General features: G+C 35.8%; 217 protein-coding genes, 1 tRNA gene, 12 pseudogenes, 1 CRISPR repeat array, 1 riboswitch and 2 other annotated features (2 of these 234 running past the window's edge). Of the genes and pseudogenes, 62 read left to right on the top strand and 168 right to left on the bottom strand.

The genetic code is table 11. The annotated features are described in order from the left end of the window. From I567_RS07585 to I567_RS07555, 8 genes are all read right to left on the bottom strand, one after another. A protein-coding gene (locus I567_RS07585) for an oxaloacetate decarboxylase subunit alpha (protein WP_016251650.1) crosses the window boundary here: on the bottom strand, positions 1-1,071 show its 5' portion. The gene continues 315 nt to the left of window position 1, outside the view; 1,071 of the gene's 1,386 nt are visible here — the first part of the coding sequence; the start codon lies at positions 1,069-1,071; the stop codon falls past the left edge of the window. Positions 1,072-1,090: 19 nt separating this feature from the next. After that, positions 1,091-1,216: an OadG-related small transporter subunit gene (locus tag I567_RS13045; RefSeq protein ID WP_016251649.1), complete on the bottom strand. Its 126-nt coding sequence runs from the start codon at positions 1,214-1,216 to the stop codon at positions 1,091-1,093. A gap of 16 nt (positions 1,217-1,232) precedes the next feature. After that, positions 1,233-2,348 carry a sodium ion-translocating decarboxylase subunit beta gene (locus I567_RS07580; RefSeq protein ID WP_016251648.1) on the bottom strand — a complete coding sequence of 372 codons (1,116 nt, stop codon included), beginning with the start codon at positions 2,346-2,348 and terminating at the stop codon, positions 1,233-1,235. Between the two features lie 15 nt (positions 2,349-2,363). After that, positions 2,364-2,762: an acetyl-CoA carboxylase biotin carboxyl carrier protein subunit gene (locus I567_RS07575; protein WP_016251647.1), complete on the bottom strand. Its 399-nt coding sequence runs from the start codon at positions 2,760-2,762 to the stop codon at positions 2,364-2,366. A 14-nt stretch (positions 2,763-2,776) separates the two neighbouring features. After that, complete coding sequence (locus I567_RS07570; RefSeq protein WP_016251646.1) at positions 2,777-3,121, bottom strand: hypothetical protein; 345 nt, start codon at positions 3,119-3,121, stop codon at positions 2,777-2,779. 153 nt (positions 3,122-3,274) lie between these two features. After that, on the bottom strand, positions 3,275-3,730 hold the full coding sequence (locus tag I567_RS07565) for a phosphate-starvation-inducible PsiE family protein (RefSeq protein ID WP_016251645.1): 456 nt from the start codon (positions 3,728-3,730) through the stop codon (positions 3,275-3,277). A gap of 10 nt (positions 3,731-3,740) precedes the next feature. Then, complete coding sequence (locus I567_RS07560) at positions 3,741-5,801, bottom strand: macro domain-containing protein (protein ID WP_016251644.1); 2,061 nt, start codon at positions 5,799-5,801, stop codon at positions 3,741-3,743. Between the two features lie 282 nt (positions 5,802-6,083). Continuing rightward, the gene (locus I567_RS07555) at positions 6,084-7,031 is read right to left on the bottom strand and encodes a L,D-transpeptidase (protein ID WP_016251643.1); all 948 of its coding nucleotides are present in this window, start codon (positions 7,029-7,031) and stop codon (positions 6,084-6,086) included. A gap of 132 nt (positions 7,032-7,163) precedes the next feature. Between I567_RS07555 and I567_RS07550 the strand changes: the two genes are divergently transcribed. Further along, positions 7,164-7,601: an SH3 domain-containing protein gene (locus I567_RS07550; RefSeq protein WP_016251642.1), complete on the top strand. Its 438-nt coding sequence runs from the start codon at positions 7,164-7,166 to the stop codon at positions 7,599-7,601. Continuing rightward, a complete protein-coding gene (locus tag I567_RS07545; protein WP_016251641.1) occupies positions 7,556-8,122 on the top strand; it encodes an N-acetylmuramoyl-L-alanine amidase family protein in 567 nt (188 codons plus the stop codon). The genes I567_RS07550 and I567_RS07545 overlap by 46 nt, the downstream gene beginning before the upstream one ends. Before the next feature lie 116 nt (positions 8,123-8,238). Here the strand turns inward: I567_RS07545 and I567_RS07540 are convergent, their stop codons facing one another. Together I567_RS07540 and I567_RS07535 are read right to left on the bottom strand one after the other, a co-directional pair. After that, positions 8,239-10,878, bottom strand: a complete 2,640-nt coding sequence (locus I567_RS07540) for an FtsX-like permease family protein (protein WP_018345435.1) — start codon at positions 10,876-10,878, stop codon at positions 8,239-8,241. 9 nt (positions 10,879-10,887) lie between these two features. Next, positions 10,888-11,589 (bottom strand): ABC transporter ATP-binding protein, encoded by a 702-nt coding sequence (locus tag I567_RS07535; protein WP_016251639.1) that lies wholly within the window; start codon positions 11,587-11,589, stop codon positions 10,888-10,890. A 167-nt stretch (positions 11,590-11,756) separates the two neighbouring features. On the opposite strand from I567_RS07535, the gene I567_RS07530 reads away from it, so the two are divergent. From I567_RS07530 to I567_RS07520, 3 genes are all read left to right on the top strand, one after another. After that, positions 11,757-12,320, top strand: a complete 564-nt coding sequence (locus tag I567_RS07530) for a TetR/AcrR family transcriptional regulator (protein WP_016251638.1) — start codon at positions 11,757-11,759, stop codon at positions 12,318-12,320. Positions 12,321-12,409: 89 nt separating this feature from the next. Then, entirely contained in the window at positions 12,410-12,778 is a 369-nt protein-coding gene (locus tag I567_RS07525; protein WP_016251637.1) for a DUF4234 domain-containing protein, read from the top strand. A gap of 46 nt (positions 12,779-12,824) precedes the next feature. Then, positions 12,825-13,151, top strand: coding sequence for a DUF2752 domain-containing protein (locus I567_RS07520; protein ID WP_231940225.1), 327 nt, complete (start codon positions 12,825-12,827; stop codon positions 13,149-13,151). 83 nt (positions 13,152-13,234) lie between these two features. Here I567_RS07520 and I567_RS13040 read toward each other — a convergent pair whose 3' ends face one another. From I567_RS13040 to cbpA, 14 genes are all read right to left on the bottom strand, one after another. Continuing rightward, positions 13,235-13,360, bottom strand: coding sequence for a hypothetical protein (locus I567_RS13040; RefSeq protein ID WP_018345437.1), 126 nt, complete (start codon positions 13,358-13,360; stop codon positions 13,235-13,237). 177 nt (positions 13,361-13,537) lie between these two features. Next, positions 13,538-13,906, bottom strand: coding sequence for a 50S ribosomal protein L7/L12 (rplL, locus tag I567_RS07515; RefSeq protein WP_016251635.1), 369 nt, complete (start codon positions 13,904-13,906; stop codon positions 13,538-13,540). 75 nt (positions 13,907-13,981) lie between these two features. Next, entirely contained in the window at positions 13,982-14,482 is a 501-nt protein-coding gene (gene rplJ / locus I567_RS07510; RefSeq protein ID WP_016251634.1) for a 50S ribosomal protein L10, read from the bottom strand. A 34-nt stretch (positions 14,483-14,516) separates the two neighbouring features. Beyond that, positions 14,517-14,641 (bottom strand) — a sequence feature (ribosomal protein L10 leader region). 53 nt (positions 14,642-14,694) lie between these two features. Then, positions 14,695-15,384 (bottom strand): 50S ribosomal protein L1, encoded by a 690-nt coding sequence (rplA, locus tag I567_RS07505; RefSeq protein ID WP_016251633.1) that lies wholly within the window; start codon positions 15,382-15,384, stop codon positions 14,695-14,697. A gap of 101 nt (positions 15,385-15,485) precedes the next feature. After that, positions 15,486-15,908, bottom strand: coding sequence for a 50S ribosomal protein L11 (rplK, locus tag I567_RS07500; protein WP_016183374.1), 423 nt, complete (start codon positions 15,906-15,908; stop codon positions 15,486-15,488). Between the two features lie 149 nt (positions 15,909-16,057). After that, on the bottom strand, positions 16,058-16,939 hold the full coding sequence (locus tag I567_RS07495; RefSeq protein ID WP_016251632.1) for an alpha/beta fold hydrolase: 882 nt from the start codon (positions 16,937-16,939) through the stop codon (positions 16,058-16,060). A 160-nt stretch (positions 16,940-17,099) separates the two neighbouring features. Continuing rightward, a complete protein-coding gene (gene rbsU, locus I567_RS07490; protein WP_016251631.1) occupies positions 17,100-17,987 on the bottom strand; it encodes a ribose/proton symporter RbsU in 888 nt (295 codons plus the stop codon). A 24-nt stretch (positions 17,988-18,011) separates the two neighbouring features. Then, positions 18,012-18,407 (bottom strand): D-ribose pyranase, encoded by a 396-nt coding sequence (gene rbsD, locus I567_RS07485; protein WP_016251630.1) that lies wholly within the window; start codon positions 18,405-18,407, stop codon positions 18,012-18,014. Position 18,408: 1 nt separating this feature from the next. Beyond that, positions 18,409-19,329: a ribokinase gene (rbsK, locus tag I567_RS07480; RefSeq protein WP_016251629.1), complete on the bottom strand. Its 921-nt coding sequence runs from the start codon at positions 19,327-19,329 to the stop codon at positions 18,409-18,411. A 112-nt stretch (positions 19,330-19,441) separates the two neighbouring features. Next, positions 19,442-20,431 (bottom strand): ribose utilization transcriptional repressor RbsR, encoded by a 990-nt coding sequence (gene rbsR, locus I567_RS07475; RefSeq protein ID WP_016251628.1) that lies wholly within the window; start codon positions 20,429-20,431, stop codon positions 19,442-19,444. A gap of 204 nt (positions 20,432-20,635) precedes the next feature. Then, on the bottom strand, positions 20,636-21,178 hold the full coding sequence (nusG, locus tag I567_RS07470; protein ID WP_016251627.1) for a transcription termination/antitermination protein NusG: 543 nt from the start codon (positions 21,176-21,178) through the stop codon (positions 20,636-20,638). A 154-nt stretch (positions 21,179-21,332) separates the two neighbouring features. After that, entirely contained in the window at positions 21,333-21,503 is a 171-nt protein-coding gene (gene secE, locus I567_RS07465; RefSeq protein WP_016251626.1) for a preprotein translocase subunit SecE, read from the bottom strand. A gap of 15 nt (positions 21,504-21,518) precedes the next feature. Beyond that, positions 21,519-21,674 (bottom strand): 50S ribosomal protein L33, encoded by a 156-nt coding sequence (gene rpmG, locus I567_RS07460; protein WP_018345438.1) that lies wholly within the window; start codon positions 21,672-21,674, stop codon positions 21,519-21,521. Positions 21,675-21,756: 82 nt separating this feature from the next. Next, the gene (cbpA, locus tag I567_RS07455) at positions 21,757-22,398 is read right to left on the bottom strand and encodes a cyclic di-AMP binding protein CbpA (protein WP_018345439.1); all 642 of its coding nucleotides are present in this window, start codon (positions 22,396-22,398) and stop codon (positions 21,757-21,759) included. 156 nt (positions 22,399-22,554) lie between these two features. On the opposite strand from cbpA, the gene I567_RS07450 reads away from it, so the two are divergent. After that, positions 22,555-23,517 (top strand): diacylglycerol/lipid kinase family protein, encoded by a 963-nt coding sequence (locus I567_RS07450; protein ID WP_016251623.1) that lies wholly within the window; start codon positions 22,555-22,557, stop codon positions 23,515-23,517. Positions 23,518-23,604: 87 nt separating this feature from the next. Here the strand turns inward: I567_RS07450 and asnB are convergent, their stop codons facing one another. The 7 genes from asnB to I567_RS07415 all read right to left on the bottom strand — a co-directional run bounded on the left by asnB (position 23,605) and on the right by I567_RS07415 (position 32,325). Beyond that, a complete protein-coding gene (gene asnB, locus I567_RS07445; protein WP_016251622.1) occupies positions 23,605-25,488 on the bottom strand; it encodes an asparagine synthase (glutamine-hydrolyzing) in 1,884 nt (627 codons plus the stop codon). Between the two features lie 168 nt (positions 25,489-25,656). Next, positions 25,657-28,329, bottom strand: coding sequence for an SF1B family DNA helicase RecD2 (recD2, locus tag I567_RS07440; RefSeq protein ID WP_016251621.1), 2,673 nt, complete (start codon positions 28,327-28,329; stop codon positions 25,657-25,659). A 10-nt stretch (positions 28,330-28,339) separates the two neighbouring features. Beyond that, the gene (locus tag I567_RS07435) at positions 28,340-28,972 is read right to left on the bottom strand and encodes a histidine phosphatase family protein (protein WP_016251620.1); all 633 of its coding nucleotides are present in this window, start codon (positions 28,970-28,972) and stop codon (positions 28,340-28,342) included. Between the two features lie 9 nt (positions 28,973-28,981). Beyond that, positions 28,982-29,488 carry a tRNA (uridine(34)/cytosine(34)/5-carboxymethylaminomethyluridine(34)-2'-O)-methyltransferase TrmL gene (trmL, locus tag I567_RS07430; protein WP_016251619.1) on the bottom strand — a complete coding sequence of 169 codons (507 nt, stop codon included), beginning with the start codon at positions 29,486-29,488 and terminating at the stop codon, positions 28,982-28,984. Between the two features lie 818 nt (positions 29,489-30,306). Further along, entirely contained in the window at positions 30,307-31,155 is an 849-nt protein-coding gene (locus I567_RS07425; RefSeq protein WP_016251618.1) for a methyltransferase domain-containing protein, read from the bottom strand. 193 nt (positions 31,156-31,348) lie between these two features. Next, entirely contained in the window at positions 31,349-31,864 is a 516-nt protein-coding gene (locus I567_RS07420; protein ID WP_231940224.1) for a GNAT family N-acetyltransferase, read from the bottom strand. Then, on the bottom strand, positions 31,861-32,325 hold the full coding sequence (locus tag I567_RS07415; protein ID WP_016251616.1) for a MarR family winged helix-turn-helix transcriptional regulator: 465 nt from the start codon (positions 32,323-32,325) through the stop codon (positions 31,861-31,863). The genes I567_RS07420 and I567_RS07415 overlap by 4 nt, the downstream gene beginning before the upstream one ends. 160 nt (positions 32,326-32,485) lie before the next feature. Here I567_RS07415 and I567_RS07410 point away from each other — a divergent pair, with 160 nt between their 5' ends. Together I567_RS07410 and I567_RS07405 are read left to right on the top strand one after the other, a co-directional pair. Next, positions 32,486-33,136 (top strand): copper homeostasis protein CutC, encoded by a 651-nt coding sequence (locus tag I567_RS07410; RefSeq protein ID WP_016251615.1) that lies wholly within the window; start codon positions 32,486-32,488, stop codon positions 33,134-33,136. 145 nt (positions 33,137-33,281) lie between these two features. Beyond that, on the top strand, positions 33,282-33,563 hold the full coding sequence (locus I567_RS07405) for a hypothetical protein (RefSeq protein ID WP_016251614.1): 282 nt from the start codon (positions 33,282-33,284) through the stop codon (positions 33,561-33,563). A gap of 615 nt (positions 33,564-34,178) precedes the next feature. Further along, a CRISPR array of direct repeats spans positions 34,179-37,518; the repeat unit is 36 nt; unit sequence GTTTTACTGATACCACATCATTAAGAGTACAAAAAC. An 85-nt stretch (positions 37,519-37,603) separates the two neighbouring features. On the opposite strand, the gene csn2-St is transcribed toward I567_RS07405, so the two are convergent. The 4 genes from csn2-St to cas9 form a co-directional block, all read right to left on the bottom strand. Beyond that, a complete protein-coding gene (csn2-St, locus tag I567_RS07400; RefSeq protein WP_016251612.1) occupies positions 37,604-38,647 on the bottom strand; it encodes a CRISPR-associated protein Csn2-St in 1,044 nt (347 codons plus the stop codon). Next, positions 38,647-38,970 carry a CRISPR-associated endonuclease Cas2 gene (gene cas2, locus I567_RS07395; protein ID WP_016251611.1) on the bottom strand — a complete coding sequence of 108 codons (324 nt, stop codon included), beginning with the start codon at positions 38,968-38,970 and terminating at the stop codon, positions 38,647-38,649. Before cas2 ends, csn2-St begins: the two co-directional genes overlap by 1 nt. A 2-nt stretch (positions 38,971-38,972) precedes the next feature. Further along, complete coding sequence (gene cas1, locus I567_RS07390) at positions 38,973-39,878, bottom strand: type II CRISPR-associated endonuclease Cas1 (RefSeq protein ID WP_016251610.1); 906 nt, start codon at positions 39,876-39,878, stop codon at positions 38,973-38,975. A 131-nt stretch (positions 39,879-40,009) separates the two neighbouring features. After that, positions 40,010-43,414, bottom strand: a complete 3,405-nt coding sequence (gene cas9, locus I567_RS07385; protein ID WP_016251609.1) for a type II CRISPR RNA-guided endonuclease Cas9 — start codon at positions 43,412-43,414, stop codon at positions 40,010-40,012. Between the two features lie 666 nt (positions 43,415-44,080). Between cas9 and I567_RS07375 the strand changes: the two genes are divergently transcribed. From I567_RS07375 to I567_RS07355, 5 genes are all read left to right on the top strand, one after another. Beyond that, positions 44,081-45,322 (top strand): SPFH domain-containing protein, encoded by a 1,242-nt coding sequence (locus tag I567_RS07375; RefSeq protein WP_016251607.1) that lies wholly within the window; start codon positions 44,081-44,083, stop codon positions 45,320-45,322. Positions 45,323-45,334: 12 nt separating this feature from the next. Then, positions 45,335-46,438, top strand: a complete 1,104-nt coding sequence (locus tag I567_RS07370) for a TFIIB-type zinc ribbon-containing protein (RefSeq protein WP_016251606.1) — start codon at positions 45,335-45,337, stop codon at positions 46,436-46,438. Beyond that, positions 46,435-47,271 carry a TPM domain-containing protein gene (locus I567_RS07365; RefSeq protein WP_016251605.1) on the top strand — a complete coding sequence of 279 codons (837 nt, stop codon included), beginning with the start codon at positions 46,435-46,437 and terminating at the stop codon, positions 47,269-47,271. The genes I567_RS07370 and I567_RS07365 overlap by 4 nt, the downstream gene beginning before the upstream one ends. 494 nt (positions 47,272-47,765) lie before the next feature. Beyond that, positions 47,766-48,782, top strand: a complete 1,017-nt coding sequence (locus tag I567_RS07360) for a branched-chain amino acid aminotransferase (protein ID WP_016251604.1) — start codon at positions 47,766-47,768, stop codon at positions 48,780-48,782. A gap of 146 nt (positions 48,783-48,928) precedes the next feature. After that, a complete protein-coding gene (locus I567_RS07355) occupies positions 48,929-49,978 on the top strand; it encodes a glycosyltransferase family 4 protein (RefSeq protein ID WP_016251603.1) in 1,050 nt (349 codons plus the stop codon). An 80-nt stretch (positions 49,979-50,058) separates the two neighbouring features. Here the strand turns inward: I567_RS07355 and I567_RS07350 are convergent, their stop codons facing one another. Further along, entirely contained in the window at positions 50,059-52,050 is a 1,992-nt protein-coding gene (locus tag I567_RS07350; protein ID WP_016251602.1) for a peptide ABC transporter substrate-binding protein, read from the bottom strand. Between the two features lie 479 nt (positions 52,051-52,529). On the opposite strand from I567_RS07350, the gene I567_RS07345 reads away from it, so the two are divergent. After that, positions 52,530-52,895: a hypothetical protein gene (locus I567_RS07345; RefSeq protein ID WP_016251601.1), complete on the top strand. Its 366-nt coding sequence runs from the start codon at positions 52,530-52,532 to the stop codon at positions 52,893-52,895. Between the two features lie 43 nt (positions 52,896-52,938). Here I567_RS07345 and I567_RS07340 read toward each other — a convergent pair whose 3' ends face one another. Then, positions 52,939-53,439, bottom strand: coding sequence for a sigma-70 RNA polymerase sigma factor region 4 domain-containing protein (locus tag I567_RS07340; protein WP_016251600.1), 501 nt, complete (start codon positions 53,437-53,439; stop codon positions 52,939-52,941). Between the two features lie 719 nt (positions 53,440-54,158). Here I567_RS07340 and I567_RS07335 point away from each other — a divergent pair. Continuing rightward, a complete protein-coding gene (locus I567_RS07335; RefSeq protein ID WP_016251599.1) occupies positions 54,159-54,725 on the top strand; it encodes a hypothetical protein in 567 nt (188 codons plus the stop codon). Between the two features lie 45 nt (positions 54,726-54,770). Here the strand turns inward: I567_RS07335 and I567_RS07330 are convergent, their stop codons facing one another. The 31 genes and pseudogenes from I567_RS07330 to I567_RS12785 all read right to left on the bottom strand — a co-directional run bounded on the left by I567_RS07330 (position 54,771) and on the right by I567_RS12785 (position 85,793). After that, entirely contained in the window at positions 54,771-56,228 is a 1,458-nt protein-coding gene (locus I567_RS07330; RefSeq protein WP_016251598.1) for a glycoside hydrolase family 1 protein, read from the bottom strand. A gap of 687 nt (positions 56,229-56,915) precedes the next feature. Next, positions 56,916-58,271 carry an IS66-like element short variant transposase gene (locus I567_RS07325; protein ID WP_016251597.1) on the bottom strand — a complete coding sequence of 452 codons (1,356 nt, stop codon included), beginning with the start codon at positions 58,269-58,271 and terminating at the stop codon, positions 56,916-56,918. Next, positions 58,228-58,455 (bottom strand): IS66 family transposase, encoded by a 228-nt coding sequence (locus I567_RS07320; protein ID WP_016251596.1) that lies wholly within the window; start codon positions 58,453-58,455, stop codon positions 58,228-58,230. The genes I567_RS07325 and I567_RS07320 overlap by 44 nt, the downstream gene beginning before the upstream one ends. Before the next feature lie 54 nt (positions 58,456-58,509). Next, positions 58,510-58,860: an IS66 family insertion sequence element accessory protein TnpB gene (gene tnpB / locus I567_RS07315; protein WP_016251595.1), complete on the bottom strand. Its 351-nt coding sequence runs from the start codon at positions 58,858-58,860 to the stop codon at positions 58,510-58,512. Further along, positions 58,841-59,035: a hypothetical protein gene (locus tag I567_RS07310; RefSeq protein WP_016251594.1), complete on the bottom strand. Its 195-nt coding sequence runs from the start codon at positions 59,033-59,035 to the stop codon at positions 58,841-58,843. Before I567_RS07310 ends, tnpB (I567_RS07315) begins: the two co-directional genes overlap by 20 nt. A 331-nt stretch (positions 59,036-59,366) precedes the next feature. Continuing rightward, positions 59,367-60,620, bottom strand: a complete 1,254-nt coding sequence (locus I567_RS07305) for a DNA cytosine methyltransferase (RefSeq protein WP_016251593.1) — start codon at positions 60,618-60,620, stop codon at positions 59,367-59,369. 29 nt (positions 60,621-60,649) lie between these two features. Continuing rightward, the gene (locus tag I567_RS07300) at positions 60,650-62,512 is read right to left on the bottom strand and encodes an ATP-binding protein (RefSeq protein WP_016251592.1); all 1,863 of its coding nucleotides are present in this window, start codon (positions 62,510-62,512) and stop codon (positions 60,650-60,652) included. A 119-nt stretch (positions 62,513-62,631) separates the two neighbouring features. Next, entirely contained in the window at positions 62,632-63,015 is a 384-nt protein-coding gene (locus I567_RS07295; protein WP_016251591.1) for a HaeIII family restriction endonuclease, read from the bottom strand. Between the two features lie 9 nt (positions 63,016-63,024). Further along, on the bottom strand, positions 63,025-63,231 hold the full coding sequence (locus I567_RS07290; RefSeq protein WP_016251590.1) for a HaeIII family restriction endonuclease: 207 nt from the start codon (positions 63,229-63,231) through the stop codon (positions 63,025-63,027). Between the two features lie 435 nt (positions 63,232-63,666). Beyond that, the gene (locus tag I567_RS12920) at positions 63,667-64,035 is read right to left on the bottom strand and encodes a DNA cytosine methyltransferase (RefSeq protein WP_016251589.1); all 369 of its coding nucleotides are present in this window, start codon (positions 64,033-64,035) and stop codon (positions 63,667-63,669) included. Between the two features lie 368 nt (positions 64,036-64,403). Next, positions 64,404-64,571, bottom strand: a complete 168-nt coding sequence (locus tag I567_RS12440; RefSeq protein WP_231940237.1) for a DNA cytosine methyltransferase — start codon at positions 64,569-64,571, stop codon at positions 64,404-64,406. A 184-nt stretch (positions 64,572-64,755) separates the two neighbouring features. After that, on the bottom strand, positions 64,756-65,025 hold the full coding sequence (locus tag I567_RS07280) for a hypothetical protein (protein ID WP_016251587.1): 270 nt from the start codon (positions 65,023-65,025) through the stop codon (positions 64,756-64,758). Between the two features lie 6 nt (positions 65,026-65,031). Next, positions 65,032-65,178 (bottom strand): IS66 family transposase, encoded by a 147-nt coding sequence (locus tag I567_RS13125; RefSeq protein ID WP_162138523.1) that lies wholly within the window; start codon positions 65,176-65,178, stop codon positions 65,032-65,034. A gap of 242 nt (positions 65,179-65,420) precedes the next feature. Further along, positions 65,421-66,773 (bottom strand): phosphoglucosamine mutase, encoded by a 1,353-nt coding sequence (glmM, locus tag I567_RS07275; RefSeq protein WP_016251586.1) that lies wholly within the window; start codon positions 66,771-66,773, stop codon positions 65,421-65,423. A 51-nt stretch (positions 66,774-66,824) separates the two neighbouring features. Further along, entirely contained in the window at positions 66,825-67,862 is a 1,038-nt protein-coding gene (galE, locus tag I567_RS07270; RefSeq protein ID WP_016251585.1) for a UDP-glucose 4-epimerase GalE, read from the bottom strand. 188 nt (positions 67,863-68,050) lie between these two features. Then, entirely contained in the window at positions 68,051-68,590 is a 540-nt protein-coding gene (locus I567_RS07265; protein WP_016251584.1) for an acyltransferase, read from the bottom strand. Between the two features lie 13 nt (positions 68,591-68,603). Further along, positions 68,604-70,061 carry an oligosaccharide flippase family protein gene (locus tag I567_RS07260; protein WP_016251583.1) on the bottom strand — a complete coding sequence of 486 codons (1,458 nt, stop codon included), beginning with the start codon at positions 70,059-70,061 and terminating at the stop codon, positions 68,604-68,606. Next, positions 70,058-70,933, bottom strand: a complete 876-nt coding sequence (locus I567_RS07255; protein WP_016251582.1) for a hypothetical protein — start codon at positions 70,931-70,933, stop codon at positions 70,058-70,060. The genes I567_RS07260 and I567_RS07255 overlap by 4 nt, the downstream gene beginning before the upstream one ends. Before the next feature lie 19 nt (positions 70,934-70,952). After that, the gene (locus tag I567_RS07250; RefSeq protein ID WP_016251581.1) at positions 70,953-72,305 is read right to left on the bottom strand and encodes an O-antigen polymerase; all 1,353 of its coding nucleotides are present in this window, start codon (positions 72,303-72,305) and stop codon (positions 70,953-70,955) included. Then, on the bottom strand, positions 72,302-73,354 hold the full coding sequence (locus I567_RS07245) for a glycosyltransferase family 4 protein (protein WP_016251580.1): 1,053 nt from the start codon (positions 73,352-73,354) through the stop codon (positions 72,302-72,304). The genes I567_RS07250 and I567_RS07245 overlap by 4 nt, the downstream gene beginning before the upstream one ends. Positions 73,355-73,356: 2 nt before the next feature. After that, entirely contained in the window at positions 73,357-74,436 is a 1,080-nt protein-coding gene (locus tag I567_RS07240) for a glycosyltransferase (protein WP_016251579.1), read from the bottom strand. Continuing rightward, entirely contained in the window at positions 74,436-75,563 is a 1,128-nt protein-coding gene (locus I567_RS07235) for a glycosyltransferase family 4 protein (protein WP_016251578.1), read from the bottom strand. Before I567_RS07235 ends, I567_RS07240 begins: the two co-directional genes overlap by 1 nt. Positions 75,564-75,708: 145 nt before the next feature. After that, positions 75,709-76,311, bottom strand: a complete 603-nt coding sequence (locus I567_RS07230; RefSeq protein WP_016251577.1) for an acetyltransferase — start codon at positions 76,309-76,311, stop codon at positions 75,709-75,711. A gap of 11 nt (positions 76,312-76,322) precedes the next feature. Continuing rightward, a complete protein-coding gene (locus I567_RS07225) occupies positions 76,323-76,943 on the bottom strand; it encodes a sugar transferase (RefSeq protein ID WP_016251576.1) in 621 nt (206 codons plus the stop codon). 12 nt (positions 76,944-76,955) lie between these two features. After that, positions 76,956-78,188, bottom strand: coding sequence for a DegT/DnrJ/EryC1/StrS family aminotransferase (locus I567_RS07220; RefSeq protein ID WP_016251575.1), 1,233 nt, complete (start codon positions 78,186-78,188; stop codon positions 76,956-76,958). Positions 78,189-78,209: 21 nt separating this feature from the next. Continuing rightward, positions 78,210-80,024 carry a polysaccharide biosynthesis protein gene (locus I567_RS07215; RefSeq protein WP_016251574.1) on the bottom strand — a complete coding sequence of 605 codons (1,815 nt, stop codon included), beginning with the start codon at positions 80,022-80,024 and terminating at the stop codon, positions 78,210-78,212. Between the two features lie 975 nt (positions 80,025-80,999). Further along, positions 81,000-82,082, bottom strand: coding sequence for a GDP-mannose 4,6-dehydratase (locus I567_RS07210; RefSeq protein WP_016251573.1), 1,083 nt, complete (start codon positions 82,080-82,082; stop codon positions 81,000-81,002). Positions 82,083-82,092: 10 nt separating this feature from the next. Then, positions 82,093-83,568 carry a nucleotide sugar dehydrogenase gene (locus tag I567_RS07205; protein ID WP_016251572.1) on the bottom strand — a complete coding sequence of 492 codons (1,476 nt, stop codon included), beginning with the start codon at positions 83,566-83,568 and terminating at the stop codon, positions 82,093-82,095. Between the two features lie 214 nt (positions 83,569-83,782). Further along, positions 83,783-84,361, bottom strand: a pseudogene (locus tag I567_RS07200) (type II toxin-antitoxin system HicA family toxin); the annotation flags it as partial. A 171-nt stretch (positions 84,362-84,532) separates the two neighbouring features. Then, positions 84,533-85,441, bottom strand: coding sequence for a nucleotidyltransferase family protein (locus I567_RS07195; RefSeq protein ID WP_016251570.1), 909 nt, complete (start codon positions 85,439-85,441; stop codon positions 84,533-84,535). 181 nt (positions 85,442-85,622) lie between these two features. Beyond that, the gene (locus tag I567_RS12785) at positions 85,623-85,793 is read right to left on the bottom strand and encodes a hypothetical protein (RefSeq protein WP_016251569.1); all 171 of its coding nucleotides are present in this window, start codon (positions 85,791-85,793) and stop codon (positions 85,623-85,625) included. 142 nt (positions 85,794-85,935) lie between these two features. On the opposite strand from I567_RS12785, the gene I567_RS07190 reads away from it, so the two are divergent. Then, a tRNA-Arg gene (locus tag I567_RS07190) sits at positions 85,936-86,009 on the top strand. 94 nt (positions 86,010-86,103) lie between these two features. Here I567_RS07190 and I567_RS07185 read toward each other — a convergent pair. From I567_RS07185 to I567_RS07170, 4 genes are all read right to left on the bottom strand, one after another. After that, the gene (locus I567_RS07185) at positions 86,104-86,613 is read right to left on the bottom strand and encodes a QueT transporter family protein (protein ID WP_016251568.1); all 510 of its coding nucleotides are present in this window, start codon (positions 86,611-86,613) and stop codon (positions 86,104-86,106) included. A gap of 268 nt (positions 86,614-86,881) precedes the next feature. Beyond that, positions 86,882-87,217: a hypothetical protein gene (locus tag I567_RS07180; protein WP_018345382.1), complete on the bottom strand. Its 336-nt coding sequence runs from the start codon at positions 87,215-87,217 to the stop codon at positions 86,882-86,884. A gap of 90 nt (positions 87,218-87,307) precedes the next feature. Beyond that, on the bottom strand, positions 87,308-87,511 hold the full coding sequence (locus tag I567_RS07175) for a hypothetical protein (protein ID WP_026209978.1): 204 nt from the start codon (positions 87,509-87,511) through the stop codon (positions 87,308-87,310). Positions 87,512-87,884: 373 nt separating this feature from the next. Beyond that, a complete protein-coding gene (locus tag I567_RS07170) occupies positions 87,885-88,589 on the bottom strand; it encodes a MurR/RpiR family transcriptional regulator (RefSeq protein ID WP_016251566.1) in 705 nt (234 codons plus the stop codon). 48 nt (positions 88,590-88,637) lie between these two features. Here I567_RS07170 and I567_RS07165 point away from each other — a divergent pair, with 48 nt between their 5' ends. Continuing rightward, on the top strand, positions 88,638-89,252 hold the full coding sequence (locus I567_RS07165; RefSeq protein ID WP_016251565.1) for an AAA family ATPase: 615 nt from the start codon (positions 88,638-88,640) through the stop codon (positions 89,250-89,252). A gap of 25 nt (positions 89,253-89,277) precedes the next feature. Then, complete coding sequence (locus I567_RS07160) at positions 89,278-90,582, top strand: PTS sugar transporter subunit IIC (RefSeq protein ID WP_016251564.1); 1,305 nt, start codon at positions 89,278-89,280, stop codon at positions 90,580-90,582. Between the two features lie 233 nt (positions 90,583-90,815). Here the strand turns inward: I567_RS07160 and I567_RS07155 are convergent, their stop codons facing one another. The 4 genes from I567_RS07155 to I567_RS07140 form a co-directional block, all read right to left on the bottom strand. Next, positions 90,816-91,556 (bottom strand): 3-oxoacyl-ACP reductase, encoded by a 741-nt coding sequence (locus I567_RS07155; RefSeq protein WP_016251563.1) that lies wholly within the window; start codon positions 91,554-91,556, stop codon positions 90,816-90,818. Beyond that, positions 91,553-91,783, bottom strand: coding sequence for a DUF2829 domain-containing protein (locus I567_RS07150; RefSeq protein ID WP_016251562.1), 231 nt, complete (start codon positions 91,781-91,783; stop codon positions 91,553-91,555). Before I567_RS07150 ends, I567_RS07155 begins: the two co-directional genes overlap by 4 nt. A 1-nt stretch (position 91,784) precedes the next feature. Next, the gene (locus tag I567_RS07145) at positions 91,785-92,495 is read right to left on the bottom strand and encodes an O-methyltransferase (RefSeq protein ID WP_018345384.1); all 711 of its coding nucleotides are present in this window, start codon (positions 92,493-92,495) and stop codon (positions 91,785-91,787) included. 187 nt (positions 92,496-92,682) lie between these two features. Further along, positions 92,683-93,699, bottom strand: a complete 1,017-nt coding sequence (locus tag I567_RS07140; RefSeq protein ID WP_016251560.1) for a Gfo/Idh/MocA family oxidoreductase — start codon at positions 93,697-93,699, stop codon at positions 92,683-92,685. Positions 93,700-94,035: 336 nt separating this feature from the next. Between I567_RS07140 and I567_RS07135 the strand changes: the two genes are divergently transcribed. Then, positions 94,036-94,929, top strand: coding sequence for a MurR/RpiR family transcriptional regulator (locus tag I567_RS07135; RefSeq protein WP_018345385.1), 894 nt, complete (start codon positions 94,036-94,038; stop codon positions 94,927-94,929). A gap of 181 nt (positions 94,930-95,110) precedes the next feature. On the opposite strand, the gene mgtE is transcribed toward I567_RS07135, so the two are convergent. Genes mgtE through I567_RS07115 form a run of 4 tightly spaced genes read right to left on the bottom strand, consistent with a single transcriptional unit; the run spans position 95,111 to position 99,007 of the window. Then, on the bottom strand, positions 95,111-96,517 hold the full coding sequence (mgtE, locus tag I567_RS07130; protein ID WP_216364217.1) for a magnesium transporter: 1,407 nt from the start codon (positions 96,515-96,517) through the stop codon (positions 95,111-95,113). 45 nt (positions 96,518-96,562) lie between these two features. After that, entirely contained in the window at positions 96,563-97,459 is an 897-nt protein-coding gene (locus I567_RS07125) for an RluA family pseudouridine synthase (protein WP_016251557.1), read from the bottom strand. Beyond that, complete coding sequence (locus tag I567_RS07120) at positions 97,459-98,265, bottom strand: NAD kinase (RefSeq protein WP_016251556.1); 807 nt, start codon at positions 98,263-98,265, stop codon at positions 97,459-97,461. Before I567_RS07120 ends, I567_RS07125 begins: the two co-directional genes overlap by 1 nt. A gap of 10 nt (positions 98,266-98,275) precedes the next feature. After that, positions 98,276-99,007: a GTP pyrophosphokinase gene (locus I567_RS07115; RefSeq protein WP_016251555.1), complete on the bottom strand. Its 732-nt coding sequence runs from the start codon at positions 99,005-99,007 to the stop codon at positions 98,276-98,278. Between the two features lie 162 nt (positions 99,008-99,169). On the opposite strand from I567_RS07115, the gene I567_RS07110 reads away from it, so the two are divergent. Further along, a complete protein-coding gene (locus tag I567_RS07110) occupies positions 99,170-99,742 on the top strand; it encodes a CYTH domain-containing protein (protein WP_016251554.1) in 573 nt (190 codons plus the stop codon). Positions 99,743-99,822: 80 nt separating this feature from the next. Continuing rightward, positions 99,823-100,416 carry a DsbA family protein gene (locus I567_RS07105; RefSeq protein ID WP_016251553.1) on the top strand — a complete coding sequence of 198 codons (594 nt, stop codon included), beginning with the start codon at positions 99,823-99,825 and terminating at the stop codon, positions 100,414-100,416. 81 nt (positions 100,417-100,497) lie between these two features. Here the strand turns inward: I567_RS07105 and I567_RS07100 are convergent, their stop codons facing one another. From I567_RS07100 to I567_RS07085, 4 genes are all read right to left on the bottom strand, one after another. Beyond that, positions 100,498-101,292, bottom strand: coding sequence for an adaptor protein MecA (locus I567_RS07100; protein WP_016251552.1), 795 nt, complete (start codon positions 101,290-101,292; stop codon positions 100,498-100,500). 209 nt (positions 101,293-101,501) lie between these two features. Then, positions 101,502-101,900 (bottom strand): transcriptional regulator SpxA, encoded by a 399-nt coding sequence (spxA, locus tag I567_RS07095; protein ID WP_016251551.1) that lies wholly within the window; start codon positions 101,898-101,900, stop codon positions 101,502-101,504. Positions 101,901-102,268: 368 nt separating this feature from the next. Further along, positions 102,269-105,478, bottom strand: a complete 3,210-nt coding sequence (locus I567_RS07090) for an AAA family ATPase (protein ID WP_016251550.1) — start codon at positions 105,476-105,478, stop codon at positions 102,269-102,271. Next, on the bottom strand, positions 105,479-106,645 hold the full coding sequence (locus I567_RS07085) for an exonuclease SbcCD subunit D (RefSeq protein ID WP_018345387.1): 1,167 nt from the start codon (positions 106,643-106,645) through the stop codon (positions 105,479-105,481). It abuts the gene before it with no gap. Between the two features lie 240 nt (positions 106,646-106,885). Between I567_RS07085 and I567_RS07080 the strand changes: the two genes are divergently transcribed. After that, the gene (locus I567_RS07080) at positions 106,886-107,608 is read left to right on the top strand and encodes a LytR/AlgR family response regulator transcription factor (protein WP_016251548.1); all 723 of its coding nucleotides are present in this window, start codon (positions 106,886-106,888) and stop codon (positions 107,606-107,608) included. Between the two features lie 361 nt (positions 107,609-107,969). Here the strand turns inward: I567_RS07080 and I567_RS07075 are convergent, their stop codons facing one another. Further along, the gene (locus tag I567_RS07075; RefSeq protein WP_016251547.1) at positions 107,970-108,602 is read right to left on the bottom strand and encodes a lysophospholipid acyltransferase family protein; all 633 of its coding nucleotides are present in this window, start codon (positions 108,600-108,602) and stop codon (positions 107,970-107,972) included. A gap of 211 nt (positions 108,603-108,813) precedes the next feature. Here I567_RS07075 and I567_RS07070 point away from each other — a divergent pair, with 211 nt between their 5' ends. After that, positions 108,814-109,563 carry a tRNA1(Val) (adenine(37)-N6)-methyltransferase gene (locus I567_RS07070; protein ID WP_016251546.1) on the top strand — a complete coding sequence of 250 codons (750 nt, stop codon included), beginning with the start codon at positions 108,814-108,816 and terminating at the stop codon, positions 109,561-109,563. Next, positions 109,553-109,840, top strand: a complete 288-nt coding sequence (locus tag I567_RS07065; protein ID WP_016251545.1) for a GIY-YIG nuclease family protein — start codon at positions 109,553-109,555, stop codon at positions 109,838-109,840. The genes I567_RS07070 and I567_RS07065 overlap by 11 nt, the downstream gene beginning before the upstream one ends. Before the next feature lie 53 nt (positions 109,841-109,893). On the opposite strand, the gene I567_RS07060 is transcribed toward I567_RS07065, so the two are convergent. From I567_RS07060 to I567_RS13145, 14 genes and pseudogenes are all read right to left on the bottom strand, one after another. Then, complete coding sequence (locus I567_RS07060) at positions 109,894-111,102, bottom strand: chloride channel protein (protein ID WP_016251544.1); 1,209 nt, start codon at positions 111,100-111,102, stop codon at positions 109,894-109,896. Between the two features lie 339 nt (positions 111,103-111,441). After that, the gene (gene efp, locus I567_RS07055) at positions 111,442-112,005 is read right to left on the bottom strand and encodes an elongation factor P (RefSeq protein WP_016251543.1); all 564 of its coding nucleotides are present in this window, start codon (positions 112,003-112,005) and stop codon (positions 111,442-111,444) included. A gap of 132 nt (positions 112,006-112,137) precedes the next feature. Next, entirely contained in the window at positions 112,138-113,154 is a 1,017-nt protein-coding gene (locus tag I567_RS07050; RefSeq protein WP_016251542.1) for a lipoate--protein ligase, read from the bottom strand. A gap of 275 nt (positions 113,155-113,429) precedes the next feature. Further along, positions 113,430-114,284 (bottom strand): annotated as a pseudogene (locus tag I567_RS07045) (ABC transporter substrate-binding protein); the annotation flags it as partial. 153 nt (positions 114,285-114,437) lie between these two features. After that, positions 114,438-115,580, bottom strand: a pseudogene (gene tnpB, locus I567_RS07040) (IS200/IS605 family element RNA-guided endonuclease TnpB). A 16-nt stretch (positions 115,581-115,596) separates the two neighbouring features. Beyond that, positions 115,597-116,001 carry an IS200/IS605-like element ISEfa4 family transposase gene (gene tnpA, locus I567_RS07035; RefSeq protein ID WP_002287522.1) on the bottom strand — a complete coding sequence of 135 codons (405 nt, stop codon included), beginning with the start codon at positions 115,999-116,001 and terminating at the stop codon, positions 115,597-115,599. A 120-nt stretch (positions 116,002-116,121) separates the two neighbouring features. Then, positions 116,122-116,538, bottom strand: a complete 417-nt coding sequence (locus I567_RS07030) for a recombinase family protein (protein ID WP_016251539.1) — start codon at positions 116,536-116,538, stop codon at positions 116,122-116,124. 34 nt (positions 116,539-116,572) lie between these two features. Beyond that, complete coding sequence (locus I567_RS12780; protein WP_002326548.1) at positions 116,573-116,734, bottom strand: hypothetical protein; 162 nt, start codon at positions 116,732-116,734, stop codon at positions 116,573-116,575. 569 nt (positions 116,735-117,303) lie between these two features. Beyond that, positions 117,304-117,726, bottom strand: coding sequence for an RNA polymerase sigma factor (locus I567_RS07025; protein ID WP_002326549.1), 423 nt, complete (start codon positions 117,724-117,726; stop codon positions 117,304-117,306). A gap of 425 nt (positions 117,727-118,151) precedes the next feature. Then, complete coding sequence (bcrD, locus tag I567_RS07020) at positions 118,152-118,982, bottom strand: bacitracin resistance undecaprenyl-diphosphatase BcrD (RefSeq protein WP_000242080.1); 831 nt, start codon at positions 118,980-118,982, stop codon at positions 118,152-118,154. Beyond that, positions 118,982-119,731: an ABC transporter permease gene (locus tag I567_RS07015; protein ID WP_002326550.1), complete on the bottom strand. Its 750-nt coding sequence runs from the start codon at positions 119,729-119,731 to the stop codon at positions 118,982-118,984. Before I567_RS07015 ends, bcrD begins: the two co-directional genes overlap by 1 nt. After that, a complete protein-coding gene (gene bcrA, locus I567_RS07010) occupies positions 119,724-120,641 on the bottom strand; it encodes a bacitracin ABC transporter ATP-binding protein BcrA (RefSeq protein ID WP_002326551.1) in 918 nt (305 codons plus the stop codon). Before bcrA ends, I567_RS07015 begins: the two co-directional genes overlap by 8 nt. A gap of 182 nt (positions 120,642-120,823) precedes the next feature. Beyond that, positions 120,824-121,438 (bottom strand): bacitracin resistance transcriptional activator BcrR, encoded by a 615-nt coding sequence (gene bcrR / locus I567_RS07005; protein WP_000395511.1) that lies wholly within the window; start codon positions 121,436-121,438, stop codon positions 120,824-120,826. Then, positions 121,428-121,754, bottom strand: a complete 327-nt coding sequence (locus tag I567_RS13145; RefSeq protein WP_002367753.1) for a DNA-binding protein — start codon at positions 121,752-121,754, stop codon at positions 121,428-121,430. Before I567_RS13145 ends, bcrR begins: the two co-directional genes overlap by 11 nt. A 36-nt stretch (positions 121,755-121,790) precedes the next feature. Between I567_RS13145 and I567_RS06995 the strand changes: the two genes are divergently transcribed. The 8 genes and pseudogenes from I567_RS06995 to I567_RS06960 form a co-directional block, all read left to right on the top strand. Next, a complete protein-coding gene (locus tag I567_RS06995) occupies positions 121,791-122,150 on the top strand; it encodes a helix-turn-helix domain-containing protein (RefSeq protein WP_002331379.1) in 360 nt (119 codons plus the stop codon). Beyond that, positions 122,140-122,331, top strand: coding sequence for a hypothetical protein (locus I567_RS06990; RefSeq protein WP_002405114.1), 192 nt, complete (start codon positions 122,140-122,142; stop codon positions 122,329-122,331). The genes I567_RS06995 and I567_RS06990 overlap by 11 nt, the downstream gene beginning before the upstream one ends. 206 nt (positions 122,332-122,537) lie before the next feature. Continuing rightward, positions 122,538-122,834, top strand: a pseudogene (locus I567_RS06985) (restriction endonuclease subunit S); the annotation flags it as partial. Between the two features lie 28 nt (positions 122,835-122,862). Beyond that, entirely contained in the window at positions 122,863-123,840 is a 978-nt protein-coding gene (locus tag I567_RS06980; protein WP_002326554.1) for a toll/interleukin-1 receptor domain-containing protein, read from the top strand. A gap of 180 nt (positions 123,841-124,020) precedes the next feature. After that, positions 124,021-124,854 carry a GIY-YIG nuclease family protein gene (locus tag I567_RS06975; RefSeq protein ID WP_002326555.1) on the top strand — a complete coding sequence of 278 codons (834 nt, stop codon included), beginning with the start codon at positions 124,021-124,023 and terminating at the stop codon, positions 124,852-124,854. A 5-nt stretch (positions 124,855-124,859) separates the two neighbouring features. Beyond that, entirely contained in the window at positions 124,860-125,450 is a 591-nt protein-coding gene (locus tag I567_RS06970) for a site-specific integrase (RefSeq protein WP_002326556.1), read from the top strand. Positions 125,451-125,577: 127 nt separating this feature from the next. Continuing rightward, positions 125,578-125,889, top strand: a pseudogene (locus tag I567_RS06965) (IS6-like element ISS1N family transposase); the annotation flags it as partial. Positions 125,890-125,968: 79 nt separating this feature from the next. Further along, a pseudogene (locus I567_RS06960) lies at positions 125,969-126,217 on the top strand (transposase); the annotation flags it as partial. A 118-nt stretch (positions 126,218-126,335) separates the two neighbouring features. Here the strand turns inward: I567_RS06960 and I567_RS06955 are convergent. Next, entirely contained in the window at positions 126,336-127,526 is a 1,191-nt protein-coding gene (locus I567_RS06955; RefSeq protein ID WP_002324630.1) for an IS256-like element ISLgar5 family transposase, read from the bottom strand. 146 nt (positions 127,527-127,672) lie between these two features. Here I567_RS06955 and I567_RS06950 point away from each other — a divergent pair, with 146 nt between their 5' ends. Then, positions 127,673-128,761, top strand: coding sequence for a hypothetical protein (locus I567_RS06950; protein ID WP_002326561.1), 1,089 nt, complete (start codon positions 127,673-127,675; stop codon positions 128,759-128,761). Positions 128,762-129,486: 725 nt separating this feature from the next. Next, positions 129,487-129,984: pseudogene (locus I567_RS12645) on the top strand (peptidylprolyl isomerase); the annotation flags it as partial. Positions 129,985-130,107: 123 nt separating this feature from the next. Here the strand turns inward: I567_RS12645 and I567_RS06940 are convergent. The 12 genes and pseudogenes from I567_RS06940 to I567_RS06880 form a co-directional block, all read right to left on the bottom strand. Continuing rightward, positions 130,108-130,968 carry an aldose epimerase family protein gene (locus I567_RS06940; RefSeq protein WP_016251538.1) on the bottom strand — a complete coding sequence of 287 codons (861 nt, stop codon included), beginning with the start codon at positions 130,966-130,968 and terminating at the stop codon, positions 130,108-130,110. 144 nt (positions 130,969-131,112) lie between these two features. Then, the gene (gene tnpB, locus I567_RS06935; protein WP_016251537.1) at positions 131,113-132,261 is read right to left on the bottom strand and encodes an IS200/IS605 family element RNA-guided endonuclease TnpB; all 1,149 of its coding nucleotides are present in this window, start codon (positions 132,259-132,261) and stop codon (positions 131,113-131,115) included. A 16-nt stretch (positions 132,262-132,277) separates the two neighbouring features. Then, complete coding sequence (gene tnpA / locus I567_RS06930; protein WP_016251536.1) at positions 132,278-132,682, bottom strand: IS200/IS605 family transposase; 405 nt, start codon at positions 132,680-132,682, stop codon at positions 132,278-132,280. A 162-nt stretch (positions 132,683-132,844) separates the two neighbouring features. Beyond that, positions 132,845-133,615 (bottom strand): annotated as a pseudogene (locus I567_RS06925) (ABC transporter substrate-binding protein); the annotation flags it as partial. Positions 133,616-133,633: 18 nt separating this feature from the next. Then, positions 133,634-134,341 carry a gamma-glutamyl-gamma-aminobutyrate hydrolase family protein gene (locus I567_RS06920; RefSeq protein ID WP_016251534.1) on the bottom strand — a complete coding sequence of 236 codons (708 nt, stop codon included), beginning with the start codon at positions 134,339-134,341 and terminating at the stop codon, positions 133,634-133,636. Between the two features lie 380 nt (positions 134,342-134,721). Next, positions 134,722-135,717, bottom strand: coding sequence for a zinc-ribbon domain-containing protein (locus I567_RS06915; RefSeq protein ID WP_231940223.1), 996 nt, complete (start codon positions 135,715-135,717; stop codon positions 134,722-134,724). A 125-nt stretch (positions 135,718-135,842) separates the two neighbouring features. After that, positions 135,843-136,550, bottom strand: a complete 708-nt coding sequence (locus tag I567_RS06910; RefSeq protein WP_016251532.1) for a CpsD/CapB family tyrosine-protein kinase — start codon at positions 136,548-136,550, stop codon at positions 135,843-135,845. Positions 136,551-136,564: 14 nt separating this feature from the next. After that, entirely contained in the window at positions 136,565-137,362 is a 798-nt protein-coding gene (locus I567_RS06905) for a YveK family protein (RefSeq protein WP_016251531.1), read from the bottom strand. A gap of 16 nt (positions 137,363-137,378) precedes the next feature. Further along, the gene (locus tag I567_RS06900; RefSeq protein WP_016251530.1) at positions 137,379-138,152 is read right to left on the bottom strand and encodes a hypothetical protein; all 774 of its coding nucleotides are present in this window, start codon (positions 138,150-138,152) and stop codon (positions 137,379-137,381) included. 21 nt (positions 138,153-138,173) lie between these two features. Further along, positions 138,174-138,941 carry a tyrosine-protein phosphatase gene (locus tag I567_RS06895; protein WP_016251529.1) on the bottom strand — a complete coding sequence of 256 codons (768 nt, stop codon included), beginning with the start codon at positions 138,939-138,941 and terminating at the stop codon, positions 138,174-138,176. 216 nt (positions 138,942-139,157) lie between these two features. Beyond that, positions 139,158-140,081 carry an LCP family glycopolymer transferase gene (locus I567_RS06885; protein WP_016251528.1) on the bottom strand — a complete coding sequence of 308 codons (924 nt, stop codon included), beginning with the start codon at positions 140,079-140,081 and terminating at the stop codon, positions 139,158-139,160. Between the two features lie 215 nt (positions 140,082-140,296). Then, on the bottom strand, positions 140,297-141,385 hold the full coding sequence (locus I567_RS06880) for a 3D domain-containing protein (protein ID WP_016251527.1): 1,089 nt from the start codon (positions 141,383-141,385) through the stop codon (positions 140,297-140,299). Positions 141,386-141,743: 358 nt separating this feature from the next. On the opposite strand from I567_RS06880, the gene I567_RS06875 reads away from it, so the two are divergent. From I567_RS06875 to I567_RS06860, 4 genes are all read left to right on the top strand, one after another. Further along, positions 141,744-143,459 carry an ABC transporter ATP-binding protein gene (locus I567_RS06875; protein WP_016251526.1) on the top strand — a complete coding sequence of 572 codons (1,716 nt, stop codon included), beginning with the start codon at positions 141,744-141,746 and terminating at the stop codon, positions 143,457-143,459. Further along, entirely contained in the window at positions 143,456-145,213 is a 1,758-nt protein-coding gene (locus I567_RS06870; protein WP_016251525.1) for an ABC transporter ATP-binding protein, read from the top strand. The genes I567_RS06875 and I567_RS06870 overlap by 4 nt, the downstream gene beginning before the upstream one ends. Positions 145,214-145,308: 95 nt before the next feature. Beyond that, positions 145,309-145,683: a hypothetical protein gene (locus I567_RS06865; RefSeq protein ID WP_018345259.1), complete on the top strand. Its 375-nt coding sequence runs from the start codon at positions 145,309-145,311 to the stop codon at positions 145,681-145,683. Beyond that, positions 145,676-145,927 carry a hypothetical protein gene (locus I567_RS06860; RefSeq protein WP_016251523.1) on the top strand — a complete coding sequence of 84 codons (252 nt, stop codon included), beginning with the start codon at positions 145,676-145,678 and terminating at the stop codon, positions 145,925-145,927. The genes I567_RS06865 and I567_RS06860 overlap by 8 nt, the downstream gene beginning before the upstream one ends. Positions 145,928-145,969: 42 nt before the next feature. Here the strand turns inward: I567_RS06860 and I567_RS06855 are convergent, their stop codons facing one another. From I567_RS06855 to I567_RS06835, 5 genes are all read right to left on the bottom strand, one after another. Then, positions 145,970-146,494: a folate family ECF transporter S component gene (locus tag I567_RS06855; protein ID WP_016251522.1), complete on the bottom strand. Its 525-nt coding sequence runs from the start codon at positions 146,492-146,494 to the stop codon at positions 145,970-145,972. A 33-nt stretch (positions 146,495-146,527) separates the two neighbouring features. Continuing rightward, positions 146,528-146,624, bottom strand: a riboswitch (THF riboswitch). A 263-nt stretch (positions 146,625-146,887) separates the two neighbouring features. Next, the gene (locus tag I567_RS06850; RefSeq protein ID WP_016251521.1) at positions 146,888-147,463 is read right to left on the bottom strand and encodes a hypothetical protein; all 576 of its coding nucleotides are present in this window, start codon (positions 147,461-147,463) and stop codon (positions 146,888-146,890) included. Positions 147,464-147,977: 514 nt separating this feature from the next. Next, complete coding sequence (gene rsmA, locus I567_RS06845) at positions 147,978-148,856, bottom strand: 16S rRNA (adenine(1518)-N(6)/adenine(1519)-N(6))-dimethyltransferase RsmA (protein ID WP_016251520.1); 879 nt, start codon at positions 148,854-148,856, stop codon at positions 147,978-147,980. Then, a complete protein-coding gene (gene rnmV / locus I567_RS06840) occupies positions 148,846-149,418 on the bottom strand; it encodes a ribonuclease M5 (protein ID WP_016251519.1) in 573 nt (190 codons plus the stop codon). The genes rsmA and rnmV overlap by 11 nt, the downstream gene beginning before the upstream one ends. Further along, positions 149,411-150,193, bottom strand: coding sequence for a TatD family hydrolase (locus I567_RS06835; protein ID WP_016251518.1), 783 nt, complete (start codon positions 150,191-150,193; stop codon positions 149,411-149,413). Before I567_RS06835 ends, rnmV begins: the two co-directional genes overlap by 8 nt. Before the next feature lie 150 nt (positions 150,194-150,343). Here I567_RS06835 and I567_RS06830 point away from each other — a divergent pair, with 150 nt between their 5' ends. Beyond that, positions 150,344-151,240, top strand: coding sequence for a metallophosphoesterase (locus I567_RS06830; protein ID WP_016251517.1), 897 nt, complete (start codon positions 150,344-150,346; stop codon positions 151,238-151,240). A gap of 18 nt (positions 151,241-151,258) precedes the next feature. Here I567_RS06830 and I567_RS06825 read toward each other — a convergent pair. Continuing rightward, a pseudogene (locus tag I567_RS06825) lies at positions 151,259-151,735 on the bottom strand (methylenetetrahydrofolate reductase); the annotation flags it as partial. A gap of 460 nt (positions 151,736-152,195) precedes the next feature. Between I567_RS06825 and I567_RS06820 the strand changes: the two are divergent. Together I567_RS06820 and I567_RS06815 are read left to right on the top strand one after the other, a co-directional pair. Next, a complete protein-coding gene (locus I567_RS06820) occupies positions 152,196-152,786 on the top strand; it encodes an NUDIX hydrolase (protein WP_016251515.1) in 591 nt (196 codons plus the stop codon). Further along, positions 152,768-153,697 carry a LysR family transcriptional regulator gene (locus tag I567_RS06815; protein WP_016251514.1) on the top strand — a complete coding sequence of 310 codons (930 nt, stop codon included), beginning with the start codon at positions 152,768-152,770 and terminating at the stop codon, positions 153,695-153,697. The genes I567_RS06820 and I567_RS06815 overlap by 19 nt, the downstream gene beginning before the upstream one ends. Positions 153,698-153,925: 228 nt before the next feature. Here I567_RS06815 and I567_RS06810 read toward each other — a convergent pair whose 3' ends face one another. After that, entirely contained in the window at positions 153,926-154,954 is a 1,029-nt protein-coding gene (locus tag I567_RS06810; RefSeq protein WP_016251513.1) for a 3-deoxy-7-phosphoheptulonate synthase, read from the bottom strand. A 175-nt stretch (positions 154,955-155,129) separates the two neighbouring features. On the opposite strand from I567_RS06810, the gene I567_RS06805 reads away from it, so the two are divergent. Next, positions 155,130-156,149 carry an alpha/beta fold hydrolase gene (locus I567_RS06805; protein WP_231940222.1) on the top strand — a complete coding sequence of 340 codons (1,020 nt, stop codon included), beginning with the start codon at positions 155,130-155,132 and terminating at the stop codon, positions 156,147-156,149. 52 nt (positions 156,150-156,201) lie between these two features. Here the strand turns inward: I567_RS06805 and I567_RS06800 are convergent, their stop codons facing one another. From I567_RS06800 to I567_RS06785, 4 genes and pseudogenes are all read right to left on the bottom strand, one after another. Next, the gene (locus tag I567_RS06800; protein ID WP_016251511.1) at positions 156,202-157,323 is read right to left on the bottom strand and encodes a 5-methyltetrahydropteroyltriglutamate--homocysteine S-methyltransferase; all 1,122 of its coding nucleotides are present in this window, start codon (positions 157,321-157,323) and stop codon (positions 156,202-156,204) included. A 69-nt stretch (positions 157,324-157,392) separates the two neighbouring features. After that, positions 157,393-158,247, bottom strand: a complete 855-nt coding sequence (locus I567_RS06795) for an alpha/beta hydrolase (protein ID WP_016251510.1) — start codon at positions 158,245-158,247, stop codon at positions 157,393-157,395. A 122-nt stretch (positions 158,248-158,369) separates the two neighbouring features. Next, positions 158,370-159,037 (bottom strand): annotated as a pseudogene (locus I567_RS06790) (ABC transporter ATP-binding protein). 14 nt (positions 159,038-159,051) lie between these two features. Then, the gene (locus I567_RS06785) at positions 159,052-160,548 is read right to left on the bottom strand and encodes an ABC transporter permease (RefSeq protein ID WP_016251507.1); all 1,497 of its coding nucleotides are present in this window, start codon (positions 160,546-160,548) and stop codon (positions 159,052-159,054) included. Between the two features lie 184 nt (positions 160,549-160,732). Here I567_RS06785 and I567_RS06780 point away from each other — a divergent pair, with 184 nt between their 5' ends. The 7 genes and pseudogenes from I567_RS06780 (at position 160,733) to yaaA (ending at position 168,383) form a co-directional block, all read left to right on the top strand. Continuing rightward, positions 160,733-161,413: a response regulator transcription factor gene (locus tag I567_RS06780; RefSeq protein WP_016251506.1), complete on the top strand. Its 681-nt coding sequence runs from the start codon at positions 160,733-160,735 to the stop codon at positions 161,411-161,413. Positions 161,414-161,417: 4 nt separating this feature from the next. Next, positions 161,418-162,734: a sensor histidine kinase gene (locus tag I567_RS06775; RefSeq protein WP_016251505.1), complete on the top strand. Its 1,317-nt coding sequence runs from the start codon at positions 161,418-161,420 to the stop codon at positions 162,732-162,734. 798 nt (positions 162,735-163,532) lie between these two features. Next, the gene (alsS, locus tag I567_RS06770) at positions 163,533-165,221 is read left to right on the top strand and encodes an acetolactate synthase AlsS (protein WP_016251504.1); all 1,689 of its coding nucleotides are present in this window, start codon (positions 163,533-163,535) and stop codon (positions 165,219-165,221) included. 13 nt (positions 165,222-165,234) lie between these two features. Then, entirely contained in the window at positions 165,235-165,936 is a 702-nt protein-coding gene (gene budA / locus I567_RS06765; protein WP_016251503.1) for an acetolactate decarboxylase, read from the top strand. Between the two features lie 109 nt (positions 165,937-166,045). Continuing rightward, positions 166,046-166,527 (top strand): annotated as a pseudogene (deoC, locus tag I567_RS06760) (deoxyribose-phosphate aldolase); the annotation flags it as partial. A 78-nt stretch (positions 166,528-166,605) separates the two neighbouring features. Then, positions 166,606-167,658: an alpha/beta fold hydrolase gene (locus tag I567_RS06755; protein WP_016251502.1), complete on the top strand. Its 1,053-nt coding sequence runs from the start codon at positions 166,606-166,608 to the stop codon at positions 167,656-167,658. Further along, positions 167,655-168,383 carry a peroxide stress protein YaaA gene (gene yaaA, locus I567_RS06750; protein ID WP_016251501.1) on the top strand — a complete coding sequence of 243 codons (729 nt, stop codon included), beginning with the start codon at positions 167,655-167,657 and terminating at the stop codon, positions 168,381-168,383. The genes I567_RS06755 and yaaA overlap by 4 nt, the downstream gene beginning before the upstream one ends. A gap of 353 nt (positions 168,384-168,736) precedes the next feature. Here yaaA and I567_RS06745 read toward each other — a convergent pair whose 3' ends face one another. The 18 genes from I567_RS06745 to I567_RS06660 all read right to left on the bottom strand — a co-directional run bounded on the left by I567_RS06745 (position 168,737) and on the right by I567_RS06660 (position 188,672). After that, positions 168,737-171,772 (bottom strand): YhgE/Pip domain-containing protein, encoded by a 3,036-nt coding sequence (locus I567_RS06745; protein ID WP_016251500.1) that lies wholly within the window; start codon positions 171,770-171,772, stop codon positions 168,737-168,739. Between the two features lie 327 nt (positions 171,773-172,099). Then, a complete protein-coding gene (locus tag I567_RS06740; RefSeq protein ID WP_016251499.1) occupies positions 172,100-173,089 on the bottom strand; it encodes an aldose epimerase family protein in 990 nt (329 codons plus the stop codon). Positions 173,090-173,261: 172 nt separating this feature from the next. Next, positions 173,262-174,455 (bottom strand): acetate kinase, encoded by a 1,194-nt coding sequence (locus tag I567_RS06735; protein WP_016251498.1) that lies wholly within the window; start codon positions 174,453-174,455, stop codon positions 173,262-173,264. A gap of 30 nt (positions 174,456-174,485) precedes the next feature. After that, on the bottom strand, positions 174,486-175,496 hold the full coding sequence (locus tag I567_RS06730; protein WP_016251497.1) for a class I SAM-dependent methyltransferase: 1,011 nt from the start codon (positions 175,494-175,496) through the stop codon (positions 174,486-174,488). A 221-nt stretch (positions 175,497-175,717) separates the two neighbouring features. Beyond that, positions 175,718-176,038: a hypothetical protein gene (locus I567_RS06725; RefSeq protein ID WP_111736132.1), complete on the bottom strand. Its 321-nt coding sequence runs from the start codon at positions 176,036-176,038 to the stop codon at positions 175,718-175,720. 37 nt (positions 176,039-176,075) lie between these two features. Next, positions 176,076-176,519 carry a ComGF family competence protein gene (locus I567_RS06720; RefSeq protein ID WP_016251495.1) on the bottom strand — a complete coding sequence of 148 codons (444 nt, stop codon included), beginning with the start codon at positions 176,517-176,519 and terminating at the stop codon, positions 176,076-176,078. Then, complete coding sequence (locus I567_RS06715; RefSeq protein WP_016251494.1) at positions 176,512-176,778, bottom strand: hypothetical protein; 267 nt, start codon at positions 176,776-176,778, stop codon at positions 176,512-176,514. Before I567_RS06715 ends, I567_RS06720 begins: the two co-directional genes overlap by 8 nt. Next, positions 176,753-177,148 (bottom strand): hypothetical protein, encoded by a 396-nt coding sequence (locus I567_RS06710; RefSeq protein WP_231940221.1) that lies wholly within the window; start codon positions 177,146-177,148, stop codon positions 176,753-176,755. The genes I567_RS06715 and I567_RS06710 overlap by 26 nt, the downstream gene beginning before the upstream one ends. A gap of 37 nt (positions 177,149-177,185) precedes the next feature. Further along, entirely contained in the window at positions 177,186-177,488 is a 303-nt protein-coding gene (gene comGC, locus I567_RS06705; RefSeq protein WP_016251492.1) for a competence type IV pilus major pilin ComGC, read from the bottom strand. A gap of 14 nt (positions 177,489-177,502) precedes the next feature. After that, positions 177,503-178,513, bottom strand: a complete 1,011-nt coding sequence (gene comGB / locus I567_RS06700; RefSeq protein WP_016251491.1) for a competence type IV pilus assembly protein ComGB — start codon at positions 178,511-178,513, stop codon at positions 177,503-177,505. Beyond that, entirely contained in the window at positions 178,494-179,423 is a 930-nt protein-coding gene (comGA, locus tag I567_RS06695; RefSeq protein WP_016251490.1) for a competence type IV pilus ATPase ComGA, read from the bottom strand. The genes comGB and comGA overlap by 20 nt, the downstream gene beginning before the upstream one ends. A 153-nt stretch (positions 179,424-179,576) precedes the next feature. Next, positions 179,577-180,848, bottom strand: coding sequence for an O-acetylhomoserine aminocarboxypropyltransferase/cysteine synthase family protein (locus I567_RS06690; RefSeq protein WP_016251489.1), 1,272 nt, complete (start codon positions 180,846-180,848; stop codon positions 179,577-179,579). 95 nt (positions 180,849-180,943) lie between these two features. Further along, positions 180,944-181,657, bottom strand: coding sequence for a gamma-glutamyl-gamma-aminobutyrate hydrolase family protein (locus I567_RS06685; protein ID WP_016251488.1), 714 nt, complete (start codon positions 181,655-181,657; stop codon positions 180,944-180,946). A 68-nt stretch (positions 181,658-181,725) separates the two neighbouring features. After that, complete coding sequence (locus I567_RS06680) at positions 181,726-183,234, bottom strand: zinc ABC transporter substrate-binding protein AdcA (RefSeq protein ID WP_016251487.1); 1,509 nt, start codon at positions 183,232-183,234, stop codon at positions 181,726-181,728. A gap of 152 nt (positions 183,235-183,386) precedes the next feature. Beyond that, positions 183,387-184,331 carry a 1,4-dihydroxy-2-naphthoate polyprenyltransferase gene (gene menA / locus I567_RS06675; RefSeq protein WP_016251486.1) on the bottom strand — a complete coding sequence of 315 codons (945 nt, stop codon included), beginning with the start codon at positions 184,329-184,331 and terminating at the stop codon, positions 183,387-183,389. A gap of 18 nt (positions 184,332-184,349) precedes the next feature. After that, positions 184,350-185,381: an FAD:protein FMN transferase gene (locus I567_RS06670; RefSeq protein ID WP_370684658.1), complete on the bottom strand. Its 1,032-nt coding sequence runs from the start codon at positions 185,379-185,381 to the stop codon at positions 184,350-184,352. A gap of 218 nt (positions 185,382-185,599) precedes the next feature. Beyond that, complete coding sequence (gene pplA / locus I567_RS06665; protein ID WP_016251484.1) at positions 185,600-186,535, bottom strand: extracellular electron transfer flavoprotein PplA; 936 nt, start codon at positions 186,533-186,535, stop codon at positions 185,600-185,602. A 286-nt stretch (positions 186,536-186,821) separates the two neighbouring features. After that, entirely contained in the window at positions 186,822-188,672 is a 1,851-nt protein-coding gene (locus I567_RS06660) for an IS1634 family transposase (RefSeq protein ID WP_016250616.1), read from the bottom strand. 384 nt (positions 188,673-189,056) lie between these two features. On the opposite strand from I567_RS06660, the gene I567_RS06655 reads away from it, so the two are divergent. From I567_RS06655 to I567_RS06640, 4 genes are all read left to right on the top strand, one after another. Further along, complete coding sequence (locus I567_RS06655) at positions 189,057-191,003, top strand: NAD(P)/FAD-dependent oxidoreductase (RefSeq protein ID WP_016251483.1); 1,947 nt, start codon at positions 189,057-189,059, stop codon at positions 191,001-191,003. Positions 191,004-191,123: 120 nt separating this feature from the next. After that, positions 191,124-191,543 carry a NusG domain II-containing protein gene (locus I567_RS06650; protein ID WP_016251482.1) on the top strand — a complete coding sequence of 140 codons (420 nt, stop codon included), beginning with the start codon at positions 191,124-191,126 and terminating at the stop codon, positions 191,541-191,543. Positions 191,544-191,555: 12 nt separating this feature from the next. Next, the gene (locus I567_RS06645; protein WP_016251481.1) at positions 191,556-192,137 is read left to right on the top strand and encodes a Gx transporter family protein; all 582 of its coding nucleotides are present in this window, start codon (positions 191,556-191,558) and stop codon (positions 192,135-192,137) included. Then, positions 192,138-193,124: a polyprenyl synthetase family protein gene (locus I567_RS06640; RefSeq protein WP_016251480.1), complete on the top strand. Its 987-nt coding sequence runs from the start codon at positions 192,138-192,140 to the stop codon at positions 193,122-193,124. 353 nt (positions 193,125-193,477) lie between these two features. Here I567_RS06640 and I567_RS06635 read toward each other — a convergent pair whose 3' ends face one another. The 5 genes from I567_RS06635 to rlmH all read right to left on the bottom strand — a co-directional run bounded on the left by I567_RS06635 (position 193,478) and on the right by rlmH (position 197,868). After that, positions 193,478-194,227 carry an NADPH-dependent oxidoreductase gene (locus I567_RS06635; protein ID WP_016251479.1) on the bottom strand — a complete coding sequence of 250 codons (750 nt, stop codon included), beginning with the start codon at positions 194,225-194,227 and terminating at the stop codon, positions 193,478-193,480. 2 nt (positions 194,228-194,229) lie between these two features. Then, the gene (locus I567_RS06630) at positions 194,230-195,330 is read right to left on the bottom strand and encodes an aminotransferase class I/II-fold pyridoxal phosphate-dependent enzyme (protein WP_016251478.1); all 1,101 of its coding nucleotides are present in this window, start codon (positions 195,328-195,330) and stop codon (positions 194,230-194,232) included. 26 nt (positions 195,331-195,356) lie between these two features. Next, entirely contained in the window at positions 195,357-196,535 is a 1,179-nt protein-coding gene (locus I567_RS06625; protein WP_016251477.1) for a MalY/PatB family protein, read from the bottom strand. Positions 196,536-196,682: 147 nt separating this feature from the next. After that, positions 196,683-197,381, bottom strand: coding sequence for a beta/alpha barrel domain-containing protein (locus I567_RS06620; RefSeq protein WP_016251476.1), 699 nt, complete (start codon positions 197,379-197,381; stop codon positions 196,683-196,685). A 7-nt stretch (positions 197,382-197,388) separates the two neighbouring features. Beyond that, positions 197,389-197,868 (bottom strand): 23S rRNA (pseudouridine(1915)-N(3))-methyltransferase RlmH, encoded by a 480-nt coding sequence (gene rlmH / locus I567_RS06615; RefSeq protein ID WP_016251475.1) that lies wholly within the window; start codon positions 197,866-197,868, stop codon positions 197,389-197,391. Positions 197,869-198,324: 456 nt separating this feature from the next. On the opposite strand from rlmH, the gene I567_RS06610 reads away from it, so the two are divergent. Further along, positions 198,325-199,572: a S1C family serine protease gene (locus I567_RS06610; protein ID WP_016251474.1), complete on the top strand. Its 1,248-nt coding sequence runs from the start codon at positions 198,325-198,327 to the stop codon at positions 199,570-199,572. Positions 199,573-199,812: 240 nt separating this feature from the next. On the opposite strand, the gene I567_RS06605 is transcribed toward I567_RS06610, so the two are convergent. Further along, complete coding sequence (locus I567_RS06605; RefSeq protein ID WP_016251473.1) at positions 199,813-200,469, bottom strand: Crp/Fnr family transcriptional regulator; 657 nt, start codon at positions 200,467-200,469, stop codon at positions 199,813-199,815. Positions 200,470-200,901: 432 nt separating this feature from the next. On the opposite strand from I567_RS06605, the gene I567_RS12420 reads away from it, so the two are divergent. The 3 genes from I567_RS12420 to I567_RS12775 all read left to right on the top strand — a co-directional run bounded on the left by I567_RS12420 (position 200,902) and on the right by I567_RS12775 (position 203,780). After that, a protein-coding gene (locus I567_RS12420) for an IS3 family transposase (protein WP_111736131.1) occupies positions 200,902-202,322 on the top strand; the annotation gives its coding sequence in 2 pieces (ribosomal slippage) (positions 200,902-201,469 and positions 201,469-202,322; 1,422 coding nt in all). A gap of 67 nt (positions 202,323-202,389) precedes the next feature. After that, a complete protein-coding gene (locus I567_RS06590; protein WP_026209945.1) occupies positions 202,390-203,607 on the top strand; it encodes an MFS transporter in 1,218 nt (405 codons plus the stop codon). Between the two features lie 2 nt (positions 203,608-203,609). Beyond that, positions 203,610-203,780 (top strand): hypothetical protein, encoded by a 171-nt coding sequence (locus I567_RS12775; protein WP_016251470.1) that lies wholly within the window; start codon positions 203,610-203,612, stop codon positions 203,778-203,780. A 73-nt stretch (positions 203,781-203,853) separates the two neighbouring features. Here the strand turns inward: I567_RS12775 and ytpR are convergent, their stop codons facing one another. The 5 genes from ytpR to pepA all read right to left on the bottom strand — a co-directional run bounded on the left by ytpR (position 203,854) and on the right by pepA (position 207,058). Continuing rightward, positions 203,854-204,465, bottom strand: a complete 612-nt coding sequence (gene ytpR / locus I567_RS06585) for a YtpR family tRNA-binding protein (protein ID WP_016251469.1) — start codon at positions 204,463-204,465, stop codon at positions 203,854-203,856. A gap of 78 nt (positions 204,466-204,543) precedes the next feature. Next, positions 204,544-205,149 carry a CadD family cadmium resistance transporter gene (locus tag I567_RS06580; RefSeq protein ID WP_026209944.1) on the bottom strand — a complete coding sequence of 202 codons (606 nt, stop codon included), beginning with the start codon at positions 205,147-205,149 and terminating at the stop codon, positions 204,544-204,546. A 41-nt stretch (positions 205,150-205,190) separates the two neighbouring features. Continuing rightward, on the bottom strand, positions 205,191-205,634 hold the full coding sequence (locus I567_RS06575) for a universal stress protein (protein ID WP_016251467.1): 444 nt from the start codon (positions 205,632-205,634) through the stop codon (positions 205,191-205,193). Between the two features lie 22 nt (positions 205,635-205,656). Next, positions 205,657-205,968, bottom strand: coding sequence for a thioredoxin family protein (locus tag I567_RS06570; protein WP_016251466.1), 312 nt, complete (start codon positions 205,966-205,968; stop codon positions 205,657-205,659). 13 nt (positions 205,969-205,981) lie between these two features. Further along, positions 205,982-207,058 carry a glutamyl aminopeptidase gene (gene pepA, locus I567_RS06565; protein WP_016251465.1) on the bottom strand — a complete coding sequence of 359 codons (1,077 nt, stop codon included), beginning with the start codon at positions 207,056-207,058 and terminating at the stop codon, positions 205,982-205,984. Between the two features lie 174 nt (positions 207,059-207,232). Between pepA and I567_RS06560 the strand changes: the two genes are divergently transcribed. Then, on the top strand, positions 207,233-207,559 hold the full coding sequence (locus tag I567_RS06560; protein WP_016251464.1) for a hypothetical protein: 327 nt from the start codon (positions 207,233-207,235) through the stop codon (positions 207,557-207,559). 49 nt (positions 207,560-207,608) lie between these two features. Here the strand turns inward: I567_RS06560 and I567_RS06555 are convergent, their stop codons facing one another. The 10 genes from I567_RS06555 to pepV all read right to left on the bottom strand — a co-directional run bounded on the left by I567_RS06555 (position 207,609) and on the right by pepV (position 218,383). Beyond that, positions 207,609-208,649 carry an SIS domain-containing protein gene (locus I567_RS06555; RefSeq protein ID WP_016251463.1) on the bottom strand — a complete coding sequence of 347 codons (1,041 nt, stop codon included), beginning with the start codon at positions 208,647-208,649 and terminating at the stop codon, positions 207,609-207,611. Between the two features lie 2 nt (positions 208,650-208,651). Beyond that, a complete protein-coding gene (locus tag I567_RS06550) occupies positions 208,652-209,302 on the bottom strand; it encodes an HAD family hydrolase (RefSeq protein WP_016251462.1) in 651 nt (216 codons plus the stop codon). Between the two features lie 79 nt (positions 209,303-209,381). Beyond that, the gene (locus I567_RS06545) at positions 209,382-210,365 is read right to left on the bottom strand and encodes an SIS domain-containing protein (RefSeq protein ID WP_016251461.1); all 984 of its coding nucleotides are present in this window, start codon (positions 210,363-210,365) and stop codon (positions 209,382-209,384) included. Between the two features lie 11 nt (positions 210,366-210,376). After that, positions 210,377-211,351: an SIS domain-containing protein gene (locus tag I567_RS06540; protein ID WP_016251460.1), complete on the bottom strand. Its 975-nt coding sequence runs from the start codon at positions 211,349-211,351 to the stop codon at positions 210,377-210,379. A 39-nt stretch (positions 211,352-211,390) separates the two neighbouring features. After that, a complete protein-coding gene (locus I567_RS06535; RefSeq protein ID WP_016251459.1) occupies positions 211,391-212,230 on the bottom strand; it encodes a PTS system mannose/fructose/sorbose family transporter subunit IID in 840 nt (279 codons plus the stop codon). Positions 212,231-212,248: 18 nt separating this feature from the next. Further along, positions 212,249-213,043, bottom strand: a complete 795-nt coding sequence (locus I567_RS06530) for a PTS mannose/fructose/sorbose/N-acetylgalactosamine transporter subunit IIC (protein ID WP_016251458.1) — start codon at positions 213,041-213,043, stop codon at positions 212,249-212,251. 17 nt (positions 213,044-213,060) lie between these two features. After that, positions 213,061-213,531 (bottom strand): PTS sugar transporter subunit IIB, encoded by a 471-nt coding sequence (locus tag I567_RS06525; protein WP_016251457.1) that lies wholly within the window; start codon positions 213,529-213,531, stop codon positions 213,061-213,063. Beyond that, positions 213,528-213,944, bottom strand: coding sequence for a PTS sugar transporter subunit IIA (locus I567_RS06520; protein ID WP_016251456.1), 417 nt, complete (start codon positions 213,942-213,944; stop codon positions 213,528-213,530). The genes I567_RS06525 and I567_RS06520 overlap by 4 nt, the downstream gene beginning before the upstream one ends. A 102-nt stretch (positions 213,945-214,046) precedes the next feature. Next, positions 214,047-216,788 (bottom strand): sigma 54-interacting transcriptional regulator, encoded by a 2,742-nt coding sequence (locus I567_RS06515; RefSeq protein WP_016251455.1) that lies wholly within the window; start codon positions 216,786-216,788, stop codon positions 214,047-214,049. A gap of 182 nt (positions 216,789-216,970) precedes the next feature. Then, positions 216,971-218,383, bottom strand: a complete 1,413-nt coding sequence (gene pepV, locus I567_RS06510) for a dipeptidase PepV (RefSeq protein ID WP_016251454.1) — start codon at positions 218,381-218,383, stop codon at positions 216,971-216,973. Positions 218,384-218,543: 160 nt separating this feature from the next. Here pepV and I567_RS06505 point away from each other — a divergent pair, with 160 nt between their 5' ends. Together I567_RS06505 and I567_RS06500 are read left to right on the top strand one after the other, a co-directional pair. Next, positions 218,544-219,383 (top strand): NAD(P)H-hydrate dehydratase, encoded by an 840-nt coding sequence (locus I567_RS06505; RefSeq protein ID WP_016251453.1) that lies wholly within the window; start codon positions 218,544-218,546, stop codon positions 219,381-219,383. Positions 219,384-219,393: 10 nt separating this feature from the next. Continuing rightward, positions 219,394-219,885 (top strand): annotated as a pseudogene (locus I567_RS06500) (SIS domain-containing protein). Positions 219,886-219,973: 88 nt separating this feature from the next. On the opposite strand, the gene I567_RS06495 reads toward I567_RS06500, so the two are convergent. The 6 genes from I567_RS06495 to I567_RS06470 form a co-directional block, all read right to left on the bottom strand. Next, positions 219,974-221,806 (bottom strand): acyltransferase family protein, encoded by a 1,833-nt coding sequence (locus tag I567_RS06495; RefSeq protein ID WP_016251450.1) that lies wholly within the window; start codon positions 221,804-221,806, stop codon positions 219,974-219,976. Between the two features lie 556 nt (positions 221,807-222,362). Continuing rightward, positions 222,363-223,241, bottom strand: a complete 879-nt coding sequence (locus I567_RS06490; protein WP_016251449.1) for a YitT family protein — start codon at positions 223,239-223,241, stop codon at positions 222,363-222,365. Between the two features lie 127 nt (positions 223,242-223,368). Then, on the bottom strand, positions 223,369-225,141 hold the full coding sequence (gene aspS, locus I567_RS06485; RefSeq protein WP_016251448.1) for an aspartate--tRNA ligase: 1,773 nt from the start codon (positions 225,139-225,141) through the stop codon (positions 223,369-223,371). A gap of 6 nt (positions 225,142-225,147) precedes the next feature. Then, positions 225,148-226,446 carry a histidine--tRNA ligase gene (gene hisS, locus I567_RS06480; RefSeq protein ID WP_016251447.1) on the bottom strand — a complete coding sequence of 433 codons (1,299 nt, stop codon included), beginning with the start codon at positions 226,444-226,446 and terminating at the stop codon, positions 225,148-225,150. A 57-nt stretch (positions 226,447-226,503) separates the two neighbouring features. Then, positions 226,504-226,715: a binding site (T-box leader), on the bottom strand. Positions 226,716-226,811: 96 nt separating this feature from the next. Then, entirely contained in the window at positions 226,812-227,993 is a 1,182-nt protein-coding gene (locus tag I567_RS06475; RefSeq protein WP_016251446.1) for an MDR family MFS transporter, read from the bottom strand. Positions 227,994-228,037: 44 nt separating this feature from the next. Continuing rightward, positions 228,038-228,640, bottom strand: a complete 603-nt coding sequence (locus I567_RS06470) for a VanZ family protein (protein ID WP_016251445.1) — start codon at positions 228,638-228,640, stop codon at positions 228,038-228,040. Positions 228,641-228,970: 330 nt separating this feature from the next. Between I567_RS06470 and I567_RS06465 the strand changes: the two genes are divergently transcribed. Both I567_RS06465 and I567_RS06460 read left to right on the top strand, forming a co-directional pair. After that, positions 228,971-229,723, top strand: a complete 753-nt coding sequence (locus I567_RS06465) for a (Fe-S)-binding protein (protein WP_016251444.1) — start codon at positions 228,971-228,973, stop codon at positions 229,721-229,723. Between the two features lie 20 nt (positions 229,724-229,743). Beyond that, positions 229,744-230,686, top strand: the 5' portion of a protein-coding gene (locus I567_RS06460; RefSeq protein ID WP_016251443.1) for a LutB/LldF family L-lactate oxidation iron-sulfur protein. 524 nt of this gene lie beyond the right edge of the window; 943 of the gene's 1,467 nt are visible here — the first part of the coding sequence; it begins with the start codon at positions 229,744-229,746; the stop codon falls past the right edge of the window.

The following is a 230,686-nucleotide window of genomic DNA, read 5'->3' as shown; positions in this document are numbered from 1 at the left end:
AATCACATTCATCAAAGATTGCGTACCAACCATTTGTGACAAAGGCGTAACCAATGGGGGATAACCTAAATCCGCCCTCACTTTAGGCACTTCTCTTAAGACCTCTTCGTATTTATCTTGCAAACCTTGCTCTGTTAATTGACTCAATAAATTCGAGAGCATGCCACCTGGTACTTTATAAAGTAAGGTTTTTGGTTCGACATCTTTGACTTTAGGATTTAATCTTCCTTCTTTTCTGAAACGGTCCCGAATTGGATTAAAGTATTCTGCAATTTCTGAAAGCTTATCGATATCTAGTTTTGTATCAAACCCTAGCTCTGTTAAGGCTAAATCCATCGACTCAGTGGCTGGTTGACTGGTACCTCCTGCAAAAGAAGAAATAGCTGTATCAATAATATCTGCCCCAGCTTTGGCACATATTAAATAAGTCATTTCAGCAATACCACTGGTTGCGTGTGTATGAACTTCAACCGGTACTTTTAAGGCGGTTTTTAATTTGCTCACAAGTTCAAAACCAGTTTGTGGCATTAATACCCCAGCCATATCCTTGATACAAATGGAATCAGCACCCATCTTTTCCATTTCAACGGCTAAATCAACAAAATAATCCACAGTATGAATCTCACTCGTCGTATAACTAATCGCTGCTTGACAATGGCCGCCAGCTTTTTTCGTCGCGCGGATGCAAGTCTCTAAATTACGCACATCATTTAAGGCATCAAATACACGAATAATATCAATGCCATTTTCAACGGATTTTTGTACAAATTTTTCTACGACATCATCGGCATAATTCTTATACCCTATTAAATTTTGACCACGCAGCAACATTTGTAACTTCGTATGCTTCACTTCAGCTCGAATTTTACGCAATCTTTCCCATGGATCTTCATTTAAAAAACGTAAACAAGCATCAAAAGTCGCACCACCCCACATTTCTAAAGCATAAAACCCTGCTTCATCTAATGTTTTTAAAATTGGTAACATATCTTCTGTACTCATTCTTGTAGCGATTTGGCTTTGTTGTGCATCACGTAATATGGTTTCTGTAAAACGTATAACCTTAGACATATTGACCCTTCTTTCTATCTTACTTCTTCACCTTAAATAGTGTAGCCATTAATTTAGAAGCAAGATAAATCAAAATCATCACAACAAAAACGCCACCCCAACCAAATAATAAAATTTCTAGTGCTTTGGCTAAATTCTCAGACATTTTGCTTCCTCACTTTCTACACTAACATGGATAGGACTAACCCACCGGCAATCACCGAGGCAATTTGACCAGAAACATTTGCGCCAGCCGCATGCATTAAAATAAAGTTTTGTGGATCTTCAGCGGTAGCCATTTTTTGAATCACACGACTAGACATTGGAAAAGCCGAGATACCCGCTGCTCCAATCATTGGGTTCACTTTGTCTTTTAAGAAGAGATTCAAAAACTTCGCAAATAAAACACCACCAACACTATCCATCACAAAGGCAACTAATCCTAGCGCGATAACCATCAATGTATCCCAACGCAAAAACTCACTGTATTGCATCTTTACTGAAACAGCTAGGCCTAACAGAATGCTAATTAAATTGACTAGTTCATTTTGGGCACTTAAAGAAAGCCGGTCCAAAACCCCACATTCTCTAAGTAAATTGCCAAACATTAAAAAGCCCACCAATGGTAGTGAAACTGGTGCAATAATGCCAGCAATCACACAAATCACAATTGGGAAGATGATTTTAGCCGTTTGTGAGACATTATGTGCTTGGTAGTGCATACGAATTTGTCGCTCTTTTTTGGTCGTGACTGCTTTAATGGCAACAGGTTGTATAATCGGTACTAAAGCCATATAAGAATAAGCAGCCACCATAATCGCTCCTAAGTATTTAGAATGTAAAGTATTAGCCACGAAAATCGAAGTTGGTCCATCAGCCGCACCGATAATGCCAATTGACGCCGCATCATTCAAATCAAAACCTAGCAAAACAGCCATAATAATTGTAAAGAAAATTCCAAATTGCGCTGCGGCACCAAATAAAAGTAGGGAAGGATTTTGTAACAGTGGACCAAAATCAATCATCGCACCGATACCGATAAACAATAATAATGGGAATAGTTCTGTATTAATCCCAGCTTCAAACAGAATTTGAAATGGTCCTTTTTCATTTCCCGTCATCAATACACCTGAGAATGGAAAATTAACTAAAATCGTCCCTAACCCAATTGGTACCAAAAGTGTAGGTTCATATTCCTTTTTAATCCCTAAGTACATTAAAATACCACCAATGACCATCATCACAATGCGTCCTGGTTCTTGGATAAAGACTTGTAAGCTATCCATTAAAGCTTGCATGACTCTCACTCCATTCTATTCAATCACAATTAACGGATCTCCAGGATTGACCATTGTATTAACCTCAACACAAATTTGTTTGACAACCCCACTGCGATGCGCGACAATTTCATTTTCCATCTTCATCGCTTCTAAGATCATCACAGGTTGATTTTCTTGGACAGAATCTCCAACATTTACCAATAATTTCAAAATATTACCTGGCATAGGGGCAACCAGTGGTTCAACATTACTGGAAACTGGATTAGGAGCTACTGCTGCCTTAGGAGGTTCTGGAGATGCTGGTGCAACTGGCGCAGTTGGAGCTACAGGGGCCGCTGGTACGACTGGAGTTACGGGTGCACTTCCCCCGATTTCCTCCATTTCCACTAAATATTCTTTACCATCAATTGATATTTTAAATTTTCTAAGCATAACAATTCCTCCAACTAAATTTTTTCTTTAATAGAATGGATTTTCCATTGACTTTCTGGATAAATTTCAGCTGCCAAACTCGCTGCAATCAAGCTAATCACTTTGGTATCAGGGTTGACCTGCTTAATACTTTTTACTTGCCAAGTACTATCAGGGGTATCTCCTGCACAAATCGCACTGCTAATAACTGCCGCAAGCTCTCTTTGGCTTCCTTCTACCTCAACAAACAATGGTATTTCACGCCACTGTTCACCTGGTTCCTTATTATGAACTTGTTCGGTAAAAGAAGTTGCTATCTCTTGATTATTTTCTAGCCTTTTTCCTTCTTTTTTTCCGAATATTTTTTGCCACCAATGCATGTTAACCACCTCTTAATGTTAGCGTTTACATTTATCTTTAAAAAAATATTTCTCATCAATATTGTAACGCTTTCACAGTTATAATTGCAAGTATTATTAAACCTTTCACATAATTCTCATTGTATTTAAACAAAAAAGAGCAAGGCCTAAACCTTACTCTCCGTTTTCTTTTTTCATTTTGGCAATCATTTGCTTGACCAATATCTCTGGCTTAAACGACTTGAGATGCTCTAGTATATATAAAACAATCACTAAAACTAAAATCGCAAAAGCCATAAACAGAGTCTCTAAACCACTTCCATGGGTAAGTAACAATTGTCTCAAGATGGCGGTAATACTGATTAAAACCAAATAGCGCACCGGAATATGATGATTATCGCGGACGTATCTCAATAGCATCAAAATAATCTCTAAAAGGATAAATAAGGTAGCTACCTCTTCAATCAGATAGTATAGAGAATTGGTACTCTTTAACGGCACAACTTGTTGGAAAATCGAATAAATCGCCTCTCCCATCACAATAATGACGATAACGACCAAAATACCTAACAAAAGATCTACTACTGCACTGACAATTTTTTCTAAGGTGCTGATTTGTTTATCGTTCATCTTTTCCCCCTTAAGCCTCTTCTAAATAATCACGAAAAGCACTGTATACTTCAAAATCTTCCGTAGACAAATAAACATGTAAGACATAATCACGATTATCAGTCATCCACTGGGTAATTGTATTAATAATTAGCGGCATTAATGATTCTAACGGATAACCTGCATCATTAAAGCCAAAAATCGGCAAAACAATCTGTTTCAAATATAATTTGCGCGCTTGATTTAACGACTCATAGTAGCTACTAATTACACATTCATCTGCCTGAGGACATTGCTGATACTTCGGAATAACGGTATGGAAAATATATTTCGTTTTCGCTCCAAATCCCGGAGTTACTTTAACCTCACCAGGGCGTAAAGTCATCAAATCATCATAATAATCTACCAAACGCGTGCCAATTTTTGTTCGCAAAGCATAATCTAAACTATCGGGATCATTCAGATTAAATTGCAAATTATTCACGACACTATCGGCAGTTAAATTCACCACATTTGCATACTCTAAATAGATCTGACTACGCTTCATTGTTTCTTGATTACGCATAAAAATGGTCATAATCAATTCCTTTGCTAAAAAGAAAGGTCGCCCATATGGATTAAGCATGATGCCATTAATATTAGGCGTTTTAGCAACCATTTCTAAAATTGAAGATATTGGATAAACAACTCCCTTTGTATGGCCATCTTTTTCAAATTCTTCAACATTCGTAAAAGCAACAAAGGCTTCTTGATTATTTTCTACAAACAAACGGAACAATGCCCAAGATTGACCATCCGTTGTCGTTAAAATTTCATCTTTGGTACCTAAATGATAGTTATGATGAGATTGTTTCGTTTTTAATGGATGAACCGGTAAAACAAACTCACCGCCCAAATTCATATTTTGACGAATTGCTTCAATTAGCCCAATCGTCTCTTCAATGGACGGATCATCGTCAATCGTCTCTAGAGCTAAATCAATTTGACGATTATCAATCACTGAATCATCCTCTAAATCGCGCGCAAATTTCACTGTCTCTGACTTACGCAAAATTTTGCGCGTTAATTCTAAGGGCTGAGGCAGATTATCTAAATTGCAATATTCAAGCTTCAATATTCTGGCAATTTTTTCTTCTAATCGATTACCTACTGGAACAACTACATAATCGCCTTCATGGACAAAAAGATTATCTACCACATAATAATTCTGCTGCCTGGTCTCTTCAATTTCGACCAAAGCATAGATATACTGGCTGATTTCTTTATACAGGTGTGGCAGTGAGGTAAAGATATGGCCTAAAAAAGTACTTCCCTGTAGCATCAAATCATGGATAGCATCTACTAATTCTTTCCAACCAGGTGTAAAAAACATCTGATGTAAACCCCAATAATACTCTTCAAAAGTGCCATCGATCAACTCAATCTTTAAGTAAACATCTGAATCATGGACTTTGCGGCCTTCTTCTTTCCCACGACTATTTTGAGTAGCGAAAACCAATTGAAAACTATTTAACAGTTGACCTAACTCGTGACGTTCGAATTCATAATAAGTTCTTTGATTCACTTCATCGATTTTCTCATAGGTGATCTTGCGTGTACTGCGTCGTAATGTTAAGGTCTCTTGCAAAATTAAATAGGTTTGCTGCGAAGTCATAAAATTAGACGGCATGTAATTATTTAGATTTTTAACTGTAAAAGTAACGGCTTCGATCCCTTTACCGTTTTGTTCAAGCAATTCCGGAATCATATCCAATACTTTTTGTTGGAATTTTCCCCAAGTCTTTGGAAAATAATCATCGGCACCATAGCAAATCACGGAACCATCTTCATCAAAGAATTCTACGTTCCATTTATTTTTCTGTTTGATTTCTGGTCCAGCCCCTTCAGGTAGAACTGGCCAATCCACTAAAGAGGCTTGTCTAATTTCTTGTAACCATTCTTGAGATTTTTGTTCATCAACAACACCGGAATGATAAGTATAAAGACCAGCTAATCTTGAAAAGCTATATTCAAAGTGTTTGTCAACCAAACGAATCTCAATATTAAGCTTTTCATTCGGCGCATTGACATTAATATTCATTTGATTAAACATTGCTATCACCTCTTTCTAAAGATAACATAAAACTAAAATGTTCATTTAAGAAATCAAAATTACAAGTATAATTAAATATCATTTTTATTATTTTTCATTTTTTATGAAAGCGAATCATTCTAGTATAATTCTTAATTTACATTTATGCCACTTTCATTCAATTTTACCATACATTGTTGCTTTTGTTTAGCACCTATTTTTATTAATGTATAGTTTATCGCTATTAAAAAAACAAAAATAAGCCATATTTCTAATAATAATTATCAGAAACTGACTCATCTATTAGGCGCGAATAGTTACTGGTGTACCTGTTGGCAATTGCTCGAAAAACCATTTTGCATCAGGAATGGCTAATTGAATACATCCATGAGAAACCCCACTACCTGTTACTCCTAATTTCAATCCTTGACTCTTGGCATAGGGACCTTTTGCTGTTTCTTTATCGATACTGTGGAATAGATATAAGCCGCCATCTTTCCAGCCAACCGCATAGTCCGCCCCACCAAATGTAGACCAAAAACTATTGGCACGATAAGTATTCACCGCATAATTTCCAATAGGAGTAGAATACCCCTCGCGCGCTGTCTGACAAAGCATCGTATAGATAGTCGTCTCACCACTTTTAACATAGACACGTTTTTGACTAATCGAGACTTCAATATTTAACTGATCAACTTTAGATAAATTAGGTTGGGGCCCGCCAGTTTGATAGAAATAATAATCCTCATTATGCATGACTACCTGATCTTCACTCACCCATCCTATGACTTCATCAGGAAAAGCGACTTGATACCATAATTTACCTTGACTCTTCACTGTTTGTCCAGAAATGGCCATATAATGTAAGTATTGTTTATAATTGGGATAAACTGGTGACTTAGGATTCGGATAGAGATAGATTTTACCACTTTGAAGTACAAAATGATTCGTCTTTTCATCTACTAAGACAGCTGGTTCTAAGTTACGCCAACTAAAATTTTGCGTAGAACTTTCTTCAAAGCGTTTAAGTGGATGGCGTAATTCAATATTTTCATCCGTCATCAATGTCAAAGTATTCTCATCATCTTTTGTGGATGAATCTGAAGCTGGCTTTTGCTTACTTAAAGAAGTCGCCAAAACCGTATCTGTAAGGCGTAATTTCGAATAATCTCCAGCCACCCATTTTTCTAAATGTATACCAATTGAAAAAAGTAGTACGACACTTATAAAAAAAAGAGCATTTTTTTTCATATTTCCCCCAAAATTTTCATTCAATAATTTACATTGTAAGAAAGATTCAGTAAAATTACAAGTAAAGTGATGAAGATGTCATCAATCTTTTAAGTCCCTGTTACATAATTTATATGAGAACGGAGGAGTAATTTGACTAAGAAAAAGAAAAAACGCAGATTAAAAAAGAAGTGGCGCTATCGTTTCTCCCTTCTAGGTATTCTTTTACTGTTATGGCTCATTTTTGGACCAATCAAAGGGCATTTACTACATAAACCAGAAAAAAAGGAGACAACTACAGTAACAACCGTTAAGAAAAAAAAGATTCCTCAGCGAAAAGCAGAAGAAAAGTCTTTTGTAAAAGTAACATCTCGTGATATTAATCTATATCAAAATGCCGATGCTACTAGTCAAATTTTAGAAGCTGTATCACCAGGGGAAATTTTTGATTATCAAGGAATGGAAAATGACTTTTATTTAGTGTCTACTAATCAAGGTTTTACTGGCTATGTTTCGAAAAGTGATGCTAGTAAATTCACAAAAAAATGCTTCAACCCATACATACACTTAAAAATGCAATTATCGTTTTAGATGCTGGTCATGGAGGCGATGACATTGGTGCATCTAGCATAAATAAAAAATACTATGAAAAAGATATGACCATCGCGATGGTTAAAGTAATCAAAAAAGCCTTAGAAAATGCTGGTGCAAAAGTTTACTTAACCCATAATTCAAGTAATAAATATATTTATTTAGATGATGTCACAAAATTTTCAATGGATAAAAATGCCGATGTTTTCTTAAGCATTCACTTTGACGCAGCTGATGTTGATAATCAGTACTCAGGCGTCAAAACTTATTACTACTATAATAAATATCAAAACTTAGCTCAAAGTATCAGTCACCAATTTGATAACCTACCTTTGAATAATTTAGGTATTGAGCAAGGTAATTTCGAAGTGATTCGTGAAACAACCCAGCCATCTCTTTTACTAGAACTAGGTTACCTTAATAATGAAAAAGATTTAGCCTATATTACCAGTAATGATTATCGAGAAAAGATCGCTAATGATATTGTAAAAGGACTTGAAAACTTTTTTAATAACAACTAATCAAAAAAGAACAGTTCATAAAGAGCTGTTCTTTTTTGTGAGGTGTAACCCTCATATTAGGAAAGGTTTATACCATGAAACAACATTTTTCACATCTTTAGCCATCACAATCTTCGTTATTCATTTGATTTTAATGCATCAATCATATGAATATGTTTCAAACGAAAATGCGTAATCACCATCACAATAATTGTAAATAAGATTGTCATACTACTTGCTAAAAGATACGCACTCGCATGAATTTTAATCGGGAAGATGACTGGGTTAAAAGAGACTTGATATAAAATAAAGCCTGTTAAAAGATAACCAACACCAAATCCCAAGATAATTCCCAAAATAGTGAAGATAATATTTTCACGCACAATATACATCGTGACTTCCTTGTTATAAAATCCTAGCACCTTAATCGTGGATAATTCTCGGAGTCTTTCTGAAATATTGATATTCGTCAAATTGTATAAGACAACCAAAGCCAACATTCCGGATAATACCACAAAGATTAATACGATAATATCTAGGTTATCCGTCATTTTCTTTTGCAATCTTATTTGTCCCGTCATTAAGGTAAGGTTGGTTACTTTATTTGTTGCAAGCACTTTTTTCGAAAATTTTTCTTCTTGTGATTTGCTCATCTTGGTTGCTTGAATCAGTAAAGTATTTTTTTGATAGTTACTGCCAAAAATATCTTCAGCATAATTTTTCGTCATATAAATAAAGTTACCAATATAATATTTTGCCACCGCTGCTACTTTTATTTTATATTTTCTACCGTCACTATCTTGTAAAGTCAGCATATCCCCTTTTTGCAAATCATATTCTTTTGCAAACGGATGAGTGATAATTGCACCTTGATTATTTAAATGCAAAGGTTTATTTCGTAAATCTTGCAAATGAACAAACTTTTCATTATCCTTACCTTCTTCAAAACTCATCACAGGAATAGATTTTTTCCGATATTCCATAGATTGCATTTCAACAGGTAAGATAGCTTTGACATGTGGGTTAGCATATAGTACTTCTTCTACCTTGTTACGACCCTTTTGCGAAGAATCATTTAATGAAACAACACCTTGATAATCTACAATTGGGCCGAAATGTTCATCAATGACGGCTTCTAATGAATGTTTCAAGCCCACACCTGCAACCATCAAACCGCAACAACCAGCTATTCCGATAATTGCCATAATCATGCGGGATTTATACCGAAAAATATTCCGATAGCTGACCTTTTGATTAAAACTAAACCGTGACCAAAGTGGCGTCATATATTCTAACAGGATGCGTTTACCTGGCTTAGGTGCTTTGGGAAGTAAAAGATAGGCTGGCTTTTCGTGTAATTCTTTCACTAAAACCATCGCCACAGCCCCCAATGAAGCGAAAATACAGGCGATAACGGAAAGTAAAATCGCACCGGTTGCATAAGATAAATGTAGCGTATCAAAAATGAAATTCGCAGTTAAAAATAGATTGATAATATAAGGTAAAGAGTTCGTTCCAGCCACTGTACCCAACAAGATACCAAAAAATGTTGCTAAACTCGCATATAATATATATTTCTGGGCAATCGTTCCTTTTTTGTACCCTAAAGCTTTTAGAATCCCGATTTCACGTCGGTTTTCTTCAACCATTCTCGTCATGGTACTAAAGGTAATTAAAGCGGCGATGAAAAAGAAGAACACTGGAAAAACATTGGCAATTCCGTCAATTTGTGTCGTTAATTCCCCATAGCTTTTAATTCCTGCATTTTCATCCTTGGTATAATAGAGGTACCTAGGTGCATCCAACTGTTCAATTTTTTGCTTCTGTTTATCAAGTTGTGCTTGCTGTTTATTTAGCTGTCCTTCTTTATCTTGCAAATCTGCTTGAGCTTGCTTTAATTTTGCTTGAGCCCCTAGAGGAAGCTGAGAGGCAATGGCTATTTGCGGATTAAGTTGCAGTTTGGCTTGCTGCAATTGTTGCTTACCTGCATCAATCTGTTTTTGTGCATCATCAATAGGTTTATTTGCTTGTGCTTGGATTTCTGCTAAACGTTGACTCGGACGATTTTTTAAGGCTTTTTTGACCTGGGCTAATCGTTTAGACACACGTTTTTCATAATAATTTTGATAGACATTTTGCTTTTGTAAATCTGAAAAGGTAAGATAAATGGTGCTATAAACCTCTGCCTTGAAATTCTCTTTAGGTACATAGACAAAATAATCTACAGAACCATTGCCTACCGTACTCGCTCCTCTTTCATTATTCGAAACAAATAGTGGGGAATCCACGAAACCGACTAACTGATATGTTTTTTGACGCAAATCATCCGGCAAATCAAAAGTTAACGTCTGTCCTAAATGATAACCTGCTTTTTTTGCCTTAGCATCCATCACAATTTCATTATCAGCTTTTGGAAGATGCCCGGATTTTACTTTAAGTTGATTGAGTTGATTTTTGTGATAGCTCAATAATTCATAGACTTTATTATTCTTAACATCGGCATCATATAATAAATACCCTGGATCAATCGTTGCTTTTAACCTTTTTAATGACTGAACATCTTTTTTCGTTAAGCCACCTGTTGAGATTACTTGAATATCACTAGTCTTTAAATCTCTTAATTCTTGGTTAGCCGAATTTTGTAAACTAGGTGCCGCTGCCTTTACACCCACAAACAAGAACACACCTAGAAAAATAATCATCATTATGGAGAAAAAGCGGCCTTTTGATTGCTTAATTGCTCTTAAACTAGCTTTAAAATAGGTTCTATATTTCATCATCATCACCTACCAAACAAGTTCATCAATTGATTTTGGATGAGGATTTTCTTCTATTTTTTGCACCTTGGCATCATTAATATGAATCACACGGTTAGCAATCGGCACCAAAGCCGAATTATGGGTAATAATCAAGACCGTATTTCCATGCACTTGACTGACTTGCTGCAATAATTTCAAAATCATCTTTCCTGTCTGAAAATCCAATGCGCCAGTCGGTTCATCACAAAGCAGTAACTTAGGATTTTTAGCCAGAGCCCGTGCGATAGAGACCCGTTGCTGCTCGCCTCCTGATAATTGAGCTGGGAAATTATCCAAACGGTTTTCTAAGCCGACAAGTTTTAACACTTCTACCGGATCCATCGCATCTTTGACAAGTTCTGTTGCCAATTCAACGTTTTCCTTTGCAGTTAAATTCGGCACCAAATTATAAAACTGAAAGACAAAACCCACATCTAAGCGTCGGTAGGTCGTTAATTCTTTTTCATTAAACTTCGCAATGTCTACACCATCCACAAAAATTTCCCCTTCATCCGGTGTATCCATGCCTCCTAAAATATTCAGTACGGTAGACTTGCCCGCACCACTCGGACCTAAAATAATCGCTAATTCACCCTTCTTGACAGAAAAAGAAAGTCGATTATTCGCTGTAATGGTCGTCTCCCCCATTTGGTAATGTTTGGATTCATTTTTCACTTCGATATATTCCATGAAATTTTCCTCGCCTTACTTTTCGATTATTTGTACACAGTGTTGAATTTTTAACACACTGTTAGTATACTATGGTTAATAAGAAAGCTCAAGTAACAATCTAAAACGCTATGCCATGAACTGAACACATTTTTAGTAACTGTTCATCATCAGAAAGGAAGATTTTTATGGCTGGAACAATTGATAATCGTCGCAGTCAATATACCAAACAAGTCATTCAACAGACCTTTTTTGACTTGCTTAAAGAAAAAGACTTAAACAAAATAACCGTGAAAGAAATTGCCGAAAAAGCAGATATTAATCGGGGGACTTTTTATCGCTATTATACAGATGTGCTAGACTTATATAACAAAATTCAGTCAAGCTATATCCAAACTGTTAAGCAGGAATTTTCGGAAAGTGATTTAAATCTAGAAAAAAGTCTGACCACACTCCTCAATTTTGTCAAAAAAGATGAAGGCTTACAAATACTTGTTTTAAAAAGTAGTCAGAGTGATAAATTCACCGAACAAGTCTTGCTTAGCGTCAAAAATCTCTCATTACAAAACTTTGCCTTGAATTTCCCACAAGCGAGTCCTTTTGAATTGGAACTCTCCTTTGCCTTTTTCACTTCAGGAGCCATCTCTTTAATCAAATATTGGCTAGAAGAAGACAGCGATTATCCTATTGAAAAAATCGTGCAACTTCTCATACAATTAACACAAACGGCACATTTTACCAACAATTCATAATGATTTGGTCCAAAGGTGGATGAAATATTTATTAATTTTGTGTATAATAATCTAAAATGAAAAATATGTTAGTAGTTAGGAGTTTAAAAATGAAAGTTACCAAAAGAAACTTTGTCGTATCCATCCTTTTAAGTTTAGTCACTTGTGGCATTTATTCTCTTTACTGGATGGTGATGCTAAACGATGAAATTCACAACATTTATGAATCCATGTATCCCGAAGACTTAAGTACCACACGCGTCTCTGGTGCTTTATTATTAGTCTTTACTTTTATTACTTGTGGGATCTATAGCTTTTATTGGTACTATAAAATGGGAACCTTATGTAACAAAATCTCTAAAAACAATAGCAATTTTGATTTGATTTTCTTAATTTTAGCAATTTTCCAATTACCTATTGTCAATATGTGTATTATGCAAAATATCGAAAATAATTTCTTTGATGAATATGAATTCTAAAAAAACAATAACAAAAAGCCAAATACAAAAAGAAATCCGATACCTTTTGATCATTTTAGGTGTCGGATTTGGCTATTATCTTTGGTTAAATTTCACCCATTTAGGTATTCCCTGCCCATTTCGTACAATTACTGGTTGGTTATGTCCTGGATGTGGGATAACGCATATGTTGATTGCACTCATTCAGCTAGACTTTCATACCGCCTACTTGGAAAATCCGTTTTTATTACTAACTTTGCCGTTTTTGATCGGTGAAATCATCTATCAGCGCTATTTACAACTCACGAAACAAGTAAATCCTCAGTGGAATCAAGTCTTATTATGGCTATATGTGATTGCCTTAATCATCTTTGGCATCCTACGCAATTTATAAACACTTAAACAAGTAGTTTCATGCTGCTTGTTTTTTTATTTTAAATCTCGCAAATTTTCCAAATCATTCAAATCAAAACCTAACTAGCCCTCTTGATACATCGAATCATACGCATCATAAACTCCTAGCAAGTAACCTACACCAATCTCATCTTCCATACAAACTGCCTCACCTTTACCTAATTTCAACAAGGAGCAAAATTGATACATTTTACGTGCTATTCAGCTAATTATTTCTTAACTCAAAGACATTATGCATAGAACCGATTAGTAATAAAAAAGAAATGTGGAAGAGAATATATATTCAACAAATAATAACGAATAAAAGAAAAAAGACTCAGGAAACACAATTGTTTCCTGAGTCATCAACTCTAATTAAATAACGAATTATTTAACTGTTACAGTTGCTCCAGCTTCTTCTAATGATGCTTTAAGAGCTTCTGCTTCTTCTTTAGAGATTCCTTCTTTAACTGGTGCAGGAGCGCCATCTACAACAGCTTTAGCTTCTTTCAAGCCTAAGCCAGTAGCTTCACGAACTGCTTTGATAACTTTAACTTTTTGGTCGCCAGCAGCTGTTAATTCAACAGTGAATTCTGTTTGTTCTTCAGCAGCAGCTGCACCACCAGCAGCTGCAACAGCTACAGGAGCTGCGGCAGATACGCCAAATTCTTCTTCGATAGCTTTAACTAAGTCGTTTAATTCTAAGATTGTTGCGCCTTTTAGCTCTTCAACAATGTTTTCAATGTTTAATGCCATTATGATTATCCTCCAATATTTTAAATAATTAATATGTTTTCAAATTGCATCAATTTCTGATTAATTAAGCAGCGATTAAGCCACTTCTTCGTTCTTTTCTGCCACAGCTTTGACAGCGTATGCCACGTTGCGGACTGGAGCTTGAAGAACAGATAGTAACATAGATAGTAATCCTTCGCGGTTTGGTAATTTTGCCAATGCATGGATTTCTTCCAATGATGCCACTTTACCTTCGATGATACCACCTTTGATTTCTAATGCTTTTGCTTCTTTAGCAAATTCATCCATAATCTTAGCTGGTGCGACTACATCTTCATTACTGAACGCTACAGCAGTAGGACCTGTGAATACTTCATCAAGACCTTCTAAACCAGCAGCTTTAGCAGCACGAGAAAGGATAGAATTTTTGATAACTTTCATTTCTACGTTTGCTTCGCGTAATTGTTTACGTAAACGAGTTACTTCATCAACTGTTAATCCACGGTAATCAACGATTACAACAGATGCAGCAGCGTTGAATTTTTCTGTAACTTCTTCAACAATAGCAGCTTTTTTAGCGATAGATGCTTCACTCATTATACTTTCACCTCCTGATTTTGATGGAAGAGTTTCTCTATACGAAAAAACTCTATGCCACCGTAGACATAGAGGGACCATTGATCTTATCAATAAGTGTCCTCGGTAGGATTTATGAGTTGCCTCACCTACTGTCTTCGGTACAGTTAATTATTTAACCTTGTCCACTTTACCATGATAAAGTGGACAAGTCAACACTTTTTTTCTAAAAATTAGAAACTAGCTTGGTCAACATGGATTCCAGGACCAAATGTTGTTGTAATTGTAATGTTCTTCATGTATTGACCTTTAGCAGCAGATGGTTTTGCTTTTACTAAAACGTCATGAATAGTCTTGAAGTTTTCAACTAATTTTTCGTTGTCAAATGATACTTTACCGATTGGTACATGAATGTTACCGTTACGGTCTACACGGTAAGTTACTTTACCAGCTTTTACTTCGTTAACTGCTTTTGTAACGTCCATTGTAACAGTACCAGTTTTAGGGTTTGGCATTAAGCCTTTAGGACCTAAGACACGACCTAATTTACCAACTTCAGCCATCATATCAGGAGTTGCTACGACAACGTCAAAGTCGAACCAACCACCTTGAATTTTTTGTACTAAGTCTGCTTCACCAACATAGTCAGCACCAGCAGCTTCTGCTTCTTTTGCTTTTTCGCCACGTGCAAATACTAAGACAGATTGAGTTTTACCAGTACCATTTGGTAATACAACAGCGCCACGAATTTGTTGGTCTGCTTTCTTAGGATCTACATTTAAACGATAAGCAACTTCAACAGTTGCATCAAATTTTGCAAAGTTTGTTTCTTTTGCTAAAGCTACAGCTTCTTCAACAGAGTATAATTTAGCAGCTTCAACTTTTTTCAATGCTTCTTGCATTTTTTTGCTTTTTTTAGCCATTAGTTTTCCTCCTTGATGTGGTTATAACGGTAGAACCTCCCACGTGTTTTATATTTTTCAATATAAAGCCAACTGAGAAGCTACGCTAGGGTTTGCAGAAATTATTCTACAGTGATACCCATGCTTCGTGCAGTTCCTTCAACCATGCGCATTGCAGCTTCAACAGATGCAGCGTTTAGGTCTTCCATTTTCAACTCAGCGATTTCTCTTACTTGATCGCTGGTAACTTTGGCAACTTTAGTTTTGTTAGGCACACCTGAGCCTTTTTCAATTTTAGCAGCTTTCTTTAATAATACTGCAGCTGGTGGTGTTTTTGTAACGAATGTGAATGAACGGTCTTCGTATACAGAAATCACAACCGGAATAATTAAACCTGCTTGATCAGCGGTACGAGCATTGAATTCTTTAGTGAATCCCATGATGTTAACCCCTGCTTGACCTAATGCAGGACCTACTGGTGGAGCTGGTGTTGCTTTACCTGCAGGAATTTGCAATTTAACAATTTTTTCTACTTTCTTTGCCACGAGACATACCTCCTTGAGTCCGTGATGTGGTTAATTGGAGCTCAAAATTTCTCCTCCCACGTAATGTACACTCTTTCGTGCACACTGTAATAGTATAGCGTAAGATTTTACAGTTTTCAACTATTTTTTCAAAGTTTTTTCAAAAAAAATTATTTCCAAAGTATTTCTGCGATTCTTTTATCTACTTTTGGATTAGCATGAAGCGCTGAATGTTGGGCTAAAACCCCTTTAAACACAAAAGTTTCAACTGGTATTTGCTGACTTGATAATAATTGATTGACGGCGAGGGCTGAAGTAAGTGGCACAGTACCATCACTTAAATCAGACGCGCTTAATTGTCCAGCAAATAAGCTCACTTGGACATTTTTAGGGAAATTGGCAATATTATTTTGAAAATCTTGATACCTAGGGCTAATCTGTGTCGGCCCTTGTTGCAATAAGCCATCCACACTTTGTTCATTTGAAGTATCTAAAAATTCATTAAGCGGTGCTGCAATCGAAATAAAATGCTCAACCGTTGGCAGTTCGCCTTGATTTTGATACGTTTCTAAAAAGCGAAATAAGCTTACCCCACCCATTGAATGTCCGACTACATTGACTTTTTCAACATGATATTGGGTTTTAACAAATTGTAAGGCTTGGTAAATCCATTCAGCTTGATTCCATTCATTGTTTTTATTATCAGCAAATAATACATTTATGAGTACTGGTTTGTCTGCTTGTTCAAATGTCCCGGATGTCTGAATCGTGCCATCTGTATTCACGGTCAAATCCAGCGTATGTGTTGCTTGGTAACGGGAAGAAAGGCGTTGAATCATTCCACCCATCGAATGTTTTGTCCCGCCATATCCGTGAAAAAATAAAGTGACAGGATAGGCTTTAACTTCATTTTGTGTTGAAGTGACTTGTTTGTGATTACTATGCGCTGCTTTTGGTGCGGTTTCTTTATTACTTGGCCAGAAAAACCAAAGTAAAACAATCATCACCCCGACTGCCAATAAACCAAGTATGTGATAAAGTTGCTTTTTCATAATCAATCTCCTTAAATGCTATTCAAAGATTAATATACGCTAGATTACAACACTTGCAAGAAATAGCCAGTAATCTTAAAAAAATCTTTTCTATATGATAAAAACGAATTTCCAAACAACCACCATCAGTTGCTTAGAAATTCGTTTATGTTCATTATTTTTATACAATTACCGTTAAACTTGCGGCAAAGATAATAAGTACCAAGCCTAAAATTGTTACAGTCATTTCTTTTTTGGTTTTTGCTTGTTTTAAGAAATAAATACCAGTTAAAGTTGCTAATATTACTGATGTTTGTGACAAAATAAAACCAGTAGCCAACCCATTCATATCTGGTTGAGCAGAAATCAAATATGTTAATGCAGCAAAAGCAAAGAAGAAGCCTGAAAAAATTTGTTTATAAGAGACTGCTTCTTGTAATGCCAAAGGTTCGTTTGATTTAAAATGATTGTAAAAGTCGTAAACTACAGCGACTAAAACCATACCAATTGCTTGTGGTAAGAAAGCTTGCATCCCAGTTAAATCAGTTGCTTGTGGGGCAGCAGAATAGGCCCAATAACCGATTTCACCCACAGCTAAAATCAATACCGCTTTTTGTAAATGGGCTTGATGTTCAGTATTTTTATGTTCGCTCCAAACCGTCATCCAAGCACCTAGAATAATTAAGACTAAAGCTAAGGCGCCAATGATTTTATCCATTGCACTTGGCCAATCACCTAAAGCAATGACACCCCATAAAGAAGCCCCTAGTAATTGAAAAGCAGTGGTAATTGGCATCGCACGTGAAGAACCAATTAAAGTAAAACTATAAAAAGTCAAAATTTGTGCACTTGCCCAGCCAATACCCGAAAGAATCGCAAAAAGTAAATCATGTCCAGTTGGCAGTGCGATTCCTTGCGTCATATTAAAAATAAGGGCAAAAATCAAGGTTCCTAAAGTCGCACCTAAAATCTGATTACTTGGACGTCCACCAAATTTGGAAGCAATCGTAGGGAAAATCCCCCAACCAATCAATGGCCCTAAACCAACTAATAATGCTACAGTGTTCATAAAATCAAAAATCCCTTCTAATAATTAAAATACTACGCCGCTTTCTAGTAAGATATTGGCATATGGTGTCATTTCACCAGTTCTGATAAAGGCATGACAACGATTTAAGTCTTGTTTCATTTGACTATGTGGAATAAAGGCAATTTCCACTTCTGGCATTAGTTTCTGAATTTTAGCTAACATATTTGGATTGTATGTTTTGATTTCTTCTGCTAGATAAATCTTTTGAACTTCTAATTCCGTTAAGACATTTTCCAACACATCGATAAAACTAGGCACACCCTTAGTTACCGCTAGATCAATCTTTTCTGTAGTCATTGGTACTGGCATCCCTGCATCACCAATACTTAATAAGTCAAAATGCCCCATTTGTGCAATCACACGTGAAATATCTGAATTAATAACTGTTGATTTTTTCATATTACTGATCCTCCATTGGTTTCATTTCATTTAAGTAAGGAATGGATGGTTGCGCACCAAAGCGTTGAACTGTTAACGAAGAAGCCTGGTTCCCATATGAAATAGCTGCGCGTAAGTTACTTAAATCTTTCTTCAACACTGTACTTAAAGCACCGATAAAGGTATCTCCTGCAGCGGTTGTATCTTTTGCTTCAACTTTGAAGGCTGGCACAATGCCACTTTCACCATGCACTTCATAATAAGCACCCTTACTACCCACAGTAATAATGACCCCTTCAATGCCTAAATCATGAAGTTTTTGAGCAGCTTTTTGCATACTTGCTTCATCGGTAATTTTAATACCAGTTAAGATTTCGGTTTCCGTTTCATTTGGAATAATAATATCCGTTAATCGTAGCAATTCTTCCGGCACTTTTTCCATAGCTGGCGCAGGATTTAAGATCGTTTTTACTCCGGCTTTTTTCGCAATTTCAAAAGCTTGAATCGTACTAGCTAAATGACTTTCAAATTGAGCAATAATGAAATCACTTTTTTCAATGATTGCTTGATGTGCTTGTACATGCGCTGGTGTGAAAGCATTATTGGCGCCTGCGTGGATCATAATACTATTTTGTCCTAAGTCATCCACCATAATATAAGCCTGACCCGTCGCTTCTCCTTTCACATTGGCCACCGCATCCAAGTTAATTTCTTCCTCACTGAGCAATTCCAACATCAACTTACCTGCTTCATCTTCGCCAACAGCCCCGATGAAATATGTATTCGCACCTAGACGTTTGGCTGCTACTGCTTGGTTCGCTCCCTTACCACCACCTGCAGAAAAGATTTCCTTTGTATGCATCGTTTCACCAATTTGTGGCATATGACTTAAGCGAATCGTACGGTCTAAATTAATGCTTCCAATAACTGTAATCGTATTCATAATTAAAAAAGCTCCCTTACCTAAATATTTTTATCCGGATAATCGATTTGGTTAAAACGTTTTATTAAAACGTTTTAAAACTTTACAAAAAGAATATAGCACACTTTGTAAGCTATTTCAAGTGTGCTGTTGTATTTCTTTTTATTAATTCTACAGGTAAGACTTTTCTCGCCCAGGCTTGCTTAGGATCACGAATCCGTTCAAGCAGTAATTCCGCAGCTATTTGACCTAATTCAAAAATCGGCTGTGAGACGGTAGTAAGTGTAGGCGTGACGTATTCAGACATTGGTGAATTATCATAACCGACGATACTATAATCATCAGGAATCACTTTACCTAAATGCTTCAACTGATACATCAACCCAAGCGCAATCTCATCATTTAAAGCAAAGATAGCACTCACCTCTGAAGGAATGATTTGTTCAGCTGCTTGCTTGCCACCTTCACGCGTTAAAGGCTGATTAACAAAAAGAAATTCTGGATAAACCGTCTTAAAACCTTCTATCCGTGTTTGAATATTGCTCGGTGCATCTTGTGGACCAATCAAGGCTACTTTTTCATGGCCAAGTTCGCGCAGATGATTTGCAGCTAACACACCCCCAGTAAAATCATCCGTTGAAAGTTCATCGCTTCCCCCTTCAGATTTCTTTTGGTCCAATACAATATAGGGAACTTGATTTTTGGTTAACTGCTCTTTTAACGTTTGATTAGAAACTGTCGAACTCGCAATGATAAAACCATCCACACCACGGCGGATTAATTCTTGTAGATACTCGCTTTCTTTTTGCACACTAAAATCAGCATCGCAAAGTATCACAATATATTTTTGCCCATACACTACTTTTTCAATTCCTTTTAATAATAAGGAAAAAAATGGATTGGTAATATCTGGAATCATCACCCCGATTGTCTTACTCTTTTTCATCACCATGCGCTGAGCAAAATAATCAGGCTGATAATCTAATGAATTTTTCACATTCATCACTTTTTCAACCGTTTTGGGGCTGAATTTTTCTGCATTTCCATTTAAAATCTGTGAGACTGTCGCAATGGAAACCCCTGATGTAGCGGCAACCTCTTTAATCGTGACTTTCTTTTTCATGACACAACCTCATTTTCACAAACAATCTATGTAATAATCTTGATTGATAAGCCCTGTATGTCCCTTTTGTTCTCGGATAAAGCCTAAATGCTCGCTATCTACCTCAGTAGCACTTGGCCATCATTTATCCAAAACACTTTCTAAAAAAAGCGATACTCACTGAAAGTACCGCTTGTTTATGAAATATTTTAAGAAAGGCTAATCTTAAATATTATCGACTTGATCAAAATCTAGTTCAGCGCTTGTTGCACGACCAAACATATCAATATTTACTTTTAATTTTTGTTTTTCATCGTCAATTTCAACTACTTGACCTTCCATACCAGCAAACGCACCTTCAATGATTTTAACCGTATCACCTAAGCTTACTTCCAAATCAGAAGTACGTGTGCTCATACCAATAGAGCGTAAAATTGAATTGATTTCTTCTGGTAATAATGGTGCTGGTTTACTTCCTGCGCCATGACTACCAACAAAACCAGTCACACCAGGCGTATTACGAACAATATACCAAGATTCATCTGTCATGACCATTTCCACTAAGACGTAACCTGGGAAAGTTTTATGAACGATTTCTTTTGACTTACCGTTTTTGATTTCTGTTTCTTTTTCTTCAGGAACAACCACGCGGAAAATGTAATCCCCCATACGCATGCTTTGTGCACGTGATTCAATGTTTGCTTTTACTTTATTTTCATATCCAGAATAAGTGTGTAAGACGTACCATTGTTTTTCAAAAGTTTCCATTGTTTTCTCCTATCTTTATATACTCTTATTTGCAACCTAACAAAAAAACCTCAGGCCACCTGAAGTTTATCTACAGACACAGTATAGCAAACTTTACAAACAATTGCTATACCAATCAAGCAAAAAAGCGAGCCAAAATCGACCCGCTTTTCGATTATTTCAAAATCAATGCTAATAAATTTTGAATGACCGTATCCATCACAAAGAACATCACCGTAAAGATAATTGAAGTTTCGATTACGACAATGGTATCTTTACGTAATTGTTGTTTGGTTGGCCAAGTCACACGTTTCATTTCGTCAATCACGCTTTTAATAAACTTCATGCCACTTACTTCCTCCTACTTAGTTTCACGATGTAAAGTATACTGATTACAATATTTACAAAACTTATTAATCTCCAAGCGTTTATTGGCATTTCTACTCGTACTAACCGCTTTAGAGTAATTACGTGAACCACAAACGGAACAAGCTAAGGCTGCTTTTTTGACTGCCATATTCATCTCACCCTTCCATTTGAAATACATTACTGCTAAAGTATCACGCTTTTTACAAACTGTCAACCAATCATTTCAGGAATTAGCGACTTTCTGACAAATCTTCTACATCAACCACGCGGAAATGTTTGCTTTCTAGTGCCTCAACAATCTTATCACAGGTTTCTTTATCAACCTCTTTTGGTAGTGTAAATAACGTGCGACGAACAAACTGTTCATTTTCTAAATCAAGGGTGATACAACTCGCAATGCTGGCATACTTAGAAATAATCTTACCAATCGTCGCAAACTCTCCACGCTTACCCGGAGAAGCCACCGTCAAAACATAGCTTCCTTGATTGACATTCCATGACTGAGAAAGCATATTTAATAAAGAACTGTGGGTTAATATCCCATAAAACTGATTTTGTTCGTCCAACACAGCAATATAAGGTAATTCTTTAATGGTAAAGAAAACCTTAAAGAAAGAAGAATTTAAGTAGATAAATTTTGTCGCATTCTTCAACAAATAAGTAACAGGTAGATTCATATCTCCACCATTTGCAATATGACGATATATATGCATTTTATAAATATTTCCACGGAAAATACGGCCGGTTTCATCCAATATCGGCACACATCTAAATCCTGATTCTTCAAGAATATCCAACGCTTCTCTTAAAGTATTAGTTTCTTTGACAGTTGTTAAATTTTCTTTTTTATAAACCATAGATTTTAATAACATCGAAATCACCCTAACCTTCTATATTCTATTCTCATTATACTATAATTTCAGCAAAAATGGGAATGCTTCTTTGCGATTTTCAAGTTTATTGCTTTGTATTATTTTTTCAACATGATATAATACCTAGGAATGATTTTTTAGAAATGGAAGTTAAGTATGGAATTATTTTATCATTTATTAGTGAATCCTAATTCTGGCGGTGGTCAAGGGCGGATAGCTGGTGAGCAAGTGATTCAATATCTAAAAGCTGCCAAACTTCCCTACAGTGCCCGTTTTACCACCCATCCTGATCATGAACGCCGCTTAATCCAAGAAATGGCCGTCCATGATTTAAAAACTTTTGATGAAAAAATGTCCCCAGATGAAGTCTACCCATTATTAGTCGTGATTGGCGGTGATGGGACGATTCATCAGGTCGTCAATGAATTATATCGACTAAATAAGCAAATTCCGATTGCCTATATTCCAGCTGGTTCTGGGAATGATTTCGCTCGTGGGTTGGGATTAACACGTGAACCTATTACGATTATGAAACAAATCATTCAAAATAAGCAACCAAAAGAATGTAGCATTATCTACTATAATGAAGGAATTTACCAAGAAGAAGGATTAGCATTAAATAATATAGGGATCGGTTTAGATGCTGCTATTGTCTATGAAACCAATCACTCGAAAATCAAAGGACTGCTACAAAAATTTAATCTGCGTTCTTTTTCTTATTTATCATCTGTTATCCGTACTTTGATGAAACAACGCCCTTTTCCAATTTTGGTCGAGGTAAATGGCAAACAATACAGTTTTCCCAAAACATATCTTTGCACGACATCTAATCATCCATACTTTGGCGGTGGTGTCCCTATTGCACCCAATGCATCAGTACACAACGAAAAGGTAGACTTGGTTATTATCGAAAAACCTTCTTGGCTGAAAGTACCCTGGATTGCTTACCATATTTTTCGAAAAACACATTTAAACAAGAAGTTTTGCCACTATTTCCAAGCCAATAAGATAAAAATCGTCTCAACTATTGCCGAACACGGACAAGCAGATGGCGAAGAAATGGGTGAACGCAGCTTTGACATCACCTTTACTATAAAAAAGCAATTATTCTGGTATTAACCTAAACAAGTAAGTGAACTGTCGCTTACTTGTTTTTTTGCACTTAAAAAGCCCGACTACCTTGAAATAGATAATCGAGCTTTGAATTTAGGCAATTTTTTCTACTGCTGGTTTGCTACCATCTTGAATGAAGTACACTTTATACCAAGTTAAGAAAGTGAAAATAGTCCAAATCTTACGGCGTTCATCCACTTTTCCTGCAAAGTTATCATCTAATAAACGTAAAATTGCCTCTTGATTAAAGAATTCTTCTACAAAATCTGCACTAAATAATTCACGTACATGTTTGTAATATTTTTCTTCACGTAACCAGTCTTTAATTGGTACAGGGAAACCAATTTTTTCGCGATTATACCACTCTTCTGGTAAATGGCGACTCGCTGCTTGGCGGAAAGCAAATTTCGTATTTTCTTCATTAATCAAATATTTAGATGGCACTTTTTCAGCTGTACGCATTACTTCTATATCAAGTAATGGTACTCGTAATTCTAAAGAGTGTGCCATGGACATCTTATCTGCTTTTAATAAGATATCTTTTGGCATCCATTGGTGAATATCTAAATACTGCATCTTTCTGATTTCACTACGATCAACCACTCGACGATAATTTTCATCGACAATTTGTTTCACAGTTGGGCTCTTTTGATACTTAGGTTGAAGATAACGAGTAGTTTCGGCTTCTTCAAAGACCTTCGCTTGCCCAATAAAGAATTCTTCAGCTGGCGCAAGGTTGGTATACATGTGGAAGCTACCATGGAAGTGTTTGTTCTTCAACTTACTTGCGATAAAGTATCGAGCACGTTTTGGCAATTTCTTCAAGCCATTGGTGAAAACACGAATAGCTTTGGAGCGAGTGAAAAATCCGTAATTGACATACCCGGCAAATAATTCATCGGCACCTTCCCCACTTAAAACGACGCGCACATCACGACTTGCTAACTCTGCTAAGAAATACAAAGGTACACAAGAAGGATTAGAATCTGGTTCATCTAAGTGATATTGGATAATTGGGAACATTTCAAAGGCTTCTTCCCCTTTAATCACAGTTGAGGTATTATTTAAGCCAATCATATCGGTTAATTGACGCGCTTGAACAGATTCATTGTAGCTTTCATCGCCAAACCCAATTGAATAAGAATGTTCTGGGCGTAAAACACTAGTTACATAACTTGAGTCTACCCCACTAGAAAGGAAAGACCCCACTTCAACATCAGCGATTTGATGTGCTTCAATAGATTTAACGACAGTATCGTCAATCAAATCCACCGTCTGCTCTAAAGTCATATCTTGTTCATTGTCTGCTACATCCCAATATTGTTCGATTTTTAATTCACCTTGATGGTAAGTGAAGTAATGACCTTCTTTAATACGGAAAACTCCTTTAAAGAAAGTTTCATCTAAAGCAGAATATTGGAAAGTCATGTAAGGTTTTAAGGCTTCTTTATTCAATTCTTTGACGAAATCAGGATGTTTTAAAAAGCTCTTAATTTCTGAACCATACATAAACGTGCCATTCATTTGCGCATAATAAAATGGTTTAATACCAAAATGATCGCGAGCACCAAATAAAGTTTGGGTTTTCGTATCCCAAATGACAAAGGCAAACATCCCACGAACTTTTTGTAATAACTCCGCACCCCATTCTTCATAGCCATGCAGTAACACTTCTGTATCAGCATGGGTTTTAAAGATATGCCCTGCTTTTTTTAGTTCTTCACGTAAAATACGATGGTTATAGATTTCACCATTGAAGGTAATTACTTTAGTCCCGTCTTCATTATAAATTGGTTGACTACCACCTTCTAAGTCAATGATACTTAAACGACGAAATCCAAGTGCCGCGCCTTCATCGACGTGTTCCCCACTACTATTAGGACCACGGTGAATAATTGTATCCATCATCGCATTGACAATTCGTTTCTTTTCTTGTAAATCGGATTGTTGGTTAATAAACCCTACGATACCACACATATGAATAATCCTTCTTTCATCTATTTCAAAAAGTTATTAACTAAAATTTTCAATCGACTTCAAGTATAGCATAGATTCTAGCACGTTTCATTAATTTTTCATCGACTTTAGAAAAAATAAGAAAAAGAAATACACACCTTCAACCAAGAAAATGTGTATCTCTCAAGCTTATTTCATAAAATCATACGGACTAATGTTTTCCATTCCTATCATGGGATCAATTTGTCCATTTTGAATGACTGCAGCAGTTAAATATTCAGGTAATGCGGCTTGCTCTTTTACCATTGCAACTTCATCCGGGCTACTTTCAGCTAAATCTGGTATTTTTTCTTCAACAATGACATCTTTGGGCGCATCAGCCACTGTCGCATAATCAATCCCTTGTGACTCTTCCACAGCAAATAAGTCCATCACTTCACTGGCTGATTCTTTGACTTTAATGATTGGCTCACTGGCTGGAGATTGAAAAAGTCGTTCTGGTGCTCCTTGCTTTTCAGTTGTTTGCTCTTTAGCTGTACGGAGCGGCTTACTTTCGACTTCTGCATGAGCATCATCGCTATACATCGCATCCTCATATTGTTGCACTTTCAAATACATCATATCTGTCATCTGATCGTGCTCTAAAATCCGCTTGGCCAAAGTCGTCTGGCGGTTAGCAGATACATGGGTTACACAAGTTTGAAAGGCCTCTACTTCGCCTAGTAAAATCAAACGCTCTTTACTTCGTGTCACCGCTGTATACAATAAATTTCGCTGCAACATCCGCGAATATTGGCGCACCATTGGTAAAATCACCATATTAAACTCACTACCCTGGGACTTATGAATCGAACAACAATAAGCCAGCGTAATCTGATTCCATTCATTACGCGGATAAGTCACTTCATTACTATCAAAAGCAATCACCAACTCATCCATCTTACTTTCGGCATATTTTGCTTCAATAATCCCGACAATAATCCCCATATCGCCATTAAAAACATTAAGTTCCGCGGAATTCACCAACTGTAAGACTTTATCCCCAATCCGGTAACTTACCTCATTAAACTGCACTTCTTTTTTCCCAGGAGTTAATGGATTAAAGATTTCTTGCATCATTTGATTTAAAGCATCTATTCCGGCCGTTCCGCGATACATCGGTGCTAGCACTTGAATATCTTGAGAGGTAAAGCCTTTTTCCTTCGCTTTTTGGACAATTTGCGAAATGACCCCTTCAATTTGACTCGCTTGACAAGGAATAAAGCTACGGTCTGGCTGTTTTGCGACAAAATTCTGTGGTAGGCGTCCTTCTTTGATTTCGTGGGCTAAAGGAATAATGCTCGAGTCCTCTCCTTGGCGATAAATCTCGGTTAATTCAGCTTGAGGAATCGCTGGTACACTCAATAAATCGTGCAATACTTGGCCCGGTCCCACCGATGGCAATTGATCTTTATCCCCGACCAAAATCACTTGCATATTTTCATTAATCGACTTAAAGAGCATATTGGCTAGCCACGTATCGACCATCGACATTTCATCGACAATCAAAAGGCCGCCTTCTAACTCATTGACTTCCACTAAAGGTTTGCGCTCTTTCCCGTTAAGACCAAGCAAGCGATGAATCGTCCCACTAGGCAGGCCAGTTGTTTCATTCATCCGTTTGGCAGCTCGTCCGGTCGGGGCCGCTAATAGAATCGGAAAAGTCGTCTCCGTATACTTATGAACGGCTAAATCAAGCTCATTTAATTCCGCAAAAAGCTGCACAATCCCATTCACCACGGTGGTCTTTCCTGTCCCTGGACCGCCCGTTAAAATAAATAAAGGAGAAGTGATTGCTGCATGAATCGCCGCTATTTGAGAAGCACCATAAGAAATACCCAGACGTTTTTCAACTTTTCGCAAGGCTTTTTCAATTTTTTCTTTAGGATAATTGATTTCTTTTTTACGATTCAACAAATGATTAATTGAGGTACTAATCCCATATTCCGAGAAGAACAAACTATTTTCATACAAATTCATCCCGTCTTGTTGGATAGCGCCTTCTTGCGTCATCTCCATAATCACATCAGCTAAATCATTGGGCATAATCTCGACTGGACGGCTTTCTTCTAACAAACGAATAGTTGATTCCAATAACTCCTGGGCCGTCACATAAGTATTGCCATTTTCGATACAAGACTGAAAAAGCTGATGAATCACGGCCGCTCGCAAACGTTCTTTACTATCATCGGCTATCCCGAGTTGACTTGCTAGATAGTCGGCACGCTTAAAGCCAATCCCATCAATATCTTCAACTAGTTGATAAGGATTGGTTTCAATAACTTCAAGTGCTTGATTTTGATATTTTTGATAAATCGCAAAGGAAAGCTGACTCCCAAAGCCATACTTGGTTAAGCCCACAATCACTTTATCCATTCCATGATTTTGGGCAACGACATCGGCAACCATTTTTTGTTTGGCTTCCGTTAGACCACTCACTTGGGCTAAACAATCCGGATCTTGAATAATCGTCTCAATCGCGTCTTCACCTAAAGCATCGACAATATTTGCCGCTAACTTCTTCCCAATTCCTGGAAAACGATCACTGGAAAAATACGCAATCAAGCCATTTTGTGAAGTGGGCTGACTTTGTGAATAACTCTGAGACTGAAACTGTAACCCATATCGTGGATGCGTCACTAAAGTACCCTTGAATTCATAGCTTTCCCCTTCTTGGATTTGGCCAAAAGTACCTGTCACGACGATTTCTTTTTCCGCAAAATCAAAGTCTTTCTCCTGAATTTTTACGAGCAAAACTTTGAAAAAATTACGCGGATTCTCAAAAAAAGTTGCTACAATAGTCCCGACTAATTGGTTATCCACTGTCCTCACCTCACTTTTCAGCTAAAAAATTCGTTTCATTCCATACCTTTAATTGATAAGGGAGTTCGCCTGTTTGTGTCTCTAAAATGGTTAAACTGCTATTTTTCAAGCTCCCTAATTCGCGTAATTCACTCAACGGTTTGCCTATCAACCAAGGAATACTTGCCGCAAACGAAGCCCCATGACCGACAAACAGTACCGGTCCTTCATCTAGGTGGGCTTTTGCTGCCGTTGTGACCACATTTTCAATCCGTCTTAATAAATGTCCGATTGGCTCTCCATTAAAAGGCGTGGGATCGTATTTATCCAGTCGTTTACGCATTTGACTCGCTTCTGGGTACTCTTGATTCACCTCAGTAAATAAGCGACCCTCTAAGCTACCAAAGCCCATTTCCCGCAAATCATCCGTTTCAATAATCGGCACATTTGTCTTAAGATGTTTGGCAATCTCTTTGGCCGTTGTTAACGCACGAGGCGCACTCGAAGCATAAATCGCCGCAAATGGTACGTCTTTCAAATACTCTCCTAATTTTTGAATCTCAGCGTAACTTTCTGGTAAAAGTGGTGAATCCCCTTCTCTACCTTGAAAGCGACCTTCTAAATTCCATTCTGTACGTCCATGTCTTGTGAAATATAATTGCATACTGACCCTCTAATCTAATTTATCATTTTCATAGTGATGACTTAATTCTAATCCTGGAAAAGCTTGTTGGCGCAATGCTTCATAGATGATTAACGCCGCCGTATTAGATAAATTCAAGGACCGCACATGGGTATCATTCATCGGGATACGCAAACACTTCTCTTCATTTTCACGCATAAAACTTTCCGGCAAGCCCTTGGTTTCTTTTCCAAACATAAAGTAGTGATCCGCACCATCATTAAAGTTCACCTCACTATATACTTTATTCGCAAACTTAGTAATCAAGTGCAAATGCGCCTCACTTGGTAAAGCCTTTAAAAATGCTTCTAAATTCTCATGATAGGTAATGTCTACACTATGCCAATAATCCAAACCAGCACGCTTTAAATGCTTATCATCCGTGCTAAATCCCAGCGGTTCGATTAAATGCAACGGGGTATTCGTCGCCGCACACGTTCTAGCAATATTCCCGGTATTGGCCGGAATCTCTGGTTCAAACAATACAATATGATTCACTTTATCTCTGACCTTTCTCAATCTATCTTATCTATTATTTATATAACTTCTCAGCGATAGGTAAGCACACAAATTTTTTCGAGGCTTCCCAAGCTGCTTTGCTACCTTCTTGACGGTGCAAATCGACTATTCCTTCGACGTAAGACATTCTCGTCTGGGAAAGTCTTTACTTCTCGGACTTTCCCCACGTTCTGGACAGACCTTATCCGCTCGTAGCTGATCAAGTCGCCTCACATCCTTGGGTACACGGCGTTCAGCAGCTAGACATTGTGAAATTCGCCCTACCGCTTGAGAAAATCTCCTTTCATCCGATTTTCTCAGCGGTAGGTAAGCACACGAATTTCTTCATGTCTGAGCAAGCTGCTTCACGACCTAAAAAAAAAACGTAACCCACTCGGTGTCTGGCACTGCGAGAGGCTACGTTAGTGAAGTATTTTTCACTAACTTTTATCAGAACAGGATACTGATAAAAACCAATGAAAAGCAACTTGTGTATACTATATCACTCTCACTACTTCTTGGCAATAGAAAATTCAAAAAAACTTCAAACTTATCAAATATTTTTTCAAAAACAGCTTCAAACCCCTAAAAAAATTAGGTAAAACCTACAAAAAATGTAGAAATCGTAAAAAATGACCATTTTAACAGCTGCTTCTTTAGCGTTAAATTGTACTATTTTTCAGTGTAATTCAAACAATTTAAAATAGCAAATTTTGCTTTATTTTGTGTTCCCTTTTTCGTGATTCTTCCAAAAATTTCACAAATTTTGTTTACTTATATTTTTTGAAAACAGACGATTCTTCTACTAGCAAAATTAGCTAGCTTTTTTGCCTCATCGCAACTAAGAGGTCTATCGTAATTTTTTCAAGGGGTGCTTGTTGTAAGGCCTGCTTGATAACTGGGTCTACTTGCCATTCCAAAGGCGACATTTCCAATAAAGATAATCGCAATGCTTCTGGAATATCAAAAGTATACTGTACCTTTTCAAATGTCGTATCAGGATAGGCTTGCAATAATTTTTCGACCACCGCTTTATTGGAATAGTGCTGTTTACGCGCATCATCAGGATAAAAAGCTTGCCGCAACTCTTTTAGATAATGCTCACCAGGAATCACCTTTAACAACTTCCCACCAGGAGATAGGATACGGTCGAACTCGCGATAATTCGAGGGCGAGAAAATATTTAACAACACATCAAAAGACTGATCAGCAAAAGGCAAATTCGTCAAGTCTGCCACACACCAAAACGCTTGATCAAATTGCGTGTGATTACTTGCCTGATAAATCCCTTCTTTGGCAATATCAAATCCCACCGTCAAAGCAGGTGTCACTTTTTGCGTCAATTGGGCCAAGAAACTACCCTCACCGCAGCCAATATCCAGCACTTTTGCTTGATCGAGATATTTCGCCAAGACCTCAAGCAATGGATCATACATGCCACCTTGAATCATACGCGCGCGATGGGTAAAAAGCTTGGCATCATAATCACTCTTTAGCTGCGACTTCAAAAAATAGAGCGTTCCTTTTTTAGAAAGATCAAAGCGATGATGATGAGCACAAACTAGCCCACTTTCTGTCGCTTGCATTTTTTCATGACAAATCGGACAAGCAAACACCTGTGCATGGGCCTCTAGAAAAAGTTTCGCGCGATCAATTTTCTTTAACATTTTTTATTTCCTTTCCAAATTTCAAGATACGACTTTCAGCGCACATTTGCCGTATTTAAGCAAATTTTCTTGAAAACCTACCTTCCAACTATACCACACTGCCAAAGCCTCTAGCAATGTCCCCCAAGTATTTTCACCTATCTTTGCATGAAAAAAGCCTATCATTGACTTCAATCAAGATAAGCTGTTCAATTTATAATTCAAGCTGATAAATATAGTCGGTTTGCGGATCATCTCCCATCCAAAACGTGTGAGCATCAATCTTATGGAAGCCATGACCTTGATAAAATTTTAACGCTTTTTCATTATGCTCCCAAACACCTAGCCAAACTTTTTGCTTGCCAAACTTTCTCGCTTGATTTAGAGCAAAAGCAAATAGCTCTTTTCCACAACCTTGACCTTGGAAAGCTTGTTTGATATAAATCCGTTCCACTTCCAAGCTGTCCTCTTGCTGATATTCCGTTTGCGCTTCCGCTAAATTTAGCTTTAAAAAACCAGCAATTTCGCCTTCTTTTTCCAGAAAATAAAAGTATGAATGTGGCTGTTCAAACTCTGCTGTTAGCTTTTCCACGGTTAAATTTTGATCTAAATAATCTTGTAAATCTTTTGGCGTATTTACCGCAGCAAAAGTCTCAATAAATGTTTGCCGACTAACCTCACATAACACATCAATTTCTGAACTTTTTACTTCACGAATCAAAAAAATCACTCCTTTAAATAATCACGAATTTTACCAGACTTCACTTGGCGATATTCTTCAAAAATATTTTCATCTACTATCGATAATAATTCCTTTAACTGCAAAATTTGCTGTGGATTTAAACCTTGCAACGCCTTTTGCTCAGAATAATCATTTTCTTGTAAAATCAATTTTGCTAGCTTCTCTCCAGTTTTTGTCACTGTTAAAAACTTTCGATTCACTGATTTTTCGTCACTTTGCTTTTGAACTAGCCCTTGTTTAACGAGTTTATTCACCGCTCTTGAGGCCGTTGTCTTATCCACACATACCATTAGCGATAGTTCCTCTAAAATAATGCCTGGATGCTCAAAAATTCGCACCAAATATAAATACTGCCCACGATTTAATGCATTTTCTTTGAATTCGACATTTGCAATAGAATCCAAAGCACGCGCAATCCGACCAATGGAACGTAAAATTTCTGCTGACAAATTTTTCCCTCCTATGCTCTTTTTAGTGATTATACACTTTAGATGTTGCATTTGCAATATGCACTTGATTGATACTAGAAGATTAAACTTGATGAATCGATGCGAAAACCTGAAGAATATGTTAGAATACCCAAGGAAGAATTTAGAAAGGAAGAAAAACATGTCTACTTTAATTAAAGAATTTTGTGCAGAAAACTATACGGATATCCCCTTAGCCATTCACCGCGGGGCTAAACGTATCGAGCTTTGTGATAATTTAGCAGTTGGTGGTACGACGCCAAGTACCGGGGTCCTAGAAGAAGCAATTAGTTATTGTAATGAAAAGCAAGTCCCTGTGATGGTCATGATTCGCCCGCGCAAAGGACATTTTATCTATAATGATATCGACCTTAAAATCATGCATACTGACCTGATTGAAGCAAAAAAACTCGGTGTCGATGGCGTGGTCTTTGGCTGCCTGACTCCAAGTAACTGGATTGACGAAGAGGCGATGGAAGAACTCATTGAAGTCGCAGAAGGTTTGCAAATTACCTTCCACATGGCCTTTGACGAAATCCCAGCCGAACGCCAATTTGAAGCCATTGACTGGTTAGCAGAGCATGGTGTCCATCGTATCCTTACCCATGGTGGTCCAATGAGTGAATCTATCTCAGACACTCTCCCACGCTTAAAAGAATTGATTGACTACGCAGCTGATCGCATCACCATCTTACCAGGCGGACAAATCACTTACGAAAACGCCGAAGAAATCGCCCACCAACTCGGCATTCACGAACTCCACGGCACAAAAATCGTAAAACTCGCAGAATAACCCAACCAAACCAACCTCCCCAAAAATCACTCAGTTTAGGGAGGTTGGTTTACTATTTGCAGATAATTCATAGAAAACGCTCACACAACTTTAAAATAGACGATATAATTGTATAAGAAATGATAGTTACGAGTAGATTTTGCCAATGAATAAAGGGATGAATTTGCCTGAAAGATTGAAATTTTGTTTAGAGGCTACAATTTTCAAGAAAACTGATGAGGAGACGCTAGACATCCTTCGAAAACTTCAAACAGACAACACCATCGTTTCAATTGGAAAAATTCCGGTCCATGACTTTGCCACAGCAGCACTGATTTATTTAAATGTGATTAGCTATGACGAAAATTGCACTGAAAACACTGATTACCTTCTTGAAGTTTACACAGGATTTAAAAAAGATTATGAAAACGGCACCCTAAATTTATAGGGTGCCGTTTTTACAGAAAGAAATGTTCATCAATAGTTAGATAAGGGCTTGCTATATTCATTACATCATTCTCAAACAGAACTATATTGATTTACAGCTGTAGATTTAACTACAGAAATTTTTCAGATACTTAAATGAAAATTATTTTATTATTGCTTCATAATTATTTTGTGCCTTACTTTTATGAATACTTTTTGACAAAGAATTGTAATCCATCTTTTCTCTTTAACTATCCTTAGTAATGTAATAGTCCACCTACTACACTCAGAATCTATTCTTTCTTGCTACTTACTTCCTAATCCCACATTCCTTTACAATCACTCCAATAATAAAAATACAATTTACCTATTCTAAAAAGTAAATTTTATAAAGTCCTTTTACCGATACCAAATCACCAAGGTACAAAAACTTTGAGAATGATGTAAATCAATGCCGATTTCTAACTCAGTTAAACTATATAGATATGACAGTCAATAAATATAAATGCATCAAGAGAAAATTACGCATTTATGGATACGCATTGTACTTATTAAAGCCTTGATAATTGTAAACCTACTTTAAAAGTAAAATACCACGATCATAAAAATAAGACAAACAATTATTAGGTGTATATTTATTTAACAGTTACCAAATCATTAAGAGTAAAAATACCTATAGGCAATTGCTCGGTGTCACGTTATTGTTTTACTGATACCACATCATTAAGAGTACAAAAACAGGTGAGTGGATTGAAATTTAACACCGATTGTTTTACTGATACCACATCATCAAGAGTACAAAAACCGTAGTGCAAGTTGGATTGATGACGCTGTTGTTTTACTGATACCACATCATTAAGAGTACAAAAACTCATTTAGCGATGGTTTTGCTAAGAAAATTGTTTTACTGATACCACATCATTAAGAGTACAAAAACCCTGATATGAATTTACCGAATGAATTAATTGTTTTACTGATACCACATCATTAAGAGTACAAAAACCTTTGGCGTTTAATAATCCCCTTTCTAAAAGTTTTACTGATACCACATCATTAAGAGTACAAAAACAATGATGTTAATCACAAAATCCGCTTGCTTGTTTTACTGATACCACATCATTAAGAGTACAAAAACGCGATACTGATATTTTATATGTACGCGTCTTGTTTTACTGATACCACATCATTAAGAGTACAAAAACTAGTAATTGAGTATCTGTATCGCTTCTGTTGTTTTACTGATACCACATCATTAAGAGTACAAAAACGGAGGCAATGACTTAGGGGCAGTTCGAGCGGTTTTACTGATACCACATCATTAAGAGTACAAAAACGAAAATGTTGAGTTCTTCGTTACACATTCAGTTTTACTGATACCACATCATTAAGAGTACAAAAACCTAAATAGTTTACAATTACTTTTCCTTTTTGTTTTACTGATACCACATCATTAAGAGTACAAAAACGCAAATGAATGTTGCTTCCACACGTACTCAGTTTTACTGATACCACATCATTAAGAGTACAAAAACTCAAACTTTCTATTGTTATGTTTGATAGATGGTTTTACTGATACCACATCATTAAGAGTACAAAAACAAAACTCAAAAAGGTTGCTATACTCAAAGTGTTTTACTGATACCACATCATTAAGAGTACAAAAACACGAACGAGATATTCTTATGAATCTAGATTGTTTTACTGATACCACATCATTAAGAGTACAAAAACAGTACACTTTACCGATTGTTCGCCATTGTTGTTTTACTGATACCACATCATTAAGAGTACAAAAACTCATACCATTTCCGTTTGCGTCATCAGCGTGTTTTACTGATACCACATCATTAAGAGTACAAAAACCAACATTTCTTAAGATGTGCCATGTAATATGTTTTACTGATACCACATCATTAAGAGTACAAAAACTGCATATCAAAAAATTCTTTATAAGTTTCTGTTTTACTGATACCACATCATTAAGAGTACAAAAACGTATCACTCAAATGCTCGCTCTCTGCATAGGTTTTACTGATACCACATCATTAAGAGTACAAAAACCCATTAATTAAATGTGGTGGATCAAAAACAGTTTTACTGATACCACATCATTAAGAGTACAAAAACCACTAGTCAAGCGTTTAGCAAATGCGATTGGTTTTACTGATACCACATCATTAAGAGTACAAAAACACAACATTGGCAATGATATCCCCTTTCGGAGTTTTACTGATACCACATCATTAAGAGTACAAAAACGCTGCCCTACCTCATCAAGATTATCTCCAAGTTTTACTGATACCACATCATTAAGAGTACAAAAACCGATATGTTTATCTACTGTTTCCTTGTAGGGGTTTTACTGATACCACATCATTAAGAGTACAAAAACTGATAGTAGCTTGCATCGAGCGGCAAGAAAGTTTTACTGATACCACATCATTAAGAGTACAAAAACATAAAAAATCTACTTTAGACAATTTGCACGGTTTTACTGATACCACATCATTAAGAGTACAAAAACTGCTTATATCTGTGTCCGTTAATAATGGTAGTTTTACTGATACCACATCATTAAGAGTACAAAAACATAGTGTAGGCAAGGTAACTAGCAAGGTATGTTTTACTGATACCACATCATTAAGAGTACAAAAACCTAGCTTAACCATTGCTATTTCTATGAGATGTTTTACTGATACCACATCATTAAGAGTACAAAAACTGATGAAATAGAAAAAGCTGACAACGACAAGTTTTACTGATACCACATCATTAAGAGTACAAAAACAAACAGCTAACCACTCATCTAACGCAGCAAGTTTTACTGATACCACATCATTAAGAGTACAAAAACCGCTTCGACCATATCTGCTTCATCGACTTTGTTTTACTGATACCACATCATTAAGAGTACAAAAACGGCTATCAAAGTATAACCCGTACTTCTTGTGTTTTACTGATACCACATCATTAAGAGTACAAAAACGAACCTGCTCGACCTACTAACATAACGGGGGGTTTTACTGATACCACATCATTAAGAGTACAAAAACCGTGTAGTAGTTTTCTTCGCTGTCGTCATCGTTTTACTGATACCACATCATTAAGAGTACAAAAACTGGCGAGCAAAAAGATGAATGGCTTGCTCTGTTTTACTGATACCACATCATTAAGAGTACAAAAACTTACATCATACTTGTAAGGGTCAAGGCAAGGTTTTACTGATACCACATCATTAAGAGTACAAAAACTGGCGTTGGCATACTATTCCTCGAAAAAGAGTTTTACTGATACCACATCATTAAGAGTACAAAAACGCAATTCTGTCTTGATATGTTGAGTTGTCAGTTTTACTGATACCACATCATTAAGAGTACAAAAACCTATCGGTACAGCATTAGGTGCATTGAGCGGTTTTACTGATACCACATCATTAAGAGTACAAAAACCAATTACAAAAAATGGAATACTGAAGAAATGTTTTACTGATACCACATCATTAAGAGTACAAAAACTAGTATTCTAAATCTGATTTATTCATGTTTGTTTTACTGATACCACATCATTAAGAGTACAAAAACATACGCCTATCTCTTCATGTTCTATCATTTGTTTTACTGATACCACATCATTAAGAGTACAAAAACAATCTCTTTGGATTTCTTCTGGCCATATTTGTTTTACTGATACCACATCATTAAGAGTACAAAAACATAAAATCAGTAATTGCAACCAAAACCATGGTTTTACTGATACCACATCATTAAGAGTACAAAAACAAATCGACGAATTGAGGAAGTACCAGATCAGTTTTACTGATACCACATCATTAAGAGTACAAAAACACATTTGCTATTCAGAAGATTGACCGCTTTGTTTTACTGATACCACATCATTAAGAGTACAAAAACCCACACACACGTTTCAAAATTGGCGGAATTGTTTTACTGATACCACATCATTAAGAGTACAAAAACCTCAAATAATATTTTTTCAAAAAATATAGCTATTATTCGGTTATATACATTTGAATATTATCATATAATTTTCAGTAAATAAACACTATTTTGCTATACTTTCTAAATATATTTTCTCTAGTGGATCTAAAATATCATAAATGTATTCTTTTCGTTTTATTCCGTACACTATATAATTAAGTAAATTAATAAAAATATGTTGACGTGGGGATAAATCTTTATAATTATCACTGCCTAATATCGGAACAATTGAAAGAAGCATAGATATAAGTTCCTCATCAGAAAAATTTTTCTCTGATGGATAATTCCCTTCTATTAGATTTCTTATTACAGGATATGGAGGAAGTTGATCTATGTTGTCTTCATTCATAACAACAATTGATTCAATATCCTCATGTGAACAATCTGTAACAAATAATTGACTATCTATAATTATTACATGAAAATTATTATACTTAAGCATTAATTCTTTTAAGCGTTTCATTAACAATTCTTGCTCATTTTTCATGCAAAAAGTAGAAGGATAATATACATAAAGCCAGCATTGATTACTATTACCTTTTAAATATATATCTATCAAATTGCATAAATTAATAATTTGAACTGATAAATTTTGATACATTGGAAGTATGGGCTTGCCATTTTCATGAGTCTGACAGATAAACATGTTTTTTATGACTTCCTCAAATAAAATATTTTTTAACAAGAAGTCTATATTACTTATATTCTTTCTGAGTTCCTTATTAATAATTTCTTCCAAGGACATCAAATTATCTTCAAATTCTACCAAAATATCTTGTACGTTTTTATTTGAGGATAAGCTAGATAAAATTTCATTAATCAAAGAGTCTTTAGATTGAAAAATGTATTTATTAAAATCCTCTACTGAATCAATAAATATATGCTTACAATTTTTTGAGCATAAATCTTTGCCACCAAAATTTAAAACCATTTGAGTGGTTCCAAAATAATTTTCTGCTTCTTCCTTCATTGTTTTTCTCTGTACTGCTACTTGTAGACTATTATACAATTTATAATGATTATTGTGATCTTGCCCAGTAAAATATAAATAACCATTACATTCAAAATTTTCTTTCAGCCATCCAAAATCTAAAAATAAGTCAGACATTAAATCACCACCAATTTATTTTTCCCAACAATAATTTCTTGAGCACTTCGATGTCCTACCAAGATTTGCATATCTTCAAACTGCTTTTCACTAACATAAAGAAGACGAATTTCACCGCCCTCTGGAATTGATTTTTTTAAAATAGTTTCATATTTCTTTCCAATTGAGCGATTAGGAACAACTCTATAATAGACTGAGTACTGCAGCATGTGAAAGCCATTTGAAATTAATGATTTTCTGAATTCTCTATATTCCTTCTGTTCTTTTTTCGTTTCAACTGGTAAATCAAATAAGCAAAGTATTCTCATCTGTTGATACCTCATTTTTAAGCTCCTATAAAATTGTCTATATCTATTTCAACCAAATACTTCATATCTTTATTCTGCATTGATTTTACAAAACTATTGACATATTTCTTCATTGATTCATCAATTGTACTCTTTTGATTATTAACATAAATAGGTTGATTAATAAAATCTATTATCATCGTTCTTACTTCATAACTCATAAAATTATATTTACCGAATATTGTTAAATCCAACCAGTAATCCATTAAGGGCCGATAAGGTTCCATTAAATCATCTACTAGATTAAACGCATTATACTCATTCGAATGAAAAATACCCAAAACGGGCATAAAACCCTGTCCGACTATAATTCTTGCCATTAATGCTCGAATAATAGAATATCCATAATTCATTGCAGCATTCTCTAATATTGGAAGATCCCTTGTGAATTCTTTTCCATACAACGAATTGAAATAAAGTTTTGCTACATGTCCTTCTCTATTCGTTTTATCATTAGGCTGAGTATCAAGAATAAAATTTTGCATTGCAATCACTCTTGAAGAATCGATATTTTTGTATTTTGCATACTTCATTTGATTTTTCATTTTTTGAACAACTACGCTCCTCCATGCTAGCGCTTTCATTTCGTGAGTCCATAATACCTGTTCGCAAGCTCTCTTGGCGGATCGATGATAATTAGCATATGATAAATACATACCTGTAGGCAAATATGAGTCATCACAAATGACAACTACAATATTATACTTACTGAATTCCGATAATAAACTTGTTGTAACAGAGGTTTTCCCCTCTAAAATAATCATTTGAATATCTTCTAATGGCACATATATTTTTTCCGTCACTTTAATTATTTCGAGCTGATTCCATTTCAAACGCATTGAATCGCATTGTTTAATATACACTGTCTGCCACGCATTACTCATATCTATCACCCACTTTATATTAATAAAAAAACCCGCCATACAATGATGACGGGAAACTCGACATAAAGTCTTATTTTTGTAGATTCTTAATGATTTGGTATCAGTGTAAGGCGTCCCTTACATTGATTATTCTACTCCGTCTTATTAGAGTTGTCAATAATATTTTTGGGATTTTGTGATTCTTTTAAAATATAATATGGATTGCCTAGTTCGTCAGTATTTACTTTGTAAACGATATTATCTTCTCTAGTAAATTTTTTTATTATTCTTCCTTCACTGGTAGTCTTTGAAAACACTGGAAGAAGCGTCAAACTATTATAAGATTCTTGAAATAATGGTTTAAATTCAACATAGTTTAGCACTGAAGGTAGTGTTCTAGAATTAAATCTTAACTCGATTTCCTCGTTTTTATTTGGATCAATGATTTTAACCCTATCATTTTTATAAAGTGAAAAACAAAATTCTGATTCACTAGGAATTTTTTCTCTTAATTTTATTTTTTCGTACACATTCTTCGGTATTCCATACTTGCCATCAATATACCTCAAATCAGAATACTTTATTCCCATAATATGATATGAATTTTGAGAACGATTATAGTAAACATCTGTTCGCCAAGGCGATATATTAGTAAGATATACTTTTTTATCAATTGATTGTTTTGGAGTAATATCTATATATATTTTAGGTAAGTTCTCATTATAATATTTCATATTTTTTATAATTGGACCGTTATTTTTCTTGCTATACTTTCGAATATATCCATATTTACGACGATAAATTTCAAAAGGGCTTACTGCTCTTTGTTTCACCTTTCCCTCAGAATCGATATATTCCTCTTTGTCAGGATATTGAGAAATTATATCTTCTAAAATTTCAAAACTCTTATGATCCAAATGATACATTAAAAATTTTTCCTTATCTTTCTTATAGATATTCTTAAATTTACTATATCCAGCATCAGAATAAATATCATTAATTGTCCCTAAGGAATATTCTTTTTCTTTCTTATCCTTACTCAATTTCTTTTTTCGAGATGAGTAAATCATTGCATCGCTGATTTTACGGTTCATTTTTTTATCAACTTCAAAATTAATTTTTAGATTTTCTTGCATTTGAGTTAGATAATCTAAAAATTGTGGACAAGGTAGTTGATAATAACTTTCTTTAAATTCATCATTTGTAGTTATTTCATTTAATTCAAAATCAGTTTGTGCTTCAGTCATTTTACGCGGATATATCGTTTTCCCTGAGCGCCAAATTTTCAAGAAAGGAGTTACACCAATTAAAGCAGCATCAACTGCATGATGATGATAGGTATCCCTTGATTTATTTAATTGCCATGCACGTCTTAGTTGCGAAGTGAATTTCCCACGAATTACGGCCACCTTAGTATCAGCTTTCTTGGATGCAAAAAATTGTGTCAATTCATTAAATACAACTCTTGAAGCATATCTAGTATCTACCAAGTTACGTGCAATAAATTTTTTACGAGTATCTAGATCAGACAACAATTCTTTTGACAGTAAATTCTTACGTTTAACATCACTAATTCGTTTATTCGCATTAACACTAGCTCTAAACTCATCAAAATTACTATAACGCCCTAAATGACTTGATTTATTACTAAAATATTCAAACGGCGTTTTCTTCTCTTTTTCAAATCGGTTAAAATGACTAGAACATAAGACTTTATTATTTATACTGTCATCAAATGATACCGAAATTGGAATAATGTGATCAATATCGTAATTTGCTTCATTTTTACATAAATCCTCTGCTAATATTGGTTCACCTGTATATAAGCATTTTCCTTCTTGTTGATACCATAAACGAATCTTTAATGCGCGATTTTTCCCTTTTCTTAAAAAATCAATTAATCCATTTTCTGATAAATTTGCTTCTTTTCTGAATGCTTCTAATGATGTATCTTTTTCAACAAGATTTTCTTTTTGCATCTTCTTAATTAATTTTCTTGCATCTTCGGGATTATCTTCTCGCGGTAATTCAATAACAACATCTGAAATATTTGGGTATTTTTTATAAAGTTCATTAAAGATTTTCAAACATTTTTTAATTGATTTTCGCACTACTGGATTATAAATATTTTCAGTTACATTTTTAATATCAATTTTATCAATGTTTGAGTAATCATTCTTACTATCTTCCAGTAATCCCATCCTTGTTAGAATAGTCATTTGTTCATTATAACCATTTAATAATTCAGGTATTAAGACATTCATTGTTTTAATTGAAAAACGATGCCATTTTTGTGATGTTGAAATAGCAAAAATTTTAGGATCTTCAAGTAAATCATCAACAATTTGATTAGTGATAAAATCATATTTAGGTACCACTTTTTCAGAAATACGATTTCTAATTTCACCAATTTCAGTATTTAAATTGAAAATGAAAGCTAACTCATCAAAGCATTCTGTTGGCCATTCATTTATATCGATTCCTTTATTTAGCATATGTTTTCGAACTTTTCGATATACTTCTAATGTATGAAAATCAGGTTTATCATCTTTTTTGGTACGGAATCCTGAAATTTCTTCCTTCTTCACATTTACTTTTTTAGCAATAACATTTAGCATCTGTACTGTTTTTTCTGTAGTAAGTAATTCAGATAAAATATCTTGTTTTTGTTCGGGAGTTAATCTTTCCGATCCATTATACCGAATATTCGTTAAATCGTTTAATAAATTATAAACCTGTGCAGTCAAGGAGTTTGCTGGTGCACGTAGCTCATCTGGATTAACACTATCTTTACCAATAAGGATTTCGAAAATATTTTCTAACGTTTCACCATTTGTACGATAGATTCCATAATCAGTTCTAGATTTTTCATTACCCGGACCAATATAATAAGCTCGTTTACGACTAATAATTTTGACAATATTTTCGATTAAATCATCAGTAATTTCAGGATAATACTGTTTTTGGCAAGTTAAGATTCTTTTTGCTTCATCAACATAAGCACTATTAGGAAATACATTTAAAAAATACTCTGGCTGTTCATCATATTCAACATAATTGGTGACTGTACCTCTAACTTTACCGTATTTTAACAAACGTTCATATTGTATCTCACCAGGTGTCTTATTCTTTAGTGCTTCTTGATTTTTCGCAATTTTCCCCTTAAAATCAGTAACATTCTCGTCTACAACATCATCTAATGAATAACTTATACCTCTACGTTTTGCAATATGTAGCACCGCAATCGCAATCTCATCTCTACTCAATTGATGCTCTAGTCCTCTAACACGAATTTCATAAGGATTTTTATTAGGAGATGGGATAAAGCCGTTTTTTTTCAGTAATTTTTTCAAATCATTTAAGCGATTGACTCGTCTTCTTCTCAAACGTCTTGATTGACGAGACTCACGACGTTCAACATTCTTTTGTGCAACTGCTGCGGGAAAAATACTTACACCGCTTTCTAAAATTTGTTTCGTTTTAGAATTAATAACAGCATAACCAACAGATCCCACGCCAATATCAAACCCAATCGAAACGCTTTCTATATATTTCATAAACCATTCACATTCCCTTCTATGTTCATATTTTATATAAATTAATAATACTTCTAATATTATGCTAAATCAATAGAAAAGTGAAAGGTAATACAACAATTATTACATTAAACAAAAACAAGTAATACGTTTTCTGACAATGTATTAGATATCCCTGCACCTTTTGCCCAATCAGAAACTGAGAGCGCAACCAAGGCATGACTTCAGTATCGTTGATTAAACTTTTAATTTTATCTAGTGTTTCCGGACTCGTATCGTTTCTTAAATAAGCATCGCGGCAAAATTTAGCTTTAGCAACACTTGGCATGATTGCTATCTCATTTCGTTTTTCATAGCTTTATTATACCTAAATTTCAATCGTTTTCGTGGATTTTCGTAAAAAAGTGTGCTACTATACTTTTGAGAAATGCACAGGCAGAATAAGCCTTGATTGTTCCATTAGGTGACGCATCCCTCTTTTTTATTACCAAAAATAATTAAATAAGCATATCACACTCGAAATGATTTGTTTTCTTTCGAGTTTTTTTATGCACCCAAGCACGCCTGACAGCATCTTCTATCCTCCCTTTATATACATTTCCATCTCTAGTCCCATCGGCAGCGACTTTATCTTATGGTATAATTATTTTGTAGTAACAATTTATGAAAAATATTGGAGGTTTTCTTATGGGTATTATTAAAGCAGCAATTCAAAGTGCCACATCGACATTGGCAGATCAGTGGCTAGATATTATTGAGCCAGATACAATGGACAACACCACGCTGATGTGTAAAGGTGTATTAATGTCCAAAAACAAAAAACGTGGCAGCAACACGAAAGGCTCCGTTGATTATATTTCTGATGGTTCGATGATTCGTGTCTATCCAAATATGATGATGCTTTTGGTAGACGGCGGACAAATTATCGACTACACAGCTGAAGAAGGCTACTACAAAGTCGACAATTCTGCGGCACCATCGCTATTTAACGGCGATTTTGAAGGCGCGCTGAATGAAAGTTTCGAGCGTTTCCGTTTTGGTGGGGTGACGCCAAGTAAGCAAGAAGTGTTCTTTATTAATTTACAAGAAATTCGCGGCATTCGTTTTGGTACGCAGCAACCAATCAACTATTTCGATAATTTTTACAATGCGGAATTATTCGTGCGCGCTCATGGTAGCTACTCCATCGCGATTACTGATCCAATTTTATTCTTCAAAAATGTCGTTCCTAAAGGGGTGACTCGTTTAACCATCGATGAAATTAACGAACAGTTCTTGATGGAATTTGTCAGCGGTCTGCAAAGCTCAATCAATCAACTTTCGGCCCAAGGTGAACGCATTAGCTATCTAGCTTCTAAAACGGCGGAACTATCCAAAGTCATGAACCAAAACCTTGACGAACAATGGAAAGCTCTACGTGGCATCGAAATTGTCTCCATCGCCCTAGCCAGCATTTCTTACACGGATGATTCACAACAACTCATCAATATGCGAAACAAAGGCGCGATGTTCAACGACCCGAATTTACGTGAAAGCTTTATGCAAACTAGTATCGCTCAAGGCATTGCAGATGCGGGGAACAATCCAAACGGGGCGGCCAATGCTTTCTTTGGCATGAATATGAGCGCGAACTTAACCGGCGATTACTTATCACAAGCTTCTCGCCAAAATCAAGCCCAAGCCCAACAAAATCAACAAGCGGCAAACACCTCAGCAGCGCAAGAATCTAGCTGGCAATGTCCAAACTGTAACCAAGAAAATACCGGCAAATTCTGCAGCAACTGTGGCACGCCTAAACCAACGCCAACGGCAAATGCTGGCATGAAGGTGCGTTGTAGCAAATGTAAGAGCGTGATTGAAATTACCAATGCCATGCCTAAGTTCTGCCCAGAGTGTGGCCAACCCTTTTTAGCAGAAAGTCTCGATTAAGGAAGTGAAATTATGGAAGCTTTAACCCATCGCTGCCCAAATTGTGGCGGGGCCTTAACTTTTGAACCTAGCGACCAGCAATTTCATTGTCCCTACTGTTTGAGTGTCTTTACCGAAGAAGAAGTCACTACCTTCGAGCAAAAACAAAAACAAGCCAAGGCCTTCGCACAAGATGAGACCAATACCCAGGCGCAGACGCAGACCACCACGCAACCAAATGAAATAACAGAAAATACCTATGATTTATATAGCTGTCCGAGCTGTGGGGCCCAGATAGCCTGTGAAGCCACCACAGCCGCAACTGAATGCTATTTTTGCCATAGTCCTGTTATTTTAAGTGGTCGTTTATCCGGGGATTTGCTGCCGGATAAAATCCTGCCTTTTAAAATAACTAAAAAGGAAGCGCAAAAGCAATTTATCGACTGGGCAAGCCATAAACATTTCGTCCCACGTGCCTTTTTCAATGAGCAGCAAGTCGAAAAAATAACCGGCGTGTACTTTCCTTATTGGATTACTGAGGCCAAAGGAGAAGCGGAAATTAGCGGCCAAGCAACGACCATTCGTGTTTGGCAAGTAGGCAATGTCGAATATACCGAAACCAAGCAATACCATATCCATCGCAAAGGCAAGTTTCATTTTAAAAACCTTGTGAAAAATGCCCTAACGAAAAATGTGCAAAAGAAAATGGTCGAAGCGGTCCAACCTTTTCCACTTGAGACGATGCAGGACTTTCATTCGCAATATTTATCAGGCTTTTTAGCTGAAAAGCGCGATATCGAATTTGATCAGCTGCAAGCCAATGTCCGTCACGAAATGGGAAATTATGCCTTAGAAGCGTTTGAAGATACGATTGCGGCTCAAACTAGTTTTCAGCCTGAAATCCAAGAAAGCAAGGTCCTCGCTATTGATAAACAATATGTGCTTTTGCCGATGTGGCTAGTTACCTATAAAAACCGCACTTCATCCAATAAAGTGTACTATTACGCAATGAATGGCATCACAGGGAAAACAGCGGGTATCTTGCCTTTAGATTCACTGAAGTTAGGACTAGTTTCCGGAATCAGTGGGGTGCTTGTGACTGCGCTATTATTGTTAGGAGGGTATTTCTTCTTATGAGTACGAACCTATCTATAAAAAAATGGACGCTTTGGCTTAGCATGATTTGCGGGTTATTGCTATTTGTTATCGCGGCTACCCCTCTTTATGCACAAGAAAATACCTATGTCAAAGATGAAAACAATCATTTATCCGCAAGCCAGCTTGATAAATTAGCCAAAATTGCTGAAAAAATTAAGTCTGAAAATCAAGCCACGACTTTGCTAGTGATTACCGATACACCAACGGATGATGTCGAATATTCGGCCCAAGAGTATCTTTACAACACCGTGGGCAAAGATGGCAATGGTGCGATTTTTTACATTGATTTGGCCACTCGTCACTTTACTACGGTGACATCGGGGAATATGATTGATTTTCTGACCGATGCACGCTTGGAAGATATTAATGACAAAGTGACCGAATCGCTAAAAGAAAATAACTTTGACCAAGCCGCAACTGATTATTTTGAAATGGTACTAGAAGATGTCAAAGCAGGGATTCCGCATCATCATTATCGCATCAATAAAGATACCGGGGAAATCACTTATATCAAGACGTTAACCCCGTTAGAAATTGGCATTGCGATAATCGGTGGAATTGCGACTTGTTTGGGAATTTTCTTCACGGTGAAAGGACGCTACCAACTACGCATTGGTGGACGCTATCATTATGACCGTCAAAATAATGGCAAGATTGATTTAGAGATTAATGATACAGATTTAATTAATAGCTTTATCACTACTCGCGTGATTGAGAGTCATGACGATGATGATCATGATTCTGGCGGCAGTACCTTTAGCACAGGTTTTGGCGGCGGAAGTTTTGGCGGCGGAGGCAGTCGTTCGTTTTAAACTTTTTGATTTAAAATTTTAGTACAAATCCATCAAAACAGCAGCATGATGACGGCTGCTGTTTTTTTGTTTCCTCCCCCTACCCACTTCACAACCTTGAAAGACGGTGTTCAGTGGGTAGCTCCTGTGCATCTAAGCCGGCCTGTTTAGGAAAATCTTAAAAAATAGTGGATTTTCCTACCATTCCGGACAATCTTAGCTGCTCGGAGCTGTTCGACCCACTTCACAACCTTGATAGACGGTGTAAATCGACTAGCTACTTCGGCGTATAAGCCACCACATCTGGGAAAGTCTTTACTTCTTGGACTTTCCCGATGTGTCGGACAAACCTTATCCGCTCGTAGCTGCCCGAGTCGATTTACAACCTTTATTCAAAGTGCTATACTGTTAGTCATCTAGAGTTTTTGCAAGCTCTCTGCTGGTGAATAAAAGGTTGGTTAGGTTTAGGTTGCCTTTTATGAACTGGTGAAATATAAAAAAATGGAGTGATTGAAATGACAACAATTGATTGGAATAACCTAGGATTTAACTATATCAAGACTCCTTGGCGCTATCGTATGTATTGGAAAGACGGTCAATGGAGTAAAGGAGAATTGACCGAAGACAGTACATTACAAATCAGTGAAGCATCGGCGGCTTTACACTACGGCCAACAATGTTTCGAAGGTTTGAAGGCTTATCGACGCAAAGATGGCAAGATTAATCTCTTCCGGGTCGATGAAAATGCCAAACGTCTCAATCGAAGCGCGACTCGTCTATTAATGCCAACTATCCCTGAAGAAACATTTATCGATGCCGTCAAACAAGTAGTCAAAGCTAATGAAGATTTTGTTCCCCCTTATGGCACAGGGGCTACTTTATACATCCGTCCACTATTAATCGGTGTCGGTGATAGTATCGGAGTCAGTCCTGCACCAGAATACATTTTCACCGTATTTTGTATGCCTGTTGGACCTTACTTCAAAGGTGGCTTGACCCCTACGAACTTCATCGTTTCTGAATATGACCGGGCTGCCCCTCAAGGAACGGGTGCTGCCAAAGTCGGCGGGAACTATGCCGCAAGTTTATTACCAGGTAAAGACGCCCATGATCATAAGTATTCTGACTGTATTTACCTAGATCCAGAAACCCATACCAAGATTGAAGAAGTCGGCTCAGCAAACTTCTTTGGGATTACAAAAGATAACAAATTTATCACACCAAAATCTCCTTCTATCTTACCAAGTATCACCAAGTACTCCCTATTATACTTGGCAAAAGAACGCTTAGGATTAGAAGCCATTGAAGGGACAGTTAAAATTGATGAATTAGATCAATTTGCTGAAGCAGGTGCCTGTGGAACAGCTGCGGTTATCTCTCCAATCGGTGGAATCCAATATAAAGATAACTTCCATGTCTTTTATAGCGAAACCGAAGTCGGACCAGTAACTAAAGCCTTATATGATGAATTGACCGGTATCCAATTTGGTGATAAAAAGGCCCCTGAAGGATGGATTTTTGAAGTAGAATAATAAAAAAAGATTGGTTGTCACGCACAGCCAATCTTTTTTATAACAATTTTTTTACAAATCACATCTAGGTCTAAAGTCTAGTTGACAAATCACATAAAAAATCAGTATAGTAAATTTAAGATTACAGAAAAGAGGTAGAAAATAGTTTGATTCGCATAAATATGTTCTCTTCAGCGGAGAAAGTCAAAGGTCAAGGAGTGGCTAGTGCTTACCGCGAGTTGATTAATATGCTAGAAAAAAGATTTAGCGATACATTTATCATTCGTATCAACAATTATCAAGCCTCTGATATTTCACATTACCATACCATCGATCCACTCTTTTATCTTTCTACTTTTTTTAGGAAAACTCGTGGCGTGCGTGTGGGCTATGTGCATTTTTTACCAGAAACATTAAAAGGTAGTATCAAATTACTGCGCCCCATCCAAGCAATCGTTAACTGGTATGTAACTTCTTTTTACAAGCGAATGGATCAATTAGTTGTCGTCAATCCTAGCTTCATCGAGGATTTGGTGCGTTTTGGCTTAGACCGCGAAAAAATTACCTATATTCCTAACTTTGTATCTAGTCAAACCTTCTATCCACAAGAGGAAAAGACTAAGCAAAGTTTCCGCCAAGAGTTAGGCTACCAAGCAAATGATTTTATCGTGCTAGGGATTGGTCAGATTCAAGAGCGTAAAGGTGTCGATGATTTTATCCAGCTTGCTATCGATAACCCACATATTCAATTTATCTGGGTCGGTGGCTTCTCATTTGGGATGATTACCGATGGCTATGACAAGTACAAAAAAATCGTCAATGAACCACCTGCCAATCTGAAATTCACTGGCATTGTCGATCGTGATCAGATTAATGATTATTATAATTTGGCAGATTTGTTCTTACTTCCTTCTTTTAATGAGCTTTTCCCAATGAGTATTTTGGAAAGCTTCAACTGCCATTTGCCGGTCATGTTGCGCAAATTAGACCTATATGATGCTGTCATTGCAGATAAATATATTGAGACACGCGATGTGAATGAAATGCATGCCAAGCTCAACGACTATTATCAACATCGCGAAAAGTTACTACCTTACATTGAAAAATCCAAACAAGCGGCCCAATTTTATTCAGAAGACCACGTGGCGCAAATGTGGTACGAATACTATACCGGCCTCTTAGAAAATCAAGAAATCAACGAACTTCCACCTTTGTAAACAATACAAATTTGGAAGTTTTTTTATACGCAAAAAACCACCCACCCTAAATTTAGGATGAGTGGACTGCACATGATCAATTATTTTTGATTGCTCGTATTGTCTTTGGCAGTTTCAACTTTTTTCGCTTCCCAATCTTTCAAAGCTTTATCATATTGTTTGGTTGTGACTGCATCGCCTTGTAATTTCAAGTTTTTATATTTTTGATTTGCTAGACCAACCCAGCTGAATTGACGAGTAAATGGCACTTCTTTAGATACACGAGGCGTCGCACCAAATGCTTGCACTGGAATTTGTAAAGCATTGGCAGCTAACCATGCTTCAGCGTCGGCATAAGCTTCGTAACGTTTTTCGATTTGGTCATTGGCTGTGATGGCATCAGCTTTATCCAATAAGGCATCATATTCTGTTAAGCCAATTTCTTTCACAACTGCTGCCGATGGATTATCTTTAGCAATTTCAGATGGTTCTAGACCTAAGTTTTGCAATTGTGCACCTGTACGTGAATCATAAATATCTAGATAACTTGATGGATCTTGATAGTCAGGTCCCCAACCAGAAGCAGTCGAAATATCAAAGTCTTGTGCAGCTGCTGTAGTTGCTTGATAAGTAGCCGCATTATAAGCATCATCATTTAATAATTTAATATCAATTACCACATTGTCGCTACCTAAGGCACTTTCAACAGAGTGTTTCAATGATTTTGCTTGGTTCACTAACATTTCTGAAGTTTCTGCTTGTGGTAAGTCTAAATGAATTGGGAATTTCACCCCTTGCGCTTCTAATTCAGATTTCGCTTTAGCAAACAATGCTTTAGCTTTATCTACGTTATACCAACCTTCTTGACCATCGGCTAATTTCACATCGCCAAAAGTTTCAGGATCTAAGGCACGTAATTTTTCTTGAACCACTTCACCGTATGTCTTATCGCCCACCATCACGAATTCAGAAGGCGTTAAGATATTGCGGATACCTTTTTCAGAGCCAGATTTACCAACATTTTGCGCTAAGTAGTCAGCTTTATTTAAGGCAAATTCCATCGCTAAACGGAAATTCTTATTCAAGATAGCTTTTTTCGTATCAGCTTTTTCTTGATCCGTTTTCTTAGATGTCGCATTGTATGATTGACGGTCTAAGTTAAAGGTTACATTATAAGTGGTTCCCATTGGTTGAGAGTAGAAGACATTATCGCCATATTTTGCTTCCACATCTTTATAGCCACCTGAGTTAGGGAAAACACGAGCCATTGAGTAGTTGCCTTGGTCAAATTCTTTAAATAATGAATCTGGGTTACTACCATCATAGTAAGTAAATTTCACATTATCGATATATACATGTTTTTTATCCCAATAGCTATCATTTTTGCGATATTCAATAACAGATTTAGCAGTGTTGTTTGCTAGGATATAAGCACCATTATAAAGGATGCTATCGGCGCTAGGTTGACCGAAATCTTTGCCTTTTGATTTTAAGAATTCTTCATTAATTGGATACATAATGCCGTAAGTTAATTTAGAATTCCAAAATGTTTCAGGTTTCACTAAGGTATATTGTAACGTGTAATCATCGACTGCTTTCACACCTACTGAAGCAAAGTCTTTGGTATTCCCTTTAATGTAGTCATCCAATCCTTTGATACTACCTTGAACAACATAAAGCATTTCAGATTTCACTTCAACCGCATGTTTTAAAGCAGTTACGAAGTCTTGTGCTCTCACTTCATCATAGTCGTTACCTTCGTTGTCTACCCATTTCACACCTTTACGTAAATGGTAAGTGTAAGTTAAACCATCTTCACTCACTTCCCAAGATTTGGCTAAAGCTGGTTTTAAGTTCCCGTATTGGTCATTTTCAAACAAACCATCCACAAAGTTGGTGAAGTGATCTGAGTTGGTATTACGAGCAGAGAAAGTATAGTCTAAACTATTAATATCTGTGGTATACACATAGTTATAAGTCGAACCATTCTCACCACTACTTGATTTTTTGTCACCTGAACCACATGCAGCTAACAAAACAGTTGAGCTAAGCAAAAGTGCAGGAACAACTACTTTTTTCATTTTATTGTTCATCGCTTCGTTCCCCTTTCATATTCTCAATTACGCGATAAAGCATTTTCATCATTAAGATTACTTAAGAAAATTATAATTTTATGTTTTCTAAAAGTCAACAAAAATGAATAATATCTAGTTATTAAAAATATTTAGAAAATTCAATATAATAATATTCTATGCGTTTTCTACATTCTCATTAAGTTATCATAATCGTTTTAATTTTTAAGGTAAATTTGTTAGATAACTAGCACGTGTACAGATATCAGCACGCCTTTTATTCTCATAAACAGGATATTAATTATTAAAATTTAACTCATTATCTATTCTTTTATGGGTAGAAAATTCAGCGGTATTTTTTCTCAACTGTCAAAAAACATGATGCTTCAATTGCCTCCTCTTATGAAAGTAACAACTAAAATCATTTTAATCTTACAGCTTGACCGAACGAATATTCTTGTATTATACTTCTCAGGTAGGAATATGAAAGGAAAAGAAACATGTATCAAAAATTTACCATCCCGCACTCAACAACCATCAAGTGCTTCATTCTCGCCCATCGACAAGGCGGTGGCAAAAAAGCAATTATCCAACGTTGTCATGCGTATTTATCACCCAAGATTCAGCAAAACACACGAGCCTTGATTACATTACGGAATCAAAAACGACAAAGGGCGAATCAAGCACCGGTCAATGCCAAAGAAGCACACCAAATCGAACAAATTCTGAGTATCCAAACCTGTGATCAGATTCTATCCCTATACGAAGAAGCCGAAAATCTACAAGGCACACTTGGTAAGCAAAAACTTTACCAACTCTTTGAAGAGCGCAGCCAATACCTCGAAAAAGTTGAGAAAGTATCGTAAAAAAACAGCCTACCCGAGCAGTATCGAGTAGGCTGTTGTTGGTTTATCCTTGCTTTTTGAAAAATTCCTGAAAAACCGGCCGTAATTTTTTGCGATAGTACGACCGATTTTGGCGCGAACCTTGATTTTTCGCCAAGAGACAATTTAAATATTTTTGATGTTTATCTGATAGTTCTTCACAAAATTTATCTAAATAAAGATGAAAATCCGAATCATCCTCAAAACTCAAAGACTCAATAAAAGCATACAGTTGCTCATCTTCACATACTTCTTCGTGTAAAGTATTCTCATGTCGGATACAATCTAAAATCCGCCATTTCAAACGCTGATAGATATAAGGTAACGGACAATGCAACTCAAACTCCTCTAGAGAATCATATTCACATGCCAGCTTCCACAAGGTAATGCAAACCTCCTGAAAGTAATCATCATAATTATTATGAGACGGATAAATATGCAAATTCCAAAGCACTTTTCGCTCCAGCGCCTCATATTTTCTGATGACATAACTTACAAATGGTTTACCTAAACTTTTATCATTCATTTCCTCACTCCTTATTGTGCATCCATCCCCCCATCTAGATTAGCCGGCATATCTGTTGGTGAAATTTCAAAACATTTTTGCTTTCATCTATAATAACGATTTCAATTACAAAAATGTCAAAAAATTCCATAAACTTTTTTTCAATTTTTCTATTAATGATGAATAAGCTCTTTTTAAAAGAACGAAAGCCAACAATAATCCGCAAAGTAACTATTTTATATATTTTTCACATAAAAATGACAGCATTATTATATACATACTTTACAAGTTATGAAAACCCCTTCTTTTTAAATAATATCTGTTTACTTAATCCCTATTTACTACCTACAAATAAAAAAAAATCCATCGCTGGTTTTAAAAATACATAACGATATTCTATATCTAAAAAATCATTGTTATTATCAATAATATAAATAGATTAAATAATTTATCAACAAAACTATTTTATCTTTTAATAATTAGTATTTTATTGAATCTAATGAATAATGAAATTCTCAATAACTCAGAAAATTTCGACTTGTATAAATAGAAATGTTTTCTCATAATTAAAATATATATGATTATCGTTTTCTAAAACAAACTATTCCTTATCAATGCGATAGAATAAAATAAAATATATAAGAATATTATTAACTTCAACAAAATATTCATTTTACCAATGATTTTTTTAGTCATTAGTGATAAAATAGATAAGTCATAAAATTGAAAGGATGATGTCAATGAAACTATTGAAACGCTATTTTTTCTTCATCTTTTTATCCAAAATTTGGTTAGCAGGAATTTTGGTATTAGGACTAGAAGCTATTACTAAGCAATATCTACCACAAGAATATCTCTTCACTGTGACTTCATGGTACCAGACAGTTAGCATCATATATTTGGCATCTGTCCTCTTGTACGAATTGTTTTTAATGACCACTCAAGACAGTGTCGTATCATTAGTTTATATGACGAATTTCGTGGCACTGATTTTACTCTCGCCTTTTAATACCATAGCTGATCCATATAAACAAGCTATCCTAATGACAAATGGACACCCGATAATCAATCTCATCTTACTCATTGGCATTTATCTAGCTATTCGTTTTCACTTTATCCAAATCAATATTCAATTGGTCCCTGAATTATTTAATCATCCTGAAACATTGCAGCGTTTAATGACTGTTGAAGAAAAGCAAACCTTGCAGATGGCTTCCCATACCGTTTCGCGGATTTCATTTCGCTTTACCAATCCAGTGATGAGCTTTTTCTTCTCACCACCAACTATCAGCAAAGTATTAGACTAACCTTCACAAAAAAGACCCATAGCTTTTTGGCGTGGGTCTTTTTTATTAAAGTTGTTCACCATTTGTAGCAATCACCTTTTTGTACCAATAAAAAGAGTCTTTACGATAACGATCATAAGTACCATGCCCCTCATCATCGGCATCTACATAGATAAAACCATAACGTTTAGACATTTGTGACGTACTTGCTGAAACCAAATCAATACAGCCCCAACTCGTATAGCCAATCAAATCCACACCTTCATCAATGGCTTCTTTCATTTGCTCAAAGTGGGCTTTAAAATAATCAATGCGATAACTATCATGAATAGTACCATCTTCTTCTAACACATCTTTCGCACCCATGCCATTTTCCACCACCATGAGCGGCAATTGATAACGATCATATAACTCAAGCAAGGATATCTTCAAACCCTTTGGATCAATTTGCCAACCCCAGTCCGTCGCAGGCAGATAAGGATTTTTCACCCCAGCAATCGTGTTTCCCGGCGTACGTTCAGCTGTTGGGTCTCCTGATTCTGTCATGGACATATAGTAAGAAAAAGTCACAAAATCAACGGTGTAGTTTTTCAAAATCTCTAAATCCCCCAGCGCAAAGTTCAACCGAATCCCTTCATTTTCCATGCGTTTTAAAATCAATGGCGGATATTTTCCAAAGACTTGCACATCGGCATAAAAATAATTATCCAAATTTTTCTTTAAAGTCAATTCTACATCGATTGGCGCACAAGTTCTAGGATAGGTCATCAGTTTGGTTAACATACAGCCGATTTTCGCTTTCGGCAGCATTTCATGTAAATCACGCGTCACCAAAGAAGAAGCCACTAACTGATGATGCAAAGCTTGATAAATTTCTTCTTTTTCCTTGCCAGGTGTGCAGCGTTCGACCACGATACCCGCAGTCGTAAATGGATGCCGAATAATCGAATCGACTTCATTAAAGGTCAACCAATACTTCACATCAGGAAAAGCTTCAAAACAACTCCGACAAAAACGTTGGAAGCAATCAATGACTTTACGTTCCACCCAGCCATTATACTTCACACTTAACGCAAGCGGCATTTCATAATGAGAGAGTGTGACAATCGACTCAATCCCAGCTTTCTTTAACTCATCAAAAACCTCTTGATAAAAGGTTACTCCCGCCTCATTTGGTGTGAGCTCTTCACCTGTTGGATAAAGTCGCGACCATGCAATCGATAAACGCAAGGCCTTAAACCCCATTTCCTTCAATAACGCGATATCCTCTTTATAACGATGATAAAAGTCTGAGCCCCGACGCTTAGGATAATAGGTATCAGTTGGATCTGCCATCGCCGCTTCAATCCGTGCCATAGTCATCTTGACTTGCTCCTGATAATCTTTCACATCCAAATCCGGCCGATACATCGCCACATCCGCTACCGACAGTCCCTTGCCGCCTTCATTCCAAGCCCCTTCAATCTGGTTGGCCGCAATTGCACCGCCCCATAAAAAATCTTTTGGAAAACCTGCTTGACTCATACACTCCGTCCCCTTTATGATACGTAACAAAAGCTATCTGCACTTATTTTTAAACCGTTTACATTTTCCATTAGTGCAAACTAGCCACGCTTCACATAGATTACATTTATTATTATAAGACGAAACCAAGCCTGGGAAAAGGGGCCAGATAAAATTTGTTGGTATAACTGGTAAGAATTGGAAGGTAAAGTGCATGAAGCGGGAGAATAGGCACACGTTCGTTATTATGGGTGTATCGATTGATGTACTAAATGCTTTGCCAAGAAACTTAGATAAGTCGTTTAAAAAATCGATATAATATTTAACCAAACACACACGCAGTATAAAGAATGCCCTAAGACTACCTTATCCAAACGGCAAACTAGAAGGGAAAAATAATTTAATCAAAGTTCTTCAACGAGTTCTTTTGGATTTAGAAACTTTGGAAATATGCGAAGAAGAATCTCTTTATACGAAGAAAATTGGCAAACGAAAAAACAAAGAAACGAAAATGTAGACGAAAAACTGCTTAAAACCTTCTCTCAATCGTACTCAAAGTGTAACAGATGGCTTTATCAGCTGTGCAAGGGCTACGCAAGTGTACAAGTCCACCCTTGCACACCTCCAGCCACCTGTTCGTACGTAAGCGCCCAATAACGAGGTATATTGAAAATCTCCAAAGTCACTCGACTTTGGAGATTCTTTTCTTTATTTACAATTTGCTTGTACAGTTTCTGACCATGGCAAATAAGCTTCTAGAACTGCTTTTTTTGCGAAAGACTCCTCATTGGGTAACTTCTCCAAAAGATAGGTGAGATATTTCTCTGAGTCTAAGCCATTTCGTTTGGCAGTTTCCAAAAGCGAAAGGATGATTGCGCTAGATTTGGCTCCTTCAAAACTTTGAGAGAAAAGCCAATTCTTACGTCCCATGACTAATCCTTTGATCGCACGCTCAGCTAGATTATTGGATAATACTAAGGAACCATCTGTTAAAACTGTTTTAAATGTTTCCTCATATTTCAAGGCATAGGTGATCGCACGGCCTAATTTCGATCCTGGGAGCACTGATTGATTGCGACACCAATCAAAGAACGTTGTCATCAATGGCGCTAAGCTATCTTTGCGCTTGCACAATCTTTCACCTGAAGGCAGCTCAGCCCAAGATGCTTCTAGTGAAAACATCTGATCACAATAATCTAATCCCTTGCGCCCCAATGACTTCTTATCTGCCTGTTTAGGCGTTGCTTCAAAAAATTTTCGGCGCACATGTGCCCAACAACCTACTAACTTTGCCCTAGGCAATTGGCGATACGCTGACCACATATCACAGTGAACATAGCCATCATATTCGCCAAGAAATTCTTGAACTGCTAATCCGCTTCGGCGTTGATCATGATGATAAAGTGTAATTGGCTGTGTTGCTTGTTTTCCTGAAAGGAATGTCCAGTAATAGGTCAAAGAGGTATCATTTTCTAAAACTCTATATGCTGTCTCGTCCGCATGAAGAAGTCTTTGTGTTAATAACTTTTCACGCAGTAATTCATAGAGTGGTTCGAAATAATACTGACTAGACTTGATATGCCAATTAGCCATCTCTTTACGGCTAATCGGTAGCCCCATTTTCTGCCAATCCTCTTCTTGTCGATAGTTTGGCACTTTCAGTGTGAATTTCTGATGAATGGTGTGCGCGATAATAGAGGATGAACCCAGACTATGCGCCAAGGGCGCCTTGGGTATAGGGGCCTTGATAATTTTATCTGTCGCATTTTTCTTGCTACAGGAAACACACTTATAGGCATGCTGAATATGATCCACTCGTTTTAACTGTGCAGGAACGTAGACTAATTCTTGTCGTTGCACACACGAACCAATCTCTTTTAACTTTTCATGACAATCTGGACAGGTACAAGCATCTCCCATCAATTCATGGTGGATGACTTCTGGTTTAAATTGCTGAAAAATGGCTTGCCGTTTGCCTTTCGCTTTTTTCCGACGATAAGTAATGGTTTCTTCTTCTGCTTTACCTGGGACAGTCGCTTTCTTCTTCAGGAAGTTCCATGTCATCAAACAAGCTCAATTGATTCTGGTTATAGTCACGCTTTTCAGAGGATTTACCATAAAGTTTTTTGGTAAGGTAAGCAACTTGTTCGCGTAGAAGCGCAAGTTCATTGGACATTGCTTCGATTGTTTTTACCTGTGTTTCAATTGTTTTTGTTAGTGTTTTAATCGTTTTTTCTGATGATGACATCTTCGTTAACTCCTCAAGATTTTTCTTTATTATACGCGAAAAAAAGCCGACATTTCAATAGAAATGACGACTTTGACTCTCCAAAATTTTCGGTGTAATAGAAAATCCTTTCATTAACCATTCGACTTGTTCTAGCGTTAAAGCCTGAACCTCTGTAGTACTTCTTGGCCAAGTTAACTGTCCATTTTCAAAACGTTTATAAAGCAACCAGAAACCTTCACCATCCCAGTACAGGGCTTTAAATCGATCACTTTTTCCACCACAAAAAAGAAAGACGGATTTTGAAAAAGGGTCTAAATCAAATTGTGATTGAATAAGGTAAGCCAGTGAATCGATTCCTTTTCGTAGATCCGTTTTCCCACAAACAATGTAGATGGGACCCAGCTCACTCAACTTTAGCGCCATAAGCAAACACCCTTTCTAAAATTTCATTTCGTTGAGTGGCATCAAGTGATGAGAAAAAGCTGAGCTCAATAGATCCCACTTTACAACGAAGCAATAGCTCGTTTTTGGTTCGTTGCTTGAAGTATTTTCTGTTATTTTTGGGCATCTCTAAAGGGACAATTGGTTGTTTCATCATAAAAAATCCTCCAATCTTCTGTTTGAATACAGTATAACTGGAGAACTAGAAGGATAATATACACCTTGTTATTGGGCGCTTACAGAGAAAGCATTCATAAAATAACTTTCTCTCTAATCGACTTAATTGCCAACAACACTACTTGACAAAGAGCCCAAATTTGATAGCTTTATACTACCTAAAATCAAAGGAGGGGGAAATACCGCTATGTTATCCAACGCTTACTGACAAAGAGCCGAAACTGTACAAGCAAATTGTAAATAAAGAAAAGAATATCCAGAGTCGAGTTACTTTGGAGATTTTTAATATACCTCGTTATTGACGCTTACATTCATTCTCCTTTTTGTCCTCTCAGAAAATCTATAATGGACATTGCAATTTTTTTAGATAGAATTGGTGGAACAGCATTTCCTATCTGTTTAAATGCAGCTGTTCGTGAATGTTCAAAATAAAAATCATCTGGAAATCCTTGTATTCTAGCTGCTTCTCTTACTGTAATTGAACGATTCTGTCTTAAATCTGGATGAATATAGTAATGTCCATCCTTCGCAATATGAGCAACAACTGTATGGCTAACAGAATTATAATCCAAGGCTTTATATCTATCTAAGAAAGATGTTGTATTAGAATGCGTTTGTAGTTCTTCAGGTATATCGGTATATCTTAAATTCTTACCTTTTTTCTTAGCTTTTAGTACCAATTTATATATCTTCAAATCATTTTCATTATGAGGTCTCGCAGTATGTTGTGTTAAAATGTCATCTTTCTTACGAATATATTTTTCAACAAACTGACTCGAAACATCACAACGATACTTATGAGAACTTTCTCCAGACTTTATACTTGGCAAATCATCAAATAATTCTTTTATAGTTGGGGCAGTCTCAACATATTCAGCCAAACAGTCAAAAAATGAGTTATCAAACACTAAATCTTTTCGATATCCAACAAGTATTAAACGTTCTCTTTTTTGTACTACACCATAATTACTTGCATCTACTATTTGATACTCTATCTCATATCCACACTTATCAAATTCGCAAATTATTTTTGGCAAGAGTAACTCTCCTGATAGATCCTTAAAAGAAAGCAACCCTTTAACATTTTCAAAAACAAAAAACTTTGGTTTATATTTATCCAGAAAATCTAAGTAATGTTTATACAAATAAATTCTTTTATCAGTAGATTTTTTCGACTTGTTATTGGCTCTACCGATTGTAGAATATGCCTGACATGGTGGTCCGCCAATAATACCATCTAACTTATTATTGCCTAATCTTTGGTCAATAAATTCAAAAATCGAAGGTATGGTCTCTTTACTGATTTCCTTATTCAATATATCTTTAGTTAAATTTCTTGGTATAATCGAGTACAAATCATCTCTCGAGATTTTACCTTGAATATATTCAAAATATGGAGATAGATTATTTTCTTCTTTTAAATAGTAATATATATTTCTTAATTCTAAAGAAGAGCAAGCATCTTTGTCCATTTCTATATGACAAATAAAATTATAGTAGTCTTTATACCTAAATCCTTCGGTTAATCCACCCGCTCCTGAAAACACATCTACTATATTTAGCATGACCACACCTCCTTTCGTATTTGATTAAATCAATTATCATACACTTCTTTAATTTCTTCGTATTTATTTATAAATTCTTGATTAAACTTTTTTGCATCTCTTAACAAGTCTGAATATGATCTAATAAATAACTCACCACTTTGTTCTAATGAATTTGCAGTAGTTCTAACTATAGGATCCATATCATATCTGTCAGACATCAAAAATGTTGTTACTTTATCCAACTTATAATGTTTTTGAACAAAAACTTTATAATCTAATGCTTGATATATTTCTTCATTTTTAATTTTAATATTCGGTCTCTTCAATTCAATAATAATTAATTCACCATTTACTAAATTACAAAGAAAATCAATCCTACGATTACTTCCCTCTAGTTTTTCATCTGAAAAGTTATCTTTTAAAATTTTACTATATGTTTTTTCTCTTTCGAACGTTGTAATTCTAGGATCTAAAATCCAAGGAAACTTTTCTAGAAATGGTTGAATTACTTTAGTTTCACTCGCATTTCCATTAACATACTTTTCAAATTGTTCTATAGCTTTTATTCTACCAACTGCAACTTTTGCGAGCTCTTTAGACTCTATATATTCCCAATCCGAAGTTATTTTTTCAACTTCATCAACTGTTAAGTTCTCTTCTTTCAAGTTTTCTATATATGACTGAAAGCTCTCAAATTTATATAAATTTTTTAAGTTGTCTAAAACACGTTTAATTGATTCTATATCATCTGTTTCTGTAGAATTTGTTAATAATGTATCTTTAACTTTCTTGATACTACTTATCTCTGTTGGTGTTAATCCCTTAAAAAATGATTCATCTAAAGTAATAAGTTCTTCTTTTTTCTTTCTCCTATTTTCTCTCCATAAGGATGATATTTTTGAAATCAACTTATTTAAATCATGTTTTAATTGAATTGTACTTTCATTTTCTTCCCAAAGGATTGACTGTCTAGCTGTAGATATATAATCCTCTTCATCTGAGTCATCTATAAAATCAATATTAAAAAATCCAGTTACATAGCTATTAAATCTATCATTTGCCCTATCATCAAAAAATACATTTTCTGAAGCCAATTTGTTTCTAACATATAGTAAAAAACCACTATCCTTTTTCCTTAAAGGAGTAGATTTAGTATATACCCTTCCAGTAATATCATGATCTTTTAGTCTTTTAAATTCTTCTACGCTATTCATATCATTTATAAAGTCTTCTGGAAATTTCCATTCAAATTCTTTTTCTAACTTCTCAAAATAAATTGATTTTGTAATAGGTTGCTCTTGTTGTGAATTTTCATCAATGAGTTTAACCTCAAACTCAGAATCATAAAATGAAAATCTTCTGGACAAGCTATATGCTAAATCCTCAATACCCATTATTGTACTTTGCTTAATCTCTTTGATTTTAACAACAGTCCCAGATTTTTCATTGGTATTTTCATTTTCACAAATCACTTTTGGCTTATATTCTGATTCACTTTCTGCTTTCATTTCATCATAATTAATACTAAAAGCATTTTTCATGCCATCTTTTATAGAATATACCTCTATAGTCTTTGCAATACCAAATACAGCTAATTTACCTAGACCTTTCTTTCCTGTCACTTTTCTTTTTTTTACTTTGGAAACGCCTGTACCTTCAGCTCTTCTTCTGTTCCTACCAATCACCAAAAAATTCTGATTTAATTCATCATGGTTCATTCCTATTCCATCATCTTTAACTGTTACTACCTTTTCATCATAGTTAATTTTTATCTCAACCTTTTCAGCATCTGCATCGTAAGAATTTGAGATTAATTCAGCGATAACAGGAGGGAATGAGCTATATAATTTTATCCCTAAATGATCAATTGTATTCTTGTCAAATTTAATTTTAAATCCATTATTTTCCATAATATTTCATCTGATAATACTATCAGACCCTCCTAACATTCCTATTTCCATCTACAATCTATCGATATAATTGTTGTAGACATACCAATAATTTGTATATCAAACTTCAAACTTGATTGCTAGCCACCGTCAAGGTATAGTTCAAATGTATTCTTACTATATGGTTTATATTCCATGATAACAATCATTGTTTGAAGTGTTGATATTGACACTTCAACGCTTCTTTTACGCTTTTTCTCCTGTCTATTCAATGTTTCTCTCAAATTGTAGCTTTGAATTTGAGTTATCTTTTTATTATCAATCCCAATTACTTTATAAAAATCAAATTCCTCAAGCAAATACTCAACCATCAATCTAGGAATATCTTTACCAAACAAGCAATTTTGTCTCTCAAGTTCCCATTTAAATGCATCTAATAAAGGAACATATACATCGCCTTCTTTGCCCTTGTCATCTGATTGGATTTTCAATTCCTGCTTATCTAATCCATCATCTAAAATCAAAGATTCAAGTTAAAATATAGTATTTACTCCAGCTAATGCACTAATCTTGTATATAGCTTTTTCATAATAGGTTAAATTATTCCTTGCACGTTCTGCAGCATAAAAACTACTGTTTTTTTCTATCTTTACCGAACGAACTCTTGATATTTCTTCAAACAATGTAGTTAAATATGAAAACTCATATGTATTTCTTTGATTATTACTTTCTTCATTCATAGATTCCCTTCGCCTAATTATCTGTGCCTGTTTTTAGGAGATTCAAATTTGAACTAGAGTTATTCAAAGTTTCTAAAATGGGCCCAGCCATAACATACACTAAGTTCACAGAAACAACATTACCGATTATTTTATATGCATCGTTCAAATTCGTATAATAAAATTTAAAATTGTCCGAAAACACCTATATTCTTGCACACTCTCTCACCATTAATCTTCTATATAGTGCTTCCTTACCAGATTCAAATATATTTTTATTTTTCTACTTTAGGCATAACTGGTACTTGTAGATGTAGTTGACACAGTCTACCAGATACCTAGACCGTAAATTCCTGTTCACTCCATTGTCTAACTCTATTTCTACTCATAAATATTGGCGAATAGGCACCAATAAAGTATTCATGATTCAAAAATTTACAGTTTCCACCATTTGTCTTATTTTTCTAATGATGGAATTACTGAATCTTTTAAATCAAATATCGCATTTTTAAAAGTCACCTTTGACTCGTATGGTTTAAATGGTTCAAATTCGATGTTTAAATTCTTCCTAAACCCAACATAGAAAACTTTTTTTCTATTCTGAGGCACACACACTATATAATCACTGGCAATTAACAAATGAATGAAAGCATCGTAACCAGCTTTCTCAAATTGAGAAACAATATTTTCAACAGCAATATTATGCCTTTTCGTCATCATTCCCTTAACATTTTCTGTTAGGAAGAACTTTGGTTTTTTATCTTTCAAAATGTGTGTACTGATAAAATAATTTCCCTCTTGAATCATCAACGCCTTTAATGACATTGTCTCACTCCAAGACTGACATGGTGGACCTTCTATAATACCATCAAATTCAGGAAACATCTCTGAAGGAATACCATCCCCCTATCTTTCCTTCAATCATTATACTCTGCATCAAATTTATATTTTAATATATCCATAATAGTACTCAATTTATTTTGAAACGGTAATTTAAACTTTAAAAGTGCAGGAATATTCCTATATATTTAAATCTAAGTTGCTCTGTTGCAACAAAAACTCTAGTTTTTTAATAATTTCTCTCATCTATAATCATCATATTCTGATGCTAATTTTTTCTAGCAATACTCATTACCTGACACAGTGGAGAAGCAATCAAGAACTCTGCACCTTCACTAGATACAATGACATTATTAAAAACAACATCGTCTGTAGTCTGTAATATCTTCACAAATCATATTACAATTAGGATATAATTTCCTATATAGATTAGCTCGTTTCTCGACAATTTCATTAGCAACAACAATTTTTATTCCAAATTGTGATAAGTAGGTTTCTCCAATACCTACTCCAAAAAACAATGACAGTCCTTTCAAAAGCAACTCACCTTCTAATTAAATATAACTAATTATAGTGTCAACATTAGCGCTATGTCAAGGTGTTAAGCTTGCTAACTTGATATCATCTTTAGTAAGCGTTGGATAGGATGGTGGGTGTACGCCAAAAAGCCTGATATGCTATAATCTTTCTCAAATTGAATAGCATTCAGGCTTCTTTTTTGAAGTAGTGTTGATATTTTTCGGTACAGATAGAGCCAACCTTACATCTCTCTTGTGCTCCCTCTAACCAAGGTAGATAGCGAGCAAAATCCTCTTCAGTGGGTGCTTCCAACTCTCTTATTTCTGTAAGCAACCATTCAGAATATTCCCGCGGTCTTAGATTGTTCACTTCTGCGTTCATGATGAATGATTGGTAGATTGTATTCCCCCTTGCCACTTTTCCATTCTTGTAGAATAACCAATTCTTTCTTCCCATGACAATCTACTTGACCACACGCTCTGCTCGATTATTGGTCAACTCAAGCGCACCATCTTCGAAGATTCTGTAGACTGCTTCTCGGTGATTAAGGGCGTAATTCACTGCTTTTTCAAATTTAGAATTGGAATTCTTTGCTCGAATTGTTTCCAAATATTGATAGCAACTTTCAAATGGGGCTATAATTTATTAAATCATACCAATCGCTCATATTTGTCAAAAGAATGATTTGAGTGGAATATTGATAACGTCCGTAACTTTTTCTGTAAAAAGCGCTTCCAACTCGCTTTCTTCAAACTCCCCACAAGCTAGAATCACAACTGACCTAAACTTGTGGGGAGAATCATCTATATAAGCTAAATTGCCAAAAGGGTGATTATTGGCAATGAGCTTCGTTAGTCTTCTAAGCCGATTTGTTCTTTAACGACTTTGACAATAGTATCTACATGGTAATTCACCAATTCATCGGTTGGTGCTTCGGCCATGATACGTAATAGCGGCTCGGTACCGGATGGGCGGACCAAGATACGTCCTGTTTCACCTAATGCAGCTTCCGATTTTTCAATTGTTTCGCGAATCACTGGATGATCCATGACATGGTTTTTATCCGTCACGCGAACATTAACCAATTTTTGCGGATAAATCGTGACTTCGCTGGCTAACTCAGATAAGGTTTTACCAGTTTCCTTAATGATATTTAGTAACTGTAGACCAGAAAGAATACCATCACCTGTTGTATTATAATCCAAGAAAATCATATGACCGGATTGTTCACCACCAAAGTTATAACCGTTTTTGCGCATTTCTTCCACTACATAACGGTCACCAACTTTAGTTACAACATCCTTCAACCCAATTTCTTCAACGGCACGATGGAAACCTAGATTACTCATCACAGTTGTAACAATCGTATCTTTCTTCAAACGATGATTAGCCGCAAGATATTTTGCACAGATATACATAATCTTATCGCCATCAACAATATTACCTAGCTCATCTACAGCAATGATACGGTCACCATCACCATCAAAGGCCAAACCAACATCCGCACCTTTGACACGAACGAATTCACTTAAAGCTTCTGGATGAGTCGATCCAACACCGTCATTAATATTTAAACCGTCTGGATTCGCACCAATTGTATAAAAATCTGCATTTAATTGTTTAAATAAGCGATTCACAACTGGAGTAGTGGCGCCATGTGCTGCATCTAAACAGATTTTCATATCAGATAAATCGCCAGGAATCGTTTCGGCTAAAAATTCAGCGTACTTAATTAAACCATCTGGCATTTCACTAACTGTTCCCAAACCTTGTGCTGAAGGACGTGGTAATTCGTCCACTTCAGCATCTAATAAAGCTTCAATCTCAAGTTCTTGATCATCAACCAGTTTAAAACCATCACTGCCGAAGAATTTAATTCCATTATCTTGTGCTGGATTGTGTGAAGCAGAAATCATCACCCCTGCACTTGCCTTTTGTGTACGTGTTAAATAAGCCACACCTGGCGTAGAAATAACCCCCAGACGATACACTTCAATGCCCACAGAAAGCAGACCAGCAATTAAGGCATGCTCCAATAATTCGCCTGAAATACGTGTATCGCGTCCTACTAAAACTTTTGGACGTCCTGTTTCATGCTGACTTAAAACATAGCCACCACATCGACCTAATTTAAATGCTAATTCAGGGGTTAGTTCCACATTTGCTTCACCGCGCACCCCATCTGTACCAAAATATTTACCCATAATTACAACTCCTAAAATAATACAACAATTTCTCAATAAGAAGCTAGTATTTTATTTATCTTCGTAACCATTTGGATTCATTTTTTGCCATCTCCATGCATCACGACACATATCTTCAATATCATATTTTGCAACCCATCCAAGTTTCTCTTTTGCTTTTGAAGCATCAGCATAGCATGTGGCAATATCACCTGGTCTACGCTCTACAAATTTATAAGGAACTTTAACCCCTGTTACCTTTTCGAATGCATGAACTAGTTCTAACACAGAAGTCCCTTTACCTGTACCTAGGTTAAAAATCTCCAAGCCACAATTTTCTTCGATAGCTTTCAGCGCATGTACATGACCTCTTGCCAAATCGACTACATGTATATAATCTCTAACACCTGTACCATCTGGTGTGTCATAATCATTTCCAAATACATTTAAGTAATCTAATTTACCAAGTGCAACTTGAGTAATATATGGCATTAAATTATTTGGAACACCACTTGGATCTTCACCTATTAAACCAGATTGATGAGCACCAATTGGATTGAAATATCTTAATAATACAATATTCCAAGGATTATCTGATTCATTTACTATATCAGCTTTATGTAAATCCATAAGAATCTGTTCAATCATAGATTTAGTTTGACCATAAGGATTTGTAATTTCGCCTTTAGGACAATTCTCAGTGATTGGAATTACAGATGGATTACCATAAACCGTTGCAGACGAACTAAAAATTAAATTTTTACAATTAAATTCCTTCATTACTTCTAATAAAGTTAATGTTCCAGATAAATTATTATCGTAGTACTCTAGTGGCTTATAAACAGACTCACCTACAGCTTTCAAGGCTGCAAAATGAATACATGCATCAAAATTATTCTCTCTAAATATTTCACGTAACTTTTCTTTATTACGAATATCTACACAATAAAAAGGAATATTTTTTTTTGAAATTTTTTCTATAGTGGTTATTGATTTTTTTTTACTATTTGCAAAATTATCGACACAAACGACTTCTTGTCCTGACGAAATTAATTCGATTACTGTATGAGACCCGATGTATCCCGTACCACCACTAACTAAGATTTTCATTCCTAAACCTCAATTCATATATGTTTTTATAAAATTCTCGAAAAGCCAAAATTATTTTAAATAAATCAGTAAAAATGAAATCTATTGAATAGTATAATACCATTTAATATATTTAGACTTCAGTCCATATGATTATACTATTATACAAAATATTTATCAAAAAACTTATATAAATCAAAACGCTATATTTAATCATAAAATTTTGTTAATAGATATTTTTTCTTTTCTTCAGGAGATAATTTTTTAGTATAATCAAATTTATAGTAATTTTTATTATAGTATTCATTAATACTCTCAATTACCTTTCCTGGAACTCCTACAACGACAGAATTAGCTGGAATGCTTTTCGTAACAATAGAACCACATCCAATAATACAATTGTCTCCAATCGTTACATTAGGCATAATTATGGCATTTGTACCAATGTGAACATTATTTCCTATAGTAATTTTTCCAAATAAATCGATTAATTCTGATTGCTTGATTTTCTCATTCTCTCTTAAAACCCACACACCACCATCATGGGTAATTAGTTGAACTCCAGCATTAATTCTAACATGATTACCAAGTTCAATTAAGTAAGGTTCTGATCCAAAGTTCGCTGACCCATATATTTCACAATTCTCACCAATTTTAGTTCCTTTTTTTTTTAAATATTGAATATAATTAATCTTCTTATAAAAGGAATCATAAAATTTCATATATAATTTTTTTAATGGAATATTCATATAATTCTCCCAACTAATTTCTAACAATTTTGATAACGTTAAATACTTTATCTCTGTTCAAAACACCCAAAATTAATAATGTAAATAATAATATATACCTAATAGTTATATACTTATACAGAAACGTAACTATAAGTACAGAAATAACCAAAAATAAACTAATAAAAATAATTATATTTACATCGAATACCTTCACATTTCCCAATTTTTTCTTGATAATTAAATTCATAAATACATAATGACCAATTGAAAATAGTATGTATGAAATTACAGTAGTGTACCCACATGCAATATAACCAAAAACAGGAATAGCAAAATAATTTAATAAAATATTTACCATAGCACAAAAAACTGAAACATACATAACATACTGTGTTTTTTCAAAATATGTCTCTATATTTACAAATATAGTATATAAAAACATAAAATAAACACTTAATGAAATTGGTGGAACACTCCAAATCGAGTCTGAATACTCTTTTGAAAATAAGAAGAGCATTAATTCTGGTGATATTAAAACAAATAAGACAATAAGAACAGCAAAAATAAAAAGTAAATAGTTTGTCACTTTTCTTATTGATTCATAATTTTTAGATTCTAACATCTGATATCTCCAAGGTATCAATGTTTGATTTAATGAAGTTTGAAATATGGTTATCACATTTCCTATGCTATATGCTATACTATAATATCCAGCTTGAGGTTTTCCGACCATATTTCCAATCATTATTCTATCAGCCTGACTTAGAACTAAATAAGACAGAGAATGCACAACCAATGGAGCCTCAAATTTAATTAGAAAATTCCATTGAGATAGTGTTTTTTTTATTTTTTTAAATAATGGATAATAATTTATATTTTGAACATAAAAAAACAGGCAGAAAATAAATGTAGAAAATAACAGTGAAATATAGTATATATTTGCACTTCTTTCTATGAAAACTATCCCCAATAGAGGAGCAAAAACAGAAATCAAACTATATAATATTGTCGCAACAACTGACTTTTGATATTCATATCTAGTACGTTTTAATATTAACCAACTATTATAAGATGGAATAGTCAGCAAATTGAGAAATAGAAAAATCAAAATTCCATAATTCATGTCAGTGATTTTGAAAACAATATTATGAAACAGAAATAATATGCTCATAAAAATAATTGTTAAAATATTAATGAGTAATTGAGTGGATGAAGTAAAGAATTTTAAATCCTCTTTGTAATTAAATATCCCTTTTTGGTAGGCACCCAAATGAATTTCCCATGTTGCAAATATCAATATAATTTGGCCGTAAGATAAAAATAATGATACTTGACCATATTCTGAAGCTGAAAGTAGTCTAGTGAATAGTGGAACAGATATAAAGCTTATGCCTTTTAATAATAGATTACAAATAGTAAACCAAATTGCTGATTTTGTAGGTAGCGATAGTCCACAGTACTTATTTAGTATAATTCTAAAAAAATTCATACACTTGTATCCCCTTCAAAATTACTTATCCAATTTTGAAAATCTAAATCTTGAATAGAAAATTCATCTTCATACGGAGAATTAATAAAATTTACTAAATTATCGAGTGAATCAACCCCTAAAATAAAAACATTTTGATTATTATAATACAAGTCATTGACAATATCTTTATTATTGGTTATTAATTTTTTTTTTAAAAATAATGACTCCATAAATCTTAGAGTACATCCACTTTGTCCTACTTCAATAATTTCAAGTATAGTTATACTATTAGAAATATACTCTAAGTACTCTTCATAGGATATATACGTATCAATACTATATTCTAAATTTTTTGCTCCCAATACTAACATCTTCAATTTTATTTTTCTTTCATCAAAAGCTCGAATTATCCTATTTATTTCATCGATACGGTTCTTTGCTCTACCTAAAAATACTGTATCATATTTACGGTTACCCTCTTTAAATGGCAAATTACTCGAGTAAGGTGTATGTCTAAATTTAATCTCATGTGCCCATGAATCATTTTCATCAAAAGTATATATATTATTGTTCTGAAATAATTCCATCAAATATTTATTATTTTCAGTAATAACATTCATGTAATATAAAAAAATATCAGTATTCTTATAGTATTTTTTTAGTGTTTTTATCAAGCTAATATTCGCTACACTATCTGTTACGATTATTCTATCATAGTTAAAAATATTTTCATATAATATAAACTTAGGAAATGGCAAATTTAGCTTCTTAAGTATTAAAAAAACTATTCTATTAAATAATCCTTTTTTTATCGGACAAAATATATTTTTTTCATATTGATAAAAATATATATCCTTATCTGCAACTAAAAAACAATAATTTTTTTTCAATTAATTTGTCCTCTCTATACTATTTTAAAAGTATTTTTGTAGATTTAAAATTATAAAATTGTATCATCAAATATGAAAAAATAGTATATTTGATTAATGTATTTATGTCTAAAAAATACTCATAATATCTATCAGCAATATAAGTATATACTGAACAATAGATGAATATTCCAAAAAATATTATCAAAGAAATATTGTTTTCATCATTACGAATAGAATGGAAAAATAGATGTTTAAAAATCGAATATACAGATCCAATGAAAAATCTTGAAATTAACATCCCCATTATTCCATAATCAAGAATAGGAAACAATAAAGCAGTATATATATTACTCCCCCCATTTCTATAATTGAAAAATGGTAAGTTATGAAATACAGGAGTTGGATAATTAAAGCCAAATTGATTCAGAAACGAATGTATTTTTTGTAACGTATAATAGCCAAAAGTTAAATCAGAACCTTTTATACCATAAAAAAATTTATCCATTGAAATATCCAGTCCATAAATCGGAGCAGAAAAATAACTTGTCAGAATCTGATATAATGTATTTGATGAATCACCAGAAGATTTTCTTGATATCATTGCATACAACATTAAAAAAATTATTGAAAATAGTGAGATTTTTGATACCCTACTAAAAAGAATTTTGTTATATTTAAAGCTAGTAGAATCCTTATTATAATATATACTAATAATCATAGTAATAAATATACACACAACAAAGATATATTGGCTTCTTCCCGTTGTACTGATTAATATTATCAAATAACCAACCAATGGCAACAAAAGTCTGTATAACTTTATATTCCACTTAATAAGGTTATATAAGAAATAATACATGTATGTATATGCATAAAATTCACAACACAATGTTACTATAATTGCAAACTTCATGATAATTGATGACGGTGCGTACTCACCTGTTGCATATGACAGTCGAACAGAGCTCAAAGTTCCCATTAAGCCATTACTATTACCTAAAGTAAGCGAAAATTGATATAAATCATAAAATCTCAAAATAAAGATGCTAATCATACCTATAAATACTATTACCATTTTCCTTTTAGTTGCATAATAATAGTAGCGGTTAGTATTCAAACTGCTTATACTACTTGATTTATGATTACTATAATTCAATAAAACCAAATCTATAAACTTCTCTCCCATAAACAATACGATGACAGAGAAAACAATTACTAAATATGTTTTGAAGGAAATATCATAACCAATTTCATTGTATAGCAAACCATATATAGTTGAAGAAATTAGTAACGAGACAGTTGAAACAAAAGATATTGATAAGAGATTTTTATTCGAATAATAAATCAAAAATGCTAGTAATACCAATGTTAACCATAATATATAGATCATTCATTTCTCCTTCTTAAAACTTCTATACAAAAGTTCTCCCATTGTTGCATGATTTTGTCAGAATCCAAAATATATCTTATTTTTTCAGCGTTTACAGAAAGGTCTTCTCTAATTTTTTTATTAGAAATCAACAATTCCATATTCGAAGATAATTCATCTATATTTTTAACAGGAACTAAAATTCCGTTAACTCCTGTCTTTATCATTTCCTTTGGTCCACCACAAGGACAATCAGTTGATATTACAGGCATACCTAGCGCCATTGCTTCGAGTAAGGAATTAGGAAGTCCCTCAAAATCAGAACTTAGAACAAAAATTTCACAATTATTTACATATTTTAAGACATTTTTTGTACTACCTTTTAGAAAAATCTTATCATTCATCCCTAAATCATTAATTTGAGTTTGTAAGAAATTTCTTAATTCACCCTCACCATATATTTCTAATGTATAATCAGGGTATTTCTTAGATATTCTCGAAAACGCTTCGATTAAAAGCTTTTGATTTTTTTGGGGATGTAGTCTCCCAACATTAACAATCTTTTTTTCTCTGCTTTTATTTTTATGAGGAAAATTTGTAAAATCTATTGGATTGTATATAACTTTACAAAAAACATTCTTTAATTTTGGCTTATAGTAATTTACTACATCATGTGTTTGAAAAACTACTCCATCAGCATATTTCATATAATATTGATACAAATATTTCGTAATTTTTTTACCAGCGAAATGTTGAGGATCATTTCTCTCCGAAATAATAAATGGAATTCTCAATTTTCGTAATGTCGGCACAAGTTTTATTCCCATAGGAGCAAACATTATAATACATATGTCTGGTTCAAATTCAATTAGCTTATTCTTTAATTCAATTCTACTATTTAAAACATAACGTTGAATCTTTTCATTAATTGGATACTCTTTTTCAGTCGCTGATTTTGAAGTAAATAATACAACTTCATATTTATTGCATAAATGATTAACAATGTATGAAGTTACCCTTTCAGCACCACCATATTCTAAAGAAGGAATAAATACAGCTATTTTATTCATCATCATACCTCATATATTAAATAAAGTTTTTCTACAATACTGTCAATTGTATATCCATTATCATTAAATATTTTTTCGATATTACATTTAATATCTTTTTCCATAAAGTTTAACACTAGTTCTGCCCAATCACTCGGTCCAGATTTAAGAGATTCAGAAATAGCATATGGTGTTAAGCCGACCTCTGGATTTATCGTATCAGAGTAAACAACTTTTGTTAAACTAGCTTGAGATTCAACTACAACCAATGGAATCCCCTCATATATAGAAGGAAAAATAATAACGTCTATAATTTGAAGTAAAGCTTCTATATCATTTCTTTCCCCTAAAAATAAAATATAATCGCTTAGATTTTTCTCATTCACATATTCAATAATTTCACTTTTTTGTGGGCCTGAACCAATTAATAATAAATAAGACTTTTTTCTCTTAATTAGAATTTTTTCAAATACATCAACTATAAATTTTTGATTTTTAACAGGCAAAAATCTACCTATATGTCCAAAAATAGCGTACTCTTTGTCAAGATTTAATTCATTATATAAATAATCGACATCTCCTTTCTGAAATCTTTTTAAATCCATCGCATTGTTGATAATAATTCCATTATCAATATTTCCAAAGCAAAAATGTAAAGCCTCTTTTGAACATGCTAGTTGATGTGTAACAAGACGATTTACAAATTTTTTATTTATTTTGTGAATCATACTTGCAATAAATCCATTTGCTCTAGTGCTATGACAATGAAATATTATTTTCTTATAATTTAATAATCTAGCAATTAAAAGTGGGAAAATGTAAATTAATGCATTACCATGAACATGAATACATTCATAACCCTCTTTTTTCAAAATTAAATAAGTTTGAGAAATATTTTTTAGTATTTTCTTTGGAAAAGGAGAAACTTTAAAATATTTTCCACCTAAAGATTGTATTTCTTCTTTATAGAAATCCTGATTTGATCTAACCAAAAAATCAAATTGTATTTTAGATGTATCAATATTTCTATACCAATTCATTATATTTTTTTCTGCTCCACCGGTTCCCATCCCGTTGATAATATGTAAAACTCGTTTAACCATTAATTGTCTCTACCTTCTTTAGTTGTAAATATTTTCTCCATTGTTTGATTGACAACATCTTGTAAACTAAATTTTTTTATCTCTAATAAATTTTTTTCACCTAGTTTATCTCTTAAATTTTTATCTAAAAATATTTTTTCAATTGCTTGCTCGAAGCTCATAGAATCATTTTCTACAATTAAACCATTATAGCCGTTTTTTATCAAATCAATATTTCCACGACAATTAGAAACTACGATGGGTAATCCAATAGACATTCCTTCTAAAATATTTACTGGTAATCCTTCCTGTTTTGATGATGAAACAAGCATATCTGATGCATATAAATATTTAGTAACATCAGATTGATATCCAGAAAATATAACATTATCTTCTAAATTTAATTGTTTAACTAATTTTTTATATTCTTCGACATTCGGCCCATCACCAATCAAATATAATTTAAGATTATCATATTTTTCACATAACCTAGACATGGCACTAATCAATACCTCTTGATTTTTTCTATTAGATAGTTCCGCAACATAAGTAATTACAAAACTGCTATTTGAAATGCCTATCTTTTTCCTATTTGAAACGTATAATGACTCTGTTTTTGGAATGAATTTACTCAAATCTATTCCAACACCAGGAACGTATTCGATATTGCAATAAAATTTTTCCTTAGCTAATCTGTAATCTTCATTATTAATTGTAAGAATTAAATCTGTATATTTCGAAAGTACTTTTTCGATATTATAATATATTAACCAATTTACTTTTGACGCACCTTTAAAAAAATGAAACCCATGAGCAGTATAAACAACAAAAGGACTACTTCCTTTTTTTATATATTTTGCAGCCAATCTCGTAATCACTGATCCCATGGGCGTATGGCAATGAATAATTTCATAATTATTTTTTTTTATAATTCTTCTTAATTCAAATATTGAAAATATATTTTTTATAGAAAAAGGGGTTCTTTGAATTGGAATAGTAATTTTTTTATCAACATTTTCTAATTCTTTGTATCCATTCGTTGCAACATGAACCTCATAACCCATTTTTTTAAATTCTTTAATATATGGCAGATGAAATTTTTCAATATGTCGATCAATTGTTGCTACAATCAATATTCGTTTTTTCATTTAAATAACTCAAACCTCACCTTTTAAAATTTCAATCTATAAATTTAACTCATTATATTTATATTAATCTATAACATTCCAAAAATCTTTCTAAAAATAGTTCTGTCTATCTCTTTGAAATATTCCCTCATAAACTACACCCTTTTTATAATTTCTTTGCAGGTATCCCTACATATCTCCCTTCAGACAATATATTTTTTGTAACTACTGCTCCTGCACCAATAATAATATTTTTTTCAATTATTATATTATTTTTCAAAGTTGCACCTATTCCAATATGGGTTAACTCTCCAATTTTAACGTTTCCTGCAATAGATACATTGGGGGATATATGCACGAAATCCCCTATTGTATTATCATGTTCAACAACCGCACTAGAATTAATTATACAGTGATTACCAATTTTAGCATCTGCATTTACTACAGCATTAGCCATAATGACTGTACCTACACCAAGTTGAACATTTGTTGATATAACTGCTGTAGGATGAACTAAATTACACCAATCAATCTTATATTTTTGAGCAATTGTTTTTCTAATTTTATTATTACCTATTGCAATAATAAAATTGGTTGAACCATCGTTATAATTCTCTAAATCTTTAATTTTACCTATAATAGGAAATCCAAAACAATTTCCAACAATATTGTCATCTAAAAATTTTATATTTCTGTAACCACATTTTATTGCTACATCGGCAATAACTTTTCCATGTCCTCCTGCACCAATAATAATTAATCTATTCATAACAACAATTATTACTTTTCTCCTCTAAATTCTTCCATCGTACTTGAAGTTTTTGAAGAAATCCCTTCTCGAAAGATAACTGTTTTTACAGTTTTTAATATTATTTTCCAATCACCAATAAATGTAATATGGTCCACATAATATACATCTAAATCGAATTTTTCTTCCCAAGAAATAGAATTTCTACCATTAACTTGTGCGTAACCGGTAAACCCCGGTCTTACTTCATGTCTTCTCGCTTGTTTTTCATTATATAAAGGCAAATATTTTACCAACAATGGTCTTGGACCAACAATTGACATATCACCTTTTAATATGTTTATTAATTCAGGAAGTTCGTCCAAACTTGTGGAACGTAATCCTTTTCCAAAAGATGTTAATCTTTGTTCATCTGGTAATAAATCACCGTTCTCATTTTTTTCATCTGTCATAGTTCTAAATTTGTATAACTTAAATATTTTACCATTCTTTCCAGGTCTTTCTTGTGTGAAAAATACAGGAGTTCCAAGTTTAAAACGAATTAATACATATAAAACAACTAATATTGGAAAAAGAATAATTAACGCAAATAAAGATAATATTATATCTTGTATCCTTTTTCCATAGTTTTGATATAATTTTAATTTTTTCATAATTTACCCTACTCAACTAAAGCAACTCTTGATTAACTCTATAATTATACTCTGTTCTTCAATTGACATCTTATTATCACTTGGCAAACATAAGCCTCGATTAAATATATCTTTTCCAACATTGACATCTTTACTGTCAATATAAGCATTGGTTACCGCTCTATCATAACCGTTTACTGTTACAAATGGATTATTTCTAAAAATCGGTTGCATATGCATCGGTTTCCAGATTGGGCGGCCTTCTGCATTATTGTTTGCTAATTTTTCCAATATTTCGGTTGGACATGATTTTCCTTTTTCAGAAATATAAAGTGCATCATTATCTGAACGAACTTGTTTACACATAGCATCTTCATTAATGATTAAACAAGACAGCCAATAATTTGGAACACTATTTTTTTCATCAAATGGATTCATCTTGACAGGCAAATCCTTAAAGCCTTCCTTATATCTTTCATAAATTGCTCTTTTTTGTGCAATATGTTCTTCTAAATAAGGGATTTGACCTCGGACTACTCCAGCAATTACATTACTCATTCGATAATTATAGCCAACTTCTTCATGTTGATACCATGGTGCTGCTTCTCTGGCTTGTGTTGACCATTTTCTTACTTTATTTGCAGCATGTAAATCATCAGTCAAGAACATTCCGCCTGAGGATCCAGTGATAATCTTATTTCCATTAAAAGAAATAGCATTAAAGGCGCCAAATTGTCCTGTTTGCTTTCCTTTATATGTAGCTCCCAATGATTCTGCGGCATCTTCTACTAGAATTGCATCATGTTTCTTACATATTGCTTTTATTTCATCCACTTTGGCTGGTGTACCATAAAGATGCACCAATACAACTACCTTTACATCTGGATATAGCTCAAAAGCTTTTTCCAATGCTATTGGATCCATATTCCAAGTATCGTACTCACTATCAATAAATATCGGAATACCACCTTCATATACTACAGGATTAACAGTTGCACTAAAAGTCACATCAGAACAAAATACCTTGTCTCCCGGTTTAACACCTGCAAGTTTAATAGACAAATGTAAGGCTGATGTTCCGGAGGATAACGCTACAGCATGTTTTACCCCTATTTTCTCACTTATCATACGTTCAACTTCATCTATATTCTTCCCAACTGTTGACATCCAATTAGTTTCATATGCTTCTGTAATATATTTTAATTCATCACCATGCATGGTTGGTGATGATAGCCATACTTTCTGTTCAAAGGGTTTAAAATTCATTCTATTTAACTTCTTTCACTATTATTTATTTGAGGCATTTGCAAACTCAACAACTTTTTTTCCTACCACATTTGGTTGACTAAAATCTAAAGTTTTTACAAATTCATCAACTTGTTCTAAACTAAATCCATTTATATTTCCAACAAATATTTTATCAAATACTTGCTGATCATTGCGCTCTTTATCCAAAAGTAATTCTTCATATAACTTTTCACCAGGTCGAATTCCAGACTCAATAATTTGAATTTCATCCTCAGAAGAACCACTCATCTTAATCATTTGTTTTGCTAAATCAAGAATTTTTACTGGTTCACCCATATCGAGGATAAATATTTCTCCACCTTTAGCCAATGCACCTGACTGAATTACCAATCTACTTGCTTCTGGTATAGTCATAAAATATCTTGTCATTCGAAAATCCGTAACTGTTACTGGCCCGCCTTTAGCAATTTGCTCTTTAAAGACCGGAATAACACTTCCTCTTGAACCAAGCACATTCCCAAAACGAACCGCAGAAAATTTTGTATGACCTTCTTCATTTAGACCAGTTACAATCATTTCAGCAATTCGCTTGGTTGAGCCCATAACATTTGGTGGATTATTTGCTTTATCTGTCGAAACCATTACAAAACTTCCAACTTCATGCAGTTTAGCTGACTCAGCTACATTTCTTGTACCAATTACATTATTTTTTACCGCTTCAACAGGATTATACTCCATTAGTGGAACATGCTTATGTGCAGCTGCATGATAGACAATATCAGGGTGATACATTTCCATAATCATATCAATTCTAGGACGATCTTGCACATCAGCAATAATTGGAATAATCTCCGTTTCTTTATTTCTATATTTATTCTGCAATTCTCTATTAATTAAATAGATGGAGTTTTCCCCATGCCCTAATAAGAGCAATTTTTTTGGATTAAAACGCATTACTTGTCGACAAATTTCGGAACCTATTGATCCACCCGCACCTGTTACCAATATTACTTTGTTCGTAATTTTCTCTTTGATTTGTTCAATATCCAATTTTACTTCTTCTCGACCAAGCAAATCTACTACATCTATATCCTTTAACTTAGAGAAATTTACTTTACCTTCAGCTATCTCTTCCATTGAAGGCATGATATTCAGTTTAATCCCTAGAGATTGAGACAAATCAAACAATTCATTCAATCTATGTTTTGAAATTGAGGGGATTGCAACAGTAAGCATATCAACCTCGTTTTCTTTTATTAATTTATTAAGGTCAGAAGTTGTCCCCAAAACCTTAATACCATTTAAATATGTACCGACTTTATTCACATCATCATCAATTATTCCTGAAATTTTTACTTTTTCAGTATTTTTCGTTGATAGCAGACTATTTATTAAGACTCTACCGCCTTCACCCGCACCCATAATAAGGATGTTATGAGTATATCTTGTCTTGTTTCTTTGTCTTAATTCAACAATCAGGCGCCACACCAGACGAGTTGCTACAATTAAAAAAGTCATCAAAATAAATTGAAAAGCCAACAGTCTTCTATGTTCAAATAATGGTATAAAGAGACTTGATATATATTCAATCAACGTTGTACAAAAGGTTGCTGCCGTAATTGCGTTTATCTCTCTGAGATTCGTATATCGATTAATTCTAGTGAATACTTTAAATATACTTCCAAATATAAGATAAAGTATAACTGAAGTGATCGTTAGCATAAGGTATTCTTTTTCAAAAAATACAGAAAAAGGCTGCAGAAAAAGCAAACTTCCTACAGCAGATATCCCAACTAAAATCGAATCTAATATCACTAATATTGCAATTTTTCTTTTTCTAGACAAATAAAACACTTTATACACCCCTAAATTGTAAACATTCTTCTATGTTTTTTACAAATTCTAAGTTCCCTCTTCATAAATTTGACCATATCAATAGATTACCATTTACATGTTGACATATCAAGATTTTGTTTACAATAATTTTCATAAAATAACTATTCATCTATTTTGTTTTAAGATAAACTAAGCTTTATTAAAGCTTAAACGTACAAAATATAATGTTACATTTTTATTACAATATGTTAACTTCTTGACACATCTCTATGAAGAGCAATCCTAAATCATTATATAAGAATCTCCCCAAAATATATTGGGGGAGAATTTTTATACAAAAAAAGAGCGAACTTCCCAAACACATTTTGAAAGGTAGATCAAGGACGAAAATCTTATGACAAATTGAACAATTAATAAAAAATTAAGAAAATCCGAATAATCAACTTGATTATTAATCAAATCAATGCTGAATATGCGGATTATTTTAAGAATCATTTTATATTAGGGACTGATGTGGCAACTCCTACTACAATACATTTTATTAAAATCAATACAGAGTGTATTCTAATCGAATTAGCACACATCAATATCTTCAATTAATATTGAATAATACAAAAGAATGATTCTATCCCCATTTCAAATAGATAGAATCATCCTCTAAATATTGTAACTACTTTTAGCAATTTTTAGGTATTAGTTTGAATGAATTCGCACATGTTTCAACTATAGTTTTAGTGATTACTCCATACTTTCGATTCCCTTCATTTTCCCAACTAGCTGTAATCAAAATAAATTGTTTATATAATTGTTGTATAACGATGTATAACAATTTTACATTTTAGTCATATGCAAAGTAATAACAATAATCATTTCGTTTTTTATTAATCTTGGTTTTCTTGATGAGTCATCATACAATGATTTGATATAGTATACTGATAGATATACATTCACTTTATCTATTCTACCTTAACAGCCCCAAACAAAAAAACTTTTCTATTTATAAAACTCTTTATACCATTCCGCAAATTTTCTAAGTCCGGCTCTCAAGCTAGTATTTGGTTTGAAATCAAAATCTTTCTCTAAAGCTGAAGTATCAGCGTATGTCACAGGCACATCACCTGGTTGCATTGGAACTAACTTTTTATGCGTCTCAAAATCATAGTCTTTGGGTAATACTTTGGCTCTAACCAATTCTTCTTGCAGTATATTAACAAAATCCAACAAATTTTCAGGCTGACTATTACCAATATTATAAACAGCATATGGCGGAACTGGTAAGCCATCTTCTCCCATTTTCTTTTCAGGAGCTCCTTGCATTACTCGAATAACACCTTCCACAATATCATCTACATAAGTAAAATCACGTTTGCAATTACCATAGTTAAAGATTTGTATCGTTTCTCCATTAATTAATTTATTTGTAAATCCAAAGTATGCCATATCTGGTCTACCTGCGGGACCATAAACTGTAAAAAATCTTAATCCAGTAGATGGAATATTGTATAGTTTACTATAAGAATGTGCCATCAATTCATTTGATTTTTTTGTTGCAGCATATAACGATACTGGATTATCCACTTTATCATCTGTAGAATAAGGGACCTTTTTATTACTTCCATATACTGAAGAAGAAGAAGCATATACTAAATGTTCTACTCCGTCCTTCTCTCCATCATAAGAATGGCGACACGCTTCCAAAATATTATAAAAGCCAATCAAATTACTCTGAATATAAGCATCAGGATTGCTAATAGAATATCTTACTCCCGCTTGTGCAGCTAAATTTACAACAATTTGAGGCTGAAATTCGTTAAAGATATCATCTATTAACTTTCTATCAGAAATATCTCCTTCTATCATCTCTACTGATTTATCGACATGATTTGATAGTTCTGATTGAATTTGCTCAACACGCCATTTTTTTAGTGAAAGATCATAATATTCATTCATATTATCAATTGAAATTATTTGAACACCCTCAACTTTTTTTAACAGCGCTAAGATTAAATTCGAACCAATAAATCCTGCACCACCAGTAATCAGTATTTTCTTATTTGTTAAATCTATTCTTTCCATAATCTATCTCTTAATCCCTTCTGAAGATATCTCTTGTATATATTTTATCCATTACATCTTCTAAACTGTTGTCAAATCGATTAGCAATGATAGCATGTGACTGTTTCTTAAATTTATCAAGATTATTCACTACTTTACTACCAAAGAAAGTTTCTCCATCGTTTAAAGTTGGCTCAAAAATGATAACTTTTGCTCCTTTTGCCTTAATTCGTTTCATAACACCTTGTATCGAACTTTGTCTAAAATTATCGGAATTACTCTTCATCGTTAAGCGATAAACACCAATAACGACTTCTTTTTCTTTATTTGGATCCCAAGAACTATTAGATTGATACGCACCAGCAATTTCAAGCACCCGTTCCGCAATAAAGTCTTTTCTAGTGCGGTTACTTTCGACAATAGCTGTCATCATATTTTGTGGGATATCTTGGAAGTTAGCCAATAGCTGCTTAGTATCTTTAGGTAAGCAATATCCCCCATATCCAAAGCTTGGATTATTGTAATGCGTACCGATACGTGGATCTAGACAGACGCCTTCAATAATTTGTTGGGTATTGAGTCCTTTTGATTCGGCATAAGTATCTAATTCGTTGAAATAAGAGACGCGTAAAGCAAGGTAAGTATTCGCAAATAATTTTACTGCTTCTGCTTCGGTAAAGCCCATAAATAGCGTCGGAATAGCTTGTTTGATGGCTCCTTGTTGTAAGAGGGCCGCAAAGATTTCAGCTTGATTGCGACTATTTTCATCGCATCCGACAATAATTCTAGATGGATATAAATTATCATATAATGCTTTTGATTCGCGTAAAAATTCTGGACTGAATAATAGATTTGCTGTCTGATATTTGGCGCGGACGCTTTGTGTATAACCTACTGGGATCGTCGATTTGATAATCATTGTAGTATCTGGATTTACCGCTAAGACCTCTTCAATGACCGACTCTACTGCCGAGGTGTCGAAATAATTCTTTTGTGGGTCATAGTTGGTTGGTGCCGCAATTACCACAAAATCAGCCTCTTGATAGGCGGATTTGCCATCAAGGGTTGCCATCAAGTTTAATTCTTTTTCGGCGAGATATTTTTCGATATAGTCATCTTGAATAGGAGATTTTCGTTGATTAATTAAATCTACTTTCGCTGGGACAATATCGACAGCCACGACTTTATGATGTTGTGCCAAAAGAGTCGCAATGGATAATCCTACATATCCTGTACCGGCTACTGCGATTTTATATTGCTTTTTAGTCGCAAGTTTGGCTAGTTTGTTTTCTCCTTGCGTGATGAATAGCTCTGTTGGATCAAAATGCAACACTTCAGAGAGGCTCTCTAGTTGCTCAATGGATGGGGTATATTCTTGATTTTCGATACGTCCAATCATCAAACGGTTAATCCCTGTTTGTTCTGATACTTGGGCTTGGGTCAAGCCAAAATCTTTGCGACGTTTTAAGATTTTTTCTGCCAATAGTTCACGAGATAATTTTTTCATATGTCTCTTCCTTTTTGCTTTACTTTGATTTAATTTTATATCATAGTTTTCACAATTTATTTCATTTTATATGATTATGATACTACAACAATCACTCAAACACAAGAAAAACCCTACCTAGTCTCTGGCAAACTAGGTAGGGCAAGGGGGAGAATATCGAAAAAAATTCACTCAGCAGCATGATTGAATCATTCGTAACAAAAATATCTACTAGTTAGATATAATATCTTTCAACTACCACTTGTTTGACACTTTCTGCTACGACAGTCGTTACTCGAGAATCAAAGACATCAGGGATGATATTCGTCGGTGTGAGTTCTTTTTCTGGAATCAAATTGGCTAGTGCTTTGGCAGCGGCTAATTGCATCTCAATCGTGATTCGACAAGCCTGTGCATCAAGTGCGCCTCTAAAAATTCCTGGAAAAGCTAAGACATTATTAATTTGATTTGGGAAATCACTTCGACCAGTACCTACGATATATGCACCTACTTCTATAGCCTCATCTGGGAAAATCTCTGGAGTAGGATTGGCCATCGCAAAAATTATCGTTCTTTTGGCCATATTGAATATCCAATGCTGTCTTAATACATTAGGACCGGACACACCGATAAACACATCAGCACTAGCTAAAGCATCTTTTAAAATTCTTTGTTCTAGTCCTTTTCCTAAATCTTGATTGCCATGAACCGGCACCGTAATCCGCACACCATCTTTGTATAAATGATGATGTGAGTCTTCTGTTCTTCGTTCAATCCAGCCATTCTTTTTCAGCAATTTCAACATTTCATTTCCCGTAAGCGGCATATTAAGAAGACTCCTTGCATATAAAAATCATCACGTATTAACACGTATGTCAATTTCTCCCATTCTCGTAGTTGGCAATCCTACGCTAATTATTACATACGCAAAAAGTCCTCAAAAGTGCGAAAAAACCTCCCAAATTTTTTGAGAGGTTCCGCATGATTATTGATTTAAATTATCATAAAGGTCTGGATGATAGACACCTTCTGCGATTAACTGGGCAAAACTAGCTTTCACTGGTTCAACATCTTCGCGGTAAGTCATGCCATACCAGGTGTCTTCACTCTTGATGACTTTGACTTGAATTTCATCTTTGGCTAATAATTCTCCCACCAAGATTGGTAATAGGTATTCGCTACCCATTGGATCTTGGGGCACTTCCTTTTCAAAGAATGCTTCAAATCCCTTTTCTAATACTGGGATGAAGTCAGGTGTTAAGCCCCACATATTCATTGATACCAAAGATTCTACATCTAGCGCGCGACCGTTTGATTCGGCACCGTCTGCTGTTTTGACGATATTTTTCGTTTCTACGACATCGCTTAAGTAGCCGTCTTTCATATGACAAATACCACGAGTTACGCCACCATTGTCTGATAAGGTATTTTTCAAGATAAAGCCTGCCATGCAATAAGTTGGGTTTTCTTGGACTAAGTAATCGTGCAATTGTTGATAAATTTCTTGACCATAGTAATCATCGGCGTTGATGACCACAAATGGCTCAGTCAAGTGTTCTTTTGCAGCTAATACAGCTTGGCCAGTTCCCCATGGTTTCTTACGTCCTTCAGGTAATTTTCCTGGGATATCCACTAATTCTTGATAAGCATAAGCCACTTTCACTTGATGCTTAGCACAGATTTTTTCAATGCGATCCCCGATAACTTCTTTAAATTCTTTGGCAATTTCTTTTCTGATGATAAAGACAATTTTAGTAAAACCTGCTTTAATCGCATCATGAATACTGTAATCCATTATAATATGTTTATTTTCATCGACGGTTTCTAGTTGTTTGATACCCCCGCCAAAACGACTGCCAATCCCTGCAGCCATAATCACTAGTGTAGTATCCATCACTTCAACTCCTAACTTAGATATGCTTAATAAGTATAACATAAGTAAGCGCTAAAAACTATGGTGATTTGCTATATTTCAATATCAGAACCATTATTTTTTAGGCGTTGATTGCATAAATAAGATACTGATTATTTCCATCGGTATTCAGGATAACTATTTTCCCATGGCTTTTCATTTTTTATTTTTGCTTGTGTGGAAAGTGAAATTGCATTTTTTCTTTTCGCTCATGATCATAGACAACTAAAGCGATAGAGTCATCTGTTAAACGATAATATTGATAACTGAAGCGACTATCATTTGCTAAAGGCTCCTGTAATAAGATTTTTTTGGCATATTCTTTTAGTTCCATGTTATCCCTCGTGTTTTAAGTGTTCGTGTCATCCTTGCTGTTATGTGGCTGATAGACTGTTATCTAAATTCAAGTTTTTTCGTGAAAAAGCCTTGCACGTTATCTCAAAATCTGATACAATCAATTCTGTTGTTAAGCTTCTGTCATAGTAGCTCAGCTGGATAGAGCATTCGCCTTCTAAGCGAACGGTCGGGGGTTCGAATCCCTCCTGTGACGCTAACACATCCCTCTGGTTGATTTCCAGGGGGCTTTTTTGTTTTTTCAAATTTAAATAAACAGCCACACCATCCATTGTGACTGTTTAAAACATTTATTTTGTTAAATCGATTTTTTTACCTATTGTATAGATAATCACTGATCCAATGGCCATCGCAATAAATTCACCGACACCAATTGTTAACCAGCTATAGAAAAATGGTAAGCCCGCAACAAAGGTTAATTCAGCGGCGATTGTAAACATAGAAACGGCACAAATAATGGTACTTACTGCCATTTTTTGTTTCATAGATTTCATATTTTCAGTGACTTTCACGTTAATTAACAACACGAAAAGCGTAGAAAGCGTGCCGACCACTAAATCAATGGGTCCAACTTGTGAAAATAAATTTGAAATAAATACGCCGACTGTGACCGCCCAGATATAGCGTTTATTGTATAGTGGTAAAAAGTTAAACATTTCAGCGATGCGTACTTGAATAGCGCCATAACTAAATGGTGCCAGTACTACGGTGAGGGCGACATATAAAGCCGCGACAATTGCAGATTTTGCCAATTCGAGCGTTTTGCTGTTGGCGATTGTTTGGGGTTTTTCTTGATGCATAAATAAACTCTCCTTTGCAAGATTCATCATCTTGGTAATAAGCTGCGACTAAAGGATGGAAGTTTCGCAGTGTGGTCATCCACGAATGCTATCTTATCACAATCTCTAAAAATTGCAAGGGGCAGATGTAGCGTCTATCTACACACAGCTTTGAATATCCAGTTTCACAAATACAAAAAATCTTTCCAACATTATCGCTGGAAAGACGCTACATTCCGAAAACATCTATTCATTTTTAAGCAGGTGTTGCGCATGGACAATCGTTTGTCTAGTTCCTTTCTTCAACCTCGTCTATCATTTGTTGGATTTCTTCATCGGTACGGTCGTCTTTAAATGCACTTTTAACAAATTGAAAAATAAAACTAGGGGCAGCATTATTCGCTTTAAATGCAATAATAATATTTCTCGCATTTCGATTTCTTTTTTCTATTCTTCCTTCTTTAATTCCAATTAAGCGCTCATCTTTAAGTTTTGTTTCATAGTCCATTAGTTCTCGCCTTTTTTCTGGTTCTTGGTTATAATAATCAATTTCCTTCATTAATTTGCTTGCTAGGGGATTGGTTTGATTTGTTTTTTGATTCATCACATCAATAATTCCTGCCAAATCACTTGATACTTCACCTTTCGTACCTTTGGCGTTGATAAAAAGCATGTACGATCGCGTATTTAAGCGTAAATCTCAGGTATTGCCTTATTACGATATTAATCCAGCTGCTATTTTTTCAAACCAATCTTCGCCAAGCTTATCAATTAAGAGCTTTTTCTCGATAAATCTAATATTTTTTCTTGTTACTTCTTGTTCTTTTATTTCTATGTCTCCTATTAACTCTTCTATTGTATTAACTTTCACTAAACCAGTTAAAGCCGCAAGATAAAAACTTAAGGTTGGGCATTGCAAATTTTTAATAACTTCCTGCAAATCTAGAGCTAAGTTTGATTTCTTCCATAGCGCTTTACTATATAACCAATTAATTGCATGGTCTTTTTGTGAACTGTATGCAATTTTTGGAATTTATTTTTCCCTCTTCTTCTTAAAACAGACAAACCCTTGTGTTGTATCATAGACGCCTATATTTGGATGATCAGTCTCTAAGATTTTTTTTAATTGCACTCTTTACATGATTATTCTCTTCACCTAATAAATCTAACATTTCCATAATTTTCAATCTCCCTTTCAAATTAATTCTTATTTATGAACTTGTTCGAATCGTGCTGAACATGTTCGAAGTTTCTTCAAAAGTATTACAATTTTCATTATTAAGGCTTATATTTTAGATAGTAAATTTACTAGTAGTTGAAAGCGTATAACTCATGAGCATCTCAAAAGCGTTTAAACAATAACCAAAAAATAATTGAGGATAATAATCTTGATAAGAATAGGCTGAATTTGTACTGGTTGTAATAGAAAGTGTAGTTGCATGAAACAGATGAGAATCCGCATTTCCAACAAACGAGATAGAGTCTAAACCATTTTGTTGTGAGATTTCAGCCAATTCAACTAATCTTTTTGTCTCACCTGAATTAGAAACAAACCAAATGAAGCTATTTTCGCAATTAGTAGGTCTCAACAATTGTAAATGGCTAGTAGATGTAGCCCGAAATCCGTTTAAATTAAGCGAATCAGACATATAATTCGCAATATGGGTTGACATTCCTGAACTCAAAATCATAATATGACTTTCTTTATGCTTTCGTAATAGTTCACGAAATTGATTACCATATTGTTCAATTACTTTATTTTGTTGAAGCGAAAAAGTTAAATTTTTAGCGCCAATCATATAATAAAGTAACTCACTATATCCTGATAGGCCCATTTTCTTACACATTGCAACGATAGAAGACGGTGAAGCATAATTTTTCTGAGCAACTTCTCGAATACCGAGTTTTTCTTTATCTCGAGACTGATCAATATAGTACAAAATACTTCTCTCGTTTTCAGTTAATTGGAATTTCTCACATAGACGTTCTATATCCATTTTTATCCTCTATTCATTTATAAACTTAACTTACAAGGAGATTATATCATGACAGAAGAATTTATTACAGACCCCTGGGCACGTACAAAAACAAGAAACGGTTTAAATGGTGATGAAGTTATTTCTGCACTTCAAAAAAGTATTCGCCGTGGTAAAGAAAGAGATGCATGTGAATTTGCATATGAAATGTATATTACTTCACCACAATTTGAAGAAAAATTATGGCGCAGACTGCTAGCTATCTCTGTTGAAGATATTGGCATGGGAAATACAAATGCACCAATCTTCATTCATTCATTAAATCAGATGCGAAAAGAATTTCAATATAATGAAGCAGATCGTGCAATGTTCTTTGTTCATGCCATTCGCTATCTATGCCAGTCTGAAAAAGATCGTTCCTCAGATTTATTAAAAAATATTGTCATTAAAAACTTTGCAATGGGTTATGTCCCTGAAATACCTGATATCGCCTTCGATAAACATACAACTCGTGGAAAGAAAATGGGCAGAGGATCTGAACATTTCTTAAATGAAGCTAGTATCGTCATTCCACAAAAGAAAGTAGACAATCATTACAAAGAAGAATATGCGGAACTATTAAAGAAATACGATCCAAATCATACTGTAGATTCTGCCTTTCAATTTAATTCATGGCAAGTTTAAGAACCTTTAGTGAGGATTGAAAAAAATGAATACAAATAATCAAACTGTTATTGATAGATTTACTACCTTTTCAAATCAAATTGCTGCAAAATTAGGTAATCAACGTCATTTAAAATCCATATCATCGGGGATGTTTTTCTGTTTACCTTTTATGGTAATTGGCGCATTCTTCTTAATTATCGCAAATCCTCCTGTTGATATAAACAATGTTAATACTGCTAGTCACAATGTGTTTATTCAATTTTTAGTCAGTTGGAAACATTGGGCTGTTGCTAATTATGATGCAATTACAACGCCTTATACTCTAACTTTTGGGATTATTGGTCTTCTATCTGCTTTTGGTATTGCTTATACATTAGCAGAAGAATACAAATTGAACGCCCCAACAAATGGATTGATTTCTGCCATCATCTACTTATTAGTGTGTACTCGAGTAAAAGATAACAATATAAATTTGGATTATTTAGGCGCAAATGGCTTGTTTGTAGCTATTATTTTGGGACTTTTAGTTGTAGAAATATCTAGATTATTTGAAAAATACAATATTAAAATTACTTTACCTGATTCTGTTCCGCCTATGGTCGCAACATTTATCAATTCATTACTTCCATTACTAACTAATATTATTATTTTTTATGGATTGAACTTACTTATCATTGCTAAATTTCACCATAACTTTCCAGAAACTGTGATGAAATTTTTAACACCTGGCGTCAATATTGCTGGGAGTTTAGGTGGATTCATCGTTATTGTAACACTGGGACAAATACTATGGTTATTCGGTGTGAACGGATCTTCTATAATCTTTCCAATTGTATTTACTCTTGGCATTGCACAAACCGGTTTGAATGCTGAACAATTTGCCCAAGGTGAACCATTAACGCATTTAATGAATCTCCAAATGTTCCGTATCTCTGTGATGGGTGGTGCTGGTAATACACTTGGCTTGGTTATTCTAATGATGATGAGTAAGAACATCGAATTTAAAACGATAGGTAGACTTTCATTGATTCCAGGTATATGTTCAATTAATGAACCAATTATTTTTGGATTGCCAATTGTATTTAATCCTATATTAGGTATTCCATTCGTCATTACACCTATTGTTTCATTGGTATTAACTTATCTTGCTGAAAAATTTAGTATCATTTCAAATGGTTATATCGTTGATCCATCATTCACTCCATTTTTTGCTCAAGCTTATTTATCATCTATGGATTGGCGAAATGTAATCTTCTACCTATTCTTAGTTGTAGTAAGTATGGTTATTTACTATCCATTCTTCAAAATTTATGAAAAAGGCCGTGAAATGAATCAAGCTACTGCATAAAAAAAGGAACCACTCTCCATTAAATACTTGCGAGGGTGGTTCTTTTTCATTGGTTGTCAATTATTAAATATTTTCAAATGTTTCTAGCACATCATTTTCTGCTTCTTTATTCCAAATACCATTATGTTTTGCTAGAATTTCACTTATTTTCTTTACTTATCTTAGTATTTTTCTTTCTAGTACAAAAACAAACCACAATGGCATCTAATCTACCTTTGTGGCTTGAAAATATCTTATTTAATCGTCCAGCCGCCATCAAAAGGAACGATGGCACCGTGAAGATAACTACTTTTTTCACTGGCTAAAAACAAAGTAAGCTCGGCGACTTCAGCAGCTTGTGCCCAACGTTTCACAGGCGTTTCCTCTGCGACCCATTTTGCCATCGCACCATCGCCTTCAAAATCAGCTGCATTCATTGGAGTTTGAATCGCACCTGGAGCAATGGCCTTAACAGAAATATGGTCTTTCCCATGATCATAAGCAAGTTGTTTGGTCAGTCCGGCAATGGCATGCTTAGAAGCTGTATAGCTCACACCGCCACCACCTGCGACAAGACTAGCAACCGAAGCCATATTGATGACCACCCCGCCACCAGCTTGTATCATTTGCGGAATAACAAGCTTACAAAAATAAAACATACTATCCAAATTCGTCCGCAATACTTGATGCCACTGATCGATTGAAGTCTCAGCTATGGTTGCATAATTATCTAGGACACCTGCTGTATTTAGCAAAATATCTACTTTACCAAAATGTTGACAGCACTTTTCTACGGCTTGTTTACAGACTTGACTATCGCTCACATCCCCTTGAAAATAAACAAAGCGAGGACTATCCGCAAGATTTTCCGGCATTTCTTGGCAATCCACCCCAAAAACTTTGGCACCATTAGCTAGAAAAATCTTCGCCTGCGCCAAACCAATGCCCGATGCTACCCCTGTGACAAGCACGACTTTTTCTTTAAATTCACTCATTTGGCATATTCCACAATTTGCCAGTCGTCAGCTAAAATATCACAAACTGTTGGGGCAAAACTTGAAAATCCTTCATCTGAGGTTTTGATTAATAAATAGGGTGTCACTGGTGATTCATCATAGGTTTGTCCTGATACTAAAGTGACATATAATTCATAGCCACTCCACCCTTGTCGAATGATTTTCGCTCCTTTTTTTAATTCTGGCAATACTTCTTCAAATGTCATATTATCCTTCCTCCGATATCCGTAATGTTGTGGCATCTATTTCATCCACTTCTTTGGTAATCAAAGCAATACCATCCCCTAAAGGTACAAGTGAAGTCGTTAAATCGGGGTGGGTATTAATCACTTGTAAAAATTCATTTAGTTTACGATGAATGGCACGTTTCCCACGAGGAATGCTTTCATAAGGATCTAAAATGGTGCCTCCTTGGAAGATATCATCCACCATCAAGACGCCTCCTTTTTTCAATAACCGTAGACACTCTGGCAAGAACTCGATGTATTTTGACTTGGCACTATCCATAAAAATAAAATCATATGGACCAGTCAATGTGGGTAAAATATCCGCCGCTTGACCTTCCAAAAGTGTGACTTTATCGGTTAAGCCAAGACGTTCGTAAGTTTTCTTAGCTTTTTCAATCATTACATCGAAGCGATCAATGGTAGTCACATGCCCATTTTCACCGACAAATTGTGCCATTAAACTAGAAGAAAAACCAATCGCACAACCAATCTCTAAAATATTTTGTGGCTTGATTTGGCCTAGTAAAAATTGCATAAAGACCACGGTTTCATGCGGAATAATGGGCACTTCTTGTTCATTGGCCTCACGTTCGACCTTGCCCAGCTCACCGGCTAAAGGTTTTTGTGCCGTTCTTAGGTATTGGACTAATTCTTTCATCACCACAGGACGGTGCATCATTTCATTTCTCAAATTATTAATTCCTTTCCTTTGATTATCAACTTCCTCCATTATAACGAACGCTGTGTTTCTTTACAACAGTCATAAACAATCCTGGGAAGCTGAGAAATGCCTAAAAAACAGACAAAGCCCTTTTATGTCAGGAAAAAACATAAAAAGGCTCTGTCAATGGCTAGTAGTATATAATTTAAATCTGAAATTACGAAAGCTGGTGGATAGCAGCCTCTAATAATTTCATCTGAAGCAGTGTTTCTTCATCTTTTACGAGTTTTTCCTTACCTAACACTAGCGTATCGTAAAGAGCCTCGTAAAAACGGCTATAATCGCCCACTTCTGAGATGACTTTTTCTTCATGGTAGTTGCCACAGTCATCTACATAAGTTAAAGTGCCATAATGCTCTGGTAAATCAATCCCAAAATCAGGATGAGTCGGCATATAAAACATCTTCAAGTGCTCTTCTTGGCGGTCTTTGGTTTCTTTCACAAACATGCCTTTTGTTCCATAGACGATGAAACTTGGGCGTGGTTTGATACGGAAATAACTTGATTTCACGGAAACTTTTAATTTCCCATAATACAAATCAAGGTCGAAGTAATCATTCATGCGGCCTTCACCAAGTAATTGACGCACTTCAGTATGCACATGATCCGGTTCACCAAAGTAGGAAATCACCTGGTCAAGCGTATGACAGGCATGCCCATATAGGAAACTTTCGGCCACTGAAAAATGGTCCACGCTTTGTGGCACTTCTGGACGGAAATAATCAAAATGCATTTCTACTTCCAATAAATCTCCTAGTTTGCCACTTTCAATCACTTTTTGTACCGTTAAAAAGTCCGAGTCAAAGCGACGATTTTGATAACATTGCACAAAAAGTCCTTTCTCATTCGCAAGGTCAAATAATTCTTGTGCCTCGTCATAACTTAATGAAAACGGCTTTTCAACTAAAACATTCTTTCCATGTAACAAACAATCTTTGGCTAATGGATAGTGTGAAGCATTCGGTGTCGTAATAATCACTAACTGAATCTCATCATCTTGGTAAACATCCTCAATATTCGTGGTATAATGTACCCCTTCAATTGGCGTCCAAGCTTGAGATAAGTGTCTGGAATAAATCGTCTTAACACGAATTATATCTTTTTGTTTTAACGCAAAGGGCATGTGATACCGATTCGTGCTCTTGCCATTACCAATGTACGCTACTGTTAACATGAAAAAAACCTCCCATTCCGAATCGCATTATAGCAAGAAAAAAGTGGTATAGACAATTCTCGTACTAGGTTTTGGCAATATCTTTCATAAATCACTAGGCAAAGATTAAATCATTGAACATTTTGTTTACTGATAATTTTTTTGTTTACTTTGTTCATTATTTCGTTTAACTCATTTCTAGCATTTTGATAAACTTTGAAATCTACACAAATAAAACATTTTACTAAATTGACAAAAAGTTTCACAAATATTTAGATAAATGAAGTTTTTATTTTTTTCTTCAGTTTGCCATATGCTATAATGAATTGACAATAATTTGAATAGGGAGAAATAATGATGTTCTTGCTCGATAAATTACAAGCAACTACCAACTTAACCGCCAATGAAGAGCGAATTGCGACTTTTATCTTGAGTCATATCGATGAAATTCCGCAAATGACCATTGAAGACTTGGCAAAAAAAACGTATACTTCCCATTCTGCCATCGTACGTCTAGCCAAAAAACTAGATTATGAAGGCTTTAAGGAATTCAAGGCAGAACTGGTCGAGATTGTTTATCGTAATCTGCATAAAATCGACAATGTCAATCCAAATTTTCCTTTTGATCCAAGTGATAATTCTGAAACCATCGCAAAGAAAATGGCTACTTTGTATACCGAGACAATCCAACGTTCAGTCGTACAGCTTGACTATCCTTTACTCGAACAAGTCGCAAAACTGCTGCTAAAAGCCAAACGTATTTTTATATTTGCTCAAGGGGATACGCAGATTCGTTGCCGCGGTTTTCAAAATAAATTGATGAAGATAAATAAATTTCCAATCATTGGTGAAGAATATGCTGATGAAGATTGGGTAGCTGCGAATGTCACTGAAGAAGATTGTGTGATGATTTTATCTTATAGCGGACGCGTGAAGCAATACGAGCGTTTTTTACAGCTTTTTCATGATAAAAAGATTCCTAGTGTGTTATTTACCGGTAATGCCCATGGTGAGTTAAATGTATTAGCTGATTACGTGCAAGTCGTTACACAAACAGAATGTGATTTTTGGAAAATTGGGACGTTCTCTTCGCAAGTAGCCTTCCAATATATTTTAGATACACTCTTCTCAATTATGTATAGCCAGAATTATCAAAAAAATGTAGTTAATTTGAAGAATAAATATCACTTATTGAAAAAAGGTTTGCTTGCCGGCGAAAACCCAGCCGAAAATGATCAGTTAAATGACTAAAAAACTCCTCCCCGTACGCTAAATGCTGTATAGGGTGGAGTTTTTTATTTACTTGTTCTGGTTTTAAGCACATCTTATAACAATACCTCCATATACCTTCGAACGATATTATCGACTCGGAATAAAAAAGAAAGCACCTTTGCGTGAGGTACTTTCTTGGGCTGTTCGATTATTTTGTTGCTTATTTCATGAAATATTGCATGAAAAGGCTGGCGATATTGAAATAAATTAACACACTGGTCAAGTCAGATAATGTTGAGATAAATGGACCACTTGCTACCGCGGGATCGAAACCGAGTTTATCCATTAACATTGGAATAAAAGTACCAGCTAGGTTAGCAACGGTAATGGCACACATCATCGCTATGCCAATGACAAAACCTAAAATCGGATTATGTTTCCAAACGGCGACTAAGGCAAAAATCACAATCCCAGTAATCAAACCGATAATTAGTCCGGTAATTAATTCGCTAATAACTGTCCATAAAAAACGACGGTCTTTATCTTCGGGCATGGCAATACGACGAACTGCAACGGCTAGTGCTTGGGTCCCTGCATTCCCAGCAGTACCAGTAATCAATGAAATAAATACGGCTAAGATACTGGCTTCACTGACTAATTCTTCGTAGCGATTAATCATAGTGGCCGTAATCATCCCTAAAAATAACAAAGCAATCAACCAAGGCAAACGACGACTGGCTGCTTTAAGGGGATTTTCGTCCACTTCTTCAACGTTAACGGCCGCCAAACCAGAGTAATCGGCAGTCGCTTCATCATCGATAACGTCAATGATATCGTCGACGGTAACAATTCCGACTAAATGATCTTCATAATCAACAACCGGCAAAGCTAAGAAGTCATAATCACGGAAAGTTTGCGCAACATCTTCTTGGTCATCACCAACATGCACACTTCGCACCCGTTCACTCATCACATCTGCAATCAACGCGTCATCATCATTAACAATCAAATCGCGTAAGGAAATAACCCCCACTAAATGGTCTTCAGCATCCACAACATAAATATAGTAAATCGTTTCGGCTACGTTGGCTTCTGATTTTAAGACATACATCGCTGAACGCACGGTTTGATTTGCGACAATCGAAACATATTCGGTTGTCATAATAGATCCGGCGGTTTCATCTTCATAATGTAATAATTCACGGATTTCACTCGCTACTTCTTTTTCCATTAAAGATAAATACATCGCCATTTGCTTTTTATCTAATGTATTTAAGATATCCACGGCATTATCGCTATACATCTCAGATAGCATGTTGGCCGCATAACTTGGACGCATCTCCGCAAGATAATCACTCATATTGTCATTATCTTCTTCCAAGACGTCAAACATATCCGCCATTTCTTTAGGAGACAGTAAAGAGTACAGCATCATTCGTTCCTCGGTTGTCAGCGATTGGTAGAATTGTCCTTGTTCATAGTAGTGCATCTCAAGAAAATCATTTCTAAATTCCTGAATCTCATTGGCAAGTAATTCTTCTTTCAAACGTTCGAAACGATTTTGTAATTCTTGTTCTAATGTTTCTTCCACTGTTCTCACCTCATTTTTCTTATATCTAGGCAACATCTTTCGTGGACAGCTAAATATTTAACTGCTCACGAAAAATTTGCATTATTTAATTGTTTGCGCTAAATCTGCCATATCTTGGGGTAGCGCTTGGGTAAAGTGTAAAGCTTCTTGCGTAAAAGGATGGGTAAATTGTAATTCGTAACAATGCAAGGCTTGACGGTTCATCGTTTCATCGACTAGACCACCATATAATTCATCGCCACGTAATGGACACCCAATTGCTGCAAAATGCACCCGAATCTGGTGGGTACGGCCGGTATGAAGCTGAATATCAACCAATGCCAGCTCTTGGTTTTGTTTTTCTAACCAGTATTCGGTCTTGGCTTGCTTACCCGAGTCATCAATTTTCCGTTTTAATAGCGAATCATAGTCTCTAGCAATTGGTAAATCAATTAATGCGTGGTTTTGTAATTGCGCGATTTCACCGGTAACTAAAGCTTGGTATCTCTTTACAAATTGCTTATTGCGTAACTGAACATCAAGTTTCGCATGGGCAAATCCGTGTTTGGCAAAGACCATCAACCCAGACGTATCGCGATCTAATCTCGTGACAACATGGATGACTTGATTGGCATAATTTTGGCGTTTGTAATAAGCTTTCACGCGGTTAGCCATCGTACCATTGGGATGATATTGTGCCGGAATACTTGCGACATTGGCAGGTTTATTGACGACCAAAAGATGCGCATCTTCATAAACAATATCAATCGGCGTCTCATCGAGCAGCACGGTTTCATGCTCGCCTTCATCAGGAATTGTAATTTGCACGACATCTTGTGCTTTGAGCTGATATAAGACGTTTTCGATTCGGCCATTAACCGCAATTTGTCCCCCTTGAAACTTAATTTTTGCTAATAAACCTTTGGAAATTCCTTGTTCTTTGAGAAAATATTTAAGTTGTTGGCCTGCTGTTTTTTCATAAATATATTGAAATTGCATTAAACCTCTCCGATAAAGGAATCACGCACACGTCGCCAAAAATGCGTATGGCGATACGAGGCGAAGTGAATCCGTTCTTTGGCTATTTTGTAAACAATACATTTGACTTGGGTCCGCTCTAAAGCCAGCTGATCAATGGTAATCGTATAATGGGTTTCATCATTGATTGCTGCCAAGTCTAATTCCACCCATTCAGTCGGCGATAAAACAATCGGCGAGCCTAATGTACGAAAGACACGATTATTCAAAGATGCAATCTCGGTTAGTTGCATCGCATTGATTCGCGGATGTAACACGGCACCACCAATACTTTTATTATAAGCGGTTGAACCAGTTGGCGTGGCGACTGATAAGCCATCCCCACGAAACTTTTCAAATAATTCATCTTTAATATAGACATCCGCCTCTAAGGTTTGAGTACTACGGCGGATAGTTGATTCATTGAGTGCGAGAAAGTGTTGACTCGGCTTGCCATTGCGATAATGAATCGTCACATCTAACAAAGGATAGCTAATGGCCTTCTCCTCTTGCGTACAAAGTGAATCCACAAGCTCATCTAACTCATAATCACGCCAATCTGTATAAAAGCCCAAATGACCGGTATGCACCCCTAAAAAGCGCACTTGATCGAGTTTATGATTATATAAGTGGAAAGCCGATAATAACGTCCCATCGCCACCTACTGAAATGACTAATTCAGGATCATCTTGGTCGAGCTGGTAATGCGCCTTTTGTAATAATTCACGTAATTTTGCTGCTACTTCTAAAGATAATGCTTTTTTATTATGAATAATCGCTACCCGCATAGTCACCCTCCTATTCTTCTTTTTCTACTGATTCTTCTGCTGTGGTTATAAAATCTTGCTCTAACTCTTGATCGAGACTACCAAAGTCAGCATGGTCTAGCTTTGTCGTTGTTTCTACTGGTCCTCGCATGCCTTGAGAAAAGAGTCGTTGTGCTTCTTGGATTTCTTCTCGGATACTTGACATTTCCTCATCCAACAAATAGGCTGCCTCGGCTGCTCTTTGTAGACGCTGGCCGATTTCTTCAGGGAACACGCCTTGATATTTATAGTTCAGTGAATGTTCAATGGTCGCCCAAAAGTTCATCGCTAAGGTACGGATTTGAATTTCCGCTAAAATTGTTTTTTCGCCATCCACCATTTGTAGCGGATATTCAATGACCAAATGATAGGAACGATAACCACTTGCTTTTTTATTTGTTATATAGTCACGCTCGATAATCACTTTCATATCTCTGCGTGCCCGTAATAATTCGACAACAGTATGGATATCTTCTACAAACTGACACATAATGCGCAGTCCAGCAATATCTGACATCTCTTCTTCTAAACGATCTAAAGGAATACCACGTAATTGCGACTTAGCTAAAATACTTTCGACTGGTTTTACTCGCCCAGTCACAAATTCTATCGGTACATGTTGCTTTTGATCTCTAAATTGTTTACGAATGCCACGTAATTTTACTTTTAATTCACTCACCGCTTGTTCATACGATGCTAAAAAATCATTCCAATTACGGTCCATCTGCACACCTACCTTTAAAAAGTCCACTCTTTTGATTATAACATACAAAAAGAATCAACCATAGTGTAAAAAAACGCAACCAAAAGAAAAATTTCACTATTTGTGTGTACTAGACGAATGACTTGCTTCTTTGTATAATTCATTTGAAGAAAGGTGGATATGATGACAGAACAAATCGAGATTGAATATAAAACATTATTAACGCATGCACAATTTGCGGTAATCAAAGCAAAATACGCGCCTGAAAAAAATGCCTTTGTGCAGGAAAATTATTATTTTGACACCCCTGATTTTCGCTTAAAGCAACTACAGTGTGGGTTACGTATCCGGACATTTGAAGAAGGTGGGGAATGTACATTGAAAACGCCCCTGAAAGATGGCTTACTCGAGACAACTGACCTCTTATCTTTGGAACAAGCGCAAACTTTACTTCAAGCCAAAACCATCTTACCTCATGGCAGTGTGGCGCAAAAATTAGTGCAACTAGGTATCCAACCAGACCAAGTTCGCTTATTAGCCGACTTAAAGACTGCCCGTATTCAAATCGACTTACCAATTGGCGAATTAGCTTTAGATGAGAGTTGGTACGGCAAAAATCATGATTATGAGCTCGAACTAGAAGTCAGTGAGGCAAGTAAGGGAAAACAAGATTTTCTTGACTTATTGGCAGAATTTGGCATTCGCTATCAGCCAGCTAAGAATAAAATCGTGCGGGCTTTTGAGGCTATTGTGTAAAGACATGCAAGCTTTTTATTTTTATTTTCAGAAAAGTTTTGTTAGAGTGAAGGTAGCTAGTAGTATTGGAGGAATATATTTTGAACGAGGTTTATCTCTTTATTAACCCTCTGGAATCTTCTTTGGCGCAATTAATGCCCTATTTTACTTATTTTCGCCAAATATATCACGAAAATGCTCGTTTACAAGTGGTTCCATTGGTTAATTTACAGATAGTGCGTGATTATTTACGCGTTCATCAATTACCTTTACATCTTGAACAGCAAAATACCACTTTCCAAGAGGCTTATCAGTTAGCTTTAGATTTTAAAGCGGCACAACTTCAAGGAAACAAATATGCACGTCAATTTTTATGTCAAATGCAAAGATGTATGGAAGATGGCTATTCTTTTGCGTTGGCTGATCAAGTTTTTCGGGAATTGTCAGCGGATTTTGAGATGTTTGCTGAAGATCGTCAGTCGGACTTATGTAAGCAGCTTTTCTTACAAGATCAACAACTAGCCTGTGAGATGAAAGTAAAAACGGTTGATACACTGACTTGCTTTAATTATCAATACGATCAAAAATATGGCTATCTGATTGAAGGCTTGGATAATATCAAACGTCTACCAGAATTTATCCAACCTGAAACAAGTGGCAAAATTACTTATTTAGATTGGCGCGCCTATAAATAAATAAAAAAGATGCACAAAACAAAAAGCTGTGCATCTTTTTTTATTCACGTTTCATGACTTTAAAGCACCTAAAGCATCTACTTAAGTGTTAAAAATTCGTTTGATTTGCGTAATGGCGTGGTCATCCATTATCACATGACCATGTTCTTCTAAAACGTCCTGTGTCAATGGCGTTAATACTCCAAATTCTCTGAAAACCGCATTTTTAGTATCGATAAATTCGCGGTCTGAGTATTCATCAGTATAATGAATGGCTAAAGCATACAAACCACCAAATTGATAAATACTTGAATTATATCCCACTGCATTCACCTTGCTTGACACTTCGATAATATCTTCAAAGTCTTCAAACATAAAGACATATTGCAACTTCTTCGCTTTTTTATTTGGCGCAGATGTTGGTAAGTGTTTTGGTGTTGCTTGGTTATCTTCTGTAGATGGCTGATTCATCTTGCCGCCTGTGACTTGATTCATCCAATCTAAAAAGCGTGGCATTCCTTCTAATTGCTCATTTGAATGCGCAGTCTTTTCATCCACTTCAAAAATTTCATCGTCATCCACGTCTTCAACGTCAAAATCATTCGCTTGTTGTAAATCGAATTCTTGCAAAAATGGTAGTTCGGAAAATTTTTCCATTGTCATATTTTTGGAGATGTACAAATCCAAACCGTCCCCTTTAGGAACCACTTGGAATGTGACAGCCTCACTACCTCTGAATTGATTATCGACGTCAACTTCTTCAAGTATGGAATAAAAGAAATTCTCAATCTCTTTATGTCCACCCAGAAGATCGACAAAAGTAAAGCCACGTTCGGCTAAATCTTCGCTACGAATGTAAACGCGAACCGTATCATCATTAATATGTTCTACTTCCATGTCGTTTACACCTCTCTTCATCTAACTATATTTTAACGTATGTACACAAAAAGTAAAGAAAAATATCTTCACATCGCCCGTCAACCCAAGGGAAACAAACCTTGAGTTAACAGTAAAAAAATCGAATATCCAGACTGATTGCTAAAACTGTCAAATCTGAATATCCGTTTCTTTGTATCATTGTTGTTGACTGTATCGTCTAAAATGGTTTATAAACCTGCCATCAATTGAGCTTGTCTTAACTCTAATTGACGGATATCGCGTGGCAAGAAGCGTCTGATTTCATCTTCATTAAATCCAACTTGCAATCTCTTTTCGTCAATCATGATTGGTCTTCTTAATAGACCAGGGTTTTCCTGAACTAATTTTAGTAAATCTTTTAAGGACAATTCATCCAAATTTACATTCAGCTTTTGAAAAACCTTTGAACGAGTTGAGATAATTTCTTCAGTGCCTTCTTCAGTCATCTGCAAAATAGCTTTCAACTCATCGATGGTCAACGGTTCAGAGAAAATATTTCGTTCAACAAAGGGAATATTATATTCTTGAAGCCATGCACGAGCTTTACGACATGAGGTACAACTCGGTGATGTATAAAGTGTTAACATCATTACCTCCCCCTTCTTCATTGCAAATAAAAACATCTACTGAAACTATTACATGTTCATTATACTCAATAATGAAGTCAATTACTAGAGCCTATTTTACGATATGTCAGTAAAAATGTTAGCAAACTTGCTTTCTTTGCCTATTCTCATAGGATTTCAGTGATATTCTTAAAGGTGCATTAAAAATTTTATCACGAGCTGTAAATCATTAAAAAAATATTGTAAGCGTTTCATAATATTATTTTATTCTTCTTGTTTTAATTACAAATTGTAAGCATATCACAAAATACATTTAAAAATTGGCACCATTTATTTCATTATTTCTAAAACAAATGATGCCAATGACGCTTCGGATGATTTATCTTTCTTTATGAAATTTGAGACTCACTTTGAATATGAATTTCACTGCGACCGTCCCCTAGTTTTTTTACTTGAATTTGGCGCGGAATTTGCTCTTTTAGTTCACGCACATGACTGATAATGCCAATCATTTGCCCCTGACCTTCTAACTGCGCCAAAGTTTGAATGGCTAATTGTAGGGTCTGTTCATCCAAAGTCCCGAAGCCTTCATCAATAAAGAGTGCTTCTATTTGAACACCGCCACTTTGCTGCTGGATAACATCGGCTAAGGATAGCGATAGAGCCAGTGATACAATAAAGCTTTCGCCACCAGATAAGGTTTGTACACGACGAATTTCACCCGTATAATCATCAAAAATCACGAGCTCTAAGCCAGTATTACTTGCAGTTCGTCCTTTTTCATCACTGATTTCTAATGTATATCTTCCTTGCGTCAACTCTTGTAACCTTTGATTAGCAAGCAATAGCACCTCTTGGAAATATACTTGCAAGCAATAATTTTCTAAGGTTAAATTCAACTCATTGGTTCCGTTCATCCCTTTAGCTAGTCGTGCATAGGCCTGCACTTCTGTCAATAACTGTTGATTTTGGGCCAATAAGGTGTCATAGCGTTTGCAAAGTTGCTGATTTTGTTCATAAATAAGCTGATCTTGGGCATACTTAGTCGATAATTCCTCAATATTTTGCTTTATGATCGATAATTGTTCTTCTAGCGGCTTGGCATCCACGCTTGGTTTTTTCATAATTTCTGCTAGTTCTTGTAAACGCGTGGTTAAATAATGCTTTTCCTCTTGATATTGTTGCCAGGTTTGTTCCATGGTAGCTAGCTGCGCTGTTTGATGCCAATATTCTGTCAAGTCGATTGCTTTGCCATGTTCAAAATCAGGATAAAATCGACTACCAAAACGCTGATCGATTTGTTGATAAATAGCGGCAACAACTTGCTGTGCTTGGTTGACAATTGCTTTTTGTTCAGATAAAGCACTTAGTAGGGACTGTTCTTGTGTTTCCAATCGAATCTTGGTATCTTGCAGATTTTTTTCTTGTTTTTGCGCTTTCTCAATTTGTTCAGATAATTGTTTGATTTCTTGCTCCACTCGTAAACTTTTATCTTGTAACGCTGGATATGTTTGTTCACCTAATCTTTCTTTCACGGTATTCAATTGACTTTCAGCTTGAAGTAATTGTTTTTGTAAAGCTTGGTTTTCTTCCTGTGCATGAGTCAAGCTGTCTTGAAGTTGTTTTTGTGCTATTTTTTCTTGAGTGATTTGTGTCTGGATTTGTTCAGAACTTGCAATAAACTCATTAAGCGTTTGACGGAATTGCTCACGAAACTGCTCGATTGAAGCTACCGTTAAGGAAGAAGCTTTTAACTCATCAACAGCAGACCAAGAAAGGTTTGCTTGCAGGTAAGTGAAGAATTCTGCTATTAACTGTGCTTGCAATTGGTTCTGTTCATCGATTTGTTGCATACATTCTGCTAATTGACCTGCGATTTCTAAGCTTTGTGTAGTTAAGGATCCTTGTTGTTTTTGACAGGTTTGTAGTTGTGTTTCTAATTGTTGCAAGGCTTGTTCATTTTCTATTAATGCTTGTTGGTCGGCTGTTGTCTCATGAGAAACACCTGGATGATCTAATGAACCACAAACTGGACAAGGCTCACCTGGTTTAAGCAAACGACGTAATCTTTCACTTAATAAGTCCACATTTATTTTTCTTTGCGCTTCAATTTGTACTAAAAGCTGTTGAAGTTTTTGAATTTCTATCTCGATTTGCTTTTGAATTTTAGGCTGTTTCTGTTGTAGCGCTTGTTGTTGCTTTAAGATTTTTTGTTTTTGTGACTCCGCATTTAACCAGTCTCGTAAATTTTCCACTTTATGAGATACTTGAGAAAACTGTTGAATTTGCTGATGAATCTGATTTAAATCAATTTCAGATTGAACAAGTATTTGATCTTTTTTAGCCAAAGCTTGTTCTGATGCTTGCAATTTGTTAAAAGCTTTTGTCGTTTTTGCTTTGAGTATGCCAAAAGCTTGCAACTTTTCTTCGTAATCTTTGGCAATTGGCAGTAATTCATCTAATTGGTATTTTTGTTGTTGCGCCAGTTGTAGCTTATGTTGCCAACTTGCTCTTAAATCTTGTTCTTGATCAAAGCGTTGCATCGCCGCTTCATTTTCTTTTTGTTGAGCTTTCGTAGTCGCTAAATTTGATGAATAGTCTTGAAATTTTTGTTGCTCTTTTTCATATTGCTCTAACTCATGCTTTTGTTGAACAAACCATTTGAGATGCTCGATTGTTTGTGATAAGTTCCTCATCTCAGGTTCATTTTCTAGTAACTGTGCTTTTCTAGCTACTAATTTTTTACCTTCTGCTTGTTGTTTGGCTAATTCCTGAACTTGTTGCAATTGTTCTTGTAACTTTGCTTGAAATTGATATTGCTCTTGAAGGGTATTTTTTTGATTCCCTAACTGCTGATTTTGTATTTTTAAATCAGCAGCAAAAAGTTCTGGCCAATTTTCCAAACTTGTTGTTGCTTGATTTTCTATTTGGGAATCAGCTTGTATAAACTGGAATTGCTCTGTTAGCTGATGTAGTTGGTCTATTTGACGATTGACAGCCTTTTCCTTTTGCTTATAATTTTCTTTCATCCAGTCAGCTAATTGACGATAAAATTGGGTATTAAAAATCGTACGCAAAATATCACTCTTACTACTGCTATTTGACAATAAAAACTCTTGAAATTTGCCTTGAGGAAGTAACATAATCTGTGAAAATTGTTCACTCGTTAAATGTAATAAAGAATCGACAAATTGGTTAACATCCTTAATAGAAGTAATATTGCGTACTAATTGTTGTTCTTCATCAAATACTTCTAAATGGACATTGTGTTCTATTTTTTTCTTTTCTCCATTCTTTTTTGGAATAAACATCCTTGGTTGACGCGTAATTTTATAGGTGTAATTTTGATGAGAAAAGGTAAATTGGACCTCCGTTTTTGCTGTTTCATCAGCAAAATGACTACGCATCTCAAGTGGTGTACGCTTATCAGACGTAACTTTTCCATAAAGGGCAAAGGTCATCGCATCTAAAATGGTGGTCTTGCCTGCGCCAGTATCGCCAGTAATCAAAAAAAGGCCATCTGCTTGCAAATCAGAAAAATCTACACATTCATCTACATACGGACCAAAATTTTTCATTTGGATTTTTTGAGGTAACATTTATGATTCATCCTTTCCGCTTACTTGATTCATCGCATCTTTTATCCAATTTTGTTGTTGTTCGGTCAACGGCTCCTCATATAATCGCACAAAAAAATCTTGAATCAATGCTTCAGGTTGATTAATTTTGGATAGAGGAATCCGTTTAGTTGCTGATGCTAGACGCTGTCTTTCTTTACGTGTCACATTGAGTAAGTATGGATATAAAGGGCGTAATTGATTCATCAGCTGCATGATGACTTCTTCATTGGATAGTGAAACGGACAAATAATCATTGGCATATTCTTTTAATTTTCCTCGCTGATATAACAAATCTTCAAAGCTTGCTTCTAAATGATAGACTTCTCGTAAAGGCTGTAGCGGAACAAAACGTGCCGCTTGCTCAAAATCATCAGCTAATAAATCCGTATTGATAATTCGTACGCCTTTTGGATCACGATATTCACCAACAGAATATTTCAATGGTGAACCACTATAGCGCACTTTTCCCTTTAAATTAGCTGTAGCAGAATGTAAATGACCAAATGCTGCATAGTCAAATACATCGAATAAATCACTGGCCACGCTTTGTAAACCACCGATTTCTAATGGTGTTTCTGACTCTTGGCGTAAACTCCCTGCCACAAATAAATGTCCGATAAAAATATGCTTTTTACTTGGATCAAAAGTCTTCTGCATTTCTTGAATAATAATTTGCAATACTTGTGACAATGAATTTGGCGCTTCTTCAACCAATCCCTCATTTTCAACAAAAAAACGTGCCTCGATTAATTCCACATAAGGAAGCAAATAAAACTGACAGTCTCCTAATGTAATTGGCGTCAAACTCTCTTTAATTGTGGTATTTAAATGAAAATGATTAGCTGCGAACCATTCTTTTCCTGTAGCTAGTCGTGTTGCGGAATCATGGTTACCACTTATCATCAATAACGGAAATTGTTCATCGATATTCCATTTTCGAAAAGTTTGATTTCCTAATTGAATCGCTTCGTTACTGGCAATTGCGCGGTCATAAATATCTCCAGTAATCATAATCGCATCAACCTTCTCTTCTTTGGCCAATTGTAGAATCTGCTCTAAGATATACGATTGATCAGGTAACATATCAAATCCATGCAACTTTTTTCCTAAATGCCAATCCGCTGTATGTAGTAATTTCACATCCATCACCTACTCTTTTTTCTTCGTTTTTAATTATAGCACTCTGTATTTTATGCGTCTATATGTTCTTGTTTGGCTTTGTTTGAAAAATTTTCTCAAAATGACGACTAAAAATCCATGGCAAGTTGCGAAAAGATTTCCACTTATTTTCTTCATTTTATGTTATATTGTTTGATAGTTAATTAAAAATAAATGAAAATCGTCAAATAATTTTGCTTGCAATTTTTATAAAGAAAGGAATTACCCATGGCTATCTATCTCATCGAAACACAGCAAAACAGTGATTCTATCTTGAAAAATCTATTAATTCAATTATTACGTCATCAAAAAGAAACGTTAATACAATATAGTCAAACTGATTTTTTATTAGCAAATCTTCCTCAATCAGAAGACGTAAATCTTTATTTTATTTCAATAAATATGGATGAAAAAGCCAAAAAACATTTACAATTCATTGAGCATATTCATCACTTAGATAATAAAGGCCAACTTGTTCTCATTACCAACAGCGACGCCAATAAAGAGACTTTGAAAGCAAAATGGCCCTCTATTATCGTTCTGAATAAAAATGAATATTTCATGCGGTTTGCTTCTAATGTTGAAATGCAGGTGAATTACTATTTTCAACGAAAGCACCAAACAGGACAAAATAGCCTCATTATCAAAGACCGGTGTCGACTCATGAAAATTCCGTTAAAAAATTTACGCTATATTGAATCTAAAAGTATGCATAAAATACGTTTTGTCGGCCCCAACTTGCAATATGAATTCTACTTGCCTTTAAATCAGGTTGAGGTGCTACATGAGGGCTTGTTACGGATTCATCGCTCTTTTATCGTCAATAAACATGCCGTAAAAGATGTTAGTCGTGGCAAGCGTATCGTTCAATTAAAAGATAATACTTTACTACCTCTTTCACGAACTTATTTTTCTAAAGTCATTGATGATTTAGAAAAAGTCTGTCAATAATTTTTGTTAATTAAGCAATTTTATTTGTCGTTTAGGAAATTCGCTTTCATTTTGTGATTTTTTAAATATAATAATACTTGTATTTTGTTTGTGGGATTTACGAAAAAGTCTTTAAAAAATTTATTCTCTTCATTTCTTTTATGTCAAACTCATCTCCCCCATTCTCAGTGAGTAGTACATTCCCTATTCATATTGACTTTTTCCTTGGTTAGTAGCAATTACCTGTTTGATGGAAGGATAGTACCAAAAAACATGTATGATTCGTAACTGTGTTCACACAAAATACACAAAGGTTGGTTATTTAATCAGTCTTTTTTTAGCCTAAAAAAGCCAAGGGTGAGATTCACCCTTGACTTTCCACTTATTTTTTCTTCTTTTCTGGAATGACGTATTTAAATTCTGGATTCGCTTCATAATCTAATTGGTTAAAAGCCCTCATTAAACGTTCATCAACCATCGCAATTCCTGCTTTATCCGATTTTTTAACATCAGAAATATCAATTGGATCACCAAAACGAATAATGACCTTTTTACGCAAAAATAATCCACCCAATGTTAATGGACCTTGATACACACAAGGCACGATACGTACTTTGGCCATTCTCGCTATGACTGTCATACCACCTTTTAGTTCTGAAGAATAGCGACTACCAGAAGGAAACATGATTAAACTCAAATCCGTATTTTTCAACAATTTCACCGGCGTCTTAATGGCACTTGGTCCGGGCTTTTGACGGTTGACTGGAAAAGCATTGGAATGGACCAAAATGAAACGAATAATTGGATTTTTAAATAGCTCTTCTTTGGCCATAAATGCAAATTTCTTCGGTCTAGCCGCTACAGCAAGGTATAACGGATCCCACCAAGTACGATGAGGCGCAACCAAGATATAATTTTCATCTTGTGGTAATTTTTCTTTATTTTGAATTTCTAAATTGCCGTTAATGACAAAGAACAATACACGACAAAAGCCTCGCATAAAACTAAAGAACATTTTTTGCTCTCCTTTTCTCTTCTTTTGTCTTTTAGTATAGCTTGTTTATTAAGTTCTTGACAAGTATTTTTTCCTTTTTCATTCCATTAATTCATAGTATAATAGCTTGTGAAAAAGATAGAACATCTCAAATAACTAGATAGGATAAAGTAACAGATATTATTGCCTATTTTTAGTATGTAAACATTTTTAAAATAACCGAGGAGTAAAAATGTCAGAAAAAATAAATTTATTACCTAACGAACGGATTGATCAATTATTTGCTGAAGATATCCAAATTATCCAAAGTCGCGAAGTTTTTTCGTTTTCATTAGATGCCGTCTTATTAGCTAATTTTCCGAATATTCCTAAACGGGGTAAGATTGTAGATTTGTGTGCAGGAAATGGTGCAGTTGGCCTTTTTGTCAGCCGTCATACCCAAGCTGAAATTATCCAAATTGAATTACAAGAGCGTCTGGCGGATATGGCTCAACGCAGTATTCACCTGAATGGCTTGTCTGATCAGATGACTGTTATTCAAGATGATTTGAAAAATGCCCCAAAATATCTTGGTCATGATGCGATAGATTTAATTTTATGCAATCCGCCTTATTTTAAAGATTTACCCACTAATCATAAAAATCCTAATGAACATCTTGCCATCGCGCGCCACGAAATTTACACCAATTTAGAGACCGTCATTCAAACCAGTGCACATCTGCTTAAAATGAACGGCCGATTATGTCTTGTTCATCGCCCTGATCGATTTTTAGAAGTGATTGAAACCATGCAACAAGCTAAGATAATGCCAAAAAGGATTCAATTCATTTATCCAAAAGAAGGCAAAGAGGCGAATATTTTATTGGTTGAAGGCATTTATCAAGGGAAAAAAGATGGGCTTAAAGTGCTGCCACCAATCTATACCTATGATACAAACGGCGAATATACTCCTACGATAAAGAAGATGCTCTATGGAATGTAAAGTACATTATTTTTACGTTTTATTATGCAAAGATGGCACGTTTTATGGTGGCTATACGACGGATTTGGCTCGCCGTTTAAATGAGCATAATCAAGGCATCGGCGCAAAATATACCAAATTATCTAAACGTCGCCCACTTCAGATGATTCATGCAGAATGTTTTGCTACAAGAAGCGAGGCCCAGAAAGCGGAGTATGCCTTTAAGCAATTGACGCGTAGACAAAAAGAAACCTATCTTCGTATACATCCTAGTGTAACATTACCTAATGGAAAGTAAAAAACTCCCACAATAAGCACCATTTTGTCGTACTTATTGTGGGAATTAATTTATTAAAATTCTTTTTCGATTTTTTGTAGGCTGTAGATACTGCGGTTTCCGTTACAAAGATAACCGATTGCACAAACGATAAAGAAGTATGGTATCGCATCAAAGCCAAATACTTCGGCACCAATAAAGATTGGCGCTAAGAAGGTATTGGTCGCACTACCAAAGACGCTCGCAAAACCAAGTGCCGCTACAAAATCCACTGGCAAGGCAAAAATCCCGGCTAAAGCAGCCCCTAATGTAGAGCCAATCGCAAACATCGGTAGTACTTCCCCACCTTGGAAACCACAAGCTAGTGTCAGTGCGGTTAAAATCATTTTTAAGAACCAGTCATAAGGATAAATGGTCCCGCCGTGAAAACTGTCCACAATCAAATTCGTCCCTAAACTTGCATAGCGTCCATCGTGAAAAACAAATAATAAAACACTAACAATAATACCAACGATACCGATTCGCCATACTGGATTAGGAAAATGATTGGTTAAAGTTAGCCGAGTTAAGCGCATCGTTCTTGAAAATAAATAACCGACTAAGCCAAAAATAATACCTAAAATAACTAAGCGTACAATTAAGAACCAAGGCAGGCGATCATCTAATACTAAGTGATAGCTAAATTTGCTTAGTCCTAAAAATTCTGAAGTAAAACTAGCGGTAAAAGAAGCAACCATCGTAGGAAGTAATACATCATAGGTTAAATGCCCTACTACTAAGACTTCCATCGCAAAAAATATCGCAGCAATAGGTGTCTGGAATAAGCCGGCAAACCCTGAAGCCATCCCGATGACGATAAAACGTTTATAATTCATGCCTTGAAATTGACGACCAAATGCATGAGCCACCGTTGCCCCAATCTGTACCGCTACCCCTTCACGACCGGCTGAACCACCAAATAAATGGGTCAACCACGTCCCGCAGATGGCAAAGGGCACTAAGCGTTTAGGCACCTTGCTGACTTCTCCATACCCAGCTTTGAAAATTAACCCAATACCTAAGTGACTGTCTTTTCCGTATTTCAATTGGATATGAACAAATAGCATACCTGCAAATCCCAAAAAAGGTAATAATAGATGTTTATGTTGATGGAAAAAGATGCTGATGTAGTCTAATACACGTCCAAATCCTGCATCCAATGCCCCAACAGATAACCCAATCAATACGCTTAAAATTAATACTAAGCCGACGTGTTTCATCTTTTCTAAAGAATACCCACGCACTCAAAACACCTCATTTTATTCAATTCTTTTTAATCTATTTTTTCACAAATGATTAGAAAACGCGCTTTCAACTATTACAGTTTTACAAACTAACCACACATGCTCATCACCATTCCAGACAAACTTATCCTTCTCGGTATCAATCAACTAAATACTCGGAAAATTCACCCTCCTGCTTAAGAAAATCTCCTTTCATCCGATTTTCTTAGCAGTAGGTAACACATGAATTTTCTCGTATTTGCCCAAGTTGATTGATATCCTTTTGCTCGTAGCAGATCGAGTCGATTTACAACCTAACATAAAAGGGATGCGATTTTCTCACATCCCATTTTCTCAGTATTACTTAGTTGCGCGTTTTACGTAAGTACCTTCAGCAGTGTTGATTTCTAAGTATTCGCCTGCTTCGATAAAGTCTGGTACGTTTACAACTAATCCAGTTTCCATAGTAGCTGGTTTACCTGAACCAGTTACAGTTGCGCCCTTGATTGATGGTTGTGTTTCTTCAACTTTTAGGACTACAGTTGTTGGTAATTGAATACCTACGACTTCAGAACCAAAGAATTGAATTTTAACTTCCATGTTTTCAAGGATATATTTCATTTCAGTTTCTACAGTTTCAGTTGGAATTTCGTATTGTTCATAAGTTTCTAAATCCATGAAATACGCTGTGTCATCCATTGTGTAAAGATATTGAACAGTTTTTGTATCAATGTGTGCACGTTCGAATTTTTCTTCAGGACGGAAAGTAGTATCATAAGTTGCACCACTACGAACGTCACGTAATTTCATACGCATCACTGTATTTCCTTTACCTGGTTTGTGATGGCTTGCTTCTAAAACTTTGATTAATTTGCCATCTTGTACAAAAGTCATACCAGCTCTTAAATCACTTGCTGAAATCATTTAAATGTCTCCTTTAATCTTTAAAATAGTTCATTCCCATTGTAGCAAAAACTTTATGATTTAGCTAGTACGATGAAATAAATTTAGGTAATTTCCATGATTTTGCCATATTTTGGCCCTAAAAAACGAATATTAACTAAAAAGTAAGGCTAAGAAATCCTCATTCGTTAAGTTATGGATATATTCACTTACCTTTATTTGTTTTAATGCTTTTTCAATCGCCTCAAAACGATATTCCTTACCAACCAAAAAGCCACTTAGCTGTTCGACTGGTTGTTGCCCAAAGAAATCACCAAAAATCTTAGCTGCAGAAATTTTGCCATGAACGACATTTAATTTCACATCGACAATCCCAACACTAGCAATGCGCGTACGTTTATTATACTCAAAGGCCGGCGCTTCTCCAAAAATCCATGCATCATTGGCATATTTTTCATCAAATAATTTTTGAATGGCTTCCCGATCAGCTTGCGTTAAGGCTAGTTCTTTGTCTTTAATCTCTGTTAGACTTTTTACGCCATACAATTCGCACAATAATTGATCACGGAAATCTTCGGTACGTTCGAATTGATATTCTGGTTTGAGATATCCTCTCACATTTGTGACATTCTTCTTCACGGATGGGGTTGCTTTTGAGGCAATTTTTTCCTTAGAGACGGTCAAAATGCGGTCTAATACGCTTAAATCCACATCGTACATTAACGTTCCATGCGAATAAGTACGATTATTTTTGCTATACATCGCATTTCCCGAAAATTTCAAACCATTAATGTACAAATCATTCCGTCCACCGCTTTGTGCTTGCGTTGCGCCCATTTTGTGAAGCGCTGCTAAAATCGGTTCGGTCACATTCTGATAATCCCCAAATTGAACCTCATCGCGTTTTTTCACAAAGCTAAAACTCATATTGCCTAAATCATCAAATACTGCGCCACCACCAGAAATACGGCGAGTAAGCGTAATGTGATTTTCACGTAAATAATTTAAATCGAGTTCCTCATAGGCATTTTGATTGCGGCCAATAATGACACAAGGTGATTGAATATAGACTAAAAATAGTGGTTCACTGACATCGGCATGATTCATTAAATATTCTTCTGTTGCTAAATTCATGCGGATATCATTGCTTTCCATAATATGATAACGCACTTAAATCCCTTCTTTCTGACAACTGTTACCTTATCACGAATAGGTAAAAATAGCGAAAAACTTGCTTAAAAAATGCTCCTTTCCTTCTTTATTAAAAGGAAAAGAGCATTGTTATATCAATATTTAGCTGCTTTACAACCTTATATTGACGGTGTTCGGCAGCTAGACATTGTGAAATTCGCCCTCCCGCTTAAGAAAATCTCCTTTCATCCGATTTTCTCAGCGGTAGGTAAACACTGCAATTTCTTCGAGGCTTTCCGAGCTGCTTCACGACCTTATTTTACATATGCGAGTCGGTAGGATACGGTGCGGCCGAATGGGAAGACTTGTAATCCATGTAGGCGTTCTGATTTAAGATAGGCCACGCTTCCTTGGTAGAATGGTAAAACGGCTGTGTCTTTTTCGACTAATTGTTTTTCCATTTCAATCAATTTATTCCAACGTTTGGCTGGATCTTTAGCTAAAGTCGTGCGGGCTTCTTCTAATCCTGTATCATATGCTTTATTCGCATAACCTGATGAATTTAGCCCACCCGTAGAATCATAGAACTCTAAGAAATTGATTGGATCGGCATAGTCTGGGGTCCAAGTACCATACACTAAATCAAATTCACTCTTGTCTTGTAAGTCTAAACGGTTTTGCAATGGTACGTTTTTAATGTCAATTTTCAAACCAGGTAAGTTTTGTTGTAACTGACCTTGTAAGAATTCCACTGTCTTTTTAGAAGTAGCTGTATCAGAAGCGAGTAATTCCAACTCGATTTCATCTTTACCTAATTCTTTTTTCGCTAATTCCCAGTTCTTTTGAGCGGCTTTTAAATCATAAGGCATTAAGTCACCAGCTTCTTTACGATAGTCTTCACCAGTTTCTGGATTTTTCGCAAAGTTAGTTGGAACAAAGCCGTTTAACGGTTGAGACCCATCAGATAAGACATTCTTTGTATAGCTCTTCTTATTAATGGCTTGTAAAATGGCTTGGCGTACATGTAAATTCCCGGTTACAGGACGTTTATGGTTTACACTGATATAACCAACCATCGCTTTAGGAACAAAGTGGGCCAATTTGTTATCCTGATTGTTTTGTGCATAAACATCGCTCAAAGTCGTATAGTCTAATTGCCCATCGGTGAACTACTCACCACTTAGCTAAACCTAACGGTTCTTAACGCTTGAAGTGGGAGCTTCTTGGGAATAGAGCATACTTGATAGCTTATTTCTTCACTAACAGCGGTTTCTCTTATTTACCAAGCTATCCCCGTAGTTCCTACGGTTTTTTGATTGTGCCTAAGCTGAAGTTTGTATTCTTAGACCTTCGATCAGTATATTGATACTAGCGTTGATATCACGGTCATGATGAGTATGACAAACAGGACAAGTCCATTCTCGAATATCGAGCGATTTCTTGCCATCTTTATGTCCGCACTCTGAACAAATCTGACTAGACGGAAATCATTTATCTACTTTGATGATTTTTCGTCCATACCAGTCAGCCTTGTATTGTAATTTAGTCACAAACTTTGACCAAGAAACATCAGAAATACTTTTAGCTAATTTATGATTTCGCAACATACCTTTTACGTTTAAGTCTTCAATACAGATAATATCGTGATTTTTGATAATTTCTGTACTTAACTTATTCAGAAAATCAGTACGTTGATTCATTACTTTTTCATGTAATCTAGCTACTTTGCGTTTTTGTTTTTGGTAATTTTTAGCTTCAAATAGATTGATACCTTTTTGTTTGGCTAATAATGCTCGTCTTGACAACTTACGTTGTTCACGTTTTAATTTCTTTTCCATTTTGGACGTGAATTTATTATTATCAATTTTTTGTCCATCTGAAAGAATCGCAAAGTCTGTAATACCTAAGTCAATACCAATGGCAGAATTGGTTTTAGGTAACTCGCTAATTTCTTCTTTACATAACAAAGAAATATAGTATTTACCGCTAGAATGCCGTGAGATTGTAGCAGATTTAATCATCCCTTTTGGTTGTCTATGAAGCTTAATTCTTATTAATGATTTCAATTTAGGAACTTTTATGAATTTACTATCAATCAAAGCAATTGTACCATTTTGATTATTCGTTGTATAACTCTGAACAGGATTTTTCTTACTTTTGAAACGTGGAAATCCAACGGATTTATCCCGAAAAAAATTCTTGTATGCTTTATCTAAATTAAGTTGGGCATTGGCTAAAGCAAGGCTATCAATTTCTTTCAAAAACGGAAATTCTTTCTTGTATTTAGCTGGTGTCGGAAAAGTCATTTTTTTAGAAGAATCATTTTTAACTTCTTCATACGCCTTTTTTCGGTCATCAAGCATTAGATTGTAGACCTTACGGACACAACCAAAAGATTTGGCAAAGAAGATTTCTTGTTCCTCTGTTGGATAGATTCTGAATTTGTATGCTTTTAGTTGTTCCATAAAGTTCACCTACTTTCTATTTATGATTGTTTCCTTGATTTTGGATATACTTCTTAATCACATCAATTGGTGCGCCACCAGTTGTCAGAAGACAAAAGCTTTTAGACCAGAACATTTCTTTCCAAAGAAATTGTTTGACTCTTGGAAAGTCACGTTTTATCAATCTTGAGCTGGCACTTTTATAGGCATTGATGAATTTTGTCAATTCTGTTTTAGGTTGAGCTTTGAACATAATATGAACGTGGTCTTTATCATGATTCCACTCCACTAAAGTAATGTGATACGATTCTGAAATTCTTTCAAAAGTAGTTTTGGCATAATCAGATATTTCATCATCAATCACTTGTCTACGATATTTCGTTACTAAAACAAGGTGGTAATAAAGAAGAAATACTGAATGATTATTTGTATCTAATTCCATGTTATATCAACTCATTTCTTGTATAGACTGATTGTAACATGGGACAAAATAAAAAGGCAATACGCCTTAGTTGTCGGTCTTCGAGTTACCAACGGTAACCCTCATACCGAACGGCATTCATCACCCACCTATAGAGGATGGGCGACTTCTGCCTAATTCTGTTAAAAGTTTCCCGCTTGTCTGTGATGAGTCAATCCCTTCTTCAATGCAAATCAAATTTACACCAAAGGATTGAACGTGTTCTAAAGAGTTTAAAATGTCGGCTGCATTTCTGCCAAAGCGAGATAGCTTATAAACTAAGATATACTCAATTTCCAGCCCGTTTTCAATATCGAATAACATTTGCTTAAATGCAGGTCTGCCATCTATAGATTTTCCGGATTTTCCAGCATCCTCATAAATATTTACAATCTCCATTTCTTCTCTATCTGCAAATCGTTTTAAGCTATTTTTCTGACCATCTAAACTAAAACCGTCAACTTGCATTTCTGTACTTACACGAGGATAAAGTACACATTTTTTCCCACTCCTATTCATAGTCATACCTCCAATAAATTATTGGAAAACATCTTTACTTAGCACTATTTATCTCATTTAAAACCTCTGCACCATGTTTTTCAATAATTTGCGAAAGCACATTGATGAAATCTTGATATGCTTTTGTTTTTGTACGAACTTCATCAGGTGTAGTGGTTGTAGCAGTATTTTCAGATATGCTGTTGATATTTTCCATTCGCAATCACCTCCAAGTGTATCGCTTATATAGATTATAAGCAGTTATTTCATTTATGAAAAGTTTGTCACCATAGTTAAAAATGCAAAACCAACCGCACTGTAAATTTATAGTGCGATTGGTTTTTGATTACATCATATTGTCGTATTTGCCACGCACCCCGACAAAGGGGATATTTTGAGTTGCTGTTGGCACAGCTATCATAGCCCCATGATACCGTAGCTCGTCCTTTCAAAAGCCACGCATACCGTAGGAACTCCCTCCGTTTTAATCGTATTGAGGGCTAAACGTATCGAAGTATCATTATCCCTTATGTGGGTCATTGCGGACGAGTGTGCCACACTCGGTCTAACAGTCCATTTATCGCTCGGGCGGTAGTATAATCACCTCCCCATACCGCTGTTATGGCGATGTCTGTTAAGTCGCTTTGCCTTTCGGCTCACATAAGTAATGTACTCAAAATATCGTATATTCAGTTGTCAAGGAACAATTATGCTGTTTGGTATATAAGAGAAAAAAACTTCCTCTTATATACCTTTAGAAAAAGAGGGGTAAACGACGTGGGTAGATTAGAAATTATTTTTCAAATACTTTTCTAAACTACATAGTCCTCTGCGGATTGCATCTTTTACGCTACTTGCTGATGTACCCTCTGCCTTGGCAATAGCTGCTTTGCTCATTCCTAAAAAGTAGTGAGCATAAATACGTTTTGCCTGCTTATCCGGCAGGGTGGCAATGGCAGCATGGAGCTGTTCGGTTGTGAGCTTACGCTCGTAAATCTCATCGGGTGAGAGGGAAACAAACAAGGCAGTATGTTCAATACCGTCACCACGGTCAAGAGAGTAGTAGGCTTTATGGTAGCGTATGCGGCTTTGGTAGGCTTGCTCTGCCTTGCGATATTCTTCAAAGATGTTAAATACCTCATCGGGAATGTCAATATATGTGTCCACAGTTATGTGGGAATAGTAATCTTTCAAGTTTATTTTTTTCATGGTTGTACCATCCTTTCAAATTTTGGTTTAGTGCGAATTTGAAAGGACGGTGGGGGTGAACGACACCGGGGGTCTATATACGCAAAAATGCCAGACTGAAATTCATAAAATCTCAATCGGGCATAGGTGTATTTGTTTCGTATTATGTAGTTTTTATTTTCGTGTTCTTGCCCGTAATCGTCCCACAATGTGGTAAGGATTTTTTTGATAAATTACCAAGTGTTAGGGCAAAAGAAAACACGGCGATACCTCCTTGGATACCGCCGTGTTCCTATCAGTCGTCATTGGTTTGTGTAAACGCAAAGAAACGGCGGCTCTGAAAATCAAAGCCACCGTTTCATAGGCGTGAAAATATGTCTGCTGTACGACGGCTTTTTTCTTTTGCCGTCGTGCGGCAGATTATTGCTTATGGAATTGTTTTTCTATCACATTACTGTTATAAGTACAACAAGTATACCAAGCACAATTCGATACCAACCAAACACCTTAAAATCATGTTTTTTGATAAAGTTCATTAGGAATTTAATTACTAAGACAGATACCGCAAATGCCACAGCCATACCGAGAACAAGAGCGAGCAGTTCTGCACTTGTAAAATCAAACCCGAATTTTAACAGCTTAAAAGCACTTGCTCCAAGCATAGTAGGTACTGCGAGGAAAAAAGTAAACTCTGCTGCTGCCACTCGTGAAACTCCTATGAGTAAAGCACCTATAATCGTTGCTCCCGACCGTGATGTGCCGGGTATAAGTGATAACACTTGAAATGCCCCTATCAAGATTGCTGTTTTATAGCTGATGTCAGAAAGTGCCATAGTAGTAGGAGTACGCTTTTTATTCCAATTTTCTATGAGAATGAATAACAAACCATAAAAGATTAACATGATTGAAATCACAATGGGGGTTTGGAGGTAAGCATCCAAATAATCATCAAATAAAATCCCCATAATACCTGACGGTATACAAGCCACTGCAACCTTGAACCACAACGAGAAAGTATCCTTTTTAACAAGTGGCTGCGATTTATCCTTTAGCTGAAATGGAAACATCTTGTTCCAAAACATTACAACCACTGCGAGTATAGCTCCAAGTTGAATAACAACAAAAAACATTTCTTTAAATGCTTCGCTCATATTAAGTGTGATAAATTTGTCCGCAAGAATCATATGTCCTGTGCTGCTGATAGGTAGCCACTCAGTAATACCCTCAACAATTCCAAGAAAAATAACTTTTAAAATTTCTATAAAATCAAGTACCATTATTTCAAATCCTCCTTTTTAAAATGATGAAAGGTCATAAGAAAACCAACTGCTGATACAAGAATAATAATAGATACAGACAGCAGTGTAGGATAGCCGGTACTCTGAAGTTTACCCTGCACCAAGAAATAGGTGGCTGTCCACGGATACAACGCTCCCCATTCTTGATTTGAAAGTGCGGCACTTCCCATGACAATCACGGCAGAGCCAATCATCGGGGCGACAAATCCTTTTGTTTTCATAGCAACAAACACAAAAGGAGAAACTGTTAAAAACATCAGGATACTGCCAAACAAAAACTTGGGGAGCCATACTATTGCCACTAGTAAGCTATATCCCTCCAATGTAAAGACAGCGTGATATAGCCCACAAGCGATAAATATACCTGCCCATGTTACAAGGGTGAGCATAACAATCCAAAGAAGCAGGGTGCAAAATTTTCCAATTAATAGTTTTGTCCTTGAAATGGGTATGGGCAATATGGTTTTGAGTGTGCTTTCTGTGTACTCTCTGCTAAACAAGTAAGCTGCAATTGCCACATATATCATCATGTTTACCAGCAGCATGATATACAGTACACTGTCGCTGTATATGTCAGACAAGGTAAAGATAATCTCCGGCTTATCAAAATGTGTTTGCAAGGCTTCTATTAACATCAAAAGTGGGGTAGATAATACCCCTGCCACACTAATTAGCACCATTTTTGAACGCTTTAGTTTTAATAATTCACAAGAAATAAGATTAAGCAATACCGCCACCTCCAATCAGTTTAGAAAAGTAGTCCTCTAAGTTTTCCTCACTATCATCTATCCTTGTCACGAGCAGTCCATTTCGTGCAAATTCTCGATTGATTTCTCCAACACTTTGGCTAAAGTCATAAATTCTCACCGTACCGTCCTGCACTGTAAAATCCGTCATGTGGTAGTGGCTTTCTAAAATCTTTCCAGCTATCTCACTGTCAGATAAATCAAATTGAATGTATTTTCGATTCCTTTTGTGAAGCTCGGATATATTCACTTCCTCTACTAAATGCCCCTCGTGCATAACGCCGATAATATCTGCTATCTGTTCAATCTCGCTTAAAACATGGCTTGAGATAAAAATGGTAATGCCATGATTGTGACTAAGTTCAGATAAAAATGAGCGTATTTCAACTATTCCAATGGGGTCAAGTCCGTTAATCGGTTCGTCAAGTATTAAAAGCTCCGGCTCGTGCATAATGGCGGCGGCAATACCAAGCCGTTGCTTCATTCCGAGGGAATAATCGGAAAAGACTTTTCTTTTCTCCTTATGCAGCCCCACAACTTCAAGCGCTTTTTCTACTCCACTTTTAGATACTCCCCCTCGCAGTTTAGCGAGAATTTGCAAATTCTCATACCCTGTTAAATTACTGTAAAATCCCGGTGTTTCGATAATAGAGCCTACTTTGCTATAAAGGGTATGGATATTTTCCTTATAGTTTGTGCCAAACAAGCGTACCGTTCCATCCGTTGGGAGAGTAAGCTGCAACATCATTTTCATTGCTGTGGTTTTGCCTGCTCCGTTTCTGCCGAGCAAACCATAAATTTTGCCCGTTGGCACATGAAGATTGACCTTATCGACAACGGTGGCTGTTCCGTATCGCTTCGTAAGATTTTCTGTTTCAATGATATAATCCATATTTGATTTTCCTTTCCGTTGGTTGCTGTTCTTGTTTTCACTGACCACAATCTTATTATCACAGGAGCTATATCAAAAGCCAAGAAACCTACCGTCACATCGCCTACATCTATCATGTCAACATGAAAAAAAGACCCGACACTTATCGTGTCAGAGCCTATTTCAAGGGATTTATATCGTTTTTACTTTGTTCCGTTCTGCTTAATCCAAACAACTATTTTTGCGACAAACAGCAGAAACATAAGTGCTGTTATATATGGTTCTCTTGCTGCTGCTAAGAAACAGATAGCCAAAGCAGTGAGTCCAAGGGAGCATTTTGTAGCAATGCCGCCCCATGTTTCTTTATCTAAATGGGTAAGTATTATTTTAGCAATCCCTATTACAATCAAGGCGGCAAAAGCACTCCAGTAGACTGCAAGATTGAATGGTGTGGTGGCTGTAAATGATAGTAGATTGACCGCATAAACATAACCGCCAACAGAGTTTCCATATAACGGAAGAAATATAAACGCAACTGCCATCATATCCAATATTCCATAAATATAGTTGTAAATCTTTTTCAAGTTGGAACGATTTTCAGTTTCGGCAAGTGTAATCAGTTCTTCGCCCGATAGTAGTTCATCTATGGTCACAGAAAAGAATTTAGAAATACACTTGAGCGACTCAATGTTAGGGTAACCCTTGCCGCTTTCCCATTTTGAAATGGCTGTTCTTGATACATATAATTGCTCCGCAAGTTGTTCCTGCGTTAAGTTCTTTCCAGTCCTAAGCTGTTGTAGCTTTTCATTAAATTCCATGATTCTCCTCCTGTTTGTTCCTTGTTTTCATACGTCCATCAACGGGTTTTTCTGCATCTTTTGGTATCATCCATGCACGACCAAATTTTTCAGTTCCGTCAATGCGATTTTCCTCACATAATTTTTGTATCCGTCTTTCCGATATGCCCCATTTTTCAGAAGCGGCTTTCACAGAAATGTAATCCATAATATCAACTTCCTTTCGCAAAGAGTATATAATTATTATATACGGAATGACGAATAATAGCAAGTTTCTCTCCACTAATACGAAATTATACACTACTAAACATAAAATCATACTTCGTTCAAATATCATCACCCGAAATGTACAATGATATAGGGTGATATTAAAATGTACCAAGATGAAAGAAAACTTGATTTTAAGCCGTTAGGTATAGCGATAAAAAAAGCTCGGGAAGCAAAAGGGTGGACACAGGAATATCTTGCCCAACTGGTAGACCTTACGCCACGCTCTATTATGTATATAGAGAACAGGGGGCAGCACCCAAGGCTTAACAAATTTTATCTCATTACTACCTTGCTTGACATCTCTGTAGACCAGTTCTTTTTTCCATGCAATGAAGATGGCGACAACAATCGCCGCAAACAAGTTGATGTACTGTTGAATGATATGGAAGAAAAGGAGCTTATCGTGATGGAAGCAGGACTTGTTGCTCTATATGACCGACCATCAAGCAGAGATGGAATTTGAAGATGGTGTCGATAACGTCAAGATTAGCGGTCTGAAATTCTTTACCGCAAAAGACGGACAAAACACAATCCCTGAATTGATGGCAATGTCTGGCGTGACCTATCAGAAACCTAATGAACAGATAGATTTATTGATGGTAGCAGACCCTTCTACTGATGTAATAATCGAGGAGGATGAGTGAAATGCCAAAGAAATTAGATATTTTTGTTGAGAAAGTTTTTGTTCCATTCATTAGCTCAATTTGTCTAGATAAGCGATTAGAATCACATATCAAACGCTAAAAGTATAGACTCTCACTATAAAGGTGGGGGTCTTTTTTGCGGAAACATTTTTTTACCACCCCACCCTTACACTTTGTGAGTGCTTTAATATCCTTATCAAAACCAGCGAGTTGGTTATTTTCAGTCTGTAGAAAATATTGACTACGGGTTTATTTCCACAATCGTCCGTTCAGAATTATTCATGATGCAACTTGATTCTGTTCTAGTTTCAGGCGCTCAGCCAAATGTATTGTCAAAAGAAATTGATTCGTTTAATTTTATGATTCCCATATTAGTTCAGGAACAACAAAAAATCGGTTCATTCTTTAAACAGCTAGATGACACTATCGCTCTTCATCAACGGAAATTAGATTTATTGAAAGAACAGAAAAAAGGCTTTTTACAAAAAATGTTTGCAAAGTGATTATTAATTACATAAGGAGGGTGTAGAAGTGTTGAATAAGTCTATTTTTATTTCATATGCTTGGGAAAAAGACGAGCCACTAGACAAGAAAGTTAAAAATTTTTCACAATGGTTAGCAATTTATTTGCAATCTTGGGGGTTTCGAGTCCATCTTGATGTATTGGAAAACCACCCTGGAACTAAACTTGATGAATTCATGAAGAACGGTATTGATAGTTCTCACTTTGTTATTTGTATTTGTACGCAAACTTATTTAAAAAAAATAAGCGATTCAGCAACCGGCGTATATAACGAAATAGAATTAATAAAAAAACAAGCTAAAAGTCCATTTATAATTGCCATAATTGATATCGAATCATTTACTGATCTGCCCGATTTTTTTGAAGGAAAGTATATCAGTCAATTAAAATTCGATACACCGTTTTCGCAGGAGAATAAAAAAGGACTATTTGAATTAATATCAACTATACGTGACGAACTATTTCTAAATATCAAGGTGGAAACAAAACCTGATGCTCAAGACAGAATTGAAAGGTACTATAATAGTGTTGAAAAAATAAAATTTTTGAATGATTCAGCCAATTTAATGAATTTCAAACCACAATCAGAAGGCGAAATCTCTTTTCAGTACCTACTTAACGGCGGAGACTTTAAATTAGGTATTTCACCAATGGAATTTATAACTCATTGGACAAGTGCAGGAAGTGATACAATTTACTCCTATAAAAAAGTCAATAAGATGATGAGAATTCATAACTTTGAAAATTTTGACAGAATAAATAAACCCGCTGATATTGACTTTGATAAAGTAGTTGATATTAATTGGGGTGCATCATTGAGAGAAGGAGACGGGATCGTATGGATCAATGATAAAAACTATCTAGCGATAGGTAAAATAATTCAAATTTATTTGGATTCCGAAGATGAATATAAAAGTATGGTAACTCTTGCTTATAAGATTTTAAACCCAATTGATCTGACGGACGATTTCATCGATAGCAAATAGCCTATATATTTATTGGCGCTCATAAATATATAAAACAAAAGATTCTATATTTTTACAGGGTCTATAATCAGATAATAACTCCTATAAAAAACTATTAAAACAGTCCTTTTAATCTAACTGTCAGATTAAAGGGGCTGTTTATTTATTTTAATGATATAATAACCCTAAAAGGAGGACGTTATGCCATACCATATATTTATTAATCGAGAATCTGGAAATGATAATATTTCTGTTTTTTATGATGAACCTACTTTTGTAGTTATTGCCAATAAAGACGATTTACCAGCAATTCAATTAATTGAGGAATCTCAAAAACCAGGTATATATATATTACTAGGAGATAATAAACGTTATGTAGGTCAAGCCTCTAATTCTATTTTTTCTAGGTTACAACAACACAATACAAATAAACCATGGTGGAACAAATTAATATTTTTTGGACGTGAAGATGGGCATCTATCTAAAGCACAACTAGATCTTTTAGAACGTTTAATCATTGAAAAAATGAATACTGCTAATATTGATTTAGATAATAGCACTCAAGGAAATAAAAGCTATATTGATAAATTAAGCAAATTTTCAGCTCTGTCATTATGGAATAAGATTGATAAACTATTGAATGATGTTGCCAATATCGATTTATTTGATTCAGAACACATTCAAACTGAAGATAATAGTGACAACTCAACTCTAAATAGTCATATATCAATCATATTTGGAGAATCATTATATACTGGGAAATCATATAGAGATGTATTTACGCAATTAGTTTCTAATTTAGTATTATCCGCAGAGTTGGATAAATTGATTCCTTTAATGAGTCCTAATGAACCCACTACAGTACAAATACTTGGCAATAGAGAACATATATCAGCTAAAGGGGCGAAGTTGACTAAACCAATAGAACTAACTAAATACCATATGTATGTTAATTTTTCAAAAATAGGCTTATACAATCAAATCAAAAAATTAGCTGAACTGACTGGGAAAAAAGTTATATTTGAAAGGTGGTAATTCATATGGTTCAACAGATTGTTTTACCTATCAAAGATTCAAATATCTTAAAAATGGTTCAAGATACACTCCTTGATAGCTTTCATGCTGGACGTCGTAACTATACGATATTCCAAGTGGGGAAAGCCACTCTCTTAAGGGTAAGTGATGTCATGAAACTTAAAAAATCAGATGTCTTTAATCCTGATGGAACGGTTAAACAAACCGCTTTTATTCATGATCAAAAAACAGGAAAAGCGAATACGTTATATTTGAAACCAGTACAACAAGATTTATTAATTTATCATGATTGGCTGGTCCAACAAAATCTTAATTCTGAGTGGTTGTTTCCCTCAACGACTCACCCAGACCGTCACATCACCGAGAAGCAATTTTATAAGGTCATGGCACGTGTTGGTGATCTTTTAGGAATCAACTATCTAGGGACGCATACCATGCGTAAAACAGGCGCTTATCGTGTTTATACGCAGTCGAATTATAATATTGGTTTAGTCATGCATTTATTAAACCATTCAAGCGAAGCCATGACTTTAACCTATCTTGGGTTAGATCAAGCCAGTCGAGAAACGATGTTAGACCAAATAGATTTTGGATAATGTTTTTTATTTAAAAAGAGGGACAATCATTATGTTAAAAAATTAGGTTCTGTTGCAAAGTTTTCCAAAAAATCTATTTTAGTTTAAAATTGAGAAAAAAGACAGAGAGGACAGAGTAATGAATCATTTTGGTGAGCCGAAAGCAATTGTGACCGATAAAGCACCTTCTCTTGGCTCCGCCTTTAGAAAGTTACAGAGTGTGGGTTTATATACTAAGACAGAGCACCGAACTGTGAAGTATCTTAACAATTTAATAGAACAAGACCATCGACCTATTAAACGACGAAATAAATTTTATCAAAGTCTCCGTACAGCCTCTTCCACGATTAAGGGCATGGAGACCATTCGAGGAATATATAAAAAGAACCGAAGAAATGGAACGCTCTTCGGCTTTTCGGTGTCTACTGAAATCAAGGTATTAATGGGAATAACAGCCTAAGATATTTGGAGTTCAGAGAGGGCGCGTTTGATTTTCAAACTTCGCAACAGAACCCTTTAGGAAATTGAGTGAAGGTCAAGAGACCGAAAATCTCTTGACCTTCACTCAATTTCCTAAAGCAATTCGAGGTACTATCTATTCCACTAATATTATTGAATCGTTCAATAAACAGTTGAAAAGAAAAACCAAAGTTAAGGAACAATTTCCTAACGAAGAAGCCCTTGACCGTTTTCTTGTTACACAAATGGTCGCATACAATAATAAAAAAGCTGGTAGAGCACACAAAGGTTTCAAACAATGCCAAGACACATTGGATTCAATGTTTTAAGCGACTAATCAAACTGAATAAGGCTTAATTAATAAATTTACACAAACTTCTTGACACACCCAAACGAGGGAGCGTCAATAATTTTGTGTAAATGATTCTTCCCTACTGCAGATTGTTTCTAATTCTCAATCAGTTGGCTTAGCATTTGTTCAAGTTCGCCTTCGGCCTGTTGAAAGCCTTTATGACTGCGACCTAGGAATTTTTGGTTGTAAGTATCAAAAGACGAGACTAAGAAACGTTCCATCGACTCTTCGTTTTGGAACTGTTCCTTGCGGTGGCTGTATTTCTTGATTTGCTTATTAAAGGATTCAATCAAGTTCGTAGAATAAATACTCTTGCGTATGGCCAAGGGGAAATCATAGAAAGTGAGCAAGTGATCGTTCGAAAGAATCGATTCAACCACTTTTGGATAGCTGGTTTTCCATTTTTCCGCAAAAGCACCACGTGCTTCCAACGCCACCTCTTTAGATGAGGCTTGATACACCATTTTAAAATCATCACAGACTTCCTTACGATCATCGACACGCACTTTGTGACTGATATTACGGGAAACGTGTACACAACAATGTTGAAAACGAGCTTTGGGATAGAACCGACTAATCGCTCCTACCATCCCCTTTAAGCCATCCGTGATGAACAGGAGGACATTTTTCAAACCGCGCTCTTGAAGGTCCAATAAAATTTCCTCCCAAATCGTGATGGATTCAGTCGGTGCAATCGCATAGCTCAATACTTCCTTTGATCCGTCCGGGCGAATGCCAACTGCGATATGAATAGCTTCCTTGGCGACGGTTTTCCGCTTTAACGGAATATACGTTGCGTCCATATAAATAGCAGCATAACGGTCATGAAGCTCCCGCCCTTTAAACGCCGTTACCTCTTCTGTAAATGATTTTGTTATATTGGACATGGTTTGGGGCGTGTAGTGATGCCCATACATTTTCTCAATCAAGTCTGCGATTTCCGACATGGTAATACCTTTTCGGAAGAGGTGAATGACGGTCTCCTCTAACGTGTCATTCGTCCGTCTATAAGCAGGAACAGTCTGTTGCTTGAACTCACCATTGCGGTCGCGCGGAATCTGGAGATGAAGTTCCCCATACTCGGTCTTGACCGTACGGTCATAGGAGCCGTTACGAGAATTACCCGTGTTAAAACCAATGCGATCATACTTTTCGTAATCTAGGAAAGCCGTTAACTCCGTTTTGAGAAGCGTATTGACTGCTTTCTCCAAATGGACACGGAATAATTCATTCAAATCGCCTTTGTTCGCTAGAGTCTTTAGAATTTCTGTAGTAAAATCGTTCATAGGGAAGTCCTCTCTTCTGTGAATGTGTTGTGGTAACTCTATTCTACAGAAGGGACTTCCTTTTTTCTATTTACACAAAATATTTTACACTCTCAATTTTATGAAAAGATGTTATAATTAACTAAAAAATAATAGGGAGAAAACACATGTACTCAAAGAATTGGAAAAAAAAGTTAGTGATGGGTGTTATGGTAGGGTCTATTTTTGTTTTTGCAGGTTGTTCAGCTTCGACAGACAAAAGTAAAACGGCTACTTCAGAAACAAAAACTGCTGAAGTAGTAAAAAGTAAAATGAAACAAATAGAAAAAAATGTAGAGAAAATTTTAGCCGAAAAAGATAAAGATACAAAACTGTCGGAGTACAAAAAATTTGTTACTGAATCCAGTGCTTACTCTAAGTCAGATAAAACGGAGAAAAAAATTACTAATACCTATACAGAATCTATTAAGAAGATCAAAACAAATTTTAAAGAACAAGACGATAAAGACTTAAAAGAGAATACACTAGATAATCTTGAAGAAGCAACTGAAAATGATCTTTCTCAAAAAGTAAATACATTAGATGAACTCAAAAAATGGGTACAAAAAGAGAGTACTGATGTATATAGCCAAGCGGAAGTAGATTCATTAATCAAAAAAATTGACGATACAATTACCACATATAAAAACCAACTAGAGAAAATAAAAATTGATAATCAGGAGGCTACATCAACAGAGACTACAACAGAAAGTAGTGAGGTAGCTACTTTACAAGAAAATGTTTCCGAAGAACCACAAGTGGTCCACACGAATTTATTAAATTCTATTGAAGAAGCAGCTCAATATCTGGGACAAAAACTTCCACAATCGGGCGGTTCAGATGCATTTGAAAATGGGCAACAAAATTCTGATGGCTCGTTTACTTTTCATTATCAACTACATGGAGGTCCAGAAGGTATCACTTGGAATATCATTACAGTGAATAATAATGGTGAGATTATCCAAGATGATTATTTCAAAACTGTACCCAATGAAGCAACAAACAATAATGTCTCTACACTTAGTCAAGCAGCTATTTCAGAGTTAGAAGCTGCTCAACTTGCAATAGCTAAACACAATGAGTTAGGTAGACCTAATGCAACTGATGCCGGAAGAGAAACTACAGCAGACGGATATTATTTTTATTATATGGCCGATGGAACTGATCAGATGTATAAATATTTTGTAAGTAATTCTGGTCAAGTTCAAGCAGAATAACATTGAGTTATAATGATATTATCAGATGAACTGTATCATAAATTTTTAACGTGAAATGTTTGTAATATCAATTGGAGAATGGTATATGGATTTACTAAAAGATAATAACTGTTATTTTTTAGTAAATTCATACTATTTAGAAAAGAATAATTTGCTGAATACTTGTAAACTATGTGTGATACTTATCTTATATGGATATAGACTCGTGGTGCTAGTTAATTTCAGCTTATTATAAACCAACATTTTCATTTTATAAAAACGACTAAAAACAGAATTTCTGAGTAAAATTTCAAAAGTAAAAATAGTGATATTATGCTCTTGTTCCTAGATTCAATAATTAACTAGCACCACGAGTTTATAAAATTGGCAATAAAATTTTAATCATATTATTTGTTACAAAGCATCTTTTTATCAAAAAAAGTCGGGGCTGGTTGCCAATGCTGAGAAGAGTAAAATCAGCCGTCCGAATGGAACAAAATTTTTGGTTTTTTGCTTTGATAAATACGCAAAGAAATATCAATTAAAGGCGTGGGAAAAGAACTATAGTTGAAATTTCATCTACCTATCTATAATAATTCTATCTTTATTAATTAGTTTAATAACTTTTATATACTCATTTACACGTTATTTAATAAGAGACCACGGTTAAATAAAAATAGATTATATAATAAGAAGGAATTAAGAGACATTTTTAATTTATTCCGAAAAGTGAAAAATAAATTTCTAAAAAACATATCAAATTGATCGATGAAAATCTAAAAACAGATTGAAAATCTTTTCATGCAGAAGATATGAAGAAAGCTGTTGATAAGGGAGACGATTTCTCTAAATTAGCCAAAGACAATAAAGTAAAAGAAGATAGCGAAAAACGGAAAAGTGAAGCTTGATTCAACTAATACAACTATTCTGGTGACAGTCAAAGAAGCATCCTTTAAGTTGAAAGACGGCCAAATTTCTGATGTGATCACTTTCACCAATGATTCAACTTATGATCCATAAATACTATGTAATCAAAAATGGTAAAAAATTAGAATAAAGGCAACGGAATGGATAAATACAAAAAACAATTGAAAGAAATTACTACTGAAACGAAATTGAGCAACAATGAATTTCAAAATAAAGTAGTCGATAAAATATTGAAAGACGCTAATGTAAAAATTAAAGACAAAAACTTTGAAAATGCTTTGAGTACGTCGAAAGTCATTTGTGCTCACTCCTTATAATTCTTTGGTAGGAACTATTTTGAGTGTAGCACAAATGACTTTTTTAGTTGTCTAGCTTAATTTTACAATCGGCGTAAATAAAAATCTCTTCTTTTCTGAGCTATTCGTAATCAAAACAAGCAACTATTGAGTATTTGCTATCTGTTCATTCGGTAAAATAGTAAACTGATAGGTCGTATGGTTGACCTTTTCTTGACCAGGGTACAAAGCGATCGAACCGAGTTCAGGTAAATGGACTAGATCCGGAAATTCTTGTGGCTCGATGGCTAAACTATAGTTTGAATGCATATGTTTCCCGTTGATCATAAAATCAGCTTCAAAACCAGTCGTAGAAAATAATACCACACTTCTATTTGTTGTTGCTATAGACAACTGGCGTCCAGATTGTTTTTCTGAAAGACACAGCACCTTTTTTGAACGTTTCGGTGTAGTAAGAACAAAAACGTCATCAAGTCCTTCTGGATAAGCGTTGAGAATTTCTTCGATTGTATGTGGTTTCTTGAAATTGATCGGTAAATCCGCTTGAGTGATTTGTTCGCCTGTTGGTAGTTTATCTTCATCTAATACCAATAGACTTTCTGCTTGGACAGCCAGTTCATGTGTATCAATGTTACATTTACCATTCCCAGAAAGGTTGAAATAGGCATGATTGGTTGGATTGCAGATCGTCTCGACGGGACTGTTCGTTTTTGTGATCATTTCCAGGCTATTCGCAGTTAGCTGATACGTGATCGTTGCTGTGATAGGACCAGGATAATCGGAAAAAGTGTCTTGTAAATAAAAGACAACGCCGATCGACTGTGGATTTTTGAACACTTCGACATCCCAATATTGGAAAGACCATCCATTTGTTCCTCCGTGGATATGGTGGTTGCCGGCGTTTTTTTCAAGTTGATGATTTCCCCATGTAGCATTTCGGATTCTGCCTGCTACGGGACCGACTGTGGCTCCAAAGAAACTTTCATCGGGTGAACTACTCACCACTTAGCTAAACCTGACGGTTCTTAACGCTTGAAGTGGGAGCTTCTTGGGAATAGAGCATACTTGATAGCGTATTTCTTTACTAACAGCGGTTTCTCTTATTTACCAAGCTATCCCCGTAGTTCCTACGGTTCTTGATGATTGGATCTAAGCCAATCCCATAGAATGTAGTCTTAGACCTTCGGTCAGAATATTGATACTAGCATTGATATCACGATCATGATGAGTATGACAAACAGGACAAGTCCATTCTCGAATTTCAAGAGATTTCTTGCCATCTTTATGTCCGCACTCTGAACAAATCTGACTAGACGGAAACCATTTATCTACTTTGATGATTTTTCGTCCATACCAGTCAGCCTTGTATTGTAATTTAGTCACAAACTTTGACCAAGAAACATCAGAAATACTTTTAGCTAATTTATGATTTCGCAACATACCTTTTGTGTTTAAGTCTTCAATACAGATAATATCGTGATTTTTGATAATTTCTGTACTTAACTTATTCAGAAAATCAGTACGTTGATTCATTACTTTTTCATGTAATCTAGCTACTTTGCGTTTTTGTTTTTGGTAATTTTTAGCTTCAAATAGATTGATACCTTTTTGTTTGGCTAATAATGCTCGTCTTGACAACTTACGTTGTTCACGTTTTAATTTCTTTTCCATTTTGGACGTGAATTTATTATTATCAATTTTTTGTCCATCTGAAAGAATCGCAAAGTCTGTAATACCTAAGTCAATACCAATGGCAGAATTGGTTTTAGGTAACTCGCTAATTTCTTCTTTACATAACAAAGAAATATAGTATTTACCGCTAGAATGCCGTGAGATTGTAGCAGATTTAATCATCCCTTTTGGTTGTCTATGAAGCTTAATTCTTACTAATAATTTCAATTTAGGAACTTTTATGAATTTACTATCAATCAAAGCAACTGTACCATTTTGATTATTCGTTGTATAACTCTGAACAGGATTTTTCTTACTTTTGAAACGTGGAAAGCCAACAGATTTATCCCGAAAAAAATTCTTGTATGCTTTATCTAAATGAAGTTGGGCATTGGCCAAAGCGAGGCTATCGACTTCTTTCAGAAATGGAAATTCTTTCTTATATTTAGCCGGTGTTGGAAAAGTCATTTTTTTAGAAGGATCATTTTTAACTTCTTCATATGCTTTTTTTCGATCATTAAGCATCAGATTGTAGACCTTACGAACGCAGCCGAAAGTTTTGGCAAAGAAGATTTCTTGTTCCTCTGTTGGATAGATTCTGAATTTATACGCTTTTAGTCGTTCCACAAAGTTCACCTGCTTTCTATTTATGATTGTTTCCTTGATTTTGGATGTATTTCTTTATCACATCAATTGGTGCTCCACCAGTCGTCAACAGACAAAAACTTTTAGACCAAAACTGTTCTTTCCAAAGAAACTGTTTGACTCTTGGAAAATCACGTTTTATCAATCTTGAACTAGCGCTTTTATAGGCGTTGATAAATTTTGTCAATTCTGTTTTAGGATGAGCTTTGAACATAATATGAACGTGGTCTTTGTCATGATTCCACTCCACTAAAGTAATGTGATACGATTCTGAAATTCTTTCAAAAGTAGCTTTAGCATAATCAGATATGTCATCATCAATCACTTGTCTGCGATATTTCGTTACTAAAATAAGATGGTAATAAAGAAGGAAGACTGAATGGTTATTTGTATCTAATTCCATTTTATATCACTCATTTCTAATATAGACTGATTATAACATAGAACGAAATAAAAAGACAATGTACTTTATTGTCGGTCTTCGAGTTACCAACAGTAACCCTCATACCGAATAGCATTCATCACCCACCTATAGAGGATGGGCGACTTCTGCCTGAATTACGTTAAATAAGTTGACGCCTGTCGCAATTTCTTTGACGACTTGTACTTTTACTTTTTTCAACTTAACATTTTTTGCATCCCAGTATGTTGGATTTTTTTCTAAAGTCCAGCTTTCATTATTGCCATCTCAGCCTTTAATCACAAAAGGTCCGTTGCCGACAAAATTATCAGCACTCGTGCCATACGCTTTTCCCTTTTCAGAGGCAAATTTTTCTTGTTTAGGCATAAATGGTGTACCTGTCAAGATTTCTGATAAGAATGGTGCCGGTGCGACTAAATCTAATTCTAACGTTTGGTCATCAAGCGCTTTAACCCCTAATTGGTCAACAGGTAGTTCACCATTACGAATTTTTTCACCATTTTTGAAGATATCCATACGATGGCTGGAGCTAGAAGTTGTTTTAGGATCGACCACATTTTGAAAAGCATACACAAAATCTTGTGCACGAACGGGAGTCCCATCACTATATTTAGCCTCACGTAATTTGAACGTATAGGTTAAGCCATCTTCACTTACTTTGGGATCTTCTTTGGCCATTGCAAGCTCAGGATTACCATCTTTGCCTGAACGATAGAGTCCTTCTGATACTTGACCAATCATATCTGAACTGTTGACATCCGTATATTGGGCACTATCGAGTGTAGATAGTTCACCTGGTGCTGATACAGCAATCTCTTGTTGGGTTGATTTGCTTTCCTTAGTGGATGTTGCTGAATTGCCACACGCAGCTAAGAAAAGACCCGCTACAAATAATAAACTAACCACTTTTTTCATTTCATTCTTCCTTTCTTTTTATAATTGCTTAACGACATAATCAAATACTTCTTGTTCTTGCTTTAAATGCGTATAAGCAAAATCCGGATGCCATTGAACCCCTAGAATACGACGCTTTTTGTTTTCGATAGATTCAATCATCCCATCACTACATCTGCCAGTAATTTGTAATTCTTCGCCAAGTCTCTCTACGGCTTGATTATGAAAAGAATTGATTCTCCCTTGGTTGCCATAAATGGTATATAAACTGCTTGTTTTTTCTAACAGCAGGTCATGTGAAGGCTCCTCCCGAGGAATAGGATCTTGCATATGTTCGACACCGCTTAAGGGACCAATTTCTTGATACAAGGTGCCACCAAAATAAACATTTAGTAGCTGCATCCCACGACAGACCGCAAAAATCGGTTTTCTTTGTTTTAATGCTTCGGTAATTAAGGCTTGTTCAAAGTCATCGCGTGCTTTTGAATAATTACCATCTGTCTTTTGTGCTTGTCCATAAATTTCTGGTGATACATCTTGCCCACCTGCTAATACCAACTTATCAATCTGACCGACATAAGTTTCTGCATAGTCAGGATCAGTAATTGGTAATAATAGCGGAATCCCACCAGCATTTTGAACCCCTTCAATATATCCTCTTGGGGTGTAGCTGACAGGCAAATGATAAAGCGTACTACCTGGATCAAACGTTTCATTTGCTGCAATACCAATAATCGGTCTGGTCATGCGCATCATCCTTTCAAATAATTTGAGGCTATTATATCTGAGTACACTATATTTTCGCAACTAATTTGAAACTTTTCAGCGATAGCAAAATCTTATCAATTTAAACCATATTATTTAATCCAACTATTTAATATCATCTATTATGAAAATAATCCATAAAAATATTTATGATTCAATGTTTATTTTCCATTTTTATAACTATATTTTATTTACTGATAATCATATCCGTGTTATAATTATACTACTTTGTGTTTTACAGAGGTTTCCGGCGTGTACATTAACTCCTTATTAAACGCTTTTACATCATCCTATATGACACAAAGGAAACAAAAAAATCTCAGTCGGTCCCTCATCTGAAACCAACTGAGATTTTTTTACTTTTAGAAACGAAGCATATTTTCGATTATTCCTAAGATATTTGAATTTTCGATTAACACACCAAGGACGATTTTGAAAACAAAGTAGCTGACTACACTATATAGTACAACCGGAATCATCGTAATATAAAAACGATTGAAGCCCTTAGGATTGGCTATTAACCAAATATTTCCATCAAAACTATAGCGTAAAATCAATAAATATAATACACAAAGAATCAGTGCTAATTTTAAGAAAACTGAACCAAGTAAGGCAAAAACAAAAGCCACGATGCCCACTACTACTAAGACACTTAATGGTTCAAAAATTTGGTCTAAGGCATTTTTAAAGCTGGCTCCTTCTTTTTGCATAATGATTTCAAATATCCAGTAGACCAACACTAAGATAATTTGTGTTAAAAAGATAGCTAATAAGAACAACCAAAACATTGGAAAGGCCGAAATTGATGAACTACCATAGGATGAATGACCAAAACCAAACATGTTCGTAAATTGATTCATCGCTCCATAGATATCTTTTAGCATCACACCAAGCAATCTCGAGAAAGTCAATGAAAATAATAAACCAATTACAATGAAATTAATAATACCTAACGTTTTATACTTGATTTCTCCGATGGTTGGATGCAGGATGGTCGCTTTAAACTCTTCAAAATAATTCTTTGCTTGATCGATATGCGGCTTTAACGCTTCAAAATCATCTAGTTTTTCAAAATCCAATACTTTTTTGCTGTTTTCTGAAGATTGGTTGTTTGTCTCTTCTTCAGATTCTTCAGGTGTTTGTGGTGCAACTGTTGTTTGTGCTTTATCCTCATTTTCTGGATTTGACACTTCTTCATTGGCTGCTTGTTGAACGCTTTGGGTCTTTTCTTCGGATACAACTTCTTCAGACACGACTTGCTCTACTTTCTCAGCATTTGTCTCCCACTGATAACCACACTGAGGACAAACCAACGCCTCTTCTTCCACTTCTGTTTGACAATTTGGACACTTTTTCATCATTTTCCACTCCATTCTTTTGCTATCGTGTAAATATTCACGATAAATTTTATCATATTATAACACAGCCAATCATTTTGTTCAAAAAAATAAGGCAAGACAACGCTCACCTTATTAAAGATTGATTATTTATCTGAGTAGTAATAGTAGCTACTTTCATTCATTTGTTCCACACCATTGTAGATAACCCCTAAAATGCGTGCTTTAGCTTGAATTAGACGATTTTTCGCTTCTATAATAGAGTCTTTACGAGTGACACCTTCACGGATAACCACTACGGTACCATCTGTTTTAGAAGCCATAATTAAACCATCAGCCACTGTCATTACAGGTGGTAAGTCAAACACAATTAAATCAAACATTTGATATAGCTCTTCTATTACCACATTCATACGATGAGAGTTTAGCAATTCTGCTGGGTTTGGTGGTGTTGGTCCAGCTGTCATCACGGATAAATTATCTACACCAGATGGTTGAATCACTGATGAAGCAGATTGTTGGCCACTTACCAAGTTACTTAACCCCACTTCATTACTTAGTCCAAATGTTTTATGGACCGTTGCTTTACGCATATCCGCATCGACTAATAACACGCGGCGGCCAGCTTGCGCAAATACGACTGCTAAGTTTGCGGATGAAGTTGATTTTCCTTCACCAGGACCAGATGAGACCACCGCCATACTGCGTAAGGGTTGGTCCCCGGCAACTGCGAATTGCAAGTTGGTTCGAACTGTACGATATTGTTCAGAAATCGATGAATTTGGATTTAATAGCGTAATTAAGTTCACCGGATTCGTAGCTGCTGAGTTTTTCTTATCATATTTCTTTGCCATTTATATTCACCTTCCTACACACGACTTCTTGAACGACGATGTTTACTATTTCCAGAATGATGGTGAGCGCTATTTGAGGATACCATATGTCCAGATGCTCGACGTGTATTGTCTTGTAATTCTTTGGCAGATAATTGTGGAATCGTTCCTAAGATAGTTAAGCCTAATTCGTCGCGAACAAATTTTTCTGATTTTACTGTGCGGTCTAAGAATTCAACGGCAAAACTCATCCCAAAACCAACAATCATCCCTGCTAACACCCCAATAAGCAAGTTACGCGTATTGTTTGGTGAAATTGGCGTATTGTTGACTGTTGCATTTGAAATAATTGAAATTTTATCAACACTTTCTCCTAAGACTTCTTTGACAGTGTCTTTGAAGATTGTTGCAGTTGTATTGGCTAAACGTTCTGCATCTAAAGCTTTAGTAGAAGTAGCCACCAATGAGAACATCAATGAATTTTCTGACTGTACGACATCAATCGCATTATCAATTTCTTGCACAGTCATATTGATGCCATAGTTTTCTTTTAATTGATCTTTTACCTTATTTAAAATCAAATCCCCTTTAATCAGATTTTTATAAGTATTGATCATTTGTAGGTTTACATTGACATCATTTGTATTTGTGTTTTGGTTTTGTGGTAAAGTTACGACTAACTGAGCTTGTGAGCTATATTTTGGTGTTAATACAAAGAAAGTTAATCCTCCTGCTAAACCTAACCCCACAAACATACACACGATAATGGTAAAAACATGCTTTTTAATAATCGTAAAAATATCTTTTAAATCAATTGTTTCTTCGACTTCCATCAACCTATTTCCTTTCTTACATTTTTCCTGCAGCTTGCATTTGAGTCTTTACTTCTCTCACTTTATTTTCTAAAGTGTCTGATAATCCTTGATGTTTCACAGAATATAAAGTATTTACTAATTTCGCATAAGTATCTGCATTGGCGTTTTCAGCAACTTGTCCATTGACCACCATTTGATTAATCATATCTAAGGTTGTCGCTGCTTGATTGCATTCGTCTTGTGCCAAATTTAGATATCCATTTGCAAGGTTTTTCCAATTTCCTTCAGGCATTTCACTGACTTTTTGTAATAGCTCAGTGACTTTTTCAGCCTTGGTATCAAGATTGATTACCGCTTGATCATTTAATGCTTGCCAGTTCACTGCATCTGCTTGAAATAGGGCAGCGATTTGATCTTGAAGATTTGATTTATCATATGCTTGTGACACACGGCGTAATAATTCAGCTTGTTTGTCCGCAAAACTTGCATCTTCTTGTGGCAAATCTTGTTTTTTCAATTGATAACTATCCGCAGAAACCCTCATCCCATTGATTTGCGTTTTCAAGTCTGAAATTTGCTCCGTATTTGTCTCAGGATTCAATAAATCATCATTCTCATCTGTAAATAACTGATTCACTTGTTTGGTTAATTCATCCATTTTAGAGGACTGCTGTTTAATCGTTACTTGAGCACTGGCTAGTCGTTGCTCATAGTTTTTGTGCTGATAAACTTTATAACCAAACACAACAATTGACAAAGAGATGGCCGCAATAAGTAATAAGCCAAACACTTTTCCAATTTTTTTCAAATTAATCCCTCCATTAAATATTTATCTAAACCAAGAGAATTTTGATCTTCTTAATTCTCGGTAAGGTTCAAATTCGATTGGGTCGCCATTAATTAAAGCCTTGGCTACTTGTTTCATTTTATCAACTAATTCTACGCCCTGATCTTTGGCAATCGCATCATAGGCTTCTTTTAGATAAAAATTACGTTTATTGATACCATGTGCATCAGAAGCAACCATTTGGACCATTCGATTTTCGACCATTAATTTCGCTGTTTTTTGAATTTCTTTACCAAACTTACCCACATAACTCGGCGCAGTGAGTTGGGCTAAACATCCCATATCCAAAAATTCAATGAGTCGATTTGGTTCTTTGATAAATCCAGCATTGCGCTCTGGATGCACAATGACCGGAATTTTTCCTTTATCCAAAAGTTGATAGAAAATATTTTCTGCACTTTCTGGGATACTATTACTTGGAAACTCGATTAAAATATAAGTATCGTCTAAATCAGTAAATAATAGACGGTCCTTTGCCAAATCATCCATCAATAAAGTAGTTAGGCGAACTTCTTGGCCTTCTAAAACTGTTAATGGAATTTGATGCTCATCCAAGACATCTTGTAACTCGGCTACCTTTTCAATAATTTCTGATTTAGGATTAATATATTTTCCATTATTATGGTGTGGCGTACATAAGATATGGGTAATCCCTTGCTTCACCGCATAACGTGCCATATCAAGGCTGTCTTCAATCGTTTGGGCACCATCATCCACACTAGGTAAGATATGACAATGTAAATCAATCATCCGACTATCCCTCTCTCATTTTTACACATTCTTTCTCCATTATACAAAAAAATCACGCCAAAAAAAAGCATAATAACAATAATTATCATTATTTTTTTTACAATTCTTACTATATGTACAATGAAAAAGCGACTAATAAAAGGATAACAATTAAAACTTGAAAAAATCTGTAGAGAAAAAATTACATTACCCCACAGATTCATTTTTGGCAAATGGTTAATTCGCTTCTAATTGAGTTTTAAGTTCTACTTGCACACGTTGTAACTCTTCTGGGCTCACCCGTTGATAAGAAACACCATCTTGCATGAAACCTGTTCCTTGTAATTGGTCAGTCTTCACATTACTAAAAGCATCACGATAATCCAAAGCTAATTTTTGAATTTGATCTTGATTTAAATCTGTCTGCATGTTTTCTGATACGGCATCTAATAAATCGCGATATTTAGTCACACCTTCAATACTCATTACTTTCTTCCCGATAGCTGCAACAACTGCTCTTTGACGCTCTTGACGGCCATAGTCACCACGCGGATCTTCATAACGCATACGGGTATAGGCTAAGGCTTTTTCTCCATTTAATTCCACATTCCCTTTTGGAAAATGGAAATTACTATTAGTGAATTCTAAATTATTATGTACTTCTACCCCACCGACAGCATCTACAAGTTGTTCAATACCACCCATATTAATCGCTACATAGTGATTAATTGGAATGTCTAAGTATTTTTCTAACGTATCCATTGACATGGCAGCGCCACCAAAGGCATAAGCGTGATTCACTTTATCTTGAGTATTATGCCCAACGATTTCCATATATGTATCACGTGCCACACTGACGATAGTTGTTTGTTTCTTTATCGGATTTACTGTAGCTACCATAATAGAGTCAGAACGCCCATGTTCCACACGGCCTAAAGCCCCTGTATCTACCCCTAATAATAACATACTAAATGGTTGACTATTTTCAATTTGATTTTCAGAATCTGCTTTGGTTGAATTTTGGCGTTGAACTGGCTTATATGTTTTTTCGACTGTACTTGAAAAATCATGATATGCAAAAGCAAACACCCCACCTATAATAATTACTACGGCGATTATAACCCCTATTACCGTAGCTAGAATTTTCTTCCATAAAGCCATAAAATTTCCTCCTAAATCATATAGATATGACGAACAAGCCTATTTTAACAGATTTCACCTTATATTTCATCCATGATTCATCATAAATAAACTATAATTGCTAGATTGTTTGTCATTTCACGCGTTCCCTCAGACAATAAATAATATATTATCTTTTATTCTTATACTTAGCAAAAAAGAGTGAATCCAGATGGATTCACTCTTTTTTACTTGCATTAACTTAAGATACGGACTTGTACCATGCGACGTCCCCAAACTTCACATTGAGCAACTGTTGGAAAGTGCACATCGATAATATTTCCTTTAATAGCTCCACCTGTATCTAGCGCTAAAGCTACGCCATATCCCTGTACTTCTAACAAAGTTCCTAATGGAATCACACTTGGATCAACTGCAATGGCCATTGGGTTGGCACGTAAATCTGTTCCACTTGCAGTAAAGTAGCTGGCACCTGCTTCTGAATATGAGTAAGCGGTAGATTCCATCGTCAACACGCGACCACCTGCACTTCCTGAAGCATCTGGTGTCGTTGTTGTTGGCTGACTTGGAGTAACAACTTGATTTTGACTTGAAGCGCTTGTTTGTGCTTGAGATTGTTGTGCTTGTTTAGCCGCTTCTTTTGCTTCGCGTTCTTGACGGGCTTTTTCAGCAGCGATACGTTGATTTTCCACTTCTTTATCAGCAGCAATCTTAGCTAAAGCATCTTTATTATCTGCAAGTTGTTGGCGTAAATTAGCCATCTTTGTATCTAATTGTTGCACTTGAACGTCTAATTCTGCTTTATCTGTTTGCAATTTGTTTTGTGTTTGCGTTGCTTTATTATTTAAATCTTCTAATGTATCGACCGCTTGATTCAAACTAGTAAATTTTTCATTTTCAAAGTTTTGAATCAATGTCATCGCATAAATTCGTTGTAGCAATTCGCCAATATTTTTAGCAGCAAACAAAGCTTTTAAATCAACATCCGCTGCATTATTGACTTGAATTGATTGCAAACGTTTAGCAACGACTTCCTTGCGTTTTGCGATGATTTCTTGCGTATCTGTGATATCTTTTTGCGTCTTTTCTAATAACTGTTGATTATCAGCAATTTGCTTTTTTAAATCTTCCACTTGTGCATATTTATCATTGACATCTGATAATGTATTTTGAATTTGTGTACTGATTTGTTCACTTCGCTGTTGTAACTGTGCTTCTTGCTGATTCAATTGGTCCATATTATCTGCATAAACAGGTGATTGCATTAAACTTAGACCTAAACAACCAATGAGAATAGCCGATTGACGAATCCGTTTCATTGACACACATTTCAACACCTTTCTTACATTTTGACTTTTTCATTATACAAAACCTTGTGTCAAAATGTGTTGCAAATATTTTACATTTTGTTACAAGCAAGATGTAAAAGTGGGGTTTTGCGTCTTATTTTTTAAAAAATTTTAAAGAAAAGTGTGACGGAACGAATTTTTCGCCTGTTTTCGTTGTAATAATTTCGTAACAAAACTTTTAAAAAACTTTGATAAATCTTTCTAATGTTTTATCGCTTTTTTTGAAATTTCCTGAAATTTTCATTAGTTTGGTTGTTTTCCTTTTATTTTACGTTAAAATATATGTAGTAAACAAAGTTATTTCACATATATATATATAAATTGGAGGAGTTCTATGTTTCGCTTATTTCGCTATGCAAGCAATTATAAAAAAGAAGTCATTTTAGGACCGATTTTTAAATTTTTAGAAGCAGTTTTTGAACTGTTACTTCCTTTATTTATGGCCAAACTAGTTGACCAAGGAATCAGTAAGCTAAATATTCCCATTATTTGGCAAACAACACTAGAAATGATTTTGATTTCGATCATTGGCTTTATTTTTGCCATCGTTTGTCAATATTATGCTTCTGTAGCTTCTCAAGGATTAGGAACTGAGCTGAGAAATGTCTTGATGAAAAAAATCAATACGCTAAATCATCAAGAGCTAAATCATTTTGGAACTGAAAGCTTGATTACACGTCTAACCAACGATGTCACTCAAATTCAGTGGGCATTAGCTATGTTAATTCGCCTCGTCTCCAGAGCACCCTTTTTAAGTATCGGTGCAGTGATTATGGCTTTTAGTATTGATCTTCAAGCGGGATTCATCTTTTTAGCTGTCTTACCGATTTTTTGTCTACTATTATATTTCATTATGACCCGTTCTTTTCCAATGTATCAAAAAGTGCAGGAAAAATTGGATCAACTCAACCAAGCTGTGGCCCAAAACTTAAGTGGGATTCGCGTTATTCGTGCCTTTGTTCGGACAAAAGATGAAGTCGCTCAATTTAATCAAGGGGTCGACGAATTATCAGATGCTTACTTACGGGTTACCCAACTCTCTGCTTTATTATCGCCAGCAACAACCTTGGTGATGAATTTGGGGATTGTTGGTATTTTTCTTATTGGTGGACAAAAGGTCAATCTCGGACATCTACAGGCTGGGCAAGTACTTGCATTGGTCAATTATATGAATCAGATGCTACTAGCTTTAATCATTGTCGCTAATTTGGTCATTTTATATACCCGTGCGCATGCTTCTGCTAAACGGATTAATGAAGTGCTAGATGTGCCTAGCGTTCAAGAACAGATTACTGAGGACTTTCCGACCCCTAATCAAGCACCCATTTTTGCTTTTCATGATGTTGATTTTCGCTATGGTCCTAAATTTGGTTTAGCCTTAAAACAGTTAAACTTTGCCATTCAAAAAGGAGAAACCATCGGAATTATCGGAGCTACCGGAAGTGGGAAAACGAGCTTGATTTCACTTTTACCACGCTTTTATGAAATTGCCGGTGGTGTGATTCAGTATTATGGTACAGATATCCAGGCAATCGACAAACATCAATTACGTAAACAAATCGCGCTTGTCCCACAAACAAGTGTCCTCTTCAACGGGACGATTCGTGAAAATTTACAATGGGGAAAAGTCGATGCCACCGATGAACAATGTTGGCAAGCCTTAGAAATTGCTCAAGCGAAAGAATTTGTTGAGACTTTGCCTGAAGGATTAGACACGCCGATTTTTGAAGGTGGAAAGAACTTCTCCGGTGGGCAAAAGCAACGACTAACTATCGCCCGTGCCTTGATTAGTCAACGGCCAATATTAATTTTAGATGATTCATTGAGTGCACTTGATTATCAAACGGATTTGAACTTGAGACGAGCCTTACAAAAATTAGATTGTACGACCCTCATTATTTCCCAAAGAATCCGCTCTATCCAAGGAGCTGATCAAATCTTAGTCTTAGATAATGGCACCTTGGTTGGTTGCGATACCCATGAGCAGTTGTTAGCTACTTGTCCGACTTATCAAGAAATTTATCAAGCACAACAGGAGGATGAAGCATGAGACAAGGAAAAATGAATGCCCAATCAATGAGTGCTTTTATGCCTTATTTACGTCGTTTTCGTCTACAAAATTGGACGGCTTTAGCTTTAGGCATTTTGAGTGGTATCGCTAGTGTGCTACTTACCTATGCCATTGGTCAGATTATCGACTTGATGATTGGACTCGGTAAAGTAGAATTTTCCCTAATCTATCGTGCCATTGGTTTCTTCTTATTATTGGTAGTCATCAATGTGCTCGAGCAATATTTTATTCAACGTATCGGTAATCGTGTGGCCTATTTAAGTGTTGCTAACCTACGTAAAGATACCTTCTTACATCTTAATTCATTACCAGTGAGTTATTATGACCGCACACCTCATGGAAATATTATGAGTCGCTTTACTAATGATATGGATAATATTTCAGCTGCGATTCAAGCCATTTATACCCAAGTTTTCTCTGGTGGGACGATTGTAGTGATTTCACTTGGGATGATGTTTTACCTAAATGTAGGGTTAACATTGGTCGTATTAATTGCGACGCCTATTATTGTGATGAGTAGTTGGGTGGTTGCCAAACTATCACAAAAAAACTTTGTTGCCCAACAATCTATTCTAGGAGATATGTCGAGTTTTATTACCGAAATGGTCGGCAATCAGAAAATTGTTAAAGCTTTCCAACACGAAACGATAAATCAACAAAAATTTGAAGAAATGAATCAAATTCTTTACGTAAAAGGTAAAAATGCCCAATTTTCATCTGCTATTGCCAATCCACTTTCACGCTTTGTCGATCACCTGGCTTATGTAGCAGTAGGTTGTGTTGGTGGGCTATTGGCAATTAAGCATCCCGAACTTGTCAGCATCGGAACTGTTTCAAGCTTTACGATTTATTCGAGTCAATTTTCAAAACCTTTTATTGAATTGACGGGACTCACTACCCAAATTCAAAGTGCAATGGCGGGGATGGAACGCACCATTGAGTTATTGGCCCAAAAGCCATTGAAGGAAGAAGCCTCACTTACCTTACCACCTATTCAAGGAAAAGTTGAATTTCAACATGTGGATTTTCGTTATGTCCCTTCCCAACCTTTAATTGAGGATTTCAATTTTACTGCTCAACCTGGACAAACGATTGCCATTGTTGGTAAAACTGGCGCAGGTAAATCCACACTGGTGAACTTATTGATGCGTTTTTATGAAGTCAATCGTGGCAACATTTTAATTGACGGTGTGGATATTGCAAAAGTAAAACGTGATGAATTAAGAAAGAATTTTGGCATGGTGCTTCAAGATACGTGGATTTTTGATAGTACTTTACGTGAAAATCTCGTTTTTGGTCGTCCAGATGCTACGGATGAAGAAATCACTGATGCACTCAAAAAATCATTTATGTATGATTTTGTCATGCGATTACCTCAACAATTAGATACGCCTCTTGGGGAGAAGAATGTCAAAATTTCAGATGGTCAACGCCAATTGCTGACCATCGCGCGAACCATGATTTCAAACCCTCCGATGCTTATCTTAGACGAGGCCACTAGTTCTGTCGATGCTTTGACTGAAAGAAAGATACAAGATGCCTTTTTAGCAATGATGAAAGGAAAAACTAGCTTTGTTATCGCCCATCGACTCTCTACTATTCAATCTGCAGACCAAATTTTAGTGATGGATCATGGACAAATTGTCGAAATGGGCACACACCACCAATTATTGCAACAAAACGGCTACTATGCCAAACTCTATCACGCGCAATTTACACAAACACAAATTTAAACGCTATTCCTTTGCGAATGACTGATAATCATTGGCAGAGGAATTTTTCTTTTGATAAGCAAGAGGTTTACAAACAAAAAGACAATTTAAGTAAAATGTCCTATAATAAAGCTGCACCAAAAATGAAAGAATGTGTCTACATTATGCGGCCAAACAATATCGTTCCCTTTAAACAATCCACGTCTGTACCTACTAAAGAAATGGCAGATTTATTGCAAGTAGGTACCGAACTACTTTTATATCAAGCCATCCGTAATGAAACCTATCATCCTTTCTTATTTTTAGTAGATACCCTTCCTAAAGAGAAACAAAAAGAACTGCTTTCCTGCCGTCGCCAAGCTGTGACTTATTCAGCCCATCTATTTATCGAGCATCTGCGCCAATCAAATTTATTAGAAAACTACTGGCAAGAAAACCAACATATCTTCAAATCTTTGGTTGAATCAGATGGGAGCGGTGATCATGGCTGAGATTATCCCTTTTCCCAATCATTCGGCAAATGCTAGTGTTACGGCTGAATTAATGAATGATATTTTGCATACGAGTTTAGAGCTAGAAATCTACCAATCCATGCGCACGGGGCATTTTGATCGCGTGATTGTTGACTTTTATTTACTCCCTCTTAGTGAACAGGAAGCCTTAAAAAAGCGTGATCCACAAACCGTTTGCTATTATGCCGAACAAATTGCTAAAAAAATGAATCTATACAAATAACCTAGCAAAAGATGGGATGAATCTCTTGCTAGGTTGCTTTTTTTATGATAATTTTCGTTTTAATTGTTCCATTGGTAAAGCTTTACCGACAATATATAAAGTAGCGATTTGCAATGGCACAGTAATCACTAATTTCATTAAGCGAGCGGACCAGATAGCCCAGCTGTTTAATGGAATATTGTACATAATGGATAACCAAATTGGCGTTAAAATCAAAGTAAATAAGACAGTATTGGTTAAAACACAGGCAATACAACGTTTCAGTGTCACTTCTTTATTGTAGAAGTATAAACCATAAACGACACCGCCTAGAAAAGCACTAAATGTAAAGCCGATAAAGAATGGACTTTTTGCTAGTAAGCTCATCCCAACCACATCCGATAAAACACCGCCGATACCAGCCCACCAAGGACCTAAAAATAGACCCATTAAAAATGTAGCGACAAACGCAAAGGAAAACTTCACCAATTGCGTTTCGATGGCAAATTGACGACTTAAAACAATTTGAATCGCCACTAGTAGCGCTAATAACGCCATCGATTGAACTGAAATTTTGTTGTTTTTCATGTGTGCATCTCCTTAATGAGTTGCTACAAAAATTGCAGCGAATGCGAGATTAGCACCGCGAATAAAATTCTTCGTCAATGAGGCAACATCCCATCCTCAAAGCACTTAACGCACTAACCCCTACTCTATAATAAAAGGTTGTGAGAAGGGTCGCTCAGCTACAAGCAGCTAAGTTTGTCCGGAATGACAGGAAAATCCACTATGTTTTAAGATTTTCCTAGTCAGACCGGCTTAGATGCGATGTAGCTACCCTTCGAACACCGTCCAAAAGGTTGTGAAGCTACTTGGTCAGACTTCTTCTTACAACCCTACGCCCATCATATCACACTTTCTGAAAATATTGCTAAAATTTCATTCTTTTCTTTAAAAAAATGGCTAAATGTTTGCCTTTGATTAGTGAATATTCGTCTTTTTCGTTGCTAAAGCGAAAACTGGAATTTTGGCTTGCTTTTGGATAGCTTTAGCGACAAGATAAGCGATATTAAAATCAATCATACTATGAATAAGACCACCTAAGCCAATCATGCCGAATAAGAAAATAAAATAATTGCGATCAAATGTCGTATTTGTAAGATTGCCAAAGTAAGCAAAAGCAAAGACAACAACGACTTCAAAACTAGCATGAATAACTGCTATTACAAAATTAAATCCTTGTAATTTCCACGGACTTTGAATCAATTGTGGATTTTTTTTTAGGTAAAGTGCGCCAACTGTTACAAAAAGGATATGCGAAAGAGCGCGTAATCCGATAATCGGTGGTAAAGTTAAAAAGAATCCTAAAGCTGTTCCTAAAGTGACACAAATCGCCATTAAGGGTGAGAAAAACATAGCAATCATCGCTGGTACGTGACTTCCTAAAGTATAAGAAGCAGGTCCGATAACAATTTTTGGCATAACCATCGGAATCAAAATCCCTAAAGCAATCAGTAAAGCAGCAACGGTTAAATTTTTTATCGATTGAATTTTCATTTTTAAGTAACTCCCTTTTTTCATTCTTCCATACATCTACTAACCAGCTATTCTGTCATGACAATAACAGGTTGTTCTAACTATAATCTACTTTTATTCTAATGTCAAGACAGTAAATGGAAGTAAAAAAATAAGACACCTCTTACCAGTGTCCAAAAGTAGATGGAGGAAATGAAAAACGAACATCCGGAGTCATTGGGGAATGGGAAGGGGCTCACAAAATATTCGTTTATATCTAAAAATTTCCTCCACACTTGTAGGTTATCTACAACTATATTATACTACATTTTTATTTTTTAATAAATATTTTATATTTAAAAAACTGAAATATTAGCAAAATATAGATATTATAAAAATCACAAAATAGACATAAAGTTATAAAATATTGTCTAGATGCTATTTTATATCTTTTTTTAAAGGACTATTAGCGTCATAGGATGACAGAATTATTTCTGAGAAAAAACACTTTTTTATGGGAATAAATGATACTCACCCGCAAAAAAGTGTCTTTGATCTATTTCAATTTTTCCATGGCGTTGCTTAAATCAGCAAATTCCTGTAATGTCAAGGTCTCGCCTCTTCGTTTAGGATCAATATTCGCTTGCTCTAAGGATTGTGTTAACCAATTTTTTGTTGCTTCATCTTTGCCATAAGAATGTAAAAGGTTGTTCCACAGTGTTTTGCGGCGAAGTTGAAATGCAGCTTTCGTTAATCTAAAGAAGGCTTTTTCGTCTATCACTTCTACAGCGGGTTGACTGCGGCGCGTTAGTTTCAAAATAGCTGAATCGACATTTGGCTGTGGGACAAATACCGTTTTGGGCACGATAAAAGCAAGTTGGGCCTGCATATAATACTGAACAGCAATACTTAATGAACCATAGGCTTTACTTCCTGGTTGTGCACTTATACGATCAGCTACTTCTTTTTGCATCATCACAACCATTTCATCGACTTTTAAAGCTGATTCTAGAAAATGCATCATAATCGGTGTGGTGATATAGTATGGCAGATTGGCAACTACTTTAATTGGCAAGTTTTCGGTAAAGACTTCTTGCGTCACTTGCACCAAATCGGCCTTTAAGACATCTTGGTGAACCACTTGCACATTCTCATATTCAGCTAAAGTATCTGCTAAAACTGGAATTAAACGATCATCAATTTCAAAGGCTAAAACTTGATGCGCGTTTTGGGCGAGATGCTCTGTTAAAGCACCGATACCCGGACCTACCTCGATGACATTTACTTGGTCATCAATTTGGGCAGTCTGGACGATTTTACGCAAGATATTCGGTTCGGTTAAAAAATTTTGGCCTAAACTTTTCTTAAAAGTGAAACCATGGCGTTCTAAGATTTCACGTGTATGGCTGGGATTAGCAATTTCTCTATTTTTCACACTCTTCCTCGACTTTCTTTATCGTTTCTCTTAAAGTTTGTTCATCTATCGCAAACATGGCTAAGCGTTTGGCTAACTGCTTACCATTTGTGTATCCGATACTTAGGCGTTCACCAATTTGTTGTCGTAAAAATTTGGCTTTCTGACCACCTAACAATCCTAACTCGAGTAATGTTTCTTTCGTAATGTAAGTTTGCACACTACTTTGAGGGGTCATGACTTGTTTCAGCGCGGCTAATAGACTCGCTTTATCCGCGTGTTCTACTCCTAGACTTTCGTGCGCATGACGGCTTTTTCCTTGATCTTTGGTAATAAAAGCATGTTTACACTCCGGCACAGCTTGCATGATTTTCTTCCTAATTTGTTCCCCTGAAAAATCAGGATCGGTTAAGACAATCACCCCACGTAATGCTTGGGCTTTTTTGATTTGCTCAAGTATCTTTTCATCAATAGCTGAGCCAATGGTTTCAATGGTATCGACATCAAAAAATTCGCGCAGTCTTCTCGTATCATCCTTACCTTCTACTACGACGACTTCTTGAATCTTGATTTTATCAGTCATTCACTTCACCTAGGTTAAATAAGCGATAAGCATTTTGACGACTCGCTTTAGCAATTTGTTCAGCTGGTAATTCTTTTAATTCCGCGATTTTTTCTACTACATAACGGGTATAGCCAGGCTCATTGCGTTTTCCTCGATAAGGCACTGGGGCAAGATAAGGGGCATCCGTTTCAACTAAGAAGCGATCTAACGGTACCATTTTGGCTGCAGCTTGAACATCGGTAGCCTTTTTAAATGTAACAACACCACTAAAGGATAACTCCATGCCCAAATCTAAGAACTTTTCAGCCCAATACTCATCGCCACTGAAGCTATGCATAATGCCGCCCACTTGATGAATCTTTTCATCTTTTAAAATGCGATAAGTGTCTTCCAAGGCTCCTCTAGTATGTACACTAATCGGTAAATGCTGTTCTCTAGCAATCGCAATTTGACGACGAAAAACTTTTTCTTGGACATCTTTAGGGTCTTCCATCCAATAATAATCAAGGCCAATTTCTCCTAGGGCAACGACTTTATTACGGGTTAATAATTCTTGTAAGTTTTCTTCAATTGCTGGCGTATAACTGCCTGCTTCAGTCGGATGCCAACCGATGATACTATAAATTTCAGGATAGACTTGGCTTAGTTCTAAAGACTTAGCAATCGTTGGCGTATCAAATCCCACCACGGCCATTTCACTTAGACCTAGTTCATGGGCACGCGCAATTGTTTCTGGAATATCGTCTTTAAATTGTTCCGCATTTAGATGAGTATGCGTATCAAATATCTTCATTTATCCTGTTCCTTTCAATGATTTTCAACGGCTTCATTATAACACATCTTTGAATTGAACAAAACTCTGACAAAATTTTTACATAGTCAATTGCTTTTTTATGCTATTTCTACTATTCTATTAGGTAGATACTTTTTTGAAGGGGTGAAAATGATGTACTTGTTCATTGCAATAAGTTGTTTAATATTAGCAATCTATATTTATGTCATTTTTATCTTACCTTATATGATTCGTGAAAAGCATTATTTCATCCACAAAAATTCCAATGAGATTATCGATATTTCCCATGCCTATGATTTGTATGAATTAAAAAGCATTGTCACGATTGCTCATTTTAGTGATACACATTTTTCACGATTTTTTAGTCCAAAGAAAATCAATCGACTCATCCGTTCAACGCAGCGTAATCGTCCGGAAATTATTATTTTTACTGGAGATTTGATTGAAAATTATGGCAAATGGTCACCAAAAATGAGTCCTAAATTGATTCGCAAAATGAAACGCTTCACAGCACCTATGGGAAAAATTGCGATTTTAGGTAATCATGACTATCTCAATAATGGACAATACTTTGTTAAAAACGCCCTGGAAGAATCAGGCTTTACAGTATTGAAGAATGAAGAAATTTTTGGTTCCATGGAGAATTTTTCGATTACAGTTACGGGTATTGATGATCCTTTGAAAGGTAAGCCAAAATACCATTACGAAAAAACTTATTCTCGTTGGCATCTATTACTCTTACATGAGCCTGATATGATTCAACATGTCCCAGATATTCGCAATTATGACTTGATTTTAGCTGGGCATGCCCATGAGCCTCGCAAATATTTCCGTCGCTTTAAAAAGAAGATTAAAGGGGCTGAATATTTTACACACGGACTCTATGCCGTTACGGAAAAAACGATTCTCTCTATTTGTAACCGTGCGAGACGTTCTTATTTATCGAGTCGGTTCCGTTTAGTTCCTGAAATCATTTACTATCACCTAGCTAAAGATGATGTCAATTTATTAGCAGATAAAACCCAAAAATCCTCCACAAACGAGTAATCGCTTGGGAGGATTTTTTTAGCTTGCATGGGATAAATTTTGAAAGATTGCCGTTGTTGCTTGATAAATATAGCGCGCAGTCTCTGCTTGATTCATCGTATAAAGGTGAATCCCATCCGCATCTTGGGTCACTAAATCAACAATTTGATCCAATGCATAGGCGAGTCCGGCTTCTTTGAGAGACTCCGGCTGATATTCGTATTTTTCGAGAATCGCCATGAATTTACGTGGGACTTTGGTTTGACAAGTCTGAATTAAGCGAATAGCCTGTTTACGATTAATAATCGGCATAATACCCGCTAAAATTGGCACATCAATCCCTGATAACGTACAAGATTCTTGAAAACGATAAAACGTATCATTGTCAAAAAATAACTGCGTAATTAACTGTTGGCACCCACTTTCGACTTTTCTTTTTAAATTCCAAATATCTTCCACGCGATTTTTGGAATCAGGATGCATTTCTGGGTAGCAAGCACCACTCACTTTAAAGTTGTACTCATAACCAACACTCCTCATTTATTTCTTGTAAGCAATCATAGAATATACTCAATATATTGGATAACTTTTATAAATTATTATCATTCATAGTTATAAACTATATCCTTAAAATATACTATAATGGAAATAACGAATAACCAAGAAGAAAACGTGCGATTCACTACAACCGTCATTAACAGAAAAAATGTAGCACAGCAATTATTCTATTAAAACAGATAAAAATAACTCATAGAATTATTTTATGAATTATTTTTTTGCTTAATACTTAAACGAATCAACTTATTGTCAATTTACAAAACATTTATATATCAGCATTTCAAACCATAAAATGTCTCTATCATTCAAATATGTAATAATTTAAGCCATCAAAATAAATATTTAATAAAATAAACCTTTTTAGTTGAATTTTCAGCAAAGATTGGTACAATAAAGACATTGTAAAGGAAGTACAACCATGAAAGATATTTGTCAATTTGTTCAAAATTACACCCCTTATAACGAGCAAGAGGAAAAAGATAAAAACTTGATTTTACAGCAGCTATCAACAGACAATATCCTAACAAGAAAAAATCTTGTGGCTCATCTGACCGTATCGGCTTGGATTGTTAGCCCTGATTTTAAAAAAGTGTTGATGGCTTTTCATCGTATCTATCAATCTTTTGCTTGGTTAGGGGGACATCTTGATGGCAATGCAGATATTGTGGCCGTCATCAGAAAAGAAATACAAGAAGAAAGTGGCTTAAGTGAATTTCAGCTTATAGAAGATCAACTATTTTCGTTAGAAGTATTAACGGTAGATGGTCATGTCAAAAATGGAGAATATGTTTCTAGTCATCTACATTTAAATCTGACCTTTCTTTGTATCGCGAATCCTGATTTACCCATTCGTATTCAGCCGAGTGAAAATAGTCAAATCGCTTGGCTAGAGGTAGACAAAATCAATCAATCCGTTAGCGAAGTTTGGTTTATGAAACATATTTATCAAAAATTAATCGATAAAGTAAAATTACTAGAAGGTGAATCGTCATGCGCATCCAGCAACTAGCATATTTGGATAAAATCGTGGAAACTGGCTCGATTAATGAAGCAGCTAAACAACTTTATTTAACGCAACCGAGTCTTTCCAATGCCATCAAAGAATTAGAAGAGGAAGTTGGTATTCAATTATTAATTCGCAGCAAACTAGGAGTTAGTTTAACCGAAGATGGGCGTGAATTTATGATTTATGCACGACAAATTTTAGATCAAGTGCAACTTTTAGAAACACGTTATCATAAAAATACTAGCCGTAAGCAAACTTTTTCTGTTTCCGCACAGCATTATGCATTTGTGGTTCATGCATTTGTTGAATTGTTAAAATCAGTGGATAGCAAAGAATATCAATTTACCCTACGTGAAACGGAAACGCAGAATATTTTAGATGATTTAGCAAAATTTAAAAGTGAGCTAGGCATTTTATATTTAAATGATTTTAACCGCAAAGTCTTGCTTAAATTATTTAAGGAAAATGACTTAATTTTCACCCCACTTTTTGTCGCAACCCCGCACGTCTTTGTGAGTCGCTACAATCCATTGTCTGAAAAGAAAATCATTACTTTAGAAGATTTAGAAGATTATCCATATTTGTCATATGAACAAGGAGAAAATAATTCCTTTTATTTTGCTGAAGAAATATTGAGTACGACTTCGCATCATAAGAGTATTAAAGTGAGTGATCGGGCAACGATTTTTAACTTAATGGTTGGTTTAAATGGCTATACGATTAGTTCGGGAATTATCAGTAGTGAGCTGAATGATGATAAAATTATTGCGATTCCACTAGATGTGGATGACTCCATGACTTTAGGTTATCTACGTCATCGCCAAGTTCAATTATCACGTACAGCCAATCATTACCTAGAGTTATTAAAACAACATATTCGTGATTACGGTTTTGAGATTATTGACGAAAAATAACCTAACCGCTGCTTGTAGCTGTTCGACCCTTCTCACGACCTTATTAGACGGTGTAAATCGACTAGCTACTTCGGCGTATAAGCCACCACGTCTGGGAAAGTCTTTGCTTCTCGGACTTTCCCGACGTGTCGGACAATCTTATCCGCTCGTAGCTGACCAAGTCGATTTACAACCTTTAAAAAAACACCTACAGTCCTTGAAAATCTCGACTGTAGGTGTTTTTTTAGTTTAAATATTTTCGTAAATGTATTGAATCAATTCTTCAGTCTTATCCCAACCTAAACATGGGTCGGTAATTGATTTACCATAAGTACCTTCAGAAATATCTTGACGACCATCTTCTAGGTAACTTTCAATCATAAAACCTCGAACCATTTGCTTGATATCCTCATTCCAAGCGCGATTGATTAACACTTCTTTGACAATACGAATTTGTTCTAAATATTGCTTACCAGAATTATCATGGTTGGTATCCACAATAATAAATGGATTTTGATAATCATCCGCTTTGTAGGCTTTCACGGCTTTTAATAAGTCTTCGTAATGATAGTTTGGAACGAATTGGCCTTGTTCACTTAAAGCCCCACGTAAAATCACGTGTGCTAGTTCATTACCAGATGTTTTCACTTCGCTACCGCTAAAGATAAATTCTTGACTTCTTTGAGCAGCATGCAAAGAGTTAAATAATACTTTCATATTCCCACTGGTTGGATTTTTTAGTCCAGTTGGGGCATCAATCCCACTTGCGACAAAACGGTGTTGTTGGTCTTCTACACTGCGCGCGCCAACCGCATGATAGCTAACTAAATCATCGACAAATACTAAGTTTTCTGGATAAAGCATCTCATCGGCAGTCGTTAAACCAGCTTCCACAATGACACGCTTATGTAATTTACGCACAGCTACCATCCCACGAATCAGATTCGTTTCGCCATTTGGATCTTGTTGGTGTAACATTCCTTTATAACCATCGCCATTGGTACGCGGTTTACCAGTATACACACGTTGAACGATGAAAATTTTATCTTTGACTTTTTCTTGGATAGCTGCTAATTTTTTGGCATATTCTAATACAGCTTCTTCATTATCTGCTGAACATGGACCAATGACTAGTAAAAAGCGTTGATCTTTGCCCGTAATCACATCTCTTAATTCTTGGTCTCGCTTGTCTTTAAATGCTTGCTCTTCTTCAGATAAACAAGCAATGGATTTAATCAGTTCAAGATTCACTTGTTTGCTGACCGCTTCAAAACTCATTTTATCGCTCCCTTTTATTCTTTGAACTTTGCTTTCTTATTGTACTAAATAAAGAAAATTTCACAAAGTAATATGCTTTTATAATTGCATTTATTCTAACAAATATAGACAAGCTGTTCAACCAAAATAATGAGAAAGTTTTAATGTTTTTTCCTTGTGACGTGATATAATCGAGATGAACAAAAGAAAAGGTGGCACTACAATGATTTGGGAGCGTTTTAAAAACATTCAACAAAATGAAATTTCTGAATTAGTGACGATGCGATTGGATGGTTTCAAGCAAAAAATCTTAATCGAAGGACGTTTTCGCAATAATCCTATCCTCATCTTTTTACATGGTGGTCCGGGTAGTCCAGCACCATTTTCGGCAGGTTGTCGTGGGATGTTTCCTGAATTGACCGAAAAATTTTTGATGGTGTATTGGGATCAGTTAGGCTGTGGGGTGAATGACCGGCAAATTTCAGAAGACTTTACAATTAATCATTTTGTTCAGATGACAGAAGATTTAATCAAACAATTAAAGCAGATGTTTCCTAAAAATGATTTGTATCTTTTTGGTTATTCTTGGGGGACGATTTTATCTACTTTAGTGACCAAACGTGTGCCACATCTAATCAATGGAGTGATGGCTTTAGGACAAATTGTGCGCGATTTAGGCTTTAATGAGTTCGTCTACTACGCCTTAGAACATGCCAAAATGCCAAAATTCCGGCAAAAAATATTAGCCAAAATCAAGCGAAAAAAGAAACATTCCGTCTATGATTTGCACAGAATTGAATATTGGATTAAACGATACACCAATGGCTATCAACCAAAGAAAGCCGAAAAATACCCACTTTTTTCAATTATTGCCATTATGCTATCAAGTCCTGATTATCGATTGAAAGATTTAATCGCTGTATTATTAAATGGCACGCGCAAAAATCAATCATTGGATAAAGAAATGATGCAAGTCGATTTAACGAGTGATTTACAAAACATCGAGGTTCCTTACATTATGATTCAAGGGCAAGATGATTTATTAACACCGACACAAATGGCTAGAGAAACCTATGAGCAAACTTATAATCCTAATTTGCAATTTGCCCTCGTGCCTAATTGCGGCCATCTACCTGGTAAAACCGCTCTAAAGGAAACAATTATGATTGGCTATCAGTATTTTATGTATATTGCTAAAAAGAAACAAAGACACTAAAAAGACGAATAGGCTTGCAAACGCGCGGTCCTATTCGTCTTTCATTTTTTATTTACCAAACTTCTTTTGCAATCTCTTGTAATAGACGCATTTTCGCCCATTGTTGCTCAGGTGTTAATTTATTGCCTTCTTCTGTAGAGGCAAAACCACATTGCGGAGAGATAGCTAGATTTTCAAGCGGTACATATTCTGTCGCTTCTTTAATTCTTTCTTTAACCAATTCTTTATCTTCTAACTCTGGGAATTTAGATGTTACTAATCCTAAAACAACTTTGCTCTTTGGATTATGCCAGTAACGTAACGGTTTGAAATCTCCCGCACGATCACTGTCATACTCTAGGAAGAAGCCATCATAGTTCGTCGCAAATAATTCTTTTGCAATCACTTCATAGCCACCTGAAAAAATCCAAGAAGACGCATGATTGCCACGACAAATATGTGTAGTCACCACCATATCAGACGGCTTATTGGCTAATGCTTGATTGATAATATTTGTACAAATTTGTGCGACTTTTTCAGGGTCAATGCCTTTTTCTACTAAAGATTCACGTTTACTGGCATCGGCTAAAAAGGCCCAGTTGGTATCATCAAACTGCAAATAGCGACAACCTAAAGCATAAAAGGCTTGAATCGCATCGCCATAAGTCTTAGCTAAATCTGCATAAAAATCCTCAATATTTGGATAAATTTGAGCTAATTTCGAACTACCATCATTTGCTAGCACTTCTTGACGTAACACCATTGTTGGACTTGGAATCGTCGCTTTAACTTGGTGCACACCACCATTACCGACCGCTTCTTTCAAAAAAGTAAAATCAGCTAAAAATGGATGATTTGGATTAAAGGCAATCTTATCAACCACACGGATATTATAAGATGGTACTGCAGCGCCTTTAAAATTCTGATTATAACCAGCTTCAGGGACATAACCTTCAATCCCTAATAAATTTTCTAAAAAGTCGATATGCCACCAACCACGACGAAATTCACCATCTGTAATACCGAAAATGCCGACTTTTTTTTGTTCTTCAACCAACTTCAAGATTTCTTCGTCTTCTATTTGACGTAATTCATCTTTGGCAATCAGACCTTGTTGTAAATCGTGACGTGCTTGTTTAATACGTGCAGGACGTAAAAAACTACCCACGTGATCAACCGTATATGGTACTTGCATAAAAAATTCCTCCTTTTATTGTTTTTATTGTACCGATTAATCCTAGGTGTGTAAACAGTCCACCTAATTTTAAACTGATAGATTTTGGCTATTAACACTTATTACTTTTGACAATAACGCAAGCACTTCTTCATTTTCGGTCAGATTGCTATGCGAGGCTGACACAATCTTCTCTTGATATTCGGTCTTGTTTTGGAAGATTTGCGCCCCCATTTGCACACTGGCTAACGGAACTGTGCCATCCGTTGCTTGATTATTTAAACTGCCAGCAATATTGATCATTTCAAAATTGGTTTGGCGAATACTTGATACTAGATAATGATCTAACCATTCTGTCACCTTGGCGCTTTGACAGTTTTGATTTTCCTCTTCTTCTACATCATTATAAGGTGTTCCCAAAGTAATCATACTAGCAACTTGGGGTTCGTCAGTCGTTTGCAAATTTTCTAGATATTCAGTAAAAACTAGTCCACCATTGGAATGGCCGACAAAGTTATAGGTCTCAAAGTCATAAAAATCAAGAATACTATGTAAGGCTTGCTGAAACCATTGCGCTTGTTGGCTAATTGCTGCAATGCCATCTTTCGCTTCTTCAAAGGCAATCACAAAAACCGGATGCTGACTGCTCTTTTTGATTTTACCAGTCACTTTCAAGGTGCTATCTGTATGTACGGTAATTTTTTCGACACTTAAATCCGGCGTCGTCTTCTTCAAGGTTGCCAACATTTCATCAAAGCGATTTTGCGTGCCATATGTGCCTGGAACCATGATCAAAGGGGTGGCGATTTGACGATTGACCTGCGCTGCCAATACATGATAGGTGGTGGAATCAGGATTGACTTCTACAGTTTTAGTCCCACCAATCAGTCCAACCAATAAAACCAACATTGGATATAACCATAAATATTTTTTATAATTTGTCATGCTACCTACCTTCTATTTTTTCTAGTTCGATTATAACGCAACTATCTTTAAAAATTCTTAACCTTTGCTCAAAAATTGAATTACAGTTAGATGTCAAAATGTCACCTAACTGTAATCTTTAACTATAGGGAATCTGCTTGCTTTGTTAACTGCTGATTTTTCAACACATAGACTTCATCACTTGCATTCGCCACTTCTTTTTCGTGCGTGACAAGGATGATGCATTTTTCCTGTTCATGGGCAAGCTGCTGAAAAAGAGCGATGATTTCTTGAGAGGTTTGTTTATCTAAATTTCCTGTTGGTTCATCGGCCACAATCAAATCATGTCCGCAACAAACCGCTCGAACAATGGCGACTCTTTGCTGTTGTCCACCCGATAGATGACTCACTCGTTTATCAGCCAACTCACGAGTAAGGCCAACTTTTTCTAACTGTTGATAAGCATATTCTTTAGGATTGTCTTTTTGGGTCTGATTGATTGCCATCGCTGTTAATACATTTCCACCGCACTCAGATAAGGTAACAGATTATAGGCTTGAAAGACGATAGAAACACGATTTTTGCGATAGTTTTGAAGACCAATTTGTTTTAACGACTCCCCTTGATAAGTGATTTGCCCTTCTTTGGGGTGATCCAAACCAGCTAAAAGGGATAAAAAGGTGGTTTTGCCGCTACCACTTGTTCCTAAAATGGCATACATCTTGCGTGGCTCAAAGGTCAAATTGACTTGTTGAAACAATGGATGTTCATTTGTATACCAGTAACCTAAATTTTCAACTTGTAAAACCATATTTTCACCTCATTTTACGATATTAGAATTGATTTGGGATTTAGTCTAAAAATACCAATGGATGCAAAACAAATTGCGATTAAAACAATCCCTATTGCTATAGCCGTTAAAAGCATGAATTGTTTTGGTTGCACGTTAATTTTCAGATTTTTCACTTCTTGTGATGCAGCAAATGGATTTTGACGATTGCCACCTGGTCGACTAGGCGGTGTTTGGCCATTTTGCACTTTACCTGGTGCCCCACCTGGTTGATTATTAGTCTGTTGGTTTTGGGTGCTTGTGGTTTGTTGGCTAATCAGTTGGTTACCTAGTGCATTTCCTACAAGATTGCCTGTTACACCTGCAATACCTAAAGCAAATACTAAACAAATGATGATTTCGATGAAGAATTGGCCGATTAACTTGATGCGTGATTCACCCAATGATAGCAATACACCCATCTCATAGCGACGATCTTTCAAACTTAACATCACAATCAAAGTTAGTATCACTACACCTGCAACACCGACAAGGATAATAATATTTTTGGCAAATCCTTTGACATTATTCAGTGGTTGAAGCATTTGTTGATACATTTGATCATTGCTTTGAAGGCTAAAAGTATCGGTATCAATTAATTTTTCGGCTTGTTTAATGAAACTATCCATTTTAGCAGGATCTTCTAAGGTAAATGTCGCCTCATCAATCGTTTCACTATCTTCGCCTTTTAAGGTTGCTACCATCGTATAAGAAGTAATTAAGGTATTCGCCGGATTTAAAAAGTTAAACTGCATCCCTAACTCATCACCGGCATCAGTGGTTTCATAAATACCTTTCACCTTTAATTCGACTTCCTTGTCCTCACTGGTTGTCACTTTGAAGGTATCCCCGACAGATAAATCATTTTCCTCAGCCAAAGTTTTTTCAATTAATACAGCGTTACTTCCTTCATCGGCACTAGTAATCGCACTTCCTTTGATTATTTTGGCTTCTCCTTGGGTAAAAGTCGTTAATAAGCTGCTATCTGAAACACCTTGGACGCGAAAATCTCCTTGCGACATGGCTTCTCCTGGCGGCATTTGGCCATTTCCTTGTTTACTTTGACTCGCACCAGAAGTTACCTCGTTGTCTTTGCTTTCACTCGTAGCCTCGTTAGAACCACTTGTTGTTTCACTGGTACTGCTTGTTTCAGCACTACTTTCAATTGCTTCAATATCGCTTGCTGCATCTACTGAGGTGGTCGCTGTGTATAGATATGATTTCACCCCTGATAATGCCGCGATTTTTTTCGCATCACTTAAATTGATTGGCGTCCGACTAAAAGTTTTTCGCCTACTTTGCTCAGAACTACTTGAGGTTTGGTCGTTATCTTCTTCCTTTTCCTTTGCTTGAAACATCGCCTCACGATTTTGAGTTAGTGTCACAGTGGCTCCGGTACTTTTTTGGGCATTAGTGATTGCTTGATTCGCTGCTTGATAGATACTCAAACCTGCTAAAACAAGAATCATTATGACGGATAGAATCGCAATCATTAAAACACTTTTGCCTTTTTTTGCCCAGAGATATTGATAGGCTCGTTTGATAAAGTTTATCTTGCTTCATTTCTTTTTTTCAAGATAACATCAATAACTTAAAGCTAGCTTAAAAATTTTAAGGTTCGATTATGGAAAGTCGGATATTCTTTCGTTACAATAATGAGGAAAGTAGGTGGATGTGATGATTAAACTATTAGTAATAGAAGATGAAAAAATTCTAGCTGAAAATATTAAAGAAATTATTGCTGATTTAGGGGAAGTGACGCTGTGTTTTGATGGTGAAGAAGGCTTGTATGAAGTGCAAAGTAAGATATATGATTTGATTTTGCTTGATTTGATGCTACCGAAGATGAGTGGTTATCAAGTGCTCGCTCAATTACGCCAAGAAAATATTCAAACACCTGTCTTAATCTTAACTGCCAAAGATAGCCTAGAAGATAAAATTACTGGTTTTCAAAAAGGAGCTGATGATTATTTAACCAAACCCTTTTATCGTGAAGAACTACGATTAAGAGTCAAAGCCCTATTAAGACGTTCGTTAGGCATGCACGAGGAAAATACGCTACAATATGGAAATGTCATTTGTGATTTAAGCAAAAAAGAAGTTCGTGCACACGAGACTGTCCTACCTATTCAAGGCAAAGAATTTGAACTGCTCGTCTATTTGATTCAAAACCAAGGAATGATTTTAACCAAAGAGCAAATTTTTGACCGCATTTGGGGCTTTGATTCGGAAACAACAATTACCGTAGTCGAAGTGTATATGAGTCATTTGCGCAAACATCTAAAACAGACTGATATGGCAGAAAATATCCAGACCTTGCGCAATGTTGGTTATTTACTAGCCTCAAGAAAGGATTGAGAGAATGAAAGAAGAGATTACAAGCAAGCAACAACGGAGACTTTTCTTCTTTAATATTCTTGCTTTTGGAGGGATTTTTCTACTCTTAGGTTTGATTATTTTACAATTAATGCATAGCCTTGCTTATCAACAAACCGACAAAATGCTTAGACAAATCATGAATCAACCAACTTTGGTACAGCTTGAAATTGCCCGTTTTGAACAAGAGGATTTATTCAATAGCCAGACAGAAAATCCAAAAAAGCAACCACTAGATAAGGATTTCAAAGGCTTCAACCGATTTAACACCCAAATGATTCTGTGGTCTAAATCAGGCGAAATCTTGAATAAAGATTTACTCGGTGGTCGTTTGAATGAATTGAATGCATTAACACTCGACAAAAAAAAGCTCGGTAAAGTGAAAGAACTCAGTCTGAATAATGGTCAACTATCCTTTCACTCCATTACCTATAAGTATGAAAGCGAAAACTCTGCAGTGGCTTATGTACAAATTTTAGCCAATACCAACCAAGTCAGTGATTCCATGGGTACTTTTCAGATGATTTTAGTCATTTGCATGCTTATTTTTTGGTTGCTATCGATTATCGTCAGTTTTTATCTCGCCAAAGCCAATATGCAACCTATTTTGAAGTCTTGGCACAAGCAACAGGAATTTGTCGAAAATGCCTCTCATGAATTGCGCACCCCACTGACAATTATTCAAAATAGTTTACAAAAGCTCTTCACACAACCAAACCATACTATTATGGAAGAATCAGAGACCGTTGCCCAAGCTCTAAATGAGACTAGAAGACTAAATCGTTTGACTGCTGACTTATTGACCATTGCAAGAAGTGACTCTAATCAACTGATATTAGAAAAATCCACTTTGCATATTGATACCTTTCTTGCCCCAATTGTCGAACCTTTTATCGAAATGGCAGAAATTGAAGAGAAAACTTTTATTTTTGAAAATCTCACTTCTGATATGATTGTGGCTGATCACAAGCGACTGCATCAATTAGTTGTCATCTTGTTAGATAATGCTTTGAAGTATACAGATACTGGCGATGCTATCACGGTGCTTTCAAAAAGTAATGGTGCATTTTGGCAATTAGAAGTAAAAAATACAGGGCCTTCAATTAATGAGGAACATAAAGCGCATCTTTTTGAACGTTTCTACCGCGAAGATGCTTCTCGTAATCAAGCAACTGGCGGCTATGGTTTGGGCTTAACTATCGCTTGGCAAATCATTCATGAACATCAAGGAAAAATTGAAGTGTTGGATGTTCTCCCACGGGGCGTGAATTTTCGCGTTACTTTGCCATTGAAGCAAAAATGATGAGGTAAACACGAATTTTTTCGAGGCTTTCTAAGCTGCTTCACATCCTTTATAATCTGTGTTCAGCAGCTAGACATTGTGAAATTCGCCCTACCGCTTGAGAAAATCTCCTTTCATCCAATTTTTCTCAGCGGTAGGTAAACACACGAATTTCTTCGAGGCTTTCCAAGCTGCTTCACATCCTTTATACAAAAACGAGGCTGTTTTTGACAGCCTCGCTTTTGTGTTATGGGAAAGGATAGTATATATAAAATTGAAACAGCATATTTAAGTATTGAGACATTCACCCAATACGTGTGCATTTTACACCTATCATTCAAAAAATGCTACTAATTTGGGCAGGTGCAAAAAAATTATTACCTTTTCTTTCAAGAAAGCGGATTATACAAGGAAAGATTTACGGTGTTTCCTAAATTATTAAAGAAACTAAAAAATACTTTCACGCTTTCCTATACTTCTAAGATAACATTCTCAAAATCACTTGTCAAGCTGTAAAAAACAAAGCCTTTTCACAACAAACTATAGTATTCTCAACTACATTTCATGATATTATTTATTTTAGCTATATTTAAGGTATTAAAACCGTTTACTAATTATAACTAATCTAATTTTTATAAAAATAATATTTTCCTATCCATTATCAAGACATAAATATTACCGCTTTATATTTTCTGCAAATTTTCAAGCATATCTATTTACAACAGATAATTACTAGTGTTATAATGCAAAACGATAATTAAACAGATATACAATCTGTTACATCATATAAAATGTTGATTTATTAAGTTTTTTAAGAAAATGATACAGAAAGAAGTGTTACAGTTGAGCAAAAAAGAAAAACACGGTGCCGATATTATCGTGGATAGCTTGATTAATCATGAAGTAGACTATGTTTTTGGGATTCCTGGAGCAAAAATTGACCGCGTGTTTGATACTTTAGAAGATAAAGGACCAGAATTAATCGTTACACGTCACGAACAAAATGCGGCTTTTATGGCACAAGCAATCGGACGTTTAACTGGTAAACCTGGGGTCGTTATTGCAACCAGTGGTCCAGGTGCAAGTAACTTAGCCACTGGTTTAGTTACCGCCACTGCAGAAGGCGACCCAGTCCTTGCCATCGCTGGACAAGTAAAACGTAGCGATTTATTAAAATTAACACACCAAAGTATGGATAACGCTGCCTTATTTAAACCAATTACCAAATATAGCGCTGAAATTCAAGATCCTGAAACTATTTCAGAAATCATCGCCAATGCTTATCGTATGGCTCGCTCAGGACAAAAAGGCGCAAGTTTCATTAGTATTCCTCAAGACGTTGTCGATAGCAAAGTGTCTGGAGATAGCATTCGTCCATTAAGTAAGCCACGTCTAGGTTCTGCCTCTAAAGAAGATATTGCTTACCTAGTGAAACGCATTAAAGAAGCGAAATTACCAGTACTTTTAGTCGGGATGCGTGGTTCAAGTGAAGCTGAAACGATGGCAATTCGTAAATTAGTTGCCCATGCGAAATTACCAGTTGTCGAAACTTTCCAAGCTGCTGGTGTGATTTCTCGTAAATTAGAAGATTCATTCTTCGGTCGTGTGGGGCTATTCCGTAACCAACCTGGGGACATGCTTCTAAAACGCAGTGACTTAGTAATTGCGGTAGGTTATGATCCAATCGAATATGAAGCACGTAACTGGAATGCTGAAAAAGATGCGAAAATTATCGTTATTGATAAAATTCCTGCTGAAATCGATCCATATATGCAACCTGAACGCGAATTAATTGGTAGCATCGCGGACACTTTATACTTATTAAGTGAAGCAATTGCCGATTATGAATTACCAGCTGACTCACTAGAATATCTAGATGGTTTACAACAAAAATTAAAAGAACGTGATATGGTCCCTTCTGAAACACATCCAGAATTACTACATCCACTTGAAGTAATCGATACTTTACAAGATTTTGTCGATGATTCAATGACTGTAACGGTTGATGTAGGTAGTCACTATATTTGGATGGCTCGTCACTTCAGAAGTTATGAACCACGTAAATTATTATTCAGTAACGGGATGCAAACTTTAGGGGTGGCTCTTCCTTGGGCAATCTCAGCAGCATTAGTACGTCCTAATACACAAATCGTCTCTGTATCAGGTGATGGTGGTTTCCTATTCTCTGCACAAGACTTAGAAACTGCTGTCCGCAAAAACTTAAATATTATTCATATTATTTGGAATGACGGCCGCTATAACATGGTTGAATTCCAAGAAGAAATGAAATACAATCGTTCTTCAGGTGTTGACTTTGGCCCAGTTGATTTCGTGAAATACGCTGAAGCATTCGGTGCTAAAGGAATTCGCGTACACGATGCTCAAAGTTTTGCACAAGCTTTACAAGAAGGGCTAAAAACAGATGGCCCAGTCATTATCGATGTTCCTGTCGACTACTCTGACAACAAGATGTTAGGTGAAAAGATGTTACCTGACCAATTCTATTAAGAAGGTGAAAATCATGTCAGAAAACACATTATATCAATTTGGTACTTTAAGTTCTTTACTTGCCGGTGCGATGGATGGTGGCAAAACAATCAACGACTTATTAAAACATGGTGATTTCGGTATCGGGACTTTAGATGGTTCTGATGGTGAATTAATGGTGATTAATGGTCAAGCTTTTCATGCCCGTCAAACTGGTGATGTCGTGAAATTATCAGGTAATGAAACTGTCCCTTATGCAGCAGTGGCTTATTTTGAACCTAAATATGAATTTCCATTGATTCAAAATGAAAATAGCAAAACAATCGGTAAATTAATTTACGATCATCTAAAAAGCGTGAATTTATTCCATGCCATCCAAATTAAAGGAACCTTCAAACACATGCATGTCCGTGTCGTTCCTAAACAACAAAAACCTTATCGCCCATTCTCTGCCGTGGTACAGCCTGAATTCGAAGCGGATAATATTAGCGGAACAATTGTTGGATTCTATACACCAGAATTATTCCACGGTGTTTCCGTAAGTGGCTATCACCTACACTTCTTATCAGATGATGGTCAATTTGGCGGTCATATCATGGACTATGAACTAGCAGAAGGGATTATCACCATGCAAGCTTTAACAGAGTTTACGCAAGGCTTTCCCTCTACTCAAAACTTTCTAGAAACAGAATTTGATGTTCATGAGTTAATCAAAGAAATCGAAGTATCTGAATAATAAACAAACAATAAGGCCCTTACTGATGACAATTTTTTCAGTAAGAGCCTTGTTTATTAATCATTGATGCGGATAAGTAAACCAAATCGCATGGAAGGATTGACTAAATAGTATTGCTTTTCCACTCGGTCAAACCAGTATTGCCAGTAAAGTTTTTGAAACGAAGGATGCGATAAAAAACGGGGCGGATGAAATCAATTATGTCATCAATCTCACCAAAGCCAAGGAACACGACTATGCTTATCTTAAAGATGAAATGCAACAAATCGTCACGTGTTGTAAAGAGGCTGAGGTTATCTGTAAGGTTATTTTTGAAAATTGCTACCTCACTGATGAAGAAAAATCGCGCTATGTCATATTGCCAAAGAAGTACAGCCTGATTTCATTAAGACTTCTACTGGCTTTGGGACTGGCGGTGCAACATTAGAAGATGTCGCATTAATGGTGGCACACGTTGGCGATAAAGTCCAAGTCAAAGCAGCCGGTGGTATTCGAGATGCTAAAAGTTTCTTAGCCATGATTCAAGCAGGGGCCAAGCGAATCAGGACTAGTTCAGGCATTGCGATTATGGACGAACTGAAAATAAAATAAAAAGAAAGGCTAGTCTATCTCGGCTAGCTTTTCTTTTTGTGTTACAATGAAGTTAACAAATTATTCGAGGTGATTGTTATGTATTGGATCATTGGTTTAATCGTATTTCTACTTCTTTTACCGCAAATTGTGGCAACCTATCAAGAGCAAATCTTTTATCGACTCAATCAAGAACGTTTAGCCAAAACAAAATCAGTCAATGTACGCCAAGAAGTCGAAAATGAAGATGGCTCTATAGATGTGCAACTTTTGGCTTTAGACGGGCTATTATTGCACGCAAAAGTCTATCCACGCGAAAATCCTAAAGGTATCGTTCAGCTTATCCACGGTGTACTAGAGCACAAAGGCCGCTATGATGATTTTTGTCGCTATTTAAATGCCCAAGGTTATGTCGTTGTGATTAGTGATACACGTGGTCATGGCCATTCTACCAATCAAAAATATCCACACGTCATGATGCAAACAGTTGATGAACTGATTTTTGACCAAGTGTTGGTTACTCGTTTTATTAAAGAACGCTATCCTAACCTCCCATTAAACTTATTCGGTCATTCTTTAGGCTCCATGATTGCGAGAATCTATCTACAAAATTATGATGACGAAATCGAGCACTTAATTTTAACAGGTACGGTCACGCCTTATCCACTTGCTCCTGTGGGGGTCTTTTTAGCGCGCATTGTGGTCTTTTATTTTGGAAAATCAGGCCATAGCGCACTCTTAAACGCCTTAAATCCTGGGAAAAACGATACGCTGGATTGGATCAGCTATAATTTGGATAATCTCGACCGCATCGCCAAAGACCCACTATGCCAAGTACGATTGACCAACAGTGGGATGCTAACCATGTTTACGATTAATACACGGCTCAAAGAAATCGCTAAATTCCAATGTAAAAATCCTGATTTGAAGATTTTGAGTGCGACTGGTGTGGATGATACTTTAATTACCGGTGGCGAAAAAGGACTTGCTGAAAGCTTAGATACCTTGAAAAAAATCGGCTATCACAATATCACCAATCTCGTCTATCCAGAAATGAAGCATGAAGTTATACAAGAAAAAAATCGCCTACAAGTCTATCAAGACATCGTAGCCTTCATCGAAAACAAGTTAAAAACTGAGGTGAAATCGTGAAAATCCTAATTCCATCTGCAAAAGAATTGAATCTAGCCATTAAAGACCAATCCTTTCAAGCGCTTAGTCCAAAAACGAAGGAGATTGTCGCTACTTTTTCTGAACTATCATTAGCGGAAATACAAAAAGCATACAAAATCAATGAAGACATGGCTGCTAAAGTCCAAGTGCAATGGCAAGCACTCCAAAAGCAAAACGCGCAAACTTATCCAGCTTACTTATTGCTAGATGGCTTGATGTACCGCCAGTTTAATAAAGAAAGTTATACTCAAGAAGAAAGTCAGTATATCCATGATTTTCTGGCTATAACCTCTGCTTTATATGGTGTCATTCCGGCTGATACACCGATTGCTCCTTATCGCCTAGACTTTCAAACCAAAGGCAAAATTCAAGGACAATCCCTGCGAAAATTCTGGCAATCTTCTTTTGATCAAGCTGTTAAAAATGAGGAAATCATTCTTTCGCTGCTCTCTAGTGAATTTGAAGAAGTATTTAGCAAAGACTTGCAGCAAAATTTTTATCAATGTGTCTTTATGGAGGAAAAAGAAGGCAAACGCAAAATCCACTCTACCATTTCTAAAAAAGCCCGTGGGAAAATGGTCAAAGAACTCATCTCTCATAAAATTCAAAGCATTGATGACATTCGCAAGTTAACTTTTGACGGTTTCAGCTTACAAAAAGATGAATCAACTGACAAACGCCTAGTCTTTGTTAAAAAAGTGTAGAAAGTAACTGCGCTGATTTGCAACCTTAATCCACGGTGTTCGGCGGGTAGCTACTTTGGCGTATAAGTCAGCCCGTCCGGAAAAGTCTTTACTTATCGGACTTTCCCGACGTTCTGGACAAACCTTATCCGCTCGTAGCTGATCGACTCGCCTCACATCCTTTATCTACGGCGTTCAGCAGCTAGACATTGTGAAATTCGCCCTCCCGCTTGAGAAAATCTCCTTTCATCCGATTTTCTCAGCGGTAGGTAAGCACACGAATTTCTTCATGTCTAAGCGAGCTGCTTCACGACCTAAAATAAAAAACGTTGGTGTTTAAGTTTTTGTTCTTAAACACCAACGTTTTTACTATTTTACCATAATGTGTATGGATCTTCTTCTTTTGCAAATTTGCCTGTGTAATCATCATCTAAAAGTTTTTGGTTTTCATGTAATTGTGAATAACCAGCCAATCCTTTACGATATAGGATTTGCATTGAAATACCTAGAAGGATGATAAAGACAATAGCTAAAATGACTAAAATCAACATTGAGTTACGGTATAATTCATCACCAAGACCGGTTGAAATAGCTTGACGTAAGCTGTAAATTGAGTAAGTCATTGGCATGAATGGATTTAATACATTGTAGAATTTGCTAATCAATGGCATTGGGAATACCCCACCTGATGAACCTAATTGCATAACTAGGAGCAACACGGCAATGAAACGTCCAGGATTATCAAAGCTCATCGCTAAGAACATAATCATAAACATGAATAACCAAGCAGTTACTAAAAGTGTCATGTAGAAGTTCATTGGTTGCGCAACTTCTAAACCAATCATTCTCATCACTGTACCAATGATTAAAGCCATCATTGAAGAGGTGATAAGGCCGATAGTTAGTTTACTCATAAACCATTGAGTGGCATTGCTATTTTTACGGTCTGCAATTTTACGGATTGGATAGACAAAGTTAAAGACTAGACAGCCGACAAATAATGATACGCTCATGAAGTATGGCGCTAATGCATGTCCATAGTTTGGCACATCACTGTATTTTTCTTGTTTTGTCTTAGTAGGATCAGCAATCATTTTCGCAGTATTGTTTGTTAATTTCACATCTGTTAATTTATCAGAAGCTTCACCTAATTTATCTGCTAATTCTTTATTGCCATCTTTGACTTGTGTAGAACCATCAGCAAGTTTATTCACACCATCTGCTAATGCTGGGATTTGGCCATTTAAGGTATTTAATCCATCACTTAATTGGCTTGCTCCACTGTTTAATTTCGCAGAGTTAGCTGTTAATTCCTTCATACCAGCGTTTAATTGCTTGCTACCATCAGCTAATTGATTTGCACCACTAGCTAAAGCAGGTAGTTGACTTTGCATTAAACCTAATCCAGCAGCAAGTTGACCCGCACCTGAGTTAAGATCAACTGATTTAGCATTCAATAGATTTAAACCGCCATTTAATTGACTACCACCAGCAACTAATTGTTTCACACCATCAGTTAAAGTTGGTAATTGACTTTGCATTGCTTTCATGCCGTCAACGATTTTGTTTGCACCACCAGTTAATTCACCAGACTTGCTGTTTAATGTAGCAAGACCTGAATCTAGAGCTTTACTACCATCAACTAATTGACTAACCCCACCATTTAATGTAGGTAATTGAGATTGAACTTGTGCTAAACCACCAGCAATTTTTGCTGCTCCAGGAACAGCTTCTTTTTTCACTGTTAAAGTGCCGTTAATTAATTCATTCAATCCTGCAGTTGCTTGATCTGTATTTGCAGCTAATTGAGAAGTTGCTGTACTTAATTCGCCAATTTTTGATGTATCAACACTTGGTAAATTATTCACTAACTGACCAACTTGTGTTAATGTTGCACCAACATTTTGTAAACTATTACCAGCTACCGTAACTTGTGCACCAATTTGTTGATTATTGGCACCGACTTGTTGTCCGATAAGTTGTGCTAATTGTTGAGCAGGAACAGTCACATTGCCATTTTCATCTGTTGGCAATTGACTGACTACATTAGAAGCAACTTGCGCTGGACTCGTTTGTAAGGTTTGACCAGCCGCTGCAAGACTTGCTCCAGCACTTTGTAAGTCAGCTTGAACGGTTGCAAATTGTCCTTTTAGTTGGCCTAATTGATCTAAAGGTAAATTATTTAAAGTTGGTAATACAGCATTAATGGTATTGATGTATTCTTGAACACCGTTTACATAGCTTCTTAATTGTGTTGCTTGTTCTTCACCAAATTGGCTTGTACCAGCTTGTAATTGATCAGCTAATTGCTTAGAACCTTCTGCTAATTGATTAATGCCATTAGCTAAATCAGGTAATTGACCTTGCATCGTTTGTAATCCAGCTGCTAATTGACTACTTCCATCACCAGCTTGAGCAACGCCTGCTGTATAAGCATTCAAGCCATCGACAAATTGATTACCGCCACCAACTAACTTGTTGACGCCATCGACTAAGCCAGGAACTTTATAGCTTAATACTTTCAAACCATCGACTAATTGGTTGCTACCAAGATAGGCTTGTTTAACCCCAGCTGTATATTGGTTAACGCCAGTATTTAATGCTTTACCACCATCAGCTAATTGGTTCACGCCACCCACTAAAGTAGGCACTTTACCATTTAACTGTTGTAAGCCCGCTGCTAATTGGTCGCTTCCTTTGGCGGCTTGACCAGCACCGTCTGTGTATTGTTTGACACCGTCTGCTAATTGTTTGCCACCATCATCTAATTGTTTCACACCACTAGATAATTCAGGAACTTTACCTTGAACCGTTGCAATACCATCGGCGACTTGTTTTGAACCATCTGCTAATTTAGTTGCACCATCCGCAGCTTGATCCATGCCATCGCCAACTGTTTTCACCATTTTGATAATCACATCAGCATATGATTTGGTTACTGACTCGCTGACTTTTGCTTTTAATTGGGTCATGGCATTTTCACTGATAACTTCCCCTAAAAAGTTCAACCCACCATTTGTTTCATAGGTTAAGTCCATTTTCTCAGGGTCAGTATCTAATACAGAGGCCGCATTTTCAGAGAAGTTTTTCGGAATTTTCACGATCATATAATATTTACGATCTTTCAGTCCTTCTTGTGCCTTTTTAGCTGAAACGAAATGCCAATCTAAATCGTCATTTGATTTCAACTCTTTTACCAATTTGTCACCGACATCAACTTTATTTCCTTCTAAAGTTGTTGGTTGGTCTAAATTCACCACCGCAACTGGTAAATGATTAACTCTGCCGTATGGATCCCAAATTGATTTTAGGAAAATACTTGCATAAAGAATAGGTAAACACATCGCTACGATAACAGTAACGAATAGTAATTTGTTTGCCCAGATTTTCTGGAATTCTTTTTTAATCACTGCTTTCCACCACTTTCATATTTAATTGTCAAAGAATCAAAAAATTGAGAATTACTTCAATCATCGAGAAACTTCACCCTTTAGAAATCTTTTTCCGAAAGTTTTCATAAAATTGGGTAAAAGAATCCCACGAAAGTTATTTTACTCATCTTTGAACCCTTTGCAAGCGTCTTTACGACAAAATCAAAAAAGTGTATGGATTGCACATAAATCGCAAACAAAATACTTTACAAAATGGTTTTCAGATAAACTTTAAAATAACTAAAGTGCTGTTTTTTAGCACAAAAAAGCACAGACTGCTTAAGGCTTGTCTGTACTTTCATTGTTTTAATAGGCAATATGATAAGTGGTTTCAGAATGGAAAGTCTCTTCTGGGCGTAATAGAATCGAACCATATTGACTGAACTTTTCTGCACCCGGGATGCCTTGAGGTTCAATTGCAATTGAACCACGTGCAACCATCGTTCCATTCTTCATTGGTGTCCCTTCTTCATGGGTACCTGTGACATAAAGAATAATCGCATCGGAATCAGTTTTGATTTGCATACTTACTGCTTGATCAGGACTGGTAATTATCAAGTCATAGTCGTTTTCATGATGAAGGACAAATGGATCATCAAGCGTGGTTTCGCCGATTTCTTTTAAAGTTCTAAAATCAAATTTTGTTCCTGCCACTTTGGTAAATTCACCCGTCGTTGTGACATCTGGATTAGTCGTTGCTTTCTTCTCAGCGCCAACTTGTAATAAATGACTGTTGACGGGATTTCCTTCACTACCAGTTAAATTATAATAGCCATGGCAAGTTGGATTATATAAAGTGGCTTTATCGGTTTTCGCTTCATAAGTCATCTTTAAATTGTCCTCTTCATCTAAAGTATAAATCACTGTCGCTTGGACTTCTCCAGGAAAGCCATCTGCGCCATCAGGATGTGTAAAGCTATAAATAACCCCTACTTTGCCTTCTTGCTCAAAAGTTTCAGCTAACCAATCTTTGGTATCAAAACCATTGGAACCTGAGTGTAAGGTATGCGCATTATTATTTGTTTCAGTGGTATAAGTTTGCCCATCAATGGTGAACTGACTATTGGTAATTCGTCCAGCGACAGGTCCAATCGTTGCCCCAAAGTAACGCAATTCTTTTTGTAAGGCCAAATCTTTAGGAGCGGCCACAATATCACGTAGCTCTTCTTTTAATGGCACTTGAATAGCTAAAAGGCGTGCACCAAATGGACTGGTTAAGACTTTTAACCCTTTAGAATTTGTTAGTTCATAGACTGTTTCATAATTTTTATCATGGATTTGTTTCACTGTTAACATGATTTCACCTACTCTAATTATTAGATACATCCTTTATTTTAAACCAATTCATGTAAGCGTCAACAGATTTGCGAATTTTTGGTTATATTGTTCAAAATCTTGAGACGGATTTGTATTAAATGACAAAACGCCTAACTCACAACTCATCGTAAGCTAGGCGTTTATTCTCTCATTATTTTGTTTCAGCTTTTAAGCGTTCAACGTCACGAGCAATCATTAATTCTTCATCTGTTGGAATCACTAATACTTTGACTTTAGAATCAGGGGTTGAAATGACTAGTTCTTCACCACGTTTTTTGTTTTGTTCTGGGTCGATTTCGCAACCAAACCAGCTCATGCCTTTAATGATTTCGCTACGAACATGGGCATCATTTTCACCGATACCTGCAGTGAAGATAATCGCATCTACGCCGTTCATTACTGCAACGTATGAAGCAATATATTTACGTACACGATCTGTAAATACATCGTAAGTTAAGTCGATTTGAGGTTTGCCTAGATTTGCTTCGATATCACGCATATCACTAGAAATACCGCTCAAACCAAGTAAACCAGATTTTTTATTTAAGATTGTCAACATTTCGTCAATGTCAATGTCTATTTTTTTCATTAAATAAGGTAATACAGCAGGGTCAATATCACCAGAGCGTGTACCCATTGTTACCCCAGCTAGTGGTGTGAATCCCATAGAAGTATCCACTGAACGGCCACCATCAACCGCTGTAATTGAAGCACCATTTCCTAAATGACAAGTAATTAATTTTAATTCTTCAATTGGTTTGCCTAGTACTTCAGCCGCACGGTGCGCAACATAGCGATGACTTGTACCATGTGCACCATATTTACGGACTTTATATTTATCATAGTATTCCATTGGTAAGCTGTATAGATAAGCGAATTCAGGCATATTGGCATGGAAAGCAGTGTCAAATACCGCTACATTAATGACGCCTGGTAATAATTTACGGAAGGCACGAATTCCCATGACGTGAGCTGGATTATGTAATGGCGCGAAGGCAGCACATTCTTCAATTTTTTCCACAACTTCATCATCAATGACTACTGATTCGCTGTAGTATTCACCACCATGCACGATACGGTGACCAACTCCTGTGATTTCGTCATAGCTTGCTAAAATGCCTAGTTCAATTAATTGATCCATTAACATTTGGACTGCAATTTCATGATTTTCAATGTCTTGCACTAATTCAAATTTTTCACCTTCACCATATTTAATAGTAAAGATTGAATTAGGTAAACCAATACGTTCCACCAAACCTTTAGCAACAACTTTTTCTTCCGGCATTAAATATAGTTGCCATTTTAAACTTGAACTTCCCGCGTTAATTGAAATAGTTTTTGACATAATATCGACCTCTAATCTTTTGTAAATTACCTAATTTAAATAAGTTTCTTTCCATTGCGCGAACTCTTTGAAGAATTCAGCAATTTTTTCCGGTTGTTTTAAGGTTTGTAAGCGAGCTAATAAGACTTCACTTACTTGCTTTGCTCCTTGTCCACGGTTTTGAAGCAAGATGATGCTCTTTTTCGAATGTTCGTTGCGGAATAAATCATCCGGTAATTGAATGATTCCTTGTAAATAAACTTTTTCTTGAAGCAACTTTTTGAATTGGTCGCTTTGTGGACTTTCTAGAAATTGACTTGGCATTAGGAAAATACCAAAGCCAGCTTCTTTGACATACTTCATCGCTTGTTCAATGAGCAAGTGGTGGGCATAGGTATGTTCATTTTCCGCGTGAACGATAAAATCTTTGGCCTTTTCATCAATTGGATAATAGCCGACTGGTAAATCACCAACGGCCACATCCACTGGTTCAATTAGTAAGTCCTGTAAGCCATCTTGATGGAATAAAGTAACCTCACTTTCGAACCATTGACTATTGGCGGCTGCTACTGCTAAAAGTGTCTCATCATTATCCACACCAATCGCAGTTGTATGATATTTGGCTAAGGCTAGATTATTGACAATGGTGAACAAAAGATTGCCCATCCCTGTCGTTAAATCCAACATGCGTAAATTTGCTTTTTGATCCATATAGAGTTGCTCAATCAAATAAACAAATAAAAAGCCAATGCCATCGGGGGTCAATTGATGATTTGCTTGTAGTTTTTCCGTCTGTGCCCCTTTTAACAGCAACAATTGACTGATTTTACGTTTTTCTTCGGCGGTAAATTCATCCGCTTTTAATTGTTCGTATAAAGGAGTGAGTTGATCAATGCTTTCTTGATTAGGGACTCCTTCAATAACACGAATAGTATATTGATCATTGATATTTTCAACATGCTCAATATAAGCATCTAAAAATGAACATCCTAACGCTTGCTGCAAGATTTGAATAGCTTGCAAATGCGTGTAAAAACGTTCTTCGATTTTTTCTGGAAACATGATTTCAACTCCATTATATAATTTATAACAACTTTACCGTCTGTTTAATTTTATCTCAATTTGTGATATTTTTCAATCGCTTTCTTTGATATCATTTGTTGAAATAATTTCTGAAAACGTTGAAAAATCAACAAAAATGCTTGGAAACATTCTTTTCATTTCCAAGCATCTTTGTTTTGTCATCTGTATTAATTTGTAAATTATATAACTAAGCTACTCTATCAAGGATTTGTTTTGTCACTGGTTATAGTCGTTGTTTCATCTGAAGAAGATACCGAAACATTCAGTGAATCTCTTATTTTCATAGAATCGGACTTTAAATAAATCCAAAGTATCATTTCATCAGTTGTTTTTTGATAGTGAATTTGTCCAATATTGTAGTTCACCACGCCTTCTTTGTCATATTTTGTTGGATTTTTTTGATAATCAGCTAACAACAATTGTTTCATCATTTGGCGTTGGAAATAGTGTTTGACCTCGCGATTGGCCAACTGCTGATGATGAAAGCTACTTGTCAGCATCATTAAAATCACACTCAACATAAAAATGAAACTCAGGACAATCATCAAGATGCCGGCCCTAGGTGGTTTTAGGCGGTAGTAAAAGTGTCGCATGCTTCTCGTTTCCTTCCTTAAAGTAAACATCGATTTGAATAAACTGATTGTTTTCTTGAAAGTGAATGGATTTTACTTGTTTTAAGATGGGTTGATTGCCACTATTAATCGAAAGCATAAAGTTATTGGTCGCACTTAGCTTTAAGATTGCCTTGGGATAATAGCCATTTTCCGCTACTTTACTTTCAAGGACGACTTTTTCCGGCTCGATTTTGACCCATTGAAAATCTTTTAATTGATGTTCTAGCTGAATCATGGAAAGTTGAAAGTCTTGGGTTTGCTGAAAGTGTAAGTAGTTATCAATTTTTCGCATCCCAAAAAGTAACTGATTCATCCCTAAAAGCGTCAGGCCAATCAAAAATAGCGCCCACAAACATTCAAAAAGGGTAAAGGCTCGTTGTTTATTCAATAGTTATCACCTGGGTTTTCCCTTGATCCTCATACTGAAAATCCGCTTTTTGATACTGTTGATGATAGACTTGCACATACAACTGCTCATAAGCGGCGCGCATATTTTCTAGATATTGTTCTTCTCTTTTTAATTCTTGAATATAAGAGACCGCACTGCTCCAAAGCAATAAAGCACAACTTACAAATAAAAAGAGACTAAATAAACTTTCCATAAAGATATAAGCTGGCTGATTAAAGCGGGATAATTCTCTTTTCATAGCGACCACTTCCAAAATAAAATGAATAAATCACCTTGCACCGCGCATGCTCATCGGCAAATACGACTTTGCTAGCTGGGGCATAATTACCGGTCTTACTACTAAAACGTAGATAGCGGGCAGAGGAAATACAGTGAATGCCCTCTGGATAGCGAAACACAATAGCGGAAAACTTTGGATGCTCCATGCGAATCCCACTCGCATTGATAATCATTTCTGAAGGCGCATCGGTGGTAATGGCCCGAGCAATGGTTAGGTAAAAGCTAGATTCAAATTGACGAAAAAAACGCGCGCGCTCAAGTTGTTGTTGCATCTTTTGGTAACCATGCACACTTAAACTTGCTAATGAAGTCAAAAACCACAATACCAATAGACACTCTATCAAAGTAAAAGACATGATTCGACACTTAGTTTTCTGGGATTGGCGTATATTCATCTTTCACTTCATCTTTATGCTTTTGATAGATTTTTGCACGATCTTCACCGACTAATTCGATAATTTTATCCTCTTTTGGTTCTTCGCCCTTTTCTGCCTTATATAATTCAATTTCCTGTTTAACAACCTTAGCAATGGCAATATCTGATTTTTTCTGCGCATCATTGCCTTTTTTAGTTAAATTCGGCACAAAAATCATCATTAACATGCCAATAATAAATAGTACGATAATCATCTCAATTAAAGTAAAAGCTTTGAATTTTTTTCTTTTCATTCTCTTTTCCTCCATTAACTAAATTGGCCGATTTGACTGTAAACCGGCATTAAAATTGATAAATACATTCCTAGCACTAAAACCGCAACAAAAAAGAAGACAACTGGTTGAATCCACTGCATCCCTTGCTGTAATTTTTGTTGGAAGGTTTCTAAACTCAAGCGACTATAAATCGTTAATTCTTTGCCTAAATCACCGGTCATCTCCCCTTGAAACAAAATTTGGGTAAACTCTGGTGTAAAAAACACTTCATCGGCTAAGGCTTGTTGTAAAGTGAGTCCAACTGAAAGCTTTTTAGCGACATCGCGTGATAATTCATGCATAAAGGAGTGCTGTTCCAACTGTTGCATACATAAGATGATTTGTCTGAGTTCTAAGCCCTGTTGTAATAGTAAGCCCCACTCAGATGCAAAAAAACTCGTATAATATAGCTGAATCAACGCCTTGATACCCGGAATCCGGCAATAATATTGGACTTTTTGTAATACAGGCAAGCGACGCCATAAACTTTTTTGCAAGATATAACCCAAAACACTTATCCCACACACACCTACTAAAATATTCGGCGCATACCATAACAGGAAAATCATCCCCTGTTTTTTGCTGACCATGCCCGTCTCAATAAACTGCGGTAATAAGATAAAGCGCATCAGCAATAACATTCCTAACAAAAATACCAATAATAATACAGGATAAAATAAGATTTGCTGCATTTTTTGAAGACGTTCTTGGCGTAGTTTTAATTGCTGATAAATACTAGCTAAAGTGAGCGGTAAATTACCATGAATTTGCGCCAATTGAATCTGGGCGATAATCTGTGGACTGAAGTGAAGCGTGCGAAAAATTTCTTCTAATTCAGTCCCTATACAGAGCATTTTTTCGATTTGGGCTAAATACTGCGGCGATAATTGTTTTCCTCGTTGAATTAATTGAAAACTACTTTGCATCGAAAATCCGCTATTTAAATAAATGGAAAGCAAGTAAACGAGTTGCTTTTGGGCTTTTTTATCTTTTTTGACCTTCATCATAATACCTCTGATACTGCTTAAGACTGTCACTAAAAGGTAAATAAATAGCTGGTTCACTGTAAAATTCATAACCAAAAACCACTTCTGCTTGGTCATTAGGATCATTTAACATCCGCTGATAAATAACCCCCATCAAACAATTATCTAACTCACTTGTTTCACCGATTAAATCAATGAGCCGACTTTTCGTTTCACGGACGCCTTTAGCATGAACAGTCGCAAATACTTTGTGTCCAGTTAAGGCGGCTCGAATCGCTGCTTTGGCGGTACGTTCATCACGAATCTCGCCAATGATTAAAATATCCGGACGATGACGCAAAGATAATTTAATTAATTGATCATAGGTTTGATTAATTTTATCGTTGGTCTGTAACTGCAAAAAGCTCGGTTCCTCAATTTCTACCGGGTCTTCAATCGTAATCACTTGCCCTTTGATTTGTTTGGCAAGCTGATACATTAAAGTCGTTTTGCCCGAACCCGTCGGACCACTGAAAAGATATAACCCTGCTGCTTTGGTTCGTTTGACAATCGTTTCAAACTGTTCATAGCTAAAATAATGCAAATGATCGACGGATAAATTGTACAAAAAGCGAATGACCATACTTTCATTGCCACGATAATCCCCCACTGTGGAAAGCCGCAATCTTTGTACCTCATCATGTAATGGATAACTGATAGCTCCTAATTGGGCGCGGCGATGTTCTCCTACATCCATTTCGCCCAAGTATTTAAAACGCGTAATTAATTGTTGGGCGATTTGAGGACTGACTTCTTTAAATGAAGCAATTTCTTGATTTTTTCTGAATTGAATCACTCCTTTATCCTCGCGTAAGTACAAATACATATCTTGCATCTGCTCTTTAACCCCAAATTCGATCATCTCATCAGAAAAATCTTCAACTAGCATAATTCTCACTTCCTTTCCCTTAACTTGAAAGAATGAATAGAGGCCTCTACTTATTAAATTCGCAAAAAATTTCAAAATGCGTTTTACAAATAAAAAAAATCCTTAAACATTCGACCAATTTCGGCCAAATGCTTAAGGATAATAATCATTTGCTTAAATTTGTTCTAAGGCTTGCGTTAAATCTTCAATTAAGTCTTCTACATTTTCGATACCCACGGAGATACGAATGGTTTCTGGTTGGATACCTGCTGCTTTCAAGTCTTCTTCATTTAATTGGGAGTGGGTGGTAGAAGCTGGATGGATAATTAATGATTTTGCATCGCCCACATTTGCTAATAATGAGAAGATTTTCGTTGAACCACATAGTTTTTGACTGGCTTCTTTACCGGCTTTTAGTCCAAATGAAAAGACTGAGCTCGTACCTTTGGGGAAATATTTTTGTGCCAAATCATAATATGGGCTACTCTTTAAGGTTGGATAATGAACCCAAGCAACTTTTGGATGATTTTCTAAAAACTCAGCGATTCGTTGCGCATTTTCGACATGACGTTCCATTCTTAGTGATAACGTTTCGATACCTAGTAGTAAAGTCCAAGCATTAAATGGTGAAATCGCTGCGCCAAAGTCACGTAATAAAATCGTTCTAGCACGGGTGATATAAGCGGCATTTCCGGCTGCTTGCGTCCAAGAAACACCATGGTAACTAGGATCTGGATCGACTAATTTCTCAAATTTGCCATTCGTCCAGTCAAAGTTTCCAGAATCAACGATCGCCCCACCTAAGGAAACGCCATGACCACCAATATATTTAGTAGTGGAGTAAACGGTAATATCTGCGCCATGTTCAAATGGTCTAAATAGATAAGGTGTTGCAAAAGTATTATCCACAATTAATGGAATCCCTGCTTCATGCGCAATTTGACTTAACGCTTCCACATCTAACACATTGATATCTGGATTACCAAGTGATTCGATAAATAAAGCTTTTGTATTTTCTTGAATGGCAGCTTTCACTTCATCAAGATTTTCAGCATTGACAAAAGTAGTAGTAATGCCAAATTCAGGTAAGGTATTGGCAAATAAGTTATAGGTCCCACCATAAAGGGTACTTGCTGATACGACATGATCGCCACTACTAGCAATATTTTGAATCGCATAGCTAATTGCACTTGAGCCTGATGCTGTGGCTAATGCGCCCACACCACCTTCTAATAAAGCAAGTCGTTCTTCTAAAATACTAGTCGTTGGGTTCGTAATTCGCGTATAAATATTTCCGCCTTCTTCTAAAGCAAAGCGGGCAGCGGCTTGTTGTGCATTTTCAAATACATAAGAAGTTGTTTGATAAATCGGCACGGCCCGACTTCCGGTTTCTTTATCGACGGTATGTCCTCCGTGTAATTGAATGGTTTCGAAGCGTTGTGTCATGAAAATTCCTCCAAAAATGTAAATTTACTAAAAACTATTAGAATTTGATTAAATCATAGCACAACGATTCAAAATGTCAACGCAATATCTAGTATCTATAGTTTCTTTCTATCACGACAAGCTTGGATAAATTTCTGTGCCAATTGTTTACTTACGGTTGATTGATACATATGCTCCGGATGCCACTGAACGGCCCAAACGAAAAGATAATCCGGATGATAAACGGCTTCTATTAAGCCATCTGTTGCCTGAGCCATCGCGACTAAATCAGGTGCTAAGTCTTTTATCGCTTGATGATGGCGGCTATTGACACTTAATTCTCCTGTTTGCAACAACTCATATAAAGGCGTATCGGCATAAAGGGTCACTTGATGGATGCCTTGATCATATGGTTTTGGCATACTATGCACCAAATCAGTTGCAAATTGCGTTGGAATATCTTGATACAATGAGCCGCCAAAATACACATTTAAAATTTGTAAGCCGCGGCAAATCCCGAAAATAGGTTTGTCTGTTTTTAAAAATAACTTTATTAGCGAAATTTCCATCTTGTCGCGTATTTCACATAACACTTGGCATTCGGGACGTTTTTCTTCCCCATAAAGTGTGGGATTGACATCATGGCCACCAGTTAAAAGTAAACCATCTAGCTGCTCATATAATTGATTGAGGGTTGCTTCATCCGCAGTCAAAGGTAAAACGACTGGAATCCCGCCTGCTTGCTCAATTAATTTTTGATACTCGGGTAACATCCAAATACTTTCTAACTTTTCATCATATAAAGGAATTAGTCCAATGAAAGGGCGCATTACAATCACATCCTGTAAAATTTTGCCTTCATTCTACTCTATTCTCTTTGCTTTGTCTACGGCTATGGTTAATGAGCAACCATCTCTTGGGCAATTTCATGCGCTGATAGTTGGCTTGGGTAATAAGTCGGCCAGTTTTCTAATTCATTTAGTAAGGCTTCTTGAGACTCGTTACCAAAATATAAGTGGAAATGGCCAGCTTTTTGTGGTGAAATAGCATGATCACTAAACTGTAAATATTTAAAGGCTTTGGTTTGTGGATCTGTGGCTTCAAAAAGATATCTGACGCCCCGATTGCCTGCCTCGTAGTTTAAGACTTTATACCCCACATAGCGATAGTCACTGCTTTGTTTACTGCCATCATCAAACGTAAAAGTGAAAGTATCTCCTTGAATCTCTATTTGTTTGACATTCGTACGATATCCTTTTTCATAATAAGCACGGTAATCTTCTGCCGTTTTTTTCGGATTTAATTTGGCTTTGTAATGAAATACTTGATCTAATTCACCTTTAGCGACTAATGGATAGACAGACTGCCAGGTACCTTGCCAGTCTTTTAAGCTACGATTTTTGATTTGTTCATCATTAAAGTAACCATTATAAACAGTTTTTGGTTTTGACTGCGTATTTTCTTGTTTCGTGGATGGTTGCTTACTACCAGCTTTCACCAAAGCTTGCAAGTTTTGGCGCATCACGGTTAGATAGTTTTCGCCTTTTTTAATTTGTGAATTAGTCAGTCCTTCTAATGGATTTAAGACCGCTAACTTCACATTAGCTTCTTTGGCTAAGGTACGGGCAATTTTATCCTGGGCATTTTCTTCAAAAAAGATCGTTTGGACTTCATATTGTTTTACCAGTTTTTTCAGTTCAGCTAATTTGCTTGCACTAGGCTCTTCTTCTGGGTTGATGCCTGCAATGGGAATTTGTTTTAATCCATATTCAACAGCTAAATATTGAAAAGCACTATGCTGGGTCACAAAATGTTTTTGCGGTAATTGACCCAGTTGTTTTTGATATTCTTGATCTAATTGCGTTAATTTAGCTAAATATTTTTGACTATTGGTTGCAAACTTTTTCTGCAGTTTTGGATATTGTTTGCTTAATTCTTTGGTAATGGTTTGTACTTGCTTTTTGGCTAGGCTAGGAGCTAACCAAACATGCGGATCAAATTCATGATGGTGTCCGTCTGCACCATGATCATGCTCTTCTTCATCACCACCAGGTAATAAAACCATATCCTTAGTAGACTGGATAAAATTCACTTTATCATCCGTTAAACTAGACTTTACTTTTCCCACCCAAGTTTCCATATTTGGATCATCATAGACCATTGTTTGGCTTTGTTGTATTTTGGCAATATCTTTGGCAGATGGTTCAAAATCATGTGGTTCCGTTCCTGCTGGAATCAGTAATTCTACATTTGCTTTATCGCCTACAATTTCCTTGGTAAACTCATACACAGGATAAATAGTTGTCATAATGGTTGGTTTTTTACTATTTGATTCAGGTTGTTTTTGACAAGCTGTTAATAAGATGCTCGCACAAGCAACACATAATAATAAAACTTTCTTTTTCATCATATTCCTCATTTCTTTTTATAAATCGTAACTGTTACGTTTTATAAATTAACAAAAATTTTCGGTCCTGTCAATAGCCTGTTTGAAATATTTTTCCTCTTCATTTTATTGGATAAAAAAAGAAGCCTCTTTTTGTAGAGACTTCATCATAGTTAAAAGAATAGGCCTAGCAATAAACAAAGCGCATATGCACCATTAAAGACTATTAAGTTTTTTATGGAAATACTAAAGGTTTCACGCTTAATTTGCTTTTTCGAAAATTGGATTAGATTTTCACGAATGATGGGAAAAACAGCCCAAATCAAAAGAATCGTCCAATGATATAGCCCCAAAAATAAACCAATCGTCAACGTAATAAAACATAAATACATTAAAATATTAAATAGGAAAACCCCATTTTGACGACCAATATAATAAGGCAAAGTATAGCGATGATTTTCAATATCTTGGTCTAAATCACATAAATTATTGGCTAACATAATATTAGCAATCGTACAAATCATCGGAATGGACGCCCAAATCACGGCTAGCACAGTCCAAAGATTACCAGTTAAGGCAAAGTGCCCTGATTTTAGGCTTAATTGTAACCAGAGGACTTTGCTTTGATAAATATTGATGTAAATCACCATCGCAAAAATACCTAAGCCCATGGTCACCCCACTAAACAACTCACCTAAAGGCATACGAGAAAGTGGCACCGGACCAAAAGTATAAAACACTCCAATGAAGCAACACAGGCAACCCATCACCAAAAGTAGCCAACCTGTTTTATAAGAAAGATACATTCCTACTAAAAAAGCGATAAAAATGAAACCAAAAATGATTTGTTGAACCAATTTTTCTGGAATATGTTCACGACCAACAACATTTTCCGTATATTTATATTCCTCAGATTTTGCTTTTCTGAAATCCATATAATTATTAATCGCTGTGGTCGCCATATCAAAACATAGCATACCAATAAAAAAGATAACGGTGTTGCCTACATGAAATTCATTAAAGTAACTTAACGTAAATAGTACACCGATAACAAAAGGCGTTAAACTAGCCAATTTTGTTTTAATTTCGACCAAATCCAAAAAAGTTTTTACAGACATTTTTTTCCTCGATTCTATTTATTTAGCCATTGTATAGCCGGATTCCTTATTTAGCTCAAAGGATGGCACACCTTTACTTAAATAGATTTTATCATCTTTAGTGACGAAAATCGCTTCGACTCCTTTTTGCTTATTCACAAATTTCAAGCCTTTTTGAACACCCATTGAAAAGACTGCTGTAGATAAGCCATCGCCATCAATCGAATATTTCGTAATAATCGTTACACCCGCAATATCATTATCAAACGGATAGCCAGTTTTAGGGTTGAATAAATGATGATATTTCACCCCATCGACTTCAAGATAACGTTCATAAATACCGGATGTAACCAAAGTTTGATTACTTGCTAAGACTGATCCAACTGTCACATTACGTGCTTGGTTAGGATCTTGAATACCCACCGTCCAAGGGGTATCTTTCCCACGCGGACTCTTCCCTAAGACGTAGACATTTCCCCCTAAGTCAACAATCGCTGTAGTCACACCATGTTTTTTCAATAATTTCACGACTTCATCAGCAATAAAACCTTTAGCAATCGCACCAAGATCAAGTGCCATGCCTTTTTCTTCCAAGTAGATTGTTTGTTTTTGGTCATTTAACTTGACTTTTTTGTAGTCTACTAATTTGAGTGCTGCATCAATTTCTGCCTGACTTGGTTTTCTAGCATCAGGAAAGCCGATATGCCATAACTGCGTAATCGGCCCAATCGCCATATCAAAACCACCATGAGATTCTTCACTGATTTGATACGCTTTTTTCGCCAAACGATAGACATCACTTGTGACTTTCACTGGTTTAATGCCTGCTTGAGCGTTGACTTCATCAATTTCTGAGCCTTTTTGATTAACAGTCACTTTATCTCCCAAGCTCTTTACTTTTTTAAAGGCCAGGGGTAATACATCTTCTTTACCATCATCATAAATTCGGATATTGACATATGTACCGATTAAAAATTGATTATCCGAATAAGGTGTTTCATTGATTTTAGGTGCAGCTGCTTGTTTTTGACAGCCCGCAAGCAAGATAGTCCCTAAGACCATCACTAGCATTATGATTCTATTTTTCATAAAGTTCTCCTTACTCATTTTCTATGCCTTTTTATCATAGCGCAGAAAGTTTGTTTAGCCAATAAATTTTTTCCTTAGAGACTTATTATTTAACTCTATTAAAGACAAAAGTTATATATTTCTAGCTAGTTATATTAAATAAAAAAAGATGGAGCGATGATTAAACACCGTTCCATCTCGTGTAATCTTATGAAACAAAATTATTCAGTGACGATGTTGTCCACTTCAATTTTAGCAGTATCGCCTTTTTGAGCAGCGTTGATTAATTGAGCTGCATAAATCTTGAAGCTGTCAGAACTGTGAGTAGCACCAGTAACTACTTCCACTTTATCCACTGAAGGGTCTTCTCCGTTCATCGCTTTTACTAATTCTTCATTCAATTGAGGAATGTAAGTCTTAGGAGCTGTACCTGTTTTTTCTTGCATTGATTTGTTATATTCTTCATCATCTTGTTTAGATTTACCGTCTTTATTAATGTAATCATAATTAGATTCGGTTAATTTACCATCTTTAACAGTGATTGAGAATACAACTCGGTAGTTATGAGAATAGTTCTTTTCTTCTAAAGTATAAGTACCGTCTTTCAAAGCAGCACCGTTGTCGATTTCGATTGTATCAGTTTTACCAGCTTGAGCAGCTTGGATTAATTGTTGTGCATAGTTCATAAAGCTTTCTGATGAATTAGTGGCTCCAGTTACAACAGCTACATTAGCATTTTGTCCTTCAACTAATTCTTTATTTAATTGAGGAATATAAGTTTCTGGGTCAGTGCCAGTTTTAGCTTTCATATTTTTATTGTAATCAGCGTCTTTTGTTTTAGATTCGCCTTTTTCATTTACACTGTCATAGCTAGATTCAGTAATTTTGCCATCTTTAACTGTGATAGAAAATACTGTACGGTAACCATGTTCATAGTTCTTTTCTTCAAGTTTGTATGTACCGTCTTTAAGATCTGCTCCAGCCACTTTTTTGGTTTCTTTAGCTTCTTCTTTTGAGCTAGATGATTTTGCCACACTTGATGAAGACGCAGTTGAAGATGAAGCTGTGTCTTTCTTGTCGTTACCACCACAAGCTGCTAACAATAAGGTAGATAAAGCTAGCGTTGTGAAACCTGTTAAAATTTTCTTCATTTTCATTGCAAAGTTCCCCTTTACTACTTTTTTCACAAACGAAATTGTGAAATCGTTTGTTTACATTCTTATTCTATAACATTAATCGAATTTGTCAACCGCTAGCATTGCTATTTTTCTAAATTCTTTTACTTTTCACAGAATTCTAATCGTCTTATTCAAAATCTGTGAAAAAACAGTTCAGAGGTTAGACAAATTTTATAAATTCTTATATAATCCTGAGTTTTACAGTTATTTAATTATAAAACGCCCCTAATGCTTGATACATAAGCTTTTAGGGGCGTTTCTTACTTTATTCTATTTTCGTACTTTTTTCTGAGTTAACCACTCTAGAAAATTTTTTTATATATTTTTGCGATAATATCTTTCTAGCCACTTGGAATCCAAAAATATCCATCAATTCATCAACTAAATCAGTTCGGTCAAAAGCAGGAGTATAGTTTGAACCTTCAAGATAAACGATATTCATTTGACGTAAGGTTGTAATGATTTGCTCTGGACTATATTTTTCTGACAAATAATGTTTTTCAAGAATTCTATAAACAAGAAGAGCGATAAAGCAGGTTAATAGATGCCCGTTGATTGATTCTTCTTTTCTAACATACATAGGTCTGGTTCGAAATTCACTTTTCATAATTCGAAAACTTTCTTCGATTTCCCATCTTTGACGGTTAGCTTGAATGATGATACCGATATTTTTATCTTCTAAATCAGTCGTCACTACGTAGAATCCATCTAACTTTGCTTCATTTTTAATTTTTTCTGTATCTAATTGAATGACCTTGTTAGAGGCGATTTCTCCATCCTCAGTAGTTGTGGTCGTTTTTATATAATAGCTAGGCTGTCTTTGATTTTTACGATCTAACTTGCTTGGATTTTCAATAAATTTAAGAGCACGATCAATTTTTTTCTGACGAATATGTTCGTGATAAGCTTTCTGACGAAAGCTGAACGATACAATATAACGTTCTTCAAGAGAATATTTATCTTTGGCTACGTCAGATTTTTTTGTTGTCTTTTCCCATCTTTCTTTGTAAAAAATCAAATCATAAACATTTCGTTCCGTACCGTCAATATTTATTTTATAATGTTTCAAATCAGTTTCGGCATTTTCTGCGGCGTTCATGATATCCTGTAAATTGAATTTCTCTCTAGAGCCGCTAATTCTCCAACCTGAAGGATCAATAGCCCATTCCTGTAGTGATTTTTTTAATTTCTTGATAGGTTGTGTCACAATATAGGCATGATTGTTTTTCATGTTATTATACACTTTATTTTCCCAACCATTTAATCCAGCATCCGCAACGACAATGAACTTTTTCAACTGAAAATCTTCTTCAATTTTTTGTTCTAATTTGCGTAACGTAGGCTGCTCATTCATATTCCCTGCGAAAGCATAGTCCGCTAAAGGTATCCCATTACCATCCATAAACAACCCATATTGAACAATTGGATTGGGACGATGTTCTTTGCTAAAACCATATAATCTAAATTCATCTGGTTCTTCTGTTTCAAAGTAAAAATTTGTACAATCGTAGTATAAAACATTAGTATTGCGCGGATATAATTTTGTAGATCCTTGATATAATGCATTTTCAATCGTATATCGTTCTTGATACAAAATATGAAGTGCCCGATACACATCTTCCAATTGATAAGTAGATTGATGTAAAAAACGTTTTTTGTATTCAAAGGTTGCGCGTTTTGAACAAGGTTCAATAATACGTGTACAAACTAAATCACATAAGATATCAAAAAGATTAAATTGTATTTTGTATCGAGTTTGAATTTCTTGACATATACGCTTTAGCCCTAGAGAACAAAGAATATCCTTGATATACAAATATCCAACATTGTAAATTCTGGTTTCATCTTTTTCTATTAAATCCTTTTGAGCAACTTCAATAAGCATTTTACCATTTTCTGCCTTCAGTTGTTGTTTTCGCTCTTCGATATAATCTTTCAAATGATTGACAACTACTTCTCTGTCTGTAGTTTGATATTTTTCCATCAATGAATTTAAAGAACCTAGAGCCTCCACAACAAATGTAGAGCGTTTATTGGTTTCAGGATGAGTATAATCATCAATAATTGAAAACGACTCTGAATATTTAGATTTTGTTGATTTTAAACGCATTCCCATAGTAATCACCCAACTCTATTATACCATAAAGTACGAAAAAGTACGAGTGTAAAATTGAAAAAATTTGACAAAAAAATAGCTTTATACCAAGGCATAGAGCGAAAATATTTCAATTCAACTGTAAAACTCCCGCTACTTTTTTCACAAACGAAATTGTGAAATCGTTTGTTTACATTCTTATTCTATAACATTAATCGAATTTGTCAACCGCTAGCATTGCTATTTTTCTAAATTCTTTTACTTTTCACAGAATTCTAATCGTCTTATTCAAAATCTGTGAAAAAACAGTTCAGAGGTTAGACAAATTTTATAAATTCTTATATAATGTAGTAGATTATGCAATGATCAATTTATACTATTATTATTCAAGGAGCGAATTTACTTATGGCAAAAGAAAAAATAATTGTTATAGGTGCCGGTTATTCTGGTGTAGCTGCTACAAAGCTTTTATCTAAAAAGCTAAAAGGTACAGACACACAAATCACTTTAATCGATCGTCATTCTTACCATACAATGATGACTGAATTGCATGAAGTGGCTGGTGGTCGTGTAGAACCTACAGCTATCCAATACGACCTACAACGTTTATTCTGCCACAACAAAAATGTTGAAATTGTGACAGATACTGTTACTGGTATCGACAAAGAAAACAAAGTTGTTCAAACAAAAATGGGAGAATATCCATTTGACTACTTAATCATCGGTATGGGTGGCGAACCAAACGATTTTGGTACACCTGGTGTTAAAGAAAACGGTTTTACACTTTGGTCATTTGAAGATGCTTTGAAGATCAGAAAACACATTGAAGAAATTGTTGAAAAAGCTGCTATTGAACCAGATGCTGAGAAACGTAAAGCAATGTTAACTTTCGTAGTCTGTGGTTCTGGTTTTACCGGTATTGAAATGGTCGGTGAATTAATGGACTGGCGTGATCGCTTAGCTAAAGACTTCAAGTTAAGCAAAGATGATTTCACACTTAAAGTTGTTGAAGCAATGCCAACTATCTTAAACATGTTAGACCGTGGTGGTGCGGCTAAAGCTGAACGCTACATGAAAAAACATGGTGTTGAAATCTTAACTGAGTCACCAATCGTTGAAGTAGCTAAAGATCATATCGTCTTAAAAGATGGTAGCACTATCCCAACACATACTTTAATCTGGACTGCTGGAGTTAAAGCGACTTCTGATGCAGCTGACTTCGGTATTGAAAAAGCGCGTGCCAACCGTTTAGTAGCAAACCAATACATGCAAGCAAAAGGCTACGAAGATAAAAACATCTATATTATCGGGGACTTAGTTTACTATGAAGAAACTCCTGGTAAACCAACACCTCAAATCGTACAAGCAGCTGAACAAACTGCGCACTGTGCGGCAGAAAATGTTATCGCATCCATTAAAGGTGGCGAAAAACACCCATTTAAGAGTAACTACCAAGGCTTCATGGTTTCAATCGGTTCTCGTTACGGGGTAGCTAACCTATTTGGTAAAATCAAATTATCTGGCTTCTTTGCAATGTTTATGAAACACGTTGTGAACTTGAAATACTTCTTTGATATTCGTTCTGGATATTATATGTTCCAATATATCATGCATGAATTCTTCCATATCAAGGATGAAAGAAATATTATGCGTGGTCATTCATCACGTTATGGTAATGTTTTATGGAGCGTACCATTACGTATTTTCTACGGATTCATGTGGTTAATCGAATCTATGAAGAAAGTCTTAGGTGATAATGGTCATTTATTCCAACCAAGTACATGGTTTGGTGAAGGTTCATGGTTTACTGATCACATTGTCTTCCCATTCCCATGGCTGCAAGAACAAGCTGCAACAACTGGTGCCTCAGCTGCTGCAGGAGGATCTGGTGCTGCTGAAGCGACAAGTGCTGCGAGTGGCGCTGCTGCAAGCGGTGGTGGTGAAGCTGCGACTCAAGCTGCTCACTTTGGATTTAGTTATGCTTACGGCGAACAACCAATGCAAGTGTTAGATCACATGCCAAAATGGTTCGAAAGTATCATGAAATTTATGATGCCTAATAAAGAAGTTGCTTTATTCTTCCAAAAATTCATGACAATTGTGGAAATTGGTATTGCTTTAGCCTTAATCGTCGGTCTATTCACTTGGTTAGCGAGTGCGACAACCATAGCCTTAGTCGTGGCCTTCTGTCTATCAGGTATGTTCTTCTGGGTAAATATTTGGTTTATTCCAGTTGCTATTGCCTTGATGAACGGTTCTGGTCGTGCCTTTGGTCTTGATCACTGGGTAGTTCCTTGGTTACAACGTAAACTAGGGCACTGGTGGTATGGCGATGTCAAATCAAGATACTAAGCACTAAAAGATAAATCTTTTTAGGAAAACTGAGACAAGCTGTTTCAGTTTTCCTTCTGTTTAATAGACGAATTAAATGCTTAGTTCGCCTATTAAACAGATGATTAAAGGAGATATTTTGTGGATTTCAAAACATTTTTCAAAAAGAGTCGCATGAAGCGTTGGGATTTTATCATCCTTATTAGTTTGGTGATTCTCTCTTTTATTCCGATTCTCATTTTTAGTATCTATCAATCTAAAATCAATAAAGTCACCTATCAAGCCATCGTCAAAGTAGATGGAAAACAAGTCAAGACTTTTGATTTAAGTGAAAATGGACAACACTACACCTATCGTTATGAAGATAAGGATGGAGATTATAATATTATTGAAGTGAATCGTAATCAAATACGGATGAAAGAAGCCAATTGCGGCGATCAAATCTGTGTTAAGCGTGGCTGGATTAAAAAACCGGGGGAAACCATCGTCTGTTTACCTCATAAATTAGTCATCGAAATCCAGTCCTCAGATGGGAGTGAATCTGGTAGCGTCATTTATTAGCTGCTTTTACTTATGGTACAATCAAAACTAAAAACGATGGTCTATATCTCTTTACTTGTGGCTCAAGCTTTAGTGATTGGACTCATTGAAAATATGATTCCCTATCCTTTTGGTTTTGCACCAGGAGCGAAAATGGGCCTGGCCAATCTCATTACGATTATCGCTATTTTTACCTTATCCAAACGCGAAACGATCACATTGATTAGCTTAAGACTTTGCTTATCAACCTTACTTGGTGGTACAGTTTCAACATTTCTATATAGCTTTTCTGGGGCGGTGCTCAGTTATATCGGTATGATGCTGGTCAAATCTCTTGGGCCAAAACGAGTCAGTATTATTGGTATTAGCGCCACAGGAGGTTTTATGCATAATGTAGGCCAACTTGTAACAGCCTCCCTTATTGCACAATCCTGGACCGTCATGCTCTATCTACCAGTGCTTTCCTTTTTAGGGATTCTTTCAGGGATTGCTATCGGGGTCTGTGCCAACTATTTATTTATGCATGTGCGTACCTTGCAAAGATTTCAGATGGAGCGCGATCGACAAACACAACAAAATTGGGCAAGTCAATTACTTGGAAAGGATTTGATTTAGATGAAATTACATCCCATGTGGCAAAATTATCCACAATTAGTTCCTGAATTAAATCAGACCATTGAACTGATGGAACAATCCGTGAAATTAAAAAATAAAGCTGTCGAAAAAGCAGTATTAGATATGATTCATTCTGGCGGTAAACTATTAAGACCGGCTTATCAACTACTTTTTTCACAATTTGGGGAAGACCAAGATCGTAAAAAAGCCATTTGTCTTGCTGCAGCCATCGAAATGCTACATACTGCGACTCTCATCCATGACGATATTATTGATGAAGCTGATATCCGTCGCAAACTGCCAACTATTCGCAAACAATTTGATAATTCGACTGCTGTCTATGCTGGAGATTACCTTCTGATTAGTTGTTTTAAATTATTAGCTGACTATACCCAATCCATGCGTAGTTTACAGTTAAATTCGCGCAGTATGGAAAAAATTCTTGATGGTGAGCTAGGTCAAATGAATGATCGCTATCAAATTGATGTCACGATTGATGATTATTTAGAAAATATTTCTGGAAAAACAGCTGAACTTTTTGCCCTAAGCTGTGGAATTGGTGCTTTAGAAAGTGGTTGTAGTGAAGCTTTCAGTAAAAAATGTAGCGAAATTGGGCTAAATATTGGCTTAGCTTTCCAAATTATTGATGATATTTTAGACTATACGAAAACGCCTGAAGGAATTGGCAAACCTGTTTTAGAAGATGTGCGTCAAGGGGTTTATTCCTTGCCTTTAATCTATGCGCTAAAGGAAAATAAACAAGCATTATTGCCTTATTTAAGCAAAAAAGAAGCTATGTCGCATGAAGATGCCCAAGCGGTTTTTGATATTGTCCATCAAACAAGCGCCATTCAAAAAGCTCAAGATTTGGCCGCTAAATATACCAATAAAGCACTAAAAGGTATTGCAAAGCTACCTGATAATCAAGTACAAACCAAAGAAAATTTAGCGCGTCTAACTAAGGCTATTTTAATGCGTGAAAATTAAGTAAAAAAAGCCAGGCCTCTCTGTATGGTGAAAGGCCTGGCTTTTTTGTGCTCGTGGCTGATTGAGTCGATTTACAACCTTTTTTGACGGTGTAAATCGACTAGCTACTTCGGCGTATAAGCCACCTCGTCTGGGAAAGTCTTTACTTTTCGGACTTTCCCGACGTGGTGGACAGAACTTATCCGCTCGTAGCTGACCAAGTCGATTTACAACCTTTTATTAATCTGTGTTCGAAGGGTAGCTACATCGCATCTAAGCCGGCCTGTCTAGGAAAATCTTAAAATACGATGGATTTTCCTGACATTCCGGACAATCTTAGCTGCTTGTAGCTGATCGACCCTTCTCACATCCTTTTATCTCCAACATAGTCCTTGGCTGTGTAAGACTTCCATGATGTCATCGCGGCCGATAATGCTTTCTTGCAATTTGCTACCGGCGATTTGATTGGTAAAGGCATCAATTCTTTGGTTCGCATTACGTAAATCATAGTAAGTTTGCACGACCTCATCATATTCTTTTAAGTCACTTAATTGAAAGTCTTTAGGATATTCATTTTCAAAAACGATTTTATCTAATGGTAATCTTGGCTTTAATTGTGGTTCTTGATCAGGAATCCCCACTTGAATCCCTAATACTGGATAGGTCATTTTAGGTAAATCCAACACTTTAATTAGCTCTTTGGGTTGATTATTGATACTACCTAAAAGTACTGCACCAAGCCCCATACTTTCGACTGCATTCATCATATTTTGAATCGCTAAAGTCGCATCTTGCATCGCTTGGAAAAAGACATCCGTGGAATGCAATCGACCATCATCTTCCCCTTTTTGCAAGCGAATTTGTTGATTACGATATAAATCCGCAATAAAGATAAATAATTCGCCATTTAAGCCGACATACGGTTGCTTGCTGATATGACGAATTTGTTCACGCTTGGTCTCATCCGTGATATGCAGTACACTAAATTGTTGGAAGAAATTACTTGTCGATGTTTGACGCGCAACTTCCAATAAAGTCTTGATTTGTTCATCTGAGAGATTTTCTGCTTTAAATTTACGGATACTTCGATGATTCAATTGATGTTCAATGGTTTGGTTCACCATAATCACTTCCTCGTCACTATACTTAAACCTTGTGTTAAATCAGCTGCTAAATCGTGGGCGTCTTCAATACCAATTGATAAACGCAATAAGTCTGGCGTTAAACCATAAGCAAGACGTTCTGCTTCAGGAATGTCGGCATGGGTTTGCGTCGTTGGATAAGTAATCAGACTCTCTACCCCACCTAAACTTTCCGCATAGGTAAATAATTTTAGCTGCTCTAAAAATGGACCGACTTTGCTTTCATCGGCAATTTTAAAACTCACCATTGCACCCACACCTGGATAGAAGACTTCTTTGACTGCAGGATGATTTTGCAAAACTTCAACAACTATTTTAGCATTCTTTTCTTGCTGATTAAAGCGTAAAGGTAAGGTTTTCAAACTGCGGATAAATAACCAACAATCAAAGGCAGCTAAAGTCGGACCGGTTGTATTCGCCAAATATAATAAACGTTCGCCGAGTTCTTGCGTTTTGGCCACCACTACACCCGCTAAAATATCATTATGCCCAGCTAAGAATTTAGTTGCTGAATGTACGACTAAATCTGCTCCTTGGGTTAATGGCTTTTGACGTAAAGGTGTTAAAAAGGTATTATCAACAATGGTTAATGCTCCTTTTGACTTAGCAATTTCTGCTACACGCTTGATACTTACTTCACGCATTAACGGATTGGTTGGTGTTTCGATAAAGACGGCGCTAATATTCTCGGTGATTTGCGCTGCTAATTCTTCCTCAGTATCAAAATAAAGAAACTTTGCAATGCCTTGACGTTCAATTTCTTTAAAATAGCGATATGAACCACCATAGAGGTCACGCGAAACTAAAAATGCGCTGCCTGCTGGAAAAAGTTGGAAAACCAATTGAATGGCACTCATACCGGATGAAGTGACAATCGCTTGGGCTCCTTCTTCTAACTTGGCTAGTCCTTCTTCTAAAATAGCTCGGGTAGGATTTTTGGTTCTAGTATAATCAAAGCCCGTACTATGCCCGAATTTTGGATGAGAATAAGTCGTTGATAAATGAATTGGTGCACTGACAGCTCCAGTTTGCTCGTCTACACGATTACCTAATTGTGCTAAAAATGTTTCAATATTTTCTCCCATAGTTGTGATTACCCCTGTCCTTTTTATTATTTCAATGCTGCGATTAATTGATCTACCGCTTGTTTGATATTTGCGGGTGTGGTTGCTAAATTAAAGCGAATAAAGTCTTTGGTATCGTGGGCAAACCAATCCCCAAAATCAACAGCTAACTTCGCTTGATCTTGAACCACTTCTTTAGTAGTACGACCATTTAATGCTTGTGATAAATCAATCCACAATAGATAAGTGCCTTGTAACTCGCCTACTTTTACACTTGGCACGGCTGCTTCAAGATTTGTTTTGATATATTGATAATTATGATAAATGACATCAATCAGTGTTGCTAACCATTCATCACCATTTGCATACGCTGCTTGGGCTGCCACTTGGCCAATTAAGCTAGATTCTGTTTGGCGATTGACTTTGGCATAAGCACGATATTGTTTACGTAATGCTTCATTTGGAATCCAGATATGTGAATTTAATAGGCTCGCTAAGTTAAAGGTCTTAGAAGGTGCATTTAATACAATGAGATGATCTAAAAAGGCTCCTTCATTCACAGAAATAGCTGAAGTAAAGGTTTGTCCAGGCATCATAAAATCACTATGAATTTCATCGGCAATCACTAAGACCCCATGTTTTTGACAAATGGTTAATACAGCCGCTAATTCTTCTTCACGCCATACACGACCTACAGGATTATGTGGCGAACATAGAATAAATAATTTCACTTTTTCCGCAACTACTTTGGCCTCAAAATCAGCTAAATCCATTTCATAATGGCCTTCTATATTTTTCAGTGGACTATTGATTAATTTACGTTGTTTGTCTTTGATGGCATTACTAAAAGGATAGTATACTGGACGTTGGATCATCACAGCTTCTCCTTTTTCGGTAAAACAATCGACTAAATCATAAATTGCTTGTACGACTCCTGTTGAAAATTGTAGCCATTCTTCTTTAAAAGGGGTATTTTCATGGCGTGCTTGCCAGCCTAAATAAGTATTAAAATACTCCTTATCAACACCGGAATAACCAAAAATACCATGGGCAATTCGTTTCGTCAAAGCGTCCGTTACTGCTTTAGGTGTCGCAAATTCCATATCCGCTACCCATAAAGGCAATAAATCCGCATCGCCAAAGCGTTCCTCAAGGGCATCCCATTTTAAGGAATTGGTATTTTTTCTTTCTCTGGCATATTCATGAATAAATGTCTGTTGGTCCATCTTTTCACTCCGTTCTTTTGATTTATCGATTAATACTAGTATACTCAAGCTTTTCATGGCTTTCAATGATATGGCTAGATAGAAAATATTTATCACCAAAAAACCATTCTTCAAGCTACAGTTAAGCTCAAAGAATGGTTTTCAACACTAGTCTTCCGTTTTTTGGCGATATTCTTCCATTTTGCTTTGGAAGTATTTTTCCGTTTGACCGTAAGCAGTAAAGGTAATCGCATTGGCCCCCGCATTGATTGTTTCCATAATTTGCTCGTCTGTCTTACCGCCAGATGCCATAATTGGAAAAGTAGGGTAGCTTTCACGAATCCAGCGTACTAGTTTTGCGGTATCTTTACCACCAGCTACATTAAAGATATCCACACCTGCTTCGATTAATTTACCCAAATCTCTTTTATCGTTAACCACAGTATAAATAATTGGGATATCCACTGTATCATTAACGGCTTCAATGGTTTCAACTGAGGTCGGCCCATTTAGTACCACACCATAAGCGCCATGTTCTTCCGCAAAAGTTCCTAATCTAGCTGAGCGTTTACCCGAAGTTAGGCCTCCACCAATTCCTGCGAAAATAGGTACCTGGGCTACTTGAGAGATAGCGGATAAAATTCTAGTATTGGGCGTCCATGGATAGACAGCTAAAATCGCATCCGCATTATTATTCGCAATCAAAGCTACGTCCATCGTGTAAATAATACTCTTGATGCGTTTGCCGTAGATACTAATTCCTGAAGCATTGCGAATAACTTTAGGTAAATGCACCACACTTTGACGCAATTCAGAAAATAATTCAGGCATTTGTTTGGCTTGTTTGTCTTCTCTATTTGTCAACATTTTCACCTCATTTATGATAGGGTTGGTTATGAATAATACGAAAGGCGCGATAGATTTGTTCTGTCAGCATGACCCGCATTAATTGATGAGGAAAAGTCATCTTACCAAAAGAAATCTGCGCATTGCTTCGTTGCATCACGGCTGGCGACAATCCAAGTGAACCTCCTATGACAAAGACAAGTTGACTTTTCCCTTGAATACCTAGATTTTCGATTTTTTGGGCAAAAGCTTCACTACTTGGATTTTTTCCTTCTATCGCTAAAGCAATCACATATTCTTGATCTTTAATTTTAGCTAAGATTCGTTCGCCTTCTTTATCTTTAATTTGCATCATTTGCGTTTCGCTTAAATTTTCCGGCGCTTTTTCATCCGCTAGCTCAATGACTTCCACTTTTGCATAGGCTTGTAGACGTTTGAGATATTCTTGCATCGCCTGCACTAAATACTTCTCCTTTAATTTACCGACACCAATAATTTTGATATTCATTACATAATCCTTTCATTTAATCTATTCAAAACTATTATAACTATTTTTATTCTTTTTGACTAATCAGAATATCCAAAAAGTTATCCACTATTTTCCCACAGTTTTATCCACATTATGCACAGAATTATCCACACCATTGTGACAATAAATACTTAAATCACCCCCTTTTTAGAACGAACATCTGTTTTATCTATCTTTTTCACATTTTCCACAGCGTTGTGGATAACTTCAAATTTTTTATCCTCAAACCTTGTCCACAAATTGTGAATACAGTAAAATGAACATTAAGAAAATTCTTCAAAAATTTACAAACTTTTTACCCAATCCTCTTCATATTTTTTTCATAACTTCGCGCTAAGATAGGATTGTAAATAAGGAATACATAAAAACGTAAATAAATGAAACATACTTAATGTTGGGAGACAGAACAACTTAAGTCAGAGGAGGAAAAAATTTATGAGTAGAAGAAAAAATTCAAATACAATTATGAAAAGATTTGGTATCGGCATTTGTAGCGGTGTAATTGGTGGTGCCCTTGCTTTTGGCGGCTTGTATGCAGTCACTGGAATGAATCATACGACTAGCTCAACAGGTATTCAAAGTGCACAAACAGCAACTAAAGTTAAAAATGTGAAATATAATGTAGAAAGCGACGTAACAAAAGCGGTCTCTAAAGTACAAGGTGCAGTCGTTTCAATCATTAATTTACAAAATCAAAACGCACAAGGCACGGGCAGTTTAGAAGATTTCTTTGGTGCCCAACAAGGAAATAGTAGCAGTCAAAATAGCGGTACTTTGGAAACAGCCAGTGAAGGTAGTGGTGTCATTTATAAAAAAGAAGGTAAACATGCTTATATCGTGACAAATAATCACGTGGTTGAAGGTCAAAATGCATTACAAGTCTTACTAGCAGACGGTACCAAAGTCGATGCTGAATTAGTTGGTACGGACAGCTATACTGACTTAGCGGTAATCAAGATTGCTAGCGATAAAGTTTCAACGGTTGCTACTTTTGGAGATTCAGATAGTCTAAAAGTTGGTGAACCTGCCATCGCCATCGGATCACCATTAGGAACTGATTATGCCAACTCAGTGACTGAAGGAATTATTTCCTCTTTAAATCGTCAAGTCGTGAGTGAAAATGATTCCGGTCAAGAAGTCAATATCAATGCTATCCAAACTGATGCAGCGATTAACCCTGGTAACTCTGGTGGTCCATTAATTAATATCGCCGGTCAAGTTATCGGAATTAACTCAAGTAAAATTGCTACCACTTCAACCTCAAGCTCTGGTGTAAGTGTTGAAGGTATGGGCTTTGCAATTCCAAGTAATGATGTCGTCAATATTATTAATCAACTAGAACAAAGTGGGAAAGTAACTCGTCCTGCTTTAGGGGTTAGAACGGTTGATTTGAATGCTTTATCTGATCAACAAAAAACAAACATCTTAAAAGTACCTGCCTCATTAAATGAAGGTGTCGTGCTTGCTCAAGTCAATAGCGCAACGCCTGCAGAAAAAGCTGGCTTGAAACAATATGATGTCATTACTGAAATTGATGGTGAAAAGGTCAATGATGGCACTGCATTAAGAGCCGCGCTTTATAAAAAACAAGTCGGTGACAGCATTAAAGTGACTTACTATCGTGGCAATGACAAAAAGACAACCACCGTACACCTTACCGTCGACCAATCAATTAATGAATAAGGTTGTAAATCGACTTGGTCAGCTACGAGCGGATAAGATTGTCCAACACATCGGGAAAGTCCTAAAAGTAAAGACTTTCCCAGATGGGGTGGCTTATACGCCGAAGTAGCTAGTCGATTTACACCGTCTAATAAGGTTGTGAGAAGGGTCGATCAGCTACAAGCGGCTAGAGTTGAAAGGGAATCTTAAACAAAATACAAAATCGGAAATGGCCCAATCAAGTGGCTATTTCCGATTTTTTTAGAAAATAATATTCTCTTTTATTGCTTCAAGGTCTTTAATTAATATTTTTCGTTTGCGCATCTCAATGGCACCCGAATCTTTCAACTGCTGCATCATACGGTTGACACTGCTAGCTGAAGCAATGCCACAAAAATGCGCAATTTCTTCATTGGTGACCACAAAATCAATTAAAATCCCTTCAGAAGTGTCCACACCAAAGCTTTCATATAAATCATATAATTGCGTGCAAACTGCGCCAAATTTACCATTCATCAGCATTTGTTGCAATTTTTTCATCGCATAAAGCAGACGTACTCGATAATAATCCTTCACATAAAGCTGTAATTCTTCACTCTCATTAACATCTTTCCAAAACTGTACCCGGTCAATTTGATATAATTCTGCCTTTTCCGATTCAATCCGAATATTAAACGGTGAATCAATAAACTGTGAATACTCATCTTTCAACAGTGATACGATTTCTAGCCCTGTAATATAGCGTAAATTAAACTCGCGACCATCTCTAGAAATGACGGAGGTTTTAATGATTCCATCTTTTAAAATATAAACATAGCGATCCTGAATGCCTTCATACATTAAATACTTTTTCTTTTCCTTTACTACAACAGGAAAATTTCCCTTGTTTAAATACTTTTGCAATATTTGGTCATCCATCAAAAACTCCCCCACTCAATTCACTTTTTCATTCACTTTCAGAAAAACGTTCATTCTTTATTAAACTAATTATACCGCAAAACTCAACAACATTTGTATATATTCTTTGTGAAATTTAAATGTTTTTTACAATTTTTTATAGCAAAGTCGCATTTTTTGTTTATCAAATGCGTGTATAGTAGGCTCACAAGTGATTGATAATCCCACTGAGGTGCGTTTTTCCCTTGATTTTTATGACCTTCTATCAATTTCTTTTTACATGAAACATCTAATATTCAAACGCATCTCGGGACTTTTTCACTTTAAAAAAATGAAAATAGAATGATTATTTATTCACAATCTATTTTCAAAAAAATGAAAAAAGGAGCATGAGAATGTACCGACCCCCAAAAGTTAGACCATAAAATCTAACAATTGGAGGTCGGTATTTTTATGTCCAAATATTCTTTTGAGTTTAAAAAGCAAGTTGTAAATGCTTATCTTAATGGCGAAAGTGGTTATACTTATCTTGCAAATAAGTTCGGCATTCCATCTGCTAATAAAGTTAAACTATGGGTGGATAATTACAAAGCATTTGGTGATGAAGGATTAAAACGTTCTAGAAAAAAAGATTTTTATTCTTTTGAAAAGAAGCTTTCTATAGTAGAGTTATATTTATCAAGTGAAATCTCATATCAAGATTTAGCTCTGCAAGAAGGAATTACTAATCCAAGTATGATCACAAATTGGGTGAGTCGCTTTCGTGCAGCTGGTCCTGATGCCCTAAGACCACGCAAGAAGGGACGAAAGAAAACATTGAATACAACTAATGGCAATACACAAAACAAACCAGTTGAAGAATCTTCTGTTGATACAAGTGCAGAACATGTAAAAGAGCTAGAAGATGAACTTCTTAAATTGAGAATTGAGAATGCCTTTTTAAAAGAACTGAGGAGGCTGCGTTTAGAGGACGAGGAAAAAATGAGAGAACGGCACTCGTCATCAACAGTCTCCGACGAGAATTCAAACTAAAAGACCTTCTCTCTTATACAGGCATGCCTAAAGCAACATATATGTATTGGCAAAAACGATTTGATAGAGAAAATCCTGACAAAGAACTTGAAGAAAAAATCCAAGAAATCCGTAAGAATAATAAGGATTACGGATATCGTAGAATACATGGAGAGCTTCATAATCAGGGATATCTCATCAACAAAAAGAAGGTTCAGCGAATAGTTCAAAAACTTGGCTTGCAGGTGACATCCTACACACGCAAAAGTAGGAAATATAGTTCCTATAAGGGCAGGATTGGTACCATTGCACCCAACAGAATTCGCAGACGCTTTAATACGCACATACCCCATCAAAAAATCACAACGGATACGACTGAATTTAAGTATTATGAAGTTGATGTCAAAGGACATATGACAATGCATAAGCTGTATTTAGATCCATTTATGGATATGTGTAATGGAGAAATACTAAGTTACAGCATCGATAAGAAACCTTCAGCAAAGAATGTAATGAATGCCTTGGATAAAGCCATTGAAATCACTTCAGACTGCCCTTATAGACGAACATTCCATTCTGACCAGGGTTGGGCATACCAGATGAAGGCATACTCTCACAGGCTAAAAGAAGAACGAATATTTCAAAGCATGTCTCGAAAGGGCAACTGTCTAGATAATTCCGTAATGGAGAATTTCTTCGGTCTGCTTAAGCAAGAGATATACTATGGCGTTATTTACTATAGCTATGAGGAATTAAAAATGGAAATAGAACGATTTATAAAGTATTATAATGAACAACGAATAAAAGAAAAGTTAGGATGGATGAGTCCTGTTCAATATAGGCTCCATCTTTTAGCTGCATAATGAAAACGAGACGACCGGAGTCGTCTCGTAAAAAAGTCTAACTTTTGGGGGTCACCTCAGAAATCTCGTGGAAAATTCAGTAGACAAACTATTTAACAAAGGTTTCATCAGTATTACCCTGATTAACTTCGTCGTGTATCTGGTGTATTACCTATTAATGGTGATTATCGCCGTAATTGCCCAAGACCAATTACAAGCAACTCTAGGTCAAGCCGGACTTGCTTCTGGTATTTATATCATCGGAACTTTATTGGCGCGACTATTTATGGGTAAAAAACTAGAACTAATTGGTCGTAAAGCTGTCTTACGTTATGGCGCACTATTTTATTTATTAACGACGATTGCTTACCTTTATATTCCAAGCATTCAAATTTTATACCTAGTACGTTTATTAAATGGTTTTGGTTATGGCACCGTTTCAACAGCTACGAATGCGATTGTTACAGCTTATATCCCAGAATCAAAACATGGTGAAGGGATTAACTACTATGGTTTAAGTACGAGTTTAGCCGCTGCCATTGGTCCATTTATCGGAATGATTTTACTAAACAATACAAGCTTTTACTTTATTATTATTTTCTCAATTGTCCTTATTTTACTTACTTCGATTGCTTGTTTTGTCTTTCCTGTTAAAAACATTCAGATTACCAAAGAACATCGCGAAATGCTTGAATCTTGGAAACTAAATACCTTCCTTGAAAAGAAAGTTGGATTTATTTCAGGAATCGCCTTTATTATGGGGGTTGCTTATTCTTGTGTCTTATCTTTCCTTTCTTCTTATGCTAAGGAAATCCATTTAGTTGCCGCAAGTTCATTTTTCTTTGTTGTCTATGCTTTAGTGATTACTGCAACTCGTCCAATGACCGGTCGTATTTTTGATGCAAAAGGTGAAAATTATGTCATGTATCCTAGCTACTTATTCTTAACACTTGGCTTATTTTCACTAAGTATTACAAACTCTAGCTGGTTATTACTATTCTCTGGTGCATTAGTCGGCCTAGGCTATGGCACATTCATGTCAAATGGCCAAGCTGTATGTCTTAAAACTTGTGATGGCCATCATATTGGAATTGCTTTATCAACTTACTTTATCGGCTTAGATTTAGGACTTGGCGTAGGACCTTATATTTTAGGTGAACTTCATCAATTCTTGAATTTCCCACAACTATACTTTGTTTCAGGTCTTTTACCAATCGTTTGTGCCGTCCTTTATAAATTATTCTACAGACCAAAATATGCTGACAATAAAATCATCGAAATCACAACAGAAAGTAAAGGTGCTTAATTATGAATAACAATGATTTACAAACATTAATCGTCCAATTACTTAGAAAACTAGATGAAACCAACGAACGCTTAGAAAACTTAGCTGACCGTGAAGAACAACGCCAATCCGAAGAAGAAAACTACCTAAGCGCCATTAGAAGAGCCATCCAAAACGACAATATCATCGGATAAGGATAAGGTTGTGAGGCAGCTCGCTCAGAAAAAAAGAAGTGGTCCAAAGTATCGGGCCACTTCTTTTTTGTGATTATGCTAATACAAATTCTGAACCAACAACTGCATCTGGTCCTAATTCTAAAATCCCACGTTTCATTGGGGCATTTGGTAATTGAAGTTCGCGGGCTGAACAAATCATACCAAAGCTCTTTTCACCACGTAATTCGCCTGGCCAAATCATCATTCCATCTGGCATCATCGCACCTGGTAGAGCCACTACGACTTTTAAGTTTTTGCGAATATTAGGTGCACCACAAACAATTTGTAGGCTTTCGTGTTTGCCATCAAAATCAATTTGCGTAATAGATAAATGATCACTATCAGGATGTGGTACGCATTCTTTCACAAATCCAACCATAAATTTTGGACTAGCATCATAAGTCAATCTTTCTTCAAAGCCAGATTTTTGTAATTCTTCATTTAATACGTCCACTTGCTCTTGTGTTAATTTCACTTGACCTTGAGCTGTTAAGGGTAAATAAGTAGAAACTTCAAAGAAATTATAACCCACAATGGTGCCATCCACTGTTTTAATTTGGGCGACATTGCCTTTTCTTTCTACCGTTTGTTCCATATTTTTATCATTTGCGCAGATAACCATCAAACAGTCACCGACATGCGCTTTATTATAAGCAAAAATCATTCTCTTTTCTCCTTTACTTTTCATACACATAGGCTATCTTATCAAAGAAAAAGCTAGGCGTAAAGACACAACTTCCACCTAGCCAAAAAAATGTGACCACGTACCTGATTCAATGATAATCATGATACCAAGGCCAATATAAACTGCCGCCATTACCCAGCGACCAAAATGTTCTAAAAATTCACTCACAAAAGATAATTGGGCGAATGCTTTTCCTAAAATAATCAAAAGGATAATATTTAATTCAAAAATAACTAAAGTCCAAATTAATTTAGCTGTCGATAGGGTTAAAAAGTAAGGCGTAAATAAACCAATATTATCCGCCCCACAAGAAGCAAAGGCAATCAAAGCAACCGTCCATAATAAATTTTTATCTTTGCGCGTTGTTAAGGTTGCTTCGACTTTTTCTTCGTCATCATCGCCAAAGAATAAATATTTCAACCCAAAGCCCAGTGGAATCAAGCCTAAAAAGCCTAAGATCCATTGTTGAGGGACAAAATGCAGCACAAAAGCTAAAAATAAACTGACAGCAATTAGACCATTTGAACCAATGAATTGGCCTGCAGCAATTTTTTGAGCCTGCGTTTTACTTGAATAGCGATTATTAATCAGCATCAAGATGACTAACAAATCTAACGCAGTCGACCAATACAAGACACTAGAGGTAAACACAAAAGACAAAATTTCCACCTACATTTCATTAAGTAATGACATGTCCCGTTATTTTATTCAAATGGGACAACTAAACAGTCACAACTCGCCTCACGCACAAGATAGCTAGCAACACTACCTAACATTAACTTTTCAAGTGCGTGCAAGCCAGATTGACCAACAACGATTAAATCTACCTGATAAGTTTCAACTAGTTGATGGGCCAATATCAAGCGTGGCGAGCCACGATAAACAAGAGATTTAACAGGTGCAAAATGATGAAAATGCGCATAATCTTCACATTTACGCAATAAATTCATCGCTTGAGCCTCTTCTTTAGCTAGAATATCTTCATTTAATGGCGCAAATTCTAACATTTTAGGTAGCTGTTGATCAATCACATGCACAGCTAACAACAAGGCTTCATTTCTTTTGGCTATGGATACTGCTTTTTCAAAGGCCCGAAATGCTTGCGGCGATCCATCAATCCCAACTAAGATACAGCGATATTCTTGCACCTGCCATCCCTACTTTCAACCATTATAGATTAGCTAAAAAGTCCTCAATTTCTGCTTTGGTTTTGCGATTTTTATTAACCAGACGACCTAATTCTTTGCCATCTTCAATCACGACAAAACTAGGAATGCCAAAAATATTCCATTTACTTGCCACATCAATAAATTCATCACGATCAACTTGAATAAATTGATATGCTGGAAAGTCGGCTTCAATTTCAGGCATGGCTGGTTTAATAAAACGACAATCTCCGCACCAATCTGCTGTAAAGAAAAAGACGTTTTTGCCCTTTTCCACATAAGTTGCTAATTCTTCTAAACTTTTTGGAATAATCATCTATTTTCCCACCTTATTTATCAAATAAAATTGTATCGACTGTTGAACGATCTAAGCCTCGTAAAACTTGGATTAAGAATTCACGAGCCGCTTCAAAGTCTTTAATGCTAAACATGGTTTGATGCGTATGGATATAACGTGCAACGACCCCAATTGTAGTTGATGGAATACCTTCATTGGCTTTATGCGCAGCTCCTGCATCGGTACCACCACCTGAAACAAAATATTGATAAGGAATATGGTGCGTACTTGCTGTGTCTAATAAATATTCTCTAAATCTAGGCAATAAAATATGACCTGGATCTAAAATACGTAAAAGGGTGCCTTCTCCTAAATGACCGAAAGTACCGTTTTTAGTGACTAAATCATCTGCTGCTGAACAATCCAAAGCAAAGAATAAATCTGGTTTGAATTTTGTCACAGATGCACTAGCCCCACGCAAGCCAACTTCTTCTTGGACATTCGCACCGGCAATCAATGTATGCCCTAGTGATTCATTTTGTAAAGCTTCTAAGGCTTCTAAAACTAAAGTACAGCCAAAACGATTATCCCAAGCTTTTGAAATAATATTTTTTTGATTGGCCGTCATAATCGTTTGTACATCAGGCACAATGGTATCACCTGGTAATACACCAAAACTCAAAGCTTCTTCTTTAGATTCAAAACCGGCATCAAATAAGATATCCGTCACTTGTACATTTGCTTGAGCGCCCTTGCCACGTAATAAATGTGGTGGAATAGAGGAAGAAATACATGGATAGTTGCCTTTTGCTGTTTTTAAGACAAAACGCTGTGCAGAAACGACATAAGGATTCCAGCCTCCTAGTGGTGAAACCTTAAATAATCCACGATCCGTAATTTGTGTCACCATAAAACCTACTTCATCCATATGAGCCGCAATCATAACTCTTGGGGCCTCTTCACTTTGCGCATGACGAATCCCAAAAATACCACCTAGACGATCTTGGTCAATCTCATCTACTAAAGGCGTCATTTTTTCACGCATATAAGCCCGAATATCCCCTTCAAAACCACTTGTACCGGTTAATTCTGTTAATTCTTTAATCCGTTGAAATGTTTTTTCGTTCACTACAACTCTCACCCTTCTAAAGTAATATCACACTTATTATACCTTTTTCATTTCCATTCGCCAAATACTTACGACAATCGCTTCTTGAATATTTTAGGCTTTCTTTCTTAACTAGGAATTTTCATGAAATTTTGCTATAATAATAGAAAAAATTAGAAAAACAGGTGAATGCTATTGAGTATCCAGTCACAATTTAGAAATGGTCTAGCTATCGGTATTGGCGTTGGTTTATTAAGCGGTTTTGTCTCAGCTAGTTTCACGAAAAAAGATAAACTTCTTCAGGCCGACCATATTTTAGAGAAAATTAAAGATGCCTTTTTACTAGAAGGACCAATTGAAGGTAGTTGGATTGAACATACCATGCAACCTTATCAAAAATTTGCGGTTAAAACTCAAGGCTACCCTGGAGGCATCACACGTTATGAAGATGACCAACTCGTGACCTATGAATTTCTTGCGGATGCCAAAACAGGAGCTATCTTGGAATTAAATCGCATTTAAAAATAGCCAATCTAAGTCTGAATCACTTGGATTGGCTATCTTTAGTAGATTATGAATGAAATTTTTTACTTCCTACGCGACGATGGAAATTCGGATCTTTAGGTAAATCCGGGTTAATCCCTTTAGTCTGAGCAATCATACTAGCCAACACTTGAAAGACAATAGAGATAACAAACGTTTGATAGGATCCATATTTTTCTATTGGAAGATTAAGCGTATTATCAGCAAGTTGGGCATTATTCGAAATAACATAAATGTGCGAATTCCATTCAGATAAGACCGCTAATAAAGTAGCCAAATTCTTTTCTGAGCCATCATCAACAAAAATCAAAAAAGAGTCTGCATCCACAGCGTTGTAGATTCCATGAATAAATTCATCATATTCATAAGCAACAACTGGTATTCGCAGTGTTTCTAGCATCTTTAAAGCACCCTCTAAACCATCCCCATAATAGTTAGCAGGTACTACTACTTTTATTTCCTTAGCTTGAGCAAATGTTTGCTTCTGTGCCTCCACCCATTCATAAATTTTTGATATATCACTAGGTAACTGCACTAAGAGTTTCAATAAATTTTGCTTAATTTCTTCAGTAACACCAGCTTTCCCACTGAGAGAACTAGCAATAATTAAAAGTTGTAATTTAGTGGCCGAATACCCCATTGTCTTAGGTCCAGCTTTTTCGGCTTCAATCGGTAATGTGAAAGAAAAATCAGCTATTTCATCTAACAAAATTCCCTCATAAGCGGAAAGTGAACCCAAAATACAATGATTTTGCTTAGCTACTTGCATGGCATGATAGGTGGAATAACTGCCCCCATCTTGGGAAATGCCTATAAATAATACTTTTTCTGATGTTAAAAAAAGATCATCACATACTTGAAATGGATAGTAACTCTCAACAGGAATCCCCGTTATTTGACTCATCCAATGTTTCATTTGCACACCAGAATGATAACTCGTTCCCGAACCAGTCAACATAATTTTGTCCACTGTTACATCAGCTAATAATTGTTCTATTCGCTTCTTGCTATTTAAAACTTCTCCTAAAGCCTCTGGCGTCTTATCAATATATTTATCCATTAATGCCATTACTAATCACTCACTTTCTGCCAATCAATCAAATGTGCCTTCATTTCAAAAAAATTTTGAAAAATGCAATTTGCACTCTTTTGATCAATCGTATAATTTTTGGGTTTTAATGCCCAGACATCCATTTTCGCCCTTTTAGCAGCCAAAATGCCATTAAAGCTATCTTCAATCACTAGACATTCCGCAGGTAAAACTGCTAATTGCTCACTCGCTTTTAAATAGATATCAGGAAACGGTTTATTTCGTTTCACATTTTCACCACTAATCACTACATCAAAGTACTTACTTAATTGACATTGACTTAACATCAAAGTAATATGTTCTGGATTTGATGCTGATGCGAGTGCCACTTTCTTCTTTTGCGCATGAATCTCTTCTAAAAAATCAATCACATGAGGCATCAAATATTTTTGGTATTGAATGGGATTTTCATTTTGATATTGATCATATTTTCTTTTTAAGCGCTCACGTTTTTTGGCATCGCTGACTAATTGTTGCCAAACTGCTTCGTTACTTAGGCCGACAAAGTCTTGTAACTGAGTATGTTCTGGAATCTCTCCTAAACGATTAAAGAAATCTAAGCGTCTTTTGAGATAGGCTGCTTCACTATCAACAATGACCCCATCCATATCAAAAATTACCGCTCGATACATCTTATCCCTCCTCGTAAAAAATCCTAGTTTAGACCAAATGCTAGGTAGCTCTTAGAATCTAAACTAGGATTTCAAAAATTTAATATGGAACTTGCCACATATATTTACGCGTCATATAATCTTTTCCAATACAATAAGATAATTCTCTCATATATACGTTATTCAAAATAGGGGAGAATAAAATATGATTGAAATATTCTTGAATTGGTTCAGCTATTTTATCTAAACCAAGTTGTTTACCATCTAAAAGATAAACGCGACTGCCACCATATTGTTTTAAGAATTGAACTGCTCGTAAATCAGATGCTCGTGTTCGTCCCACAGAGATTAATTGAAAGACTGAAGTTTGAGGAGTCAATATTTCAAAAGGGCCATGGAAGAATTCACAACTATTAATGGTTGGCGAATCAATTTGCAACATTTCTTCTAAATTGCAAATAGAGAAGATATAAGCTGAGCCATATGCAGGACCACTACCCATTACATAAATCGGTTTTTTATCCACATTTTGCAATGCCCAGGCTTTAGCAAGGGGAGTCGTCTCTTCAACTGCTTGACGATAGAGCGCATCTACTTGATCGAAAGCTTGCATCGCATCCTCATAATGTTCAAAGCCTTCCTGCGCATTCATCAATGTCATACTTAACATCAATCCAACGCTTGAATTCACTCTTTCCATTCGACTCTCATCGATAGCAATCGACTCATATTGGATACAGATATCACAGATTTTTGTTAGCTCGGATTCATCCACATATAAGGCAATCGTACTCGCACCTAAATCTTTAGCTACTTGAGCTGCTTTACATGTCTCAGGAGTTCCTCTCATCGAACAAATAATTGCCAAAGTATGCGCATCAACATACTTAGGGGGCGCGTAATAAAATTCATTACTCGTAAAACATTCAGAACGAATTTGTGTGTCCTCCCGACTCAAAAAATATTGAGCCGGATAAAAACCACCATTCGAACCACCTGCAGCAATAAAAACAACTTTATCAATCTGCTTTTTCTGATTCAAGATTTCCTGAATTGCTTGTTGAACTTCTTCTTGAATTTTCATAAAATCATCTCTTAATATTCTAATTTCCACATGTAGCGACGTTTTGTTAATGGATGTTTTCTTGCATCTGCTAATTTTTCAGCATATACACGCATCACACCAGTAATTAACATAGGGTTAAAGTAATCAATCACATTTGGTCCTGCCACAGAAGCTAAGCCGTAATCTTTAGCATCAATCACTGTAACTTTAGCATCAAAGCGTTGCATAAATGTTAATGCACGTGCATCCATCGCTCTTGTTTTACCATCACTCATGAATAATAAGTAAGGCGCATCTTTTTCCGTAAGTTCAAATGGTCCGTGGAAGTATTCACCAGAATTCATATTTGGTGCTGAAATCCATTGCATTTCCATGAATAAGAAAGCAGCCGTTGAGTAAGCGACCTTAGCCGTTGCCCCACTACCAACAACATAAATGGTTGGATCATTCTTATAACTTTCGGCAAATTTTTCAGCAGCTGGACCCACTGATAAGACAGATTTTTCAATTAAACCACCAATACCTGCTAAAGCTTTTTGTGCTTCTTCATAATGATCATATCCTTCAAACTGAGCAACGATTTCAATAGCTAAAGCCAAAGCATAAGTCATTTTTTCAGTTTTCGCAGCATAGTTTGTACCGAAATCATGAATAATTTCATATTCAGCTTCTTGTAAGATAGGTGAACCTGCAGAATAAGATAATGAAACGACATGCGCACCTAATTGACGAGCTTTTTTCGTTGCAGCCACTGTTTCTGGTGTCGTTCCACCTAATGAAGCAGTCACAACAATGGTATCTTCAAAATTCACTTTTGGTGTATCGTAGTTAAATTCATTTGCTGTAGTAATTGTTGTTAAGAATCGATTACTTTCATGTGTGATGAAGTAATAAGCTGGATATAAATCCGCCATTGAAGCACCGCAACCAACAAATAACACGCGGTTAATATTTGCGTTTTTTCCTTTAATTTCCTTTACAATTTCTACTACCTTATTTGACATTCTAAGTTCCTCCTAAAATAATATTTGTTTCAAAAATTCCTAATTTAGAATTCCTAATACACTTAATAAAATTCCTCCAAATACACAGATGCTTAAAATAATTCCGTTACTTACTTTTTTCTTTAATAGCCAATACATAAAGAACGTAGCACCCAACGAAAGCATTTGTGGGAAGATAGAGTCTAACGTATCTTGTAAGACAAAAGTTTTACCTACATGGAATGGCGTTGTAATCCCAATCATACTTGCGACCATCGAACCAATAACCATCAGACCCACAATATTGACATAATACATTAGCTTGTCAATTACACCACTGCCAATCAATTGTTGTAAGTATTTATTCCCCATGGTATAGCCTAATTTACCACCCCAATATGTGACAATAAATGATGGGATAAATGAGATGATCATTGCTAAGATTGGTCCTAAAATACTTCCTTTTTGAGCTAAGTTAATTCCTAGACCAAATGCTAAAATACGAACAGTACCTTGGAAGAATGAATCTCCAATCCCTGATAAAGGTCCCATTAATGAGGTTTTTACCCCGTTAATTGAATCGGGATCAAAAGAATCAGGATGTTGCGCATATTCTTCTTCCATCGCTGCAGATAAACCTAAAACAAAAGCACTTGTTTGTGGAGTACAGTTATAGAAAGCTAAATGACGACGATATGCTTCTTTTTTCTTTTCTAACATTTCTGGAGATGAAGGATTTTTTCCGTAAATCTTATCAATAATAGGTGCAATCCCGTATAAAAATCCCATATTCATTTGACGTTCATAGTTCCAAGAGGCTTGAATAAACCAAGAGCGCCAGAAGAAAGACCATGTTTTTTGTTTCAATTCTTTATCATTCATTGCTTTTACTTCAGCCATGTTGCATTACTCCTCTCTTTATAATTCCTCTAAATCATCTAAATCATCCATTGGCGCTTGATTTGCTGCAGATGGAGTATTTGAATTTCCTTTATCTAAGCTGTATAAAATGACAGCTAAAATTACAGCAAAAATCGCTACACCAGTTACTGATAATTTAGCATAAGCAGTAACAAAGAAACCTAACATCAAAAATACTGTTGTTTTCTTACTTAACATTGTAGACATTAACAAAGCAAACCCATAAGCAGGTAAAATCTTACTTGCAAGAGATAGACCATTTGTTAACCATTCAGGAATCATCTTAACAAAAGAGTTCACAACACCAGTTCCAAAATAAATAGCTAGGAACACTGGGACAAAGTAAAGTAGAGAATAAATAATTGGTCCCCAAACAATGTGATAGTTTTGAGCCTTTACAAATTTTCCTTCTTCAACCGCTTTATCAGCAGAGTGAGTCAAGGTAGCTAAAAACATACGAGAAACAATACCTAATAATTGACCTAAAATACCAATTGGAATGGCAATCGTTAAAGCTGTTTGTGCATTTGTATTTGAAAGAATCGCAAACGCTGCAGCAATAATCGAGCCTAATGTCATATCCGCAGGAACCGCAGCACCAATACTTACAATCCCTAAAGACATTAATTCTAAAGTTGCACCAACCATTAAACCTTTTTGTAAATCACCTAGTGCAATCCCTACCAAACAGCTAACGATTAATGGACGTTCAAAATTTAATCGCCCTAATAATCGTGAGTCTAGCATTGCAAAAACACCAATAATCCCAACTAATATTGCTTTTACTAACATAGGGAAATCCTCCTTAACTAAATTTTTTCATTGAGTAATTCTTTTCGTGATGTTGGTACTTGTTGCATGACCAACTGGATTCCTTTTTCTGCTAATTGTTTACTTAAGGCTACTTCTTCATCCGTTAAAAAGATAGCATTAGTATAACGTTTCGCACCAGGACGATCAGGAATACCACCATAATTCACTTCTTTGATATCCCCGTGCGCGGTCACAAATTCATACATTTCTGACACATTTCCGAAAATAACCATGATATTATCCGGTAAAGCTTTAATCTGATCTAGTTTTTCTAATGCTTTGGCTACACTAAAAACATTCAATTTGACATCAGCTGGCTTAGATAATTTCAATGACATTTTCTTAAAATCATCCGTAGAAGCTTTATTATCAATCACAATAATCCGATCGATATTTTGCGATTTTGTCCAGGCAAAAACCACTTGCCCATGTAATAACCGATGATCAATTCTAACCACTTTAATCATAGTAAATCCTCCTCTTCAGTATTTTCTTTCATTAAATGGTTGACAAAAACTACTCCTTCTTTACCCATTGATATAGCCTCTTCTATCATTTCTGTCGTCAGTGGACAAACGGCTGTAGCAAGTGTAATGATTACGGGTAAATTCATTCCACTAATTAAATAAATTTGAGGATATTGATTAAGTAATTGAATCATTTCATTATTGACCGATCCGCCTAAAACATCGGTGGCAATGACTATTTGTTCATCTTGATTTTCATTAATAAGTGCTTGAATATCCTCCAAAAATTTCGTTTCGCTACCATCTGAATAAGCTGCAAAAGAATAAATATTTTCATTTTTACCAACAATCATTTCCAATGTATCTTTCATCCCTTCTGCAAGCTTTCCATGACTGGCTAATATCATCTTCATCTTTCATTCCTCCTTTCTTACACTTTACTAAAAGCAAAAAGCGTGCCAAAAATCAGCACGCCTAAAAATTGATTCTATTTTTCTAATACAAATCCAGGTATATCAATAATCACTGGAGATAATATCATAAATATATCCCACTTCAGAATCAGGGATTTTGACACTATAACTCTCTTCCATGACACTAAGCGTATTTTTTAACCAAATATATTTCTTAGTATGACGAATATCATCTACTTGTCCATCAAAGTCGTAGGAATCAATAGGCTCGCGACGAATCAAACGCTCAATTAAGCAACTCACATGGATATATAAAGCCATTTTATGCTGATTGGTCAATTTCGTATGACTCAATTCTTCAAATTTACGCATCATCATATCAATGTGATTCATTACCGTATGGGCATCTAAAATAGTCAAAGAATTCAGCACTCGTTCAATGGAGAAATTATGAAGCAAGGATTCATTTAACTCATCCATGTACATGCCTTTTTCAATCGTTGATAAAATTTGTTCCAGTACTTGGATATTACGTCCTGAAATCAAATCTTCTAGAGCCAAATACGTCACTCCTGAAATATGTGGATCGGAAGTCCCTATAATCGCCAAAATGTTAAATGTCTTGCGCAAAACATCGACTTGTTCCCGATTGAGTAACTGGCGGTAATCATAGGCTTTCACCAATACCTCAACTTCTGCAGGCATGCTTTCAGTCAACAACGTGCGGATTTGATTTGCCGTACCTATCCCTGTATGGCAGCAAGTAATAATCAAATTCTTTTTAATTTCTTTTGGATAAATAATTTGTGATTGATAATGAATCTCTTCTTTCACATTTGCAAGTATTTCATCGATGGATTTATTCTGTTTAATTTCGTTTGCAACATGTAAAGCCATTTGTGTGGAGACATGATTAATAATGCCAATTGGAAAATCAACATAACCTGAAATATACTTCGAAACCCCTTCTAAAGATCCCATATCCACCATCAATAGTAAGCCGTCACTAATATAATATTGATTGATGTAATCAGTTAGTTCTTTACCAATATCATCAACTCCAATATCTAAAGGCATATCAAAAGCATCTACAATCTTTTCGTTCATCATTTTATTCACTACATCTGCCATACTACTTGCAGTCGAATAGCCATGTGATAAAATAAGCGCACGAATCGGACGGACCCGATAGTCATAACGAGTAATTTTTAGATAGATATGTAAAAATAGTTGATCCACTTCATCATTGACATAGTTCAAATTTCTGGCAATCGACCGTAAAAAAATACTAATAACCTCGGAAACATTTGGCTCATCAATATGAAACATATGAATCATGTTTTTGAAGATATTCCTTTGATAAGTAGAAAAATCACTGGTTTCAAATTGTTTATAGTAGAAATAGTAACTTAAGACATTCACCATATTGCCATCAAATTTCACACCGTAATTCGCTTCTAAGCTCGTCACTTCCGAATGAATCATATTTTTCAAAAAACTTAAAGGAATTCCTCCACGTTTAATTCTTTTACGATAGATCAGTGCATCACATAATAATTCAAGCTCTGTCATACAAGCTCGTTTAAATTTCTCCTCGCTATCCATTTTCTCAGACAACTCAATAAATTTTTGAAACATAGAATAAATAGGAGAGTTTAACAGGTCGTTAGTATTTTCAAGAGTACTGATTGGTTTTTGCGGTGAAATCGCCACAAAATCGCTGTTTATCTGACTAAAGGCTTTCACATCGATTAAATCATTCGTCTGTAAAATATGACTAGGTAAATCAGAAAGTCGAATATAAATTTTTTCATCCTTTATATGTCCAAGCGCATTAGCAACAGAAAGTGTGATTGCATTCTTTAATTGACCAACATTACTTGAATAATGGCGCATGGTTAAGAAATGAAGCACCTGCTGACTAACATAAAGCTCTTGTTCAATCTTAATAGATTCATCGCGATAAAATTTCATGATTAGACTTTCTCGCTCCAGAGCTGTTCGTTCATTTAAAGCCGGAATCTCAATTTGAACCGGAATTCTGCGCATAAATGTGGCCAAAAAATTACTCGTCAAATCTTCTGTTGTCGCACAAATAAATCTCACTTTTACCGGATGGGCCTCTTTTGTTTCTCCAAGGGGCATAATTAACTGGTTATCGAGAAAACTGAACAATTTTTCTTGTCCTTTGGCATTTAATCGGTGAATTTCATCAAGGAATAATACCCCACCATCTGCCTCATCAAACAATCCAGGTTTATCTGCATCAGCCCCTGTAAATGCACCTTTTTTATAACCAAATAAAATACTGGATAATAATTCTGGATTGTCCGCATATTCCGCACAGTTAAATTGAATAAAGCGCTTATCACAGGAAACATAACCCTTGGAAACACAATACTCATAATATTTTTGAGCTAAAAAACTTTTCCCTACCCCTGTGGGACCTGTCAAAAGTACTGGTAAGCCTAATCCCGGATAACGAGCGGCTGCCTTTAATTGCCGAATTTGACCATATAATGACTGCTTTGAACCAATAATTTCATCAAAAACATTTTTCTTTGAATGAAGCGCTGCCTGAAGTTCATCCAAAGAAGCATACTCTAACAATAATTCCGTATTTGCATAATTGCGTAATTTCGAGGCTTCAAAAAAGAGCACTGGTCTCGTATTGATTTTAATTACGAGATTTTCTTTAACCAATTGATTTAAATAGTGACTAATTGTATTTCTTTTAGCTGAAAATCTTTTTGCTAAATAATCTGCTGTAATAGAATTTTGATAGATATCCTCTACATTAGTCAACGTTTGAACTTCTTGATACAGCAATTCTTTGAGTTCCACAATACCGCCACCTTTGAATTTTTATATACAATTTCTATACTACATGAAATATTTCTCATCTGCAAATCACAAAAATATCATTTTTTCATAAAAATAGTGATAGCAAATAGGTTTTTAATTCCTATTTGCTATCACTAAATGTATTAATTTTATAATAATATTGTGCTTATTATAGACAAACTTTATTTCGCTAAACGATAAATGGCATCAGCATAGATCGCTGTAGCATTGAATAAGTCATCTAAGTCCATAAATTCATTAGCTTGGTGCATGGTATCGATATAATCTGGGAACATCGCACCATAGGCAACACCGCGTTCTAATAGACGGCCGAATGTACCCCCACCAATGATTTGTTCTTCACCTTTTTGACCAGTATGTTCTTCATAAACAGCTAATAAAGTTGCTACCAATGGATCATCGGCTGGAACATAGTGTGGTTTCATGTGATGTGGGCGTTCTTCAATTTTTACTTTATTTGCGCCAATTTTTGCCATCATACCGGCTGTTAATAAAGTAGCAGAAGTGCCTTTAGGATAGCGGAAGTTCAAGTTCACATAAGCATCTTCGCCATCTGCTTCAAAGCTAAATAAACCAGCATTCATTGTTAGTTTACCCATTTTTTCATCTTCGTGGGCAATATCAAATTTTTCACCATAAACATCTTCATGGATATATTGTTCGATAGTTGATAAGAAGTCTTTTGCACCGCCAGCAAATTCATAGCTGCTTAAGAAGGCTGCTAAATAAGTACCAGCATTTACACCTAGATGTGGACTAGCTCCATGTGCAGATTTACCAACTACTTCAAAAGTAACGACATTACCATCGACTTTTGCTTCACCAGAAACTGGACGGCTAGTTAAGAAATAATTGAAGCTATCTGCCACAGTTTTTGCTTGTAATTCATCGTTAAATGTCACTTTTGCACTTGCTTTACCAGGAACCATATTTTCACGTAAGCCAGCTTTAAAACTATCTAAACGTACAGCACCTGTATTTGTTGAAGCAAAGTGTAAACGTAAAGAAACATTTCCTTTTTCACCATTGATAATTGGGAATTCCGCATCAGGAGAGAAACCAAAATCAGGTTTTTCTTCATGTTGGAAGTAATAATCCATATCGCCCCAACCACTTTCTTCATCTGAACCCACAACAAAGCGGATTTTTTTAGAAATTGGTAAGTTTAAATCACGGATAATTTTTAAAGCATAGTAAGCAGCGATACTAGGTCCTTTATCATCTGAAGAACCACGAGCGTAAATGCGATTATCTTTAATGACGGGTACATATGGATCTGTATCCCAACCATCACCAGCTGGTACCACGTCCATATGGCAGAAGATACCAAGTGTTTCGTCACCTTCACCGTATTCAATATGACCGGCATAATTATCTACATTTTTTACTGTAAAGCCATCGCGTTCACCATAGCCTAACATATGTAGTAAAGCAGCTTTAGGTCCTGGTCCAAAAGGTGCATCTTCACTTTTTTTGTCGTCTTCACGTTCACTTTTGACTTTTAATAACTCAACTAAGTCATTTAATAAGTCATCTTTACGTGATTCGACTTCTTTTTTCCAATCGATAGTCATAGATTTACGACCTCCTAAAGTTTTATTCACCTTACCATGATAACACTATTAGAGAAAAGATACAAAAGTAAATTATTGAATCGCTGTATTATACATGTTGTTATTTATTATTTATGTTATAATTTACTCGTAATAACTAAATTTCATCGAGGTGACCTAGATGTTAACAGCATTAGACGAAACGATTCTAAGTACAATTGCTCGCCGCCCTTTAATCAGCCATAAGGGAAATTTTGGTCGAGTTTGTTGTATTGGAGGGAATCTAAAGTATGGAGGTGCGATTATTTTAGCTACCGAGGCTTGTGTATATTCAGGCACTGGGCTTACTACTACAATTTGTGATAAAGAAAACCGTCCTGCTATCCATGCGCGTACACCAGAGGCGATGATTGTGGATTGGCAAAATTTAGTAGAAGTTGATCGGGTTTGTCAAACGGCTGATGTGATTGTTATTGGTCCTGGTCTTGGAGATGACCCACAATGTCGGACAATCTTGCAACAAGTCATTCAAAACCAAAAAGAAAATCAGTGGCTGGTGATTGATGGTTCGGCTCTTTCGATAATGGCGGAGTTTCCCATGGACTTTCAATATCCCGCAAAAGTAGTTTTAACGCCGCATCAAATGGAGTGGCAACGTGTTTCGCAAATCGCAATTAAAGATCAAACATTTGAAAAAAATTTAGCTGTCCAACAAAAATTACAAACAAATGTCGTCTTAAAGAGTCATCAAACCCAAATTTATTTGGCGAATCAAACCCAATTTATTAATCCATTGGGAAATCCTGGTATGGCTACAGGAGGAATGGGAGATTCTTTAGCTGGTATGATTGGTAGCTTTTTAGCCCAATTTACGGATAAAGAAAAAGCCATTTTAGCCGCGGTTTACCTACATAGTTTTATTGCTGATAAAATTGCGCAAGAAAGTTATGTGGTTTTGCCGAGTCAATTAATTCAAAAAATTCCATATTGGATGGATTATTTTGTCAAGGTTTATCACTGAGAGGTAAAAAATGATACAAGAAGTAATGAATGAAATTAGTCAAGTGATGGCTAAAGTCGATGAACAACAATTACAAAAGATCTTACCACTATTTACAAAGTAACGGTGGATTTTTGTCAGAGGCGCTGGACGAAGTGGCTTTCAGGCAAAAAGTTTTGCAATACGATTGATGCACTTAGGTTATGAAGTCTATGTATTAGGCGAAACAATTACGCTCAGTGTGCAAGAAGGGGATTTATTTATTGCCATTTCTGGTTCAGGAACAACAAAATGCGTGCTGATGGATGCAAAAAGTGCGCAAGAAAAAGTCTTGACTTTGCTCGTATTTACGAGTGATAGTCAAGCAGCCCTCGCACAATTTGCTGATGAGATGGTTATTATTCTAGGTGCAACAAAAACAAGGTCAGGAATAGCTTCTATCCAATTGCTTTCTAGTCTATTTGATCAAACACTACATATTACGCTAGATGTCTTGTGCTTACTGCTATCTAGACAGCAGTAAGCCACCAATGATGAAATTTTACAAGCACATGTGAATATTGAGTAAAAAAACGAGTAGTTCCGCTGCAAAAGTGAACTACTCGTAATTTTTATTTCAATACATTCTGTGCAATAAAAGCGACATAGCCAACTTGACCATTATCTTTCAAATGCGTTTCATCTTCTTCAAACCAATCTTCATGCGCTTTAGCTTCATCATACCAATCGATTAGTGTGATATTTTTATACTTTTTCGCCATTGATTCTAGAAAACGATTCACATCTCCTTGCCAACGCTGAGTCGGAACATAAACATTAATCAGATAAACTTTACGCTTAGACCCAATCGCTTTCATCATATTTTGAAAATCTTCTTCCGTGTAAACGCCATTTGTGCCAAGACCGATTACAATCGTATCTGCCAATAATTTTTTCTTCTTCAACTCATTGATTGTTTTCTTTGCAGAGTATAGTTGACGACCGATATCCGCATCTAAAACCACATTTGGGAAGACCTCTTTCATCTCTTCCACAGTACCTAACATGACTGAATCACCAATCATCGTGATGTTCATTTGCTGCGCTTTTAGCAACTGCGTATCCGTTAAATGATACTTATCCGCAATCTCATTGGTCGCATGCATGACTTCTGTTGCCCCATCTGTATTTTTGGTCGCATCAGCAGCTTTTTTATTCTTAGCGATATCCACCTCAAAAGCTTTTTGTGCGTCGTTTTTTTGATTAGCAGGAGCAGTAAAAATACCAAATAACGCAACCGCAAAAACAATTGCAAGCGGCACACACACCATTTTTTTCCAAGCATAGGCCGGTAATTTCACCCATTGTTTGAAGCGAACTGGTAATTGTGAGTAGTCATAGCGACGACAAGGTACTTCAATTAAGCGGTAGGATAATTCACTCATCACTAATATCAGTGCTATTTCAATTAACGTATGCAACCATAAACGGTGATTGATATTTTTAACGGCACTTTCATAAAAAATCATAATTGGAAACTGATACAAATAAATCCCATAGCTTCGTTTGCCAATATAATTAAATATCGGATTAGACAAGTACCGATTGAAGTCAGCACCGGGATGGGCCGTCACTGCTACAAGTATCGCCGCAAAAAGGCTGACGATATACATCCCACCGTAGTATAAAAAGTTAGACTGTGCACTTAAAGTGAAAAAGCTCAAAATAATTGCCAATAACGCAAGCCAACCAGCACGATTTAACGTTTTTTCGGCTTTTTTAGAAATACTTGCGCGTAAATGATTACTTGGCCAAAAAATTGCTAAGCTAGCCCCCAACCACATGGAAAAGGAACGGGAAAAAGTACCATCATAGACCGCTGTTGGATCGACGCCAGGTTTAAATTGTATCGCCATCCAAATTGCCGAAGCTAACGATCCAAGTAAGAAAATGCCGGCTACCCGGTCTTTTTTCCTCCCAAGCTTATAAAAAAGAACAAGCAAAATTGGTAAGACCAGATAGTTTTGCGCTTCAACGGATAATGACCACAGATGGGTAAATGGATCTGGATTATGGAAGCGGTCGAAGTAAGATAATTTATTATCAATTTGCCAATAATTATTAAAATACAATAAACTACTGAAAACAACACCGCGTAAATTATTCAATAAATTCCGTTGAAAAAGTGTAATATAACTAGCACATAATACTAGAAGACCAATTAAAGCCGGATACAGTCGTTTAATTCTTCTAAAATAAAAGGCTTTTAAATGGATTTTTTGGTTACTTTCCCATTCTTGACGTAATAAATCAACAATTAAATAGCCAGAAATCACGAAGAAAACTGGCACGCCCAAATATCCCCCTTTGATTGTATTCGGAAATAAATGGTAAAATATAACTCCTAAAACGGCGATGGTGCGAATCCCATCAAAACCGGTAATATATCTATGTTTTGTATTCATGATTAACCTTCTTAATTAATATTTTCTTTCCCACTATACTATCATGCCATAAATTTCAGAAAAAAGCATGGAGAAATTCAATGAATATAGAAAAACTTAATTCCTACTGTCCCATTATAAAGGATAATACACGATTTTTTTATCTTTTATTCAAAAAAATTTTTCATTCTGAAAATATAAATCACTTATCCGCTCGTAGCTGACCAAGTCGATTTACAACCTTATTGACGGTGTTCGGCAGCTAGACATTGTGAAATTCGCCCTACCATTTGCAAAAATCTCCTTTCATCCGATTTTTGCAGTGGTAGGTAAGCACAAAATTTCTTCGAGGCTTTCCGAGCTGCCTAACAACCTTATTAAAAAGAGGCTGACCTAAAAGTGTATTAGCAAGATAAATAAAAAATGAAATCCTTATGATGAAATAAATAATTAATAAAAATATAATGAAAATCCGAATGTTCAACTTGATTACTCATAAAATCAACTATGAATATTCGGATTAATTAATTATACACTCATTTTTGGCAAGAGACTAATGGCTGGCCTCTTTTTGTCTTTATAATTTTTCTTCATAAAATCGTCCAAGAATCTGAACATTTTCCGCAATACTGACGAAGGCGTGAGGATCTGATTCTTTCATCGCCGCTCTCAACATAGGTAGCTCATAGCGAGTCACAACCGTAATTAAGACGGTTTGTTTCTCATGACGATAAGCGCCCTCTGCTTCATGGATAATTGTGATACCACGGCGCATCTTTTCTTGAATATGTTCAATCACTTCATTTGGAAAACGCGTCACAATCGTCACTTGCATTTTCTTTTGCTTGGTATACACGGCATCTGTTACTTTCCCACAAACAAAAATCGCCAAAGCTGAATACAATGCATAAGCCCAACCAAATAAAATCCCCGCAATAAACATGATACATACATTAAAGAAAATTGAAATGGAGCCTACTGATTTGCCTGTTTTTTTACGAATGGCAATACTAACAAAGTCCAATCCGCCTGAAGACAAGCCATTTCTAAGTGCATAACCAATCCCTGCACCCATGACTGCACCGCCGAAAATCGCACAAATAATGGGATCTTTAGACAAAACTTCCTCTGGTAATAATTGTGTAAATAACGAGGTCAAAATAACGGTAATGCCAGTAAAAATTGTGAATTTATGACCAATTTTAAACCAGCCCAACAAAAATAAAGGAACATTTAACAAAAGTAATCCAAGCGATACAGGAATGGTAAAAGGTAGATAATGTCCCGATAAAGTCGTAATAATCTGTGCTACCCCGGTAATTCCACTGGAGTATATATGTCCTGGTTGATAAAAAAAATTAATCGAAATCGCGGCTAAAAGAGCATAAACGATTGCGAATGAGAATTTCTGCGCATAATCTGCATGCGGAAATATATTAAAAAATTTCTGTGCCATGATAACCTTCTCACTTTTTATTTATTCAAGCCCATTATACCCCTTGCCTAAGAAAAAAAGCCATTTATGAAAAATTTCTCATTTTCATAGATGACTTTTAGGAATATTTAAATAATATTAGGCAAGCTTAGTCTTCTTCCACACCAGTTACATCGATGTTTAGTTCGAATAATTGTAGTGGCGATACTGTACTTGGTGCTTGAGACATAGGATCCACTGCACGACCATTTTTCGGAAAGGCGATAACTTCACGGATATTGTCTTCACCAGCTAATAGCATGACAAAGCGGTCTAACCCTAAAGCAATTCCGCCATGTGGAGGGAAACCATAGTCAAGCGCATCTAAAAGGAAACCAAATTGTTCTTGCATTTCACGACGAGAGAATCCTAATGCTTCAAACATTTTCTCTTGAACTTCTTTTTGATAGATACGTAATGAACCGCCACCTAATTCATAACCATTTAAGACGATATCATAAGCTTGAGCATGCACTTTAGATGGATCTGTTGCTAATAATGGAATATCGCTTTCTCTTGGTAAAGTGAATGGATGGTGCGCAGAAACATAGCGACCTTCTTCTTTATCATATTCAAATTGTGGCCAGTCAACCACCCATAGGAAGTTAAATTTAGATTCATCGATTAAGCCTAATTCTTTACCTAATTTCAAACGTACAGCCCCTAATGAAGCACATACGACATCAAAGCTATCTGCGCCAAACATCAATAAGTCGCCTACTTCAGCATTGGTTGCAGCGACGATTTTTTCTGTTGCATCGCCTAAGAACTTCGCAATTGGCCCTTTCAAACCATCTGCTTCAACTTTTAACCATGCCAAACCTTTTGCACCATATTGGCCGGCAAATTGACCTAGGTTATCCATATCTTTGCGTGAATATTTATCGGCAGCTCCTTTGGCATTTAACGCTTTGACTACCCCACCATTTTCTAAAGCCATTTGGAATACTTTGAAATCAATATCTTTGACCACTTCAGAAATATCTACTAATTCCATGTCAAAACGTGTATCTGGCTTATCGCTACCGTAACGATTCATCGCTTCATCATAAGTCATGCGTGGGAAAGGTAATGTCACTTCCATGCCCTTGACGTCTTTCATCACTTTAGCAATCATGCCTTCTGTTAGTGTTTGGATTTCTTCTGCACTTAAGAAAGAAGTTTCCATATCCACTTGGGTAAATTCTGGTTGACGGTCTCCACGTAAGTCTTCATCACGGAAACAACGAACGATTTGGTAATAACGGTCAAACCCAGCATTCATCAATAATTGCTTAAAGATTTGTGGTGATTGTGGTAAAGCATAAAAATGACCTGGATGTACGCGAGATGGTACTAAATAGTCGCGAGCTCCTTCTGGCGTTGATTTACCAAGATAAGGTGTTTCAATATCTAAGAAATCATTGCTATCTAAATAAGTACGAATCGCACGGGTTACTTGATTACGTAAAATAATATTTTGTGTCATTTTTGGACGACGTAAATCTAAGTAGCGATAACGCATGGGTACTTCATCGCTTGTTTGTTGGTCATCTTCAATTGGAAATGGTGGTGTTTTTGCTTTGTTTAAAATCGTAATGTCTGAAATCATCACTTCGACACCACCTGTGACGATTTTTGGATTCACTGCTTCTGACGCACGTTCAATGACTTCACCAGTTACTTCAATCACATATTCACTACGGCATTTATCCGCAATCGCCCATGCTTCTTTAGACACTGCTGGATTAAAAACGACTTGGACAAACCCTTCTCTATCACGTAAATCGATAAAGATAACGCCTCCTAAGTCACGACGTTTTTGAACCCAACCTTTTAATGTTACTGTTTGGCCAATTGTTTCATTTGAGACCTGACCACAATATAATGTTCTTGTTGCCATTATTGTTTACTCCTTTTCTGTATGCATCATTTCTTGATAAACTGTTTCAAATTGTGTTTGAATTTGAGTCAGTGGATAAGCTTTTTCTACACGAGTGGCTAAGTTTTTCACGTTAACCACGCCGTTTGCTAATTCTGTTTCGCCAATGGTTAATACTAATTGTGCATTTAACTTATCAGCCGTCTTAAATTGGGCCTTCGCTTTACGGTTCATCACATCACGTTCAGCACTAAAGCCGGCTTGACGAATACTTTGCACGATTTGTAAGGCTTCAATATTTGTTGCTTCACCTAAAGAAACCACATAGGCGTTTAATGGTTTTTGGGCAGCTAAAGTAATGCCTTGTGCTTCTAAAATCATTAATAAACGTTCAAAACCCATCGCAAAGCCAAAACCAGCTGTTTCAGGACCGCCTAATTCAGCGACCAATTGATTGTAACGACCACCGGCACAAATAGTAGATTGGGCGCCCATTTTTGAATCATCGCTCATAATTTCAAAAATCGTATGGGTGTAGTAATCCAAACCACGGACCATATTGCTATCAATTTCATAAGCAATGTTTAAGGCGTCTAGCATCTTCGTCACAGCTTCAAAGTGTTTTTGGGCCGTTTCAGATAAATAGTCTAAAATAGATGGTGCCCCAGCAACCACCGCTTTATCTCTTTCATCCTTACTATCTAGCACACGCAATGGATTTTCTAATAAACGACGATTAGAATCGGCACTCAATTGTTCTTTAAATGGCGTTAGATAATCAATTAATGCTTGACGATAGGCCGTGCGTGTTTCTTGATCACCTAACGAATTTATCACTAAGCGTAAATCTTTAATCCCTAATTCACGGAAAAATTGTAAAGCCATAGCCATCGTTTCAACATCTGTGGCTGGATTATCCGAACCAAAGACCTCTACACCAATCTGATGGAATTGACGTAAACGACCTTTTTGTGGACGTTCATATCGAAACATTGGCCCCATATAGTAAACTTTGTATGGTTTTTGATGTTCTGGACCGAATAATTTATTTTCCACAAAAGAACGAACAATCGGCGCAGTGCCTTCTGGTCGTAAAGTAATATGACGGTCCCCTTTATCGTGGAAATCATACATTTCTTTTGTCACAATATCCGTCGTATCGCCTACACTTCTTGAAATGACTTCGATATGTTCAAAAATTGGTGTGCGGATTTCGTGGAATTGATATTGGTTAAATAATTTTCTAGCAGTTTGTTCAATTGTTTGCCATTTTTCTGATTCACCTGGCAAGATATCATTGGTACCTTTTGGACGTTGGTAAGCCATAATTTCCTCCTCGTTGTCTATTTTTAACAAATAAAAAAGCCCTTGAAGCCATATTGCTACAAGGACGAATCATCGTGGTGCCACCTATTTTCAGTGTAAAATCAAAACTTTACACCCTTCAAACGATTAACGCTCGTACACGGAATAGCTTTTTACTACTCATCTCCAGACTGTTCTTCAATATCACTTGCTTAAGCTACTTTCAGCCTAGGGTAGCTCTCTCTTGAAAGTCGAACATGATATTTACTCTTTTCTTTCGCTGACTTTTTCTATATCAGCTTTTACAATACGTGATATCTCTTAAAAAGTCAAGAACTTATACAGAAATTTTCAGATATTTTCTTGGATGACTTTCAACGCATCTTTTAATAATAATAAAGTCCATCTTGTGTCTTTTGTCTAGCAAGCCAAACAACTAGTAAAATCGCTAAGTTGAAAAACACCGATACAATAAATAAAGTTCGGTAGCTAAAAGTTTCAATCATTAAACCACCAAATAACGGCGAAATAGCCCGCCCCGCACTACCAAAAGAATTCACAAGACCTAAATACTTTCCCTTTACTCCTTCTGGTGTGATGCGGTTGACAATCACTGGTACTTGTGGAAAGGCCAAGGCTTCTCCAATTGTTAGTAAAACCATCGCAGTCACGAATAAATAATATTGTTTCGCAACACTTAACACCACAAAAGAGAAAGCAAACATCAAAATGCCGATATAAATTGGCATAAAATGATTTTTAATATATTGCCCATAACGTACAATGAAAAATTGAATTAATAAAATTAACCCCGCATTGACCGTCCATAAAACACTATAGTACCGAAAAGGAATCCCTAGACTGGTCATATATACAGAAACATTACTTCCCCATTGTTGATACATCGTCCAAGTAATCAAAAGCATGGACAGTAAGGTAATCATCAAATATTGATTCATCTTTGGTAATTTTATCTTTGTCTTGTCCGTTTTACGCTCATTTGTCGCTCGTTTAAGATTACGCAATGGATGATAGCCAATCAAAACAACTGCTAAAAAGCCTAGACTAATCAATGTCGAAACGAAAAATGGTAACCGTAAATCCCAATCATATAAAAAACCAACAACAGATGAACCAATGACAATGCCAAAGTTTTGGACAAAATAAATCATATTAAAAACATAGCGACCATCAAAACGTTTCAAGGTTGCGCCTAATGCACTTACCAAAGTCCCATTCCAACCAGCTGCCAATCCTAAGAAAAATAAACAGATGGCAAAAGGAACGGCTTGATGAAACAAGGTTAATACAATTAGGGTGACTGTCATCACTAAGCCACCAGCCAACATCAAATAATAAGGATTTCGGCGATCAAACCCGAGTCCCCCAACGACATTCCCAATCACACTAGCTAGTGAATTGAAAAATAAGACTAATCCTACCAAAGTTAAGGAAATATGCAAATTATCATGCAAATAAACGCTGGTTAGAGGCCAAATAAAACTCATCCCAAAGCTTGTAAAAAAGGCTCCTAATAATACAGCAATAAAACTGACTTCTTTTTTCATTTCCGCTCACATTTTCTATATAAATTTTGCTTGAAATGGTGAAACTAAATTCGCTCTAATGTTTTCGCTGTATCGTGCCATAACAACGGAAAGAATCTTTGTAACAAGCGCCCGATCAAGCAACCAATCAAGTTTAACATAATATCACTCACAGCAAAAGTCCCTACATAAAAAACATATTGAATCGTTTCAACGCCACAGATAAAAAGGACACTAATAAGACAAAATTCCCAAAAACGAGATTTGAAACTAAATAAAATCCCAAGTGGAATAAAATAAATCACGTTTAAGGCAGCCTCTAATAAAACACGTTTATTGTGCACGGCAAAATCAAATAAATCAAAACTATAAGAGTGATAATTGCGCGCTTTAGCAAACAAGACGATAAACAATAAAAATAAGTACACACTATAGAAGAGATACGTATAAATAACCGTAAATTTTTGGAAAATCAACTGTACAAAAAATAGCCACATACTCAACGTCACAAAACCAATTAAAAATTCCTTTGTATACGCAAAACGTGCCATTGCTGAGGATAAATGCGGATAGCTATTTAAGACTGGATATGCAATCCAGTTAATCAAAAGAAATCCAGCTAAAAATGAAAATACGCCTAAAAAGAACAGTGCGAATAGTTTTTTCATATATACCAATCCCTTGTTTTATTTTTCTCTTTATTATAATGATTCAGCAAGTTTTCTGCCAAATAAATCTACTCAATATAAAAGAAACTTAAATTAATATATAGAAAATTAATGAAAACAGCTTTCCCTTTCTTATTGACGATATTTTCTATGCTTTAAAGTCATTAAAATTACTTATATTTATCCTTAGAATTGTTATTGAACTTTTCATAGCATTTTTCTATGGTAAATTTTATGGTTTGCTTTTGAATAATTCTAAAAACAGGCGTAAAATGAATATGTAATTATTGTTATTATTAGAATGATTCTATTTTGAGAAGAGTGTGAAACATGAAAGCAAGTTTATTTACAAGTTGTGTTGTGGACGCGCTATTTCCAAACGTCCCAATCGCAATGACGGAAGTTTTAGAACGTTTTGGAGTAGAAGTATTACTCCCTGAAAGTCAAGTATGCTGCGGACAACCAACCTTAAATAGTGGATACCGCAAAGACTCTCGCAAAGTTTTAATCAATCAAATCGAAGCCTTTAAAGATGCGGAATATATCGTGGGGGCAGCTGGTAGTTGTACAGCGACTTTTAAAGAATATGCAGAATTATTCAAAGATGACCCTCAATATCGGACATTAGCTGAGGATTTGAGCAAACGTACCTTTGAATTCACTCAATTCTTACATTATGAATTAGGCTTAACAGATGTAGGTGCGACTTTAAATGCACGGGCGACCTATCATCGTTCTTGCCATATGTCTCGGATTTTAAAAGAAAAACAAACACCTTTTATCATGATGAAATATGTCAAAGGTTTAGAATATGTTGAATTGCCACATATCGAAAACTGTTGTGGTTTCGGTGGTACTTTCTCTGTTAAAGAACCATTGATTTCAAATGCCATGGTGACTGAAAAGATGAACGATGTCATTTCAACTGGTGCGGAAGTCTTAATCAGTGCGGATATGGCTTGTTTGATGAATATCGGCGGTAAATTTAATCGAGAAGGTAAAAAAATTAAAATTATGCACATTGCTGAGGTCTTAAATCATGATGTCGATGAAAGTCGCGTTCCTCAATTAGCAAGAGTCTAAGCAAGTTTGGTGGTGAAAATATGGGATTAAAAACAAGTACGTTAACTTTTGAAGAACGTTGTGAAAAAAGTTTAAATGATACACAAATGCAAGCAGCACTAAAAAAAGCACAAGATAGTCAATGGATTAAACGTGAAGCTTCTCGTGCAGATATGGGTGACTGGGAAGAATGGCGCAAATTAGGTCAAGAAATTCGTCAACATACCTTAAACCATTTACCAGATTACCTTGAAATGTTTGCGGAAAATGTCCAAAAACAAGGTGGACATGTGTTATTTGCTCAAACCGAAGAAGAAGCAAGAGAATATGTGAAAGAAATTACCCTTGCTAAAAATGCTAAAAAAATCGTCAAATCCAAATCAATGGTCACAACCGAAGTCGGGCTCGATCCAATGTTTGTCGAAATGGGGCTAGAAGTCATCGAATCTGACTTAGCAGAATTTATTTTACAAATGGATAATTGGGACGAACCTTCACACATCGTCTTCCCTAACATCCACAAAGACCGCTATCAAATTCAAAAAATCTTTGAAAACCTAGGCTATGAAGGTAGCAGCGAACCTGAAGAAATGGCGAAATTTGCGCGTAAAGTGTTACGTGAACACTTCTTATCAGCTGATATTGGCATTACTGGTTGTAACTTTGCCATTGCCAATAATGGAATGATTAACTTAGTAACCAATGAAGGAAATGCCGACTTAGTGATTGCAATTCCTAAAACCCAAATCGTATTGATGGGGATGGAAAGAATCGTACCAAGTATGAAGGAAGCTGAAGTATTAGATAGCTTACTTTGTCGTAGTGCCGTGGGTCAAAAATTAACGAGTTACGTCACATTTGCTGGTAAAAAAGTCGATGAAGAATCAGATGGCCCTGAAGATTTCTACGTGATTATTGTCGATGATAACCGCTCCAATGCCTTAGGTACACAATTCCAAGAGATGCTACAATGTATTCGTTGCG

It is taken from the genome of Enterococcus cecorum DSM 20682 = ATCC 43198 (assembly GCF_000407565.1).
Lineage (GTDB): Bacteria > Bacillota > Bacilli > Lactobacillales > Enterococcaceae > Enterococcus_E > Enterococcus_E cecorum.
Note: the sequence above shows the minus strand (reverse complement) of the source record. Positions and strands in the feature narration are given on the sequence as shown.

Coding starts and splice junctions, on each gene's coding strand:
- I567_RS13045 (WP_016251649.1), bottom strand. CDS start 1,216: ATGTCTGAGAATTTAGCCAAAGCACTAGAAATTTTATTATTTGGTTGG.
- I567_RS07580 (WP_016251648.1), bottom strand. CDS start 2,348: ATGCAAGCTTTAATGGATAGCTTACAAGTCTTTATCCAAGAACCAGGA.
- I567_RS07575 (WP_016251647.1), bottom strand. CDS start 2,762: ATGCTTAGAAAATTTAAAATATCAATTGATGGTAAAGAATATTTAGTG.
- I567_RS07570 (WP_016251646.1), bottom strand. CDS start 3,121: ATGCATTGGTGGCAAAAAATATTCGGAAAAAAAGAAGGAAAAAGGCTA.
- I567_RS07565 (WP_016251645.1), bottom strand. CDS start 3,730: ATGAACGATAAACAAATCAGCACCTTAGAAAAAATTGTCAGTGCAGTA.
- I567_RS07560 (WP_016251644.1), bottom strand. CDS start 5,801: ATGTTTAATCAAATGAATATTAATGTCAATGCGCCGAATGAAAAGCTT.
- I567_RS07555 (WP_016251643.1), bottom strand. CDS start 7,031: ATGAAAAAAAATGCTCTTTTTTTTATAAGTGTCGTACTACTTTTTTCA.
- I567_RS07545 (WP_016251641.1), top strand. CDS start 7,556: ATGCTTCAACCCATACATACACTTAAAAATGCAATTATCGTTTTAGAT.
- I567_RS07540 (WP_018345435.1), bottom strand. CDS start 10,878: ATGAAATATAGAACCTATTTTAAAGCTAGTTTAAGAGCAATTAAGCAA.
- I567_RS07535 (WP_016251639.1), bottom strand. CDS start 11,589: ATGGAATATATCGAAGTGAAAAATGAATCCAAACATTACCAAATGGGG.
- I567_RS07530 (WP_016251638.1), top strand. CDS start 11,757: ATGGCTGGAACAATTGATAATCGTCGCAGTCAATATACCAAACAAGTC.
- I567_RS07525 (WP_016251637.1), top strand. CDS start 12,410: ATGAAAGTTACCAAAAGAAACTTTGTCGTATCCATCCTTTTAAGTTTA.
- I567_RS13040 (WP_018345437.1), bottom strand. CDS start 13,360: ATGTATCAATTTTGCTCCTTGTTGAAATTAGGTAAAGGTGAGGCAGTT.
- rplL (WP_016251635.1), bottom strand. CDS start 13,906: ATGGCATTAAACATTGAAAACATTGTTGAAGAGCTAAAAGGCGCAACA.
- rplJ (WP_016251634.1), bottom strand. CDS start 14,482: ATGAGTGAAGCATCTATCGCTAAAAAAGCTGCTATTGTTGAAGAAGTT.
- rplA (WP_016251633.1), bottom strand. CDS start 15,384: ATGGCTAAAAAAAGCAAAAAAATGCAAGAAGCATTGAAAAAAGTTGAA.
- I567_RS07495 (WP_016251632.1), bottom strand. CDS start 16,939: ATGAAAAAGCAACTTTATCACATACTTGGTTTATTGGCAGTCGGGGTG.
- rbsU (WP_016251631.1), bottom strand. CDS start 17,987: ATGAACACTGTAGCATTATTAGTTGGTTTAGGGCCATTGATTGGTTGG.
- rbsD (WP_016251630.1), bottom strand. CDS start 18,407: ATGAAAAAATCAACAGTTATTAATTCAGATATTTCACGTGTGATTGCA.
- rbsK (WP_016251629.1), bottom strand. CDS start 19,329: ATGAATACGATTACAGTTATTGGAAGCATTAATTTAGACCGTACGATT.
- rbsR (WP_016251628.1), bottom strand. CDS start 20,431: ATGAAAAAGAAAGTCACGATTAAAGAGGTTGCCGCTACATCAGGGGTT.
- nusG (WP_016251627.1), bottom strand. CDS start 21,178: ATGGAAACTTTTGAAAAACAATGGTACGTCTTACACACTTATTCTGGA.
- secE (WP_016251626.1), bottom strand. CDS start 21,503: ATGAAGTTTATTAAAAGCGTGATTGACGAAATGAAACGTGTGACTTGG.
- rpmG (WP_018345438.1), bottom strand. CDS start 21,674: ATGGCAGTCAAAAAAGCAGCCTTAGCTTGTTCCGTTTGTGGTTCACGT.
- cbpA (WP_018345439.1), bottom strand. CDS start 22,398: ATGTTATTAAAATCTATGGTTTATAAAAAAGAAAATTTAACAACTGTC.
- I567_RS07450 (WP_016251623.1), top strand. CDS start 22,555: ATGGAATTATTTTATCATTTATTAGTGAATCCTAATTCTGGCGGTGGT.
- asnB (WP_016251622.1), bottom strand. CDS start 25,488: ATGTGTGGTATCGTAGGGTTTATTAACCAACAATCCGATTTACAAGAA.
- I567_RS07435 (WP_016251620.1), bottom strand. CDS start 28,972: ATGCAATTATATTTCACAAGACATGGACGTACAGAATGGAATTTAGAA.
- I567_RS07425 (WP_016251618.1), bottom strand. CDS start 31,155: ATGTTAAAGAAAATTGATCGCGCGAAACTTTTTCTAGAGGCCCATGCA.
- I567_RS07410 (WP_016251615.1), top strand. CDS start 32,486: ATGTCTACTTTAATTAAAGAATTTTGTGCAGAAAACTATACGGATATC.
- I567_RS07405 (WP_016251614.1), top strand. CDS start 33,282: ATGAATAAAGGGATGAATTTGCCTGAAAGATTGAAATTTTGTTTAGAG.
- csn2-St (WP_016251612.1), bottom strand. CDS start 38,647: ATGTCTGACTTATTTTTAGATTTTGGATGGCTGAAAGAAAATTTTGAA.
- cas2 (WP_016251611.1), bottom strand. CDS start 38,970: ATGAGGTATCAACAGATGAGAATACTTTGCTTATTTGATTTACCAGTT.
- cas1 (WP_016251610.1), bottom strand. CDS start 39,878: ATGAGTAATGCGTGGCAGACAGTGTATATTAAACAATGCGATTCAATG.
- cas9 (WP_016251609.1), bottom strand. CDS start 43,414: ATGAAATATATAGAAAGCGTTTCGATTGGGTTTGATATTGGCGTGGGA.
- I567_RS07375 (WP_016251607.1), top strand. CDS start 44,081: ATGGGTATTATTAAAGCAGCAATTCAAAGTGCCACATCGACATTGGCA.
- I567_RS07370 (WP_016251606.1), top strand. CDS start 45,335: ATGGAAGCTTTAACCCATCGCTGCCCAAATTGTGGCGGGGCCTTAACT.
- I567_RS07365 (WP_016251605.1), top strand. CDS start 46,435: ATGAGTACGAACCTATCTATAAAAAAATGGACGCTTTGGCTTAGCATG.
- I567_RS07360 (WP_016251604.1), top strand. CDS start 47,766: ATGACAACAATTGATTGGAATAACCTAGGATTTAACTATATCAAGACT.
- I567_RS07350 (WP_016251602.1), bottom strand. CDS start 52,050: ATGAACAATAAAATGAAAAAAGTAGTTGTTCCTGCACTTTTGCTTAGC.
- I567_RS07345 (WP_016251601.1), top strand. CDS start 52,530: ATGTATCAAAAATTTACCATCCCGCACTCAACAACCATCAAGTGCTTC.
- I567_RS07340 (WP_016251600.1), bottom strand. CDS start 53,439: ATGAATGATAAAAGTTTAGGTAAACCATTTGTAAGTTATGTCATCAGA.
- I567_RS07335 (WP_016251599.1), top strand. CDS start 54,159: ATGAAACTATTGAAACGCTATTTTTTCTTCATCTTTTTATCCAAAATT.
- I567_RS07330 (WP_016251598.1), bottom strand. CDS start 56,228: ATGAGTCAAGCAGGTTTTCCAAAAGATTTTTTATGGGGCGGTGCAATT.
- I567_RS07325 (WP_016251597.1), bottom strand. CDS start 58,271: ATGACATGGAACTTCCTGAAGAAGAAAGCGACTGTCCCAGGTAAAGCA.
- I567_RS07320 (WP_016251596.1), bottom strand. CDS start 58,455: ATGTCATCATCAGAAAAAACGATTAAAACACTAACAAAAACAATTGAA.
- tnpB (WP_016251595.1), bottom strand. CDS start 58,860: ATGGCGCTAAAGTTGAGTGAGCTGGGTCCCATCTACATTGTTTGTGGG.
- I567_RS07310 (WP_016251594.1), bottom strand. CDS start 59,035: ATGATGAAACAACCAATTGTCCCTTTAGAGATGCCCAAAAATAACAGA.
- I567_RS07305 (WP_016251593.1), bottom strand. CDS start 60,620: ATGCTAAATATAGTAGATGTGTTTTCAGGAGCGGGTGGATTAACCGAA.
- I567_RS07300 (WP_016251592.1), bottom strand. CDS start 62,512: ATGGAAAATAATGGATTTAAAATTAAATTTGACAAGAATACAATTGAT.
- I567_RS07290 (WP_016251590.1), bottom strand. CDS start 63,231: ATGAATGAAGAAAGTAATAATCAAAGAAATACATATGAGTTTTCATAT.
- I567_RS12920 (WP_016251589.1), bottom strand. CDS start 64,035: ATGTCATTAAAGGCGTTGATGATTCAAGAGGGAAATTATTTTATCAGT.
- I567_RS07280 (WP_016251587.1), bottom strand. CDS start 65,025: ATGGGAAGAAAGAATTGGTTATTCTACAAGAATGGAAAAGTGGCAAGG.
- glmM (WP_016251586.1), bottom strand. CDS start 66,773: ATGGGTAAATATTTTGGTACAGATGGGGTGCGCGGTGAAGCAAATGTG.
- galE (WP_016251585.1), bottom strand. CDS start 67,862: ATGAAAATCTTAGTTAGTGGTGGTACGGGATACATCGGGTCTCATACA.
- I567_RS07265 (WP_016251584.1), bottom strand. CDS start 68,590: ATGAATATTCCATTAAAAAAATTATATATGAAATTTTATGATTCCTTT.
- I567_RS07260 (WP_016251583.1), bottom strand. CDS start 70,061: ATGAATTTTTTTAGAATTATACTAAATAAGTACTGTGGACTATCGCTA.
- I567_RS07250 (WP_016251581.1), bottom strand. CDS start 72,305: ATGATCTATATATTATGGTTAACATTGGTATTACTAGCATTTTTGATT.
- I567_RS07245 (WP_016251580.1), bottom strand. CDS start 73,354: ATGAATAAAATAGCTGTATTTATTCCTTCTTTAGAATATGGTGGTGCT.
- I567_RS07240 (WP_016251579.1), bottom strand. CDS start 74,436: ATGGTTAAACGAGTTTTACATATTATCAACGGGATGGGAACCGGTGGA.
- I567_RS07235 (WP_016251578.1), bottom strand. CDS start 75,563: ATGAAAAAACGAATATTGATTGTAGCAACAATTGATCGACATATTGAA.
- I567_RS07230 (WP_016251577.1), bottom strand. CDS start 76,311: ATGAATAGATTAATTATTATTGGTGCAGGAGGACATGGAAAAGTTATT.
- I567_RS07225 (WP_016251576.1), bottom strand. CDS start 76,943: ATGAAAAAATTAAAATTATATCAAAACTATGGAAAAAGGATACAAGAT.
- I567_RS07220 (WP_016251575.1), bottom strand. CDS start 78,188: ATGAATTTTAAACCCTTTGAACAGAAAGTATGGCTATCATCACCAACC.
- I567_RS07210 (WP_016251573.1), bottom strand. CDS start 82,082: ATGGAAAGAATAGATTTAACAAATAAGAAAATACTGATTACTGGTGGT.
- I567_RS07205 (WP_016251572.1), bottom strand. CDS start 83,568: ATGAAAAAATTATCTCGTGAACTATTGGCAGAAAAAATCTTAAAACGT.
- I567_RS07195 (WP_016251570.1), bottom strand. CDS start 85,441: ATGGATACTACACTAGTGATTATGGCTGCAGGGATTGGCAGTCGTTTT.
- I567_RS12785 (WP_016251569.1), bottom strand. CDS start 85,793: ATGGAACTAAAAGAATATGCCAAAAAAATCTTATTACAGGAGCCTTTA.
- I567_RS07185 (WP_016251568.1), bottom strand. CDS start 86,613: ATGCATCAAGAAAAACCCCAAACAATCGCCAACAGCAAAACGCTCGAA.
- I567_RS07170 (WP_016251566.1), bottom strand. CDS start 88,589: ATGGATATAGAACGTCTATGTGAGAAATTCCAATTAACTGAAAACGAG.
- I567_RS07165 (WP_016251565.1), top strand. CDS start 88,638: ATGACAGAAGAATTTATTACAGACCCCTGGGCACGTACAAAAACAAGA.
- I567_RS07160 (WP_016251564.1), top strand. CDS start 89,278: ATGAATACAAATAATCAAACTGTTATTGATAGATTTACTACCTTTTCA.
- I567_RS07155 (WP_016251563.1), bottom strand. CDS start 91,556: ATGAGTGAATTTAAAGAAAAAGTCGTGCTTGTCACAGGGGTAGCATCG.
- I567_RS07150 (WP_016251562.1), bottom strand. CDS start 91,783: ATGACATTTGAAGAAGTATTGCCAGAATTAAAAAAAGGAGCGAAAATC.
- I567_RS07140 (WP_016251560.1), bottom strand. CDS start 93,699: ATGTTAACAGTAGCGTACATTGGTAATGGCAAGAGCACGAATCGGTAT.
- I567_RS07135 (WP_018345385.1), top strand. CDS start 94,036: ATGTTCTTGCTCGATAAATTACAAGCAACTACCAACTTAACCGCCAAT.
- mgtE (WP_216364217.1), bottom strand. CDS start 96,517: ATGTTGCCTAGATATAAGAAAAATGAGGTGAGAACAGTGGAAGAAACA.
- I567_RS07125 (WP_016251557.1), bottom strand. CDS start 97,459: ATGCAATTTCAATATATTTATGAAAAAACAGCAGGCCAACAACTTAAA.
- I567_RS07120 (WP_016251556.1), bottom strand. CDS start 98,265: ATGCGGGTAGCGATTATTCATAATAAAAAAGCATTATCTTTAGAAGTA.
- I567_RS07115 (WP_016251555.1), bottom strand. CDS start 99,007: ATGGACCGTAATTGGAATGATTTTTTAGCATCGTATGAACAAGCGGTG.
- I567_RS07110 (WP_016251554.1), top strand. CDS start 99,170: ATGACAGAACAAATCGAGATTGAATATAAAACATTATTAACGCATGCA.
- I567_RS07100 (WP_016251552.1), bottom strand. CDS start 101,292: ATGGAAGTAGAACATATTAATGATGATACGGTTCGCGTTTACATTCGT.
- spxA (WP_016251551.1), bottom strand. CDS start 101,900: ATGTTAACACTTTATACATCACCGAGTTGTACCTCATGTCGTAAAGCT.
- I567_RS07090 (WP_016251550.1), bottom strand. CDS start 105,478: ATGTTACCTCAAAAAATCCAAATGAAAAATTTTGGTCCGTATGTAGAT.
- I567_RS07085 (WP_018345387.1), bottom strand. CDS start 106,645: ATGGATGTGAAATTACTACATACAGCGGATTGGCATTTAGGAAAAAAG.
- I567_RS07080 (WP_016251548.1), top strand. CDS start 106,886: ATGGCTATCTATCTCATCGAAACACAGCAAAACAGTGATTCTATCTTG.
- I567_RS07075 (WP_016251547.1), bottom strand. CDS start 108,602: ATGTTCTTTAGTTTTATGCGAGGCTTTTGTCGTGTATTGTTCTTTGTC.
- I567_RS07070 (WP_016251546.1), top strand. CDS start 108,814: ATGTCAGAAAAAATAAATTTATTACCTAACGAACGGATTGATCAATTA.
- I567_RS07065 (WP_016251545.1), top strand. CDS start 109,553: ATGGAATGTAAAGTACATTATTTTTACGTTTTATTATGCAAAGATGGC.
- efp (WP_016251543.1), bottom strand. CDS start 112,005: ATGATTTCAGCAAGTGATTTAAGAGCTGGTATGACTTTTGTACAAGAT.
- tnpA (WP_002287522.1), bottom strand. CDS start 116,001: ATGGAATTAGATACAAATAATCATTCAGTATTTCTTCTTTATTACCAC.
- I567_RS07030 (WP_016251539.1), bottom strand. CDS start 116,538: ATGAATAGGAGTGGGAAAAAATGTGTACTTTATCCTCGTGTAAGTACA.
- I567_RS12780 (WP_002326548.1), bottom strand. CDS start 116,734: ATGGAAAATATCAACAGCATATCTGAAAATACTGCTACAACCACTACA.
- I567_RS07025 (WP_002326549.1), bottom strand. CDS start 117,726: ATGAAAAAAATAAACTTGAAAGATTACTATTCCCACATAACTGTGGAC.
- bcrD (WP_000242080.1), bottom strand. CDS start 118,982: ATGGTACTTGATTTTATAGAAATTTTAAAAGTTATTTTTCTTGGAATT.
- bcrA (WP_002326551.1), bottom strand. CDS start 120,641: ATGGATTATATCATTGAAACAGAAAATCTTACGAAGCGATACGGAACA.
- bcrR (WP_000395511.1), bottom strand. CDS start 121,438: ATGGAATTTAATGAAAAGCTACAACAGCTTAGGACTGGAAAGAACTTA.
- I567_RS13145 (WP_002367753.1), bottom strand. CDS start 121,754: ATGATATTTGAACGAAGTATGATTTTATGTTTAGTAGTGTATAATTTC.
- I567_RS06995 (WP_002331379.1), top strand. CDS start 121,791: ATGTACCAAGATGAAAGAAAACTTGATTTTAAGCCGTTAGGTATAGCG.
- I567_RS06990 (WP_002405114.1), top strand. CDS start 122,140: ATGGAATTTGAAGATGGTGTCGATAACGTCAAGATTAGCGGTCTGAAA.
- I567_RS06975 (WP_002326555.1), top strand. CDS start 124,021: ATGCCATACCATATATTTATTAATCGAGAATCTGGAAATGATAATATT.
- I567_RS06970 (WP_002326556.1), top strand. CDS start 124,860: ATGGTTCAACAGATTGTTTTACCTATCAAAGATTCAAATATCTTAAAA.
- I567_RS06955 (WP_002324630.1), bottom strand. CDS start 127,526: ATGAACGATTTTACTACAGAAATTCTAAAGACTCTAGCGAACAAAGGC.
- I567_RS06950 (WP_002326561.1), top strand. CDS start 127,673: ATGTACTCAAAGAATTGGAAAAAAAAGTTAGTGATGGGTGTTATGGTA.
- tnpA (WP_016251536.1), bottom strand. CDS start 132,682: ATGGAATTAGATACAAATAACCATTCAGTCTTCCTTCTTTATTACCAT.
- I567_RS06920 (WP_016251534.1), bottom strand. CDS start 134,341: ATGACCAGACCGATTATTGGTATTGCAGCAAATGAAACGTTTGATCCA.
- I567_RS06915 (WP_231940223.1), bottom strand. CDS start 135,717: ATGAAAAAGTGTCCAAATTGTCAAACAGAAGTGGAAGAAGAGGCGTTG.
- I567_RS06910 (WP_016251532.1), bottom strand. CDS start 136,550: ATGGCAAAGAAATATGATAAGAAAAACTCAGCAGCTACGAATCCGGTG.
- I567_RS06905 (WP_016251531.1), bottom strand. CDS start 137,362: ATGGAAGTCGAAGAAACAATTGATTTAAAAGATATTTTTACGATTATT.
- I567_RS06895 (WP_016251529.1), bottom strand. CDS start 138,941: ATGATTGATTTACATTGTCATATCTTACCTAGTGTGGATGATGGTGCC.
- I567_RS06885 (WP_016251528.1), bottom strand. CDS start 140,081: ATGGCTTTATGGAAGAAAATTCTAGCTACGGTAATAGGGGTTATAATC.
- I567_RS06875 (WP_016251526.1), top strand. CDS start 141,744: ATGTTTCGCTTATTTCGCTATGCAAGCAATTATAAAAAAGAAGTCATT.
- I567_RS06870 (WP_016251525.1), top strand. CDS start 143,456: ATGAGACAAGGAAAAATGAATGCCCAATCAATGAGTGCTTTTATGCCT.
- I567_RS06865 (WP_018345259.1), top strand. CDS start 145,309: ATGTCCTATAATAAAGCTGCACCAAAAATGAAAGAATGTGTCTACATT.
- I567_RS06860 (WP_016251523.1), top strand. CDS start 145,676: ATGGCTGAGATTATCCCTTTTCCCAATCATTCGGCAAATGCTAGTGTT.
- I567_RS06855 (WP_016251522.1), bottom strand. CDS start 146,494: ATGAAAAACAACAAAATTTCAGTTCAATCGATGGCGTTATTAGCGCTA.
- I567_RS06850 (WP_016251521.1), bottom strand. CDS start 147,463: ATGAAAATTCAATCGATAAAAAATTTAACCGTTGCTGCTTTACTGATT.
- rnmV (WP_016251519.1), bottom strand. CDS start 149,418: ATGACTGATAAAATCAAGATTCAAGAAGTCGTCGTAGTAGAAGGTAAG.
- I567_RS06835 (WP_016251518.1), bottom strand. CDS start 150,193: ATGAAGATATTTGATACGCATACTCATCTAAATGCGGAACAATTTAAA.
- I567_RS06830 (WP_016251517.1), top strand. CDS start 150,344: ATGATGTACTTGTTCATTGCAATAAGTTGTTTAATATTAGCAATCTAT.
- I567_RS06820 (WP_016251515.1), top strand. CDS start 152,196: ATGAAAGATATTTGTCAATTTGTTCAAAATTACACCCCTTATAACGAG.
- I567_RS06815 (WP_016251514.1), top strand. CDS start 152,768: ATGCGCATCCAGCAACTAGCATATTTGGATAAAATCGTGGAAACTGGC.
- I567_RS06810 (WP_016251513.1), bottom strand. CDS start 154,954: ATGAGTTTTGAAGCGGTCAGCAAACAAGTGAATCTTGAACTGATTAAA.
- I567_RS06805 (WP_231940222.1), top strand. CDS start 155,130: ATGAACAAAAGAAAAGGTGGCACTACAATGATTTGGGAGCGTTTTAAA.
- I567_RS06800 (WP_016251511.1), bottom strand. CDS start 157,323: ATGCAAGTACCATATACGGTTGATCACGTGGGTAGTTTTTTACGTCCT.
- I567_RS06795 (WP_016251510.1), bottom strand. CDS start 158,247: ATGACAAATTATAAAAAATATTTATGGTTATATCCAATGTTGGTTTTA.
- I567_RS06785 (WP_016251507.1), bottom strand. CDS start 160,548: ATGATTGCGATTCTATCCGTCATAATGATTCTTGTTTTAGCAGGTTTG.
- I567_RS06780 (WP_016251506.1), top strand. CDS start 160,733: ATGATTAAACTATTAGTAATAGAAGATGAAAAAATTCTAGCTGAAAAT.
- I567_RS06775 (WP_016251505.1), top strand. CDS start 161,418: ATGAAAGAAGAGATTACAAGCAAGCAACAACGGAGACTTTTCTTCTTT.
- alsS (WP_016251504.1), top strand. CDS start 163,533: ATGATACAGAAAGAAGTGTTACAGTTGAGCAAAAAAGAAAAACACGGT.
- budA (WP_016251503.1), top strand. CDS start 165,235: ATGTCAGAAAACACATTATATCAATTTGGTACTTTAAGTTCTTTACTT.
- I567_RS06755 (WP_016251502.1), top strand. CDS start 166,606: ATGTATTGGATCATTGGTTTAATCGTATTTCTACTTCTTTTACCGCAA.
- I567_RS06740 (WP_016251499.1), bottom strand. CDS start 173,089: ATGTTAACAGTGAAACAAATCCATGATAAAAATTATGAAACAGTCTAT.
- I567_RS06735 (WP_016251498.1), bottom strand. CDS start 174,455: ATGTCAAAAACTATTTCAATTAACGCGGGAAGTTCAAGTTTAAAATGG.
- I567_RS06730 (WP_016251497.1), bottom strand. CDS start 175,496: ATGTTTCCAGAAAAAATCGAAGAACGTTTTTACACGCATTTGCAAGCT.
- I567_RS06725 (WP_111736132.1), bottom strand. CDS start 176,038: ATGTTGAGTGTGATTTTAATGATGCTGACAAGTAGCTTTCATCATCAG.
- I567_RS06715 (WP_016251494.1), bottom strand. CDS start 176,778: ATGAAAAGAGAATTATCCCGCTTTAATCAGCCAGCTTATATCTTTATG.
- comGC (WP_016251492.1), bottom strand. CDS start 177,488: ATGAAAAGAAAAAAATTCAAAGCTTTTACTTTAATTGAGATGATTATC.
- comGB (WP_016251491.1), bottom strand. CDS start 178,513: ATGAAGGTCAAAAAAGATAAAAAAGCCCAAAAGCAACTCGTTTACTTG.
- comGA (WP_016251490.1), bottom strand. CDS start 179,423: ATGCTAGTTGAAGATTTTTCTGATGAGATGATCGAATTTGGGGTTAAA.
- I567_RS06690 (WP_016251489.1), bottom strand. CDS start 180,848: ATGACACAACGCTTCGAAACCATTCAATTACACGGAGGACATACCGTC.
- I567_RS06685 (WP_016251488.1), bottom strand. CDS start 181,657: ATGCGCCCTTTCATTGGACTAATTCCTTTATATGATGAAAAGTTAGAA.
- I567_RS06680 (WP_016251487.1), bottom strand. CDS start 183,234: ATGAAAAAGAAAGTTTTATTATTATGTGTTGCTTGTGCGAGCATCTTA.
- menA (WP_016251486.1), bottom strand. CDS start 184,331: ATGTCTGTAAAAACTTTTTTGGATTTGGTCGAAATTAAAACAAAATTG.
- I567_RS06670 (WP_370684658.1), bottom strand. CDS start 185,381: ATGCTAGTGATGGTCTTAGGGACTATCTTGCTTGCGGGCTGTCAAAAA.
- pplA (WP_016251484.1), bottom strand. CDS start 186,535: ATGAAAATGAAGAAAATTTTAACAGGTTTCACAACGCTAGCTTTATCT.
- I567_RS06660 (WP_016250616.1), bottom strand. CDS start 188,672: ATGGGAATGCGTTTAAAATCAACAAAATCTAAATATTCAGAGTCGTTT.
- I567_RS06655 (WP_016251483.1), top strand. CDS start 189,057: ATGGCAAAAGAAAAAATAATTGTTATAGGTGCCGGTTATTCTGGTGTA.
- I567_RS06645 (WP_016251481.1), top strand. CDS start 191,556: ATGGTACAATCAAAACTAAAAACGATGGTCTATATCTCTTTACTTGTG.
- I567_RS06640 (WP_016251480.1), top strand. CDS start 192,138: ATGAAATTACATCCCATGTGGCAAAATTATCCACAATTAGTTCCTGAA.
- I567_RS06635 (WP_016251479.1), bottom strand. CDS start 194,227: ATGGTGAACCAAACCATTGAACATCAATTGAATCATCGAAGTATCCGT.
- I567_RS06630 (WP_016251478.1), bottom strand. CDS start 195,330: ATGGGAGAAAATATTGAAACATTTTTAGCACAATTAGGTAATCGTGTA.
- I567_RS06625 (WP_016251477.1), bottom strand. CDS start 196,535: ATGGACCAACAGACATTTATTCATGAATATGCCAGAGAAAGAAAAAAT.
- I567_RS06620 (WP_016251476.1), bottom strand. CDS start 197,381: ATGTTGACAAATAGAGAAGACAAACAAGCCAAACAAATGCCTGAATTA.
- rlmH (WP_016251475.1), bottom strand. CDS start 197,868: ATGAATATCAAAATTATTGGTGTCGGTAAATTAAAGGAGAAGTATTTA.
- I567_RS06610 (WP_016251474.1), top strand. CDS start 198,325: ATGAGTAGAAGAAAAAATTCAAATACAATTATGAAAAGATTTGGTATC.
- I567_RS06605 (WP_016251473.1), bottom strand. CDS start 200,469: ATGGATGACCAAATATTGCAAAAGTATTTAAACAAGGGAAATTTTCCT.
- I567_RS12775 (WP_016251470.1), top strand. CDS start 203,610: ATGAATAACAATGATTTACAAACATTAATCGTCCAATTACTTAGAAAA.
- ytpR (WP_016251469.1), bottom strand. CDS start 204,465: ATGATTTTTGCTTATAATAAAGCGCATGTCGGTGACTGTTTGATGGTT.
- I567_RS06570 (WP_016251466.1), bottom strand. CDS start 205,968: ATGATTATTCCAAAAAGTTTAGAAGAATTAGCAACTTATGTGGAAAAG.
- I567_RS06555 (WP_016251463.1), bottom strand. CDS start 208,649: ATGGCATTAATGGATAAATATATTGATAAGACGCCAGAGGCTTTAGGA.
- I567_RS06550 (WP_016251462.1), bottom strand. CDS start 209,302: ATGTATCGAGCGGTAATTTTTGATATGGATGGGGTCATTGTTGATAGT.
- I567_RS06545 (WP_016251461.1), bottom strand. CDS start 210,365: ATGAAAATTCAAGAAGAAGTTCAACAAGCAATTCAGGAAATCTTGAAT.
- I567_RS06540 (WP_016251460.1), bottom strand. CDS start 211,351: ATGTCAAATAAGGTAGTAGAAATTGTAAAGGAAATTAAAGGAAAAAAC.
- I567_RS06535 (WP_016251459.1), bottom strand. CDS start 212,230: ATGGCTGAAGTAAAAGCAATGAATGATAAAGAATTGAAACAAAAAACA.
- I567_RS06530 (WP_016251458.1), bottom strand. CDS start 213,043: ATGTTAGTAAAAGCAATATTAGTTGGGATTATTGGTGTTTTTGCAATG.
- I567_RS06525 (WP_016251457.1), bottom strand. CDS start 213,531: ATGATTAAAGTGGTTAGAATTGATCATCGGTTATTACATGGGCAAGTG.
- I567_RS06520 (WP_016251456.1), bottom strand. CDS start 213,944: ATGAAGATGATATTAGCCAGTCATGGAAAGCTTGCAGAAGGGATGAAA.
- pepV (WP_016251454.1), bottom strand. CDS start 218,383: ATGACTATCGATTGGAAAAAAGAAGTCGAATCACGTAAAGATGACTTA.
- I567_RS06505 (WP_016251453.1), top strand. CDS start 218,544: ATGTTAACAGCATTAGACGAAACGATTCTAAGTACAATTGCTCGCCGC.
- I567_RS06495 (WP_016251450.1), bottom strand. CDS start 221,806: ATGAATACAAAACATAGATATATTACCGGTTTTGATGGGATTCGCACC.
- I567_RS06490 (WP_016251449.1), bottom strand. CDS start 223,241: ATGGCACAGAAATTTTTTAATATATTTCCGCATGCAGATTATGCGCAG.
- aspS (WP_016251448.1), bottom strand. CDS start 225,141: ATGGCAACAAGAACATTATATTGTGGTCAGGTCTCAAATGAAACAATT.
- hisS (WP_016251447.1), bottom strand. CDS start 226,446: ATGGCTTACCAACGTCCAAAAGGTACCAATGATATCTTGCCAGGTGAA.
- I567_RS06475 (WP_016251446.1), bottom strand. CDS start 227,993: ATGAAAAAAGAAGTCAGTTTTATTGCTGTATTATTAGGAGCCTTTTTT.
- I567_RS06470 (WP_016251445.1), bottom strand. CDS start 228,640: ATGAAAAAACTATTCGCACTGTTCTTTTTAGGCGTATTTTCATTTTTA.
- I567_RS06465 (WP_016251444.1), top strand. CDS start 228,971: ATGAAAGCAAGTTTATTTACAAGTTGTGTTGTGGACGCGCTATTTCCA.